Raw genomic sequence first — 225,449 nt, 5'->3', positions numbered from 1 at the left:
TCGACGGGGTGGTCTTCTCCGGCGGCGAGCCGACCCTGCAACCGGGGCTGGGCGGCGCCCTGCGCGTGGTGCGCGAGCTGGGCTTCGCCACCGCCCTGCATACCGGCGGCATGTACCCGCTGCGCCTGGCCCGGCTGCTGCCGCAACTGGACTGGGTGGGCCTGGACATCAAGGCGCCGCCTGCGCGCCATGCCGCGATCACCGGCCGCCGCCTCGGCGCCGCCGCGGTGTGGGATGCGCTGGATTGGCTGCTGGACAGCGGTGTGGACTACGAATGCCGCACCACCTGGCACCCGGACCTGTACCCGGAACCCGAGCTGCATGCGCTGGGCCGCGAACTGGCGCGCCGCGGCGTGCGCCGCTGGGTGGTGCAGGAGTGCCGCCTGGACCCGTCGCGGCATGCGCCGTGGACGCCGCCGGACGGCGCCACCCTGGGCGAGGGATTCGCCGACTTCCAGTTGCGGCGCGCGTGACGCGTCCACCTTCGCGGCCGCCTCCGTGCGGAAGCCGGCTTCGGCCGCCGACCCGGCCGCCGCGCGTACGCGCGCCGCCGCACGGTCAATCCTCGCCGGCCGACTCCCCGCCCATGGGCGCCTGCGCCGACATGCCGGCCGCGTCCCAGGATTCCTGCAGCAGCGGACAGGCCGGCAGGCAGGGGTCGGGCAGTTCCATTTCGCTCAGGTCCATGGTGCGGCGCCTCCGTCGGATGCGGCTCAGCCGGACAACAGGTAGAACGCGCCCAGCGGGTGGTGGGCGCGGGCGATGCAGTACATCTGCAGGTAGACCAGCAGGGCGGCCACGTAGAACGCCGCGCGCCGGCCGCGCCCGCGGCCGCCGCGCCGGCCCAGCGCCAGCACTCCCAGCACCACGTAGGCCACCAGCAGCACCAGCTTGACGGTCAGCCAGCCGTTGGCGAACAGCGCGCCCGGCAGGATGGTCAGCAGCATCAGCGCGGCGGTCAGCAGCACCGTGTCGATGCTGTAGCTCAGGTACCGCACCGGCGCGGCCAGCGGCCAGCGCATCCCGGCCAGCGCGCCGGCGCCGCGCAGCGCGAACAGGCTGCCGCTGGCCATGATCGCGGCCACGTGCACCCACTTGATCTGCGGATAGAACTCGATCACCGATTCACCCCGGGCGTCCATCGCGGCGCGGCGACAGGTAGATGCCGCCGATGCGCGCCACCCAGGGCGACAGCGCCACCAGCCAGCCCACCGCGGCCACCGCCTGCCACAGTCCCGGGTCGGGCAGCACGTCGGCCAGCACCCGCACCGTGGCGACCCCCTGGATCGCCACGAAGGCGAACCAGGCGATGCCGTACATCCGCAGCGGCCGGCCCGAATGGCCCTGCGTCACCCGGGTGACCATCGCCACCAGCAGGCTGCCGAAGAAACCGATGAACAGCGCATGCATCGGCGCGCGGCCGAGGATGAATTCGCCGCTGAGCAGGTAGGTGAAGCTCTGCGCCAAGTACAGGGCGAAGGTCGCCGGCAGCCAGGCCGTGCCGATGAACAGCACCGCCAGCAGCCCCGGCATCTTCGCCCGTGGCCACCAGCGCCACACCGCGTAGCCGGCCAGCGCCAGCAGCGGCAGGTCGGCCAGCCACAGCCAGGCATAGGCATGCGCGAGTTCCAGGCCCAGGTGGACCATCAGCAGCGCCCACACCGCGCCCAGCCACCACAGCGGCCGCCACGGCACATAGCCCGGCACCGAGTTGCCGGCGAAGAACGGGAACATGCGGTGGGCCACGGTGACGTACACCGGCAGCAGCAGGCCGAAGCCGCCCAGCTTGATGCTGGCGAAGGCCCAGTCCGGCGATGCGCCCAGGGCGAAGGCGATGAACATCGCCAGCCCCAGCCAGCCCAGCGCCAGCGCGGCGAAGCACGAGCGCGCATGCCAGGTGCGCCCCTTCTCGTCGGCCAGCAACCGGCCCAGGACGATCAGCGCCGTGCTCCAGCCGGCCAGCGCCATCCACAGCCCCACCATCAGTCCCGCCTCCCAGCCGGCCGCGCCCAGGAGCATGGCCAACTGGCCGCCCATCAGCCCCGCGCCCACCGGCAGGTAGTGGTGGCGCTGCAGGTCCGGCAGCCCCATCCAGCGCGGGAACACGGTCAGCAGGAAGCCGAATATGAAACTGGGCAGCACCAGGTACTGCATCAGGAACGCGTGCAGCCAGCCGGCCGGTATCGCCGGCGGCGGCAGCGTCCACGCGCCCCAGCGCACCGCCGCCAGCCACAGCGCCCACCACAGCATCGCCAGCAGCACGTTGGCCGCGCCGATGAAGAACATCAGGCGGTGCGGCGCGTGCGCCAGCCAGGCGGGCGAAGTGCGTTGGCGTGGACCGGGCAAGGGGACGTATTCGATGCGCATGGCCGCAGTCTGTCGCCGCGGCGGGAAGGGTGCCTTGACCTGGGTCAGGCCGGGCCGGATCGAGGATCGGGCACCGGCTTGATGCCGGTCAAGGCTGCATCCGGCGGCGTGACGGTACAGTCGCCGCCACCCTGGCGCGCGCCCGTGCGGCGCGCGCCGTTCCCGATCCTCCGCGAGAACGCCGATGCCCAGCGCGCCCGACCACGCCCCCTCCTCCGGACCGTCGCGACTGGCGGCCATCCACGCCGCCATGCGCCGGCTCGATCCCGGGGCCGACGTCGCCCTGGACCCGGACAACGGCCGCATGAAGGTGCTGACCGTGCTGCCGCCCGACGAGGTCATGCGCGTGCTGGTGGAGCTGGGCGAGGTGGCCGAACTGCTGGACGAGGACGCGGATACGGCCGCGCCGGGCGGCGGTGGCTGCGGTTGCGGGTGTTCGCACCGCTGACGTCGCGCGGGATCGGCCGTGCGCTCCTGCGGCCGCGATGGACAGGAGCGCCTCCCCCGCGTCTCTTGCCCGCGTTCCTTGTAGAAGCCGACTCCGGTCGGCGGCATGCCGCCGGGGCCTGGTTGGCGCCGGCGTACGGGATGGCGTTCGCCGGCTGGACCCGGCTCCTGCAGAGAGGCGGGTCGCCGCCGCCATCTTGCGGCCGCCGGCGCCCACCGGGCAGCGACCGAAAGACCGGGGCCGCATTGCGCGGCCCCGGTGTTCGCCTGCGAGGACGGCGAGCCCTCAGCGGTTCGGCGCGATCGCCGTGGCCGCGGCGGCGGCGGTCGCCGACACCGGCGTCTCGCGCTTGGGCGCCACCCACAGCCGCAGCACGAACCAGGCCAGGGCCAGCGCGCCGACGCTGAACAGCGTGTCGGCCGGCACCCGCATCCACACCAGCAGGTCCACGATCGGCTGCTGCATGAACTCGGCCGAGCGCGCATACCAGTAGCCGTGCTTGAGCGCGGCATTGAGCTGCAGGATGCCCAGCGGCAGCAGGGTGAAGGCGGCCATGCCGGCCAGGCCGATGTTCAGCGACCAGAAGCTGGTCTTCAGCAGCTTGTCGCTCCACTTCACGTCCGGCTTCAGCCCGCGCAGGCAGAACAGCATCAGGCCGATGCCGAGCATGCCGTACACGCCGAACAGCGCGGTGTGGCCGTGGGTCGGGGTCAGGTTCAGGCCCTGCATGTAGTACAGCGGCAGCGGCGGGTTGATCAGGAAGCCGAACAGGCCCGCGCCCACCAGGTTCCAGAACGCCACCGCGATGAAGAACGTGATCGGCCACTTGTACTTGGCCATCCATGGCGTGGCCTTGCCCAGCCGGTAGCTCTGGTAGGCCTCGAAGCCGACGTAGGCCAGCGGCACCACCTCCAGCGCCGAGATGCTCGCGCCCAGCGCGATCACCGCGGTGGGCGTGCCGGTGAAGTACAGGTGGTGCAGGGTGCCCAGCACGCCGCCGGCCATGAACACGATGGTGGCGAACAGCACCGCCACCGTCGCGCTGCGTACCTGCAGCAGGCCCAGGCGGGTGAACAGGAAGGCGATCACCGCCACCGCGAAGACCTCGAAGAAGCCTTCCACCCACAGGTGCACCACCCACCAGCGCCAGTACTCGACCATCGACAGGTGGGTGTGCTCGCCCCACATCAGGCCCGCGGCGTAGAACAGGCCGATGGCCACCGTCGACAGGAACAGCAGCGTGACGATGGAGCGCGACTCGCCGCCGCCGCGGATCGACGGCCACAGCGCGCGCCCGACCAGCAGCAGCCACAGGCCCAGGCCGATGAACAGGAACCACTGCCAGAAGCGGCCCATGTCCACGTATTCCCAGCCCTGGTGGCCGAACCAGAAGTTGTGCTCCAGGCCCAGCTTCTGCATCACCGCCAGCCACTGGCCGACGAACGAGCCCACCACGATCACCAGCAGGCAGGCCCACAGCACGTTCACCCCCAGGCGCTGGAACCTGGGCTCGTGCCCGGAGATGGCCGGGCCGATGTACAGGCCCATGCCCAGCCACGCGGTGGCGATCCACAGCACCGCCAACTGGGTGTGCCAGGTGCGGGTCAGCGCGTAGGGCAGCACGTCGGCCAGGGCGAAGCCGTACGCCTCCTGGCCCTCGACCTGGTAGTGCGCGGTGATCGCGCCCAGCAGGATCTGGGTCAGGAACAGCGCGATCACCACCCAGAAGTACTTGGCGGTGGCGCGCATGGACGGGGTGACCTCGATCGCCGCCAGCGGGTCGCTCTTGGGCAGCACCGGCACCATCTCGTCGCCGTGGTTGACCGCGTAGTGCCAGCCCAGCAGGGCGATGCCGGCGATCAGGAACAGCACGCTGAACACCGTCCACAGGAAGGTGCTGGGCGGGGCGGTGTTGCCGACCAGCTCGTCGTAGGGCCAGTTGGCGGTGTAGCTGATGCCCTCGTTGGGGCGCAGGGTGACCGAGGACCACGCGGCCCACCAGTAGAAGCCGGTCAACTGGCGGCGGTGCTCGGGGTCGGGCACGGTGCCCTCGCGCATCGCGTAGGCCTCGCGCAGGCCGCGCATGGCCGGGTCGCTGCCGAACAACTGCTGGTAGTGCGCGGCGACCTGGCGCATCGCCTGCGCGCGGTCGGCGTCGACCTGGATGGCGCCGGTGGCCGCGTCGTAGGTGTTGGGGCGCATCAGCGCCTGCACCCGCGTGGCGTAGGCGGCCAGGGTGGGGGCGTCCAGGTCCTTGTGGCTGGCCGCGCCGTGCTCGCGCGCGGCCCAGATGTCCAGGATCGCCTCGGCCTCGCGGTGCAGCCAGTCCGCGCCCCAGTCCGGGGCGACGTAGCCGCCATGGCCCCAGATGGAACCCAACTGCTGGCCGCCGATGGACTGCCAGACCTGGCGTCCGGTCTCGATGTCCTGGCGGGTATAGAGGATCTGCCCGTCCTGGCTGACCACCGCTTCGGGCATGGGCGGTGCCTGGCGGTGCACTTCGCTGCCGACCCACAACAGGACGGCGAACGAAGCGATGAGCAGGACGGCGAGTCCGGCCCATAGCTTGCGGGTGGAGTTCATGGCGTATCGCTCGGTGTGGAGAACGCCTGCATGTTCGGCGGGCGCCGTCCGGGCCTCCATGACCCAGGTCAAGCCGCGCCGCGACCGCCCCCCGGGGCACGGCCGTTGGCCGCCTCTACGCACGACGGAGTTGCTCCACGGAGGAGCGCCCTGGGGCGCGGGGGGGCGTTCCCGGTCCGCGGCGATGGCCACGCGGCCAAGGCCGCTCCTGCAAAGGCGCGGGTGGCTAGTGCCGCAGCACCGCCAACGCGATAGCCTCCAGGCGCGGCAGGTCCACGATCTCCACGTCGCGCTGCTTGATCTGCACCAGGCCGTCGCGCTCGAACCGGCGCAGCACCCGGCTCACCGTCTCCGGCGCCTGGCGCAGGTAGTTGGCGATGTCGGTGCGCGACATGGTCAACTGGAAGCGGCGCGGCGAGAACCCGCGCGAGGCCAGGCGCCGCGACAGGCCTATCAGGAACGCGGCCATGCGCTCGTCGGCCGAATGGTCGCCGGCGAACAGCGAGGCCACGCCGATGTCGCGGCTCATCAGCCGGAACAACTGCTGCTGCAGGTTGGGCAGGCGGGTGGCCAGCAGGGCGATGCGCGGGAACGAGAACCGGCACAGCATCACCGTGTCCAGGGCCACCGCGTTGCACGGGTAGTGCTCGCCGTGGATCGCGTTGAGGCCGATCACCTCGCCGGGCAGGTGGAAGCCCAGCACCTGCTCGCGCCCGTCGCGGTCGGTGACGTAGGTCTTGACCGTGCCGGCGCGCACCGCGGCGATCGCGTCGAAGCGGTCGCCCTCGCGGAACACGTGGTCGCCGGGCTTGAGCGGGCCGACGTGCTCGACCAGCACGTGCAGGTCCATCAGCGAGGCCTTGTCCATGCCCTCGGACAGGCACGCCTGCGAGAACGCGCAGGTGGAGCAGAAATTCAGGGCATCGCCGTCATCGGCCAGGATGCTGGCATCCGTGCGCGGGAAGACGACGCCGGAACTCATCCCGTCCGCTCCGGGCGGTTCAGACGGTACGCGAGAACTGCGTGGGCGCAGGCGCGGATCGGGGCAGGTAGCGGTCGAAGCACATGGCTATGATACGCAGCAGCAGCTTGCCCCGGGAAGTGGCGCGCAGCCCGGCCGCGCTCAGTTCCACCAGGCCGTCGTCGGCCAGCACGGCCAGCCGCTGCATGGCGTCGGCGAAGTACTCGCGGAAGTCGATGACGTGGCGCCGCCCGACCGCCTCGAAGTCCAGTTCGCCGTGGCACATCAACTGCTGGATCACGTCCGCGCGCAGCACGTCGTCCTGGCTCATGCGCATGCCGCGCCATACCGGCAGGCGGCCGTCGTCGATGGCCTGCTCCCAACTGTGCAGGTCGCGCGGGTTCTGGCTGAAGCTCTCGCCGACGTGGCTGATCGCGCTCACCCCCAGGCCGACCAGGTCGCTGTCGGCGCAGGTGGTGTAGCCCATGAAGTTGCGGTGCAGGCCGCCGCGGGCCTGGGCGATGGCCAGGTCGTCGCCGGGCAGGGCGAAGTGGTCCATGCCGATGTAGACGTAGCCGGCCTGGTCCAGGCGGTCGATCGCCCGCTGCAGCAGGGCCAGCTTGACCTCGGGGGCGGGCAGCTCCTCGTCGCGGATGCGGCGCTGCGGGCGGAACAGCGCGGGCAGGTGCGCGTAGCTGTAGATGGCGAAGCGGTCCGGGCGCGCGTCCAGGGCCGCGTCCAGGGTGCGGTCGAAGCCGGCCAGGGTCTGCCGCGGCAGGCCGTAGATCAGGTCCACGTTGACCGAGCGCATGCCGTACGCGCGGCAGGCGTGGATCACCGCCACGGTCTGCTCCACGCTCTGGATGCGGTTGACCGCCTCCTGCACCGCCGGGTCGAAGTCCTGCACGCCCAGGCTGGTGCGGTTGAAGCCGGCCTCGGCGAGCTGGCCGATCTCCCCGGGCGAGACGAAGCGCGGGTCCAGCTCGATCGAGCAGTCCAGGTGCGCGTCGCGGGCCAGGTGGAAGTGGCGGCGCATCACGTCCACGGTCTCGGCCAGTTGCGCCGGCGAGAGGAAGTTGGGCGTGCCGCCGCCGAAGTGCAACTGCACCACCTCGCGGTCGCGGTCGAACAGCGCCGACATCATCCCGATCTCGCGGTACAGGCGGGTCAGGTAGGCCTCGCCGCGCGCGGTGTCGCGGGTGATGATGCGGTTGCAGCCGCAGTAGAAGCACGGGCTGGTGCAGAACGGGATGTGCACGTACAGCGACAGCGGGCGCGGGATCGGGTCGCCGTTGGTGGCCTCGGCCATCCTGCGCAGGTCCGCCTCGCCGAAGCCGGGCGAGAACTGCGGCGCGGTCGGGTAGGAGGTGTAGCGCGGCCCCGGCACGTCGTAGCGCCGGAGCAGGTCGGGGTCGAACAGGGCGGTGGATAGGCTGGCCATGCGGACAGGCTAGGGGCCGCCTCGGACCAGCGTCATTGACGTGGGTCAATCCGCCGCGGTCGCCTCCGCCGCCTTCAGCAAGGTGAGGGGCGCGCGCGCCGCGGCAAGCCGGCGCGGATGCCGATGCCTTCGCTGCAATGCACAACGGGAGTGCGCCGGTGCACCTGCACGGTGCGGGCGGTCCCCCGCATGGCCAGCCGCCGCGGCCGCGCACCGCCGCCGCAATCTCGCGAACCCCTTGGGCGCAAAGGCTCGCGCGCCGCGCCGCCGCGCATGCGCGAAGTTGGCACGGCCGTTGCGTAGGACCTGCCGACACGACCGCACACGCAGGATGGGAACCGACCGATGGGCAAGCCGCGACTGGTGGTGGTGGGCAACGGAATGGCCGGCATCCGCACGCTCGAAGAGCTGCTGAAGCTGGTGCCGGACATGTACGAGATCACCGTTTTCGGCGCCGAGCCGCATCCCAACTACAACCGCATCCTGCTCTCGCCGGTGCTGGCCGGCGAGCAGACCTTCGACGAGATCGTGCTCAACCCGCTGTCCTGGTACGCGGACAACGGCATCGTCCTGCACCTGGGCAAGGAGGTCGTGCGGATCGACCGCGCACGGCGCAGGGTGGTCGCCGCCGACGGTACGCAGGCCGAGTACGACCGCCTGCTGCTGGCCACCGGCTCGGTGCCCTTCATCCTGCCGATTCCCGGGAACGGCCTCGAAGGGGTGATCGGCTACCGCGACATCCACGACACCCAGGCGATGATCGACGCCGCCAAGGTGAAGAAGCGCGCGGTGGTGATCGGCGGCGGCCTGCTCGGGCTGGAGGCGGCCAACGGCCTGAAGCTGCGCGGCATGGACGTGACCGTGGTCCACCTGGCTGGCTGGCTGCTGGAGCGCCAGCTCGACCCGGTGGCCGGCGCGCTGCTGGAGAAGTCGCTGGCGCAGCGCGGCCTGGACTTCCGCCTGGGCACCTCCACCACCGAGATCCTCGGCGACGAGACCGGGAGGGTCGCCGCGGTGCGCTTCTCCGACGGCGGGGAAATCCCCGCCGACCTGGTGGTGATGGCCGCCGGCATCCGCCCCAACGCCGCCCTGGCCCAGGCCGCCGGCATCCACTGCAACCGCGGCATCGTGGTCGACGACACCCTGCAGACCTACGACCCGCGCGTGTACGCGGTGGGCGAGTGCGCCAGCCACCGCGGCATCGCCTACGGCCTGGTCGCGCCGCTGTTCGAGCAGGCCAGGATCTGCGCCAACCACCTGGCCACCTACGGCATCGGCATCTACGCCGGTTCGGTGTCCTCGACCAAGCTCAAGGTCACCGGCATCGACCTGTTCTCCGCCGGCGAGTTCATGGGCGGGGAGGGCGCCGAGGAGATCGTGCTCTCCGACCCGGCCGGCGGCCTGTACAAGAAGCTGGTGATCAAGGACGACAAGCTCGTGGGCGCCTGCCTGTACGGCGACACCGGCGACGGCGCCTGGTACTTCAAGCAGATCAAGGACGGCGCCAGCATCGACGCGCGCCGCGACACCCTGGTGTTCGGCCAGACCGCGCTGGGCGACTCGGGCACCGGCGGCCAGGACCGCGCCGCGAGCATGGCCGACGGCGACGAGGTCTGCGGCTGCAACGGCGTGTGCAAGGGCACCATCGTCAAGGCGGTGCGCGAGCAGGGCCTGTTCACCGTGGACGAGGTGAAGAAGCACACCAAGGCGGCCAGTTCGTGCGGCTCGTGCACCGGCCTGGTGGAGCAGATCCTGATGAACTGCCTGGGCTCCAACTTTCAGGAGACGCCCAAGACCAAGGCGGTGTGCGGCTGCACCGACCGCACCCATGCCCAGGTGCGCCGCGCCATCGGCGAGCACCGCCTGGTCAGCCACGCCCAGGCCTACGCCTTCATGGAATGGCGCACGCCCAACGGCTGCGCCACCTGCCGCCCGGCGATCAACTACTACCTGATCTCCACCTGGCCGCGCGAGGCGGTGGACGACCCGCAGAGCCGCTTCATCAACGAGCGCGCCCACGCCAACATCCAGAAGGACGGCACGTTCTCGGTGATCCCGCAGATGAAGGGCGGGGTGACCAACCCGTCCGAGCTGCGCCGCATCGCCGACGTGGCCGACAAGTACGCCATCCCCATGGTCAAGGTCACCGGCGGCCAGCGCATCGACCTGCTGGGGGTGAAGAAGGAAGACCTGGTGGAGGTCTGGCGCGACCTGGGCATGAACTCCGGCCACGCCTACGGCAAGTCCATCCGCACGGTGAAGACCTGCGTGGGCAGCGAGTTCTGCCGCTTCGGCACCCAGGACAGCACCGGCATGGGCATCGCGCTGGAGACGATGCTGGCCAACATGTGGAGCCCGCACAAGGTCAAGCTGGCCGTGTCCGGCTGCCCGCGCAACTGCGCCGAGTCGGGCATCAAGGACGTGGGCATCATCGCGGTGGACTCGGGCTGGGAGATCCACGTCGGCGGCAACGGCGGCATCAAGACCGAGGTCGCCCGCTTCCTGGCAAAGGTGAAGACCGCCGCCGAAGTGAAGGAACACGTGGGCGCGTTCCTGCAGCTCTACCGCGAGGAGGCCTACTACCTGGACCGCACCGTGCACTACATCGAGCGCGTGGGCCTGGACCACGTCAAGCAGAAGGTGGTGGAGGACGCCGACAGCCGCCGCGCCCTGTACGAGCGGCTGCTCTACGCGCTGGAGGGCCTGCCCGACCCGTGGGCGGCGCGCATCGCCGGCACCCAGGCCCGCGAATACACCCCGCTGACGCTGGCTCCGCCCAAGGCGGACCGGCAGATCGCCTTGGCCCTGGAGGACTGACCATGACCGCAACCGAAGCCTGGGTGCGCGTGTGCGCCGTCGAGGACATCCCCCTGCTCGGGTCGCGCGTGCTCAGGCGCGCGCAGGACGCGGACATCGCCCTGTTCCGGCCCGCCGCCGCGCGCGTGTTCGCACTGGCCGACCGCTGCCCGCACAAGGGCGGGCCGCTGTCGCAAGGCATCGTCAGCGGCGACACCGTGACCTGCCCGCTGCATGGCTGGAACATCCGGCTCGATAGCGGCCTGGCCTGCGCCCCGGACGCGGGCTGCGCGCGCCGCTACCCGGTACAGGTGCGCGACGGCGAGGTGTGGCTGTCGCTGCGGCCGGCGGCGCGGGCCGACGCCGAGGCACCGGCGGAGGCCGCCTGATGGACGGCAGCGGCGGCCCCGGACCGCATCGGCAGGGCGCTGCTTCCCGCGCCGACGGCCCGGAACGTGCCGGGCTGGTGCTGTTCGCCGGCAGCGATGCCGCCTGCGCGCACCCGACGCCCTTGCGGCGGCTGCAAGCGGCCCGGGCGGGCGACGGGCAGGTGCGCTGGATCGTGGTCGACCCGCGCCGCACCGCCACCGCCGCGCGGGCCGACCTGCACCTGGCGATCCAGCCGGGCACCGACGTGGCCCTGTTCAACGGCATGCTCCACCACCTGGTCTGGGAAGGGCTGCTTGCCCAGGACTTCATCGCCGCGCGCACCACCGGCTTCGCCGCCCTCAAGCGGGTGCTGCGCGACTGCAGCCCGCGCACGGCGGCCGGGATCTGCGGCATTCCCGCCACCGACCTGATCGCCGCGGCAGAATGGTTCGGCCGCAGCCCGGCGGCGCTTTCGCTCTACGGCGGCGGCCTGGTCCGGCCGGCGCACGGCAGCGACGGCCTCCGCGCGCTGCATCACCTGCACCTGGCCACCGGCCAGCTCGGCCGGCCCGGCACCGGCCTGCATTCCTTGGCCGGCGGCTTCGACGCGTCGCGCGCACCCGGGGCCGGTGCCATGGCCGCGACGCGGGACGCGCACGCCCTGTCCGCCGATCAGGTCCACCGCTTCGATCCGGTCGGATACCGGCCGGCGGCCGAGCCGACCTCGGCGCGCTTTCCGCTGCGCCTGCTCACCGGCCGCCTGCGCGACGGCTCCCTCGGCCCGGCGCGCACCGGGCAGGCGCCGGCCACGCACTCCGTCCTGCGCATGCATCCGGACGATGCCGTCCGCCGCGGCCTGGCGGACGGCGGACTGGTGCGCATCGCCGGCAAGCGGGGCGAGTGGGTGCTGCCGCTGGAAACCTCGGGCGAAGTCGGCTCGGGCATCGTGTTCGCGGCCGTCCATGGCCCCGAGCGTGGCGACGACGACCCGGCCGGCGGCCCGCCCGAGGAGGCGTGCGCCTGCCCGCCCGGATTCGAGCACGCGGCGGTGCGGGTGGAACCGGCCGGCCTGCGCTGGCACCTGCTGGCCGCCCGCCGCGGCGACGCGCCGGCCATGCGCGCGGCGCTGCAACCGCTGCTGCGGGACTGCGGCTATGCAAACATCTCGCTGCGGCCCGCCTCTTCCGAGGGCGACGGCAGCGCCTGGCTGGTGCTGCGCGCGGCCTCGGCCGACGCGATGCCGGCCCAATGGCTGGCGGCGCTGGACCGCGCGCTGGCCCTGGCCCCGGGCGCGGATGCGCTCGAACACCGCGATGCGCGCCGGGGCCTGCTCAAGCGCGTGGCCTGGCGCGGCGATTTCATCGATGGCCTGCTCTGGGCCGATGCCCAGCCCGGCGGCGGCGAGCCGCTGCTGCGCGCCGCCCTGGCAGGCCAGGCCTGGCACGGGCCGCGGCTGGCCGCCTTCGCCGTGCCGGCCGACATCCCGCGCCGGACCCGCCCATGAATCCGACCGAGGCATCGATGGCGACCGAACCGCATGATGACGCCTGCGCCCCGCGCCGCATCCCGGCCGAGGTGGTGCTGCTGTCCGCCGGCCCCGGCGACCTGGAACTGCTCACGCTCAAGGCGGTGCGCGCGCTGGCCGCGGCCGAGGTGCTGCTGCTGGACGAACTGGTCGACCCGGACATCGCCAGCCTCGCCCCGCGCGCGCGGGTGGTGCGGGTGGGCAAGCGCGGCGGCTGCCGCTCCACCCCGCAGGCCTTCATCTGCCGGCTGATGCGCCGCTACGCGCTGCAGGGCCTGCGCGTGGTCCGGGTCAAGGGCGGCGATGCGCTGATGTTCGGCCGCGCCGGCGAGGAGATCGCGTTCCTGCGCGCGGCCGGGGTGCCGGTGCGCATCGTCAACGGCATCAGCGCCGCCTTCGCCGCCGCCGCCGCGCTGGGGGTATCGCTCACCCATCGCGCGCACTGCCACGGCATCACCTTCGTCACCGCCCACACCGCCGACCACGGCGAGCCGGACTGGGGGGCGCTGGCGCGCAGCGGCACCACCCTGGCCATCTACATGGGCATGGCCCGCATCGGTGCGATCGCCCGCGGCCTGCTGCGCCACCTGCCGGGCGACACCCCCGTGGCCCTGGTGCAGGCGGCCAGCCAGCCGGGCGAGCGCTGCATGCACACCCGCCTCGACCGGCTGGCGCAGGCCGCCGGTGCCTGCGTCGCCGGCGATCCGGGCGTGATCCTGGTCGGCGCCGCGCTGGCCGAGGCGGCGGCCGTCGCCGCGCCATCGCGGGAGATCGCCCTCACCGCCTGATCCGTTCCACCCCGCTCCCCCGCCTCCCCCCAACCGAGAAGCGACCATGTCCTACGTACTCCCCAAGGAATTCGTCACCCGGATGATCGACGCCGGCGAGTCGAAGATATTCATGTCCACGCGCGACACCCTCATCCGCGCCTACATGGCCGGCGCGATCCTGGCCCTGTCGGCCGCGTTCGCGGTCACCGTGGCGGTGCAGACCGGGGTGCCGTTGGTGGGCGCGCTGCTATTCCCGGTGGGCTTCTGCCTGCTCTACCTGCTGGGCTTCGACCTGCTGACCGGCGTGTTCACCCTGGTGCCGCTGGCGCTGATCGACCGGCGCCCGGGGGTGACCATGCAGGGCGTGCTGCGCAACTGGGGGCTGGTGTTCGCCGGCAACTTCGCCGGGGCGCTGACCGTGGCGGTGATGATGGCGATCGTCTGCACCTACGCCTTCAGCCAGGCGCCGGACGCGGTGGGCCTGAAGCTGGGGTCGATCGGGCAGTCGCGCACCGTGGGCTACGCCGAGCACGGCATGGCCGGCATGCTGACCCTGTTCGTGCGCGGCGTGCTGTGCAACTGGATGGTCTCCACCGGCGTGGTCGGCGCGATGATGTCCACCTCGGTGCCGGGCAAGGTCATCGCCATGTGGATGCCGGTCATGCTGTTCTTCGCCATGGCCTTCGAGCACTCGGTGGTCAACATGTTCCTGTTTCCCGCCGGGCTGATGCTGGGCGGCGACTTCTCCATCGCCGACTACCTGGTGTGGAACGAGATCCCCACCGTGCTGGGCAACCTGGTCGGCGGCCTGGCCTTCGTCGGCCTGGCGCTGTACTCGACCCATGCGCGCACCGCGACGGCGCGCGTGCCGCAGGCGCGCGCGGCAACGGCAACGGATACGGCCGTCCCGCGCCGCGCCTGACCGCCTCCGGCCACGGGGGATGTCCATCCGCCCGCGGCGATGGCTCACACGCTCATCGCCGCGCCCCGGCGCCGAACGGGCGCAGCAGGCGGCCCAGGAAGCCTTCGCCGCCGGGTGCGCGCGGATGGAATGCCGGGTCGCCGAACAGCGGCGGCGGCAAGGCATCCGGCGGCAGGTCGTCGACGATGCCCTGCGGGCGGGTGACCACCAGGTGCCGCGCCTCCTCCTCGCCGAGCAACCGGCGGGCGATGTCGCGGGCCTCGGCCAGCAGCGGAGGACGCCTGCGCGGATCGTGCGCGTCGGTGGCCAGGATCATGCAGTGGCCCTCGCCGAGGAAGCGCTCGCTCCAGTACTGCGCGCGCTTGCCGAAGCGCCCGGCCAGGGCGCCGGCGGTGATCTGCATCCATGCCCCGCGCCGGCTCAGGCGGACGAACACGTCGTAGTCGTGCTCCACCCAGCTCAGGCGCTCGGGATGGGTGATGACCGGCACCAGGCCCGCGGCCATGAACTCGAACACCGACTGCTCGAAGCGCGGCGGCGCCACGTGGTGCGAGGGTTCCAGCAGCAGGTAGCGCGAACCGGCCAGGGTAGGGACCGCGCCGCCGCGGATGCCGTCCAGCAGCCCCGGCACCAGGTGGACGTCGGCGCCCTCCACCAGGCGCAGTGGCACGTCCGCCTCGGCCAGCCGCCGCCGGAACGCCTCGATCGCCTCCAGGATGCCGGCACGGGTGTTCTCGTACATGCCCGGGTAGATGTGCGGCGTGCAGGCCACGGTGGCGACCCCGTCGGCCACCGACATGCGCGCCATCTCCAGCGCCATGCCCAGGTCCTTGGCGCCGTCGTCGATGCCGGGCAGCAGGTGGTAGTGGAGGTCGATCATCCTGTCAGGGCTTCTCCGGATGGCCGCCGCCGCGGCGCGGAAAGGGGAGGTGGACCACGGCGCGCACGCGCCGGAAGAACGATACCGCGCGCTCGCGCCTGCCCGAAAGCAGGTACCAGCCCACGCACATGAGTACGAACGCGCCCAGCAGCGCCGGGTGCGGCACGTCCATGCGCATGGCCTGGCCCACCGTCAGGCCGCACAGCAGGGTGAACGCGGTCAGCGCGAGCGCGGCCTGGGTCGGCCCGAAGCCCGCTTCGAGCATCAGGTGGTGCATGTGGTTGCGGTCGCCGTTGAAAGGCGATTGCCGGTTGCGCAGCCGGCGGATGATCAGCACCAGCGCATCCATCATCGGGATCGGCACGAACCACAGCGTCAGCACCGGATTCACGGGGTGGCCCGGGTTCTGGGTCAGGCGGAACGAGAACCACGCGATCACCAGCCCGAGAAACGCGCTGCCCGCATCGCCCATGAACAGCTTGGCGCGCGGCCGCCACGGGAAGCGCAGGTTGTAGGCGAGGAAGGCGGCCACCGCCCCCATCAGGATCATCATGCGCTCGGCGATGAGTTCGTTGCCCGCGTACAGCGCGGCGGCCGACAGCATCAGCAGCGCGGCCCACACCAGCATCCCGGCCAGCCCGTCTGCCCCGTCGACCATGTTGATCGCGTTGATCAGGCCCACCGTGGCGAACACGGTGAACGGCACCGACAGCGCACCCAGCGACATCTCCGACAGGCCGAACACCGGCCCGAGCTGCTGCACGCGCACGCCGCCGACGTAGATCATGATCAGCGCCGCCGTCACCTGGGCCAGGATGCGCCAGTACCAGCGGATGTCGTAGCGGTCGTCCAGCAGGCCGACCACCAGCAGCACGCAGGCGGCCAGGGCGAAGCCTGCGAACCCGTCGCCGCGGATGGGCGACAGCAGCAGCCCGACGAAGATGACCCCCACGCCCATCGCCAGCCCGCCGGTCACCGGCGTCGGCGCGGCATGGTCCCTGCGTCCGCGGGGGTAGTCGAACAGCTTCAGGCGCGTGGCCACCGGCTGCAGGATCCACTGCAGCAAAAAGGTCGCGCCGAGCGCCGCAAGCGCGGCGGTCCAGTCGAGCCCTTTCAAGATATCGAGCATGCCCGCCTCCAGAGACCCTGTACCTCAAACCATAAAGCCGGCCCCTTGGCAAGGATGGAGCGTTCCACGCCCCGCGTGACGACGCCGAAAGCGAGCGTTTCTGCGCCATTTTCAGAGGAATCTCATCCAGGCGGTCCGCCCAGGAGTTCCCGATAGACCTCGAGGGTCCGTTGGATGACGATGCGCTCGTCGAAGCGCTCCACCGCCTTGGCCCGTGCCGCCCGGCCCAGGCGCGCCAGCAGCGCCCGGTCGTCGTCCAGCCGCCCGATCGCCTCGGCCAGCGCCCTCGCGTCGCGCGGCGGGACGAGCAGCCCGTCGGCCTCGTGCCGCACCACTTCGCGGCAGCCCGGCACGTCGGTCGTCACCAATGCCAGGCCACAGGCGCCGGCCTCGATCAATCCCTTGGGCAGGCCCTCCCGGTAACTGGGCAGTACCACCACGTCGACGGACCGGAACAGGGTGGGCATGTCGTCCACGTGGCCCAGCCATTCGATCCGGCCTTCGTCCACCCAGCCGGCCACGGTCGACTCGTCCACCGCCGCGGGGTTGCCGGGGTCCGAAGTGCCCGCCAGCAGGAAGACCGTCCGCCGGCCCTCGGCGCGCAGCCGGCGCGCCGCTTCCGCGTATTCGGCCAGGCCCTTGTCCCACAACAGGCGGGCGGGAAGGAGCACGCGCAGGTGCGCCCCGCCCGTCCTGGACTCGGCGGGGGAAAAGCGCCCGCAATCCACGCCCGAACCTTCGATGAGCCGGATCTTCGCTTCCGGCACCAGGCCCGCTTCCCGGAATACGGATACGTCGTCGGGATTCTGCAGGACCAGCCTCGTTCCACGACCGGCGAAGGCCAGGCGCATCAACAGCTTCACCGGCAGGCGCAGCCGCCGCGCCCTGCGATCATGGCTGGTGAAGACATAGCCCATGCCGGCCACGGCGCCGACCCGTGCCCGTACGCCCGCCAAGCGCGCCACCAATGCCCCGTACACGGCGCACTTGATGGTGAAGCCATGCACCAGTGCCGGTCGCTCGCGCCGGAACAGCCGCCACAGCCGCCACAGCAGCACGGCCTCGCGCAGGGGGTCGAGGCTGCGGCGGTCCATGGGCAGCGGTTCCCAGCGCAAGCCCGATGCCCGGAGCCTTGGGCCGTAATCGCCCGGGGGAGACACCAGCAGGACCTCGTGTCCGGCATCACGCAGTGCGACCGCCAGCGCATGGCGGAAGTTGTACAGATACCAGTCCGTATTGGCGTAGAGGACGAGTTTCATCGCGACCGAATGGTTTCTTGCCGTGCCGCGTCGGCGTCCTGCCCGGCGCGGACGCAGGCCGGGCGGCTATCCATGGCCGGCCATGCGCACGCCCGAAGGGTCACCATGGCGGCATCATCCGGTAAGGCAGCCAATACTGCGCGTGATCGGCGAAATTGAGCCAGACGAACTCGACCGCCGCGTAGTACGCCACCACGGATAGCGTCAGGAAAGTGCGTCCGCCCGTGTCCTTGCGCATCAGCCCCGGCATGCGGGAAAACACGAACAACTGCAAGGGAATCAGATACAGCGCCACGCGGTCGACGGCGGTGGATGCGAGAGAAATCAGTGGCAAGCATGCCAATGCCAGCCAGGCGATCAGCATCCACAGCTTGCGCTGCGTGGGATCGGGCACAAGTTTCTTCCCCCACAGCAGCATCAGCACGGCGGGCACCGAATTCATCAGTACCCGGACCAGTCCGCCTTCCGAGTGGTACTGGGCTTCCACATAGTTCTCCCAGAGCGCCTCGGTCGAGTCGGCCAGGAGCAGGTAATACAGTAGCGCCGTGATGAGCGCGACAAGCAGGAACCGGAGGGCACGGTTGCGGCTGGCGGCCAACGCGGCGATCGGCAATAGCAGTACGGCGGACTTATGGAACAGCGCGCCGAGGGCTATCCACACGACGAACGCACGCGTGCGATGGTCGCCCAGCGCCACCAGGCCGATCAGCGTGAACCCCACCGCCACCGCCTGTCGGCTGTAGCCCATGCCCACCACGATCACCAGGTAGGGCACCGCGACCAGCAGCGCCAGCCAGGGCCGTGGCTGGCGGCGGCAGAATACGACCGTGCCGCACATGAAAATCGCGGCGCAGACGAGATTGACGTGGTAGATGCTTCCGCCGAGGCGATCGACCAGCCAGTTGAGCCCGTGGTAGCCCGGGTCTCCCTGCTCCAGGGCATACAGGAACCCGTATCGGGAGCTTTCCTCGAAATGGCCCAGATAGTTGTACCAGTCGCCGCCGACTTCATGGCGGAGCCCTGCCACCAGGACGAACAATAGGCCGACCATCCACCACGCCCCGGCCGCCGGCCGCGGCGGCAGCCGCCCCGGCACCAGGACGGCGCATAGCGGGATCAGGAACAGCAGCCAGTACACCAGCATCAGCCGTCCTGCCGTACGGTTGCCAGCCAGGACTGGAACATCAGGATGTCCCACAGGTGGTATTGCCAGTTGCGGCTTCCGGCCTGGTGTTCGTTCCACGCGCGGACGATGGGTGCCGGAGCGAAATAGCCCTCGCTCCTCAACCGCGACTCGTCCAGAAGATCGGCCGCCCATTCCTTGAGCGGGCCACGCAGCCAGTCGCCGATCGGTACCCCGAAGCCCATCTTGGGTCGATCGATCAGTGCGGGCGGCACATGCCGGTACAGCACCTGCTTCAGCAGGTACTTGCCCGCGCCTGCGCGCACCTTGAGGCCTGCAGGCAGGCGCCAGGCGAACTCGAAAACACGGTGGTCCAGCAGCGGCACGCGCGTCTCCAGGCTGCAGGCCATGGCCGCACGGTCCACCTTTGCCAGGATGTCGTCCGGCAGGTAGTGGCATGCGTCTTCGAGCATCATGCGATCGAAGAAGCTGAGCGGCCCTTCGCCCCTGTCGGACCCGTATGGGGGTTCCTGCACGCCTGGCATCAAGGTTTCAGGTTGCCAGTGGGTGATCAACTCGCGATAAAACGAACGGTCATCGCTCGCAGCCAGTACGCCAGCGGCTTTGTGCATCTTGTCGCCGGGCAGGCGCCACCGCCGTCCGGCGGGGATGATGGGGGAGGCCATGCCGTACAAGGCATTCCAGGTGCTGATGGAGAGTCCTGTGATCGCGGCGGAAGCCAGGCGTCGCGGCGGGGCGGGGATCGCCTGCATCCACTTCCATATCCGTGCGGCCAGGAAGTAGCGGGAATACCCGCCGAACAGTTCATCGCCGCCGTCGCCGGACAGGGCGACCGTGACATGGCGGCGAGCCAGTTGCGAGACCAGGAAGGTGGGAATCTGCGAGGAATCCGCAAACGGTTCGTCGTAGATCTTCGGCAGCCGAGGAATGACCGCCATCGCGTCTTCCGGGGTGACGTACAACTCGGTGTGGTCCGTCCCCAAGTGCCGAGCCACCGCCGCGGCATGCTGCGCTTCATTGTAGGCGACTTCGTGGAAGCCGATGGAGAACGTCCGCACGGGCCGTACGGACTGCGCCTGCATCAGCGCCACCACCAACGAAGAATCGACGCCCCCGGACAGGAAGGCCCCCAGCGGCACGTCGGCCACCATTTGCCGGCCTACGGCATCGCGCAGGAGGCGTTCCAGGGCATCGGCCGCTTCCTGCTCGCTTCCTTCGAAGGGATTGGCTTGTCCGGCCTGCGCCCGCCGGCTGGTCGTCCAGTAAGCCGTTGGCTTCGGCAACTGCGCGGTTTCGAGTTCGCGCAACCCTATCCGCAGCCAATGGCCAGGCGGCAGTTTGTGAATTCCTTCGTAGATGCTGAAGGGGGCAGGCACGGCGTTGTGGCGCAAGTAAAGAGCCAGCGCTTGGCGATCCACCGAGGCGTCGAACTCGGGGAAGGCGCGGATGGCCTTCAATTCCGAGCCGAACAGGAAAACCCCACGATTCCAGCCGTAGTACATGGGCTTCTCGCCCAGCCGGTCCCGGGCCAGCCAGAGCGCCCGCTGGCTCCTGTCCCACAAGGCGAAGGCGAACATTCCTTCGCTATGCTCCAGCGTGGCCTCCACTCCCCAGGATTCGATGGCCGCCAGCAAGGTTTCGGTATCCGAGTGTCCGTGCCATGCGGGTGCGCAGCCGGTGCGCTCCAAGATCTCCCGGATTTGGAGATGATTGTAGATCTCGCCATTGAAGACGATCACCCAGCGCCCACTGGGTGAAACCATAGGCTGATGCCCTGACGGCGACAGGTCAACGATCGACAGGCGACGGTGCCCCAGCGCGATTCCCGCCTCCGCCTCGGACCAGCGACCGTCATCGTCCGGCCCGCGATGGGCCAAGGCCTGCATCATCCGCGGCAGCGCTTGCGTGAGCGTGTCGAACCGCATGCGGCTCCAGCCTCCGGCCAACCCGCACATCAGGTTTTTCCTCCGGCCATGACATCGTTCCAGACCCGGCCGAATCCAGCCGCCATACGCGCCAGCGTGAAATGCTCCAGCACGCGGTGACGTGCGGCCGCACCCAGTTGAAGCCGCTCCGGTGGCGGCATGTTGCAAAGCTCCAGCATCGCCGCAGCCAGGGCGGCCGGGTCGGAGGGCGGTACGACTCGGCCGGTATCCCCAACGATATCCGCCGCATCCCCCACATCCGTCACCACGCAGGGCAGGCCGCAGGACATCGCCTCCGCCACCACATTGGGGAATGCTTCTCCGAGAGCCGATGACAGCGTGAAGGCATCGGCAGCTTGCCAAAGTCGCGGCAGATCATCCCGAGGCCCGAGGGCCAGCACCGCCATGCGCGCCCGGGGAGTGAAAGGTAGAGCGTCGAAGTAGGCATCGCCGCGAGCCAGTCCTTTTCCACAGATCAGCAGGCGAGTCTGTGGCCTGAGGGCGTGAACGCGGGCAAAGGCCTCGGCCAGCGTGGGGTGGTCCTTCTGAGGATCGCTTCGCCCCGCATGCGCGAGGACGAACTCCTCGGGGCCTATGCCCAACTCGCTGCGTACTGTGGCCCGCCATGACGGCTGCGGTCGCCAGGCCGTCACGTCCAGTCCGTTGTGCACGATCTCGAAAGGCACCTTGTATCCGAGTGCGCGATGGACATCGGCGGCGCGCGCGCTGCAGGACACGGCCATGGTCGGTATCCAGCGCGAAAGACGCGCGCAGGCCTTCGCCGTCAGGCGGGTCGACCATTTGTTGTGTTGTGCGGAAAGATCGCTGTGTCGGATTCCCCAACACACCGGAATGCCGGCTGCACGCGCCGCCACCCCCCCGAGCAGATCGGCGTGGTACATCCAGGTCTGCACCAGGGCCGGCCGCGCCTGACGCAGCCCCCGTACGAGCCGCAGCAATGCCAGCGGCGAAGGAATGGCGCCCCGACGCAATCCCAAGCAGTGCACCTCTACCCCGAGGGCGCGTAGACGCGGCCCGAAGATGCCTTCATCGGTAAGGCTGAACACCAGATGCTTCGAAGGGTCCGGCTGCACCGAAACCAGCCGGTATAGAGCGTTCTCCGCGCCACCCTGGGACAGGCCGGCGATGATGTGGGCGATATGGGCCGGGGCCCCGGCTTCGTCCGGGAGCGTGGTCATTCTAGGGCTCTATCCGATGGGTCGGCGCATTTGGGGCGAGGACCATGCTAGCCAAGAAGCAATCCGAGATAGCTGTCCAGAGACCGGTCGACACCGAAGTAAGACGCACGTACCCGGGGATCGTTCGGGCCCGTCTCCCCCAACCGCTCGATGATGGCTTCGGACAGCGCATCGGCATCCGCCACCGGTACCAGGGTGCCCCACTTTCCGTCCTCCAGTATCTCGCGCGGACCGCTTGGGCAATCCGTACTGATGACGGGAGTGCCGCAAGCCATGGCTTGGATCAGGACATTCGGGAGGCCTTCCCAGGCCGATGAAAGCACGAACAACGCCGCATGCCGCATCCATGCGAAAGGGTTGTCGGCGAATCCGGGCAACTGGACGCAACTGCCGAGGCCCAAGTCGCCGATCAGCATCTCGAGTGAATGGCGCAGTTCGCCCTCGCCCAGGATGACCAAGCGGCAATCGCGCTGCCTGCGTACCTTGGCGAACGCCCTGAGCAATGTTGGGTAGTCCTTGGCCGGCGTCAACCGGCCGGCGGCCAGGACAACGGGTGGCTCCCCGCCGCGCAGCCAGGGGTGATCGATGGGAGCGCTGGCAAGACCTTCCAGACCCGGCGTGACGACAGGGTTGTAGATTACGTGGATACGCTCTTTGGGGACGGATATGGCGTTCCGCAAATCGTCCGCCACCCCGTGGGACACGGCGACGATGGCATCCGCATTGCGATAGGCAAACCGCATCACCGGAAGCATCGCGCGATCTCGAAGCGACCCGGATCGATGCAAATTCTGCGAAACATGGGTGCGCTCGCTGACCACCAATCGGGTTGACCCGCGCGACAGGCCTTTTGCCACTGCGGCGATCACATTGGCGTGGCTAAGGGCCGACAGCATGGCGCGCGGCTGCTCGCGGCGCAGATAGCGAGCCAGGCCGGGCAAGCTGGTGGATACGCGGCGCGAATCCAGGTCGACCACGCGTACGGCAGGAGCGACATCGATCAGATATGGCCCTTCTGCCAAAGCGAGCACAAGATCCGTCCGTACGCCGCGTGCCGCGAAGCCGTTGGCGAGGGTGAGCATGGCCCGCTCCGTACCTCCCCCCCTCAGCGAGGGCATATAGATAGCAACATCGGTCATCGCAGCAAGCGGCTCATGAGGTTTTGCCGCATCCGCGAGACGTCCAGAAGGATCGCGGCCGCAAGAGCGGCACCGCCTCCAAGCAACAACCCGCACGCCAGTTGCAGTTCGGGGCGGACTTGCCACTGGGAGGCCAGCCGCGCCGCAAGGAACGTGGCCGATGCAACCAACAGGCCCTTCATCAGAAGAGGGAACGGGTTCGGCATAGGAAAGACCTTTTTCCCAAGAACCGCACTGGCCACGCTGGCCAAGGTGAATCCGGCCAAGCTGGCCCAGGCGGACCCCACGATACCGTAGCGGGGGATGAGCAGGAAATTGAGCGCTACACTCATTCCGGCAGCCAGGCCGCTGGTCAGCAGCAGTCGACGCGACTGACGCGAGAGATGGAAGGCAATGTCGAAATGAAATGCCTTTATGCCTACGACGGCCGCGGTTACCGCGATCCAGGGAAAGACGACTAGGGCGCCGGAGCGGAACTCGCTGCCCACGAACAATTGGATGAGCTGTGGGCCGATGGCGACCAGGCCGGCTGCGCCTGCCATCGCCAGCGCGACCATGAGTTCGCCATTGTGGTGCATCTGCCTGCTGGCGGCCTCGACTCCCTCCGTCTCCAGGTATCGAATGGCGAGGGGTGCGGCTGCCGTATTGACGATGCTGAGCAACAAGCCCAGGCTCTGCTGAGCGAGATCGTAGCCGACGGCGTAATAGCCTGCGGCCGACTCATCGATCAGGGCGGCGATGATCAGCCGATCCGAGCTGGAGGTAATCCAGAACATTCCGAAAGTGATTGCAAGGGGCAGTCCGTACGCCCTGTACTCGTGCAGCGCCTGGGGCGGAGGCCAGCGAGGGGGAGCGTTCTTCCACGTGTCGCGGGAGAACAGCCACCACCCAAGGAAAGAGCCCAGGATCAGGCCTGCGACAGGTCCGGCCGCGCCCCAGCCAAGCCATGCCAGCACTGCGCCTGTCAGTACGGACAGGATGGCCTTTGCGCCCAACTGGCGCCCGTAACGGCCGGGCTCCAGGCGTGCCGACGCCAGGACAAGATTCAACTCGTGCCATGCCTGGGCGATGGCGAGCATGGCGGCCAATGCAATCAACCAGGCGAGGCCGGGCACGGGCCAGAGAATCCCCGCAGCCAGGGCAACGGCAAGGGCCGCTGCCGAAAGCAAGAGGAACAGGGACAGGACGTGTTGCAGGGTGTTGTGGGGCTTGTCCACGGATCGGGGCACGAAGCGCGCGACAACGAGGGTCAGCCACTGAAAGAACAGAACATTCACCAGTCCGACTATCGACAGGATGAGTGCGTATCGTCCGAACTCGCCGGCGGTCAGCAGCCGCGTATAGATCGCCAGGGCCGCGAAATTGACCAGGCCTGGGATTCCGCGTGCCAGCAGGTAGTGGAAGGAATGACGGACGAGCATCCAGGCGGCTACCGCGTTCCAGTCGAACGGTTCTTGCTGCTCTTGCCGGCGCCCTGGGCGGCGGAAACGTTTGGCTGCCTCATCACTGCGCGCTCAATCAGGCGGTTGGATTGCGCGTGGCAGATGCTGGGCCAGTTCTCCTGCGGAAAACATACTCGTCGCAACCAGAGCCCAGCAGGCCCGAAAGGCGCTTGGGCACAGCGACGAATTCGCGCTCCAACTCGAATTCGCGCTGTTGGAAGAACGCGTGGCATTGCACCTTCGAGATCGACTCATATGGGTACCCGCCCATCCAGTCGTGGATGTCGTTGTAGTAGTCCATCCCCCGGCACTGTCCATAGTTGCGGATGTATTCCTGGTGACTACGGCCCCTGAGCCGGAAGGCAAGGCGGTGCAGGGCTACCCTGATCTTCCTGGCCCGCTCCTGGGATGACGGCGGCGCCGATGCGTACCAGCGCTTGATGATGCGCCACATGCCGCAGAAGGGTGTCTTCCGGTACAGGGCGACCATGAAGGTTCCCCCGGGCCGCACAAGGGAAGAGGCGACGGCCAGGGCGCGGTACATGTCACCGGTATGGTGCAAGACTCCCCAGGAGTAGACCAGGTCGAAATCCCGGTACTCCTCGGCTCGCATGTCGAAGACGCTCGCCTGGTCGAACCGGGCGTCAGCAAGCGGCGCGAACCTTGCGAGCGTTGCGCGAGATGCATCGATCGAATCCGGATCGATGTCGACCCCGGTCACGCGAACCGCCCCCATGCGCGCCGCCGCCAAGGAGTGGAGTCCTGAGCCACATCCGATGTCGAGGAAGGACATGCCATCGAATCGTTCGCGCCCGCTCAATCGCTGCAGGTCGACGATGGCTTGCGCGATCTTCTGCTCGTCGATCTTCCGCGCGTAGTCCAGCCAATTCTTGCCGAAGGCGAAATGCGACTCCACCGAGAGCAGGTGCGGGCTATTCATCGTTAGCTCCCATGTGCCTTCGTGGCGGGTCAGCCGTAGTAGTCGAGATACCACTTCACGAAACGCGCCACGCCTTCTTCCACCGAGACTCCGGGCCTGTAGCCCACGTCCCCGATCAAGTCCGCCACATCCGCCTCCGTATCCGGCACGTCGCCCGCCTGCAGCGGCAGCATCTCCATCTTTGCCTTGCGCCCCAGTTCCCGCTCCAGCACCTCGATGTAGCGCAGCAGCTCCACCGATTGCTCGTTGCCGATGTTGTAGATCCGGTACGGGGCCACGCCGCTGGTGGCCGGGTCGGGCGCGTCGCTGTTCCATCGCGGGTCCTTGCCCGGCGGCCGGTCCAGGGTGCGGATCACGCCCTCCACGATGTCGTCGATATAGGTGAAGCTGCGCTTGTGGCGGCCGTGGTTGAACACCTTGATCGGCTCGCCGGCCAGGATGGCGCGGGTGAACAGGAACAGCGCCATGTCCGGGCGGCCCCATGGGCCGTAGACGGTGAAGAAGCGCAGGCCGGTGCAGGGAATCCCGTACAGGTGCGCGTAGCCGTGCGCCATCTGCTCGTTGGCCTTCTTGGTGGCCGCGTACAGGGTCAGCGGATGCTCGGTGGGCCGGTGCTCGGAGAACGGCATCGCCGTGTTGGCGCCGTAGATGGAACTGGTGGAGGCGAACACCAGGTGCTGCACGCCATGGTGGCGGCAGCCTTCCAGGAGGTGCAGGAAGCCGGTGACGTTGCTGCTCACGTACACGTGCGGGTTCTGCGCGGCGTAGCGCACGCCGGCCTGGGCGGCCAGGTTGATCACCCGGTCGGGTCTGTGGGCGGCGAACATCGCTTCCACCGCGTCGCGGTCGGCCAGGTCGGCGTGCACGTGGGTGTAGGCGGGGTGGTCCTGGAAGCGGGCCAGGCGCGCCTTCTTCAGGGAGACGTCGTAGTAGTCGTTGAGGCTGTCGATGCCCACGACGCTGTCGCCGCGTTCCAGCAGGCGCATGGCGACGTGCGAGCCGATGAAGCCCGCCGTGCCGGTGACCAGTACCTTCATTCCTTCCTCCGGTTCAAAGCCGTCCGTCCACCGCCTCGCGCGGCAGCACGTACTTGATGTCGTAGACGATGGATTGCGGCTTGCCGTAGGCGCGGATCCCGTCGGCGCCCAGGGCACGGAACTGGTCGTGGCCCACGGCCACCACCACCGCGTCGTAGGCGCCCTGCTCGGGCTCGCCCAGGTCGATGCCGTATTCGCGCCGCGCCGCTTCGGCGTCCACCCAGGGGTCGTGCACGTGTACCTGGGCGCTGTAGTCGCGCAGCGCGCCGATGAGGTCGGCCACCCGCGTGTTGCGCAGGTCCGGGCAGTTCTCCTTGAAGGCCAGGCCCAGGACGAGGACGCGCGCGCGCACCGGGTTGATGCCCTTGCGCACCATCAGCCGCACCACCTCGCCGGCGACGTAGGCGCCCATGCCGTCGTTGGTGCGGCGGCCGGCGAGGATCACGTCGGGGTGGTGGCCCACTTCCTGCGCCTTGTGAGTGAGGTAGTAGGGGTCCACGCCGATGCAGTGCCCGCCCACCAGGCCCGGGCGGAACGGCAGGAAGTTCCACTTGGTGCCGGCTGCCTCCAGCACTTCCAGCGTATCGATGCCCAGCTTGTTGAACAGGATGGCCAGGTCGTTGACCAAGGCGATGTTGAGGTCGCGCTGGGTGTTCTCGATGACCTTGGCCGCCTCGGCCACCTTGATGCTGCTGGCCTTGTGGGTGCCGGCGTCGATGATGCGGGCGTACAGCGCGTCGACGAAGTCGGCGGCCTGCGGCGTGGAGCCGGAGGTGACCTTGAGGATGCCGGTGAGGCGATGGGCCTTGTCGCCGGGGTTGATCCGCTCCGGGCTGTAGCCGACGTGGAAGTCCGCGTTGAACGCCAGGCCCGAGGCCTGCTCCAGGATCGGCACGCACACTTCTTCGGTGCAGCCCGGGTAGACGGTGGATTCGTACACCACCACGTCGCCGCGCTTGAGCACGCCGGCCACGGTCCGGCTGGCCGCGACCAGTGGCGCCAGGTCGGGGCGCCGGGTGCTGTCGATGGGCGTGGGCACGGTGACGATGTAGACGTTGCAGGCGGCGATGTCGGCCGGTGCGCCGGTGAAGGACAGGCCGCCGGCCTGCGCCAGCAGTTCCGGCTCCACTTCGCGGGTGCTGTCGCGCCCGGCGCGCAGTTGCGCGATGCGGGCCGGGTCGATGTCGAAGCCGGCCACCTCGAAGCGCTTGCCGAACTCCACCGCCAGCGGCAGCCCCACGTAGCCCAGTCCAATCACGGCGATCCGGGCGCTATCCAGACAGAACGCTTGTGCCATCCGTGATTCCTCGCGGCCGCGGGAGACGATGGATATCGCCGTCCGTTCCAGCCCGGATTATGACCGCTCCCCCGAGTGCCTGGCCAAAGCGGCCGCCGTGGGGGCCGGATCGCCGCCGGCGTGCGCGTATTTCAATCGGACCCGGGCCATGGCGCCGGGTCGCGGCCGAGCATGGATTCCTCCGCCGGGGTACCGGATCGGCGCACCGCCGGGGAGAGGGGAGGCGCGCCGAGGCGAAGCGCCGCGGCCTGCGCCGCCACGCCGGCCAGGAAGGCGGCCACGGTCATGATCGCCGGGGTGCGCAGCGGGTAGTCCACGAAGCTGTGGGCAAGCACCACCGCCACCGCGAGCCAGCTCCCGGCGGCCAGCCCGTCCGGCTGCGCGTCGGCGCGCCATGCGCAGCGCGGCAGGCTCCAGGCCATGCCCACGGCCAGCAGCGCGATCCACGCCAGCCCGAGGATGCCGCTTTCCAGCCACCACTGCGCGTACTCGTTGTGGGCGTGGTTGACGTAGGCCCATTGCAGCGCCTCGTCCGGGGTGTGCGCGTCGAACCACTGGACGAAGCTGCCGATGCCGCTTCCCCAGGGCATGGCATCGGCGGCCAGGGCGGCGGTGGCCCGGGCCATCGCGATCCGCGTTTCAGAGGAGTAGTCGACCTTGATCCAGCCGCTGAGCGCCACCAGCACCAGCGCGCCGGCCACCAGCCCTCCCAGCAGCAGGAAGGTGCCCTGCCTGCGCCGCCCGCGTCGGCCCAGGCGCTGCCGCAGCCACCCGGTGGCGGCCGGCACCAGCAACAGGGCGCCGATGCTGATCAGGGCCATGGCCCGCGAGCCGACGAGGGGCAGGGCGACCAGCAGCAGCAAGGCCAGCCCGCCGGCCGCGATCAGCCCGGCCGTGCGCGAATGCGGCGGGGCGTCCTCCTCGTCCAGGCGGCGGCGTGGATCGAACGCCCAGGCGGCCAGCAGCACCAGGGCGATGCCGATGGCGGTGGCCTGGTGGTTCTGGTTGGCGAACACGCCGTTGAGCACCGGCGGCAGTTCGGGGAACGGGTTGAGGATGCTGTCCTGCGGTGCGCCCAGTTGCAGGTAGCCCAGGATCAGGCTGGCGGCGGCCAGCGACACGATCGTCCAGGCCAGGTGGACCTGGCGCCGCCGCGGCAGGGCCAGGGCCGACACGAAGGCGGCGAGCGCCGGCAGGATCGACCACAGCGCGCGTTCGGTGGCCCAGGGCGTGCGGGTGAGGCCGGCGGCCAGTTGCAGCGCGATGCCCGCCGGGACCAGCGTGGCCAGCAGCAGGATCCAGCGCAGCCGCGGTATCGGCTGCGCGCGCTTGGACAGGCAATGGAGCGCGAGGGGCAGCACGGCGCAGGCGAGCAGTTGGGTGGCCGCATCGCCGATGCCGCGGTCGGACGCGCCGCCACCGGTGAGGAATGCCAGCACCAGCAGCGCGGCGGCCATGTAGAACAGCCCGGCCCCCGTGCGTTCCGGAAGCCAGTGGTTCATGGATTGCCGTGCCCGCCGATGCAAGAACGGGACGGGCATGCGCCCGTCCCGTCCGATTCCGCTCCGTGCCATGCGCCGCGGGCGGGTAGGCGTGCGGGGGGCGCCGGCACCTGCGCCAGGAAGTGCATGGACTCAGCGGCTGACCGGCGGACGTTCGTCGTCTTCGTCGCCCAGGGTCTCTTCCATGGTGAGCGCGGTCAGGGCCACGCCGCCGGCGATGATGCCTACCGCTGCGCCGCCGCTGACCGTGCTGCCGCCGGTGGTGGTGCGCGCCAGCGCGGGAGTGCAGGTGGGAGTGACCGTATGCACGCCCGGCGTGGTGAGATTGACCTGGCATCCGTTGGGATAGATCACCGTGGCCGAGCCGCCGGACGGGACCAAGACACGGTTGCCCGGTGCGAGCTGCACGCCGGACTGGGCGGGGATGAACTCGCCGTCGAGCCCGCTGGCCTGCACGCTGCCGGAGGTGACTTGCAGGGTGGCGACCGGTTCCTGGGCCGCGACGCCTTCCTGTGCGGCTGCCGTCGTCAGTGCCGACAGGCCGAGCGCCAGGCCAGCCGCGAGCAGGGAAACCTTCTTCTTCATGACCGTCGTTCCTTAGTAGTACGAAGCCCCGGAGGAACTGCCCCAGAGGTACGCTAGTCGCGTTCGCCAGGGGTTGCAATACGAATGGTCGTCATTTTGCCGGCTCCAGGCTGAACCGCCGATTCGGCATGCGGGGCATGGAGCAAGAGTTGTGCGAGCTATCGCGTCGTCTCCGGCTTGGCTGAGACATCGTCGATCCAGACCTCGCCCGACACGTACTGGCCGATGCCCGAAGGCACCGGGTTGCGCAGGCGGAGCCATTGCCCCGGGCAGTTTTCGGGAACCTCGGCCGTCCAGTTCATCGTGGTCCATCCGAACGTGCCCTGGATGCGCTCGCTGGCGCCCAGCAGGCCGTGGCCGCCCTTGGCGCACAGCAACACCCATTCCAGCCCGGCGTCGCTGCGCAGGGCCTCGGCGCGCATCCGCACCTGGAAGCGGTAGCGGCCGGGCGCCAGCAGCAGCGCCTGCTGCAGGCCCGCATGCGCGGCGGGCCGATGGTTGAAGCGCACGCGCGCCGCCATCCCCTGGCGCGGATCGGCGTCGGGCCGGATGTCGACGTTGACCCCGGGTACCCGGGCGATGCGCCAGTCGAACCCGTAGCCGCCGATCGGCCGCCCGAAGTCGCCGTTGAACACCGGCGACAGGCGCGCATCGGCGGGCAGGATGGACGTCCAGTTCGCATAGGCCTCGTCCCAGTGTCGCCGGGCCATCAATGCCTCGATCCAGCCCTGGTGCTCGGCGGGGCTCAGGTCGCCGGCCCGTTGCAGTTGCCCGAGCACGCGCTCGGCCTGCGGGTGCTTGCCGCTCTGGATCTCGCGCAGCAGCGGCGCGCGCCAGCGCGGCTGTCGGGACAGCAGCGGGACCAGGGCGTCGGCGAAGGTGGGATCGGCGGCGGCCATCTGCGCCAGGATCGGCACCAGGGTGCGGCCCAGCCGCGGCGAGATGCGCAGGATGCGATCGATCTCGGCCAGCGCGTCGGTGTAGCGCTGGTGGGCGAGATGGTCGCGCAGCAGCCAGGCGCGCGCGGCGATGTCGTGCGGGCTGGACCGGATGGCCGCGATGTAATGCCGCCTGGCCTCGTCGGTATGGCCGCGCGCGGTTTCGTACTGGGCCAGGATGCGCCAGGCGCGGCCTTCCAATGGCGCCCGTGCCAGCAGGCGCCGGGCGGTGTCGGCAGCCTGGTCGACGCGGCCGTCGGCCAGTTGCCGTTCGGCCAGCGCCAGCAGGGCGTCCGGATGCCCGGGAATCCACGCCAGCGCGCCTTGCGGATCGGTCCCGGCCAGGATGTCGGCGGCGCTGTGCGCGACGATGCGCCAGGCGGCGAAGGCCAGGCCGGCGCAGAGGGCGGCGAGCAGCAGCGGGCGCTTCCATGTGCGCGATGCGTTCATGGGGCGGCGTCTTCCAGGGCCACCGAATCGATCATCCAGTCACCGTCGCGCCAGGTCAGTTCGGCGTGCAGGCGCTGGATGGACGGATCGGGCGCGGGCCATGCCACCGGGACCACGGCCCATGCGCGCCCGGGCTGGTGGGTCCAGCGTGTCTGCTCCCTCACCAGCGTGGGGAAACGGTGGGTGCCGTGCTCGACCAGCGATTGGCGGATGCGTTCGGCCGTCTCCATGGCACGCACGTTCCTCCAGATCGGCGGCGGATTCACCCGGTGCTGGGCGACGAAGACCAGCAGCGACTCCAGCCGTGCCTGGGCCAGCTCGGGATGGAGCGGTTGGTATGCGGCGGAGGGCTCGCCGGCCGTTGCATCCGCGATGGCGGCCGCGACCGGCCGGGCTGTTGCCGTGGCGGCGCGGCGTGGCCCGGCATCCGCCGGGGTGGCCGGCGGGTGTGCCTCGTCGCTGCGCGCGGGCATCCCGCTGCCTGCACCGGCGATTCCCGCTGGTGGGTGCGCAGTGCCGCTGGCCGCGGACGCAGCCGTCTCCGATGCCACGGCCTTCATGGATGTGGCGGGTGCCGGCGCGGGAAGCCGCCGTGCGGCGGCGGTGGCCGCTTCCGTGGTTGTCGCGGTGGTCGTCGGTGCGGCGGGGCCGGGATCGGGGGCGGCCCTGCGCGGTGGCGGGGGCGCGATACGCGCCGGATCGGCACCGGCGGTGCGCGATGGGACGGGTGCCGCCCGGGAGGCCGACGATTGGCCGGTCGCGGCACGGGTGCCGGCCACGGGCTCGGCGGCCGGGGGGGCGGGATGCGGCCCGGCATCGGCCGCCGCCGGCTCGGGCGCGTCCTCGGGCGATTGCAGCCGCAGCCCGTCGAACAGGAAGGCGACGGGCGATTCCTGCTTCTCCGCCGGGGGCGTCTCGGCGGGCGGCGGCGCCTGCCGGGCGATGAGCCAGAGCAGCAGCCCGCACACCAGCAGCAGCGCGATCGGCACCGCCACGTGGCTGCGGGGGCGGCGCTCCTCGTCCGGGTCGATCCGGATCCATCGCGGCGAGTACACCGCTGCCGGCTCGGGTTCGTCGCCGTCAGGCGGCGGCGCCGGGTCCCCCACCTGCGCCTCGTCGGCGGGCTGCGGGTTGCGCTGCGCCAGCCGCAACCGGTTCCAGGCCACGTTGACGCGCGCGGCGAAGGCCTGCTCGGCCTGCGAATCGGCGCGGTCGGGGTGCAGCCAGGCCTGCAGGATGCGGTGATGCGCCTTGATGCTGTCGAAGTCGGCGCCCTGGCGCAGGCCGAGCACGCGGTAGTCGTCGGCATCCGGATGCAGCAGCACCTCGCGCACGAAGAAGCGCGCGGCTTCCAGCAGCTCGGCCGCGTCCATGCCGGTGCGCGCGGCCGCCTCGTCCAGCCGCGCCGGCTGGCCGGCGGCCAGCAGCAGCAGCTCGCCGGTGCGGTCCGGCACCGGCTTGGCACGGGCGGCGTGCCGCAGCGACGGCGTGCGGAAGAGGTCGATCGCCAGCGAGAGTGCGTCTTCCCCGGGCACGTCCGCGGCTACCGCTTGGTCAGTTGCGGACGGGCGCCGTAGGCGTAGTAGCTCTCGTACTGGTAGCCATAGCCGGCGGTCCTGGCGTTGTACTTGGTCAGCAGCACGCCGATGATCCGCGCACGCACGCCCAGCAGCCGCTTGATCACCGCCTGGGCGTTGCCGATCTTGGTGCTGCCGGACTGCACGACGAACAGGGTGGCGTCGGCGACGTTGCCCAGGATCGCCGCGTCGGCCAGCCCCAGCACCGGCGGGCCGTCGATGACGATCTGGTCGTACACGTTGCCGGCGATGCTGAGCAGCGACACCAGCCGCGAGCCGGACAGCAGCTCGGCCGGGTTGGGCGGCAGCGGCCCGGCCAGGATCACGTCCAGGCGCGCCTGCCGGGTGGGCAGGACCGCGTCCTCCAGCTTGCCCGCGCCCGAGAGCAGGTTGCTCAGCCCCTTGCCGCTGCCCAGCTCCAGCAGCCGGTGCAGCGAGGGGTTGCGCATGTCGGCCTCGATCAGCAGGGTGCGCTTGCCGAGCTGGGCGAAGTTGCGCGCCAGGGTCATGGCCGAGGTGGACTTGCCCTCGCCCGGCCCGGAACTGGTGATGAGCAGCGCCTTGGGCACGCCCTGGTCGGTGGAGAACTGCAGCGCGGTGCGCACCGAGCGGTAGGACTCTGAGAACGCCGAGCGCAGGTCGGCGGCGGCGGTGGCCACCGTCTGCTTGGACAGTTGCGGGATGATGCCCAGCACCGACAGGCCGAGCCGGTGCTCCACGTCGTCCGGCGTCTTGATGGTGTCGTCGAGGAACTCCAGGGCCAGGGCCACCAGTACGCCGATCACCACGCCCAGCAGCACGCCCAGGGCCAGATTGAGCAACACGTTGGGCTTGTAGCGCCACGGCGGCGCCTGGGCGCGGTCGATGACCGAGATGTTGTTGGGGCGCACGTCGCCGGCCACGCCCACTTCCTTGTAGCGCTGCAGCAGGCCGTCGTAGAGCTGGCGCGAGGTGTCGGCCTCGCGCTTGAGGATGTTGTACTGGATGCTGCGGCTGTCGGTGTCCAGGGTCTGGTCGCGCAGTTGCGCCAACTGCGTCTGCAGCAGGGCTTCCTGGCGCACGGCGGCGTCGTACTCGGCCTTCACCGAGCGCCGCACCCCGGCGATCTCCGCGGCGATCTGGCGGTCGATCTCCTCGATCTGGCTGCGCAACTGCTGCATCTCCGGGTACTCGGGCTTGAACACGCGCCCTTTCTCCTGGTAGGTGCGCTGCACGTCGGCGCGCTGCTGGCGCAGGGCGCCGGCGATGGAGCCGCTGAGCATGTCCTGCGGCAGCGCGCCGGAGGACTGCACCTGGGTCCAGCGCGCCTGCGCGCGGATGCGCTGGGCCTGCGCCTGCGCCAGCGAGGCGTTGAGGTCGGACAGGTTCTGGCCCACCAGCGAGCGGCCGTCGGCGTCGCTGACCAGGTTCTCCTTCTGCGCGAACTCCACCAGCTTGCGCTCGGCATCCTCCAGCCGGGACTTGGACAGCAGCAGTTGCTGTTCCAGGTAGGTCTTGGCGTACGAGGAGGCGCCGAAGCGGCGCTCCAGCTCGCCGGCGATGTAGCCGTCGGCGATGGCGTTGGCCGCGCGCGCGGAGAAGTTCCGGTCGGGACTGTCGAAGTGGATGCTGACCAGGCGCGAGCGCGGTTGCGGGGCGATGGTCAGCGCCTGCTGGACCATGTCCGCGGCGGCGCGGCGTTCGGCTTCGGAGTCGCCGTCGCCCGCGGGACCGGCGCCGGCGGCCGGGTTCTCCTGCGGCCGCACCACCGCCTTCAGGCGCGCGCTCCAGGAGGGCGGGTTCAGGCGTTCCAGGCGGGCCTTGTCCAGGTCCAGGTCGTCGACGACCCGCTCGGCCAGGGTCCGGCTTTTCAGCAGGCCGATCTGGGTGGTCAGGAACTCCGGGTCCACGCCGGTGGGGATGCCCAGCTCGCCGGATTGCACCACCTGCTGGCTCTGGCGCTCGATCTGCAGCACCGCCGTGGCCCGGTAGATCGGCGTGGCCATCAAGGTCGCCACCAGGGCCACGGCGACCACGCCGCCGAGGATGCCCAGGATCAGCCAGCGGCGCTTGACGATGATGCGCCAGTACGCCAGCAGGTCGATGGTGTCGTCGTCGCGCTCCTCGCGCGCCACGTCCAGCAGCAATGCGTTGCGCTCCGGTGCCGCCAGCGCGGCGGGCACGCGCGGCGTGGGGAGCGCCGGCGCGGGCAGCCGGGATTCCCCGTCATCCATGGGGCCGGTCGGCAGGTTGTCCTTACTCATGCGTCATCCGGGTTGAGCGCGAGGATCGATGCGGTCGGCATCGGCGGCGTGCGGTCAGTAGTACGGTCTCCAGAACACGCCGATCACCGGGACGGCCTCGATGAAGCGGCGCAGCGCCGTCTTGCTGCCCGAGGTCTCCACCACGATGATGTCGTCGCCGAACAGTTGCGGGTCTTCCACCCGGCCGCTGCGCAGTTCGCGCATGTCGTAGACCGCCGCCAGCTTCTGCCCGTCGATCTGCCGGAACAGCACCACCGCGCGCAGGTCGGCCAGCGGGTCCAGGCCCTCGGCGATGGCGATGGCCTGCAGCAGCGTGACCCTGCCGGTCAGCGGGTAGATGCCCGGTTTCTTCAGCGCCCCTTCCAGGGTGATGCGCTGGCTGGAGAATTCCTTGACGAAGACGGTGACCTGCGGGTTCTGCAGGTAGCTCTCGGCGTAGCGCCGGGTCAGCTCGGTCTCCAGTTCCGGCACGGTCTTGCCGCCGGCGATGACGCCGCCCACCAGCGGCAGCGAGATCTGGCCGTTGGAATTGACCCGGGTGGTGCGGTTGAGCTCGTCCACGCCGAACACGCTGATCTCGATCAGGTCCGAGGCGCCGAGCCGGTACTCCGATGCGCCCTCGTAGGCGCCGGCGGCGTTGGTGGTGTCGGGGGGCGGCAGCGCGGTGCCGGTGCCGACCGCGCGCACGCTGTGCGATGCGCTGGAGCAGGCGCCGGCCAGCAGCAGGAACAGGCAAGCGAAGCCGGCGGAGAGCGGTCGTGAGGGATGCATTCTGGAACCCCTGTGCAACGCGGGCCACGAGTGGGGAAACAGCGCCACTTATAGCGCATTGCGAAGCCGCCGGCCCGTTCAGGTTGGTCGACGATGGATGAGGATGTTCCCGCCATCGGACAGGTCGCGGCGCCGAAGGAACGATTCCGCTTTAGGCGACATCCGCGGGCGGTGAGCCTGCGCGTGGCATGGCCGTCAGCGCCGACGGCGCCCGGAAGCCCTCTTTAGCGATCCACGAAAAAACCCCGCGCCGGCGGGGTTTCCTCGGGGACCTCCATGTGGTGGCTATGGGTGGACTCGAACCACCGACCCCAGCATTATGAGTGCTGTGCTCTAACCGGCTGAGCTACATAGCCACGCGGAGAACCGCGAATTTTTCATCTTCCCGCCGCCGCTGTCAATGCGCGGCTTGTCCGCCCGGCGGGGCCGTGGCAGAGTCCGAGGCAGTCGAATTTTCTGGAGTCCGTCGTGATCGATCCGGACGGATACAGGCCGAACGTCGGCATCGTGCTCATGCGCGAGGACGGCCAGGTGTTCTGGGCGCGCCGGGTGCGCCGTGACGGCTGGCAGTTTCCGCAAGGCGGCATGCGCAGCGACGAGACCCCGCTCGAGGCCATGTACCGCGAGCTGCACGAGGAGACCGGGCTGTTCCCGGAGCACGTGGAAGTGCTGGGCGCCACGCCCGGATGGCTGCGCTACCGCCTGCCCGGACGGGCGGTGCGGCGCGGCGACGGGCCGGTGTGCATCGGCCAAAAGCAGGTCTGGTTCCTGCTGCGCCTGCTCGGCGACGAGTCCCAGGTCCGCCTGGACCTGACCGACACGCCCGAGTTCGACCACTGGCGCTGGGTGGATTTCTGGTACCCGGTGGAGCACGTGGTCACCTTCAAGCGCGGCGTCTACGCGCGGGCCCTGCGCCACCTGGCGCCGCTGGCGGTCGGCACCGGCGCGGCGATACGGCAGATGTCCGGGCCGGCGCAGGAGGCCTGGCTGCCGGGCAACAGCGCCGGGCACGAGCGGCCGCGCAAGCGCCCGCGCGGTGCCCGCGGGCGGCGCTCGTCGGCCTGAACGGTTCGGCCGGCGGGCGGGATGCATGTCGTTCGCAATTGACATCGATTCTCATCCGTGATGGAATCGCGGCCAGTCCCCGCCGCCGTAATCCCGCCGTGTACGTCTGCATCTGCAACGGAGTCACCGACCACCAGATCCGCGAGGCCGTCGACAACGGCTGCGGCAGCGTGGCCGAGTTGACCATGCGCACCGGCTGCGGCGCGACCTGCGGTTCGTGCCTGGACATGGCCGCCTCCCTCGTCGCCGAGTACCAGGCGCGCGACCTGCCCCTGCCGATGCTGGCCGCCGCGGCCTGACCGGTCCCGGCACCGCCGGAATGAACACGATTCGCGTTCCTTCGCCGTCATGGGCGAAGCGCTAGAGTGCCTGCGTTCCCCCAGTCGAAGGAGCGCAGCCATGAAGGGCGACGCCAAGGTCATCGAATACCTCAACAAGGCTCTGTACAACGAGCTCACGGCGATCAACCAGTACTTCCTGCACGCCAAGATGCTGAAGAACTGGGGCCTGAAGGAACTGGCCGAGCACGAATACAAGGAATCCATCGACGAGATGCACCACGCCGACTGGCTGGCCGAGCGCATCCTGTTCCTGGAGGGCCTGCCGAACTTCCAGGCGCTGGGCAAGCTGCGCATCGGCGAGAACCCGCGCGAAGTGCTCGAATGCGACCTGGCGCTGGAGATGGACGGCATCTCGCTGCTGCGCGAGGCCATCGCCTACGCCGACTCGATCGGCGACTACGTCAGCCGCCAGTTGTTCGTGAAGATCCTCGACTCGGAAGAGGAGCACGTGGACTGGCTGGAAACCCAGCTCGACCTGATCGGCCGCATCGGCGAGCCCAACTACCTGTTGAGCAAGCTGGAGGACTGAGCCGGGGCGCCGTTCGCCGCCAGCCAGCCCTGCAGCGCGACGCGGGCGCGGGCGAACTCGGCGATCAGCAGGGCCACCGCCACCGCCGGCCGGTCGAGCGCATGGGCGCGCGCGCCCAGCTCGATCCGCTTGGCCGCCGCCGACAGGGCCAGGGCGCCGACGTTGGCGCTGGAGGACTTGAGCGCATGCGCGGCCTCGCGCATCGCGTCCAGGTCGGGTGCGGCCGAGGCCTGCTCCATCTGCCGCACCAGGCGCGGCGCATCCTCCAGGAACAGGAGCACGATCGAGTGCACTTCCGCGCCGGCGATCTCCTGCAGTTCCTCCAGGATCTCCGGGTCCAGCACGGCCGGCGCCGGTACGCCGGTGTCGTCGGCCGCCAGGGTTTCCTCGGGCGCCTGCATCGGGCCCGGGCCCGATGCCACGGTGCCGGCGTGCGTACCGGCGGTTGCCGGGACACCCGTGGCGGCCGGTGCATCGAGGGGCGGGCGGGTGCCGGCGTTGCGTGCGGCCCCGCGCTGCGGCACGGCGCGTAGCCAGCGGCGCAGGCACGCCTCCAACTGGTCGCGGGCCACCGGCTTGGAAAGGTAGTCGTCCATGCCCGCGTCCAGGCAGCGCTGGCGGTCGCCGGCCATGGCGTTGGCGGTGGTGGCGACGATCGGCAGGCGCCGGCCCGGCGTGTTGGCGGCCTCGTGCGCGCGCCAGCGCCGGGTGGCCGAGTAGCCGTCCAGCACCGGCATCTGGCAGTCCATCAGCACCAGGTCGTAGTCGCCGCTGGCCATGTGCCCCAGGGCGACCTCGCCGTTGGGCGCGGTGTCGCAGGCGTAGCCGAGCACGGCCAGCAGCTTCTGCGCCACCAGCATGTTCACCGGGTTGTCCTCGACCAGCAGCAGGCGCGGCGGCGGGCCGTCGCGCATGTCCCACCGCACGGGCGCGGACTCGGCGGGCATGCCGCGGGCGGGCGGCTCCGCCGGTGGGTCGTCCGCCACCGCCGCCGCCGTGGCCCGCTGCAGGCTGCCGCGCAGGTCGGCGTCGGGTGCCAGGCGCGGCAGCAGGCCGGCGCGCTCGCGCAGTTCCTCGGGCACGCTTTCCTCGCCGTACAGCCACAGCAGGCGCATGTCGGCGTAGGCGGGCGTGCGGGTGAGGGCGCGGTGCAGGGCCGGGGCGCTGCGGCGCAGGCCGTCGTGGTCGGCCACCACCACGGCGTAGCCGGCGGGGTGGCCGGGCGCGGTGTGCCCGCGCAGGCGCTCCAGGGCCTCCTGGGTGGTCTCCACGATGCTCGCGTTCATGCCCCAGTTCGGCAGCAGCAGGGCCATGCGCTGGCGCAGGCGCAGGTCCGGGGAGATCACCAGCACGCGCCGCGAAGGATCGTGCGCCTCCGGGCGCGCCTGCAGGTCGCCGATGACCTTCAGCAGCGGCGCCTCGAACCAGAAGGTGGACCCCTGCCCCGGCTCGGACTGCACGGCGATGCGCCCGCCCATCAGGTCCACGATGCGCTTGCAGATGGCCAGGCCCAGGCCGGTGCCGCCGTACAGCCGGGTGGTGGAGGCGTCGGCCTGGCTGAAGGCGCGGAACAGGCGCTGCTGCTGCTCGTGGCCGATGCCGATGCCGCTGTCGCGCACCTCGAAGCGCAACTGGTGCTGGGCCGGGGTCTGGCCCAGGCGCAGCACCGACAGTTGGATGGCGCCGCGCTCGGTGAACTTGATCGCGTTGCCGATGAGGTTGGTCAGCACCTGGCGCAGGCGCACCGGGTCGCCGCGCACGGGCAGGCGCACGTTGGGGTCGATCTTCAGTTCCAGGCGCAGGCCCTTGCCCTCGGCCGAGCGCTGCATCAGCAGCAGCACCGCCTCCAGCAGCTCGCGCAGGTTGAAGGTGGTGATCTCCAGCTCCAGCCGGTTGGCCTCCAGCTTGGAGTAGTCGAGGATGTCGTCGACGATGCGCAGCAACTGCTGCGAGGACTCGTGCGCGGTGCGCAGCATCTCGCGCTGGTCCGGGGCCAGGCTGCCGCGCGCGATCAGGTCGAGCATGGGGATGATGCCGTTGAGCGGGGTACGGATCTCGTGGCTCATCGTGGCCAGGAACTCGCCCTTGGCCAGGGCGGCGGCCTCGGCGGCCTGCTTGGCCTGCATCAGTTGCTGCTCCAACTGGTCGTGGCGATGCACGTCGCGCTGCAACTGGTTGCGCTCGTACTCGGCGGTGGCCGCGCGCGCCAGGGCCGCCTCCAATACCCGGCCCTGGGCGCGCGCGGCGGCCAGAGCCGCCAGGGCCGCCACCAGCGCCAGCCCGGCCAGGATCACGGCCAGCAGGGTCCAGGGCCCTTCGATGCCGGCCCGGGCCAGGCCCAGCGCGGCGAGGATGGCGAGCGCCGCGACCGCGGCCAGGCCGGCCCCGAGGCTGCGCTGCCCGTGCGCGGCCATGGCTACAGCACCGCGTTCTTGAAATCGAAGTCCAGGTCGCTGCCGACCGAGCTGACCAGGTTGCCCTGGACGAAGTCGATGCCGGCCACCCACATGGCCGCGGCCGCTTGCGGGTCCTCGATCTGCTGGCCGATCACCTGCAGGCCCTGGCGATGGGCCTGCTCGATCACCGTGCGCAACTGGTCGCGCAGGGCGCCGTCGTTGTGCGCGCCGGCGAAGCGCCCGGCCATGCGCACGTAGCCCAGCGGCATCTGGCCCAGCAGCGCGTCGGCCTCGTCGCCCGGCTCGAACTGGCCCAGGCAGAACTGCACGCCCGCCGGCATCAGCCGGTGGCAGAACCCGCCCAGGGTGACGCTGTGGATCAGCGCATCGGCCAGGCGGATGTCGATCACCACGCTGGTGCCGGCGATGCCGCGCTCGGCGATGGCCTGCAGCAGCCAGTCGGCGAAGGCCTCGCGGGCCAGGGTGCGCGGCGACTGCGACACGAACAGGCGCAGCGGCGTGCCTTGCGCGGCGCGCTGGGCCACCAGGTTCAGCGCGTGCTCCATGACCTGCTGGTCCAGGTCGGCGATGCGGCCGCTGGCCTCGGCGGCCGGGATCACCTGCCCGGCCGACAGCAGGGTGCCGTCGGGCTGGCGCAGGCGCATCAGCACCTGGTACTGGGCCTGGTCGTTGCCGGCCACCGAGACGATCGGCTGGTAGGCCAGTTCGATCTGGCCCTCCAGCAGGGCCAGGCGCTCCTGCGCCTCGTGGTCGCTGGGCGGGACGTAGGCGGCCACGCCGTCGCTCTCCAGGCGGGCCTGCAGGGCGCTGCGCTCGGTGGCCTCCAGCGCCGAGCCGGCGTCCTCGAAGCCCTGCGACAGCGCCGCGTAGCCGATCGCGCTGCGCAGTTGGATGCGCTCGTCGTCGCGGATGAGGAAGTTCTCCATGGCCAGCCGGGTGCGGACGCCCGCGGCGACGGCCTTCAGGCCGGCCGGGTCGGCATCGCGCGACACAATCAGGAAGCTGTTGTCGTTCAGGCGGGCCAGCGGCGCGGGGGCCGCGATCTGGGCCAGGCGGCGCCCGGCCTCGGCCATCAGCCGCTCGAACGCGGCGTAGCCGTAGTGCTCGCGCAGGCTCAGCGCGCCGGCGATCTCGATGAAGAACACGCCGCCGCGCGCGTCGGCCTGCAGCGCATCGTCGAGCTGCTGCAGCAGCCAGGCGCGGGTGGCCAGCCCGGTCTCCGGGTTGCTGCGCATGGCCGCCGGCGCCGCCGCGCTCTGGCGCAGTTGCGCGCGGCTGCGCTGGATGCGGTTGGACACCGCGGCGATCAGGTGGCGCGGCCGTACCGGCTTGGTCAGGAAGTCGTCGGCGCCGCTTTCCAGCACCTCGAACTGGCGTTCCGGGTCGGGGTCGCCGGTCAGGAACACGATCGGCAGCAACTGGAAGCCGGGCCGCTCGCGGATCAGCGTGGTCAGGCGCATGCCGTCCAGGCCGGGCATGTGCAGGTCCATCAGGATCAGGTCGGGCTGGAACTGGTCGATGGCTTCGAGCACGCCGGCCGACTCCATCTGCACCTGGGCCTGCATCCCGGCGCCGTGCAGCACGCTCTGCGCGAACAGGGCCTGGCTGCGGTCGTCCTCGACGATGAGGATGCGGTAGGGGGCCTCGGTGTCGGCGGCGGCCGGCCCGGCGCCCGCCGCGGTGTCCGCGGCTTCGGGCACGGCGGCCTCGTCCTGCTCCTCGGCATCGGGTACCCAGCGCCGCCAGTAGTGCGGCGGCGGTACTTCTGCGCGCGCGCGCTGGCGCGCGGCCGGTTCGTCCGACGTCGGCGCGGAATCTCTTGCGACCATCATTCTTTCCCCGGGCAGGGGCGCATTATGTGACCAAGTGCGTTCATGCGGACAAGTTACGCGATCAGGCGGCCGGGGGAGCGAACAGGCGGCGAACGCCACGGGCCAGGGTGCGCCAGATCCACCACACCAGCAGCGCGCCCAGCACGCTGAACCCCACCACCAGGACCAGGGCGATCCACGGATGGGCCAGGGCCAGGGCCAGGCCGCCCACCACCACGGTGTCCTCGGCCACCGAGGCGACCCAGTTGCTGGCGGGCTCGGGCGAGGTGTTGAGCAGCGCGCGCGCGCCGCTCTTGAGCGCATGGCTGGCCAGCGCCGCGCCGGCCCCGGCGGCCAGCGCGCCGGCGCCGAGGCTGCCGTCCGGCGACAGCGCGGCCGCGGCCAGGAAGGCACCGGCCGGGATCCGGGCCAGGGTCTGCAGCAGGTCCCAGACCGAGTCCACCCCCGGGATCTTGTCGGCGAAGAACTCGGCCAGTGCCAGTGCGCCGGACGTGCCCAGCACCCACCACGACTGGGTGGCCTGCAGCGCCGGCGGCAGTTCCACCCAGCCCAGCAGGCCGGCCAGGCCGACGCCGAACACGGTCAGGTAGGCGCGGATGCCGGCCATCCAGGCCAGCAGCAGGCCGATCACGAACAGGTGCGCTTCGGTCATGGCGGGATTTCCGGGGAAGCCGCGCAGGGTCTGCGGAAGGGGGGCGGCGAGGCGGTTTACACTAGCCGGCCCGGCCTGGTCCGCAGTATAGGCAGAAACGCTTCGCCGCCCCGCCGATGACCGACTCCTCCTCCCGCTTCCGCATCGTCCCGCGCCGCGCCGTTCCCGGCCGCGGCCGGTCCGTCGCCATCGCCGTGGCCTGGCTGCTGAGCCTGGCCGCGGTGTGGGGGCTGGCGACCTGGCGGGCCGCGCCGGCCCTGGGCCAGGTGCAGGCGCAGATGCGCGCGGCCGAGCGCGATGCGGCCCGGCAGCAGGCCCGGCTGGACGAGCTGAACCAGCGCCTGGTCACCCTGCAGCGCTCGGACCAGATCAGCCGCGCGGCCAATGGCGAGCTGCAGTCCTCGCTGGCCGAGCGCGACGAGGAGATCGCCGCGCTGCGCGCCGACGTGGCCTTCTACGAGCGCCTGGTCGGCGCCACCACCCAGCGCAAGGGCCTGAACGTGCACTCCATCGAGTTCGCGCCCGAGGAGGCCGGCACCTGGCGCTACCGCGCCGTGCTCACCCAGAACCTCAACCGCGGCGCGATCAGCCAGGGCCAGTTGCGCTTCTCGGTGGAGGGCGTGCGCGCCGGCAAGCTGGCCAGCATCGGCTGGAACGAGCTGCACCAGCGCCCGGAGGCGGCGGGGCAGGACTATTCCTTCCGCTATTTCCAGGAACTGGGCGGCAGCGTGATGCTGCCGCGCGACTTCACCCCGCAACATGTGCGAGTCTCCCTGCGCGGCAACGGGGGGAACGTGGAACAGACCTTCGAATGGAAACCCGCCACGGGCGGATGAGGCAGGCGAGCATGTTCAAGAGCAAGTCCACCCAGCGCGATGGGTTCGCCATCGACACCTTGATCGGCCCGGACGTGGTGGTGCGCGGCGACGTGGAGTTCAGCGGCGGCCTCTACGTGGAAGGTCGCATCCAGGGCAAGGTGCAGTCCGTCGCCGGCAAGCCGGCCACCCTGATCCTGTCGGAGAACGGCTTCATCGAGGGCGAGGTCCATGCCCCGGTGGTGGTGATCAACGGCGAACTGACCGGCGACGTGCACGCCGGCGAGCGGGTCGAGCTGGCGCCGCGGGCACGGGTGCAGGGCAACGTCCACTATGCGGTGGTGGAGATGAGCGCCGGCGCCCAGCTCACCGGCCGGCTGGTCCACGCCCAGGCGCAGACGCGCGCCCTGCCGGCCCCCGAGGACGCCGTCGCCGGCGCGGCGGCCAAGGCTTGATAGGCGCACGGCCCGCCCCCATCCCATGAGCATGATCCCGCTTCCCACCGCTCCCAGTTACCAGCAGCTCGACCGGCCGCTGCAGTTCAGCCCCGCCGCCGCGGCCAAGGTGCGCGAGCTGGTCGCCGGGGAAGGCAACGCCGACCTCAAGCTGCGCGTCTACATCCAGGGCGGCGGCTGCTCCGGCTTCCAGTACGGCTTCGAGTTCGACGAGACCCAGGCCGAGGACGACATGGCCGTGGACACCGACGGGGTGACCCTGCTGGTCGACCCGTTGAGCCTGCAGTACCTGATGGGGGCCGAGGTCGACTACAGCGAGGGCCTGAGCGGCGCGCAGTTCGTGATCCGCAACCCCAACGCCAGGACCACCTGCGGCTGCGGCAGCAGCTTCACCGTGTGACCGGCGCGGGGCGACCGGTGAGCGTTCCGGCCATCCCGTTCCCCTGCCCGCCGCTGCTGGGCGGGTTCGCCTTCCAGGACGCGCCGCTGGACCGCGCCGACCCCTTGCGCGACGACCCCGATGCCCTGCGCCGGCACTGGCCGGACGCGCGCCTGCTGGTGCTCGATGCCCAGGGCCGCCTGGCCGCCGACGCGCAGGGCGCCGCCTTGCTCCTGCGCGGGGCCGATGTCGGCGGCGGCCCGGGCACGGCCGTGTTCCTCGGCCTGGATGGCGGCGGGCAGGCCTGGTTCGCCCTGGAGGCGGGCACCCTGCCGGCCGTGGCCGCCGGGCAATGGATCGACCTGCGCCGTGCCGCCGCGCTCTGGCCGGCGGCCGAGGCCGGCGCGTTCGCCTATGCCCGCGGGATGCTGTACTGGCATGCGCGCAACCGCTACTGCGGCGTGTGCGGCGGCGGCGTCCAGTTCCGCCGGGCCGGCTTCGTCGGCCACTGCGCGCAATGCGGCAACGACCATTACCCGCGCGTGGACCCGGCGGTGATCATGGCCGTGGGCGACGGCGAGCGCCTGCTGCTGGGCCGCCAGGCGGGCTGGGCGCCGCGGCGCTGGTCGGTGCTGGCCGGGTTCATCGAGCCGGGCGAATCGCCCGAGCAGGCCGTGGTCCGCGAGGTGCACGAGGAAACCGGCGTGCGCGTGCGCGCCTGCCGCTACCTGGGCGCGCAGCCGTGGCCGTTCCCCGGCGCGCTGATGCTGGGCTACCAGGCCTTCGCCGAGGCGGACCCGCCGCGCGTGAGCGGCGAGCTGGAAGAGGCCCGCTGGTTCACCCGCGAAGAGGTCGGCCAGGCGCTGGCGCGCGACGAACGGGCCGCCGACGGCCCGCTGCTGGCGCCGTCCATTTCCATCGCCCATGCCCTGATCGCGCGCTGGCACGCGGGCGAGGACGCATCGGTCACGCCGGCTTAGCGTACCGGGCACGGAGCAGTGGCTAGAATCGGGGGTCGAGAGGGAGGGCTCCATGTTCACGACCCTGGTCGCCGTCATCGCCGCGCTGGTGCTGGGCCACATCGCCCCCGCCCCGGTCGCCGCGCTGCGGCAGTTCCGCTGGTACCGCCAGGCCTTGGGCTGGCTGGGTGCGCAGGGCGGGGAAGGCAGCTTCTGGCATGGCCGCCACGGGCTGTGGCTGGCGCTGTTGCCGCCGGTGCTGCTGGCGCTGCTGCTGCAAGTGCTGTTGGCCGCGCCGCTGCTGGGGCTGCCCGGCCTGCTGTTCGGCGTGGTGATGCTGGTCTACGCCTGGGGGCCGCGCGACCTGGACGTGGACGTGGAGGCGGTGCTCGGCGCCGACGATGCCGCCTCGCGCCGGGAACGGCTGGACCGCCTCGCCGCCGGCCCGGGGCAGCGCGTGGAAGAAGGGCCGGCGGTGGTCGGCACCGTGTTCCGCAGCGCGTTGCGGCGCTGGTTCGCCCCGCTGTTCTGGTTCCTGCTGCTCGGTCCGGCGGCCGCCCTGCTGTACCGCCTGTGCGAGCGCGCGGCGGTCGACGCGGCCGGCCCGCTCCCGGAGCGAAACGCGGCCGGCGCCCGGCGCCTGCTGCAATGGCTGGAATGGCCGGTGGCGCAGGCGATGGCTTTTTCGCTGGCGCTGGCGGGGGACTTCGACCGGGTATTCCGCGCCTGGCGCACCCAGGGCGGCGACCGCTGGCCGCCGCACGACGGTTTCCTGGAAGGCTGCGCGCGGGCGGCAGTGTCCGGCGAACTGGCCGAGGAGGCCGACGACTACCGCCGCGAAGGCTATCCGCTGGTGCCGGGCGAATTGCCCGAGCTGCGCGACGCGATGAGCCTGGTCTGGCGCATGCTGCTGCTGTGGCTGGCGCTGCTGGCGCTGCTGGTGATCGCCGGCTGGGTGGGCTGAGGCGCTCGCGCCCCGCTTCTTGCCGTGACGCTTGGCGTCCGGCACGCCGGCCGGAGGTCCCAAGCTATACCCGGCGCCTGCAAATGCGCAGGCCGGCCGTTCCCGTGGCGGATTGGCTGCCGGCGGGTTTTCGGCCCGGTGCCAGCAGCGTGAACGGTACCCGGGCAGGTGGCGGGCGATCCGCGCCGCGCAGGCCGGGAGGCGCCGCATGGCTGGCCGCGTCGCCACGCGTCATCGACCCGACCGCCCCCCGGCGCGGGCTTTGCCTCGGTTTCAACCCGGCGCCAGCAGGGTGAACGGATGCCAGGGCAGGTTGCGGGCGATCCAATACCCCGGCAGCAGCACCAGCCACAGCTTTGGCTCCATCAGCCATCGCATCAGCGGCGCCAACGCGCGCGGCTGCCAGCCGCCGGACCAGGCAACCATCAGCGGCATCAACGGCATCAGCAGCACCGCCAGCGGGTTCATCGACAGCGCGCCCGGCAGGTCGCCGTGGACCAGCGCGTGCAGCGCGCGGGTCAGCCCGCAGCCGATGCAGTAGCAGCCGGTGAACGCACGGAACATGCAGGGCGGGAAGGGATTGCCCGCCGCGTTCGGGTCGTAGGTGCGCAACAGCCACACCCCCGCGCCGGCCGCGACCGCGGCCGACGCCAGCGCCGCGATCCGCAGCGGGCGCGAGATGGGCATCCCGGCGGTTCTTACTGCTCGATCTGCTCGAGCAACTGCTGGTACTGGGCCATGCCGCCGGAGGAGAAGAAGTAGAGGGTCCACAGCACGCCGACGATGGCCAGCGCGGTGGCCACCCAGCACCAGATCTTGGCGTTGGCCGAGGCGCGGCGCGCGCCGGCGATATCGCCCTGGTTGAGCAGGGTGTTGACCTTGCTGGAGAACACGATGGCCACGATGCCGACCAGGCCCAGCGGGCAGCACAGGCAGGTCGCCAGCACGGTGGAGATGATCGCCCAGGCCAGGTGGTTGGGAACCGGCTCGTGCATCGGCGGGGCGGCGGGCGGCGGCGGGACGTAGCTCATTGCACGATCTCCTGAAGGATGGTCGGAAACGCGGTGGATGTGTCGCGGAGCGGTCGAGCGGTCAGTGGAGCGCGCTGGACAGGCCGCCCAGCAAGGCCAGGCCACCGAACAGGAAGAACCACAGGACGATCAGGAGGGGGCCGGCCAGCGCCGACCACAGCGCCCACTGGCCCGCCTTGCGCGCGGACTGGCGCGCACCGGCGATGTCGCCGGCGGCACGCTTGCCGTCCACCTGGCTGGCATGGACGATCGACACGATGCCCAGCGGCAGGCAGCAGAACAGCGTGGTCAGGATCGCCCAGACCAGGTTGTTGGGCACGTACTCGCCGTAACCGCCCGGCGGTGGAGTGTTCATGGTGTTGCTTTCCCCCTCGGGCAACTGCGGCAAAGCCTAACCGACGCGGCGGCGCCGGCAAAGAGCGTGGCGGGGCGGCGCATGGCGGCCGGATCAGGCGGCATCGCCGCGCAGTTCGCGCACCCGCGCCTCCAGCGCGGCGGCGGTGGGCGGCGGCGTGCCGGCCAGCGCCGCCGCCGCCGCGACCTCCACCCGCGCGCGGAAGCGGCGCGGCGCCCGCATGCGCCCCAGGCGTCCGCTTTGCGCGCGCTCGCCGCGCCGGCTCCACATGCTGGCCCACATCCCGCGCAGGGCCATCGGCACCACCGGCACCGGCCGGCCGGCGGCGGCCGCGCGCGCGAGGATCTTCTCCACTCCCGACTTGAACGGGGCGATCTGCCCGTCCCGGGTCAGCGCGCCCTCGGGGAAGATGCACACCAGCCCGCCCTGCTCCAGGGTCGCGTCGATCGCGTCGAAGGCGCGCTGCATCAGCGCCGGGTCCTCGCGCGCGCCGGCGATGGGGATGGCCTTGGCGGTGCGGAAGATCCAGCGCATCACCGGGATCTCGAAGATCCGGTAGTACATGACGAAGCGCACCGGCCGCGGGATGCCGGCGGCCAGGATCAGCGCGTCCATGTAGCTGACGTGGTTGCACACGATCAGCGCTGCGCCCTCGTCGGGCACGTGCGCCTCCACCCCGCGGATGCGCATGCGGTACAGCGTGCGCACCAGCAGCCAGCTCAGGAAGCGCATCAGGAACTCGGGCACCAGGGCGAAGATCCACGCGGCCACCGCCACGTTGGCCAGGGCCAGGGCCAGGAACAACTGCGGCGAGGTCCAGCCCAGGCGCTGGGCGGCCAGGGCCACCAGCGCGGCCAGGACGATGAAGCCGGAGTTCTGGATGTTGAGCGCGGCGAACACCCGCGACATCTCCGAGGACGGGCTGCGGCTCTGGATCAAGGCGAACAGCGGCACCACGAAGAAGCCGGCGAACACGCCGATCCCCAGCAGGTCGATCACGATGCGCGCGCTGCCGGGCTGGGCGAGGAAGCCGGCCACGCCCAGCCCGCCCACCGGCGCCGGGCCGGGGCGGGCGAAGTACAGGTCCAGCAGGAACGCGCTCATGCCGAACGCGCCCAGCGGCACCAGGCCGATCTCCACCGTGCGCGCCGACAGCTTCTCGCACAGCAGCGAGCCGGTGCCGGTGCCGATGGAGAACAGCGCCAGCGCGCAGATGTACAGCGTCGCCGAGCCGGCCGCCCCGCCCAGGTTCACTTCGGCGTATGCCGGCAGTTGCGAGGTCAGCACGGTGCCGAAGAACCAGAACCAGGACACGCCCAGGATCGCGTTGCGCACCGCCGGCTGGCGCCGCGCCATGCGCAGCACCGCCAGCGACTCGGGCAGCGGGTTGAAGTTGACCTTCAGCCCCGGCGCGCCGGCGTCCACCCGCGGGATGCGCCGCGCCACCCGGTTGCCGGTCACCGCCAGCAGCACGATGGCGGTGGCGGCCACCACCGGCCCGTGCGCGCCGGCGAGCTGGAAGATCAGCCCGCCGAAGATCATCCCGCCCAGGATCGAGATCGAGGTGCCCATCTCGACCAGGCCGTTGCCGCCGGTCAGTTCCTCCGGCTTGAGGATGGCCGGCAGCACCGAGTACTTCACCGGGCCGAACAGGGTGGACTGCATGCCGGTGCAGAACAGCGCCACCAGCAGCAGCGGCATGTTCTGCAGCAGGAAGCCGACCGCGGCCAGCGCCATGATCGCGATCTCCATCGTGGTGGTGATCACGATCAGCCGCTGCTTCTCCAGCTTCTCGGCCACCTGCCCGGCGATGGCCGAGAACAGGAAGTAGGGCGCGATGAAGATCGCCGGGGCCAGGATCGCGTACAGCGAGCGCTCGGCCGTGCTCACGCCCAGGAAGAACAGCAGGCCGATGATGGCCTGGCGGTAGACGTTGTCGTTGAAGGCGCCCAGCGCCTGCACGATGAAATAGGGCAGGAAGCGGCGCTGGGTCAGCAGCGCGAACTGGCTGTGGCCGGACATGCGGGTCTCCGCGGGACTGCGCGGAGCCTAGCAGACGCGGGCGCGGGCCTCCCACCTCCGCGCCCGCGTCCGGCCCGGCAGGCGCGCTCCCGGGCGCGGCAGGGGCCCGCACCCTCGGCCACGCCCGGCACGGACCGTTGCATGCCGCACACGCCCATCCCCGGGCCGCCCGTATAGGCTGGGGCGACGCACCTATTCCGCCCAGGAGCCTCCGATGGACGCCACCCCGATCATGCCCGCCGCCTTCCTCGGCCATGGCAGCCCGATGAACGCGCTCGAGCGCAACCGCTTCACCGAGGCCTGGCGCGACTTCGGCGCCTCGGTGCCACGGCCGCGGGCGATCCTGGCCGTGTCCGCGCACTGGTACGTCAACGCCACCGCGGTCACCGCGATGGCCCGGCCGCGCACCATCCACGACTTCTACGGCTTCCCGCCGGAGCTGTTCGCCGTCGACTACCCCGCGCCGGGGCTGCCGGAGCTGGTGGAGGAAGTGGCCGATGCGGTGGTGCCGGACCGGGTGGGCGCCGACGTGGACGGCTGGGGCATCGACCACGGCACCTGGTCGGTGCTGGTGCATGCCTTCCCGGACGCCGACATCCCGGTGGTGCAGTTGTCCATCGACGCCCGCCGCCCGCCGGACTGGCACCTGGCCCTGGGCGCGAAGCTGGCCGCGCTGCGCGCGCGCGGGGTGCTGGTGCTGGGCAGCGGCAACGTGGTCCACAACCTGCGCGCCATCGACTGGCAGCAGCCGGACGGCGGGTTCGACTGGGCGCGGCGCTTCGACGAGGACGCGCGGGTCCTGATGCGGGAACGCCCGCACGAGATGCCGTCGCTGCTCTCGCACCCGGACTACCGCGCCGCGGTGCCCACGCCCGACCACTTCCTGCCGGTGCTGTACATCGCCGGCCTGGCCGCGGCCTCGGGCCGGCCGGCCAGGGCGCTGGTGGAGGGCTACGCCTACGGCTCGCTGTCGATGACCGCCTACACCCTGGACGGGCATTGCCCGCCGGCGGCGGACGGGCCGGGCGCCGCGGCGCTGCGGACCACGCTGCCGCCGGAGCAGGCCAACGTCTGAGCGGCCGGCGCGGCGGCTGGGGGCGGCCCGCGGCTCAGCCGGCCCGCGGCTGCGCGGCGAACCACGGGCGCAGCCGGCGCAGCGCTTCCTCGATGTGCGCGGTGGCCGGGGCGAAGCTGAAGCGGATGAAGCGGTGGCCGTCGACCGGATCGAAGTCCACGCCCGGCGCCAGCGCCACCCCGGTCTCCTCCAGCAGGCGGGTGCAGAAGGCCAGGCTGTCGCCGGTGAGGTGGCCCACGTCGGCCCAGACGTAGAACGCGCCGTCGGGCGGGGCGATCCGCTCCAGCCCCAGCGCCGGCAGCGCATCCAGCAGCAGGTCGCGGTTGCGCGCGTATACCGCGCGGTGGCCTTCCAGCTCGTCCACGCGGTCCATCGCCACCCGCGCGGCCTGCTGGCTGGGCGAGGGCGGGGTCAGGAACAGGTTGCCGGCGTAGGCGCGCGCGGTGTCCACGTGCGCGTCCGGCACCAGCAGCCAGCCCAGCCGCCAGTCGACCATGCTGTAGTACTTGGAGAAGCTGTTGACCACCAGCGCGTCCGGCGCGAACTCCAGCACCGAATGCGCCGGCTGCGTGTAGTGCAGGCCGTGGTAGATCTCGTCGGAGACGATGGCGATGCCGCGCTCGCGGCACGCCTGCGCGATGGCGCGCAGTTCGTCGGCGGGAATGATGGTGCCGGTGGGGTTGGCCGGGCTGGCGAGGATCACCCCGGCCGGCGCGGGGTCCAGCGCCCGGATCGCGGCGGCGGTGAGCTGGTAGCGCGAGGCGGGGCCGCAGCCGATCTCCACCGGCCGCAGGTGCGCGGCCAGGGTGGTGTTGCGGTAGGCGATGTAGCCCGGCCGCGCGAACGCGATGCGGTCGCCGGCGCGGAACCAGGACAGCAGCGCCAGCAGCAGCGCGGGCGAGGCGCCGCAGGTCAGGAGGATGCGCCGCGGGTCCACGTCCACGGCGTAGCGCTCGCGGTAATGGCGCGCGATGCGCTCGCGCAGCGGCACGCTTTCCCAGTAGCCGGGCGGGTCGCGCTGCAGCGCGTCGCGCACGGCGGCCAGCGCCGCGGCGGGCGCCGGGGTCGAGGGCTGGCCGAACTCCATGTGGATCACGGAGCGGCCGGCCTCCTCCAGCGCGCGTGCGCGCTGGCTGATGACGATCGCGCGGAACGGTTCGACGCGATCGCTCACGCCGCTATCGCCCGCGCTCGCGTTCGACCGCGCGCCAGCCGATGTCGCGGCGGTGGAAGGCGTTGGCCCAGCCGATCGCGTCGACGCCGGCGTAGGCGTTGCGCTGCGCATCGGCCACGCTGCTTCCCAGCGCGGTCACGCACAGCACCCGGCCGCCGGCGCTGACCACGCGCCCGTCCGCATCCAGCGCGGTGCCGGCGTGGAACACCTTGGCCCCGCCCTTGTCGAGATCGCCCGGCACCGCCTCCAGGCCGCCGATGGCGTCGCCGGTGACCGGCGATTCCGGATACGGGCGCGCGGCCATCACCACGCCCAGCGACGGGCGTTCGTCCCATTGCGCCTCCACCTCGTGCAGGCGCCCGTCCAGGGCGGCCTCGACCAGGTCCACCAGGTCCGACCGCAGGCGCAGCAGCACCGGCTGGGTCTCCGGGTCGCCGAAGCGCACGTTGAACTCGATCACCTTGGGCGTGCCGGCCGCGTCGATCATCAGCCCGGCGTAGAGGAAGCCGGTGAACGGCACGCCGTCGGCGGCCATGCCGGCCACGGTCGGCTCCACCACCTCGCGCATGATCCGCGCGTGCACCTGCGGGGTGACCACCGGCGCGGGCGAGTAGGCGCCCATGCCGCCGGTATTGGGGCCGGTGTCGCCGTCGCCCACGCGCTTGTGGTCCTGGCTGGTGGCCATCGGCAACGCGGTGCGGCCGTCGACCAGGGAGATGAAGCTGGCTTCCTCGCCTTCCAGGCACTCCTCGATCACCACCCGCGCGCCGGCGTCGCCGAAGGCGTTGCCCGAGAGCATGTCGCGCACCGCGGCCTCGGCTTCCTCCAGCGTCATCGCCACGATCACGCCCTTGCCTGCGGCCAGGCCGTCGGCCTTGACCACGATCGGCGCGCCCCCGCTCTCGACGGATTTGGCCCGAACGTAGGCCAGCGCGGCGTCGACGTCGGCATGCACCTCGTAGAACGCGGTGGGGATGCCGTGGCGCTTGAGGAAGTCCTTGGCGAAGGCCTTGCTGCCTTCCAACTGCGCGGCCGCGGCGCTGGGGCCGAAGATGCGCAGGCCGGCCTCGCGGAAGCGGTCGACCACCCCGGCCACCAGCGGCACCTCGGGGCCGACCACGGTCAGGGCCGCGCCCTCGTCGCGGGCCAGCTTCAGCAGCCCGTCGATGTCGGTGGCCTTGACCGGCGCGTTGCGGCACTTGGCTTCGGTGGCGGTGCCGGCGTTCCCGGGCGCGACGATGACCTCGTCCACGCGCGGCGACAGGGCCAGTTTCCAGGCCAGGGCATGCTCGCGGCCGCCGCCGCCGATTACGAGAATTTTCATCTGGTGTCCTGGAAAGCAGGGTCGCCGATTGCGCAAGGGGAACGCGATTCTAGCCTGCCCGCGCGGGTCGGGCGGTCCGCACGCACCGTGGCTCAGGCCTCTCCCGGGCGTGCCTGCCAGAGCGTCGAATGCTCGCCCCGGCGTTCGGCCTCCGGGCGGCCGTTGGAGTAGTAGTACAGCGCAAGCGAGCGCCGGGTGACGCCGTCCGGGCAGGCGAGCGGATCGGGCATGCCGTGGAACGAGTCGTGCGTGGTGGAGAAGACCACGCAGCGGTTGGACAGCGGGGCGATGCGCTGCACGCAGGCCTTCATGCCCCGGTCCCAGAGCTCCAGGTCGCCGCCCCAGGCCGGGTCCCAGGCGGGGTTGAGGTACACCAGCAGGTTGAGCCGGCGGTCCAGCTCGAACCCGGGCAGCTTGTTGAAGTCGGCATGCATGCGCAGCACAGCGCCCGGCAGGTACTGGTGCAGGCCGCCGCCGGTCATGTGCGCGTCCGGCAACAGGCGCTCGATGCCGGTCAGCCGTTCCAGGTAGCGCAGGAACGGCGAGGAATGCAGTTCGTGCACCAGCGCGCGCAGCGTGGGGCCGAAGCGGAGTTCGTCGCTGTAGCCCAGCTTGAGCTTCTGGGCGACGCGGCCCTGCGCGTCCACCGCATCGGCGCGGCGCCAGTCCTCGATGGCCTGCGGCGCGGGGAATTCCCGCATCGCCTGTTCCAGCGCGGTTGGGTTCAGCAGGCCGTCGATGACGATGTGCGGGAACGGGTCGGCGCCCGCGTACGCCGCCGCGTCATCGGCCACGCGGGCTTCGAGCGCATCCAGCCGGGTCAGAAGCATGCCGGACTCCCTCAGTGCCGGAAGTGGCGGATACCGGTGAACACCATGGCGATGCCGTGTTCGTCGGCCGCGGCGATCACCTCGGCGTCGCGCATCGAGCCGCCGGGCTGGATCACCGCCTTGATGCCGGCGGCGGCCGCGGCGTCGATGCCGTCGCGGAACGGGAAGAACGCGTCGGAGGCCATCACCGAGCCTTCCACCTGCAGCCCGGCGTCGGCGGCCTTGATCCCGGCGATGCGCGCCGAGTACACCCGGCTCATCTGCCCGGCGCCCACGCCGACGGTGCGGTGGTCCCGGGCGTAGACGATGGCGTTGGACTTGACGAACTTGGCCACCTTCCACGCGAACAGCAGGTCGGCGAACTGGGCCTCGCTCGGCGCCAGCTTCGTCGCCACCTTCAGCGCGTCGCGGGCCATGCCGCGGTTGTCGGCCGACTGCAGCAGCAGGCCGGACCCGATGCGCTTGCTGTCGTAGTTGTTCATGCCGTCGCCGGCCGGGATCTCCAGCACGCGCACGTTGGCCTTCTTCGTCGCGTATTCCAGCGCACCGGCCTCGTAGCCCGGGGCGATCAGCACCTCGACGAACTGGCGGTCGAGGATGGCCTTGGCGGTGGCCGCGTCCAGCGTCCGGTTGAAGGCGATGATGCCGCCGAAGGCGCTGGTCGGGTCGGTGGCGTAGGCCCGCTCGTAGGCGTCGGCGCAGGCGGCGCCCACCGCCACGCCGCAGGGGTTGGCGTGCTTGACGATCACGCAGGCCGGGGCGTCGAACTGGCGCACGCACTCCCAGGCCGCGTCGGCGTCGGCCAGGTTGTTGTAGCTCAGCTCCTTGCCCTGCAACTGGCGGAAGGTGGCCAGGGTGCCCGGCACCGGGTACAGGTCGCGGTAGAACGCGCCGGACTGGTGCGGGTTCTCGCCGTAGCGCAGGTCCATCGCCTTGACGAAGGTGGAGTTCATCTGCGTCGGGAACTCGGCGCGCGTGGGTACCGCGGCGGCGGTGTCGGTCACCGTGGAAAGGTAGTTGCCGATCGCCGCGTCGTACTGGGCCACGCGGTTGAACGCGGCCACCGACAGGGCGAAGCGCTGCGCGGCCGAGAGCCGGCCGTCGTTGGCGTCCAGTTCGGCGAGCAGGGCGGGGTACTGCCCGGGCGAAGTGGCCACCGCCACGCGGGCGAAGTTCTTGGCCGCCGAGCGCAGCATCGCCGGGCCGCCGATGTCGATGTTCTCCACCGCCTCGGCCAGGGTGCAGTCCGCGCGCGCGGTGACCTGCTCGAACGGATACAGGTTCAGCACCAGCAGGTCGATCGGCGCGATGCCGTGCTGGGCCATCACCGCATCGTCCACGCCGGCGCGGCCGAGCAGGCCGCCGTGCACCGCCGGGTGCAGGGTCTTGACCCGCCCGTCCATCATCTCCGGGAAGCCGGTGGCCTCGGACACGTCCTTCACCGCCAGCCCGGCCTCGCGGAGCGCGCGGGCGGTGCCGCCGGTGGAGAGAAGTTCGACGCCGCGCGCGGCCAGGGCGCGGGCCAGTTCGATCAGGCCGGTCTTGTCGGAAACGGACAGCAGTGCCCGGTGGATGGGCAGGAGGTCGGCGGTCATGGAGGGGGAGCGGTGCGGGAAAGAAGCGGAATTATAGCCGCCCCGCGACATCCGGCCGGACACCGCGCGCGGCGTGCGCGCTCAGGCCAGGCCGTAGTCCTTCAGTTTCTTGCGCAACGTCGCCCGGTGGATGCCCAGCAGCGCGGCGGCGCGGCTCTGGTTGCCTTCGCAATGGTTGAGCACTTCCACGAACAGCGGGATCTCCATCTCGCGCAGCACGATCTCGTAGACGTCGTTGGCGTCCACGCCGTCGAGGTCGCGCAGGTAGCGGCGCACCGACTGTGCCACGTGCTCGCGCAGCGGCGGACGGGAGGCATTGCGCCCGGCGTCGGCGCGGATGGGGGGAGTCTGCTGCACGAAGGGTCCGGAAGCGGCGGCCGCGTCCAAGCGGGCGAACGAGTCTAGCGCGCCGCTCCGGCCGCTGTCATGGGCGCGGGCGCGTTCAACGGAACCGGAACGAAAACGCGACCGTGCCCGGCGCCGGTTCCTGCACCAGAAAGGTGACCTGCGCGCTCTGTCCCGGCGCCAGGAGAGTGTCCGGCGGTACGCCCAGGTAGTGTTCCGGGGCGTACACGCCGCTGCCGATGACGCGGCCGTCGGCGTCGGCCAGTGCCAGTTGCAGGGCGGGCCAGGCCTGCGGCCAGCGCGCATCGTTGCGGAAGGTGGCATCCACGCGCAGCGTGCCGGGCGTTTCCTGCGCCGCGCGCACCTTGCGCTCCAGCATGCTGAAGGCGGCCGGTTCGCGCCAGGACGGCAGGTCGCAGCGCAGTGCCGTGCACAGGCGCTCGACCAGCGGGCGCCAGTGGGGGTCGGCCGCCAGCCGTGCGCGGTCGGCCAGCAGGCTCTGCACGGCCAGCAGCAGCGCCAGCAGCGCGACCAGCGGCCAGTGCCCGCGCACCCTGCCGCCGGAGGCGAAGCGCGGGCCGATGGCGATGGTCGCCGGCGCGGCGGCGGGAGGCGTGGCGGTGTTCGAGACGTGCGCCGCGGCCGCGGCTTCGCCTCCGGTATCGGGGGCGATGGATGCGGGCGCGCGCGTCGACGATGCTTTGTCGCTGTCGCTGTCGCTGTCGCTGTCGCTGTCGCTGTCGCTGTCGCTGTCGCTGTCGCTGTCGCTGTCGCTGTCGCTGTCGCTGTCGCTGTCGCCCGACCGTTCGTCGTGGTTGCCGGCGTCGCCGCCGGTGGCTTTTGCGTGGCCTTCTTCGGCTGGCGCGTCGGCCAGGTCGTCGACCGGCATCGCGTCCACGCGCGGAACGGCCGACGCGGCGATGCCCGCGTCGCCGGCTTGCGCGGGCGCGTCACCCGGCGCGGCCACCGCTGCGACGGCGGTCTCCGCCCCGCCGGACGGATCGCCGGCGGTCCCGGGGTCGTGCGCGGCGTCGGGCTCCTGCAGCGGCTCGCCGCAGTTCGGGCAGGCGGCAGGCAGCGGGCGCAACTGCGGATGGTGCGCGATCAGGAACTGGCAGTGCGGGCAGGGCAGGAACATGCGCCTTATTCAAGCACGTCCCGGCGCGGTGCGGCCGGCGCTCAGCGTCGCTTGTGCCGGCTGGAGCTGTCCAGCAGGTCGAGCAGCCCCGCGCGCTGGCGCGCGCCCAGCGCATCGAAGCAGTCCAGCAGCCTGCGCTGCTGTTCCGACAACTGCCGGTAGGCCGAAGGTTCCTCGGCGACGTTGAGGATCGGTTCGCCCGCGATGCGTGCGCCGCGCCCGGTGGCCAGGTACTCGAAGGCCATGCCGCTGCGGCGCGCCAGCGCGATCAGGTTCTCCACCGCCGGCACCGTCCCGCCCGGATGCATTTCCCATTGGGCGATGGCGCTGCGCGACACGCCCAGGTCGATCGCCAGTGCTTCCTGCGACAGCCCGGTCAGTCCACGCGCCTCGCGAATCCGTTGGTGCAGCCTGCTCACACGCCAACCTCCAAAGGGGAGGCGAGGTATAGCGGCTGGGCCTCGCGGGCATGGTTCGTATCGATAACATTATGGAAATGTTGTTGATACTATCCGCTTTAGTCAGGACGACCCTGGTGTGGACGGATGGAATCGAAGGAGTCGACGAAGCGGTCCGAGGCGCCCGGCGCGGTGCCGCCACACGTGCCGAGAATCCCCCGCTATGTCGTGCTCGGCCGCTGCGGCCGCAGGGTCGCGGTCCGGGTGGATTGGTCCTGGCAGGCCTTCCTGCTGCCCTGGGCCTGGCCGCTGCTGCGGCGGCTGTGGTGGCTGGGCGGGGCGCTGACGGCGTGCCTGGCCACGGCCTATGGCCTGTACCTGATCGATGGCGGCAGCGGCGCGCTGTGCGGGCTGCTGGTCGTGGATGGCGGCGGGCGCGTGGCGGCCGGGCTGTGGACCAATGCGCTGCACCTGCGGCAGTTGCGCAGGACGGGCTGGGAGGAGGTGGCCGTGGTGCTCGCGATCAGCGTCGAGGACGCGCTGCTCACGGCAAGCATCCGGTACCCGGAACCGGGCTGACGCGCCCGGTGCGGCGCGGATCGGCGGGCGGGTCAGGGCCGCCTGAGGCCGTGGATCAGCACCCAGTCGTCCTGGGCCTGGACCTGCAGGGCGTCGAACCAGGCCGCGTAGCGCGGCAGCAGTTCCGCTTCCTGGCCGCGCAGGATGCCGGACAGGGCGATGCGCCCGCCCGGCGCCACCCGCGCGGCCAGCACCTCGGCCAGCGCGTCCAGCGCCGATGCGAGGATGTTGGCCACCACCACCGGGTAGCGCGCCGCCGGTTCGTCCTGTGGCAGGTGCACGGCCAGGCGCGCGTCCACCGCGTTGCGCCGGGCGTTGTCCAGGCTGGCCTGCACGGCCTGCGGGTCGTTGTCCACGCCCACCGCCTGCGCGGCGCCCAGTTTCAACGCGGCCAGGGCGAGGATGCCCGAGCCGCAGCCGAAGTCGAGCACGCGCGCCCGGCGCAGCGCGCCGTCGGCGCCCAGGCCGTCGAGCCAGCGCAGGCACAGCGCGGTGGTCGGGTGGGTGCCCGAGCCGAAGGCCAGGCCCGGGTCCAGCCGTACCACGGCCGCGTCCGGCACGTCGGCCTCGGCGGGCAGGGCGTGGTTCCACGGCACGATCCAGGTGCGCGCGCCGAAGCGCATCGGCTGGAACTGGTCCAGCCAGACCCGTTCCCAGTCCTGGTCCTCGACGGCGCGGAAGCGGGCGCCGCTCCAGTCCAGCGCCGGGTCGGACGCCTCCAGCGCGGCCAGCAGCGCCAGCGCATCGGTATCGGCGTCGAACAGTGCGGCCAGCACCAGCGACTTCCATACCGGCGTCTGGCCCACGCCCGGTTCGAGGATGGCGCGCTCGTTGGGCGTGTCCGCGTCGGCGTCCAGCAGGGTCACCGACAGCGCGCCGGCGGCCTCCAGCGCGCGCTCGTAGCGCGGCTGCTCGGCCTCGGTGCTGCGAAGCGAAAGCTCCAGGTAGGGCATCGGGCGCGGCTCAGCCCAGGGCGATGGACTGGTTCTTGCGCTCGGCCAGGCGCTTTTCCAGGTAGTGGATGTTCTGCCCGCCGGACTGGAAGCCCTTGTCGCGCATGATCCGCTGCTGCAGCGGGATGTTGGTCCTGATCCCGTCCACCACCATCTCGCTCAGGGCCACGCGCATGCGGCAGATCGCGGTCTCGCGGTCGGGGCCGTGCACGATGAGCTTGCCGATCATCGAGTCGTAGTTGGGCGGCACCCGGTAGCCCTCGTAGATGTGGGTGTCCACGCGCACGCCCGGGCCGCCCGGGGCGTGGAAGTGCTGGATCAGGCCGGGGCTGGGGATGAAGGTCTCCGGGTCCTCGGCGTTGATCCGGCACTCGATGGCGTGGCCTTCCAGCACCACGTCCTCCTGGCGGATGGACAGCGGGCGGCCGGCGGCGATGCGCAACTGCTCGGCCACCAGGTCGATGCCGGTGACCATCTCGGTGACCGGGTGCTCGACCTGGATGCGGGTGTTCATCTCGATGAAGTAGAAGCGCCCGTTCTCGTACAGGAACTCGAAGGTGCCCGCGCCGCGGTAGCCGATGCGGATGCACGCCTCCACGCAGACCTTGCCGATCTGCGCGCGCTGCCCGGCGTCGATGCCCGGCGCCGGCGCTTCCTCCACCACCTTCTGGTGGCGGCGCTGCATCGAGCAGTCGCGCTCGCCCAGGTGGATGGCGTGGCCCTGGCCGTCGGCCAGCACCTGGATCTCCACGTGGCGCGGGTTCTCCAGGAACTTCTCCATGTAGACCATGTCGTTGCCGAACGCGGCCTTGGCTTCCTGCTTGGTGGTGGCGATGGCGGTGACCAGCGCGGCCTCCGAATGGACCACGCGCATGCCGCGCCCGCCGCCGCCGCCGGCCGCCTTGACGATCACCGGGTAGCCGATCTCGCGGGCGATCTTGACGTTGGTGGCCGCATCGTCGCCCAGCGGGCCGCCGGAGCCGGGCACGCAGGGCACCCCGGCCTCCTTCATCGCCCGGATCGCCTCCACCTTGTCGCCCATCAGGCGGATGGTGTCGGCGCGGGGGCCGATGAAGATGAAGCCGGACTGCTCCACCCGCTCGGCGAAGTCGGCGTTCTCGGCGAGGAAGCCGTAGCCGGGGTGGATGGCCTGCGCGTCGGTGACCTCGGCCGCGGCGATGATCGAGGCCATGTTGAGGTAGCTTTCCGACGAGGGCGCCGGGCCGATGCAGACCGACTCGTCGGCCATGGCCACGTGCTTGAGGTTGCGGTCCACGGTGGAGTGCACGGCGACGGTGCGGATGCCCAGCGCGTGGCAGGCGCGCAGGATCCGCAGCGCGATCTCACCGCGGTTGGCGATGACGATTTTTTCGAGCATGGGCGCGGCCTCAGCCGATCACGAACAGCGGCTGGTCGAACTCGATCGGCTGGCCGCTCTCGCACAGGATGGCCACCACCGTGCCGGAGGCGTCGGCCTCGATCGGGTTGAACATCTTCATCGCCTCGATGATGCCCAGGGTCTCGCCGGCCTTGACCTGCTGGCCGACGGCCACGAAGGCCGGCTTGTCCGGCGCCGGGGCCGCGTAGTAGGTGCCGACCATCGGCGCGCGGACCACGTGGCCGGGGGGCAGGTCGCCGCCGGGCTTGGGCGCGCCGCCGGTGGCGGCCTCCACCGGGGAGTTCATCGGCATGGCCGGCGCGGCCGCGACGGCGGGACCGCGCACTTCCATCGCGGCGGCCGGGGCGGCCATCGCCATGCCCTGGGGAATGCGCGACAGGCGCACGCTCTCCTCGCCTTCCTTGATCTCGATTTCGGCGAGATTGGATTCGTCCAGCAGGTCGATGAGTTTCTTGATCTTGCGCAGGTCCATGGTGGCCTCTGTGAAGGGCGTCCGCCGGAGCGGGCGCGGTCTTGAGGGAAGGTCGGTCAGCCCGGCAGCCGCGACAGGGCGGCGTCCAGGGCGTAGCGGTAGCTGTCGGCGCCGAACCCGCAGACCACGCCGACCGCCTTGTCGCTGAAGTAGCTGTGCTGGCGGAAGGGCTCGCGGGCGTGCGGGTTGGACAGGTGGATCTCGATGAAGGGAATGGCCACCGCCGCCAGCGCGTCGCGCAGGGCGACCGAGGTGTGGGTGAAGGCGGCGGGATTGATCAGGATGAAGGCGGTGCCGTCGCCGCGGGCGGCTTGCACGCGTTCGACCAGGGCGTGCTCGGCATTGGACTGGAATGATTCCAGCGCGTGCCCGGCGGCGGCGGCGCGGGCGGCCAGGTCGGCGTCGATGCCGGCCAGGGTGGCGTGCCCGTACACTTCCGGCTCGCGGGTGCCGAGCAGGTTGAGGTTGGGGCCGTGCAGGACCAGCAGTCGGGCCATCGTGAAAGCGGAGCCGGAAAGGGCGGCAGTCTGCGCGATGGCGCCATTACTGTCCAGTTCGGCGAAGATGTCGGCGTTTCAAGCGGTCGATTGAACGTATCTGGCCATTCCGCCCCGTCGGGGGGGGCCTGGAACGGCGCGCTTTCCCGGCCGGGGACGGCCGTCGGGGCCGCTCCCATCGACGGGCGCCTTGTCAGGCGTGCGGCGCCGGCAGCGGACGGCCGGACGATTCAGGGCAGGCGGGCCCAGCCCTCGATCTCGCCGGGCGCGAACGGCCCCAGTTTCTGCTTCACCACGCGCCGGCGCGCATCGACCAGCACGCTGTATGGCAGCAGCCCGCGGGTGTTGCCCAGCCAGACGCTGGCATCGGCCGGGCCGGGCGTGTCGAGCAGGATCGGATAGGCCACCGGCACCCGCTGCAGGAAGCCGTGCACGCCGTCCGGCGTGTCCAGGGCCAGGCCGACCACCTGCACGCCGGCGTCGCCCTGGGCATGGGCATAGCGCTGCAGCTCGGGCATCTCCTCCACGCACGGCCCGCACCAGCTCGCCCAGACGTTGACCAGCAACGGCCTGCCCGGTGCGATGCCGGCCAGATCGACGAGGTTGCCGTCCAGGCCGGGCAGGCGGACCGTCGGCAGCGGGTCGCCGGGCCGGGCCGGCTCGACCCCGTCCGGCGGCACCGGGGCGGTCATGCCGGCCACCGCCTGCAGGGCGCGCTGGCCGGCCTGGGTACGTGGCAGCGGGCTGCCGCCGTACCAGTGGCTGGCCGCCAGCCCCAGCGCACCGGCGAGCGCCGCCACGCCCAGGAGCCGCAGGCGGCCGGCGTTCACCGTGCCGCGGCGCGCAGCAGCGCGTCCTCGACGACGGCCGCGGTGAGCACCGGCGGCAGCACGGCCGGCGGCGCACCGGGGCCGTAGACCACGTACAGCGGCACGCCGACGGCCTTGTGTTCTTCGAGGAAGGTGCCGATCTGCGGGTCGGCGTTGGTCCAGTCGCCCTTCATGTAGACCGCGTCGGTGCGGCCGAGCAGGTCCTGGAACGCCGCGCGCGCCAGCACGTTGCGCTCGTTGGCCTTGCAGGTCACGCACCAGTCGGCGGTCATGTTGACGAACACCACCCGGTCCTGCGCGCGCAGCCCGTCCAGGGCCTGGGGCGAATAGGCCACCGCGTCGCCGGACGGGGCGGCGGCGGCCGGGGCCAGCCGGGTGACGCCCCATACCGGCGCCAGCGCCACCGCGGCCAGCAGCAGCGCCACCACCGCCACCGGGCGCGAACTGCGCCAGCGACCACGCTCGAACGCCCACAGCGCCAGCGCCAGCAGCGCCGCGCCGGCCAGCACCAGCGCCGCCGCGTCCACGCCGCGCTGCTTGCCCAGCACCCACAGCAGCCAGACCGCGGTGAGGTACATGGGGAAGGCCAGCACCTGCTTGAGCGTCTCCATCCATGCCCCCGGTTGCGGCAGCCGCCGCGCCAGCGCCGGGACCAGCCCGATCAGCAGGAACGGCAGCGCCAGCCCCAGCCCCATCGTCAGGAACACCAGCATCCCCGCCGGCGGCGTCGCGGCGAAGGCATAGGCCAGTGCCGGCCCCATGAACGGCGCGATGCACGGGCTGGCGACCACGCAGGCCAGCACGCCGGTGAGGAAGTCGCCGGCCGGGCCGCTGCGCGGGGCCGCCAGGCGGCCGCCCACCCCGCCGCCCAGGGTGAACACCCCCGACAGGCTCAGGCCCACGGCGAACATCAGGTAGGCCAGCGCCGCCACGAACCACGGTTGCTGCAACTGGAAGCCCCAGCCGGCCGCCTGCCCGGCCGCACGCAGCCCCACCACCAGCGCCCCGACCGTGGCGAAGGCCACCAGCACGCCGGCGGTGTACCACAGCGCATGCGCCCGGGCCCGCTGCCGGCTCTCGCCGCTCTGCGCCAGGCCCAGCGCCTTGAGCGAGAGGACCGGCAGCACGCACGGCATCAGGTTCAGGATCAGGCCGCCAAGCAGGGCCAGCAGCAGGATGCCGGCCAGGCCGGACGCATCGGCCACCGGCGGCGCGGCGGTGCGCAGCGCGTTGCCTTGCGAGGCATCCGGCGAGACCGGTTCGGCGGTGGAGAGCGGGGCGGCACCGGCATCCTGGGTGTCGGCGGCTGTCGCGGCCGTGTCGTCCGTGCCGGGGCCGGAGGACGTCGCCGCCAGCGCCGGCGCATCCGCGCCCGCCTGGCCCGCCGGCAGGTCCACCGCGATGCGCCGGGTCAGCGGCGGATAGCACAGGCCGCCATCCTGGCAGCCCTGGAACGTCGCCACCAGGGTGGCCTGCACCGGCCGCGCGTGGCTGCGCCGTACCGGCAGTTCCACCTCGGCGGTGCGGAAGTACACCACCACCTCGCCGAAGTGCTCGTCGCGATGCAGGGTGCCGGCCGGCCAGCGCGGCGCCAGCGCCTGCACGCCCGCATCGCCTTCCAGCACGAACCGGCTGCGGTCGCGGTAGATGTAGTAGCCCGGTGCGGGCTGCAGGCGGACCTGGATGAGGTTGCCGCCGTCGGCGATGGCGTCCAGGGAAAACGCCTGGGTCTCGGGCAGGGCCGGCTGGCCCGGAAGCCCGGCCAGCGCGCCGCCGGCCGCCGCTGGCAGGCCGGCGGACGCGGTCGCCGCCCCGGGCAGCGCCACCCGCAGCTTGCGGGTCTGCGGCGGATAGCAGATGCCGATGTCGGCGCAGCCCTGGTACTTGACCTCCAGCATGGCCTCGTCGCCGCTGGCCTGGCCTTCGAGCAGGGCGACCAGTTCGCCGCGGTAGGTCTCCACCGGGCCGAAGAACTCGTCGACGTGGCGGGTGCCCGCCGGCAGGTCCAGCCTGCCGCCGGCGAAGCCGCCACTGGCGGCGACCGCGGTACGGTGCCGGTACATGTAGTAGCCGTCGGCGATCTGCCAGCGCAGCTCGATGCGGTCGCGCGTGGGCGCGCTGGCGCTCAGTACGAAGGCCTGGTCCACGGGCAGCAGGTCGCGCTCGTCCAGCGCCCGGGCGTGCGGCGCGATGGAACACGCCAGCAGCAGGCCCAGCAGGGCCTGGAGGAGGAAGCGGTAAGAGATGGACATCGGATCAGTCGCCTTCGCGGGTTTGTGCGGCCACCCAGGCCAGGTAGGCGGGCAGGCCGCCGGCCGCTTCGACCGTGAGGATTTCGGGAAGTTCATACGGGTGCAGCGCCCGCACCCGTTCCATCAGGCGCGGCACGCGGCTTGCTTCGGTCTTGATCAGGAGCAGCGCTTCTTCCGCCCGTTCGATCCGGCCTTCCCACCGGTAGACCGAACGCAGCCCCGGCAACACGCTCGCGCATGCCGCCAGCCGTTCCTGAACCAGGGTCTCGGCCAAGGTCTCGGCCGACGGGCGGTCCGGGCAACTGCAAAGAACGAGATGGACGCGCATCGGCCGGCATCATAGCGACCGCCGGGCCGTCCGTCCGGGCGCGGGCGGCCCGGCTTGTTTCGTGACGTGGTTCTGATATAGGTACTGCGCTACAATTGCCATTGAAGGTATGCGGATATCGGCATATCAAATATTGCTGCGCCGCAATACCTCAGGGTGCCTTCCGGCGGCCGATAAGGTATGTGATATCCCGGAAATCCAAAATCCGAATCCAGTTTCCACCAGGACGACAGGGGGTCCCGGAAACATGCGCAGTCCGTCGAAACCATCGGGCTTCACGTTGATCGAGCTGATGATCGTGGTCGCCGTCGTGGCGATCCTGCTGGCGATCGCGTTGCCGTCGTACCTGGACTACGTCGTGCGCAGCAAGATCCGCACCGCCCAGGCCGACCTGCAGGCGCTGGCGGCGGCGGTGGAGAACCACCGGCAGCGGACGCTGAAGTTCCCGGACACGGCCGCCGGCACCACCGATGCGGTCAAGGCCGCGTTCCCCGGCTGGTCGCCGGCATCCAAGTCGGCCGACTTCGGCTTCGCCTACAGCACCTCCAGCGGGTACACCCTGACCGCCACCGGCGTGGGCGGCAAGCTCAGCGGCTGCGCGGTGTCGATCAACGCCGACAACATCCGCGGCAACAGCGGGTGCCCGTCGGTCGGGGACATTTCATGGTGATCGGGCGTTCCGGCCCACTTGCGGCCGGTTTCACCCTGATCGAGCTGATGGTCGGCATCGCGATCATGGCCATGCTGCTGCTGGCCGCCGCGCCGTTCACCCGGGACTGGGTCGACGGCACCCGGCAGATGCGCGCGCGCAGCAACCTGCTGGAGGCCGTGGGCCAGGCGCGCTCGCGGGCGATGCGCAACCCGCTGGCGTTGACCTCGGCCCAGGCCGGGCAGGGCGCGGCGGCGGTCGTCTACGACAAGGACGGGCACGTCCTGTGCGTGATCTCGCGCACTGCCGACGGCAGCGCCTGGGAAGGATGCGCGGCGGGGAACTGGCAAGGAGCGATCGCCAACCCGGGCAGCCTGCAGTTGAAGGTCGGCCAGGAGGAGGACGCCGGGGATTTCGTCTGCGCGGCCTACGACACGCGCGGCGTGCTGGTGGCGTCCAGCTACGGCGGCGTGGATTGCGTCGCCCCCGGCGGCACGGCCGCCGACGTGTTCATCAAGGCAGGCAACCAGGAGGTCATGGATGTCGCACTTCTCTGATCCCGGGCGCCAGCGCGGCGACGTGCTGCTGGAGGCGCTGATCGGCGTGCTGATCACCGCCATCATGGCGGCGGGCATGGCCCACGTGGCCTCGCGCATCGTCAGCAGCCAGCACGATGCGGGCATCGACGCGCTGGTGGTGGGCGAGTTGCGCAACGTCATGCAGGTGGCCGGCGTGGATCTGTGCGACGACCCGGCGCCGCTGGCGGACAAGAAGGGCCTGCCCGCGCAGTTGAAGGGCGACATCTCGCTCGGCAGGCAGGCGTGCTCCGCCGCCACCGACGAGCAACTGGAAATCGGCGGGGTGACGTTCACCGCCAAGCTGCCGCCGGTCGTCGAGCTGACCGCGACGAAGGGCGACACGTTGGTGCTGGCGGTCAGCAGCGTCGTTCCCGCCGCCGCCGGGGGAGATGCGCCATGAGGCCCCTCGCCGCCCCCCGCGCCAGCCAGCGCGGCTACAGCCTGGTGAGCATGATGGTCGGGCTGGTCATCTCGCTGCTGACCATCGCCGCCATGCTGGCCGTCTACAAGATGATGGTCGAGGTGTCCGGCCGCGCCTCGGCCGATTCCCTGCGCGACGGCCAGGTGGCCTCGGGCCTGCTGGCCGCGCAGTTGGAACTGCACAGCGCCGGGTACGGCATCGCCGATCCCGAGCTGCCCGACGTGGCCGAGGGCGCCGCCGCCGACCCCGCCGCGATCAAGCGCTACGCCATCGCCGTGGACGATGCCGACAAGCGCAACGTGACCTGGCGTTCCGTCGACGGCTGCGCGCGCCTGGAGATCGCCTCGGGGGAGGACCGCAGCGTGACGATGTATTTCCGCAGGCCCGAACCCTGCGCCGATATCCCGTCGGCCGGCTGGACGCGCGAAAGGGACGTGGTGCTCGCCTACGGCGAGCCGTGGAAGGAGCGCGATGGAAGCGCGGTGGCCGATGCCGCCGGCGGCTCCTACCTGGACATGGCCGCGGCCGAGAGCGATTCCGGCTTCAGGGTCGTGAATGCCGAGGGCGAGCGCTGCACCCTGCCCTATGCGCAGCAGGCCAAGGCGGACAGCCGCACCGAGTCTCCGAGGCTGGTGCTGGAAAGCAAGGGGCGCGAATTGTTCAGTGCCTGCCTGTCCAACATCGTGGCCTCGAGAAAAGCCAGCGCATCGCCGCCCGCCAGTGGAGGAAGCCTGTGAGCACGACATCCAGACGAACCCGCCGGCGGCCGGGCATCGCCCGCCAGCGCGGTATTTCCACCCTCCTGATCCTGCTGCTGGTGGGCCTTGCGGTGACGGTCACCGCGTTGGCCGTGGCCTACGCACTGCGCGGCAACCAGCAGCGCCAGTTGGCGACCCATTCGGTGACCACCGCCCAGGCGTCGGCCTGGCGCGGGGTGGAGTTCCTGCGCGATGCATTGGCGGGGATGTCCGCTACCGACGAAGGCAAGATGATCCTGTACGGGCTTTCCTACGGCCATCCTCCAGCGGGCGGATGCATCCCGGCCGGGGGCGGGGCCGGCGGTTGCGGCAGCTTCGAGGAAGCGGCGGGCTGGAATTCGGCCAGTGCCTGGAAGCCGGGCGAGGACGCGGAATTGTCCGAACCCTTGGCGCTGCAGGTCGACGACGGTTTCGGTTTCGACGCCTACCTGCTGCGTGTCCGGAAGAGCGCCAGCTTCCAGTCCTACGAAGTGACTGCGCAGGTCATCGGCCGTGCGGCCGGTTCGGCCGCCGCGCCGTTGGCCACTTCCACCGTCGAGGTGGTCTACGAGGTCGGCGGCAGCAGCGGCTCGACCACCGGCACCTGCGCCTCGCTGCCGTCCGCGCTGATGGTCTTCAACGGCGACCTGGACATCACCGGCGGTTCGCTGGGCGTGACCGATGGCGAATCCACCGATTACGCGAACATCGCCGTGGCCGGCAGCCTGACCGTGGGCAGTTCCTCGTCGGCGCGCATTTCCGGTTGTGCCAAGGGCAACATCACCCTCAGTGGCGGCGGCATCACCAATGATGGCTACCTGCATGCCGAGGGCGACATCTCGGTGACCGGCATGACGCCGCCCAACGGCACCACGTTCTGGGGCCGTTCGATCAGCCTGGACGGTTCCTCGTCCGGGGCCAGGTACGCCGCGCTGCGCGCCGGCGCCTACACGGCATCGGTGATGGCCAACGGTACCGCGGTGGGCACCACGCGCGTGGGCGGAAAGCTGGTGGCGGCAACCGCCTCGGGCGGCATTCCCTGGACTACCGGCACGGTGGTGCCCGATGCCGACTCGGCCACCTTCGTGATCGAGTTGAGCGATGGCAGCCAGTTCGTACTCGATCCGGACGACCTGGTCATCGATGCGGCCACGGGCGCGATCAGTGGTGCCCGTGTCGCGGCCGAACGGCTGAGCGGCGAGGGCGAGTTGCCGGACAGTTTCACCCTGCAGGCCGGCTCGATCTTCGGTGGCGGCATCGGGGCAGAAGGGTTGGCCCAGACCGGGCTGGTATGGGGCCACGACGTGCGCTTGGGCCTCGGTGCCGGCGGGGGATTGACCGGGGCGGCCAACGTCGCCGTGCTGCGCGTCAACGGCGGCCTGACCATGGGCACCGGCAATATCGGTACGCTGGTCGGTGGCGGCGATCTCTGGGCCAAGGGCGCCGGACGCGGCTCGCCGACCAACCACTGGAACTTTCCGACCGTCGCCGGCTCGGGTGCCATCGCCGGGCAGATGTACTACGGCGTCTCCAAGGCACCATTGCCGGCCGGCGAGGGCATGGCGGCCGTGGGCGCGGCCGACCTGCAGGCCGGCACGACGCCCGGGCTGCCCGGCATTCCCTATTGCGATGCGCGCGTCCGGGCCGTGGATGCCGAGGCTTACAAGGCGCAGGCCAACTACGTCTTCGAGTTCGTGGATGGCTTGCCGACGTTGACCGTACGCAACGTGAAGGCCGCCAGTGGCGTCTCGATCGACGGTACCTACAACCTGCTCACCGGGGATCTGCGACGGATGCCGGCCGGCACCGGGGCGCCGTTCCTGGCCTGCAACTGGCAGGGCGCGGGCAATGCGGGCGCGCACTGCTTCAGGGACGCCACGCCGACCGGCGGTTGGAACATCACCGGCTTGGTCAGCTTTCCCAAGGGCGTGGTCTGGTTCGACGGCGACTTCACCGTCAACGGCACCGATGGCGGTCGCGACCTGGTCAACACGATCATCGGCACGAGCAAGGTCACCCTGACCCAGTCGGGCCATGGCGACCTGGTCGCGCCCAACTTCTCCACGCCCGCCACGCTGTGCGACGGCGACTTCTGGCCCACCAACCTGTGCGACAAGAGCGGCGGTACCTCGCAGTTCGCTACTTGGACGGAGCGGGTCCTTGACGAGGACGGCACGGAGAAGGAGGTCGAGCACGTCGGGTTGCCGATCGGCAACATGGCGGTCATCGTCGAAGGCGCAGGCCAGTTGTCCGGATGGAACATCTTCGGCAGCGTCATCCTGGGACGGAACCTGGGCACGGCGGCCAACGTCACCGTGGTCCAGGGTACGCTGACCGTGGGGGCCAACCAGTCCGACAGCACCACCTTGATCGACCAGGGCGGCGCCCGCATCACCGTGCCGACCGAATCCGACCAGATGCACCTGCCCGTGTGCGAAAGCATCCCGGCGATTCCGACCCCGGGCGCCCAGGTGCAATGGAGTCGTTACCTCTGATGCACGCAGCCTGGGACGCATCGCGCGGGGCCGGCTTTCGCCGGCCCCGCGCGTTTTCGCAGGCTACACCCGCACCCGCTGCATCAACGGTTCGAAGCGATACATCGCCGACCGCCGGCCGGCCGCCTCGCGCACCACCTGCAGCAGGCCTTCCTGCAGCAGCACACGGGTGAAGCGTGCGGCGGTCTGCGGCGGTATGCCGGCCGTGCGGGTGAACCGGCTGTTGCTGAAGACGGGATAGGTGAACAGGTAGTCCAGCGCCGCCACCGCATACCGGGACGACAGGAGTTCGGCGAAAACCGGCTTCATCTGCGCGTAGAAGTCGCCAATGGCCTGGGCTGCCTCCAGGTTGCCGATGGCTTGCTGCTCGACCGCCGCCAGGAAGAACCGGCACCAGCCCTCCCAGTCGTCGTCGGCGGAGACGCGGCGCAGCCGGTCCAGGTACTCGTCCTTGTTGTCCTCGAAATAGCGGCTGATGTAGAAGTGCGGCGCGGCGATGGCCTTGCCCTGCCACAGCATGAGCGTGATCAGCATGCGGCCGACGCGGCCGTTGCCATCCTCGAACGGGTGCAGCGACTCGAACTCCGCATGGGCCAGGGCGGTACGCAGCAGCACCGGCATGGACGCGTCGCCGATCAGCCGGAACAGCGATTCCATGCCGCCGGCCAGGTGCTCGGGCGCGATGGGCACGAAGTTCACCTTGCGACTGCCGCGCTCGCCGATGTAGTTCTGCTCGCGCTTGTAGGCGCCCGGCGACTTGTGGGCACCGCGCCCGAAGGAGAGCAACTGGCGGTGGACGCTGCGCAGCAGCGATTCGGTCAGGGGCTGGCCCTGTTCCATGCGCTGTTGCGCGGTATTCAGCGCGCGCCGGTACAGGGCGGTTCCGATCGCGTCGGAGCGGTATTCCAGGGAGGCCCCGGCATCGTCGTCGTCGAATTCGGCTTCCAGTTGGAGGATCTCGTCCAGGGTGCTGATCGTGCCTTCCATGCGCGAGGAGACCACCGCCTCCTGTCCGCGAAGCGGGGCCAGGAAGAGTTCGCTGTTGTGCAGGCCGCTCAGCATCTGGTCGTAGCGGGCCAGCGCGGCGGTGGCCCCCAGCAGTCCCGGCATCAGGCGGGCATAGTCCAGCCCGGCCGGGGGGAACTTATCGAGGTGGTAGTGCACGGCTTGGCTGATGTCGAGGTTCATGGACATGGACTGGCTCGCAGTCAAGACGATTCGATGTTCACCAAGTGCGAAACCTTGACGCCTGAGGTTCTTGTGAGTGGATGCGCATGGACAAGTCCTGTTGACCATCGATTTCGGTGAATTGGTAACGACAAGCCTGTTTGCTGGCGATTGTTTATGGACAAGGGCATTTGTCGTTAATTTGATGAAGAAATTAACGTTAAAGGCGGCGCCTGCCAGGGTCAAGCCGCAAGGTGCCGCCGCCAGGCAGGCCGCCGCCCTTGAAAGGCTCCCACCGCGTCCCCATGTGCCTCGTCGACCCGGTCTCCGGACCGGGCTTTTGCCGCCCGCGGCGCTGGCACCCGCACGAGGCGAGTGCTAGAATCGCCGCCCGATTTCCAACCCAATCAATCACTTAAGAGGGATTGAAATGAGCAACATCAAGCCGCTTTTCGACCGCGTCGTCATCAAGCGTACCGAGGAAGAGAAGGTCTCCGCCGGTGGCATCGTGATTCCCGATTCGGCCACCGAGAAGCCGATCAAGGGCCAGGTCGTGGCCGTGGGCGAGGGCAAGGTGCTGGAGAACGGCACCGTCCGCGCGCCGAAGGTCAAGGCCGGCGACCAGGTGCTGTTCGGCAAGTACAGCGGCACCGAGGTCAAGCTGGACGGCACCGAGTACCTGGTGGTGAAGGAAGACGACATCTTCGCGATCCTCGGCTGATCGCCGGGTCCACCCATTCCCCAACCCCCATCAACGCATTCCGGAGTTAACCAATGGCTGCCAAGGAAATCCGTTTCGGTGAAGACGCGCGCGCCCGCATGGTGCGCGGCGTGAACACCCTCGCCAATGCCGTCAAGGCCACCCTCGGCCCGAAGGGCCGCAACGTCGTGCTCGAGAAGAGCTTCGGCGCCCCGACGATCACCAAGGACGGCGTGTCCGTCGCCAAGGAGATCGAGCTGTCCGACAAGTTCGAGAACATGGGCGCGCAGATGGTCAAGGAAGTCGCTTCCAAGACCTCCGACAACGCCGGCGACGGCACCACCACCGCCACCGTGCTGGCCCAGGCCTTCATCCGCGAGGGCGCCAAGGCCGTGGCCGCGGGCATGAACCCGATGGACCTCAAGCGCGGCATCGACCAGGCGGTGAAGGCCGCCGTCGAGGAGCTGAAGAAGCTGTCCAAGCCCACCGCCGACGACAAGGCCATCGCCCAGGTCGGCACCATCTCGGCCAACTCCGACGAGTCGATCGGCACCATCATCGCCGACGCGATGAAGAAGGTCGGCAAGGAAGGCGTGATCACCGTCGAGGAAGGCTCGGGCCTTGAGAACGAGCTGGACGTGGTCGAGGGCATGCAGTTCGACCGCGGCTACCTGTCGCCGTACTTCATCAACAACCAGCAGAGCCAGTCGGCCGACCTGGACGACCCGTTCATCCTGCTGCACGACAAGAAGATCTCCAACGTGCGCGACCTGCTGCCCGTGCTGGAAGGCGTGGCCAAGGCCGGCAAGCCGCTGCTGATCGTGGCCGAGGAAGTCGAGGGCGAGGCCCTGGCGACCCTGGTGGTCAACACCATCCGCGGCATCGTCAAGGTCGTCGCGGTCAAGGCCCCGGGCTTCGGCGACCGCCGCAAGGCGATGCTGGAAGACATGGCCGTGCTGACCGGCGGCACCGTGATCTCCGAGGAAGTGGGCCTGCAGCTCGAGAAGGCCACCATCAAGGACCTGGGCCGCGCCAAGAAGGTGCAGGTCTCCAAGGAGAACACCACCCTCATCGACGGCGCCGGCGACACCGCCGCCATCGAGTCGCGCATCAAGCAGATCAAGGCGCAGATCGAGGAGACCTCCTCGGACTACGACCGCGAGAAGCTGCAGGAGCGCGTGGCCAAGCTGGCCGGCGGCGTGGCGGTGATCAAGGTCGGTGCCTCGACCGAGATCGAGATGAAGGAAAAGAAGGCGCGCGTCGAGGACGCCCTGCACGCCACGCGTGCGGCGGTGGAAGAAGGCGTGGTGCCGGGCGGCGGCGTGGCCCTGGTGCGCGCGCTGCAGGCCATCGGCAGCCTCAAGGGCGCGAACGAGGACCAGAACCACGGCATCGTGATCGCCCTGCGCGCGATGGAAGCCCCGCTGCGCGAGATCGTGACCAACTGCGGCGAAGAGCCCAGCGTGGTGCTCAACGCGGTCAAGGACGGCAAGGGCAACTACGGCTACAACGCCGCCACCGGCCAGTACGGCGACATGATCGAGTTCGGCATCCTGGACCCGACCAAGGTCACCCGCTCGGCGCTGCAGAACGCGGCCTCGATCGCCGGCCTGATGATCACCACCGAGGCGATGGTGGCCGAGCTGCCGAAGAAGGACGAGCCGGCGATGCCGGGCGGCGGCATGGGCGGCATGGGCGGCATGGATTTCTGATCCGGCCCGCGAGCCGTACCGCAACAGCAGAGAACCCCGCCTTTCGGCGGGGTTCTCGTTTGGGGCCGCCGCGCTTTCCGGCCCGTTCGCGACAGGCCCATCGCGCCAAGGACGTTCCTGCGGCCGGCCGTCAGTCCGCCGGGGCGAACTGCCAGCTCACCGCCATGCTGCCGAGGCCGTTCTCGCCCAGCGCCCCGACGACGCCATCCAGCTCGCTGGCCCAACTGGTCTTCTCGATGTCGTTGCGCTCGATCTGGCTGCGCGAGAGCAACGGCACCGACGATGAGCCGCTGATGGAGCCGGAGGACGTCACCATGCCCTCGACGTGGACCGAGTTGAACCAGCGGTAGCCGCTGTACGCTTCGGTTCCCTTGTAGTCCCACTGCTCGCCCGAGCCGAAGACCTGGCCTTGCAGGTAGAGGGAGAAGGTGCATTTCTTGGCGTTGAGGGTGAGGGTGAGCATCGAGCCGTCCTCGCTCATGTGCGGCTCCTGCCGCTGCAGCCGGCCGCTGCCGTCGAACGTGTCGGAGCTGTTCAGCCTGTCGCCGGAATAGTCGTGCCGCGAATAGGTGATCTTGGCCGATCCTTCCGGTAGCGGGCTGTAGTACTGCACGAGGTAGTCGGCCCCGCGGAACTCGCGCCGGGTGCGCTCGTCCATCCGCGCGTGCAGGCGAATGCTGTGGCTGTACACGACGTGGTAGTAGCCCCTGGGATGCCACACGTCGCGGCTCTGGCTGAAGGATACGCTGCCGGTCCAGGCCTTGTGCTTGAGCAGGTCCGCGTCGCAGGTGCCCTCTTCGGCCACCGACACCGGCGCGGTCTTGGTGTCCCTGGCGCCGCCGTGGATGAGGGTCAGCGTGGGCACGAAGCTGCCGCGGCGCTCGAAGGTGTGCTCGGTGCGCGTGACGGCGAGGCAGTCGTCGAAGCTTTCCCGCGCCGAGCCGTCGCCCGGGTCGAACTCGCAGCGCGGCGCCTTCTGGTCCGGCGGCCAGGGAATGTCCCAGTGGAACTTGGCCTCCAGCGGTGCCTGCCCGGTCTCGGGCGAGCTGCGGAACGTCCAGTCGGTGAACACTTCGGCCTTGGCCTCGATGGGGCTGCCGTCGATGCGCAGCGTGGGCAGGTAGGCTCCGCCGGTCTTCTCGTTCAGGCGCGAGGTGTAGTCGTAGGTGTGGCGGACGCGGGCGGTGTCGGTGCAGTCGGGGATGCGCCGGGCCTGCGTCCCGTCGCCGAAGTCCACCGTGCAGGGGACCGGCGCGCGGTCTTCCCGCGGCTTCAGTTCCCAGGCCAGGTCGACGTCCAGCGGCGCCTTGCCCTGCGGCGGGAGGGCCTTGAACTCGATCTCCACGGCGACCCTCTTCGAGCTTTGCGGCATCTCGGTGCCGAATGCGCCGCCGCTCCAGACGCAGCCCCAGCACAGGGTGTGGTCCTGCAGCACCTTGCTGCGCTCGCCCGGCCCGCGCGGCATCGCCCGCACGGTGGTCTGGCCCCTTTGCTCTGCGCGCCACTCCATCTCCTCCTCGCGGGTGGCGAGGATGGGTTCGTCGTAACTGAACAGGCTCACCAGGTCGGAGCTGCTGACCTTGAGCGGGCCCCACTTCTTCATCGGCAGGGTGAACAGGCCGGGGTTGACCGCATCGGAGGCGTTGGGACTGACGTGGTCGACGCCGCGCAGCACGCCCATGTAGAGGTCGATGGTGTAGTAGAACATCCGCTTGAGGGTTTCCACGACGTAGCCGTCGAACTCGATGGCCGCGCCGACGGTGGACTTGGCCACGTCGATGAGATCGTTGAGGGTGATGGACTGGGGCGTGTTCCGGGCCTCGACGACGATGCGCGCCGGGACCGTTTCCTGCAGCGCGACGAGCGGCTTGACCGACTCCAGCTCGAACCGGGTCAGGTTGGAGGGCAGCAGCGACGGTGCGATCTTCCCGATCACCAGGTTGGCCACGCTCAGCACGGCGGATATGAGGGTGCTGAGGGGGTGGGCGGACAGCGGCGCCCCCACGGTGGCAAGTGCCAGCATGACGTTGGCGTAGGTGTCGGCGGTGGGCTTGATGTATTCCCGGGCCAGGTCGTCCAGCAGCCCGTACATCTGCATCTGGCAGGCGAGTTCGAAGTCCTTGCCGTCGCCGCGGCACTTGGGCCCGCCGGCCGTCGAGAACGGCGTGGGCATGGACCCCAGCGAAAGCGCCATGGGGAAGGCGCTGCCGCCGGCCGCCAGCAGGGCGACGGAACCACTGTCGGCCGGACCGGGGCCGAGCGCCTGCGCGAAGGCGTCCAGGTTGTCCGCCACGCCGCCGGAGGCCAGGAGCGCGTCCATCAGTTCCGCGTCCGGTTCGGCGCCTTCGAGCAGCGGCGAGGTGCCGGCCAGCAAGGCCGCCAGCGAGTGGTCGCCCTCGCTCACCAGCCCGCGCAGTGCCGCCAGCAGGGCGCGGCGCTGTACGCGGTCCTGTTCGTCGCTGGCGGGCAGGGACTCGAAGATGCGCTCGTAGGCGGTGGTGGCCGCGTCCAGCGAGCGCTGCACCCGTGCCGTGGTACCCGGCGCGCGCGGAAGCTCGGTCACCCGCAGCCCGGCTTGGCTGGCCGCCAGCAGGGTGCCGTCGCGCCGCACCTCCACGGCCTGCGCCTCGGCCGGCGGCACCGGCCAGGCGCCATCGCCCAGGTAGAGCGGGACGCGAAGCTGCAGGCGGCCGTCGTCCAGCCGCTGCGCGGCGGCCGGCAGGCCGCCGACGGTGACCTCGAAGGGCTCGCCCTCGGCCAGGGCCAGGCCGTTGGCGACGATGGCGGCGCCGGGCGGCGCCCGCATCGGGGTCAGGGTCAGCACGGCGGGTTCGGCGGGCTTGGCGGGCGCCTGCGCGGTGTGCGGGGCCGGGGCGCCCGGGTCGTCCGGCACGCGCAGCAGCAGGACCGCGACCGCGATCGCGGCGGCACCCGCGGCGACGCCGACGACCCGCCGCCGGTGCGGCAGCCATCGGTACAGGCGTCCCAGCGCCGGGAAGGCCGTACTGCGCAGCCATGCCCCTATGGCCGGGATCGCCCGGAGCACGATGAACCGGCCCACCTTCACCAGCAGCGCGAACAGCCATCGGGCCACGAGCCAGAGGACCTTGCCGGTCGCTATTGCGATGCGCTTGAGGATCTGTTTCCAGTCGGTCGTCACGATGCCGTCCATCCAGTGAAAGCGGGCGCTTCGGGGCAGCACCCGTGGGCGTTGTGGGTGCAGGCGCGCCGGCCGGTACGACCGGCGCGGAAGGCATGGCGTTCCTGCGGGATTGCGGGTGCAGGCGCGCCCTTGGCCGCGATGGGCGTGCGTGGCCGGAGAGAAAAGCATCGCGGCCAGGGCCGCGCCTACAAGGAGGTGCCTGGAGGCGGGTCAGCGTCCGATCAGGCCGCGCAGCACGCTCTTGGCCGCGTCCTTGGCCGCCGGCTTGGCGGCTTCGCGTCCGGCCTCCTGCGTGGCCGCGCCCCCCAATCCGGACATCAGCATCGCGGTGGACTTGGTGCGCACGCGTACGCTCCAGCCCGGCTGGGCGATGGTGCGGTCGTTGCCGTAGGCGACCATCTGCAGCATCGGCGTGCCCTTGCCGGTGCCGGCGAACACCTCGCGCGGGATACGGCAACTGCGCGCGTCGGCACCCATCAGGGTGCGCTTGCCGGTCCACTGCGCGACCAGCGACTCGGGCAGGAAGTCGATCAGCTCCTGGCCGGCGTAGCCGTCCTCCGAGCTGCTCCACATCACGATCGTCTCGCCGTCCATCGCGGTGCCGTGGATGAAGTAGGCGCGGGCGCCGTCCACCCCGTCCCAGCGCAGGGTCATGCCCTGCCCGGCGTCGCCCTCGCTCTTGAGCTTGAGCTCGGGCATGAAGTCGTGGTCGCGGCCCAGCTCGAACTGCAGCGACGCCGGCAACTGCTCGCCGGTGACCGTGTGGGTGCCGGCCAGCGAGGCGTTGCCGGCCACCGTCTTGCGCGCGGAGGGGTTGGGCCACAGGGCGTAGCGCGGGTCCTGGCCGACGGCGTGCTGCGGCACCTGGCGCGGGGTCATGGCGCGCCCGCTCTGCACCACCTTGCCGTTGCGCACGGTGACGGTGAACTCGGCCGGCTGGCCCGCGCGCACCTGCTCGCCGCAACCCCAGTAGTAGCGGATCCGGAAGCTGCCGTCGCCGTGCTGGCCCAGGGCGTCGTTCGCGGCCGGGGTGGCGTCGTTCCCGGACTTGGAAGCGGGCGGCAGCAGGTCGATCCGCTCGCCCAGGCGCAGGCCCTTGGGCACGGCCTGGCGGGCGGGGGTGCCGGGGCGGCGCTGGTTGTGCAGGGCCACGTCCAGGTACTTGCCGGGCATGCCCGGGTGGCGGGCCATGCCGTAGCCGGGGGCGGCGCCCGCGCCCATGGCGCCGGCCATGCGGCCGAGCGCGCCCATGCCCGGCATCCCCGGCATGGTGTGGGTGGCGACGTCGATGTAGAGCTCGGCCTGGGTGGCCTGGGCGCTCGCGGTGGTGGGCAGGGCGGCGGCCAGGGCCAACGCCAGGGCCGGCGCGGGCAAGGATCGAAGAGTGTTCATGGCTGTGCAACCGGAGGGAGCGGGCCGAAACGGCGGCCCGGCCGGGCCCGGCATTCCCGGGACTCTCCATCCACGAGATTTCGCGCCCGCGACTGACAGGGGACGCATGCAATGGCGATCCGGCGGGGCGGCGGCGACGTCCTGCCGAGGATCACGAGCCCCGGCCACGGCCCGTAACCCGCGTCCCCGGCACCGCTCCGGGCCTAACGCAGGCGGCGCAGGATGCCGGTCAAGGCAGTGCGAGGCAGTCCGCTTCGGTCGGCGCGGCGAAGCAGGCCGCCAGCGGCGGCGACCGCAGGAAGCCGGAGGCTTCGGTGGCCAGCGCGGCCTGCGCCGCGGCGTCGCCGGCCTGGCGCGCGAGCAGCATCGACAGCATCCACGGCCGCATCCAGTCGCGCGCGGCCTCCGCGGGCCGGTGCCTGCCACGCAGTTCGGCCGCCAGGCACGTGGCACCCGCCGTGTCGCCTTGCGCCAGCAGCAGTTCGGCGCGGGCCTGGGCAAGCGCCAGCGGCGGGTCGGCGCCATCGGGCGGCGTGCACTGCGCCAGTTCGTGCGCCGCCGCCGCGCGGTCGCCGCCGCGGAGGTGGACCGAGGCGGCCAGGCCGCAGCCGGCCAGGGCGTCGGGATGCAGGGTGCGCCGGTGCCGGGCGAGCAGCGCGCCGGCGTGGCGGAGGTCGTCCAGCGCATCGCGGTGCTGGCCGAGCGCGGCACGCACGTAGGCGCTGCCGCGGAAGCAGCGTTCGGTGGCCAGCCCCTGGTGGCTGCCGGCCAGCAGCAGCGTGTTGCCGGCGTCGTACAGCGGCAGCGCTTCCTGCAGCCGGCCGCGCTGCTGCAGCACCAGGGCCAGGTTGCAGCGGGTCATGGCCTTGAGTTCGGCGGGGCGCTGGCGGGTGCGGTCGGCCACGGCCACCGCCTCCCGGGCCAGGGCCTCGGCGCGGTCGAACATGCCCAGGCCGGCGAAGGTGTGGGTGACGTCGGTCAGGGTGAAGGCGTAGCCGCCGCTGTCGTCGTCGTAGATCTTGCGCGCGATGCGCAGGCGTTCCTCCTGGATCGGCAGCCGGGTGCGGGCATCGTGGCCGGGCGTGGCCAGCGCGATCGAAAGGCCGTTCAGCGCATTGAGGTGGCGCAGCGAGTCTTCCAGCTCGGTGCCCTGGATCTCGGCGACGATCTCGCGGAACAGCGCCTCGGCCCGGGCCGGTTCCTCGGCCAGCAGGGTTTCGCCCAGCGAGATCCGGGCACGGATGCGCTCGTTGGCCGGCGCGTCCCACAGGGCGTTGAGCGCCACCGTGCGCTGGATGTGCTCGCGCGCGGCATCGCGGTCGCCGCGGTGGCGGGCGATGCGGCCAAGCTCCCAGTGCGCGCGCGACAGCTCGCTGGCCGCGCGCGCCTCGTGTGGGGCCAGCAGGCCGAGCGCCTGGCGCAGGTCGGCCTCGGCCTCGTCGATGGCGTCCAGGTTGGCGCGCACCGTGCCGGTGAGCAGCAGTACGTCCGCCGCGGCCAGTGGATCGGTGGCGGCCAGCGTCTCCCGCGCGCCGCGCGCGCTGGCGGCCACCACTTCCAGCATGTCCGGGACCCGGCCCTGGGCCGGGCGGGTGGAAACGAACGCATTGCCGAGGAAATCGCGCACCGCCTCGGCGCGCTGCGCGCGGTCGCGCGCATGCGCGGCCTCGCGGCGGGCCAGGTCGGCCTGCCACACGGTGGCGCCGATGCCCGCCGCCACCGTGGCGGCCAGCAGGCATGCCGTGGCCACGCCCAGCGTGTTGCGCAGCACGAACTTGCGCAGCCGGTAGCCCAGGCGCGGCTTCTGCGCCAGGATCGGGCGGCCCTCCAGCCAGCGGCGCAGGTCCGCGGCCAGGGCCTCGGCGGAGGGATAGCGCTGCCCCGGTTCCTCGGCCAGGGCCTTGAGCAGCACCCGGTCCAGGTCGTTCCTCAGCGGGACGTAGTGGCGGTGGTAGGCGTCCCCGGCGCTGCGCACCAGCAGCGAGGGGCGGGTGGTCTGCGCGCCTTCGGCCGTGCCCTGCGGGGCGCGCCCGGTCAGCAGCCGGTGCAGCAGCGCGCCCAGGCCGTAGACGTCCACCGCGGTGGTCGGCGGCGCGCCGCGCAACTGCTCGGGCGCGGCATAGCCGGGGGTCAGCGCCCGCCACAGGGTCTGGGTGCGCTCGCCGCCCGCGTCGGCGAACTGGCCGATGCCGAAGTCCAGCAGGCGCACGTGGCCGCCGGCGTCGACCAGCACGTTGGAGGGCTTGAGGTCGCGGTGGATCACCAGGTTGCGGTGGGCGTAGGCGGCCGCGTCGCAGACCTGCAGGTACAAGCGCACGATCGTGCGCGCGTCCAGCCCGCGCGCCGCGCACCAGCGGTCGATGCGCTCGCCCTCGACCAGCGGTATCGCCAGCCAGCAGGTGCCGTCCTCGGCCACGCCCGAATCGACCAGGGCGGTGACGTTGGGATGATTCAGCCGCGCCAGGATCTGCGCCTCGCGCTGGAAGCGCTCGCGCCCGGTGGCGCCCAATGCGCCCAGGGTGAGGACCTTGACCGCCGCCTGCTGGCGCGCCATGCCCTGCTCGCGCCAGGCGCGGTGGACCACGGCCATGCCGCCGCGGCCCAGTTCCTCCTCCAGGGTCCAGTCGCCGAAGCGGCGGCCGGCCAGGCCGCCGTCGCGCGCATCCAGCGCCGCGTCCGGGCGCCGGTGCGCGGCGATCATGCGCTCCAGCCGGCGCCGCACCGGCGGGTCCGGCGCCTGCGCGGCGAGCCAGGCGTCGCGGCCGGCTTCGGGCAGGTCCAGCCACTGGTCGAACAGCGCATCGGCGATGCGCCACTGGGCGAGGGCTTCAGCGTCCATCGCCGGCATCCTCCAGCAACGCCTGGAGGAAGGCGCGGGCGCGTTCCCATTCGCGGTAGACGGTGCGTTCGGAGCACGCCAGCAGCCGCGCGATCTCGGCGAATTCCATGCCGGCGAAGTAGCGCATCTCCACGATCCGGCGCCGCTGCGGGCTGATCGCCTCCAGTGCCTCCAGGCCCTGGTCCAGCAGCAGCACGTTGGTCAGGGCGGGCGGCGCGTCGGGGATGGCGTCGTCCAGGTCGAGCATCACCTGGCCGCCGCCGCGCTTGTCGGTGGCGCGCTGGCGCGCGTGCTCGACCAGGATCCAGCGCATCGCCCGCGCCGAGGCGGCGAAGAAGTGGTCGCGGTCGGTCACCGACAGCGGCGTGCCCTGGCCGATGCGCAGGAACAGCTCGTGCACCAGCACGGTCGGGGTGATCGTGGACTCGGTGCCGCGCATGCGCGAGCCGGCCAGGCGGCGCAGTTCCGGGTACAGCGCCTCGAACACGGCGCCCAGTCGCCCGGGCTGGCCGTCGCGGGCCAGTTCCAGCAACCGGGAGATGTCGTTGTCGGCCACCTGCGCTTCCCCACCCGCGTCCGGCGGCGAACGTAGCAGGCACCGGGAGGGGCGGCAATCGCGCAACCACGGCCCTTCCCTTTGGCCCGGAACCCGGCGTCCCATCGGTGAGGTTGAGCGGACGGCCCGGCGGCGCTGAAATGGCGGCCCGGATTCTTTCCCCGATTCCCCGAGGCTTCCCATGGAATACCGCTACCTTGGCCGCTCCGGCTTCCGCGTTCCCGCCCTGAGCTTCGGCACCGGCACCTTCGGCGGCAGCGGCGCGCTGTTCAGTTCCTGGGGCAGCACCGACGTGGCCCAGGCGCGGCGGCTGGTCGACATCTGCCTGGATGCCGGGCTGAACATGTTCGACAGCGCCGACGTGTACTCCCGGGGCGCGGCCGAGCAGATCCTGGGCGAGGCGATCAAGGGCCGCCCGCGCGATGCGCTCATCCTGTCCACCAAGGCCACCTTCCGCGCCGGCGAGGGCGAGAACCAGGTCGGTTCCTCGCGCCATCACCTGATCCACGCGGTGGACGCGGCGCTGCGGCGCCTGGGCACCGACTACATCGACCTGTTCCAGTTGCACGGCTTCGATGCGCAGCCGCCGGTGGAAGAGGTGCTCTCGACCCTCGACAACCTGGTGCGCGCCGGCAAGATCCGCTACCTGGGCGTGTCCAACTTCTCCGGCTGGCAGTTGATGAAATCGCTGGCCGCCGCCGACCGCCATGGCTGGACGCGCTATGTGGCCCACCAGGCCTACTACTCGCTGGTCGGCCGCGACTACGAGTGGGAACTGATGCCGCTGGCGGCCGACCAGGGCGTGGGCGCGGTGGTGTGGAGCCCGCTGGGCTGGGGCCGGCTGACCGGCAGGCTGCGCCGCGGCCAGCCGCTGCCGGAGGGCAGCCGCCTGCAGGCGCAGGCCTCGCTCGACTCCGGCCCGCAGGTGCCCGAGGAATACCTGTACCAGGTGGTCGACGCGCTGGAGGAGGTCGCCGCCGAGACCGGCAGGAGCGTGCCGCAGGTGGCGCTGAACTGGCTGCTGCAGCGGCCCACGGTGTCCAGCGTGATCGTCGGTGCGCGCGACGAGGCGCAATTGCGGCAGAACCTGGGTGCGGTCGGCTGGAGCCTCGCGGCCGACCAGGTGGCGAAGCTGGACGCGGCCTCCGAACGACCCAAGCCCTATCCGTACTGGCACCAGGCCGGGTTCAAGTACCGCAATCCGACTCCGGTATGAGGCTTGCGCGTCCGTCGCGACCCAGGGGGCTCGCCCTGGCGGGAACCGGTCCTGTGCGGCGCCGCACAGGACCCTGCCGCCGGGCTTCGCGTTCGCCGGACGCCGCCGGGCAGTGCGGGGCTTCCTTCCGCCGGGATCGTGCCGGCACCCGCCGCAGGCTACGGCGCTTCCTGGGTCCGGCCATGAGCGTCGACGATGAAGCGCGCCCGTTGCTTGCCGTAGTAGAACGTGGCCCGGTAGCTGCCGGCGTCCTCGCCGGTGCCGCGCTCGCACAGCACGGAGATCTTGCCGTCGGCCATCAACTGGCGGAATGCGGCCACCTCCAGGCCGATCGTGCGCGCCACCAGCACGCCATCGATTTCCAGCGATTGTGCCGTTGCGTTCATGTCCCAGGCTCCCGCATGGCATGCATGCTCGCCCAGCGGCGCCCCGGCCGCCTTGACCTGGGTCAGGGTTGAGGGCGGGGTCGCCCGTGGGTTGCGCGGGGTTCATGCCCGGGCGCGGCCCTCCCGCGGCGATGGCCGATAATGCGCGCCCGCTCCCAGGGCCATCCGCGTGAGTCTTCCCGACGATCCTCTCAAGGCGCTGCTGCTGCCGTTCGACGACGGCACGCTGGCGTGGCCGGCGCAAGGCCGCGTCGCATTCCTGCGCGCGCGCGATGGCTGGCCGCTGCGCCGGCATGCCACCGCGCGGCTGCGGTGCGAGCAGGGCTTCAAGCCGCTGGCCGACGGCTTGCGTCAGGCCGGGCTGGACACGCGGGTGGAACTGGGGGAGACGGCGGACGCGGCGCTGGTGCTGGTGCTGCCGCCGCGCCAGCGCGACGAGGCGCGTGCGCTGCTGGCGCATGCGGTGGCGATGGCCGCGCCGGGCGCGCGGGTGGTCGCCGCGGTGGCCAACGATGAAGGCGCCAAGTCGCGCGAGCGCGACCTGCGCGACCTGGCCGGCCTGGAAGGCATCGCCACCAAGTTTCATTGCCGCGTGTTCTGGACGCCGCCGCTGGCCGGCACCCACGACACGGCGCTGGCCGCGCGATGGCGGCAGGCCGATGCGCCACGCCCGATCCTCGGCGGCCGCTTCCACAGCCGGCCGGGAGTGTTCGCGTGGGACCGGATCGACCCGGCCTCGGCGCTGCTGGCCGCGCACCTGCCGGCCGACCTGGCCGGTCGCGGCGCCGACCTGGGCGCCGGCTGGGGCTACCTGGCCGACGAGGTGCTGGCGCGCGCACCGGGCGTGCGGGCGCTGGACCTGTACGAGGCCGAGGCGCGCGCGCTGGAACTGGCCCGCGCCAACCTGGCGCCACGGGCCGCGCAGGCGGCGCTCGGGTTCCACTGGCACGACGCGACCGCCGGGCTGCCCGAAAGCGGCTACGACTTCATCGTCAGCAACCCGCCGTTCCACGGGCACGACCGCGGCGACCGGCCCGAACTGGGCCGGCGCTTCATCGAGGTCGCCGCGCAGGCGCTGCGACCCGGCGGGCGGCTGCTGCTGGTCGCCAACCGGCACCTGCCGTACGAGGCCACGCTGGCGCGCGCGTTCGCCAGCGTGCGGGGACTGGCCGAGGGCGGCGGGTTCAAGGCAATCGAGGCGGCCACGTCCGGCGCGGCACGGGGAGGCGCACGGTGAGCAAGTCGATGAAGCTGGTCAAGCACCTGGCCAACCTGGGCTACGGCAGCCGCAAGGAGGTGGCCTGGATGTTCCGCGAGGGCCGCGTCACCGATGCCGCCGGCGAGGTGCTGTACGCCGACGACCCGCTGGACCACGGCAGCGTGCGCGTGGACGGGCAGCCGCTGGACCCGCCGCCGGGCCTGGTGCTGATGCTGCACAAGCCGGTCGGCTACACCTGCTCGATGAAGGACCCCGGCCGCATCGTCTTCGACCTGCTGCCGCCGCGCTTCCGCCTGCGCGACCCGGCGCTGTCCACCGTCGGCCGCCTGGACCGCGACACCACCGGCCTGCTGCTGCTCACCGACGACGGTGCGCTGCTGCACCGGATCGTCTCGCCGAAATCGAGGCTGGCCAAGGTCTACGAGGCCACCCTGGCCGACGCCCTGCGCGGCGACGAGGCCGGCCGGTTCGCCAGCGGCGCCCTGCTGCTCGAATCGGAAACCACGCCGCTGCTGCCGGCGCGGATGGACGCACTGGCGCCGCGCCGCGCGCGCCTGGTGCTGCACGAAGGCCGCTACCACCAGGTGCGGCGCATGTTCGCCGCCGTCGGCAACCGCGTGGCCGCGCTGCACCGCCCGCAGGTGGGCGGGCTGGCCTTGGGCGAACTGCCCGAAGGCCACTGGCGCGCGCTGGACGCCGCCGACCTGGACCGCCTGTTTTCCCCGGAGACACCGTGACCGCAAACGTTCTGGACGCTTCCCCCGCCCCGCTGGCGTTCTCTCCCGTGGCGGTGATCTTCGACATGGACGGGCTGATGCTGGACAGCGAGCGTGCCATCACCGACTGCCATGCGCGCGCGGCCGCCGACCTGGGCCATGCGTTGCCGCCGGACTACTGGCTGCAGATGGTGGGCACCGGCGACGCGGTCTGCCGGGCGAGGCTGGTCGAGCGCCTGGGCGAGGAAGCCGCCGACGCGCTGCTGGCGCGCTCGGGCCTGCTCTACGAGGCGAAGGTGGATGCGGGCATCCCGCACCGGCCCGGCATCGTGCCGCTGCTGCGGTGGCTGGCCGGGCGCGGCATCCCGCGCGCGGTGGCCACCTCGACGCGGCGGCCGCTGGCGCTGCGCAAGCTGGAGAAGGCCGGGCTGCTGGGCTGGTTCGACGCGGTCTGCACCAGTTCCGACGTGGCCCATCCCAAGCCCGCGCCGGACGTCTACCTGCTGGCCGCGCGGCGGCTGGGCGTGGACCCGGCGCACTGCCTGGTGCTGGAGGACTCGCCCACCGGGGTGCGCGCCGCGCTGGCCGCGGGCATGACCCCGGTCCAGGTGCCGGACATGCTGCAGCCCGACGCGCAGGTGCGCGCCCTGGGCCACCGCATCGTCGCCTCGCTGGATGAGGCACGGCGGCTGCTGGAGGCGCGGCTGGCCTCCGCGTAGGAGCGCCCTTGGGCACGAGGGGCGTGCCGGGGGCGTTTCCCCCCGAAACCCGTCGCGACCAAGGCCGTTCCTGCAGGAGACGGGGGTTCCGGCCCGCCGGCCCTGGAACAATCCGCCTGAGGCGGGCGTTCCTCCAGGAACCGGCCGCCGGCCTATAATCGACATGTGCTCCGTTCCCGCCATCTCCACCGATCGATGACCCGGCTGGCACTGCTGGCCGTACTGCTGCTGGCGCTGGCGCCGTCGGTCAGCCGGGCGCTGTCGGCCGGCAGTACCCAGGTGCTGGCGGGCTGGTCGGAGCTGTGCACCACCATGGGCCTGCAACTGCTGCCCAGCCCGGCCCGCTCGCTGTCGGGCGAACCGGCGCCTGCCCCCGTCAACGGCGACTACTGCGACTACTGCCCGCTGGCCGCCTCGCTGCCGCTGGTGCTGCTGGCGCTGGCACTGCTGCTGCTGGCCTGGCCGCAGGGCGGGCGCCTGTCGCTGCCGCCCGCGCCGCGCCTGCGCATGGCGGCCAACCTGCGTGGCCTGGGCAGCCGCGGCCCGCCGATCCTGCTCTGAACCACGCCGTCCTTCCGTGACCTGCACGGCCGCCGTGCCGTGCCCGCGTGCCTTGGAGCTTCCATGCCCATCCGTTCCCGTGCGGCGCCGCGCGCGCCGCGATCGTTCGTGGCGGCCGCGCCGCCCGCCTGCACCGTGTCCGACCGCAGCCGCGACCTCAGGCGCCGCGCCTGGCGCTGGCACTTCGTCGCTGCGCTGCTGGTGATCCCGTTCGTGCTGTGGCAGTCGGCCACCGGCACGCTGTATCTATGGTCCGCGCACTGGGTCGACCAGCGCCATCCGGACCTGCGCTTCGTCGAACCGGCACCGGAGATGGCGCCGCTCGACGCGCAGGTGGCGGCCGCGCGCCGGTTCCATCCGGGACGCGTGGTATCCGGCATCGTGGTGTCCGCCGATCCGGCGCGCAGCACCCAGGTCGTCCTCGGCGGCGATCATGGCCTGCCGCTGGCGGCCTTCGTCGATCCGCACCGTGGCGTACTGCTCGGCAGCCTGGAGGGCAGCGCCTGGCCGATGGGCTGGTCGCGCAGCCTGCACGGTGGCTGGCCACTGGGCGATCCTGGCAGTTGGCTGCTGGAGATCGGTGCCTGCTGGACCATCGCGATGGTGCTCACGGGCCTTTACCTGTGGTGGCCGCGCGACGGCCGCCGCTGGCGTGCGCTGCTGCCGCGACTGGACAGCGGCGGCTGGGTCTTCTGGCGCGACCTGCACGCCTGCGTGGCGGTGTGGTTTTCGCTGTTGATCGTGCTGTTCCTGTGCACCGCGCTGCCGTGGACCAGTTTCTGGGGCGGCCACGTGCTGACGTCGCTGCAACAGGCGCTGGGGCAGCAGGCGCCGCGCGCGGCGGGCTTCGCCCCGGTGTTCGCCGGCACGGGCGCAAAGGCGGACGATCCGCTGCAACGCATGCTGCGGCAGGCGCGGGCGCGGGGCATGCGCGGCGACCTGATGTTCCACATGGTCGACGGCCCGCCCGGGTCGGCGGTATCGGTACGCGACCTGAAGGCGCGCGGCGGACAACGCTTCCTGCTGCTGGACCGCGGCGACGGTCGCGTGCTGGAGGAGGCCGGGCGCGAGCAGCTTCCCGCCATCGCCCGCGCCGTGGCCCTCGGCGTGGACATCCACGAGGCCGACTACTTCGGCCCTTTCGGTCCATGGATCAACACCGGCTTCGCCCTGGCCCTGGTCTGGCTGTGCGCGACCGGGGCGATGGCCTGGTGGCGGCGCAAGCCGGCCGGCGCGCTGGGCATGCCGCCCGCGCCGCGACAGGCATGGCCCTGGGGCTTGCGCTTGGGCGCGCTGATCCTGTTCGTGACGTTGCCGTTGCTGGCCGCTTCGGCGCTGCTGCTGTGGCTGGGCGAGCGGGGGTGGCTGCACCTGGCACCGGGACGGAGGCGGGCCGCATGAATCATCCCCTTCCGGCGCACCTGGCGTCGCCTGCGCGCCTGCCCATTCCATTTCCCTCAAAGGGCTGCCCTCCCATGGAGCGCCTCTGCTTCCGTTTCCGCCCGGCCATTCCGGCCCCGCGCATGAGGTTCGCGTCGCCCGCGGCGTGCGCCTCGCGTCTGGCCTTGGCCATCGCCCTGGCGGCCATTCCCGCCGCCGCCGTGGCCGCCGACGCGACCGCCGACCCGACCACGCTCGATGCCGTCCAGGTGCGCGCGGCGGGGATCGGCTCCCTCAAGGCCGAGCGGGCGCGGACGCCGGGCCACGTCGCCGTCATCGATGCGGAGGACTTTCGCGAGCGCACCGTCACCCACATGGCCGATGCGCTGCGTTACGTGCCCGGCGTGTGGACCGAGAGCGGTACCGGCGGCGATGCCATCTTCATCTCCAGCCGCGGTTCCAACCTGGACGCCACCGGCTACGACAGCAACGGCATCAAGCTGTTCCAGGACGGCCTGCCGGTCACCACCGCCGATGGCAACAATCACAACCGCTTCCTCGACCCGGCGGCGGCCCGCTATGCGGTCGTCGCCCTCGGCGCCAATGCGCTGACCTACGGCGCCAGCACCCTCGGCGGCGCGATCGACTTCATATCGCCCACCGCGCGCAACGGCGTGCCGGACGAAATTGCCTTCACTGCCGGCAGCCATGGCCTGGTAGCCGGACGGACGGCCGTCGGCGGCGTGTCCGGCGGCATCGATGGCCGGATCACCCTGGAAGGCAAGCGCCGCGACGGCTACCGCGAGCACGGGCGCCAGGAGCGCCGCGGCGCGCATGCCAACCTCGGCTGGCAGGTATCCGAAGGCTTCGGGCTGCGCTTCTTCGCCGCCCACGTGGACAACGACGAGGAACTGGCCGGGCCGCTGACGCGCGCGCAGTTCGACGCCGACCCCTACCAGGCACAGCCGTCTGCGATCACCGGCAACTTCCAGTTGAACGTGCGCAGCAGCAGGCTGGCCGCCAAGGGCGCCTGGGACATCGACGGCCGCAGCCGCCTGGAGTTCGGCGTGTCGTGGGAGGACCAGCGCCTCTACCATCCGATCGTCGACAAGGTCATGGTCGACTTCGACGGCCCAGGGCCGCTGCAGCCGGTGGAGGTGTTCAGCCTGCTCCGGGAAGCCGACCAGCGCACCTGGGGCGGGATGGTCCGCTACAGCATCCGTCTCGGCGACCACGACGTGCTGGCCGGCGCCAACCTGGCCGACACCCGCGAGAAGGGCGGCAACTTCCGCAACGACGGCGGGCGGCGCAACGGCCGGACGGCCCTCACCGACAAGCGCTCCGACAGCGTGGAGGCGTTCGTGGTGGACCGCTGGAGGTTCGCGCCGGACTGGACCCTGGTCTATGGTGCGCAGGGCGTGCTCACCGGGCGCGACGTGCGCAGCACCGACGTGGCCAGCGGTGCCCGCGTCAACGCCAGGGCCGACTACACCTCGTTCAACCCGCGCCTGGGCGTGGTCCGCGCGCTCACGCCGTCCAGCGAGCTGTTCGCCAGCGCCAGCCGCCTGTATGAGGCGCCGACCACCTTCGAGCTGGAGGACGACGTACGCGGCAGCGGCGTCCTGGACGCCATGCATGGCACCGTGATCGAGATGGGCCTGCGTGGCGGCACGGCCGCGCAGATGGACGCGGCGCACTGGCATTGGGACGTGTCGTTGTACTACGCGCGCATCCGCGACGAGATCCTGTCCATCGACGACCCGTCCGCGCCCGGCACCAGCCTGTCGGCCAATATCGACCGCACGTTGCATGCAGGTCTCGAGGCCCTGGCCGGGGGCAGCTTCCCGTTCGGTGGCGGCGCGCACCGCATCGAGCCGCTGGTCAGCGTCGCGTACAACGCGTTCTTCTTCGACGGCGATGCCGTCTACGGCGACAACCGGTTGCCGGCGGCGCCGCGTTACGCGGTGCGTGGCGAGGCGATGTATCGCCATGCCGGTGGATTCTTCGCTGGCCCGACGCTGGACCTGGTCGGTCCGCGCTACGCGGACTTCGGCAACGGCTACCGGGTCGGATCGTACCGGCTGCTGGGGCTGCGTGCGGGCGTCGACCGCGGCCGCTGGACCGTGTTCGGCGAGGTCCGCAACCTGCTCGACGAGGACTGCGTGGGTGTGCTGACCGTGCGCGACCGGGCCGGCATCGACGATGCGCTGCTGCAGGCCGGCGAGCCGCGTTCGGCGTACGTGGGCGTGCGCGTGCGCTTCTGACGGCGCGCCCGCTACGATGCGGGCAAGCCTCCATCGCGCGGCGTCGCGGCCGCGTATCCCCCGCTTTAACAAGGAGAACACGGTAATGAAGACGATGATGTTCGCCGCGCTGCTGGCCCTGGCGTCGGCAGGCTGCGCCCGGCACGACCACCAGCGCCTGGGCGACCTGGAGGTGTCGGTGGCCTGGGCCCGGGCCACGCCGCCGGGCGCGCCGGTGGCGGGCGGCTTCCTGACGGTGCGCAACCGCGGTGCGGCCGATGAGCGGCTGGTGGCGGTGGAGAGCGAGGCAGCGCAGAGTGTGGAGATCCACGAGGTGCGCCACGAAGGCGAGGTGGCGCGCATGCGCAGGATGGAAGCTGGGTTGCCGGTGCCGGCCGGGCAGACGGTCGTGCTGGAGCCGGGCGGCTACCACCTGATGTTCATCCGGCCCGCCAAGGCCTTCGAGGCCGGCGAACGGGTCGCGGCCACCCTGGTGTTCGAGAAGGCGGGGCCCCTGCCGGTCGAGTTCGAGGTCAGGCCGCTGGGGACGACGCAGCCGGAGGCGGCTCACCACCACCACTGAGCGAGCGGCGGTCGTCCGCGCGCCACGATGTTCCTGCCGTGGGGGCGACCTTGGCCGCGGTCGCCCTGCATGAGCCGCCTGCCATCGATGCGTCAGCCATGGCGGTCGCGGCCAAGCCGCTCCTGCACGGGATCGCCGGCGTCGAACAGCCGGCGCCAGCCCTCGTGGCCGAGCCGGCGCAAGGTGGCGTAGTTGCGCTCGACGATCGCGTCCGGGTCCGGGTAGGCCTCCACCGCACGGCCGACGCTGTCCTCGCGCAGCAGGTGCAGGGTCGGGTAGGGCGCGCGGTTGCTGTAGTTCTCGATGTCGTCCGGGCCGCTGCCGGCGAAGCGGTAGTCGGGGTGGAAGCTGGCCACCTGCAGTTCGCCGTCCAGCTCCAGCGCCTCGACCAGCGCGTCGGCCTGGTCGAGGAAGTCGTTGTAGTCCAGGAAGTCCTGCAGCACGTACGGGTGCACCAGCAAGGTGGTGTCGATCCGCTCGGCCGGGGTGTCGCGCAACCGCAGCAGTTCCTCGCCCAGTTGCTCGATCAACTGCCCGGGCGTGGTCGCGTCGCTGAACGCGAAGCGCACCTGCTCCTTCACGTGCACCGCCTTGGCGAACGGGCACAGGTTCAGGCCGATCACCGCCCGCTCCAGCCAGCGGCGGGTGGCGGCGATGGCCTCCGCTTCGCCGGGGCCGGCGGGGGCGTCGCGGTCGGCGGACATCGCGTGCGCCGTCAGTCGCGGAAGTTGTCGAACTGCAGCGGGATGCCGAAGTCGGCCTTGCGCAGCAGGGCGATGGCCTCCTGCAGGTCGTCGCGCTTCTTGCCGTTCACCCGCAGCTTGTCGCCGTTGATCTGGCTGTCGACCTTGAGCTTGGCGTCCTTGAGCGCGGCGGCGATCTTCTTGGCGGTCTCGCGCTCGATGCCCTGCTTGACCGTGACCTTCTGCCGCGCGCCGGCCAGGTTGGTCTCCACCTCGCCGAACTCCAGGCAGCGCACGTCGATGCCGCGCGCGGTGAGCCGCTGGCGCAGGATGTCGGTCATCTGCTTGAGCTGGAAGTCGCTGGGCGCGGACTGGCTGACCACGCTGTCCTCCAGCGCGAACCGGGCGTCCACGCCCTTGAAGTCGAAGCGGGTGGTCAGCTCGCGGCTGGCCTGGTCGACCGCGTTGGTCAGCTCGTGGGCGTCGACCTCGGAGACGACATCGAAGGAGGGCATGGCGGGACTCCCGGGGCGATGAAACGGGCATTCTAGCGTGGCGCCTGCCGCGTGCCCGGAGAAGCGGCGGCGCCGGTTTCGGAGCCGGGCATGGCCGGCGGCGGCCATGCCGGTATTCCATGGCTCCGGGGCGTGACGCCGCCTGAAGCCGGCCCCTGCCAGGGGGCGGAGGTTGCCCGCCGGCGTCCTGCGGAGGGGGCCGGGCACGGCCGCCGCGCCGCGCGATAATGGCGCCCATGTCCTCCTTCCGGTCCCCACGGGCGGCGATCGCCTGGATGCTCGTGGCCGTCGCCGGTTTCTCGCTGATGGACGCGGGCATGAAGCTGCTGGCCGCCCACTACCCGCCGCTGCAGGTCACCCTGCTGCGCGGCGCCGCCTCGCTGCCGTTCGTGCTGGCCTGGGTGCTGGCCAGCGCCGGGCCGCGCTCGATCGTGCCGGTGCGCTGGGGCCTGCACCTGCTGCGCGGCCTATTGGGCATGGCGATGATCGGCTGCTTCGTGTTCGCCCTCAAGCGCATGCCGCTGTCCACCGCGTACTCGATCTACTTCGTCGCGCCGCTGCTGGTGGCGGCCTTGTCGGTGCCGCTGCTGGGCGAGCGGGTCGGCCCGCGCCGCTGGACCGCCATCGGCATCGGCCTGCTGGGTGTGATCGTGGTGCTGCGGCCGGGCGTGGGCGGCATCGTGTCGCTGCCCGGCCTGATGGTGCTGCTGGCGGCCACCGCCTACGCCATCGCCGCGGTCACGGTGAGCCTGCTCACCCGCACCGATACCCCGCAGTCGATGGTGGTGTGGTTCCTGGCGATCCTGGCCGTCGGCGCGGGGCTGGCGGCGATCCCCGGCTGGGTGCCGCTGCGCTGGGAGCACGCCGGGCTGATCCTGGGCATGGGCCTGGCCGGCGCCTTCGGCCAGGTGGCGCTGACCCATGCCTTCATGCGCGGCGACGCCTCGCTGATCGCGCCGCTGGAGTACACCGGCCTGGTCTGGGTGATCGGCTGGGACTGGCTGTTGTGGCGCACCCTGCCGGATGCGGCCACCTGGACCGGCGCGGCGATCATCGTCGCCAGCGGCCTGTACCTGCTGCGCCGCGAGCGCGCGGTCGGCGCGGGCCGCGCGCCGCCGCTGGATCATTCCTGATCCCGGGCGCGCCTCCGGTCGAAGCCGGTTCCTGCGACGTAGCGCGAGGCGGGCGCCGGGCGCCGGCCATCGCGCTCCCGCCCCACATGCCGGGTGCCGCCGGGCCTGGAACGATCCGGAATGAGCATGGGACGCCGCGACCGGGCCGGGGCTGGCGGCAACTGCTAGGCTGCACGCCCCGCACGCCGCACCGTCCCCCGTTGATCCGTTTCCAGCAGGTCCACAAGTCCTACGCCGTCGGCGGCCGTCAGGTCGCCGCGCTGCAGCCGCTCGACCTGGATATCCGGGCCGGGGAGGTGTTCGGCATCATCGGCCACTCCGGCGCCGGCAAGTCCACCTTGATCCGGCTGATCAACCGGCTGGAGGCGCCCAGCGGCGGACGGCTGGCGGTGGACGGCCTGGACGTCACCGCGCTGGAGGCCGAGGGCCTGCGCGCGCTGCGGCGGCGGATCGGCATGATCTTCCAGCACTTCAACCTGCTGTCCTCGCGCACGGTGGCCGGCAACGTCGCCTTCCCGCTGGAACTGGCCGGCAGGCCGCGGGCGCAGATCGACGCCCGGGTGGCCGAGCTGCTGCAGCGCGTGGGCCTGGTCGAGCATGCCGGCAAGTACCCGGCGCAGTTGTCGGGCGGGCAGAAGCAGCGCGTGGGCATCGCCCGTGCGCTGGCCACCGAGCCCAAGATCCTGCTGTGCGACGAGGCCACCAGCGCGCTGGACCCGCAGACCACCGCCTCGGTGCTGGAGCTGCTGGCGCGGATCAACCGCGAGCTGGGCCTGACCATCGTCCTGATCACCCACGAGATGGACGTGATCCGCCGGGTCTGCGACCGGGTCGCCGTGCTGGATGCCGGGCGGCTGGTGGAGAGCGGTCCGGTGACCGAGGTGTTCCTGCACCCGAAGCATCCCACCACCCGCCGCTTCGTGTCCGAGGCCGAGCACGCCGACGAGGGCGGCCCGCATGCCGATCTCGGCGCGGTGCGGGGCCGGGTGCTGCGCCTGACCTTCCTCGGCGCGGACACCTACGCGCCGCTGCTGGGCCGGATCGCGCGCCAGACCGGGGTGGACTACAACATCCTGTCCGGGCGCATCGACCGCATCCGCGACACGCCCTACGGGCAACTGGTCGTGGCCCTGGCCGGCGGCGATGCCGATGCCGCGCAGCGGGCCTTCGCCGAGGCCGGCGTCACCGTGGAGGTACTGCGTCCATGAACACGATGACGGTCCTCGCCGCCGGCGGCGGCTTCTTCCGCAACCTGGACAGCCCCGGCAAGTGGGCCGATATCGGTCAGGCCACCCTGGACACCCTGGTCATGCTGGCCGGCGCGCTGCCGCTGACCGGGCTGGTCGGCCTGCCGCTGGGCGTGCTGCTGTTCCTGTGGGGGCCGCGCCAGTTGCACGAGCGGCGCGGGCCGTACGCGGTGCTGGCGCTGGCGGTGAACGTGCTGCGCTCGGTGCCCTTCATCATCCTGATGATCGCGATGATCCCGCTGACCCTGGCGGTGATGGGCACCTCGCTGGGCGTGCGCGGCGCGATCCTGCCGCTGGTGGTCGGCGCGGCGCCGTTCTACGCGCGCCTGGTGGAGACCGCGCTGCGCGAGGTGGACCGCGGCGTGATCGAGGCCACCCTGGCGATGGGCGCGACCACCTGGCAACTGGTCTGGCGGGTGCTGTTGCCGGAGGCCCGGCCGGGCCTGGTGGCCGGGGCCACGGTCACCACCATCGCGGTGGTCGGCTTCACCGCGATGGGCGGTACGATCGGCTCCGGCGGGCTGGGCGACCTGGCCTTCCGCGACGGCTACCAGCGCTCGCAGACCGACGTGGCCCTGGTCACTGTGGTCCTGCTGCTGCTGCTGGTGCAGGCGGTGCAGATGCTGGGCGACCGCCTGGTGGCGCGCTACAGCCGGCGCTGAGCCGAACGGGCCGGCGCCTCGGCCGGCCCGCGCCGCCGCGGTTGCGGGCCATGCACGCGGCCACGGCTATCCTTTTTCCTTCCGCCCGCCTCATTTCTTCCAAGGGTAATCCGATGCGTACCACCTTCCTGCCGATCCTGTTCACCCTGGCCGCGGCGCTGGCCGGTTGCGGCGGTTCCGGCGCCGCCGCCGATGCGCGCGGCGACACCTTGAGCGTGGCCGCCACCGCGGTGCCGCACGCGGAAATCCTGGAAGTGGTCAAGCCGATCCTGGAGCAGGAGGGAGTGACGCTGCAGGTGCGCGTGTTCAACGACTACGTGCAGCCCAACGACCAGGTCGCGCAGAAGCACATCGACGTGAACTACTTCCAGACCCGGCCCTACCTGGACGCCTATAACCGCGGCCGTGGCACCGGCCTGGTCGCCGTGGCCGGGGTGCACATCGAGCCGTTCGGCGCCTACTCGCGGCGGTACGCCTCGCTGGACGCGCTGCCGGCCGGCGCCGACGTGGTCATCCCCAACGACCCCAGCAACAACTCGCGTGCGCTGATCCTGCTGCACAAGGCCGGGGTGATCGCGCTGAAGGACCCCGCCGACGCGATGGCCAGCCAGCGCGACATCATCGCCAACCCGAAGGGCCTGAAGTTCCGCGAGCTGGACTCGGCGATGCTGCCGCGCGTGCTCGGCCAGGTGGACCTGGCGCTGATCAACACCAACTACGCGCTGGATGCCGGGCTGGACCCCACCCGCGACGCGCTGACCATCGAGTCCGCCGACTCGCCCTACGTGAACTTCCTGGTCGCCAGGGCCGACAACCGGGACGACCCGCGCGTGCAGGCGCTGGCGCGCGCCCTGACCGGGCCGCAGGTCAAGGCCTTCATCCAGTCCCGGTACAAGGGCGCGGTGCTGCCGGCGTTCTGAGCCGGCGCCGCACCGGGAAGGAGGGCGACCATGCCGCTGTTGCTGGCCCTGCCGCTCGCACTGCTGCTGGCCCTGGCCATCATGCTGGCGCTGCTGCCGCTGTCGCTGTGGCAGCGCTACCGGGTGGCGCGTTCGCGCCGGCGCGCGCGCGGCTGGGCGCTGGCGCTGGCGTGGTGGTCGTCGCTGGCGTCCACGCTGGTGTTCGCGCTGTTCGTGGCGGTGGCCGGGGTGTTCTGGCCGCAGGCCTGGGCGTACGTGGCGCTGGCCTATCCGGGCGGGCTGCTGCTCGGCCTGGCCGGGCATGCGCTGACCCGCTTCCAGGCCACCCCGCAGGGCCTGTACTACCAGTCCAACCGCTCGCTGGTGCTGGGCCTGGCGGTGCTGGTGGCGGTGCGCCTGGGGGCCGGGCTGGTGCAGGGCATGCGCGTGTGGCTGCGGGGCGCGCCGTGGCCGGAGAGCGGCTGGCTCAGCCATGCCGGCCTGCTGGCGATGGCCGCGTTATTGCTGGGCTATGCCACCGCGCAGGCTTTCGGGCTGTACCGGCGGGTGCGCCGCTTCGAGCGCCATCGCAGCTACGACCGTTCGCCGCGCTAGCGGCGCGTCGCAGCCCCCGCGGCGCGCATCCGGGTTAGCCTTGCGGCGGGGATGGACGCGGAGGGGCGCGATGTCGTTGGGATTCGTGGGTCGGCGGATGGCGCGTTTCCTCGCCCAGCCGCGCGAGGACTATGGGCGCGGGCCGAGCAGCCGCCGGGAACTGCTGGTGGCGGCGCTGCGCCGCGGCGACGTATTGCTGGTGGAGGGCACCAGCCGCTTCGCCGGCGCGATCAAGTACCTCACCCAGTCCACCTGGTCGCACGCGGCGCTGTGCCTGGGCACGCCGGTGGGCGCGGGCGAGCCGCAGTTCGTGGACGTGGACATCAACGACGGCGTGCGCACCGTGCCGCTGGCCGAGTTCGACGGCCTGCACGTGCGCATCTGCCGGCCGGTGGGGCTGGGGCAGGCCGAGATCGACAGGGTGGCCGGGCACATGCTGGACCGGCTGGGCTACAGCTACGACCTGAAGAACATCGTCGACCTGGCCCGCTACCTCATCCGCCAGCCGCCGATGCCCGACCCGATGAAGCGGCGCATGCTGGCGCTGGGCAGCGGCGAACCCACCCGCGCGATCTGCTCGACCCTGCTGGCCCAGGCCTTCGAAGTGGTGCGCTATCCGATCCTCCCGGAGATCGAGTTGCTGGACGCGGACACCGCCTCGGGCCGCCGCGCGCGCGAGGAAATCCTGCACATCCGCCACTACAGCCTGTACACGCCGCGCGACTTCGACGTCTCGCCGTTCTTCCAGGTGGTCAAGCCGCGGCTGGAGGCCGGCTTCGACTATCGCCGCCTGGTGTGGGCCGACGCGTTGCCGGCGCTGCCCGGGGGCAGCGCGCCAGGCGCGCCCGACGTGGCGGCCTGACGGCCCGGGGCGACTGGCCCGATTGCATAGGGGCTTCCCCGGGGAGCGGCCGATCGCAGTCGGTCAATCGGGCACCGTGTGGATGTCGGGATGGCCGGCGTGCGGTCGCCGGCGATGCCGGCGACACCGTTTCGGTTCGGATGCCCTTCCGCGCGGGCTGCCGCCCGCGCGGAAGAGAAGACGATCCCGCTTGCTGGATCAGAAGCGCGCGCCCAGCCCCACGCCGACCGTCCACGGGTCCAGGTCCAGCTCCTGCCCGGTGCCGCTGCCGGCCACGCGCAGTTCCGGCCGCGAGTGCAGGTAGCGCACGTCGGTGCGCGCGAACCAGGTCGGGGTGATGTTGAAGTCCATGCCGACGGTGCCGATGGCGCCCTTGGCCGTTTCCAGGCCCGCGTGGCCGTCCAGGCCGGCGATGTCCTCGTGGCTGAAGTTGGACTCGTGGTAGCCCAGGCCCACGAACGGGCGGAACACGCTGTCGGCCTGGCCGAAGTGCCACTGCGCGCTCAACGCCACCGGCTGCTGCTGTACGGTGCCGATCTTGCCCAGCCCGTCGGCGCGCACGCGATGGTCGAACGTGTCGGCCGCCCCCCACAGCTCCACGGCGAAGTTGTCGGTGGCGTACCAGCTCACGCTCAGGGTCGGCGCCGGGCCGCCGTCGACCTGCAGGCCGTCGGCCGCGTCGGAGGAAGGTTCGAGGTGGGCGATGCCGCCGACCACGGCGATGCGCTTGCCGGAGGCGGAATCGCCATCGCCGCTCTGGGCGAAGGCCGGCGCGGCGAGGGCCAGCGCCGGGACCAGGGCCAGGCTCAGGATACGAATGGACTGCATGGGGGAGTCTCCTGTTCGTTGTTGTAGTGCCCTTGGAGTGGGCGTGGCAGACCCTAGGCGCGGGCCGATGAACCGGGCCCTGCCCGCGGCGCATCGCCGGCGGTGCGATTCAGGCAACCGCCCGGCAGCCCCCGGGCGGCGCGCTATCGGCTCGCGGACGGGTTCACCCAACTGACGGCGGCGTGATGGAAAACGGCGCCGGTGCCGCTGCCATCGCGCGGGCCGGGCGGTCGCCGCGGGAGCGGATCGCGGCCGGACCGCGCGCGCTCCGCAGGCCCCGGTCCGCGCCCCGCGGCAATGGTCACGCAGGAAACATGTCGTGGGACAACGGCGTCGCGCCCGCGCCCGACGCCGCAGAGGTTGGCGGGGGGGCGTGGACGGACCACAATAGGGAAATCCTTTTCCCACGCATAAACGCCGGAGCCTGGCATGGCCGAAATCAAGGAAGCGCGCGTTCCCGACATCGGGGACTACAGCGATGTCCCCGTCATCGAAATCCTCGTCGCCGTGGGCGACACCGTGAGCCAGGACCAGGGCCTGATCACGCTGGAGTCGGACAAGGCCACGTTGGAAGTGCCTTCCCCCTTCGCCGGTGTGGTCAAGGAGCTGAAGGTCAAGCTGGGCGATACCCTGTCCGAGGGCGGCGTGGTGGCGCTGATCGAGGCCGCTGCCGCCGCGCCGGCCGCCAAGGCCGAGGCGCCCAAGGCCGAAGCCGCCCCGGCGGCCCCGGTGAAGACCGCCGAGACCGGCGCCAGGGTCGAGCCGGTGGCCGTGCCGGCCCAGCCGGACAAGCTGGCCCAGCGCGAGATCGCCCAGGAGAACGCTGCGCCCGTCGCCGCGCCGCGCACCCCGCCGGTGGAATTCGGCGCCGACAGCGTGCTGCCGGACAAAGTGCCCTACGCGACCCCGGCCGTGCGCCTGTTCGCGCGCGAGCTGGGCGTGGACCTGTTCCAGGTCAAGGGCAGCGAGCGCGGCGGGCGCATCACCCGCGAAGACGTGCAGCGCTTCGTCAAGGCGGCGCTGGCCGGCGGCGTGCCGGCGGCCTCCGGCGCCCCGGCGGGCGGGGGCGGCAACGGCCTGAACCTGCTGCCGTGGCCCAAGGTGGACTTCGCCAAGTTCGGCGAGGTGCAGACCCAGCCGCTGTCGCGGATCAAGAAGATCTCCGGCGCCAACCTGGCGCGCAACTGGGCGATGATCCCGCACGTCACCCAGTTCGACCAGGCCGACATCACCGAGCTGGAAGCCTTGCGCGTGCAGCTCAACAAGGAACAGGAAAAGAGCAGGTCCGGCATCAAGCTGACCATGCTCGCCTTCCTGCTCAAGGCCAGCGCCGCGGCGCTGAAGCAGTTCCCGGACTTCAACGCCTCGCTCGACGCGACCGGCGAGAACCTCACGGTCAAGAAGTACTTCCACATCGGCTTCGCCGCCGACACGCCCAACGGCCTGGTGGTGCCGGTGATCCGCGACGTGGACAGGAAGGGCGTGCTGCAGGTCGCCCAGGAGATGGGCGAGCTGGCGAAGAAGGCGCGCGACGGCAAGCTCGGCCCGGCCGACATGTCCGGCGGCTGTTTCTCCATCAGCTCGCTGGGCGGCATCGGCGGCACCGCATTCACCCCGATCATCAACGCGCCGGAAGTGGCGATCCTGGGCGTGTCCAAGTCCTCGATGCAGCCGGTGTGGGACGGCAAGCAGTTCGTGCCGCGCCTGACCCTGCCGCTGTCGCTGAGCTACGACCATCGCGTGATCGACGGCGCCGCCGCGGCGCGCTTCACCACCTATCTGGCGCAGGTCCTGGCGGACATGCGCCGCGTGCTGCTGTAACGGGCGAGGCGCGGCGTGCTGGCGCGGCACCGCCGCGCCGCCGCGACGAGCGCCCGGCCATGGATGGCCGGGCCGGACGTTCCGGAGCCGCTGAATTTGCGCCAGGGACGGCAACTGCCAAATTGAAGCGAGGCTGTTAATGGCGAACACGATCGAAGTGAAGGTTCCGGACATCGGCGACTATTCCGACGTACCGGTGATCGAGGTGCTGGTGGCCGTCGGCGACACGGTGGCCAAGGACCAGGGCCTGGTCACCCTGGAGTCGGACAAGGCCACGCTGGAAGTGCCGTCCACGGCCGACGGCGTGGTCAAGGAGCTGAAGGTCAAGCTGGGCGACACGCTGTCCGAAGGCGCCGTGGTCCTCGTCCTGGAGACAGCGGGCGCCGCCGCGCCGGCCGCCTCCAAGCCGGCCGCTCCGGTGCCTGCCGCGCCGGCCCCCGGCGGCGGCAAGGTCGAGGTGAAGGTGCCCGACATCGGCGACTACAGCGGCGTGCCGGTGATCGAGGTGCTGGTGGCCGTGGGCGACACGGTGAAGAAGGACCAGGGCCTGGTCACCCTGGAATCGGACAAGGCGACGATGGAAGTGCCGTCCTCGGCCGACGGCGTGGTCAAGGAGCTGAAGGTCAAGCTCGGCGATTCGCTGTCGCAGGGCGACGTGGTGGCGGTGCTGGAATCTTCCGCCGGCGCCCCGGTGGCGGCCGCCCCGGCGAGCAAGCCGCCGGTGTCGCCCTCGCACCGCGCCCCGGCCGAGCCGCCGGCGCCCAAGCCCGCGCTGGGCACCGGCAAGCCGGCCGACATCGAATGCCGCATCGTGGTGCTCGGCTCCGGCCCCGGCGGCTACACCGCCGCGTTCCGCGCCGCCGACCTGGGCCTGGACACGGTGCTGGTCGAGCGCTACGCCAGCCTGGGCGGCGTCTGCCTCAACGTCGGCTGCATCCCGTCCAAGGCGCTGTTGCACTCGGCCGCGGTCATCGAGGAAGCCGCGCACGCCGGCGAGTGCGGCATCGAGTTTTCCGCGCCGAAGATCCACCTGGACAAGCTGCGCGCCTACAAGGAAAAGGTCGTCGGCCAGCTCACCAAGGGCCTGGCCGGCATGGCCAAGCAGCGCAAGGTGCGCACGGTGCAGGGCGTGGCCAGGTTCGTCTCCCCGCACGAGCTGGAGATCGCCGGCGCCGACGGCAAGACGCAGTTGCTGCGCTTCGAGCAGTGCGTCATCGCCGCCGGTTCGCAGGCGGTGAAGCTGCCGAACTTCCCGTGGGACGACACGCGCATCATGGATTCCACCGATGCGCTGGAACTGGCCGAGGTGCCCAAGAGCCTGCTGGTGGTCGGCGGCGGCATCATCGGCCTGGAGATGGCGACCGTGTTCGCCGCGCTGGGCGCGAAGGTCACCGTGGTCGAGTTCATGGACCAGTTGATGCCGGGCGCCGACAAGGACCTGGTCAAGCCGCTGGCCGACCGCCTGAAGAAGCAGGGCATCGAGGTCCACCTGAAGACCAAGGCCGCCGGCGTGAAGGCCGAGAAGAAGGGCGTGACGGTCACCTTCGAGTCGGCCGTCGATGGCCAGAAGCCGGCGCTGGAATCGGGCACCTGGGACCGCGTGCTGGTCGCCGTGGGCCGCGCCCCGAACGGCAGGAAGATCGACGCCGAGAAGGCCGGCGTGCACGTGGCCGACCGCGGCTTCATCCCGGTGGACCGGCAGATGCGCACCAACGTGCCGCACATCTTCGCCATCGGCGACATCGTCGGCAACCCGATGCTGGCCCACAAGGCCACCCACGAAGGCAAGCTGGCCGCCGAAGTGGCCGCCGGCGAGAAGAAGGAATGGGTCGCCCGGGTGATCCCGTCGGTGGCCTACACCAGCCCGGAAGTGGCCTGGGTCGGCATCACCGAGAACGAGGCCAAGGCCAAGGGCCTGAAGGTGGGCGTGGGCAAGTTCCCGTGGGCGGCCAGCGGCCGCGCCATCGGCATCGGCCGCACCGAGGGCTTCACCAAGCTGGTCTTCGACGAGGCTACCCATCGCATCGTCGGCGCGGGCATCGTCGGCGTGCATGCCGGCGACCTGATCTCCGAACTGGCGCTGGCCATCGAGATGGGCGCGGAGGCGGCCGACATCGGCCACACCATCCACCCGCACCCGACCCTGGGCGAAACCGTGGCGATGGCCGCCGAGGTGTACGAGGGCACCATCACCGACCTCTACATCCCGAAGAAGAAGTAGCCGGGACCGGATCGGTGTGAGTTCTGCGGGAACCCCGGCGCAAGCCGGGGTTCCTGTTTGTAGGGTCGGGGCCGGCACTGTTGGCCTTCGGCGTGGCCCCCGCAGGCGGGAACCAGTACCTCTGGCGTGTGATCGGGAAGGGCCGGTCCGGGAGCCCTGGTCGCGGCGTTCCGGCACGATGCCTGCCGCCGTTCATGTCCCCCGGCTCCGGCCTGTGGCCGAAGCCTCCTCCTTTACTTCTACTTCCCGTCGGCAGGCATCGCACCGGAACGCTCCGAGCCGGCGGGCCCACCCCAAAAGCACCGACTGCAGCGTGGCACCCCCGAGAGTCCCTGGAGTCGAGAACAGCCCCCTTGAGTCAAGGGGGCACGCCGGCAGGCGCGGGGATCTGGAGGTTCATGAGCTGGGGCCCGAGGTTTGCGCAGCAAACCTCGGGGTCCTGACGCGCATGCGCGTTCAGAACGCAAAGGTCACCCCGACCACCGGCCCCTTGAAGCGCTGGTCCCAGCCGACGATGCCGTCGCGCATGTCCTCGCCGGCGATCGTGCGCTTGACGTCCAGCCGGTACCACTCGTAGCCGGCGAACAGGCCGAAGTTGCGGGTGAAGCGGTATTCGGCCAGCGCGTTGGCGCGGCTGATGCTGCCGTCGTAGTCGCCGAAGTCGCCCCAGTCCGCGTCCAGGTACTGGGCCTGGAGGTTGAACAGCCAGCGCTCCCCCGGCCGCGCCGTCAGGCGCACGCCCACCACCGGCGCGACCCCGTCCTCGCCGGCGCTGTCGCTCCAGCGATCGCCGTCGGCCTGCGCTTCCAGGCTGGCGGTGGCCTTGGCCCATTCGGCGCCGATCTGCAGGCCCAGGCTGAAGCCGTCGTTCTCCACCACCGCGTAGTCGTACATCAGGCTGGCCAACTGGAAGTCCAGCTCGGCCTGCGCATGGCTGCCGGCGGGGATGGTGACCTCGTCGTAGGCGATGTCCTCGTCCAGCGTCTCGCGCCGCTTCTTGTCGTAGTTGAAGTAGTCGAACACCAGGCGGTGGCGGTCGCCGAAGCGGAACACGCCGTCCACCCGCGGCACCCACTCCTTGCCGCCGAAATCGAAGCTCTCGGAGAAGCGGTAGGGCTGGCCCTGGTGGGTGGTCGAGGCCGACAAGGTGGTGTCGGCCGCCGCGCTCATCGCGCCCAGGCGCAGGGTGAAGCGGTCGGCCTCCTGAGCGTGGGCGCCGGCGGCGATGCAGGCAAGGAGGGCGGCGGCGAGGACGGAAACGGCGTGGCGTGGTTGCATGGGGGCGTGCGGTCGGGGGAAGGGCCGCCACTATCGCGGTCGCAGGGTCCACGGCCCGTGACGCCCTGCACGGCGCGGCCCATTGGCGCGGCCGGAAGATGCCGCGATCCGGGGCCGGATGCGCACAACGACGGCGCCGGCGCCTCCCCGGGCCACGTTTGCCCCTGAAACGGTTGCGCCGGCGGGAACGGGCTGCTATCAATGGCCCCGTGAACACGCAGCGCGCCTCCTTCTACTGGTACTACTTTCCGAAGCCACAGGCGGAGGAAGGGGTACGCGCGTTCTGAAGTTCGAACACCGGAACACACCCCTGAAAGCCGCCAGAAGCACTGGCGGCTTTTTTGTCGCCAGTCTCCGGCGGTACGAACAACAAGGAGCACCCCCATGGCCCCCAATACCGACGACCTGCGCATCCGCCGCATCGACGCGCTGGCTCCGCCCGCGCAGTTGATCGCCGAACTGCCCTGCACCGAACAGGCTTCCCAGACCGTGGCCGACTCGCGCCGCGCGCTGCACCGCATCCTGCACGGGCAGGACGACCGGCTGGCCGTGGTGATCGGCCCCTGCTCGATCCACGACCCGGGCGCGGCGATGGAATACGCCCAGCGCCTGCGCCCGCTGCGCGACAGCCTGGGCGACGCGCTGGAGATCGTGATGCGGGTCTATTTCGAGAAACCGCGCACCACGGTGGGCTGGAAAGGCCTGATCAACGACCCGGACCTGGACGGCAGCTTCAACATCAACAAGGGCCTGCGCCTGGGCCGTGCCCTGCTGCGCGACATCAACCTGCTGGGGCTGCCGGCCGGCTGCGAGTTCCTGGATACGATCTCGCCGCAGTACATCGCCGACCTGGTGGCCTGGGGCGCCATCGGCGCGCGCACCACCGAGAGCCAGATCCACCGCGAGATGGCCTCGGGCCTGTCGTGCCCGGTGGGCTTCAAGAACGGCACCAGCGGCAACGTGCGCATCGCCGCCGACGCGGCGATGGCGGCCGCGCATTCGCACCATTTCCTGGCCGTCACCAAGGATGGCCACTCGGCGGTGGCGACCACCGCCGGCAACCCCGACTGCCACGTGATCCTGCGCGGTGGCAAGGCGCCCAACTACGACGCCGACAGCGTGCAGGCCGCCAGCGACGTGCTGGCCAAGGCCGGCCTGCAGGCGCGGCTGATGATCGACGCCAGCCACGCCAACAGCGGCAAGAACCCGGACAACCAGCCTGCGGTGGTCGAGGACATCGCCCGGCAGGTCGGGGGCGGGGACGGGCGCATCATCGGCGTGATGATCGAAAGCCACCTCGTCGGCGGACGCCAGGATCTCGTGGACGGCCATGCCCGCATCTACGGCCAGAGCATCACCGACGGCTGCCTGGGCTGGGAGGGTTCGGTGGCGGTGCTGGAGCGGCTGGCGCAGGCCGTGCGCCAGCGCCGCGCCCGCGGCGGGGACAGCGTGGCGGCCTGAGGGCCGGCTCTGGGGAGGGCCGGCGCGGGTATGACCGTGCCGGTGCGCCCCATTGCGCGCATCCGTCCTGGTCGGGTCGGCCAGTTTCGGTTTCGTTTTCACGGCCCACGCCGTGCATGCGCGCGTCCGTTTCGTGCCACGCCTATGTGCGCCTGATCCGCCGTGACGGCGTTGCAGGCTTCCGACAATCGGCTCCAGAGTCTCCGTCGCGTAGCGGGCGGGTGGCATGCCCAGACCTGCGCTGGCGGCGTCCTTGGCGCAATAGCAGCGCTGTTACCGGTGTCATCTTCATGTTTCGCGTATTCAGTTTCTCCCCGGGAAATCGCGAGAAATTGAACCTCCGAGTGCTGTTTTGCAGTGCAGCGTGCAAAGCCCATGAGGGCTCCTTCACGATGGACCCGCATCCCGACGTGGGGGAGGGAGCAGGCCCGCTGGCAGTTCGCTGCAAGCGGGCTTTTTTTTTTGGTTCTTCTCCGCCCGCTTCGGCGATGCCCTCCGATCCTGGCGTCCCGTAGGAGCCGAGCATCGCTGGCGAGCGCCATGCCGGCAGGGCAGCCGTTCCGGTGCCTCCGCCCATTCCTCGCGCCCGGCCGTCTTGCGCCACAATCGCGGCAATGGATACCGACCCGCATCCCGCATCCGATGCCGCCATCGAGGCGCTGCGCCTGCGCTGCGCCGAACGTGCGCTGGCCACCCTGCGCGCCGCCTCGCCGCGACATGCGGCACTGCTGGAGGACGCCGCGCTGCGCGAGCGCGTCGAGCGCGTGGCTTTGGCCAGCGACTTCGCCCTGGATACCCTGCGCCGCCAACCGGTGCTGCTGGAACACCTGGCCGCCACAGACCCGCCGCCCCTGGCCGAGCCGGTGCTGGACGCGGAGCAGCCGACCGCGTGGGCGGCGCAGTTGCGCCTCTACCGCACTGCCGAATCCACGCGCCTGGTCTGGCGCGACGTGCTCGGGCTGGACGAGGTCGATGCCACCCTGGCCGGCAGCACGCGCCTGGCGGAGAACTGCCTGCGCCTGGCGCTGGACGCGCTGGAGCGCGAGTTCGCGCAGCGCCATGGCCTGGTCCGTGCCGCCGACGGCACGCCGCAGCGGCTGGTGGTGTTTGCCCTGGGCAAGCTGGGCGGCGGCGAGCTGAACTTCTCATCCGACGTCGACCTGGTCTACGCCTACCCGCGCGACGGCGAATCCGACGGCCGCCGCGCGCTGGCCGCCGAGGACTACTTCGCCCGCCTCGGCCAGCAACTGGCGCGGCTGCTGGACGAGCCCACCGCCGACGGCTTCTGCCACCGCGTGGACCTGCGCCTGCGCCCGTTCGGCAACGCCGGGCGGGTGGCCTGGTCGTTCGCGGCGATGGACCAGTACTTCCAGCGCGAGGGCCGCGACTGGGAGCGCTACGCCTGGCTCAAGGCGCGCGCGGTGGCCGGCGACACCGCCGCGGGCGAGGACTGGCTGGAGACGCTGCGCCCGTTCGTCTATCGCCGCTATCTGGACTACACCGCGCTGGACGGCCTGCGCACGATGAAGGCGGCGATCGTGGCCGAGATGCAGCGCCGCGACATGGCCGATGACCTCAAGCGCGGCCCCGGCGGCATCCGCGAGATCGAGTTCCTGGTGCAGTCGCTGCAATTGATCCGCGGCGGCCGCGAGCCGGCCCTGCGCGGCCGCCGCCTGCTGCCGGCGCTGGACGCGCTGGTGGCCGCCGGGCAGATCGCCGCGCAGGACGGGCGGGCGCTGGCGCAGTGCTACCGGTTCCTGCGGCGGCTGGAGAACCGCGTGCAGATGCTGCGCGATGCGCAGACCCACGCACTGCCCGAAGACGGCGAGGACCGGTTGCGCCTGGCGCTGGCGCTGGGCTACGGCGGCTGGCCGGAACTGGCCCAGGCATTGGCCGCGCGCCGCGCCCAGGTCTCGGCCGAGTTCGATGCGCTGCTGGTGCCGCGCCGCGGGCAGGCCACGCCCGACGCGCTGGGCGGCTACTGGCGCGCGCTGCCCGGCGGCGGCCAGGCCCAGGCGCTGGCCGAGGCCGGTTTCGTCGATGCCGACGGCGCCGATGCGGCGCTGCGCGACTTCGCCCGCGGCAACGGGGTGCGGGCGCTGTCGGACGCCGCGCGCGCGCGCCTGGACCGGGTGGTGCCGGCGCTGCTCGCCGCCGCCGCGCGATCGGCCCAGCCGGATGCGGCGTTGCGGCGCCTGCTTGGGTTGCTGCAGGCGGTCCTGCGCCGCGCCAGCTACCTGGCGTTGCTGGACGAGCAGCCCAGCGCGCTGGCGCGGTTGGTGGACGTGCTGGCGCGCAGCGCGCTGCTGGCCGAGCGCATCGCCGCCTATCCACTGCTGCTGGACGAACTGCTCGATGCCCGGGTCGCCGGCCCGCTGCCCGATCCGGGCGCCATGCACGCGGCCTGCGCGGCGGCGGCGCAGGGGCAGGACGACGACCAGGAGGCGGCGCTGCGCGCGCTCAACGAGGTGCGCCAGGCGCTGAGCTTCCGCATCGCCCTGGCGGCGCTGGACCGGCGTCAGGATGCGGTGGCGAGCGCGCGCCAATTGGCGGCGCTGGCCGATGCGGTGGTCGGCCAGGTGCTGCGCATGGCCGGCGCGGAGGTGGTCGCCGCCCATGGCACGCTGCCGGGCGGGCGCTTTGCGGTGATCGGCTACGGCAGCCTGGGTGGCCATGAGCTGAGCTTCGGCTCGGACCTGGACCTGGTGTTCCTGTACGACGCCGATCCCGCCGTGGTGTCCGACGGCGCGCGGCCGCTGGAGCCGGCGCGCTGGTACGCACGGCTGGCGCAGAAGATCGTGGGCCTGCTCGGCGCGGTCAGCAGCGCCGGGCGCCTGTACGAGACCGACATGCGGCTGCGCCCGGACGGCGGCAAGAGCCTGCTGGTGTCCTCGCTGGCCAGCTACGAGGAATACCAGGTGCAGCGCGCCTGGACCTGGGAGCACCAGGCGCTGGTGCGCGCGCGGGCGGTGGCCGGCGACGCGTCGCTGTGCGCGGAGTTCGAACGGGTGCGCGCGCGCACGCTGGCGCTGCCGCGCGAACCGCAGGCCCTGGCCGGCGACGTGGGCAAGATGCGCCAGCGCATGCGCGCTGAACTGGACCGCGGCGATGCCGCGCGCTTCGACCTCAAGCAGGGCGCCGGCGGCCTGGTCGACCTGGAGTTCCTGATGCAGTACGGCGTCCTGGCGCGGGCGGGCGAGGCGCCGGCGCTGCTGGCGCCGCGCGACACCCCGGCGATCGCCGAGGCCCTGGCCGCCTGCGGCTGGCTGGCGCATGGCGAGGCGTCCGCCCTGCGCGATGCGCATGCGGCATTGGTGGACGCGGGGCTGGGCTGCACCCTGGACCGCCGCCCCCGGCGGGTGGCGGAGGACACGGCGGTGGCCGCGGCGCGCGCGGCCATCGGCCGTGCGGTGCAGGACCACGGGCTGGACTTCGATCCCTAGCCGCGCCGCTGCGGCACGGCGGCTTGCCGTGGAGCCGGGAATTCCACGCCGCAATCCAGGGCTCGCACGCCCGGGCCTTGGCCCGTCGACACCGCCGCCCTGCGCATGCGCCTACGGCTCGAAGCGACCATCTTCCGCGGGTTCGCCGACGAGCCACCTGCGCGGAGGGACCGCAGCGCCCAGGCCGAGCCGCCTGCGCACCTCCGCGGCCACGCGCACGGTCTCGCGCAGGGGTACCACGGGAAAAGAGGGCAGGTCGCTGCCGGCGGGGCGGACCCGGCCCATGGCCTGCAGCGCATCCAGGAAGGCGCGCATCCGCCCGTCCGCGAGCTGCGGGTCCAGGACGAACACCGGCACCGCGGTGGCGCAGGCCTCCGACAGCATGTTCACCGAATCGGGGGTGCAGACGATGTGGTCGGCGCAGGCCAGCAGGCCGGGGTAGGGATTGGGCCCTTCGCCTTCCCAGAGCAGGCCGGGCACGCCGCGCAGTTCCTCGCGCAGGGCGGCCCGGACCGCGGCGGGCGTGCGCCGCGAGACGGTGGCCAGCAGGCTCCCGCCGGCGGCCTGCACGTACCGGCGCAGGGGCGCGAGCTGTTCGCGCAGGCGCTGCGCCGTCCACGGCGCATGCCGGGTCGGGCCGCCGACCAGCAGCGCCACGCGTGGACGCAGCAGCGCCTGCAGGTGTGGGAAACCGGTGGCGGCCTCGGCCAGCCACGCCTCGTCGACCGGATGGAGGCTGCCCTGGATCGCGACCACGTTGTCGCCGCGCAACCCGTCGTGCGCCGGGGCGACGACCAGGTCCCAGTGGCGCGTGCCGATCCGCGGGTCGAGGATCTGGACCGCCGCCGCGCCGCGCTCGCGCAGCAGCCGGGTGGCCAGCGCGCCCTGGCGCCCGCAGCCGATGGCGAGCCTGGGCGCGGGGAGTCGCGCCAGTTCCCGGGCGAAGGCCGGGCCGAAGGCGTGGTCGGCGCCCGGCGGCCGGCGCGGGGCCAGCCAGCGCCAGGGCGCGGCCGGCGCGAGTGCCGGAGTGGTCGTTTCGGCCTGCAGCGCGCGCGCCAGCGCCTGGGCCTGGCGCAGGTTGCCGGCATGGCCGTCGGTGAGCAGCCAGGCATCGATTTCAGATGATTGTTGCAAAAACGTCATCAATTCGTTTCGGATGGGTTTCGCAATGGCTTGATTGCAACACTCTACACTGGCACCCACTTGCTCATGGCTGGCGCGAACCGCCGCTCCAAGCCTTCCTCGATGCTTCCGGAATCCAACATGCCCCATCGCCTGAACGACGCCGCGCTCGACCAGTTGTTCCGCACCGCACGCACCTACAACGCTTTCGGCGGCGAGGTGGACGACGACACCCTGCGCCAGCTCTACGACCTGCTCAAGTGGGGCCCCACCCAGGCCAACCTCGGCCCGGCGCGCTTGGTGTTCGTGAAGTCGGCCCAGGCCAAGGCCAGGCTCGGCCCCGCGCTGGACGCGGGCAACCATGCCAAGACCATGGCCGCGCCGGTGACGGTGATCATCGGCCGCGACGAGGATTTCCACGACAAGCTGCCCTACCTGTTCCCGCATGCCGACGCACGCGCCTGGTTCGACGGCCCCCGTACCGGACGCGAGAAGCCGTCGCTGCGCAACATGGCGTTGCAGGCCGGCTACCTCATACTGGCCGCGCGCGCCCTTGGCCTGGACGCCGGGCCGATGACCGGCTTCGACAACGCCAAGGTCGACGCGGCCTTCTTCGCCGGCACCGCGGTCAAGTCCGACATCCTGGTCAACCTGGGCCGGGGCGATCCGGCCAGCGTGTATCCGCGCTCGCCGCGGCTGTCGTTCGACGAAGCCGCCAGGATCGAATGACGGGGCCCGCGCCTCCCATCCGTACGCCCATCCCCATCCCACACACGCCGCCACCCGGCATCCCAACAAGGAGTTCCGCCATGCGCATCCGCCTGCTGTCCGCTGCCGCCCCCCTGGCCCTGCTCGCCGCCCTGGCCGCAAGCCCGGCCTTCGCCGCGCCGGTGACCTACACCCTCGACCCCACCCACACCAACGTGCTGGCCCAGTGGAGCCACTTCGGCTATTCCCACCCGTTCGCCAACTTCGGGGACGTCGACGGCACCCTGGTGTACGACGCCGACGACCTCGCCGCCTCCAGCGTCAACGTGACCCTGCCGCTGTCCGGCCTGGAGGCCTTCAGCGCCAAGTTCAACGAACACCTGCGCGCCGCCGACTTCTTCGACGCCGCCAAGTACCCGGCCGCGACCTTCAAGAGCACCCGGGTCGAGGCTGCCGGCGAGAACAAGCTCAAGGTCACCGGCGACCTGACCATCAAGGGCGTGACCAAGCCGGTGGTGCTGGACGTGACCTTGAACAAGGCCGCCGACCATCCGATGTCCAAGGCCCCGACCATCGGCTTCGACGCCACCGCCACCATCAGCCGCACCGAGTTCGGCGTCGGCGCCTACGCCCCGCACGTGGGCGATGAAGTGACCCTGCGCATCACCACCGAGGCCTCGGTGCCCAAGGCCGAGTAAGCCGGCGGGTTCTCCCTCCCCACCGCCGCGCGCCGGCCCGTGCAAACACGGGCCGGCGTTTTTTATGGGCGCTGCCGCAAGCTTCCATCCCATCTGAGATCGTGGAGTGGGTCGACGGCGATTCCATCGATCGGACCGCTCTTTGTCCGTACTGCGGCATTGACGCTGTGGTTGGATTTAATGGCTCAGTGGATTCCGTTTGGATTTCGGAGCGGTATGAAAGGCGTTTCGGCAGATGGAGTTAATGAGGGCCAACGATTCCCTGCTCGATCCGATACCGCTTCGCGGCGCGACTCGACCCAGGCGTTAGGCGCTCCTACGGGAAAGGCCGTACTCACCGAGACCGTGTCCGCTGCCCCCAGGATGCGGCGGCTCCCCTCCGCCGTCGCAAACCCCAGCGCCGTTTGACGTTCGGTGCGTCGGCAGATGCGCATGTCTGCGCGCAGGCACGTTGCTCGCACCCGAGGGCGCTCGTCCAAAGGCTGTTCGCCGCTTGCGGGACGCCGCCTTCCGGCCGCGCCGGGGGGTGCACTGCTAGAATCGTGGCTGGATTCCGCCTTCCTAGCGCCCGCCATGACCACCACCGCCACCGCGCCCGCCAACGCTCAGAAGCGCTACACCGTGCACCGCAGCGACCTGCCGCTGAGCTGCCCGACCCCGGAGATGGCGCTGTGGAACTCGCACCCGCGCGTATACCTGGCCATCCAGGACGCGCCGGACCGCCAGGCGCAGTGCCCGTATTGCAGCGCCGTCTACCAGTTGGTCGACTGATCCGCGGCCGCCGCCGCCGGCCGCCACGACAATGCGCCGCCTGACCGTGGTCCAGTTGCTGCCGGCGCTGGAGTCCGGCGGGGTCGAACGTTCCACCCTGGAAGTCGCCGCCGCGCTGGTCGCGGCCGGGCACCGCGCGATCGTCGTTTCCGCCGGCGGCCGGCTGCTGCCGGCACTGCGCGCCACCGGCGCGGAACACGTCGCCCTGGACATCGGCCGCAAGTCGCCGCTGGCGCTGCGGTGCGTGCCGCCGCTGCGCCGGCTGTTGCTGCGCGAAGGCGTGGACATCGTCCATGCGCGCTCGCGGCTGCCGGCCTGGCTGGGCCGGCTGGCGCTGGCCACGCTGCCGGCGGCGCGGCGCCCGCACTGGGCGACTACCGTGCACGGGCTCAACTCGCCCGGACGCTACAGCGCGGTCATGGCCAGCGGCGAGCGCGTGGTCTGCGTCTCGCAGACGGTGCACGACTACGTCCTGCGGCATTACCCGCGCACCGATCCGCGCCGCCTGCGGGTGATCCCGCGCGGCATCGACCCGGCGCTTTTCCCGCGCCGCCCGCTTCCCGATCCCGCCGCCTGCGCGGCGGTGGCCGCGGCGCACCCGCCACTGGCCGGCGACGGCCCGCTGCTGCTGCTGCCCGGCCGCGGCACGCGGCTGAAGGGCCATGCCGACGCCCTGCGGCTGCTGGCGGCGCTGCGCGCGGGGCCGTTCCCGCAGGCGCGGCTGTGGCTGCCCGGCGCGCGCGAGGCCGGACGCGAGGCCTACCTGCGCGAGCTGGAAGGCGAGGCTTCGGCACTGGGCGTGGCCGGGGCGGCACTGTTCACCGCGCCGACCTCGCACATCGCCCAGGCCTACGCGGCCAGCGACCTGGTGCTGCAGCTCTCGCGCAAGCCGGAGGCCTTCGGCCGCACCGTGATCGAGGCGCTGGCGGTGGGACGGCCGGTGCTGGGCTGGGCGCATGGCGGCGTGGGCGAACTGCTGGCCCGGCTGCAGCCGCAGGGCGCGGTGCCGGCGTTCGATGCCGCCGCCCTGGACGCCGCCGCCATCGCGATGCTGCGGCAGCCCCCCCCTCTGCCCGCGACGGTGCCCCATACCCTGCAGGCGATGCAGCGAGCGACGCTGGAGCTGTATGCCGAACTGGCCCACTGAGCGCGGCGCGCAGGCCAACGCCGCCTTCGCCTGGACGCCGGCCTGGGTGCTGGCCTGCGTGGCGCTGTGGCCGCTGCCGGGGCCGGCCGAGGGCGTGCTCGCGCTCGGCGCGCTGGCCGTCCTGGCGCTGCTGGCCATCGCCGTGGCGCGCGGCGGGACCCTGCCGCTGGATCGCCGCGCGGCGGCGCTGGCGACGTGCGTGTTCGCCGCCTACTGGCTGCCGGAACTGCTGTCGGCGCCGGACGCGCTCGATCGCGCCCGCGCATGGAAGGAAGTCGTGGCCGACCTGCGCTATGCGCCGTTCCTGTGGGGCGTAGCCATCGCCATGCACGATGCGCGGGGCCGGCGCCGGGTCGGCGGCGGCCTGGCGCTGATCGTGGCGGCATGGACCGCCGACGCGCTGCTGCAGGCGGCGCTGGGCGGCAGCCCACTGTTCCTGGGCCTGGACGCGCTGGATCGCATCGCCGGTGGCGAAGGCTCCTGCAGCGCCGCCGAGACGCTGGCGGCGGACCGCCTCAGCGGCGTGTTCGGTCCATGCAATCTCAAGCTGGGCCTGGTGCTGGCGAGCCTGTCGCCGTTCGTGCTGGTGGCCGCGGTGCGGCGCCTGGGCGGGGCCGGGTGGTGCGTGGCCGCGCTGGCGCTGGGCATCGCCATCGTGCTGGCCGGCGCCCGCGCGGCCTGGCTGAGCTATGCGCTGGTGCTGGCGTTTTCCGGCTGGCGCGTGCTGGGCATGCGGCGGATGCTCGGCTTCGCCGCCGCGGGCGCGATCGCGCTGGCCGGGCTGTACGCCGCATCCCCGCAACTGCAGGCGCGCGTGGCGCGCACGGCGCTGGCGCTGCAGGAGAACGGCGAGGGCATGGACGGCGCGCTGTCCGGCCGTTCCCGGATATGGCAAGGCGCCGCCTGCATGGTGCATGCGCATCCGCTCAACGGCGTCGGCGTGCGCGGTTTCCGCCGCGCCTGGCCGGCGTGCGATCCGGCGCCGGGGCAGGTGCCGGCCTGGGGCGAAGGCGAAGCCCACCACGCGCACCAGGTCGTGCTGGAACTGCTCAGCGAGACCGGCGCGCTGGGCCTGTCGCTATGGCTGGCCGGCGCCTGGGTGGCGTGGCGCGGCTGGCGCACGGCCGGTGCCGCGGCGCGCGAGCGCGCCCGCCCGGCGCTGCTGGCGCTGGCGGTCACCGTGTTCCCGCTCAACACCCACCTGGCGTTCTACTCGACCTTCTGGGGCGGGGTGCTGCTGCTGCTGGCGGGCCTGTACGCCGGTGCGCTGCACGGCCGCGCCGGCGACCGTCCGTCGTTCCCGTCTTCGTAGGAGCGGCTCCAGTCGGCGACCCGGCCGGGGAACGGGAATGGTCGTCGGCCCACCGGCATGGCGGCCGCCGGCTGAAGCCGGTTCCTACAAGGGCGCGGCCGGCTTGCGTTCGTACCAGGTGCTGCGGCCCTGCGGCTGGCGCTTGAAGCGGCGGTGGATCCACAGGTACTGGGCCGGCGCCTCGCGCACCATCGCCTCGATCTGGGCATTGACCCGGGCGGTATCCGCGGTGACGTCGTCCGAGGGAAAGTCCTGCAGCGGCGGTGCCACGCGCAGCACGTAGCGCCCGCCCTCGCGGCGGTGGAAGAACGGCACCACCGCGCAGCCGGTCAGCCGCGCCAACTGGTGGGTGGCGGTGATGGTGGAGGCGGGCATGCCGAAGAACGGCGCGAACACCGTGTCCTTGCCGCGCATGTCCTGGTCCGGCGCGTACCAGAGCATGCCGCCGCGCTTCAGGTGCCGTATCGCGCCGCGGATGTCGCTGTTGGCGAACATCGCCGTGGCGTAGCGCAGGCGCCCGCGCTTGACCGCCCACTCCAGCACCGGGTCGCGGTGGCGGCGGTACATGCCGGCCAGCGGCAGGTGCCCGCACATCAGCCGGCCGCACATCTCCAGGGTCATGAAGTGGCCGGAGACCAGCAGCGCGCCGCGGCCCTGCTCCTGCAGCGCGCGCAGGTGCTCCAGGCCCTCCACCCGCGCATGCCGGCGGATGGGCGCGATGCCGCCCCACCACGCGCGCGCGAACTCGAACATTCCGATGCCCAGCGCGTCGAAGCTCTCGCGCAGCAGCCGCTGCCGCCATTGCGGCGTGCGTTCCGGGAAGCACAGTGCGATGTTCACCTCGGCCGCGCGCCGCCGGGTGCGCGCAAGGCGCAGCGCCAGGCGGCCGATGCCCAGGCCGATGGCGCGCTGCCACAGCCACGGCAGCCGCGCGCCCAGCACCATCGCGCCCAGGCCCAGCCACATCGGCCAGTGGCGCGGGGCGAGGGACGGGCGCGGCGGCGGGGAATCGGGCGCGGTCATGGCCTGGGATTCTACGGCGGCCGGCACGGCCGCGGCACGCGGCCTCGGCTATGCTGCGCCGATGTCCGACCACGCCAAGCGCAAGGATTGGGGAGAAGCGGCGGTACGCGCGCTGTACTCGCTCGCGCTGTACCTGATTTCCCCGCTCACTCTGTACCACCTGGTCTCGCGCGGATTCCGCGTGCGCGAGTACTTCCGCCGCTGGGACGAGCGCTACGCCGCCTACGGCGCCCAGCCCGGGCGCCCGTGCCTGTGGCTGCACGCGGTGTCGGTGGGCGAGGTCAACGCCGCCGCGCCGCTGGTCGACACGCTGCTGAAGCGGCGGCCGGACATCCGCTGGGTGGTCACCACCATCACGCCGACCGGGTCGGAGCGGGTGCGCGCGCTGTGGGGCGCGCGCATCGAGCACGTCTACCTGCCCTACGACCTGCCCGGCAGCATGGACCGCTTCCTGCTGCACTTCCGGCCCAGCCTGGCGCTGATCATGGAGACCGAGCTGTGGCCGAACATGCTGTTCGGCTGCCGCGACCTGGGCGTCCCGGTCTACATCGTCAACGCGCGGCTGTCGGCGCGGTCGCTGCGCGGCTACCGGCTGTTGCGGCCGCTGATCGGGCGCGCGCTGCGCACCGTGGCCTGCGTGGCCGCGCAGTCGGAGGAGGACGCGCGCCGCTACCGGGCGCTCGGCGCGCGCGGCGAGCAGGTGCGGGTGCTGGGCAACCTGAAGTACGACGTGGCCGCGCCGGAAGGGCTGGACGCCTTCGTCGCGCAGTTCGCCGCCGCGTCGGGCGGCGGCCGGCCGGTGTGGATCGCGGCGAGCACGCACGAGGGCGAGGAGGCGGAGGTGGTCGCCCTGCACCGGCGCCTGCGCGCACGCTGGCCCGGCCTGCTGCTGCTGTGGGCGCCGCGCCATCCCGAGCGCTTCGCGCGGGTGCAGGCGCTGGCCGCCGCGGCCGGATGGCAGGTGGGCACGCGCCAGCGCGAGCGCTGGCCGCGGCCGGACGATGGCGTGTTCGTCATCGATACCCTGGGCGAGCTGATGGCGTTCTACGCCTGCGCGCAGGTGGCCTTCGTCGGCGGCAGCCTGCAGCCGGTGGGCGGGCACAACCTGCTGGAGCCGGCGGCGGTCGGCACCCCGGTGGTCACCGGGCCGCACCTGCACAATTTCGCCGAGATCTCGCGGCGCATGGAGGCCGCTGGCGCGCTGCGCATCGGCGCCGATGCGGCCGGGGTGGGCGACGCGCTGCAGGCGCTGCTCGACGACCCGGGCGCGCGCCGGCAGATGACCGAGGCCGGCGGTGCGCTGATCCACCACAACCGCGGCGCGCTGCGCAGGACGCTGGACCTGATCGCCACGGACCTGCCGGCGGCCGTGGAGATCGCGCCCGCGCCGGCCACCGCCCCCGGCGCCTGATGAAACGGCAAGGGCCGCCCGGAGGCGGCCCTGTGGCGTGTGCACGGTGCGCCGGCCTGCGGCGCCCGCGCCGCCGGCCTGGGTTCACTGCGCGGCGGGCGCCGGCGGCGAGGCAAGCTGCGCCTCGGCCTCCACGGTGAGCAGGCGGTTCACTTCGCGCAGTTGCGCCACGTCCAGCTCGCCGGTGGCCTGCGACAGCAGCAGGCGGTTGAGCAGGAAGTTGTACTTGGAGCGCGCGTACTCGACCTGGGCCACGAACAGCGTGCGCTGGTTCTGGACCACGTCCAGCACCGTGCGCGTGCCCACTTCCAGGCCGACCTGGGAGGCGTCGTAGGCGCTCTGCGCCGAGACCACCGCCAGGCGGCGCGCCTCGACCTCGCTCACGCCGGCCACCAGCGCCTGGTACAGGTTGCGGGTGTTGCGGTCCAGGGCGCGGCGCTGCTGCTCGTACTGGTCCTGGGCGATGTCGCGCTGGGCGATGGCCTGGCGCACGCGCGACTGGGTCGCGCCGCCGGAGAAGATCGGCACGCTCAGGGTCAGGCCCACCGCAGTGCCGGTGGTGTCGCCGTTGCCGACGCCGGTGCCCACGTTGTCGCCCCAGGCCGCGTCCTTGCCCCAACTGCCGCCCAGCGACAGGGTGGGGTAGTGGCCGCCGCGCGCGGTTTGCACGCTGGCCTGCGCCGCCTCGGCCTGGAGCTGGCTGGCGCGCAGGATGGGATTCTGGTCGATGGCCGCGGCCACCCAGGCGTCGGCGCCGGCGCGCAGGGCCGGCAGCTCGGGGCGGAAGTCGGCCGGCAGCGCGCGCAGGTCGCGCACCGGCTGGCCGGTCAGCTCGGCCAGGGCCTGGTAGGCGTCCTCCAGCGCGTTGCGGGCGAGGATGGTGTTGGCGCGCGCATCGTCGAACTGGGCGCGGGCCTCGTGCACGTCGGTGATCGGCGCCAGGCCCACCTCCAGGCGCTTGTCGGCGTAGTCGAACTGGCGCTTGCCGGCGGCCTCGTTGGTCTCGGCGGCGGCCAGCGACTCGATCGCCACCAGCACGTCGAAGTAGGCCGCGGCGGTGCGCACCATCAGGTCGTCGTTGGCCGCGTCCAGGGTCTTCTCGGCGGCCGCGCCGAGCGAGCGCTGCGCGCGCAGGCTGGAGAGCTGCCCCCAGTTGAACAGGGTCTGGCTGGCACTGAGGCCGTAGCTGCGGCTGGTGCTGGTGCGGCTGCCGGCGATGCCCTCGATCTCGCTGCGGCTGCGGCGCAGGGAGGCGTCGCCGGACAACTGCGGCAGCAGCGCAGCGCGTGCCTGGACCTGGCCTTCGCGGGTATACAGGCTGTTGGACTCGGCGATAGCCAGTTGCGGGTCGCCGCTGCGCGCCATCTCGTAGGTCTGCAGCAGGTCGGTGGCCTGCGCGGAGGCGGAGGCCAGGGTGGCCGCCAGGGCCAGGGCGAGGGAACGGCGGATCATCAGCGGCTTCCTTATTCTTCGGGTGAGACCCATGTCGCGTCGCGGGCCATCGTGGGGGCTTTCGGAAAGGGTTGCCGCGCCGTGCGGCGCGGCGGTCAGAACAGGAACCGCGGCGTCGGCTCGGCGCCTTGCAAGTAGTCCAGCTCGGTCTCGAACAACGATTCGGCGGGCGCGGCGTTGACTTCGCCGGCCGGGCGCAGCAGCACGGCTTCCATCACCGGTGCGCGGCCGCGGACCACGAACAGGCGCCCGCCCGGGCGCAGCCATTCCAGGAACCGGGCCGGCACCTGCGCCACCGCGGCGGTCACGCAGACCGCGTCGAACTGGCGCGAGGGCGTGTACTGCAGGGCGTCGGCCGCCTCGATGCGGATGTTGCTGCCCAGCCGGGCCGCGTCCAGGCGCGCGCGCGCGGCGGCGGCCAGTTCCGGGACGATCTCGATGCTGACCACCTCGCGCGCCAGCGCGCCCAGGCAGGCGGCGGTGTAGCCGCTGCCGGTGCCGACCTCCAGCACGCTGTCGCCCGGCTCCAGCTTCAGCGCCTGCAGCATGCGGCCCTCGACCACCGGCTTCATCATCCGGGCACCATGGCCCAGCGGCAGCTCCAGGTCGGCGTAGGCCAGCGCCCGCTGCGCCCGGGGCACGAAGGCTTCGCGTGGCAGCCGGCCGACCGTATCGAGCACGGCCATGTCCAGCACGTCCCAGGGACGCACCTGCTGTTCCACCATCAGTTCACGGGCACGGGCGTAATCGATCGTCATGGCAGCTCATTCAGCGCGGGAGGCCGGGCATTCTACTACCGGGCCGGGCAGGGCCCGCCGCGACAGGATCGCCGCCGGCCGGGCGGGGGTCGCAGTGCCGGAAGTCACCGGGACCTGCGTCGCCGCCGGCCGGGCGTGGAGGAGGTCAGGCCGCATACGCCCGCAGGAAGAACTCGACCGTGGCGTCGATGTGCCGCGCCACCTCGCCCGGGCCGTGGCCCGCGCGCAGCCCGCAGATCAGCATCGGGTGCAGTTCGCCCTTGAGCAGGCTGAAGAACTGCGAGGAGGCCAGCGGCACGTCGTCGATCCGCAACTGGCCCGCGTCCACGCACGCCTGCAGGAAGCCGCCGAACACTTCCTGGGTGCGGCGCGGGCCGGCTTCCCAGAACAGCTCGCGCAGGTCGTTCTCCGCGGTGCCGGGGGTGCTCATCATCCGGTGCATGCTGATCGCCTCCTCGCTGGTGATCAGGCGGAAGAAGGCATGGCCGATGGCGCACAACTGGTCGTGCAGGGGGCCGTCGGGCGGGCGCACGAACAGGTCGTCCGGCAGCACTTCCCGGCACTTGGCCGCGATGGCCGCGGAGAACAGCGTCTCCTTGTCGCCGAAGTGGCTGTAGACGGTCAGTTTGGACACCCCGGCGGCGGCGGCGATCTGGTCCATGCTCACACCCTGGTAACCCTGTTCGACGAACAGGCGCTTGGCCGCGTCGAGGATCGACGCGCGCTTGGCCAGGTCCTTGGGACGGCCTGGGCCGGCAGGGCGGGCTGGCGCCGGGGCGGCGCTGGCGGGCGAGGTTTTGCGGGTCATGCGGGAATACTAGACTACATGGTTTTCTATTTATACCATACCGCCCGGTTCACTATTTTCCATCCATGGCAACCGGAGCGCACGCGATGAAGCAGGGAATGGGCGGCGGCGCGGCCGCGATGACGTTGGCGATGCTGTCCACCGTGCTTGTGCTGGCCGGCTGCGGCCGCGGCCCGGCGCCGCAGGCGCAGGCGCGCCCGGCCTGGGTGGTGCAGCCGCAGGCGGCCGGCGCCGGCGCCGGGATGGCGTTTCCCGGGGAAGTGCATGCGCGCCAGGAGAGCCCGCTGGCCTTCCGGGTCGGCGGCAAGCTGGTGCGGCGGCACGTGGATGCCGGCGCGCGGGTGGCCCAGGGCCAGGTGCTGGCCGAACTGGACCCCGGCGACCAGGCCTTGCAGGCGCAGGCCGCACAGGCGCAAATGGCCGCCGCCGACGCAGAACTGGCGCGTGCCAAGGGCGACCTGGAGCGCTATCGCACGCTGGTGGACCAGCAACTGGTCAGCCGCTCCGCGTTCGACGCGCAGAAGGCCGCCTACGAGGCCGCCGCCGGCCAGGCCCGCGCCGCGCGGGCGCAGTGGGACGTGGCCCGCAACCAGGCCGGCTACACCGAGCTGCGCGCGCCGCACGCCGGCGTGATCGCCTCGCGCTCGGCCGAGGCCGGGCAGGTGGTGGCGGCCGGTCAGACGGTGTTCGTGCTGGCCGCGGACGGCGGCCGCGAGGTGGCCATCGTCCTGCCCGAGGCCGGCATCGGCACGCACAAGGTCGGCGACGCGGCCCGGATCGAACTGTGGAACGACCCCGGGCGGCAGTTGCCCGGGCGCATCCGCGAGATCGCCGCGGCGGCCGATCCGCAGACCCGCAGCTACGCGGCGCGGGTGGCGCTGGACGCGGCGGTCGCCGACCAGGCCACCCTGGGCCAGAGCGCGCGCGTCTACCTGCAGGCCGCGGCCGGTGGCCATGCCTTGCGCGTGCCGCTGTCGGCGGTGCAGCGCGGCGAGGATGGCGGTGCGGTGGTGTGGGTGGTGCGCGACGGCGTGGCGGTGCGCGTACCGGTGACGGCCGGGGACTACGGCAGCGAGTCGGTGGCGGTGAGCGGCGCGCTGCGCGCCCAGGACTGGGTGGTGGCCGCCGGCGGCCATTTGCTGCGCGAAGGCGAACCGCTGGCGCCGGTGGACCGCGACAACCGCCCCCTCGAACCGGCGTCCCCGCCGCCCGCCGGGGAGGCGCGGCCATGAATCGCCCGCAGCGTTCCGCGCCCGGCGTCGCCGGGTCCCCGTCTCCCCTCCACGGACCCTGACCCATGCGCCGCTTCAACCTCTCGGAGTGGGCGCTGAACAACCGCGGCCTGGTGCTGTACACCATGATCGCCGCGGCCTTGATCGGCACCTGGTCGTACCTTCGCCTGGGCCAGAGCGAAGACCCGCCGTTCACCTTCAAGGCGATGGTGGTGCGCACGCTGTGGCCGGGCGCCACCGCCGAGGAGGTGGCCCTGCAGGTCACCGAGCGCATCGAGAAGGCGGTGATGAACACCGGCCGCTACGAGTTCGTGCGCGCCTATTCGCGCCCGGGCGAGTCGCAGGTGATCTTCATGGCGCGCGACTCGATGAAGTCCAGGGACGTGCCGGAGCTGTGGTACCAGATCCGCAAGAAGGTCGGCGATGTCCGCGCCACCCTGCCCGAGGGCGTGGTCGGCCCGTTCTTCAACGACGAGTTCGGCGACACCTTCGGCAACATCTACGCGCTGACCGGGCCGGGCTTCGACTACGCCATCCTCAAGGACTACGCCGACCGCATCCAGTTGGAGCTGCAGCGGGTGCCGGACGTGGGCAAGGTCGAGCTGCTCGGCCTGCAGGACGAGAAGATCTGGATCGAGATCGACAACACCAAGCTGGCCACCCTGGGCATCCCATTGCAGGCGGTGCGGCAGGCGCTGGAAGGGCAGAACGCGGTGGTGCCGGCCGGCTTCTACGAGACCGGCTCCGAGCGCGTGCAACTGCGCGTGGACGGCCCGTTCCGCAGCGTGGAGGAGATCCGCGCGTTCCCGGTGAGCGCCGGCGGGCGCACCATCCGCCTGGCGGACGTGGCCCGGGTGCATCGCGGCTTCGCCGACCCGGCCGCGCCGCGGATGCGCTTCATGGGGCAGGACGCCATCGGCATAGCGGTGGCGATGAAGGACGGCGGCCACATCCTGCGCCTGGGCGAGGAGCTGGAGGCGCGGTTCGCCCGCCTGCGCGACACGCTGCCGGCGGGCATGGCGCTGGGCAAGGTCTCCGACCAGCCGCAGGCGGTGCGCGACTCGGTGGGCGAGTTCGTGCGCGTGCTGGCCGAGGCGGTGACCATCGTCCTGCTGGTCAGCTTCTTCTCGCTGGGCTTCCGCACCGGCCTGGTGGTGGCGGTGTCCATCCCGCTGGTGCTGGCGATGACCTTCGCCACGATGCACTACTTCGGCATCGGCCTGCACAAGATTTCCCTGGGCGCGCTGGTGCTGGCGCTGGGGCTGATGGTGGACGACGCGATCATCGCGGTGGAGATGATGGCCATCAAGATGGAGCAGGGCTTCGACCGCCTGCGCGCGGCCAGCTTCGCCTGGGAGTCCACCGCCTTCCCGATGCTCACCGGCACCCTGATCACCGCCGCCGGCTTCCTGCCCATCGCCACCGCCGCCTCCAGCACCGGCGAGTACACCCGCTCGCTGTTCCAGGTGGTGACCATTGCCCTGCTGGTGTCGTGGGTGGTGGCGGTGCTGTTCATCCCGTACCTGGGCGACAGGATGCTGCCGGACCTGGCCCATCCGCGGCCGCCCCGGCCCGGCAGCCTGGCCGCGCGCCGCCGCGCCTGGCGCGAGCGCCTGGCCGACCGCTGGCCGCAGTACGCCGCCGTGCTGGAGCCGGCGCCGCTGGACGGCCACCATCGCGACCCGTACCAGCGCCCGTTCTACGTGCGCTTCCGCCGCCTGCTCGATGCCTGCCTGCGCCGGCGCTGGTGGGTGATCGCGGCGACGGCGGCGCTATTCGTGCTGTCGCTGCTGATGTTCCGCTTCGTGCCGCAGCAGTTCTTCCCGGACTCGACCCGGCCCGAGCTGATGATCGACCTGGAACTGGCCGAGGGCGTGTCGCTGCGCGCCACCGAGGCCCAGGCCAGGAAGCTGGAGGCCCTGCTGCAGGGGCGCGAGGGCGTGGACAACTACGTGGCCTACGTGGGCACCGGCTCGCCGCGCTTCTATCTGCCGCTGGACCAGCAGTTGCCGGCGACCAACTTCAGCCAGTTCGTGGTGCTGGCGCACGACATCCACGCGCGCGAGGAACTGCGCGACTGGCTGCTCAGGGACGTGGTGCCGCAGTTCCCCGAGCTGCAGATGCGCGTCACCCGCCTGGAGAACGGCCCGCCGGTCGGCTACCCGGTGCAATTCCGCGTCTCCGGCGAGCACGTCGCCCAGGTGCGCGCCATCGCCCGCCAGGTCGCCGAGAAGGTGCGCGCCAACCCGCACACCGTCAACGTCAACCTGGACTGGGACGAGCCGAGCAAGGTGGTCCGCCTGGAAGTGGACCAGGACCGCGCCCGTGTGCTGGGCGTGAGCAGCGCGCAACTGGCGCAGTTCCTGTCCGCGCAGTTGTCCGGCTACGGCGCCAGCACCTACCGCGAGGGCAACGAGCTGGTCGGCATCATGCTGCGCGGCGGCGAGGGCGACCGCGCGCAACTGGAGATGCTCGGCAGCCTGGCCATCCCCACGGGCGATGGCGGCAGCGTGCCGTTGTCGCAGATGGCGCGGCTGCGGCACGTGTTCGAGGACGGCATCATCTGGCACCGCGACCGCCTGCCCACGATCACCGTGCGCGCCGACATCGGCGACGAGCTGCTGCCGGCGGCGGTGACCGCGCAGGTCGACCCCACCCTGGACGATCTGCGCGCGCAGTTGCCGCAGGGCTACCTGTTGCAGGTGGGCGGCTCGGTGGAGGACTCCGCGCGCGGCCAGGATTCGATCAAGGCCGGCATGCCGCTGTTCCTGATCGTGGTGGTCACCCTGCTGATGCTGCAGTTGCGCAGTTTCTCGCGCACGCTGATGGTGCTGGTCACCGCGCCGCTGGGGCTGATCGGCGCGACCTGGTTCCTGCTCGTCTTCCGCATGCCGTTCGGCTTCGTGGCGTTGCTGGGCACCATTGCCCTGGCCGGCATGGTGATGCGCAACTCGGTGATCCTGGTGGACCAGATCGAACAGGACATCGCCGCCGGGCACGACCGCTGGCACGCGATCGTCGATGCGACGGTGCGCCGGTTCCGGCCGATCGTACTGACCGCGCTGACCGCGGTGCTGGCGATGATCCCGCTGTCGCGCAGCGCGTTCTACGGCTCGATGGCGGTGGCGATCATGGGTGGGCTGGTGGTGGCCACCGCGCTGACCCTGCTGTTCCTGCCGGCGCTGTACGCGGCCTGGTTCCGGGTGAAGCCGGAGGAGGCGGCGGGTTGACGGAAGCCGGACGTCGAAAGCCGAAAGCCGAAAGCCGAAAGCCGAAAGCCGAAAGCCGAAAGCCGAAAGCCGAAAGCCGAAAGCCGAAAGCCGAAAGCCGAAAGCCGAAAGCCGGTGAGATGGCAGCGGCACTCCGATGCAATGCCTGCCGCCGCTCGTGCCCCCCGGCATCGGCCCGCGGCCGCTGCCTCCTCCTTTACCTCCCGTCGGCAGGCATTGCATCGGAGCGCTTCGAGAGGGCCGGCGGTTTTTTACGAGGGCGCCGGCCATGCGTGGAAGGTCCGCGGTGATCCCGCCTGACCGGAAGTAAAGGAGGAGGTGCCGGCCGTAGGCCGGTACCGGGGGACATGGAGGTCGGGCGGGATCACCGCGGACCCTCGGCAACCTTGCCGCCGCTTTTCGCGCAGATCTGCAAATCAGGACGACGAGGCCTCTTCCTCCAGCAGTCCGACGAACGCCTGCGCCGCGCGCGAGAGCGTGCGGCCGCCATGCACCACGTAGCCCAGCCGCCGCGCAAGCTGCACGCCCGGTACCGGCAGCACCTGGACCTGGGCGTCGAGCAGGGTATGCGGCAGCGCGCTCCAGGCCAGGCCGACGGAGACCATCATCTTGATCGTCTCCATGTGGTTGGTGGTCATGCGCACCTGCAGCGCCAGCCCGCGCCGGGCGAAGGTCTGCGCCACGATGCGGTGGGTGAAGGTGTTGGGGTCCGGCAGCACCGCCGGGTGGGCGGCGATGTCGGCCAGCGTTGCCTTCGGCAGCCGCGCCAGCGGGTGGTCGGGGGCGACCGCGAACTGCAGCGGGTCGTGCCAGACCAGGGCCGAGCGCAGCGGCGCCTCGGTCGGGCCGAGCGTGGTCACCGCCACCTCCACCTCGCCTTGCAGCACCTGGTTATAGGCCTGCTCCGAATCCATGAAGCGGATGTCCAGCGCCGCGCGCGGATGCTGCGCGGTGAAGCGGCGCAGCAGCGCCGGCAGCCGGTGCAGGCCGACGTGGTGGCTGGTGGCCAGGCTGAGCCGGCCGCCGATGTCCTGGTCCAGGTCCTGCAGCGCGCGCCGCGCCGCCTCGCCCTCGGCCAGTATCTGCCGGGCGCGGGGCAGCAGCAGGCGCCCGGCCTCGGTCAGCACCACCTGCCGGCCGAGGCGGTCGAACAGGCGCGCCCGCAGCGACTCCTCCAGCAGGGCGATGCGCTTGCTCACCGCCGGCTGGGTCAGGTGCAGGGATTCGGCGGCGGCCGAGAAGCCGCCCTGGTCGGCCACCGCGACGAAGGCGGTGAGGTTGGCCCAGTCCATGATAATTCCCAATAGGAATCGAATGGATAAAAAATATGCATTTGAGTTATCGATTGCAAGGCGGCAGGATGATTCCCCAGCCGGCGGGGTCCGCATTCCCGCCACCGCCAGACACGATCCGAGGCAGCGCATGGCCGGCAAGACCCTGTACGACAAGCTGTGGGAGATGCACGAGGTGACCCGTCGCGACGACGGTTCCTCGCTGATCTACATCGACCGCCACATCCTGCACGAGGTCACCTCGCCGCAGGCCTTCGAGGGCCTGCGCCTGGCCGGGCGCAAGCCGTGGCGGATCGACGCCAACATCGCCACCCCGGACCACAACGTGCCCACCACCCGCGCCGAGCGCGCCGGGGGCCTGCAGGCGATCGTCGACGAGGTCTCGCGCTTGCAGGTGCAGACCCTGGGCGAGAACTGCGACGACTTCGGCATCCTCGAGTTCAAGATGAACGACGTGCGCCAGGGCATCGTCCACGTGGTCGGCCCCGAGCAGGGCGCCACCCTGCCGGGCATGACCGTGGTCTGCGGCGATTCGCACACCTCCACGCACGGCGCGTTCGGCGCATTGGCGCACGGCATCGGCACCTCCGAGGTCGAGCACGTGCTGGCCACTCAGTGCCTGGTCGCCAAGAAGATGAAGAACATGCAGGTGCGGGTGGAGGGCACGCTGCCGTTCGGCGTGACCGCCAAGGACGTCGTGCTGGCGATCATCGGGAAGATCGGCACCGCCGGCGGCAACGGCCACGCGCTGGAGTTCGCCGGCAGCGCCATCCGCGACCTGTCGGTCGAAGGCCGCATGACCATCTGCAACATGTCCATCGAGGCCGGCGCGCGGGTGGGCATGGTGGCGGTGGACCGGAAGACCATCGACTACGTGAAGGGCCGTCCGTTCGCGCCGAAGGGCGCGGACTGGGACAAGGCGGTGGCGGTGTGGGAGACGCTGGTGTCCGACCCGGACGCGCGCTTCGACACCGTGGTCGAGCTGCGCGCGGAGGACATCAAGCCGCAGGTGAGCTGGGGCACCTCGCCGGAGATGGTGCTGGCGGTGGACCAGAACGTGCCCGATCCCGAGCGCGAGGCCGATCCGGTGAAGAAGGACTCCATCAACCGCGCGCTCAAGTACATGGGCCTGCGCGCCAACCAGCCGATCACCGACATCCGTCTGGACCGGGTGTTCATCGGCTCCTGCACCAACTCGCGGATCGAGGACCTGCGTGCGGCGGCGGAAGTGGCCAAGGGCCGCAAGGTCGCCTCCAGCGTGAAGCAGGCGCTGGTGGTGCCGGGCTCGGGCCTGGTCAAGGCCCAGGCCGAGGCCGAAGGGTTGGACAAGGTGTTCATCGAGGCCGGCTTCGAGTGGCGCGAGCCGGGCTGCTCGATGTGCCTGGCGATGAACCCCGACAAGCTGGGCGCCGGCGAGCATTGCGCCTCCACGTCCAACCGCAACTTCGAGGGCCGCCAGGGCGCCGGCGGGCGCACCCACCTGGTCAGCCCGGCGATGGCCGCCGCCGCCGCGGTGGCCGGCCACTTCGTCGACGTGCGCGACCTGGCGTTCCAGAACTGAGCGGGCCCGAGGAGAACAAGCGATGAGAGCCTTCACCACCCACACCGGCCTGGTCGCCCCGCTCGACCGCGCCAACGTCGACACCGACCAGATCATCCCCAAGCAGTTCCTGAAATCGATCAAGCGTTCGGGCTTCGGCCCGAACCTGTTCGACGAGTGGCGCTACCTGGACGTGGGCGAGCCGGGGCAGGACAGCTCCAACCGGCCGCTCAACCGGGACTTCGTGCTGAACTTCCCGCGCTACCGCGGCGCCAGCGTGCTGCTGGCGCGCGAGAACTTCGGCTGCGGTTCCTCGCGCGAGCATGCGCCGTGGGCGCTGGACGAGTATGGCTTCCGCGCGATCATCGCGCCGAGCTTCGCCGACATCTTCTTCAACAACAGCTTCAAGAACGGGCTGCTGCCGATCGTGCTGGAGGACGACGAGGTCGATGCGCTGTTCGCGCAGTGCGAGGCGACCGAGGGCTATGCGCTCACGGTGGACCTGGCCGCGCAGACGGTGACGCGCCCGGACGGGGTGCAGTACCGCTTCGAGATCGACGCCTTCCGCAAGCACTGCCTGTTCAACGGCCTGGACGATATCGGCCTGACCCTGCAGGAGCGCGACGCGATCGCCGCGTTCGAGGCGCGGCACAGGGTCGCGCAGCCCTGGCTGTTCGGCGCGGTGGGCTGACGTCGGGGGCTTGGCTTCCTGGCCTGGGTGTTGGGCGGGCGATGGGATGCGGCGTCGGGGCGCCCCGGCGCGATGCCTGCCGCCGCTCATGTCCCCCGGTTCCGGCCTGCGGCCGGAACCTCCTCCTTGACTTCCCGTCAGCAGGCATCGCACCGGGGCGCTTCACGGTGGCGAGCCGTTCCCAAGGAGACGGCGCTGTTGGCCGATAGAAGCCACGTCCCCGAAGCTCGCCGAGGACGTCGTGTCCCGGGGGTAGGGCGCAAGTGGCACAGGGATGTGCCACGACCCGAGTAAAGGCAGGAGGCCGTCCCGAGGGGGGCGCCCTACTCCCGGGACACGGCGGCCCCGTCCGAAAGCCGCGCTCTTGCTTCAAGCTTCAACCCCGATTTCCCAGGCGCGAAAACGAAGACGCCGCCAGAAGGCGGCGTCTTCGCGTGCGCGGGAGCGCGAGGGCTCAGTACACGCCCTGTGCCAGCATCGCGTCGGCCACCTTCACGAAGCCGCTGATGTTGGCGCCGTCCACGTAGTTGATGCTGCCGTCCTTGCGCTTGCCGTGGCGCACGCAGTTGCCGTGGATGTCCTTCATGATGGCGTGCAGGCGCTCGTCCACCTCGGCGTGGTGCCAGGACAGGCGCAGCGCGTTCTGGCTCATTTCCAGGCCCGAGGTGGCCACGCCGCCGGCGTTGGAGGCCTTGCCCGGCGCGTACAGCGTGCCCGATTCCAGGAACACGTCCACCGCCTCCAGGGTGGAGGGCATGTTGGCGCCCTCGGCCACGCAGACCACGCCGTTGCCGACCAGGGTGCGGGCGTCGTCCTCGTCCAGTTCGTTCTGGGTGGCGCAGGGCAGGGCGATCTGCGCGGGGATGTGCCACGGGCGCTTGCCCGGCAGGTACTCGAAGCGCGGGTCCTCGCCCAGCTCGGCCAGGCGGCCGCGGCGCAGGTTCTTCAGGTCCGACACCTGGGCGATGGCCTCGGCATCGAAGCCGTCGCGCGCGTAGAGCGTGCCGTCCGAGTCGCTGAAGGTCAGCACCTTGCCGCCCAGCTCGGTGGACTTGATCGCCGCGTACTGGGCCACGTTGCCCGAGCCGGAGATCAGCACGCTGGCGCCGTGGGTCTGCCGGCTGGCGTACTGCAGCATCTGCTCGACGAAGTACACCGTGCCGTAGCCGGTGGCCTCCGGCCGCATCAGGCTGCCGCCATAGGCGATGCCCTTGCCGGTGAACACGCAGCCGGCCTGGTTGGACAGCTTCTTCATCATGCCGGCCATGTAGCCGACCTCGCGCGCGCCCACGCCGATGTCGCCGGCCGGCACGTCGGTATCCGGGCCCAGATGGCGGTACAGCTCCAGCATCAGCGCCTGGCAGAAGCGCATCACCTCGCCGTCGCTCTTGCCCTTGGGGTCGAAGTCCGAGCCGCCCTTGCCGCCGCCCATGGGCAGCGTGGTCAGCGCGTTCTTGAAGGTCTGCTCGAAGGCCAGGAACTTCAGGATCGACAGGTTCACCGACGGGTGCAGGCGCATGCCGCCCTTGAACGGACCGATGGCGCAACTGTGCTGCACGCGCCAGCCGCGGTTGACCTGCACCTGGCCGTGGTCGTCGACCCAGGAAATCCGGAACTGGATCACCCGCTCGGGCTCGACCAGGCGCTCGATCAGGCCTTCGCGGGCGTATTCCGGGTGGCGCTCCAGGAACGGCCACAGGCTAGCGGCGACTTCGCGTACCGCCTGCAGGAATTCGGGCTGGTGCGGATCGCGGCGTTGGACCCGTTCGAGAAACTCTTCCCTGGAACCTGGCACTGGCATACCTCTTTCTCCCCTTTGCTGGATGTCGATGTGATGTCTTGGTCGCGCGCGGCCGGTCAGGCGCCGAGCCGGTCGATCACCGCCTGGGCGGCCTGGCCGGTGGACAGGGCGCGCCCGGGCGCGGCGAGGTCGGCGGTGAAGGCCTGCGCGTGCAGCGCGGCGTCCACCGCGGCCTCGATGGCGGCGGCCTCCTGCTCCAGCCCCAGCGAGTGGCGCAGCAGCAGCGCGGCGCTCAGGATGGTGGCGTACGGGTTGGCGATGCCCTTGCCGGCGATGTCCGGCGCCGAGCCGTGGATCGGCTCGTAGATCCCGGCCTTGCCGGCGCCCAGCGAGGCCGAGGGCAGCAGGCCCAGCGAGCCGGCCAGCATCGAGGCCTCGTCGGTGAGGATGTCGCCGAACATGTTCTCGGTGACGATCACGTCGTAGGCGCGCGGCTTGGACAGCAGGTGCATGGCCATCGAGTCCACCAACTGGTGCTCCACGGCCACGTCGGGGAATTCCTCGCGCATCACCCGCGCGGCGACGTCGCGCCACAGGCGCGAGGTCTCCAGCACGTTGGCCTTGTCCACCGAGGTCAGGTGGCCGCGGCGGCTGCGCGCCAGCTCGGCCGCGCGGCGCACCACGCGCTCGACCTCGGCCACGGTATAGCGGCACAGGTCGGTGGCGTCGGTGTCGCTGCGGGTCTTGTCGCCGAAGTAGATGCCGCCGGTCAGCTCGCGCACGACCATGATGTCCACGCCTTCCAGCAGCTCGGACTTGATCGGCGAGGCGCCCAGCGCCGCGGCGTGCGGGCGCACCGGGCGCAGGTTGGCGAACAGGCCCATGCCCTTGCGGATCGCCAGCAGGCCCTGCTCCGGGCGCACCTTGGCGTTGGGGTCGGACCACTTCGGCCCGCCCACCGCGCCCAGCAGCACCGCGTCGGCCTTCTGCGCCGCTTCCAGGGTGGCGGCCGGCAACGGCTGGCCGTGGCGGTCGATGGCGATGCCGCCGATGTCGTGCTCGTGGAAGGCGAAGTCGTGGCCGTGGCGGCGGGCCACCGCTTCGAGCACCGGCAGCGCGGCGGCGATGATTTCGGGACCGATGCCGTCTCCGGGCAGAACGACGATGTCAGCGTGCATGGGCGTGGATCTCGTGGAAGCGATGGAAGAGAAAGGCGGCGGCGGCCCGGGGGCACGCGCGAAGCGGGAGGCGCCGAACGCCCGCATGCCGGCCGCAAGGCGGCGTCGGAAGCGGGCCGTTGCCGGTCAGCCGGACGATTTTCGCGAACCGTGGCCGGCGGCGGCGGGGATGTCCGGCGGCCGCCGTTTGCCCGGCGCGTCCTGGGGCGCGTCGTCCGGCGCCGGGGCGCCGTTGTGCGGATGGGGGGTGTCGGACCGCCGGCGCGAGAGCGCGCGGTACACCGCCGCGTCGAAGGTCAGCGCGGCTGCCTGGGTGCTTTCGGCCGGCATCAGGTGTCGTTCCCGTGGCCGGTTCCGGCACGGCGCCGCGCGGGCGGCGGCGCGAGGAGGATGCAGGCGCCGCGGCCATGCGCACGGTCGCGCAGCGGCGGCCATGCGGATCGTCCCGCGAGCGGGGCGGTGGCGAGCGGCATGCCCATGGATCAGGCGGTGGCCAACTGTTCGCTGGCGGTGCCGCGGCGCTGGCGCAGCAGGCGGTTGGCCACGTCCAGCCAGGCCAGCGCGCTGGCCTCGATGATGTCGCGGCTGGTGCCGGTGCCTTCGTACTCGGTGTCGCCGTGGCGCACGCTCAGGCTGGCCTCGCCGCGCGCGTCGGCGCCCAGGCCGACGCTGTGCACCTGGTAGCTTTCCAGGCTCAACTGCACACCGGTGGCGGCGGCCAGCGCGGCGAACAAGGCATCGACCGGGCCATCGCCCTCGGCGGTCTCGGCCACGCGGCGGCCGTCCGGGTCGGACAGCTCGACGGTGGCGCTGGCGCGCTGGCCCAGGTCGCTCAGGGTCAGCGAGGCCAGGCGGTAGCCGTCGCCGTCGCCGTCGCCGGCGCCGTGCATCAGGGTCTGCAGGTCCGAGTCGGTGACCACGCGCTGCTGTTCGCACAGGGCCTTGAAGTCGGCGAAGACCAGTTCCAGCTCGGTCTCCTCCAGGTAGTAGCCCAGTGCGCGCAGGCGCTGCTCGACCGCGGCGCGGCCGCTGTGCCGGCCCAGCACCATCTGCGTGTCGGCCCAGCCCACGTCCTGCGGGTGCATGATCTCGTAGGTGCCGCGGTGGCGCAGCATGCCGTGCTGGTGGATGCCCGACTCATGGGCGAAGGCGTTGCTGCCCACCACCGCCTTGTTGCGCTGCACGGGCATGCCGATCAGGCGCTGCAGCAACTGCGAGGTCGGCACCAGGCGGCGGGTGTCCACGCCGGTGTCGGCCTCGAAGAACGCGCCGCGCACCTTCAGCGCCATCACGATTTCCTCCAGCGCGCAGTTGCCGGCGCGCTCGCCGATGCCGTTGATGGTGCACTCCACCTGGCGGGCGCCGCCCTCGATGGCGGCCAGGGTGTTGGCCACGGCCAGGCCCAGGTCGTTGTGGCAGTGCGCGCTGAAGACCACCTTATCCGCGCCCGGCACGCGGGCGATCAGGCCCCGGAACAGGCTGCGGATCTCCTCGGGGGTGGTGAAGCCCACGGTGTCGGGCACGTTGATGGTGGTGGCGCCGGCGGCGATCGCCGCGGCCACCACCTCGTGCAGGAAGTCCTCTTCGGTGCGGGTGCCGTCCTCGGTGGAGAACTCGATGTCCTCGATGTGGCGCTTGGCGTAGGCCACGCTCTCGGCCACCCGGTCCAGCACCTGTTGCCGGCTCATGCGCAGCTTGTGCTCGCGGTGCAGCGGGCTGGTGGACAGGAACAGGTGCAGGCGCGGCCGCGCGGCCGCCTCCAGGGCGCGCAGGGAGATGTCGATATCCGCCGGCAGGCAGCGCGAGAGCACCGCCAGCACCGGCTCGCGCAGCTCCTTGCCGATCAGGGCCATGGCGTCGCGGTCGGACTGCGAGCTGGCCGGGAAGCCGGTCTCGATGATGTCCGCGCCCAGCTCGGCCAGGGCGCGGGCCATCACCACCTTCTGCGGCGGGGTCATGCTGCAGCCCGGCGACTGCTCGCCGTCGCGCAGGGTGGTGTCGAATACCCGGATGCGGGCCGGGGAGGCCTGGGGGCTGGCTTGGGACGTGGGCGCGTTCACCAGGTGAACTCCTCTTCGCTGACGGGCTGCGGGACGGTCGGGGCCGCGGCCGCGGAAATGGTGGCGGATGGGGACAGGTTAGCGGTTGGACGGCGCTTTGCCACGGGGGACGTTTTGCGCGCTGCAGCATCGTCGCCGGCGGCGGCCGCCACCGCCTCGCCGGTGCGCCGCCGCGGCCGGCGCGGCGGCCGCGGCCGGACCTCGGACAGCAGGGTGGCCAGGGTGGCCGCGTCGATGTTGCCGCCGGAGACCACCGCGCACTTGCGCTTGCCGGCCACCCGGCGCCCGGCGGCCAGGGCCAGGGCGCCGGCGCCCTCGGCGATCAGGTTCTCCTCCAGCGCCAGCCGCACCAGGGTCTCGCGAAGCTCGGCCTCGCGCACGATGACCACGTCGTCGAGCAGGCGCGTGCACAGGCGGCGGGTGAGGAAGCCGGGCACCTTGACCCGCACGCCGTCGGCCAGGGTGCGGACCGGATCGACGAGGGTGGTGTCGCCCTTGATCGCCCGGGCCATGGCGTCCACGCCCTCGACCTGGGCGCCGACCACGCGTACGCCCTGCGACTTCAGGGCCAGGGCCACGCCGGAGGCCAGGCCGCCGCCGCCGATGGGGACTATGACCACGTCCGGCGCGTGCGGGGCGATCTCGATGCCGATGGTGCCCTGGCCGGCGATCACGTCCGGGTCGTCGAACGCGGACAGGAAGCGGTAGTCGTTCTGCTCGGCCAGTTGCAGCGCGAAGGCGTAGGCCTCGTCGTAGCTGTCGCCGTGCTGGCGCACGGTGGCGCCCCAGTGGGCCACGCCGGCGATCTTGTTCTCCGGAGCGCCGTGCGGCATCACCGTGATCGCCTGCACGCCCAGGCGGTAGGCGGCCCAGGCCACGCCCTGGGCGTGGTTGCCGGCCGAGGCGCAGATCACCGGGCGGCGGTCGCCGCGCTCCTGCGCGGCCAGCATGGCGTTGAGCGCGCCGCGCACCTTGTAGGAGCCGGTGCGCTGCAGGTTCTCCAGCTTCAGCATCACCCCGAAGCGCTCGGCCAGGTGCATCGGCGTGACCGGCAGGTAGCGGCGCAGCCGCGACTGCGCGGCCAGCACCTCGGCCACGCCGACGTCGCCGACGTCGGGCTCCCCGCCGCCGGCGCTGGCGCGGCCCGAATCAGGCATCACGGACATGGCGGGCATGGCTGCCGGCTCGCGGGCGATGGCGAAGAAGACACCTCCGCACCACTGCCTCCGCACGGGCGGCAGTGGCGGCGGGGAAGGCGGCCGGGCGGGTGTTCACGGCGCCGCCTCGGCCGTCGCCGGGACGCCTTCCACCGGCACGATCTCGACCGACTCGCAGTCGTACACCTTCTGCAACTGGCGCTTGAGCGTCTCGGCCGGGCGGCCGCCGTCGACCACCAGTTGCAGGCGCCAGCGGCCGTCGTTGGCGTCCGGGCCGCCGTTGATCGCGCGCGGGGCGAAGCCGCGGCGTTCGGTCATCCCGATCACCCGGACCAGCGCGCCCTCCACGGGCTTCAGCACCAGGTCAAGCCGGTAGAGCATGCGCGGGCTCCGTGCGTTGTTCGTTGGGGTTGGAATCCAGCATCGTGCTGTTGGCGGTGTTGGGCGGCACCAGCGGCCAGACGTTGGCGCGGGCGTCGATCACCACGTGCAGCAGGCCGGGGCCCGGCGCGGCCAGCAGTTCGGCCAGCGCGCCTTCCACGTCGGCACGCCGGTCGATGCGGGTGGCGGGGATGCCGCACACCCGCGCCAGCGCGCCGAAGTCCGGGTTGTCGGACAGGTCGATCTCGCTGTAGCGCTTGTCGAAGAACAGCTCCTGCCACTGCCGGACCATGCCCAGCGAGCTGTTGTCCAGCAGGATCATCTTCACCGGCAGCTTGCAGCGGGCCACGGTGACCAGCTCCTGCACGTTCATCATGAAGCTGCCGTCGCCGGAGACCAGCACCACCGGCCGGTCCGGGCAGGCGAACTGCGCGCCCAGCGCCGCCGGCAGGCCGAAGCCCATCGTGCCCAGCGCGCCGGAGGTCAGGTGGTTGCGCGGGTGGTTGAAGCGACAGTGCTGGGCCACCCACATCTGGTGCTGGCCCACGTCGCAGGCGATCACCGCGTCGGGCGACAGCTCGCTCAGGCGCTTGAGCAGCGCTGGGGCGTAGATGTCCTGGCCGGGGGCGTCGTAGCGCGCGGCGTGCTTCTCGCGCAGGCCGTCGCAGCGCTGGCGCCATGCCTGCTGCGCCGGGCTGGCGACGGCCGGGGCGGCGGCAGTCAGCGCATGCAGGCCGGCGGCCACGTCGCCGGGCAGGGCGACGTCGGCGGTGCGCAGCTTGGAGATCTCGTAGGCGTCCGCGTCCAGGTGGACGACGCGGGCGAACGGCGCGAACTCAGCCAGCTTGCCGGTGGCGCGGTCGTCGAAGCGGGCGCCGACCACCACCAGCAGATCCGATTCCTGCACGGCGATGTTCGCCGCGCGGGTGCCGTGCATGCCCAGCATGCCCAGGAACTGCGGGTGGTTGCCCGGCAGCGCGCCCAGGCCGCGCAGGGTCAGCACGGTCGGGATGCCGGTGGCTTCCACGAACCGGCGGAACGGCCCCACCGCATCGGCGATGCCGATGCCGCCGCCGCCGTAGATCACCGGCTTCTCGGCCGCGGCGATGGCGGCGATGGCCTGCGCCAGCGTCGCGTCGGCCGGGGCGGGCTCGCCCTCCACCGGCGCCGGCGCGTGCGCGGGCAGGTGGGCGGCGTTGCCCACCTGCACGTCCTTGGGCAGGTCGATCAGCACCGGGCCGGGACGGCCCTGGCGGGCCAGGCGGAAGGCCTCGGCCAGCACGTTGGGCAGTTCGTCCACGCTGCGCACCAGGAAGCTGTGCTTGACGATCGGCATGGTCATGCCGAACACGTCCAGTTCCTGGAACGCGTCGGTCCCCAGCAGCGAGGTGGCGACCTGGCCGGTGATGCACACCATCGGCACCGAGTCCAGCATCGCGTCGGCGATGCCGGTCACCAGGTTCGAGGCGCCCGGGCCGGAGGTGGCCACGCACACGCCGACCCTGCCGCTGGCGCGGGCGTAGCCGTTGGCGGCCAGCGCCGCGCCCTGCTCGTGGCGGACCAGGATGTGGCGCAGTCCCGAGTCCACCAGCGCATCGTAGAACGGCATGATCGCGCCGCCCGGATAGCCGAAGATGGTGTCCACTCCCTCGGCCTCCAGCGCGTGCGCGACCCAGGCCGCGCCATTGCGCAGCCCGGCCGCTTTCGCTGTCGGGGATTTGGCGTTCATGCGGCGGCGGTCTTCTGGTCGGTCGTGTCGTCGGTGTCGGGCTGCGAAGCGTTGGCCTGCAGCCACACCATCTTGGCGCGCAGCTCCTTGCCCACCTTCTCGATCGGGTGGTCCAGGTCGGCCTGCTTGAACTTGTTGTAGTTCGGCAGGCCGGCTTCGTACTCGGCCACCCAGTTCTTGGTGAAGGTGCCGTTCTGGATGTCGGTCAGCACGTCCTTCATGCGCGCCTTGACCGAGGCGTCGATCACCCGCGGGCCGCTGACGTAGTCGCCGTACTGCGCGGTCTCGGAGACGAACTCCAGCATGCGGGTGATGCCGCCTTCGTAGAACAGGTCCACGATCAGCTTCAACTCGTGCAGCACCTCGTAGTAGGCGATCTCCGGCTGGTAGCCGGCTTCCACCAGGGTCTCGAAGCCGGCCTGGACCAGCGAGGAGGCGCCGCCGCACAGCACGGCCTGCTCGCCGAACAGGTCGGTCTCGGTCTCTTCCTGGAAGGTGGTCTTGATGATGTTGGCGCGGGCGCCGCCCAGGCCGCCGGCGTAGGTCAGGGCGAACTGCTCGGCCTGGCCGCTCTTGTCCTGGTAGACGGCGTAGATGCACGGCACGCCGCGGCCGATCTCGTACTCGCGGCGCACCAGCGCGCCCGGGCCCTTGGGCGCGACCAGGACCACGTCCAGGTCCGCGCGCGGGGCGATCATGCCGAAGTGCACGTTCAGGCCATGGGCGAACAGCAGTACCGCGCCCTGCTTCATGTTGGCGGCCAGCACCTCTTCGTACAGCTTCTTCTGGACCATGTCCGGGGTCAGCACGGCGACCAGGTCGGCGTCCTTGACCGCCTCGGCCGGGGTCTTGACCGTGAAGCCGTCGGCCTGGGCCTTGGCTTCGGTCGGGCCGCCCGGGCGCAGTCCGACGGTCACGTCGAAGCCGGAGTCGCGCAGGTTCAGCGCGTGCGCGCGGCCCTGGCTGCCGTAGCCGACGATCGCGATCTTGGGCTGGAGGGAGGTGCTGCTGGTCATGGCATGGTCCTGTGCGGAGTTGAAAAGGTTAAATGTGACGTAAAAGGATTGTTTCTGCTGATATTTCCGTGGAACGCTAGACGCAAAACAAAAAACCCCGCGCCTTGCGGTGCGGGGTTTTGCGAATCCGGCTTGTTTCCTTACACGCCGCTTCGTCCCGCACCTGTTGGCGAGGTAATAAGGACGAGGACGAGCACCTGCGCGGCGTGGCGCGCGCTGTGGTCCATCGGGGGCGTGTGGCGATGCAACATACCGGCTAGGGAACCATGCGCGTTCGAGCCTTGTCAAGCACAGCCCCGGAGCGGGCCACGGTTGCACATGCAACCGTGGAAACGCAGCACAATCCATGGGCTTTCCCTACGATCGTTCCCAGGTTGCGCCCCGACCCCGCGCCAGCCCCCCAGCCAGCGGTTCCAGACCCATGCCAGATTACCGTTCCAAGACCTCCACTCATGGCCGCAACATGGCCGGCGCCCGCGCGCTGTGGCGCGCCACCGGCATGAGCGACGGCGATTTCCACAAGCCCATCGTGGCCATCGCCAACTCGTTCACCCAGTTCGTCCCCGGCCACGTCCACCTCAAGGACATGGGGCAACTGGTCGCGCGCGAGATCGAGCGGGTGGGCGGCGTGGCCAAGGAGTTCAACACCATCGCGGTGGACGACGGCATCGCCATGGGCCACGACGGCATGCTGTATTCGCTGCCCAGCCGCGAGCTGATCGCCGACGCTGTGGAGTACATGGTCAACGCGCACTGCGCCGATGCGCTGGTGTGCATCTCCAACTGCGACAAGATCACCCCCGGCATGCTGATGGCCGCGCTGCGGCTGGACGTGCCCACCGTGTTCGTCTCCGGCGGGCCGATGGAAGCGGGCAAGACCCGGCTTGCGGATGGCACCGAGGCCGGCCGCAAGCTGGACCTGATCGACGCGATGGTGATGGCCGCCGACCCGGGCGCCACCGACGAGCAGGTGGCCGCCGTGGAGCGCAGCGCCTGCCCGACCTGCGGCTCGTGCAGCGGCATGTTCACCGCCAACTCGATGAACTGCCTGACCGAGGCGCTGGGCCTGTCGCTGCCGGGCAACGGCACCCTGCTGGCCACCCATGCCGACCGCGAGGCGCTGTTCAAGCGCGCCGGCGTCACCGCGGTGGAACTGTGCCACCGCTGGTACGGCGCCGAGGACCCCGCCGCCCTGCCGCGGGGCATCGCCACCTTCGCCGCGTTCGAGAACGCGATGGCGCTGGACATCGCCATGGGCGGCTCGACCAACACCATCCTGCACCTGCTGGCCGCCGCGCAGGAGGCCGGGGTGCCGTTCACCCTGCGCGACATCGACCGCCTCTCCAAGCGCGTGCCGCAGTTGTGCAAGGTCGCGCCGAACACCGAGAAGTACCACGTCGAGGACGTGCACCGCGCCGGCGGCGTCATGGCCATCCTGGCCGAGCTCGCGCGCGCCGGCCTGCTGGATACCTCGGTGCCGACCGTGCACGCCAGGACCCTGGGCGAGGCCATCGCCAAGTGGGACGTGACCGCCACCGACGACGAGGCCGTGCACACCTTCTTCAAGGCCGGCCCGGCCGGCATCCCCACCCAGACCGCCTTCAGCCAGGCCACGCGCTGGCCCTCGCTGGACACCGACCGCGCGCAAGGCTGCATCCGCAACCTCGACCACGCCTTCTCCGAGGAGGGCGGGCTGGCGGTATTGCACGGCAACATCGCCGAGGACGGCTGCGTGGTGAAGACCGCGGGCGTGGACGAATCCATCCACGTGTTCGAGGGCAACGCCCGCGTCTACGAAAGCCAGGACGCGGCGGTGGCCGGCATCCTCGGCGACGAGGTCCAGGCGGGCGACGTGGTGGTGATCCGCTACGAAGGCCCGAAGGGCGGGCCGGGCATGCAGGAGATGCTGTACCCCACCAGCTACCTGAAATCCAAGGGCCTGGGCGCGCACTGTGCGCTGCTGACCGATGGCCGCTTCTCCGGCGGCACCTCGGGCCTGTCCATCGGCCACGCCTCGCCCGAGGCGGCGGCCGGCGGCGCCATCGGCCTGGTCCGCGACGGTGACCGCATCCGCATCGACATCCCGGCGCGCACCATCGACCTGCGGGTCTCCGGCGAGGAACTGGCCGCACGCCGCGCCAACCAGGACCAAAAGGGCTGGAAACCCGCGCAGGCGCGCCCGCGCAAGGTCAGTACCGCGCTGAAGGCCTATGCGCTGATGGCCACCAGCGCCGACAAGGGCGCCGTGCGCGACCGTACGTTGCTGGAGGGATGAGGCGGTTTGCTACCGTTGCGGCTGGCGTGAGAAAAGCATGATGGGTTTGTGCTGCAACTTCCGGTTGCTATGGTTGAGGAAGGCTTAGCGCCTTTCGCATTCAGTAACCGCAAAGGGGGAGAACCATGCGAACCAACCGCCTTATATCCTGCGGCGCGCCGGCGTCGGGGGATGCCGGTACCGCCGTGCCCGGCGCCCCGATCCGGCTGCTGGGCGAGTGCCGGATCGGCACCGGCACCTCGGAGGTGGCACTCCAATACCGCAAGGGCTGGGCCGTGCTGGCCTATTTGGCCGTGGAACGCGGCCGCCGCCATCCGCGCACGCGCCTGGCCGCGCTGCTGTGGCCGGACCTGGACGAGCGCGCCGCGCTGACCAACCTGCGCCAGGTACTGTCCAACCTCAATCGCGCGGTGGCCACGGCCGTCGGCGACGGCGTACTGCAGATCGACCGCGAGTCGGTGCGGCTGTGCCCGGTGGCGTCGGCCGGCCTGTTCGACATCGACCTGATCGATGCTGCTGGCTCGGATGGCGGCCCGGACCGCCGTGTCGCGGCCTGGCTGGCCGACGCCGGCACACTGCTGGAGGGAATCGGGTTCGAGGGTTGCGAGGAGTTCGACGAGTGGCTGGCCGAATGCCGCGCCTGGTTCGCCCAGCGCCTGTCCGCGGCCCGCGAGCGCATGCGCGATGCCGCCGCGGCCATGGGTGACTGGCGTGCCGCCGTGGCCTTGGCGCGGCAATTGGTGGCGCAGGACCCCTGGAACGAGGGCCACCAGTGCGCCCTGATGCGGATCCTGGCCGAGAAGGGGGAGCCGGACATGGCGCTGGCGTGTTACCGGAAGCTGGTGCATCGCCTGCAGGGAGACCTGGGCGAGGTGCCCTTGCGCGAGACCAGCGAACTGGCCGAGCGCATCCGTGGCGCGTGCAGGCGCAAGGCCGCGCCGCGGCTGCGGGCTGTCGGCGCCGGGCAGCTCCTCTCGCTGGGCGCGTGACACCGGGTCAAGGCGTTGCGGCGCCGAACTGGGTGGCGGCGAAACGGGCCGCGGCATCCGGGTAGATGCCCAGCATGTTGGCGCGCTGGGCCTCGGCCTCGATCGCGGCTTCCAGCACTTCGGACTGGCGTGGGAAGTCCTGGTCGGTCTTGAATTCCGTGAGCAGTTGGCGCGAGCGGTTCTCGTAGGTGGTGGCGAAGCCCTTCATGACGCCGGCGGCGATCATGCCGCCCACCGCGGTGCCGATCCCCGCGGTGGCCACCGCCACGCGCCAGTTCCAGGCGCCGTAGGTCTCGAAGGTCTCGCCGATGGTGTCGAGGACGCCGGCGGTGGCGCTGGTGATCTGGGCGGCGGCGGCGACCAGCCCGGCATCGGCGCTGTCGTTGTTGGCCCTGGCCAGGTCCAGCATGATCCCGAGTTGCTCGACATAGTTGTGCATGGCCGGCGTGGTCAGTCGCGCCGCCACGGCCACGTTGGCATGCGCGTAGATGGCCGGGCCGTAGCTTTCGCCACAGCGCAACCGGGTCCAGAGCTGGTCCAGGCCGACGGCGTGCACCTTGTCCTGGTAGTGGTCCGGGCCGCCGGCGGGACGACGCGGGGAATGGAAGGCCAGCGAGGCGCCGGTATGCAGTGGCGCCGGGTTGAGCGTGTCCGGAATGGCCAGTGCGTAGGCCACGTTGCCGGCGATCTCGCCCGACCCGTCTTCCCGCAGGGTATGCACGAAGCCCGCGCTGGTCGGCAGCAGGCTGGCGTTGCGCAGTGCTTCGCACAGGTCCAGGCCGTTGGATCGCAGTTGCGGCAGGTCGTCGCAGGTGGGCGAGCCGGCAGGCAGGTGGTCGCAGGTATTCCAGAGCCGGATCTGGTGGGCCGGTTCGATGTTCGGGGAGTTGCTGATGACCTGCAGGGTCATGGCGCGGTCGTGCAGCGCCGCGAGGTCGGCATCGGTGGACATGTCCCAGGTGGCGCCATCGAAGTCGGGAACGGTGAGCACCCCGCCCGTGCGGCGCAGCACGCTGTAGCGGATGCCCGATGCGCGCCGGTCCGGCAGGCCCAGCGTCACATAGGGAAGTGCGCCCACGGCCAGCGCGCCGGCACAGTCCTCGCGGCCATCGCCGTCGGCGTCGGGGCAGGGCAGGCGCGACTGGATGGCGGCGAACGCCAGCAGCGCATCGTCGCCACGTTGCAGCAGGTCGCGCTGGGTGGCGTGGGTGCGGTCGGCCGTTTCCATGCCGATCCAGCGCACCAGCAGGATGCCGATGATGCCCAGGATCACCAGCACCACGGTCAGTTCGATCAGCGAGAAACCCGCTTGCCGCGCAGGCGGCGCGGGGCGCTGCCGTTTCGTGCGGACGGACATGGAGGTCATGGGGTAAGCCCCGCGTTGTCGAGGGTGATGGCCTTCCGGTTGGCATTGGCGTGCAGCGCCTTGACCTTGTCCAGGTAGAGACCGACGTCGGCTTCCACCTGCTTGGCAAGCTCGACGCCTTCCTCGGCGCTCTTGAGGTCGTCGGTCGCCATCGCCACCTGGTAGGCGGCAAACCCGATGGAGGCCAGCGCCACGATGTTCTCGGCAATGCCCACGCCGATGGCGAACCCCTCCGGTGGCCAGCCGGCAGCGACCAGGGTGATGGCGATGGCTTCGTCGGCGATGGCCATCGCCAGACCCACCGCGGCAAAGGCAAGTCCGGTCTGGGCCTGGTCCAGGGTCAGTTCGGCGATCTTCACGTCGAACTGGCGGAACTTGTAATTGAACTCGGTCATGCGCACCGCGCTCCAGGACGCCAGCGCGGCCTGGGCGCTGCCCTGCGCGCGCGCGAGCAGGTCCGGGCAGGCCAGGCGCGAGGAGAACTCTCCCGGCCCGGCCGCCGACGTCAGCACCGGGCTGTTGCCATCGCCGGGCAGTGCCTGCGCGGTCGGGTCCCAGGTTTCGGCGCCACGCGCCAGGTCATGCCCGCGACCTCCCGAGTGTGCCAGGTAGAACGACACCGGCATGCCCAGTCCGGCCATCGGCACGTTGCCGCGCTGGTCCAGCAGCAGGCGCATGCACAGGTCCAGGCCGTTGGCGGAGGTGGAGAGCTGGCTGGCGAACTCAGGAGAGACCAGCGGCCGGAACAGTTCGGCCGGGGGCAGCGCCAGGTGCGGCTGTACCTGGTAGCGGATGCGCATGCGTGGCGACAGGCCCAGGTCGTGGACGGGAAGCCAGCCGGCATTGGCGCCGCCATTGGCACGGCCGTCGCCGTCGCTGTCGGCGGAGGGCATCTGCGCGTGCGCGCGGGCGTACCCGAGCAGCGCTTGTTCGGCCTGGGCCAGTTCCCGCTGCTGGCGGTCCTGGTCGAGCACCTGGTTGCCCAATGGCAGCAAGGTGATCAGCAGCACCATCAGCAGCGCGGCGATGACCAGCGCCACCGCCAGCTCGACCAGCGACCAGCCCTGCTGCAGGGGGCGCAGGCCACGCACGGTCACGGCGTCACCGCCTGTACCGGGCGGGCGCCCACCGAGCCGCGCGAGTCGGCACGCTCCAGGGCCGGCTCGGCGCCGAAGCCGATCGGGCTGGTGATGGCTCCATTCGGGCCCACCTCGCCCTGGTTGCGCAGGTCGTCGTACTCGGCCTTGAGCTTGTCGAACTGCTCGCGCAGGCCTTCGTAGGTCTTCTCGGCCTCCAAGGTGGCGTCCTTGGCCCGGTCCCAGTCTTCGTAGGCACGGTTGTACGGATAGCGTTGGCAGTAGATTCCATGGAATCGGGCGTCCCCCCAGCCGCCCCACCACCACGTGTTGTTGAAGAAATTGCAGGTGTTCTTGCCGTAGATCTCCAGGTTGCTGGTCACCAGCAGGCGCGGTGCGGGGTAGATCTGGGGCTCATTGTCGTACCCCCAGCCGTTGTAGTAGGGCTCGGGCGCGTAGTAGGGCAGCCGCCGGGTCTGGGCGCAACTGGAGGCGACTTCGTTGATCACGCAGTCCACGTAATAGGTTTCGCGGTTGCGGTCGTCGTTCCTGGAGTCCAGCCAGTCGTAGCGGATGGGATTGCCGTCCGAGTCCTTGATGACTTCGATCGCGTGGTAGAACCATCCGTCGGGATAGGCCATCCAGGGCGCTAGGGCGCTGTTGTAAGCCGTGGCGGCGGCGCTGCGGGCGTTGGCTGCGCTCTGCTTCTCCGCCCTGGTGTTGTCCAGGCGCTCCTGCATGCGCAGCCTGCAGTTGGCAAGCGGATCGGTGTCGACCTCGGTGATCCGGTTGCCATTCTGGTCGAGTTTGCCGGTGCCCTTGCGGCAGGTGTTGATGTAGGTGACCCCCTCCTTGGCGCTTTCGCACTTCTCGAAGTTGATCCTGTCGCCCTGGGGCAGGGCGCAGAACTTGTTCCTTTCCCGCACCATGCCGGCATAAATCGATTCCACCTGGGAGGTGCCGACGAACCACTGGTTCCAGTTCTTCTGCAGCTCCTCGACCTCGCGGTCGATCTCGCCGACCCGGCGGTTGTTCTCGGCCCAGCGCTCGGCCAGCTTGCGCTTGGCGATGGCATCGCGCACTGCCAGGTCCCAGTTGAAGACGGTTTCTTCTTTCCGGTCATGCGTGCCCAGCAGGGTCGTCACCGTATTCCCTTCCACGGTCTCGGTTTTCGAACCCACGTACTTGCAGTTGCTTCCGTCCGGGATGTATTCACCCTTCCCGTCCTGCCCGGGGACGCACGTGACCTTGATCGTCTGATAGCGCTTGCCGTGCAACTCCCACGACGCCCCCTCGTTGATGCGCCCGGCGATCCGGGTCGACTGCGCGGCATCGGCGTATTCGCCGCTCCAGGGCGCGATCCTGTTGACCAGCAACACGTCGGAGTGTTCCTTCAAGGCCTCCCACTGGGCCTTGGCCTGGTCGCGCTTGTCGTCCAGGCCCGGCGGGTTGTCGTCGACCACGTACACGTACTCGTACAGCGGCTTGCCATTGGTGTCGAACAACTGCCTGCCGTCCTCGTCGCGGACCGGGATGGGGAATCCCTGTGCGTCGCGCTTGAGTACCGGCTCGCCGTCCTCGCCGATCTTGACCTTGCTGTCCGGGCTGCACGGGTTGTAGCCCAGGTCCGGCGGATCGCCGCCGTACAGGGAGCAGGCCAGCTCGTCGATTGCAGACTTCAGGTCCTTGGGTTTCTTTGCGGCCGCCTTCTTGGCGCGGTCGCGTGCGTCGATGGTCTTGGCCAGCGCCATTGCGGTGGGCACCAGGGCGCCCACGTTGAGCCCCAGTGCGACCGCGTTGGTCACCACCGAGCCGATGGACAGGCCCAGCGCGGTGGCCTTGAGGGGGACTTCCCAGCAGGTGGCGCCAAGCGAGGCGATACAGGTGGCCACCGCGCGCACCAGGCTGGTGGCGGCGGTGACCATGGTGGACACACCGTCGGTGATCTGGCCGGCCGAGAGCAGCACCGAGGCGATCGCGGCGGCCTGGGCGAAGCCGGCATCCAGCACCGAAGCCTCGGTATTGCCCACGTTGTTTTCCTGCAGCTCGCCCAGGCTGTCGTGCACGGTCACGGCGGCGGCCAGGATGTCCATGGCGGCCAGCGAGACGTCGTAGGTGGAGGCGTCCACCGACGTCGCCGCCATCAGCGCGAACGGCGCGGCGGGCGCGGCCGCCGTGGCGGTCGCGGCGGTGCCGTCGCGCTGCATCCTGCACCCGAGCATCTGGCCCACGCCGTCGAAGGTGCGGATCCGCACGCGGTCGTCGTAGCCGGAATCCCACTCTCGCCACGGCGCGTCCAGGGTGATGCTGCCGGTCGCGCTGTTGCTGCCGTCCAGGCGCGCGGTATCGCCTGCGGTCGGGCCGGCCGCGGCGATGCCGTAGGCGACATTCAGCGCGGTGCCTTCCTGGGTCTGGACCCGGGCCAGCGTCGCCTGGGTTCCATCGTCGGCAAGCTGGAGCGAACGGCACAGGTCCAGGCCGTTGATCGCCACGAACGGGCGGGTGGCGGTCGGCTCGCCCTCGGCGTCGGTGGACACCACGATCTCGCGGACGTTCCCGTCCAGGCCGGGCGGCTGGTAGGCGTTCCCGGGATTGGTCAGGTCGTGGTGCGCGGCCTCGTCGCCGCGATAGACCATGTAGGCGGTCGGCCCGATCTGCGGCGCGGTCCCGGATGCGCCCAGCAGGGTGCGCAGGGGCAGCCAGCCCTTGGCGTTGCCCGGGCTGCAGTCCTCCACGCCGTGGACGGTGCGCGACGGGCAGGGCAGGCGGGCGTTGGCGGCGGCGAAGGCGGTGACCGCCTCGTCCGCCCAGCGCAGGCTCTGTTCCTGGGTGATGGCCTGCGCCGGTGCCCGCCTGGACTGCAACAGCACCGCGCCGGCGGCCAGGGTCGTGGCCACCAGCAGCAGGATCAGCATCACCTGCACCAGGCCGATGCCGGAAGGGCGGCGGGGAACGGCGCGGAAGATGGAGGCGGCAATGCGCATGGAAGGGTGCGGCATGCTCATGTCGATAGTCCTGTTCGGGCACCGGCAATGCCGGCTGGGCTCCTTACTGGTTCATCTTCAGGTAGGCGACCAGCCTGGTGGACTGGTCGTCCGGTGCGTTGGTACCGCCGCTGGCGTCCTGGATCTCGGTGCGGCTCCAGGCATAGGTCTGCGGCGGATCGCCGATGGCGGAGACGTCGCGGTACTGGAGGCTGCCCGGCGTCGCCTCGCGCATGCGCCCGAAGCGGGCGTCGATGCGGCCGTCGATGCGGGCATCGAGCTGGTTGGCCAGCTCGGGCGTGAGCCCTTCCAGGCGCATCACGTTGCGTACGCGGGGGGTGTAGGCGTTGCCGGTGGATGGTTCGGCCCAGTCGGTGACGGTCAGGAAGCACACCCTGATTTCCTGCGGGATCCCGCGGCTGTCCTGGTAGACGAAGCGCGACTCCTGGCCTTCCGCGCGACCGGCGGGCAGCGAGACGCCGCGCTCGAGCATGGCGTTGCGCAGCTCGCGCTGGGTGCTGCCCTGGTCGCACAGCGGGTCCCCGTTGCCGTTGACGCGCCCGGTCGGGTTGGCCAGGTCGTCGCCGGGCACCGTGCCGGTCTGCGCCACGTAACGGTCGTAGGCGATGATCCAGCCCTGCACGAACTCGCTGCCGATGCGTTCGGCCATCGCGCTGCGGTACACGTCGCGGCCGACGCTGACCGCGCCGATGATCAGCGCGATCACCACCAGCACCACCGACATCTCAAGGATGGTGAAGCCGCCGCAGCGGCGCCGGGTCTTGGGGGAATGCATCGTGTCGGCCTCCTTCAAAACTTGGGCCCGGTGATGGCCTGCTGCACCAGGTCGTACACCGGCAGCAGCAGGGCCACGATCAGGAACACGAACATGCCGCCAGCCAGCAACACCACCACCGGCTTGATGATTTCCGACAGGTTGGTGATCAGCCGCTGCAGGCGCAGGCTGTATTCGGCCGACAGGCGGGCGAACTGCGAGTCCAGGGTGCCGGTCTCCTCGCCCACGCCGATCATGCGCACCATCATCGACGGGAAGCCGCCGACCTGGCGCATGGCCGCCGATACCCGGTCGCCGCGCTCCATCACCTGGCGCATGGCGATGATCCGGTCGCGGTAGTACTCGTCCTGCATCGCCCGCTCCATCACCTGCAGGCTGCTGACCATGTCCACGCCGGACTTGATCAGCAGCGACATGTACTCGGTGAAGAACGCCAGGCCCGAGGAGAACATGATGGTCTTGGCGATCGGCAGCTTGTGCAGGGTGTAGTGGATGGCGCGGCGGAAGGCGCGGCTGTAGCGCCATGTCACCCATGCGACGAACGCGGCCACCACCAGGCCCATCAGGATCAGCCCGATGTGGGCGATCAGCCATTCCGAGCCGGCCATCACCGCGATGGTCAGCGGCGGCAGCTTGGCGTTCATCTGCTTGAACAGGTCGGCCAGGTTGGGGATCACGTAGTAGATCCAGAAGCCGCCGGCGGCGAAGATGGCCGAGAACACGAACGCCGGGTAGATCAGCGCCTGGCGGGTGTCGGCGGTCATCTTGGAAATGCGTTCGATGTGGTCGGCCGCCTCGCCCAGCATCTGGTCCATGGTGCCGGTTTCGTCGCCGATCATGACGAGGTTGCGCACCGTCTCCGGGAACGAGTCCGGGTAGCGCGAGAACGCGTCACTGAGCGAGGCGCCGGCGTCCAGTTCCTCCAGCAGCCGGCGCGCCAGCCGCGCGGCATTGGAGGCGCGGCCGCCACCGACCTCGTTGGCGACCGCGCGCAAGGCCTCCAGCACCGGGATGCCGGCGCTGGTCATCACCGCCAGGTCGCGCAGCATGCCGGCCAGCTCGGCCGGGCGGATGCTGGGCTTGATCAGGTGCGAGATCGAGCGCTGGGTCTCGGCCAGCCAGCCCGGCAGCCGGTACAGGTGCAGGACCACGGCGTCGAAGTTCTTCTCCAGCCACATCCGTGCCGAAGCGTCGCGCTCGACCGAGAGCTGGGCGATGCCGGCGCGCACGCGGCCGCTGGAGAGCAGCAGGCGGTAGTAGTAGACGTTCATGGCGCGGGCCCCACGCCGACCACGCGCAACACCTCTTCAGAGGTGGTCTGCCCGGAGATGACGCGGTTGCGGGCCACCTGCTCGATGCCGCGGAAGCCCGCGTTCTGGGCCAGGTTGCGCAGCGCCTCGCGGCCGACGTCGTCGGCGATGCCGTTGGCCAGGGCGTCGTCCACCATCATGATGTCGTACACCGGCAGGCGGCCGTAGTAGCCGCTGCCGCGGCAGCGCTCGCAGCCCTTGCCGCGGCGGCCGCAGGTGCCGGGAGGCAGTTCCAGCCAGTGCAGTTCCTGCTCGGTGAACGGCACCTCATCGCTGCAGAACGGGCAGTTCTGCCGCACCAGGCGCTGGTTGACCACCGCCAGCAGGTTGTCGGCGATCATCTGCGCCTCCAGCCCCAGCGGGCGCAGGCGCGGGACCACGCCGAACACGCTGGTCACGTGCAGGGTGGACAGCACCAGGTGGCCGGTGGCCGCCGATTCCAGCGCGGCCTGCGCGGTTTCGGCGTCGCGCATCTCGCCCAGCAGGATCACGTCCGGGTCGTGGCGCAGGAAGTGGCGCAGGGCCGAGCCGAACTCGTAGCCGGCGCGGCGGTTGACCTCGGTCTGGCCGGCGCCGGGCACCCGGTATTCGATTGGGTCCTCCACCGTCAGCACGTTGCGCTCGATCAGCGACTGCATGCGCAGCGCGGCGTGCAGCGAGGAGCTCTTGCCCGAGCCGGTGGGGCCGGTGATCAGGATCAGCCCGGCCGGGCGCGCGAACAGCCGCTCCAGCGCGGCCACGTCCTCGTCGAAGAAGCCCAGCTCCTTGAGCCCGTCCAGGTCGCTGTGCTCGGGCAGCAGGCGCATGACCATGCGCTCGCCGGCGTCGGTGATGATGGTGGAGATGCGCACCGTCAGCGCCGAGTCCAGCACCGTGGCGCGGAAGCTGCCGTCCTGCGGGCGGCGCTGCTCGGAGATGTCCATCTCCGCGGCCAGCTTGATGTAGCCCAGCAGGCGCGAGAGGGTGGGCGGCATGGCGAACATCGGCCGCAGCACGCCGTCCACGCGGAACAGCACGTGCAGGCTGTTGTCCGAGGGCGCGATGTGGATGTCGGTGGTGCGCTCGCGCACCGCGTAGTGCAGCAGGTAGTCGAGCAGGCGCTCGGGGCTGTAGGCGTGGTCGCTGTCCGAGGACAGGCGCTTGATCTCGCGCTCCAGCAGGCTCTCGACCGGGTTCTGGGCGAAGTAGTAGGTGTGCCGGATCAGGCGCGCGACCTTGCCGTACTCGCCCTGCACGAAACGGCAGCGCAGGCCGCAGCGCTGCAGCACCAGTTGCGCCACCGCCGGCGGGTCGGCGTCGCCCAGCAGCACCTCCAGCGCGTCCTCGGCGCGGCGCAGCGGCAGGAACTGGTGGCGCTGGCACAGTTCGCGGTTGAACAGGGCCAGCACCTGCGGCTCGGATACGTGCAGGGTGTCCACCTGCACGTACTCGATGCCTTGCAGCTCGGCCTGGGTGCGGACGATGTCCGATTCGTTGGCCAGGCCGTGCTGGATCAGCAGCCGGCCGAAGCTTTGCTGCTCGACCTGGTTCTTCTGCCGCGCATAGAGCAACTGCGCCGAGTCGAGCAGCCCGCGTTCGTGCAACAGCTCGCCCAGGCGCGACTGTTCGCGGCCGGGCGGTGCGGGGGCGGGGCGTTCGGCCCGTGGATCAACCGTGGCCATGGTGCGTGGATTCCGTGGAAGTAGGGGGCGTGTGGGGGGGCTGGAGCGATGCCGTGCCGGCCATCCGCTCATCGAGCAGGAACAGCGTGGCCGGGTCCGGGGCACCGGTGGCGGGCAGGCCGTTGCCGGCCTGGAAGCGCGCCAGCGCCTGGCGCGTGCGCGGGCCGTACAGGCCGTCCAGCGCGCCGTCGTAGAGGCCTTCGCCGCGCAGCAGCGCCTGTACCTCGCGCACGCGGTCGTTGGCGGCGGCGGACACGAAATGCTCGGCGCGCAGGGTTACCGGCCAGGCGGCGGACCAGCCGCCGGCCTCGCGCCGCAGGCACACGTCCGCGCGCCCGGCCAGGCGCTGCGCCCAGGCGTCGCTGACCGGCTGCAGGTGCGCCTGTCCGCGGGCGAAGCGCTGCAGGCAGCCCTGCCAGCCGGGGTCGAAACCGGTACCGACGGGGACGGCGTCAGCCGTGGGTGCGGTTGCGGCGGCGGTCGCGGCGTCGTCGGCGCGCGACTCGGCACCGCGCAGTCCCAGCCCGGCCAGGACCAGGCAGGCGGCCACGCCCACCGAGGCGGCGGCGGCCAGCGCCGGCGATCGCCGCCGGCGCGCGGGCAGGGCACCGGACTGGGCGGCGGCGGTGCGGACCAGGCGCGCATCGATCCGGCGCCGTCCTGGTGGTCGTGCGTACAGGCCGTACAGGCAGCGGTCCATGATCAGGTGGATCCGGCGCGGGTTGCCGCCGCTGGCGCGGTGCAGCGCGGCCGCCGCGTCCGTTTCCAGGACGATGCCGTCGCCGGCACCGGCGGCGGCCAACCGGAAATCGACGTAGCTCCCGGTCTGGTGCGGGTCCATCGGCTCCAGGCGTACGTGCTTGCAGATGCGGCTGGTCAGTTGGCGGATGCGCGGTTGGTCCAGGTTGTCGCGCAGCTCCGGCTGCCCGGCCAGGACGATCTGCAGCAGCTTCTCCTGGCCGGTCTCCAGGCCGGTCAGCAGGCGCAGCAGCTCCAGGCTCTCCAGGGTCAGGTTCTGCGCGTCGTCGATCACCAGCACGCACGAGGTCTGCTTCTGCCAGCGCTCGACCAAGAAGCGGTTGAGTCGTTCGATGTCGGCGGCGGGGTTGCCCTGCGGCTTGAGGCCGAAGTCGCGCAGCACCGCGGCCAGCAGGTCGGCGCCCTGCAGGAAGGTGTTGAACACCAGCGACACCGCCACGCCCTCGCTTTCCAGCGTGTGCAGCAGGCGGCGCAGGAAGGTGCTCTTGCCGGTGCCCACCTCGCCGGTGAGCAGGACGAAGCCGGCGCGGGTGCGCAGCGCATGGGTGGCCTCCACCAGTTCGCGCTCCAGTAGCGGCGTCTGGAAATACGCGGCCGCGTCCGGCGTGGGCGGGAACGGCGCGCGTTCCAGCCCCAGCGTTTCCAGGTGGCGGGCCAGGGCCGGGTTCATCGCTGCGTGGCCTCCAGCTCGGCCAGGGCGCGCAGCACCTGCGGCGAGCGCGCGCTGCGCGAGGCCAGGCGGTCCAGCCGCGCCCGCGCGCCGTCCACGTCGCCACGGCGGGCATCGAGCAGGGCCAGGTTGATGCCGGCGTGCTCGTCGTCGGGCACGCGGTCGAGGATGGTGCGGTACAGCCGGCCGGCTTCCGTCAGGTCGCCGCGTCCGTGCGCGGCCCAGGCCCGGGCGCGCAGCAGGGTCAGGCTCTGGGCCGGGAGCAGGGACTGCAGCCGTTCGATCGCCGCATGCACGGCCACGTCGTCGCCATCGCCCACCGCCACGTGCAGGGCCGCCATCGCCTCGCGCACCCGGGCGGCATCGGCATCGACCGCATCCACCGTTCCGCGGCGGTTGCTCGAACCGTCCGAGACCGAGACTTCGATCTTCGAGGCCACGACCTGGACGTCGCGCTCCGCAGTGGAAGGCGCCGGTGGGGCGGGCGGCGCGGCGTCGGTCGATGCGGCCACGACGGGGGTGGCCGGTGATGGCGCGGCGACGGGCGCGGCAGGGTCCGCGACCGGTGCAGGATCGGCCGTCATTGCCACCCCGGTGGCGGCCGCGACGGGCGCCTGGGATGTGTCGGTATCGGGGGGCGCGGCGGCCGGCGGCAACGGCGCGGCCGCGGGTGGCGTGGCCGTGGTTCCGGCATCGGCCACGACCGCCGCAGGTGCGGCGTCGGCCTGCGGCGCCGGCGCGGCCTGGCGGGCCAGCAGGAAGCCCAGGGGCCCGGCCACCAGCACGCCGGCGACCAGCCACGGCAACGGGCGACGCCACCACCCCGAAGGAAGATGCTGCGACGACGCGGACACGGCTGCGCCGGCACCGGGTGCCGACTGCCGCAGCGCGTCGTAGATCAGGCTCATCAGATCACCTTCACCCGCAGGACCACGACCAGCTCGCGGGTCTTGTGGGTCTTTTCACGGGCACCGAACAGACGGCCCAGGCCCGGGATGTCCGACAGGCCGGGGATGCCGCGATCGTCCATGCCGCCCTGCTGGTCGATCAGGCCGCCCAGCATCACGGTGTCGCCATCGCGCAGGTTGAGGGTGGTGGTGATGCCCTTGACGTTGATCACCGGCAGGGTCACCGCGTTGCCATTGGGGAACTCCCGCAGCGCCAGGCTGGCTGGCTCCACCTCGGTCTGCATCGGGTGCACCAGCAGCTCCACCGAGCCGTTCTCGTGGATCATCGGCGCCACGCCGATCACCACGCCGGAGAACAGCGAGTCGGTCTGGATGTCGGAGGAGGTGTTGAAGCCGCCACCGCCGCTGGAGACGTTGGTGGTGGACTTGGTGACGTAGCGGATGTTGGTGCCCACGCTCAGGTAGGCCGGGCTGCCGTTGCGCACCCGCACGCTGGGATTGGACAGCACCTTCACGTTGCCGAAGCTGCGCAGCACGTTCACTGCGGCCGAGAAGGTGTCGCTGACGTAGCTCAGGCCTGCGGCGCGGCCCACGTTCGAGCCCAGGGTCTGGTTGGGGAACACGATCTGCCGGCGCTGGGCGTCGAAGCGGCCGTAGCGCTGGTAGGGCAGCAGGTTCGGGTCTGCGGGGATGCCCAGGTCCGGGTCGCCGGGGATGGCCGGCATGGGTGTGACGATGCCCGGATCGGTGCCGTAAAGGCCGGCCACGCGGTTGCGCAGCAGATTCCAGTCCACGCCGTAGTTGGAGTTGTCACTGAGCGAGACGTCCAGAATCTGCGCCTCCACCAGCACCTGCCGGCGCAGCTTCTTCTTGCTGTGGTCGATCAGGTCCTCGACCGCGCGCATCTGCGAGGGCCGGGCGCGCACGTACAGGGTGCCGCTGCCGGGGTCCAGGTTGAACCGGGCGTTCTCCGGCGGCGGCGGAGCATCCGGACCGCGCGCAGCCGCGGCGGCGGGCTGGTCGGTGCCGAGGATGGTCTTCAGCGCGGCATCGAGCTGCTTGTACGGGTCGTTGTCCTTGCCGATCGCGCCGGTCATGGTCAGGTTGCCGCGCAGGGACTGGCCGCCGCCACCGGCGCTCTGCATGCCGGCGCCGAACACGTCGCCGCCGGTGGACAGGTCCAGCGCGATGCTCGAGTCGAGCATGTCCACGTTGAAGATGCGCTCGCTCATCTGCGAGACCATCAGGGCGCCGCCGCGCACCTCGCCATGCAGGTCGAAGGCTTCCAGGATGTGGTTGTAGACCTCGCGCGCGGTCACGTTGCGCAGGTGCAGGCTGGCGCGCTGGCGCTGTTCCAGCACCCGCGGGTCCACGATCAGGTTCATCTTCAGCTCGCCGGCCAGGGCCCACAGCAACTGGCCCACGTCGGCGTCGTACATGCTCAGGCTGACCACGCTGTTCTCCAGCGGGTCGTAGACCGGAGCCATCGGAACCGGCGGCTCCGGAGCCGGCGCCTGCCGCTCGATGTCCTCGCGCACCTTGTCGTGGCGCTCGGCCAGGCGTGCGGATTCCTCGGCCAGGGTGGCTCCGACGCGCTCGAGCGCCTTGTGCTCGGTCTTGGGCATGGACCGGACGCTGCGCGGCGTGCTGCAGGAAGCCAGCACCATCGTGGCGATCGCGATGGCAAGCAGGCGCGGCGCAGTGCGGTACCGGGGTGTGGAGGGGTTCGGGCTCATCGATTCGGACCTTCAGGAAAGGCGGAGGAATGTCATCGGGTGGCGGTGCTCAGCCAGCCGAGCAGGGTGGTGGCGCTTTCCGCCACCACCACGTCGTCGTAGATACGGGTTGCGGGGCGTGCGGGCGGGGCCACGCACGGACTGCTGGTCGCGAAACCACGGTTGGGGCCATCGAAACCGGGGTGGATGGCGCCATCGACATCGCGGTCCGTGGCCGGGGCGGCCAGGACGAACGCCGGGTTGACCGGCTCGGCGCTGGCGCAGGTATCCGAGGACAGGGCCGGGACGGCGCCTGAGTAATGGGGCTGGTCGGTGGAAGGTGCGGCCTGCGCGGCGGTTGCCAGCGCCCGGGCCAGGCCACCGGTGCCCTCCAGGTCCGGACCGTCGACCGCGCCATGCAGCGGCGCGACGAGGTCGGCGTTGGTGCCGCGATGGACGCCGTAGCGCAGGCGCTGCGAGCGCACCGGAACCTGCAGGCCCAGGCTTTCATACGGCAGCCAGCCCACCCGCAGGTCGCCGGGGCAACTGCCTGCGCCGTTGGCTTCGCGGCCGCGGTCGCCGTAGGTGCTGTTGTCCGGGCATGGCAGCCGCTTGTTGCGCAGCATGAAGGTGCGCAGTGCCTGGCGCGCGGCTTCGGCATGCGCCTGCGCGGTGTTCTGCTGGCGCGCCTGTTCCATGCCTTCGAAGGCCGAGGTCATGGTCAGTGCCAGCAGGCCGAGGATGCCCGCGACCACGGCCACTTCGACCAGGGTGAAACCGGCATGCATGGCCGGCGGACAGCGCCGGCGCACGTCATCGCCTCCCGCCCGGCTGCGCGGCGGGCACGGCAGGTGCGACGGCGGCGGGTGTACCCACGTCGTAGCGCAATTGCGACTGCAGTTGCTGCAGTTCGGCGGTGATGGCCAGGATGCGCTGCTGGCCGTCGGAGGTTTCCGGCTGCTGGGTCAGTTCGGCCAGCTCGCGCGCCAGCACCTGGGCACGCTTGGTCACCACCAGGTTGCTGCGCAGCGCATCCAGGTTGACGCCCGGCGGCGCCTGGCCGCTGGCCTTCATCGCATCGATCTGGCGCAGCAGGTCGTCGGCGGTGCGCTCGTTGCGCATGGCCTGCTCGCGCAGTTCCGCCACTTTCCGGGTCTGCTCGGCCGCCGAGGGGACATGGGGCGCAACGGCCGACAGCGCGCGCGTGACGGCCGGGGCAGCGGCTTTCTGGCCGCCGGACAGCCACGGCGGGGTCTCCGCGGGCGCGGCGGCGGCGGCGGGCGCCGGCGCCGCTGCGCTGGCGGCGGGAGGCACCGCAGGTGCATCGGCGGGCGCGGGCGCGGCTGCGCGATCGGAGCCGGCGCGCAGGGCGAACACCAGCACCAGGCCTACGACGACGAGGACGCCGGCAAGCCAGAGCAGCGGCTTGTACTGGCGTATGGTCACTGCATGCCCCCGTCGCGTTCGGGGGCCAGCACGTTGCGCACCTGGAAGGTCTGCGCGCTACCGGACGGATCGTCGATCCGCACCCAGTCCGGGCCGATGGCGCGGACCCGGGCGCCGTTGGCCAGGCGCGATCCGGCCCGCACGTACTGGCCGTTGACGATCGCGCTGCGCTGTCCGTCGGTGTCCAGGACCAGCGACACCATGGGCACCATGGGGTCGGCGACGGCTTGCCCGCCCGTCCTGCCGGCGTTGCCGTATCCACGGCTTGCGGCGGTGCCCTGACCTGCATCGGCGGGCGCGGCCGCGGGCGGCGGCGGCAGTGCCACCAGTGCACGCGTCGGGCCGGTGTACGGGGTGGCCTCGCGCAGCGAGGCGATCGACTCGGTGACCTGGTGGTTGCGGTTGATGCCGTTGCGCAGCTCGGCCATTGCCGCGGTTTCGCCCGCCTGGTTGCCCAGCCGCAGCACGGCGGGCTTGGCGATCACCATGCTGGCCAGCCAGCCGGCGACCGCCAGCCAGACCACCAGTGCCAGGGCGGCGGTGTACTTCATCTTCATGGGGTGGCTCCGCTGGCAGGACCCTGTGCCGGGGGCACGCGCTTGAGCAGATAGGAGAAGAAGCCGCCGGCGGACCGGCTGCTCCCGGTGCCGCCCTGCGGATCCAGCGGAACCGGGTCGAAGCCGGCGCGGCGCAGGCGCTCGACGAAGCCGGCGATCTGCATGCCGGGCATGCCGCGGCCGGGGTCGACCACGCCGTCCACCCGCAGGGTGGGCTCGCGGATGTCGGGCAGGTTGGCATCGGCGCGGACGGGCGTGCCGGGCGCGATGGGCTGTTCGACCCGGACGCGCAGGATCCGCACCTCGTTTGCCGCGGCCTCGCGGATCTGGGTCATCCCGGAGACCGGGTCCACGCCCTGCTGCAGGGTGCGCGCGCGCTCGACGAAGTCCAGCACGGCGGGGAAGCGGTCGGGCACGGCCTGGTCGTTGCGGAGGGCGTCGACCCGCGTTTCGATCTCGGCGATCTGGGCGTCGAGCTGTTCGGCGCGGTTGCCGGCTTCGCGTGCGCTGAGCGTCCAGCGCGCGCCCAGCGCGCCCAGGACCAGCGCGAACACCAGCGAGGCGGCGCTGGCCAGGGGCAGGGCCCACTCGGCGACGTAGGCCGCGCGGCTGGCGGTGGGATTGACCGCGATCGCCGCGCTGGCGGTGCTCTCGATCCATGCCGCACCGGTACGGTACTCGTTGCCGTTGCCGTCCAGCACGCGGCGCACCGGGACGGTCGCCACCTGCAGGCCGCTGCGGGCGGAGAAGATCTCGCGCAGGGTGTCGTCCAGCCAGGGCTGGCCTTCCTGCGGGCGGCGCACCAGGACCGGGCACCATTTCACGTCCAGCGGCTCGAGGTTGTCCTCGCCACGGGCCAGGTCGTCGGCGAACTGCTCGGCCAGGGCGCCGGCGGTCATCGCCAGGTCTTCCGGGTCGTCGCTGTAGGCCAGGGAACTGCGGTAGATCACGTCGTGCTTGAGCATGGCCAGCACGCTGAGCTGGCGCCCGGACTGCAGCACGACCGCCTGCCCCGGCTTGAGTGCGTTGAACAGCAGCGAGGTCGCGGGCACCAGCAGGCAGTGGTCCGGCTGGGCCTCGGCCCAGGCGTACGTCTGCTGCCAGGTTTCCAGCGGCACCGCGGTGAACAGCGTCTGGTAGCCGGCACCGACGGTGCGGGTCTTGTGGATCAGGATCTTGCTTTCGCCGTCGATCAGGCCGTCGGAGCGCAGCCGCTTCTCGATCAGGGCCACCGCGTGCGCCGGGCTGCCTTCCAGCGAGATCACGCTGCTGACCGCGCCTTCGAAGTCGGCCACCACCATTCCCGCGCGCTGCAGACGCGGCCGGGTGTCGCTGCGGCCGACGTTGCCGCGGTCGAATGTCAGCCAGTTGTTTTGCTGCTGGACCAGCAGGAGCAGGCTCATGGTGCTGCCTCGGGCAGGAGGGCCGCACCGCCGGTGGCGGCGGTGCGGAACAGCAGGCTGCCGCGCAGGGTCAGCGACAGCGGCGCCGGGGCCCGGTCCTCGGTGTTGGGCGTGTCGAACAGGCCCTCGTCCGGGTGGGTGACCGACAGCTCGAACGCTTCGGCGCCGAAGATCCGGTCGCTGTCACGCCCCACTGCGCCGAGCAGCGAGGCCGCATCCTCGCGGCTCATCTGGCTCTGGCGCAGGTTGATCAGGCGCTCGCCCCATGCATCCGGTTGCAGGCCATGGGCCTGCACGGCGGTCAGCAGGTGCTGCGCCGACTGCGCGTATTCCACGCGCAGCCGCGCCTCCTGCTCACGCACCTGCGCCTCGGACAGGGCCTGGTTGCGGCTGCCCAGGCGCTGGTAGGCGTCGGCCAGGGCCGAACGCGCGCCGAGGAACCACGCCGCGGCCACCACCAGGGCCCCCAGGGTGATGGCGAAGAGCGTCAGCGACGTGCGTCGTGACTGGCGCAGGCGCGAGAGCAGGGGGATTGCTTTCATGGCGGCGTTACTGGTTCATCTTCAGATGGGCCACCAGGGTCAGCACCTGCTCGATGTCGCTGTTCATGCCATCGGTGGTCGCATCGCCGGCACCGCCGCCGCTCAGGCTCTGGGTGTTGTTGCCGGCCCATTCCAGGCCCGGAGCGGTGGGGTCGGCATTGGCGCCGGAGCGGGCCACCACGCCTTCCTGGCGGAAGGCGCCGTTCTGGGCGTCCGGCTTGCCGTCGACCATCTGGTCCAGGGCGCGGGCCAGGTCGGGGGTCAGGCCGGTGATGACCATCACGTTGCCGGAGCCGGAGCCGGTGCCCGGCGGGTTCCACTGGAAGCAGATCTGGATTTCCTGCGGGTTGCCGTTGGTGTCCAGGTAGACGTAGCGGTCTTCCATGCCGTCGCCACGGCCGGGCGGCAGGGTGATGCCGGCGCGGCGCATCAGCAGGCGCAGGTCGAAATCGGCGCTGGTCTCTTGCGGGCGGACCATGTTCGGACCGGCCTGCGCGCGGCAGACCGCATTGGGCAACTGCGCATTGGTCATGTCGCCGCCCGACAGGTTGCCGCCGGTGCCCGAGAAGTTGGCGCCGTTGACCATCAGTCGCGGTGCGCTCTGGCTGTCGCCCACCGGCACGCCCAGGCGCTGCTGGTAGGTGTTGTAGGACACCACCCACTGATCGATGAACTTCTGCTTGATGCGGGTGTATTCGGCGTTGCGCTGGACGTCGCGGCCGATCATGACCGCGCCGATGATGACGCCGATGATGACCAGGACCACGGCCATCTCGACCAGCGTGAAGCCGCCCTGGCGGCGGCGATTGAGGCGTGCTTGCATGTTTGGATCCCCGATGTGTGCGGATGACGCGACGATTGCCGGGCCGACCCCCGGCACCGTGAGCAGGCGTTAGATACCGTCAGGACGTAAGAGCGCCGTAAGAGGGGTTCCATCCGCCCGCGGATGGTCGGCGGCGGCTCCCGGGACTCCCCTCGGGCCACGTTTCGAGGTAACGTTCCCCCGGGGCTGGGTGCGATCCGGTCCGGGGTGCCGCCGCTACCGCCGCTACCGCCGCACCGGGCCGGCCGACGGTCGCCCCGGGCGCGCGCCGCGCCGCGACAACCGCCATGAGGGAGACACCACGATGGAAGACCACCGCAACACCGCCGGCACGCCGGCTCGCCGCCTCGGGCCCGTGCTGGGCGGCATGCTGCTGGCGCTGGCGATGTTCTGCGCCGGCCCGGTCCTGGCCGCCGGGCAATCGGGCTTCGTCCGCGTGGAAGGCACGCAATTCGTCGTCGACGGCAAGCCCTACCGCTTCGCCGGCGCCAATTTCTGGTACGGCGCCTACCTGGGCGCGCCCGACGGCCTGGGCGACCGCGAGCGCCTGGTCGCCGAACTGGACCAGTTGAAGGACGCCGGCATCGACAACCTGCGGGTGCTGGCCATGTCCGAGGCCAGCGGCTTCCTGCGCGGGGTGAGCCCGGCGATCATGGGCAAGCCCGGCCAGTTCGACGAACGCCTGCTGCAGGGCCTGGACTTCCTGCTGGTGGAGATGGCCCGCCGCGACATGAAGGCGGTGCTGTACCTCAACAACTTCTGGCAGTGGTCCGGCGGCATGTCGCAATACGTGTCCTGGGCCACCGGCGAGCCGGTGTTCGACCCGGACGCCACCGGCGACTGGAACGGCTTCATGCAGAACTCGGCACGCTTCTACGCCATCCCCGAGGCGCAGGCGTGGTTCCGGACGGCCATCCGCACCGTCGTCGAGCGGCGCAACAGCATCAGCGGCGTGGCCTACGTGGACGATCCCACGGTGATGTCCTGGCAGTTGGCCAACGAGCCGCGGCCGGGCAGCGACCCGGACGGGCACCCCAACTTCCCCGCCTACCGCGCGTGGATCGACGAGACCTCGGCCTTCATCCGCCAACTGGCGCCGAGGCAACTGGTCAGCACGGGCAGCGAGGGCGCGATGGGCTCGCTGCGCGACGAGGACCTGTACATCATCGCCCACGCCACGCCCAACGTGGACTACCTGACCTTCCACCTGTGGCCGTCCAACTGGAGCTGGATCGACCACGAGGACCCGGCCGCGCGGCTGGAATCCGGGCTGGCGACCTCGCTGGCCTACGTCGACCGCCACATCGACATCGCCAACAAGCTGGGCATGCCGATCGTGCTGTCGGAGTTCGGCCTCAACCGCGACAAGGGCTCGTACGACCCGGCCTCGACGGTGGCCGCGCGCGACCGTTTCTACCGTGCCATCTTCGACCGCCTGCTCGAGCGCGCCAGGGCGGGCGACGCCATCGCCGGCTCCAACTTCTGGGCCTGGGGCGGACGCGGCCGGACCGGCAACGCCGACTTCATGTGGAAGGCCGGCGACCCGTTCACCGGCGACCCGCCGCAGGAGCCGCAAGGCCTGTTCTCGCTGTTCGACAGCGACGCCTCCACCCTGCGCATCGTCTCCGACCACGCCCGCGCGATGCACGCCCTCCCGTAACGTCCTTCCTCTTGCAGGAGCGGCCTTGGCCGCGATGCCGTGCGGCTTGCCGCCCAGCAGAGCCCTCGCGCCCAAGGGCGCTCCTACGTCGGGCAGCCCCCGCAGGCGCGGCCCGGGGCTTCAGAATCCGCATCCTGCGGCCGCTAGCGGTACCAGGAGCGGACGAGGAACGCCCATGTCCACCGTTGTGCAGGCGCCCCTCGCGGAGGGCGCCGCCGTCGTTGCAGGCCTGCCCGATGCGCCGGTGGCGCTGCTGCGCCTGGGCGAAGACGGGCTGCTGCAGGCGGCCAACCGCGCCGCCCTGGAGCAGTTGCGGCTGGCGCCCGATGCGCTGCCGGCACCGGCAGCGCAGCATCTGTGGGGCCTGGTGCCCGAAGCGCTGGCCGGTGAGGAAGGCGAATGGGCTTCGCCCGGCGACGACCCGGCTCGCCGGGTGCGCTACCGTCGCGACGTGCAGGGCGGCTGGTGGCTGAGCCTGCCCCATCCGGAAACCGCCGCGCTGCTGCGCGAGGCGGCGCGCCTGGCCCATGGCGACCTGGCGACCGCCGTCCACCCGCTGCTGTGGCCCCTGGTGCGGCGCCTGGCCGAAGCCGGTGCCGAGCAGGCGCTGCTGGCCCAGGCCAACGATGCCCTGGCCGCCTGTGACCTGGACTTGGACCTGGAATTGCCCGCGCATCACGCCGGTACGCCGGCCGGGCGGCGCCTGGCCTCCGGCTTCGGCAACCTGGCCGAGGCCATCCGCCAGGCCGTGACGCTGTCGATGCAGATCGCCGACGAGGTGTCCCAGGTCGTCGGCGAGAACGATGAGCTGGCCCGCCAGTCGCGCGCCCAGGCCGAGGCGCTGGAATCGGTGCTGGTGGCCAGCCGGCGCCTGCTGCAGGGCCTGGGCGAGGTCCGCGCCGAACTGGGCGAGGTGCGCCAGGCCGCCGCGCGCGCGGACGAGGACGCCCACCGCGGCGGCGAGGCCGCGCAGGCCCTGGCCACGGCCATGCGCGAGGTGGAGAGCCGCGCGGCGCGCGCCAGCGAGGTGATCGAGGTGATCGACTCGGTCGCCTTCCAGACCAACATCCTCTCGATCAACGCCGGCATCGAGGCCGCGCACGCCGGCGCGGCCGGGCGCGGCTTCGCCGTGGTCGCCGCCGAGATCCGCCGCCTGGCCGAGCGCGCCGCCAGCGCCGCGCGCGACGTGCGCGCCATCGTCGGCGGCACCATCGAGGCCCTGGGCCAGAGTGCCGCCTCGGCCAAGCAGACCGGCGAGGTGCTGGACGGCATCGGCCAGTCGCTGGGCCGCGCCGGCGCGGCGATGGAGTCGGTGGCCGGGCGCATCGCCGCCCAGGACGGGGAAGTGGCCGCCATCGACCGCGCGGTGGAGGAGGCGGTCGCCCTGGGCCGCAGCAACCTGGAGCATGCCGCCCAGGTTGCCGAGCGCAGCGAGGCGCTGGGGCAAGGCGTGACCACCCTGCACGATTGCCTGGGCCTGTTCCGGCTGCCCGCCGACCCGATGCGCGAGGCGCGTCACGCCCGGGTGCGCGCGCTGGCCGACGCGGCCGCCGCGCGCATCGGCCAGGCGCTGGCCGATGCCGTGGCCGGCGGCGCCATCGGCGCGCAGGCGCTGTTCGCGCGCGAATACCGCCCCATCGCCGGCGTGGACCCGCCCAAGTACGGCACCGCCTTCGACGCGCTGTGCGACGAACTGCTGCCGCCCCTGCAGGAACCGGTGGCCGCGGCCGAGCCGTGGATCGTGTTCGCCATCTGCGCCAATCCCGACGGCTACGTGCCCACCCACAACCGGCGCTTCAGCCAGCCGCTCACCGGCGACCGCGCCAAGGACCTGGTGGGCAACCGCACCAAGCGCATCTTCTCCGACCGCGTGGGCCGAAGCGTCGGCGCCCACACCGACCCCTACCGCCTGCAGGTCTACCGCCGCGACACCGGCCAGATCATGCTCGACCTTTCGGTCCCGGTATACGTGGATGGCCGCCACTGGGGCGGCTTCCGCATCGGCTACACGCTGGAGTGACCTCTGCCGTTCGCAGGCGCGGCCCGCCTCGCCTTTGCGGGAGCCGGGCATGGCGGGCGCCCGCCAACCGCCATGCAGGCCCGTCCGGCACCGGCATGTCCCGGCGTCCGCGCCCCGGGCGCCTCCCGATCCGGACCTGTCCGGCATTCGTGCGCCGCGGCTGGCATCCCCCCGCGTTTGCCTGTCTAATGCCCACCGAAGCGGGGGTACCGCCGGAGCCCGTCCGGGCCGGCGGTTGAGACAGTCCCTTGGAACCTGATCCGGCTGATACCGGCGTAGGGAAGCTTTCGCAGGATGGCCCAGTGCCGGCCTGTGTCCGCCCGCTCCGGGCGGTGCGCGCAACGTGCCCGCACGTGCGCCGCGACCGCCATGGACCGCACGCCCGTGCGGCCTTCCATGCATCGAGCGGAGTCGACCATGAACGCCATCCCTGCCTCGCTGATCCAGCAGACCGAGCAGCTTTCCGAATCCGTGACCCGGCCGATCCCGGGCTCGCGCAAGATCCACGTCGAGGGGTCGCGCGCGGACATCCGCGTGCCGATGCGCGAGATCGCGCTGACGAAGACGCCCACCCTCTTCGGCGGCGAGGAGAATGCGCCGCTCGCCGTGTACGACACCTCCGGCCCGTACACCGACCCGGAGGCGCGCATCGACCTGTCCGCCGGCCTGCCGGCGCTGCGCGCGCGCTGGGTCGCCGAGCGCGGCGACACCGAGCCGCTGCCCGCGCTGAGCTCGCAGTTCGGCCGCGCCCGCGAGCACGACCCGAAGCTGGCCGCGGTGCGCTTCCCCGCGCGCACCCTGCCGCGCCGGGCGAAGGCCGGCGCCAACGTCACCCAGATGCACTATGCGCGCCGCGGCATCGTCACCCCGGAGATGGAGTTCGTGGCCATCCGCGAGAACCAGCGCCTGGAGGCGGTGCGCGACGCCGGCCTGCTGGCCCAGCACCCGGGCGAATCGTTCGGGGCGAGCATCCAGAAGGCCGTCACCCCGGAGTTCGTGCGCGAGGAAATCGCCCGTGGCCGCGCGATCCTGCCCTGCAACATCAACCATCCGGAAAGCGAGCCGATGATCATCGGCCGCAACTTCCTGACCAAGATCAACGCCAACATCGGCAACTCCGCCGTGTCCTCCGGCATCGCCGAGGAGGTCGAGAAGCTGGTCTGGGCGATCCGCTGGGGCGCGGACAACGTGATGGACCTGTCCACCGGCAAGCACATCCACGAGACCCGCGAGTGGATCGTGCGCAACTCGCCGGTGCCCATCGGCACCGTGCCGATTTACCAGGCGCTGGAGAAGGTCGACGGCCGCGCCGAGGAACTGACCTGGGAGATCTTCCGCGACACGCTGATCGAGCAGGCCGAGCAGGGCGTGGACTACTTCACCATCCATGCCGGCGTGCTGCTGCGCTACGTGCCGCTGACCGCCAGGCGCGTGACCGGCATCGTCAGCCGCGGCGGCTCGATCATGGCCAAGTGGTGCCTGGCCCACCACCGCGAGAGCTTCCTCTACGAACGTTTCGAGGACATCTGCGAGATCATGAAGGCCTACGACGTGACCTTCTCGCTGGGCGACGGCCTGCGCCCGGGCTGCATTGCCGACGCCAACGACGCGGCGCAGTTCGGCGAGCTGGAGACGCTGGGCGAGCTGACCAAGATCGCCTGGAAGCACGACGTGCAGACCATGATCGAAGGCCCCGGCCACGTGCCGATGCAGTTGATCAAGGAGAACATGGACAAGCAGTTGCGCGAGTGCGGCGAGGCGCCGTTCTATACGCTCGGCCCGCTGACCACCGACATCGCGCCCGGCTACGACCACATCACCTCGGCCATAGGCGCGGCGATGATCGGCTGGTACGGCACCGCGATGCTGTGCTACGTCACGCCGAAGGAACACCTGGGCCTGCCCAACCGGCAGGACGTGCGCGACGGCATCATGGCCTACAGGATCGCCGCGCACGCGGCCGACCTGGCCAAGGGCCACCCGGGCGCGCAGGTGCGCGACAACGCGCTGAGCAAGGCACGGTTCGAGTTCCGCTGGGAGGACCAGTTCCACCTCGGCCTGGATCCGGAGAAGGCCAAGGAGTTCCATGACGAGACCCTGCCCAAGGACGCGCACAAGCTGGCCCACTTCTGCTCGATGTGCGGCCCGCACTTCTGCTCGATGAAGATCACCCAGGACGTGCGCGACTACGCCGCCGAGCACGGGGTGGACGAAGGCAGGGCGCTGGAGGCGGGCATGGCGGAGAAGTCGGCCCAGTTCCTGGCCGAAGGCGCGCAGGTGTACCGGCAGGGCTGATCGGGCCAGGGGCGCTTTCACACGGTTTCACGGGGGCGGCGCGATGATCCGGCCGTCCCCATCCCGCAGGAGAACGTCCATGGCCCCGATCGCCTTGCGTACCGGAACGCCGCGCCGGCTGGGCGCGTGGGCCGCGCTCGCGGCGGTGGCGCTGCTGCTGTCGGCCTGCGCCAGCGGGCCGAGGATCAGCAGCGAGGCCGATCCGGAGGCCGATTTCGGCGGCTACCGCAGCTTCGCCTTCCATTCGCCGTTGGCGGTGGAATCGCAGGGCTATTCCACGCCGACCAGCCGCCGCATCCGCGACGCCGCGCGTGCGCAGATGGAGGCGCGCGGCTACGTCTACGACACGGCCTCGCCCGACCTGTGGGTCAACCTCAACGCCTACCTGCAGGAGCGCACCGACGTGACGACCATGCCCGAGGTCGATTACGACTTCTACTACAGCTACCGCGCGCGCAGCTACCTGGCCGTGCCGTACTGGCGCGACCGCACCGACGTGCGCCGCTACACCGAGGGCACGCTGAATGTGGACCTGGTCGATGCCCGCCACCGGCGCCTGGTGTGGACCGGGGTGGCGGTGGGCCGGGTCGGCCGGGTCGCGCCGGAGCAGCGCGGCGCGCGGATCGACGCGGCCATGGCCGAGATATTCGCCCGCTATCCCTACCGCGCCGGCGCACGCTGAGCGGCGTGGGCGACCGGGGTGCCGGTGCGGGCGCGGCGCGTACCTGGGATGCCGGGCCCGCTCACGGGCCGATGGGGATCGCCCCGGCGGTCCCGCGGCTGATCGGGCCGGCGGCGCCGTGGCGCGGGAAAGGCCGTGCGCCGGTCAGGCGACGGCCTCGGGCGCGACGTTGATCGATTCGGCGTAATCACGCCACTCGGGCAGCCGCGACAGCACGCCGGTGCGCTCGAGGTAGGCTTCGTCCGGCGCCTCGCCGGCGGCCATGGCCATGGCCACGTGCACCGCGCCGGTGACCCAGAAGCTGCGCGTGCTGGAGCGCGCCGGGGTGCGGTGGAAGGCCACCGCCTCGATGATCGGCATCGGCAGGCCCCACAGGCCCAGCAGGTAGGCGCCGGCCTCGGCGTGGCCGGGGCGGTCGTCGCCCTCGGCCAGCGGCTGGCGCTCGTCGCGCACGCCGGGCAGCAGCATGCCGATGTCGGCCAGCAGCGCGGCGGTGGCGCCCAGTTCGGCGCTGGACTCGGGCAGCATGCGCTTGGCCAGGCGGGCGGCCAGCAGCGCGCGGTGCTGCAGGGCCAGGCGGTCCACGCCGGGAGTGGCGGGCAGCGAGAACACCTCGCTGGCCAGGACCAGGTCGCGCAGGGTGGCGATGCCCAGGCGGGTCACCGCGGCGCGCAGGTCGGTGATGGTGCGGCCGCTGGAGAAATAGGCCGAGTTGCACAACTGCAGCACCTTGGCGGCGATGGCCGGGTCGCCGGCGACCAGGCCGGCGATGTCCGAGGCGCTGGCATTGTCGTCGGCCTCCAGCGCGTTCATCAGTTGCAGGTACAACTGCGGCGGCGAGGGCAGTTGCTCGACCCGGCCGATGCGCGTGCGCAGGTCGGCGTTGTCCAGCAGCTCGCGCAGTTCCTCCAGGCTGCCGATGGCCTCCAGCAGCACTTCCGGCGCCAGCGGCGTGGGCAGGAAGCGGTGGGCCAGGCCGATGATCCGCGCCGGCGGGGCGCGGTTGCCGTCGATCACGGCGATGCGCGAGGTCTCCGGGCGCAGTGCACGGACCTGGCCGAGCAGGGTGGCCGGCGGCAGATCGCCCAGTTCGGGCGCCACCAGGATCACGTCCAGCGCGGCGGCGGCGGTACGGTTCATGGCTGCGTCGGCGTCCGCGCAGCGCTCCACTTCCCAGTCCATGCCCATCGCCGATACCAGGTCGACCAGGTCGACGGGGAAGACGGCCTCATCGCCGACGAACAGAATGCGCACGGAAAACCTCCCTGGATGGAACGTGGTACGGAGGCGCGCACCGGGCTGGCGAGGCGCCACCTGTCGGGTATCGGGCCGTTCTGCCGGAAGTTGAGCCCGTGGACGAGTATGGCCGCGCCGGGCTGGCGGAACTGTGCGGCAGTTCGCGGTTGCGTGGCGACCCAGCGCACGGAGGGCCGGCGAACCGGCCCGGGCGATGGCCGGATCGTCCGGCCACCGCCACGCCACGCGCCAGGGCGTGCTTCAGGCCTGGGCGGCGGCGCGCTGGATCGACTGGAGCAGGATCTGCTTGGCTTCCTCGGCGTTGCCCCAGCCGTCGAGCTCGACCCACTTGCCCTTCTCCAGGTCCTTGTAGTGCTCGAAGAAGTGGCCGATGCGCTCCAGCCAGTGCGGCGAGACCTGGTCGATGTCCTGCACGTGGGCGTAGCCGGAGAAGATGTCGGACACCGGCACGGCGAGGATCTTCTCGTCGCCGCCGGCCTCGTCGGTCATCTTCAGCACGCCCACGGGGCGGCAGCGCACGACCGAGCCGGGAACCAGCGGCAGCGGCAGCACCACCAGCACGTCGGCCGGGTCGCCGTCGCCGCACAGGGTATTGGGGATGTAGCCGTAGTTGCAGGGGTAGCGCATCGGGGTGGAGAGGATGCGGTCGACGAAGATCGCCCCGCTTTCCTTGTCCACCTCGTACTTCACCGGCTCGGAGTCCTTCGGGATCTCGATGATGACGTTGATTTCGTCCGGCGGGTTGCGCCCGGAATTGACCTGGTCGAGGCCCATCTGCTGCTCCGTGGAAAGCGGGGGAGGAAGGTAGGGCGGGCATTTTACGCCGATGCGTGCTGCGGCGCACAAACGTGCGGCGATCCCGCCCCGAAGCCGGGATGCCTGCCTCCCCCCGCCGCCAAAAACGAAGCCCCGGACATGCCGGGGCTTCGGGTGCTGCGGTCGTCGGCGCCGTTACAGCAGCGGAACCAGCAGCAGCGCCACGATGTTGATGATCTTGATCAGCGGGTTGATCGCCGGGCCGGCGGTGTCCTTGTACGGGTCGCCGACGGTGTCGCCGGTGACCGCGGCCTTGTGCGCCTCGCTGCCCTTGCCGCCGAAGTTGCCGTCCTCGATGTACTTCTTGGCGTTGTCCCAGGCACCGCCGCCGGTGGTCATCGAGATGGCCACGAACAGGCCGGTGACGATGGTGCCGATCAGCAGCCCACCCAGCGCCTTGGGCCCCAGCAGCAGGCCCACGACAATGGGCGCCACCACCGGCAGCAGCGACGGCACGATCATCTCCTTGATCGCCGAGCGGGTGAGCATGTCCACCGCCTTGTCGTACTGCGGCTTGCCGGTGCCTTCCATGATCCCCGGGATCTCGCGGAACTGGCGGCGCACTTCCTCCACCACCGCGCTGGCCGCGCGGCCCACCGCCTCCATGGCCATGGCGCCGAACAGGTAGGGGATCAGGCCGCCGATCAGCAGGCCGATGATCACCGTGTGGTCGGACAGGTCGAAGGTGAAGACCTCGCCCGGGTTGGCCGCCTGCAGGTTGTGGGTGTAATCGGCGAACAGCACCAGCGCCGCCAGTGCCGCCGAACCGATCGCGTAGCCCTTGGTCACCGCCTTGGTGGTGTTGCCCACCGCGTCCAGCGGGTCGGTGACATTGCGCACCTCCGGCGGCAGCTCGGCCATCTCGGCGATGCCGCCGGCGTTGTCGGTGATCGGGCCGTAGGCGTCCAGCGCCACCACCATGCCGGCCATCGACAGCATCGCGGTGGCCGCGATGGCGATGCCGTACAGGCCGCCGAGCGCGTGCGCGCCCCAGATCGCGGCGCACACCGCCAGCACCGGCCACGCGGTCGACTTCATCGACACGCCCAGGCCGGCGATGATGTTGGTGCCGTGGCCGGTGGTCGAAGCCTGGGCCACGTGCCGCACCGGCGCGTACTGGGTGCCGGTGTAGTACTCGGTGATCCACACGATCAGCCCGGTCAGGACCAGGCCGATCAGGGCGCAGCCGTACAGGTGCGCCGCGCCGTAGGGCGAATCGGCCATCAGCGCGGTGGTGATGGGCCAGAACGCGATGGCGGCCAGCACGCCGGAGACGATCACGCCCTTGTACAGCGCGCCCATGATCGAGCCGCCTTGCTTCACCTTGACGAAGAACGCGCCGATGATCGAGGCGATGATCGACACCCCGCCCAGGACCAGCGGGTACAGCACCGCGTTGCCGCCCACCTGGTCGAGCATCAGCCCGCCCAGCAGCATGGTGGCGATCACCGTGACCGCGTAGGTTTCGAACAGGTCGGCGGCCATGCCGGCGCAGTCGCCCACGTTGTCGCCCACGTTGTCGGCGATCACCGCCGGGTTGCGCGGGTCGTCCTCGGGGATGCCGGCCTCGACCTTGCCGACCAGGTCCGCGCCCACGTCCGCGCCCTTGGTGAAGATGCCGCCGCCCAGGCGGGCGAAGATCGAGATCAGCGAGGAGCCGAAGGCCAGGCCGACCAGCGCGTGCAGGTTGTCGGCCAGCGACAGCCCCAGCCGCTGCAGCAGCCAGAAGTAGCCGGCCACGCCCAGCAGGCCCAGGCCGACCACCAGCATGCCGGTGATCGCGCCGCCGCGGAAGGCCACGTCCATGGCCGGGCCCAGGCCGCGCCGCGCCGCCTCGGCGGTGCGCACGTTGGCCCGCACCGACACGTTCATGCCGATGTAGCCGGCCGCGCCGGACAGCACCGCGCCGATCGCGAAGCCGATGGCCGTGTACCAGTTCAGGAAGAACCCGACCAGCACGAACAGCACCACGCCGGCGATGCCGATGGTGAGGTATTGCCGGTTGAGGTAGGCGCGCGCGCCTTCCTGGATGGCAGCGGCGATCTGCTGCATGCGCTCGTTGCCCGCCGGCTGGGCCAGGACCCAGCGCGCGGACACGATGCCGTAGAGAATTGCGAGGACAGCGCAGAGCAGTGCCAGCGCCAAACCATAGTGTTCCAGCATGACCCCTCCCAAGGTTGATGAGTGCCACCCAGCGGACGGGCGAACAGGAGGAACCACGCCGGGCGAGCCTTGAAGCACTGGAACGGACCCGCAAGCGGTGGCGCGTTACATCGTGTTCAACATCCCTGGAGCGGGCCGAGTATGAACGCTGGACGGGCCTGAAGGCCACACGCCGTTCATCCTGCCGGTGACAGGCTGTGCCTTTACCCCCTGGATTGAATGCTCGCCGATGACCGCGAACCGCCGCCGGAATCCCGATCCGCCGCCGCGCCGCGCCCGGACCGCCGCGCCGGCCAGGCCCGGCGACGGCGGCCAGGATCGGGCCTTCCGCCAGGCCGTGCTGCTGGTGGTGCTGGCGACGATGGTGGCCATCGCCGTGCCGCTGCGCGCGCAACCCGCCCCGCCCGACCGTCCCGAGCGCGAGCGCCCGGTCGGCACGCCGCAGGCGGTGGGCGCGGTGCATACGCTGCGCCAGATTCCCGAAGCCTGCACCCGCCTGGAAGGCGAATTCACCGGCCAGGCGGCGCAGCCCTACCGCCTGCGGGCGGTACCCGCCGCGGTGTCCTGCCAGCCGCGCGCCCGCTACCTCGACGCGGCGCAGGCACGGCCCTCGGCCGCGGCCGGATGGGTCCTCAACGACGTGATCCGCGTGCCCGACGCGGCCTGCCCGTCCCGCCAAGCGGTGGTGCGGGTCTGGCGCCAGCCGGCGGCGGGCCCGGCGCCGGCGCGCGACGGCCAGGGGCAGGCGCGGATCTACCTGGAACAGGCACGGCAACAGGCGGCCGCGGGCGACATCGCGGCGTTGCCGCGGTTCAGCGCGCAACTGGCGACCGAAGGCCCGGCCTGTCCCCCGTAGGGGCCCGCCACCGCCTTGCCCTGCGCCGCCTTGTAGGAGCCGGCTCCGATCGGCGGCAGCCTCCGGAGTCGGCCATGGCCGGCCTGCCGCGCATAGGCGGCCGCCGGCTGTACCCGGCTCCTATAGGGGCAGGGGCTCAGCCCTTCCAGGCCGGCAGCTTCTTCTTCACCGCCACGTTCTTCAACGTCACGTACCTGGGCAGGCCGTCGCGGCCCCAGGGCAGCGGCGCCTCGCCGCGGATCAGCGGCTGCAGGTATTCGCGCGCCTTGGCGGTGATGCCGAAGCCGTCCTTGCGGATGAAGCCGGCCGGCATCGTCTTCTCGTGGTTGGCCACCTTGTGCAGCGGCACCGGCTCGATCTTCCAGCGATACGGCGCGGGGGAGGTGCGCACGATCGCCGGCATCACCGCGTTCATGCCCTTGAGCGCGTACTCCACCGCGGCCTTGCCCACCGCCAGCGCCTGCTCCCAGTCGGTGCGGCTGGCCAGGTGGCGGGCCGAACGCTGCAGGTAGTCGGGTACGGTCCAATGCACCTTGTAGCCCAGTTCGTCCTTGACCCTGCCGGCCAGGTGCGAGGCCACGCCGCCGAGCTGGGTATGGCCGAAGGCGTCCTTGCCGCCGCCGGCGTCGGCCACGAACCGGCCCTGCGCGTCGCGGATGCCCTCGCTGGCCACCACCACGCACCAGCCCACCTTCTCCACCACCTTCCGCACCCGGGCCAGGAACGCGGCCTCGTCGTAGGCGCGCTCGGGGAACAGGATCACCTGCGGCGCCTCCTCCGGCGTGGCGCCGGCCAGGCCGGCGGCGGCGGCCAGCCAGCCTGCATGGCGGCCCATGGCTTCGTAGACGAACACCCGGGTCGAGGTCTCGGCCATGGCGGCCACGTCCAGCGCGGCCTCGCGCACCGATACGGCGGTGTACTTGGCCGCCGAGCCGAAGCCCGGGCAGGTGTCGGTCACCGCCAGGTCGTTGTCGATGGTCTTGGGAACGCCGATGCAGGTCAGCGGGTAGTCGAATTCCGCGGCCAGTTGCGACACCTTCCACGCGGTGTCGGCCGAGTCGTTGCCGCCGTTGTAGAGGAAGTACCGCACGTCGTGGGCCTTGAACACCTCCAGCAGGCGCTCGTACTTGGCCCGGTCGGCCTCCAGCGACTTGAGCTTGTAGCGGCAGGAGCCGAACGCCCCGCCCGGCGTGTGCGCCAGCGCGGCGATGGACGCCGCCGATTCCTTCGTGGTGTCGACCAGTTCCTCGCGCAGCGCGCCCAGGATGCCGTTGCGCGCGGCCAGCACATTGACCTTGCGCGAGCGCGCATGGGCGATGACACCGCTGGCAGTGGCGTTGATGACGGCGGTGACGCCGCCGGACTGGGCATAGAGCAGGGTGCCGTTGGCCATGAGGGGCTCCTGGGGGAAGGGGAAACACTTTTGGGCGGCGTGGCCCGATGCGGTAAGCTGCGGGCCATGGTGCGGCGCAACGCGGCGCTAGGATGAGAAGTCTAGCGCCCATGCCGCCGTGGGGCATTTCTTCCAGGGAGCAATCGATGCGACTGGTACTACTGGGCCCGCCCGGCTCGGGCAAAGGGACGCAGGCCGCGCGCCTGAAGGACACGCTGGGCGTGCCGCACATTTCCACCGGCGACCTGTTGCGCGCCGAGGTGGCCGCGGGCACGCCGCTGGGTGTGCAGGCCAAGGAGGTCATGGCGCGCGGCGACCTGGTCTCCGACGACATCCTGCTGGGCATGCTGGAATCGCGCCTGGGCCGCGACGACGCGGGCAAGGGCTTCATCCTCGACGGCTACCCGCGCAACCTGGCCCAGGCCGGCGCGCTGGACGGCCTGCTGGCCAAGATCGGGCAGCCGCTGGACGGGGTGGTGCAACTGGACGTGGCCACCGACCTGCTGGTCGAGCGCATCGCCGGCCGTGCCCAGGCCGAAGGCCGCGCCGACGACAATCCCGAGGCGGTGCGCAAGCGCCTGCAGGTCTACAACGACTCCACCGCGCCGGTGATCGGCTTCTACGAGAACCGCGGCACGCTGGCCCGCATCGACGGGGTCGGCAGCATGGACGAGATCACCGCCCGCGTACTGGCGGCGCTGAAGAAGGGCTGAGGCCGCAGCCCGATCGAACCCAGGCGCGCGTCGTCCCCGGTGGCGGCGCGCGCTTTTTCTTGGGCGACGGGCAAGGCGACGGCAACGCCAGGACGGGAGCTTTGGGTTGCAGCGGCGCCGGAGGAAGCCCGCGGTTTTCGGAAGGCGATGAGAAGAGGCGTACTCGACGCCCATGGAACGACGGCTCCCTCCGAAGCCCGCGCTTCCGCTTTCCCGGCCGAACCGTGGAGTGGCGGCTCTCCGAAGCCGGCGCTTTGGCCCCCCAATCCGATCCGCTTCGGCGACAATCGTGCCCATGAGCACCATCCATATCCTCGGCATCGCCGGCACCTTCATGGGCGGCGTGGCCGCGCTGGCGCGCGAGCTGGGCTACACCGTCGAAGGCAGCGACCAGGCGGTCTACCCGCCCATGTCCACCCAACTGGAAACCCTGGGCATCGCCCTGAAGCAGGGCTACCGGCCCGAGCACATCTGCGCAGAAGCGGACGAGGTCGTGATCGGCAACGCGCTCTCGCGCGGCAACCCCGCCGTGGAGCAGGTGCTGGACGATGGCCGCCGCTACACCTCCGGGGCGCAGTGGCTGGCCGAACGCGTGCTGCCCGGGCGCACCACCCTGGCGGTGGCCGGCACCCACGGCAAGACCACCACCGCCACCCTCCTCGCCTACCTGCTGCAGGCGGCCGGGCGCGACCCGGGCTTCCTCATCGGCGGCGTGGCCGAGGATTTCGGCGTCTCGGCGCGGCGCGGCGGCGGTGCGGAATTCGTGGTCGAGGCCGACGAGTACGACACCGCCTTCTTCGACAAGCGCAGCAAGTTCGTCCACTACCGGCCGAAGGTGGCGATCCTCAACAACCTCGAGTACGACCACGCCGACATCTTCCCGGACCTGGCCGCGATCCAGCGCCAGTTCCACCACCTGGTGCGCACCGTGCCGCACGCCGGGCGGCTGCTGGTCAATGGCGAGGACGCACACCTGGCGCAGGTGCTGGCGATGGGCCGCTGGACGCCGGTGGAAACCTTCGGCATGGACGAGGGTGCGGTGGCGGTCGCGCGCGCCGATGGCGGCGCCGGCTTCGACTGGAGCGCGCGCCTGGTCGAGGCCGACGGCAGTGCCTTCGTGGTCCTGCACCGGGGCGCCGAGGTGGGCACTTTGCGCTGGCCCCTGCTCGGCCGCCACAACGTGATGAACGCGCTGGCCGCGCTGGCGGCCGCGCACGCGGTGGGCGTGCCGCCGACGCAGGTGATCGCGGCGCTGGCCAGCTTCCGCAGCGTCAAGCGCCGGCTGGAAGTGCTGGGCAGCCGCGACGGGATCACCGTGTACGACGACTTCGCCCACCACCCCACCGCCATCCGCACCACCCTGGAGGGCCTGCGTGCGAAGGTGGGCGATGCGCGGATCGTGGTGGCGATGGAGCCGCGCAGCAATTCGATGCGCCTGGGCGCGCACGCCGACGCGCTGGCGCCGTCGCTGGACCTGGCCGACGCGGTGGTGTTCCTGCATCGCCCGGAACTGGCCTGGGACGCCGGCCGCGTGGTCGCGGCGGTGCGCGGCCAGGCGACGACCGCCGCCGACACCGATGCGCTGCTGGCCGCCTTGCGCGAAACGGTGCGGCCCGGGGACCACGTGGTGTTCATGTCCAATGGCGGCTTCGACGGCGCGCCGCGGCGCTTCGTGGCGATGCTCGCGCGCTGATGCCGGCCTTCCGGGCGTGCGTTTGACGCATCCGTGCGCCGGCGGAGTTAACCTGCCGATGCCCTGTACCCACCGCATCGAACCGACAGTCCCGTTCCCGCCCGGATGCCCGTGACCGCCGCCGCCGTTCCGCTGCCCCTGTTCCCGCTGCACACGGTGTTGCTGCCCGGTGCGCCGCTGGGGCTGCGGGTGTTCGAGCCGCGCTACCTGGACCTGGTGTCCGAATGCGGCCGCGGCGGCGGCGGCTTCGGCATCTGCCTGATCCTGCAAGGCGAGGAGACCGGGGCGCCGGCCACCCCGGCGGCGTTCGGCGTGGAGGCGCTGATCGAGGATTTCGGCAGCGACCGCGGCGGGTTGCTCGCCCTGCGCGTGCGTGGCGGGCGCCGCTTCCGCGTCGCCGGCGTCCAGGTCCGCGACAACGGCCTGCTGGTGGGCAGCGTGCACTGGTGCGATGCCGCCGCCGCCCCTGCGCCGCGGCTGCGCCCGGAGCACGCGGTGATGGGCACGCTGCTGGGCGAACTGCTGGAGAAGGTGGGCGGCGAGTACGCCAGCGCCAACCTGCGCCGCCTCGAGGAGGCCGAATGGGTGGGCTGGCGCCTGGCCGAGCTGCTGCCGCTGAGCGATGCCCAGCGCCTGGCGCTGCTGCAGGAGGACGACCCGCACCGGCGCCTGGATTGCCTGCTGCGCTGGATGGACGAGTAGGCGCGCGATCTAGTCGGCTTCTACGAAGGTGCGGGGGATGGCGCGGGAAGGAGCCGCCACGCCAGGAGCGCCGCTACGGCGCGGGTGGCGGCCCGGTGCGTACCCGCAGCACCGGCAGGGTCGAGTCCGGATGCGGCGCCACCGCATGCGGCAGGTCGCGCACCGAGGCCAGCACCTGTTCCAGCGCCGGGTCCGCGCCGCGCTGCGGCCGCCAGGTCGCCACCAGGCCCAGGTGCTGGGAGAAGTGCAGGGTCTGCGCGGTGCCGATCCACAACGGCGCATCGCCCGGCTGCAGCCGCACCGGGCTGGGCCACAGCCGCAACGCATGGCGGTGGCCGGAGAGGGCGTCGTCGCGGACCATCAGCAGCGCCTCGGTGCGCGCGTCCAGCGTGGCCGGCAGCAGCGGGACCTGGCCCGGCTCGGCGTCCGTGTCGAACAGGTTCAGCGCCTGCTCCCATTTGGCCTGCGGCTGCACCTGCCAGCCGTCCGCCTCCAGGCGGGCGCGCAGCGGCGCCAGCGGCCCGGCGACCTGCACGTCCAGCGGCCAGCGCAACTGGTCGTCGAACTCGTTGCGCCGCGCCGGCAGCGCCATCCAGTCGCGTTCCCACCATGCCTGCAGGTCCAGCGCCACCGGCGCCGGCGGCGGCGGTTCGAACTTGGCCAGCTTGGCCTCCACGTTGCGCGGCGCGTACCACATCCCTGCCGCGACCAGCGCGCCGTAGAACAGCCAGGACACCGGCTTGACCCAGAACGAGCGGTTCACCCGGCGGCGATACGCGATGCCCAGCACCAGCAGCCAGACGATGCCCAGCAGCATCCCGCCGATGACGTCGCTGAGCCAGTGCGCGCCCAGGTACAGGCGGGCGAAGCCGATCACCGCCACCGCCAGCCCGGACACCATGTACGGCCATACCCGGTCCCGGCCGGGCATCTCCCGCGCGATCAGCACCGCGAAGAACCCCAGCGCGATGGTGCACATGGTCACCGCGATGGACGGGAAGCCGAAGCCGCTGCTGGCGCCGGGCGGGCGCACCACGTCCACGGTGGCGCCCAGCAGCCAGGTCAGGACCAGGCCGAAGGCCAGCGCCGCCAGCCAGTGCGCGGCGGCCATCCAGCGCTGGCGCCAGACGAAGTACACCAGCACCAGCACGCAGGCCGGCGCCAGCACCGGCCAGTCGCCCAGCGAGGCCAGTGCCGCCATGGGGTAGTCGGCCAGCGGGTTGCGCAGGGCCAGCATCAACTGGTGCACGGCCAGGTCCGCGCCCAGCGGCTCGCCATGCCCCAGCACCACCAGCAGCAGTACGAACCAGGCCCAGCCGATGCCCAGCAGCAGCACCGCCAGCAGCGCCAGCGACACCGATTCGCGGCGCCGCGGATCGAACACGGCGATCGAATGCCGGCCCAGCGCCGGGTGCCGGCGCGACCAGTCCAGCGCCCGTGCCAGCAGGGTGTCGGCATGGTTGGCGAACCAGCGGTAGGTGTAGAGCACCGCCGCCCACGCCAGCGCCAGCACCGCCAGCATCAGGCCCAGCACCGTGGCCAGGTGGCCGGCCACCGCCGCCACCGCCTCGTAGGCCTGCCCCAGGACCCAGCCCGGCAGCAGGAACAGCACGCCCCAGGACAGGCAGGCCGCGCCGCTGGCCATCGCGTAGCGGCGCAGCGGCATGCCCGCCATGCCGGCGATGGCCGGCACGAACGGGCGGATCGCGCCGACGTAGCGGGCGATGAGGATGCTCTTGAAGGCGTTGCGCCGGAACAGCAGCTCGCCGCGGTCCAGCAGTTGCGGGAAGCGGCGGAATGGCCAGACGCCGCGCAGTTGCGTGCCCCAGCGCCGGCCGACCCAGAAGCTGACCGCATCGCCGGCGAAGGCGCCCAGGGTGGCGCAGGCCACCGCGTACGGGCCGGAGATCTCGCCCAGGCCGATCAGCATGCCCACGGCGAACAGCAGCGGCAGGGCCGGCACGATCGTGCCGACGACGATCAGCGCATCGCAGAACGCGATGGCGAAGATCGCCGCGCCTGCCAGGACGGGGTTCTCCCCGATCCACGCCAGCGTGGTTTCCATCCAGGAGGAATTCATCGGCGGATTATAGAAGGCGCCACCCTGCGCCCGGCTTAAGCGCAGGCGGCCGGGACAGGACCGGTTCGGCCGGTCGCAGGCGGCGGGGGGCCGGCCGTGCGGGGGCCTCGCCCGGGTGGGGATGGCCGGCGGCCCGCGGCATCGGCCCCGGCCGGGGCGCGGCCCGCGCCGCCTTCGAACCGGCCCTCACGGGGGTACGCGGCCTCCTGGCGAGAGCCGCGCCCAGGCCAGGCCCGGCACCGGATCGCCGGCGGCCCGATGCCGCGCGGCGCCCACCGTGCCTACAGCTCGACCATCTCGAAGTCGTCCTTGGTCACGCCGCAGTCCGGGCAGGTCCAGGTGTCCGGGATGTCCTCCCAGCGCGTGCCGGGGGCGATGCCTTCCTCCGGCAGGCCGTCGGCCTCGTGGTAGATGAAGCCGCAGACCACGCACATCCAGGTGCGGTAGGTGGTGGCGTCGGGTTCGCTCATCGGATAATGCGGGCATCGGGCGGCAGCACGGGGCCGCATTGTCCCACCGCCGCCTCCGCACCGGAAATCCCCGCCATGACGCCGATCACGGAAACGCCGCTCGCGCCGCCCGGCCCGGACCGGCGAGGCGCCGCCTCGCAGGCCCCGGCTTGCGCGGAGGCGGTCGCCCGCCGCCCCGCGCCCCGCGGCCTGTACCTCATCACCCCCGACGAGGCCGATACCGCGCGCCTGCTGGCCCGGGTCGCGCCGTTGCTGGGCGAGGGCGTGGCCTGGCTGCAGTACCGCAACAAGACCGCCGCCGCCGCGCTGCGCCGCGAACAGGCCACCGCCCTGCAGGCGCTGTGTGCGCGTGCCGGCGTGCCGCTGCTGGTCAACGACGACGCGGCGCTGGCGGAAGCGGTGGGCGCCGCCGGTGCGCACCTGGGCGAGGACGACGGCGACATCGCCGCCGCGCGCGCGCGCCTGGGGCCGGGCGCGATCCTCGGCGCGTCCTGCCACGACAGCCTGGAACTGGCCCGCCGCGCGGTCGCCGCCGGCGCCGGCTACGTCGCCTTCGGTGCATTCTTCCCCACCGCCACCAAGCTCACCCCCCGCCGGGCCACGGCGTCGCTGCTGGGCGAGGCGGCGGCGCTGGGCGTGCCGCGGGTGGCCATCGGCGGCATCACCCCGGGCAACGCCGCGCCGCTGGTGGCGGCCGGCGCCGACCTCATCGCCGTGATCGGCGGCGTGTTCGACGCGCCCGATCCGGTGGCGGCGGTGCGCGCCTACAACCGCTGCTTCCCGTAGCAGCCGGCTTCGGCCGGCGACCGCATCCGCAGCAGGGAGACTCGGCTCGCCCGCATTGGCGGTCGCCGGCCGAAGCCGGCTCCTACAATGTCATCCCCCGCAGCATTGGAACGCCCTCATGAACCACGACCGCTCCCACGCCCTGTTCACCCGCGCGCAGCAGTTGCTGCCGGGCGGGGTCAATTCGCCGGTGCGCGCGTTCAAGTCGGTCGGCGGCGAGCCGTTCTTCGTCCAGCGCGCCGACGGGCCGTACCTGTACGACGTGGACGGCAACCGCTACATCGACTACGTCGGCTCCTGGGGGCCGATGATCGCCGGCCACAACCACCCGGCGGTGCGCGAGGCGGTGGCGCGCGCGATCGGCGACGGCCTGTCCTTCGGCGCGCCGTGCCCGGCCGAGGTGACCATGGCCGAGACGATCATCAAGCTGGTGCCCTCGTGCGACATGGTGCGCATGGTCAACTCCGGCACCGAGGCCACGCTGTCGGCGATCCGGCTGGCGCGCGGCGCCACCGGCCGCCAGCGCATCGTCAAGTTCGAGGGCTGCTACCACGGCCATGGCGACTCGTTCCTGGTCAAGGCCGGCAGCGGCATGCTGACCCTGGGCGTGCCGACCTCCCCGGGCGTGCCCGCGGGCCTGAGCGAGCTGACCACCACGCTGAGCTACAACGACTTCGAGGGCGCGACCGGGCTGTTCGACGAGATCGGCCACGAGATCGCCGCGGTCATCATCGAGCCGGTGGTCGGCAACGCCAACTGCATCCCGCCGCGCGAGGGCTACCTGCAGCACCTGCGCGCGCTGTGCACGAAGCATGGCGCGCTGCTGATCTTCGACGAAGTGATGACCGGCTTCCGCGTCGCGCTGGGCGGGGCGCAGGCGCACTACGGCATCGTCCCGGACCTGACCACCTTTGGCAAGATCATCGGCGGCGGCATGCCGGTGGGCGCCTATGGCGGCCGCCGCGAGCTGATGCGGCAGATCGCCCCGGCCGGGCCCATCTACCAGGCCGGCACCCTGAGCGGCAACCCGGTGGCGATGGCCGCCGGCCTGGCGATGCTGGAGCTGGTCCAGGCGCCGGGCTTCCACGCGCGCCTGGCCGCGGCCACCGCATCGCTGTGCGAAGGTCTGGAGGCGGCCGCGCGCGAAGCCGGCGTGGCGGCGACCACCAACCGCGTGGGCGCGATGTTCGGCCTGTTCTTCACCGCGCAGAAGGTGGAGACCTACGCCCAGGCCACCGCCTGCGACATCGGCGCGTTCAACCGCTTCTTCCATGCCATGCTCGAGCGCGGCGTGTTCCTGGCGCCGTCGGCGTACGAGGCCGGCTTCCTGTCCAGCGCCCACGACGATGCGGTGATCGCCGCGACCCTGGAGGCCGCCCGCGAAGCCTTCAAGGCCGCCGCCGCCGGGTGAGGCCGCGCATCGGCCAGGTGCTGTTCGATTTCGACGGCGTGCTGGCTCGCTACCGGCGCGAGCGGCGCATCGCCCACCTGGCCGCGCATGCGGGCGCCGGGTTCGCCCGCGTGCGCGAGGTGCTGTTCGAGTCGGGGCTGGAGGCGCGCTACGACGCCGGCCAGGTCGACACCGGCGACTACCTGCGCGCGCTGGGCGAGGGCATCGGCGCCCCGGTCGACGAAACCGCCTGGCTGGCCGCACGCCTTGCCGGCACCGACCCCGACCCGCGCGCGCTGGCCCGCGTCGCCGCACTGGACCCGGCGCTGGCGCTGGGCGTGCTGACCAACAACGGCGTGCTGATGGCCCGGGCGATCCCGCAGGCCGTGGGCAGCCTGTATCCGCGCCTGGAAGGGCGGGTGCTGTGCAGCGGCCGGTTGGGCCTGCGCAAGCCCGACCCGCGGGTGTTCCGCCGCGCGCTGGACCGGTTGGGCTGGGATGCGGCGAGCACGCTGTTCGTCGACGACCTGTTCGTCAACGTGCAGGGCGCGCGCAAGGCTGGCCTGCAGGCCGACAGTGTTGCCGACGCCCGTGCCCTGGGCCGCGTGCTCAAGCGCTACGGGCTGGTGCATCCACCGTAGGCCTCGGCGCCGGCATGGCCGCGCCAGGATGCGCGAACAGGCCGCCGCCGGCCGCCGCTTCAGCGGCCGAGGAAGGCGGCCGCCGCCGCGCGCAGCCGCTTCAGGCCCTCGGCCACGTCGGCGTCGGTGATGTTCAGCGCCGGCACCAGGCGCAGCACGTCCGGGCCGGCCTGCAGGGCCAGCAGGCCGTGGGCGGCGGCGTGGTCGAGGATTTCGCCGGCGCGCCCGGCGAAGGCCGGCTTGAGCACCGCGCCCAGCATCAGGCCGCGGCCGCGCACCTGCTCGAACAGGTCGAACTCCGCGCCGATCGCGGCCAGGCCGTCGCGCAATGCCTGCGACTGCCGGGTCACGTTGGCGGCGACCTGCGGCGAGGCCAGCTTGCGCAGCGCCACCCGCGCCACCGCCGCGGCCAGCGGGTTGCCGCCGAAGGTGGTGCCGTGGGCGCCGAACTGCATCGCCTCGGCCACCTTTGGCCCGGCCAGCATCGCGCCGACCGGGAAGCCGCCGCCCAGCGCCTTGGCCAGGGTGACGATGTCCGGCACCACCTCGTCCTGCCAATGCGCGAACAGGGTGCCGGTGCGGCCCATGCCGGCCTGAATCTCGTCCAGCACCAGCAGCGCGCCGTGGCGGTCGCACAACAGGCGCACCTGGCGCAGAAAGCCGGAGGCGGCCGGCATCACGCCGCCTTCGCCCTGCACCGGCTCGATCATCACCGCGGCCACGTCGCCGGCGGCCATCGCCGTCTCCAACTGGACGATGTCGTTGAAGTCCACGTAGCGGAAGCCGCCGGGCAGCGGCTCGTAGCCTTCCTGGTACTTGGGCTGGGCGGTGGCGGTGACCGCAGCCAGGGTGCGGCCGTGGAAGCTGCCGCGGAAGGTGACGATCACCCGCTGCTGCGGCGGGCGGCCCTGTGCGGCGGCCCACTTGCGCACCAGCTTGATCGCCACCTCGTTGGCCTCGGTGCCGGAGTTGCACAGGAACACGCGCCGCGCGAAGCGGCTGGCGGCCACCAGTTCCTCGGCCAGGCGCAGCGGCGGTTCGCTGTAGAAGACGTTGCTGGTGTGCCACAGCTTGCCGGCCTGCTCGACCAGTGCGGCGTGCAGGTCCGGGTCGTTGTGGCCCAGGCCGCAGACTGCGATGCCGGCGGCCAGGTCGACGTACTCGCGGCCGGCGCTGTCCCACAGGCGCGACCCCTGGCCTCGCTCCAGCACCAGTTCGCGCGGGCGGTAGACGGGCAGGTAGTAGTTGCGTCCCAGGTCCAGCAGCGCGGCGGTGTCGCCGGCGGGCAGCGTCGTGGCGTTCATGAGGAGGGCAGATGTCCGGTGATGTCGCCGGCACCTGCCGGCGCCCGCATTATCGGCCGGTATCCACGCCCCCGCCATCGTCGCCGGATTTCCCGGGGCTGGCCGCGCGGCATGGGTTCGCCGCCCGCGCCGGCCCGCGCGATCGCCGGGTGCGGCCGGGCCGTCCGCGCGGACATCGGCGCCATGCGGCGTAAGATCGGAGGCCGCCGTGCCGCGGCCGCCCGCATGCATGGCTCCCCGTCCTTCGCGCCCGTATCGCCCATGACCCGCATCGAAACCCTCGCTGCCCGCGCCGGCAGCACGCCCGACCCGTCCAGCGGCGCGCTTGCGCCGCCGCTGCAACTGGCCACCACCTTCGAGCACACGCCCGACGTGCAGTTGCCGCACGGCTTCCTGTACCAGCGCTACGACAACCCCACCCAGCGCGAGACCGAGCGGGTGCTGGCGGCGCTGGACGGCGCGGCGCGCGCGCTGCTGTTCCCCACCGGCATGGCCGCCGGGGCCACCGCGCTGCAGGCGCTGCCGGCCGGCAGCCACGTGCTGCTGTGCGACGACAGCTACTTCTCGTTCCGGGTGATCGCCCGCGACTGGTTCCCGCGCTGGGGTCTGGCCTGCACCATCGTCGACTTCACCGACCTGGACGCGGTGCGCGCCGCGCTGCGGCCCGAAACGCGCCTGCTCTGGGCCGAGACGCCGTCCAACCCGCTGCTCAAGGTCAGCGACATCGCCGCCCTGGCCGGCATCGCCCACGGCGCCGGCGCGCGCCTGCTGGTGGACGGCACCTTTGCCCCGCCGACGCTGCAGCAGCCGCTGGCGCTGGGTGCGGACGTGGTGATGCATTCGGCCACCAAGTATCTGGGCGGCCACGGCGACGTGATGGGCGGGGTGCTGTCCTTCCGCGACGACGGCGAGCATGCCGCCGCCTGCCATGGCCTGCGCCTGCTGGCCGGTGCCACCGCCTCGCCGTTCGCGGCGTGGATGATCCTGCGCGGCGTGCGCTCGCTGCCGGCGCGGATGGACTGGCACTGCCGCAACGCGCAGGCGGTGGCGGAGTTCCTCGCCGGCCATGCGCGCGTGGAGAAGGTCCACTACCCGGGCCTGCCCGGCCACCCGCAGCATGCGGTGGCGGCGCGGCAGATGCGGCAGTTCGGCGGCATGCTCTCGTTCGAGGCGGCCGGCGGGCGCGAGGCGGCGCTGGCGGTGGCCGCGCGCATGCGCCTGTTCACCAACGCCACCTCGCTGGGCTCGACCGAATCGCTGGTCGAGCACCGCGCCTCGATCGAAGGCCCGCTGTCGACCACGCCCGAGGGGTTGCTGCGCCTGTCCGTGGGCCTGGAGCATGCCGGCGACCTGGTCGCCGACCTGGCCCAGGCGCTGGAAGCGGGGTGAGTGGGCGGCCTCGTGCCGGTGCGGCGTCGGCGCGCTCGCTCGCACCAGGCGCCGGCTGCCTGTTCCCTGTAGGAACCGGCCTCCGCCGGTGTCGCCATGCCGGCACGCCGGCCGTTCCGTGGCCGCGGATGTCGTCGCCGGCCGAAGTCGGCTCCTGGCAAGGGCGGCCGTGCCAGGGCGGCGGGGAAGCCGCGGCGGGTTGCCCGGGGGCGATGCCGCGGAGGGCGCGGCCCGCGATCACCAATGGCCGGTATTGGGCATCGATGCCCACGGCTCTGCCGGTGCCAGCGCGCCGCCTTTCTGCAGCAGTTCGATCGAGATCAGGTCCGGGGTGCGGACGAAGGCCATGCGCCCGTCGCGCGGCGGGCGGTTGATGGTCACGCCCAGCGCCTGCAGGTGCGCGCAGAGGGCGTAGATGTCGTCCACCTCGAAGGCCAGATGGCCGAAGTTGCGCGCGCTGCCGTAGTCTTCCGGCGCCGAGCCGTCGGCCGGCGGCCAGTTCCAGGTGAGCTCGATCTCAGCTTCCGGGTTCTCCGGCGCGCCGAAGTAGACGAGGGTGAAGCGGCCCGCCTCGTTGTCCATGCGCCGGGTCTGCACCAGGCCCAGGCCATGGGTGAAGAAGCGGCTGGTCTTGTCCAGGTCGTGGACGCGGATCATCGCGTGCAGGTACTTCATGGTGTCGGCTCCCGGGGCGGAGGGTGCATTCTAGGCGTGCCGGCGTCGTGCGGTGCAGGCTATAGTTCGCGCCAATGCGCCGCCTGTGCGGCGCGCCACGGGGAACAGGGAAGTGAAGCGAATCGAAGACCTGGCGCGCGTGCCCCTGCGGGCCGGGCTGCTGGCGCTGGCGGCACTGGTACTGGCCGGCTGCGCCTCGTTCTATTCCGGGCACGGCACGCGTTCGGGCGTGTCCAGTAGCGTGGTGGACTACCTGTATCCACCGGGCACCGCGTTCGAGCCGGCGCAAGAAGGCACGCCGGAGGTGAAGCTGCCGGCGAGGGTGGGGCTGATGTTCGTGCCGTCCGCACGCACGCCGGCCGGCCTGACCGCCGCCGATCGGCAGGCACTGCTGGAGCAGGTGCGCGACGCCTTCAAGGCGCAGCCGTTCATCGAGCGCATTGAGATCGTGCCGGAGACCTACCTGCGCCCGCGCGGCGGATTCGAGAACCTGGAGCAGGTGGCGCGGCTGCACGGCCTGGATATCGTCGCGCTGGTGTCCTACGACCAGGTCGCCAACAGCGGCGAGACGGCGGCCTCGTTCCTCTACTGGACGATCATCGGCGCCTACACCGTCCCGGCCACGCGCAACCAGGTCAGCACCTTCGTCGAGACCACCGTGTTCGACGTGAAATCGCGCACGCTGCTGCTGCGTGCGCCCGGGCAGGACCAGCGCGACGCCGGTTCCACCGCGATCCGTGCGGGCGACGTGCGCGACCGGCTCGCGCGCGATGGTTTCCAGGCCGCGGTCGGGCAGATGGTCGGCAACCTGGACACGGCCATCGCCGACTTCGGCCGGCGCGTGCGCGAGGAAGGCCAGGTGAAGCTGGTGGACCGCCGTTCGGGCCGGAACTGGAGCGGCCGCTCGGGCGGCGGCGGGAGCGTGCAGCCATGGGAACTGGGCTTGCTGTTGGCGGCGGCCGGATTGCTCCTGCTGCGGCCGCGGGGCTGACCCTCGCCGCGGCGCTGGCCGCATGGGCCGGGCTGCGCTGGACGGTGGCGTTCGAGGCGCTGGTGCTGGACCGCGAAGCGGTCCTGTCCGGCCAGGTCTGGCGGTTGTGGAGCGGGCACCTGCTGCACCTGGATGCGCGCCACGCCCTGGTCAACCTGGGCGCGCTGGCGATCCTGCTGCCGCTGGCGGCGCGGATGCGCGCGCTCGGGCCATTGCTGTGGACCTCGCCACTGTTGATGCCGGCCATCGCCTTGGGGACGCTGGCGGCATCGCCGGGGCTGCAGTGGTATGCGGGCCTGTCCGGCCTGTTGCATGGCTGGGTGGCTTGGCTGCTGGTCCGGCGTGGCGGCGCCCTGGCGGCGGCCTGCATGACGTTGCTGGGGGTAAAACTCGCGTGGGAGGCCATGGCGCCAGGGATGGTGGCGGGCCTGCCGGTGGCGACCTCCGCCCACCAGGTGGGTGTGCTGGCCGGCGCATCGTGGGCGCTGGCCAGTCGCATGGCACGTGGCGGCACCCGTCCGGCGAACACATCTGGCGGCGACGATCGCGGCGGGTCCGCCGCGTAGCGACGGCGGCAAGCCTCATGCCCGCATGCCGATCGTGCCGCGCATCCGGGCGATGCCGCCCAGGGGCGCTGACCTCTACAGGAACAGGTCCGGCATGAGCGGCAGGGTGGGGTCCATCGCGTAGCCGGACAGGTCGGTGACGCCGGCCTGCGCCAGCACCTCTTCGTCGATCAGGAAGTTGCCGCTGAAGCCGGCGGCCGGGCGCACCAGCACCGCATGGGCGGCGTCGGCCACGATCTCCGGGCGGCGGCCGTTGGCGAGGTCCACGCCGGGAATCATGTTCAGCGCGTCGGTGGCGATGATCGTGCGCGGCCACAGCGCGTTGACCGCCACGCCCTGCGGGCCGAACTCGGCGGCCAGGCCGAGGGTGACGAAGCTCATGCCCATCTTGGCCAGGGTGTAGCCGGTGTGCGGCCCCCACCACTTCGGGTCCAGCGAGGGCGGCGGCGCCAGGGTGAGGATGTGCGGGTCGGGCGCCGCCAGCAGGTGCGGCAGGCAGGCCTGCGCGCAGAGGAAGCTGCCGCGCGCGTTGACCTGCTGCATCAGGTCGAAGCGCTTGATCGGCGTGTCCAGGGTGCCGCGCAGCCAGATCGCGCTGGCGTTGTTGACCAGGATGTCGATGCCGCCGAAGGCGTCCACCGTGGCCGCCACCGCGGCACGCACCTGGTCTTCCTCGCGGATGTCGCATTTCAGCGCCAGGCCGCGGCCGCCGGCGGCGGCCACCGCCTCGGCGGCGCTGTGGATGGTGCCCGGCAGCTTGGGGTTGGGCACCGCCGACTTGGCCGCGATGGCCACGTTGGCGCCATCGCGCGCCGCGCGCAGGGCGATGGCCAGGCCGATGCCGCGCGAGGCGCCGGTGATGAACAAGGTCTTGCCGGCCAGGGGGGTCATGTAGCGCCTCGGGGAAGCGGTCGCCGTGTCGAAGCGAGCGTGGATGGCTTCCCTATTGTCGCGCGGCCGCGTGTGCGGTGCATGTGGAGGGCGGGGATGAATGCGGCCCCGCGGTGGGCGACTCCCGCACTTGCAGGAGCCGACTTCAGCCGGCGACGGCACCCGGAGGCACGGGACGTCGAAGTCCCGATATGGGCCGGCCGCGCGCTCCCCGAGCCTCAGTGCAATACGGTACGCGTGGCGCTGGCCTCGATCAGCTTCTCGCGCACCTGCTCCGCGTCGCCGGCTTCGGGCGCCAGTTGCAGGTACTGGCCCAGGTCCTGGCGGGCGCCCGGCAGGTAGCCCAGCTCCAGGTAGGCCAGCCCGCGATCGCGCACGGCATCGGGCTGCTCCGGGGTCAGCTTCAGCACGCGGTCGATGCTGCGTGCGGCCCGGTCCCATTGCCCGGCCTCGGCGTAGAGGCCATGCAGGTTGCGCAGCACGCGCACCAGGATCGCACGGTTCGGTGCCGGGCTGAGGATCTTCAGCAGTACGTTGTCGTCCGGGATCTCGCCCAGGTGCGGTCGCGCCCGCTCGCGCAGTTCCTCCACCGCCAGCGGCCGGCCGCCGTTGAACGGGTCCATCACCAGCAGGCCGCCGTCCACCGGCAGCCGCACCAGGAAGTGGCCCGGGAAGGACACCCCGTCCAGCGGGATGCCCAGGCGCCGCGCCACCTCCATCTGCACCATCGCCAGCGAGATCGGGTTGCCCAGGCGCCGCTCCAGCACTTGGTTGAGGTAGCTGTTGCGCGGGTCGTAGTACTCGTCGTGGTTGCCGCTGTAGCCCAGTTCCACGAACAGGTGGCGGTTGATGGCGGCCATCTTCAGCGCGCAGGGCTCGATCGCGGCCACCTCCTCGCGCAGGTGGTCGGCGTGGGCCTGCACCAAGGCCTGGTAGGGCGTCGGGTCCAGGTCGGGATATTCGTCGCGCGCGATCAGCAGGGCCGCGTCCAGCAGCGGCAGCGACGCATCGTCGAGCCAGGTCAGTGCGTTCCAGTCGGTCAGGTGCATGCGTCGATCCCCCATGTCGCAACACTGGGGCCGCTCATCGCCAGGTTCAAGCCCCGCCTGATCCCTGTATCGGCCGCCGCGGCCGCGGATTGAGGGGTGGCTTCAACCACCGCCCGGGACGGTGGGGATGCCGGGACCGAAGCGCAGTGGCGCGCCTTCTTCCAACCCAAGCCTGGCCGCTTCGCCGGCGTTGAGTTCCAGCACGTAGCGGGCCGGGCGCCGGCTGGGATAGGGCGGGCAGCGGTCGCCGGCCGAGCACGGGGGCACGTCGCGCTGCTGCGCCACCAGCCGGCGCTCGTCGTCGAAGTAGAGGATATCGAGCGGGATCTTGGTGTTCTTCATCCAATACGCCTGCGGTTCCAGGCGGTCGTGGACGAAGAGCATGCCGTGCCCGGCTTCCAGCTTGTCGCGGAACATCAGCCCACGCGCGCGCTGCGCATCGTCGGCGGCGATCTCGACCTTGTAGCGTTCGCCGCCCAGTTCCACCCACGGCGTGCGCGCCGAGGCGCAGGCGCTAAGGAGCAGCAGCAGGGGCAGAGCGAGGCGAGGCAGGCGAGGCATGGCGGGGAGTAGGCGATTTGCTGGAGGCAGGTTCATACCTTCAGGCAAACGCAACGACGCGGTCAAGATGGCGGTGGTGGGCTGCCCGCATCTCTGGCTGCCTATGCGGCAGTTAACCCCTGAGGCGACGGACATCCCTGGCGATCTGCTCTCTGAGCTGCCTATGCGGTAGTGAACGCCACCCTTCTTGACCACCACGCTGCTGACATTCTCTGAGCTGCCTATGCGGCAGTGAACGAGCTTGGCGAGATGGCCTGCATTGGCTCGATTCTCTGAGCTGCCTATGCGGCAGTGAACCCGTGGCTGTAATCCACCTCGATGTTCGCGGTTCTCTGAGCTGCCTATGCGGCAGTGAACCCTGCATGTGGACAAGGGAGGCTTGTTTGACATCTCTGAGCTGCCTATGCGGCAGTGAACGAAGGAGTCAGGGGCATAGCGCACCTCGAATATCTCTGAGCTGCCTATGCGGCAGTGAACAGCGGCGGGGAGTTCGGAGACTTGACGGATCATCTCTGAGCTGCCTATGCGGCAGTGAACGACCACGGGCGCTCGCGTGCGGCGCTATGACTTCTCTGAGCTGCCTATGCGGCAGTGAACGGCAACGGAGCGGGAGCGACGGTGACGGCGGGTCTCTGAGCTGCCTATGCGGCAGTGAACCAGCCGCGCGGCGGCCTCCTGCTGCGCCTGCATCTCTGAGCTGCCTATGCGGCAGTGAACTTTCGGGTCGAGGCCTGCGATCTTCGCTAGCTTCTCTGAGCTGCCTATGCGGCAGTGAACTCGGCTCCGGCGTATCAGGGTAGGGAAGTGGTTCTCTGAGCTGCCTATGCGGCAGTGAACTACCCGCTGCCCTTCAAGCTCAACGTCGAACATCTCTGAGCTGCCTATGCGGCAGTGAACGGAGGCGCGTAAGGAAGCGATCATTACGAACTTCTCTGAGCTGCCTATGCGGCAGTGAACGTAGCCGGCATCCCGCATCTCGAACGCTGCCATCTCTGAGCTGCCTATGCGGCAGTGAACGATTTCACGGGCGACAAGTTGGGCATGCTCCATCTCTGAGCTGCCTATGCGGCAGTGAACTGAGCTTGCCTTCCTTGGCCATGGCGCGGAGTTCTCTGAGCTGCCTATGCGGCAGTGAACATCCTGTGGGCCGCTTGGATCAATCCGGATTTTCTCTGAGCTGCCTATGCGGCAGTGAACAGAGCCACCGCCGCCCAGGCCAGACTGATCGATCTCTGAGCTGCCTATGCGGCAGTGAACTCCAGACAAGGGCGCTCACTTTGTCACCTGCATCTCTGAGCTGCCTATGCGGCAGTGAACTTGAATACCAGCATGGCTTACCACTTCCCCATTCTCTGAGCTGCCTATGCGGCAGTGAACCGGGTGAGGATCGGCATTCTCCGGAGTGTGTATCTCTGAGCTGCCTATGCGGCAGTGAACGGTTTTGCCGTGGCCGGGCTGGCCGGTTACGATCTCTGAGCTGCCTATGCGGCAGTGAACGTGATCGTAGTGCGCTTCTGCGCATGGGTTCGTCTCTGAGCTGCCTATGCGGCAGTGAACTGCCAAACGGGAGGCATAACGACGAAGATCATTCTCTGAGCTGCCTATGCGGCAGTGAACGGTGAGCGCGGCCGGGATGGGCACGTATACGCTCTCTGAGCTGCCTATGCGGCAGTGAACAAGACGAAGGCATCCAGTTAAGAGGACCATCTTCTCTGAGCTGCCTATGCGGCAGTGAACGATGTTGACGCTGACCTACCGCAGCGAGGAACTCTCTGAGCTGCCTATGCGGCAGTGAACCCATCGTCGCCGCGCGTGATCTGTGCATCGTTTCTCTGAGCTGCCTATGCGGCAGTGAACCTTGATGATCTGACCAACTGGCTGCGCGAGTTTCTCTGAGCTGCCTATGCGGCAGTGAACACATCGCCGGTGCGGGCGGGAATCCCGCCGATTCTCTGAGCTGCCTATGCGGCAGTGAACTGACGCACATGGTTCCGCTGGCCAGCGGTTCCTCTCTGAGCTGCCTATGCGGCAGTGAACGGCAGCGTGATCCGCGACTGGTTCCAGGAATGTCTCTGAGCTGCCTATGCGGCAGTGAACGTCATCCAGTTCGGACCCCACGTCCGGATCAGTCTCTGAGCTGCCTATGCGGCAGTGAACGCCGACGGTGTCTGTGACGGCTTCGGCCTGCATCTCTGAGCTGCCTATGCGGCAGTGAACTTCTTGGCCCGCTCGGCGGTGTCGCGCAGCTCTCTCTGAGCTGCCTATGCGGCAGTGAACGCCGGCTCGCCGAGGCCCAGGCGATCGTCATGTCTCTGAGCTGCCTATGCGGCAGTGAACGATGGGGTCGCCGCCCCCAACGTATTCGACATTCTCTGAGCTGCCTATGCGGCAGTGAACCGAGTTCACCGTCATCTCGTTCCAGCTCGACCATCTCTGAGCTGCCTATGCGGCAGTGAACGCAGCGTTCACGTACAGGCCGGAGTTGTGGACTCTCTGAGCTGCCTATGCGGCAGTGAACAGCAGGCGTCGCCATCCCTGGCGAGGAGGGGTTCTCTGAGCTGCCTATGCGGCAGTGAACTTCATCAAGGCCAACCGGCTGAGCCCCAGCGATCTCTGAGCTGCCTATGCGGCAGTGAACGGCGAACTTCACGACGATGCCGACGGTGGTCATCTCTGAGCTGCCTATGCGGCAGTGAACCCGCCCGCGCGTGATCCGAAGCAAGTACGTGATCTCTGAGCTGCCTATGCGGCAGTGAACCCCCTCAGCGACGCGGCGAAGGCGAGCTGGCATCTCTGAGCTGCCTATGCGGCAGTGAACGGCACGCCGCCGGCGAAGTACCTGTTCCCCCATCTCTGAGCTGCCTATGCGGCAGTGAACCGTTCCGCGGACTGCTGACCGCTACCTGGAAATCTCTGAGCTGCCTATGCGGCAGTGAACCTTCCGCATGTGCAACCTGCCGCTCGATGACTTCTCTGAGCTGCCTATGCGGCAGTGAACTAGAAAAATATCCCGCAACTACCCATAAAATTCTATCGATGCTAAGAAAAAGGACGGCCGCTCCCCTTTTCCAGGGGCGGCCGATAAGTTTTTGATTTATATGAGGACGAAAGATTGAAAAAGAAAAGGGTTAGAACCAGGGAACGGTTGCCTCCCGGCTCAGGCCGTAGCTGTTGAATTTTCCTGGGATGGCCGTGGAGAGTAGCGGGCCATGTTGGATGAAAAGCGGAAATGATGGTTGTCCCGTGCTACGGCTTCCCAGCATCACAAATGGCAGTCGCAAACGCTCTATAGCTGAGTCAGGGATGAGGTCGGTTGCGGTTTTCTCGTCCAATCCATGCCGGCGCATGGCGCGACGGCGTAGACGGGCAGGATTGCTTTTGGCCTGCACGCGGCTTACATGGCGATGGCGGGTACCAGTGGGAGCTGGCTCAATCTCCGAGATCCTAAGGTAGTCAAGCATCCCGTTGAGCCAGGTCGTGGCCGTGAGCGCGCGCAGCGAAGTCTCTGGCCCGTGCAGGCGTACCTGGGTGCCTAGGGTGGCCATTCTCTCCTCGTATTTTGGGAAACTGATGCCGATGTTCTCGTTGTCCAGTAGTACCAGCGTGCGGTGGAGGCGGGCATACAGGCCGTTGAGCAGGTGCTGCGGCGTCAGCTCAGGGTCGGGACGCAATTGGATATCCAGGTAGTGTCCCATCGGTATCAGCCTGCGTCGCCGAATACGCCGCCACGGATCAGGGTGGCGATGACGAAGTGCTGTTGCTCAAGCTCCGGTACCTTGTCCTTGATGATCCAGCCATCGAGCACGTTGTAGAAGTCCAGCTTTTCCTTGGGCTGGCGGTAGGCTTTGCCCTGGGTGGTGACCGAGCCATAGGGTTCTACGGCGATGGGGCCATTTTCTTCGCTACCGGAATACCAGGTGTCGACGGTGCGCAGGGCATTGCCGATCTTCTGAGAGTGGATCGCGGCTACGGCCTTGTCGCCTTCACCCACGGCATACAGGGTCTTGCTCTTGTCGCCCCGGCCACGGTCGAGGATCAACTCCTGGGAGGGGAATACCTCCTGTCCGGCGCCGATGCGAACGAAGGCGGTCACTTGCAGCAGTACATGCGAGGTGCCTGCGAAGCCGGACCCGATCAGGGCAGCAAGGGCGGTCAGGTCGGCTTCCTCACTGGCGGGTGCGGACAGCGAGCGCAGCGAGTGATCGTGCGCCTGGAACGCCCACTGCGAGGTAGGCTTTCCATCCTGCATGTGTGCAACGTGAACTTCGACCTGCTCGGCACCGACGCGGTTGCGCCACAGGAAGCGGCCGTTGGCGAGATTGGCGGCATAGCGGCGTGAAAGTTCGCCGAAGCCATGCTGCTGTACGTAGCCACGCACAGTGGCGATGAGCTTGTTGCGGTAATCGGCATTGTTGCAGGCTGAAGGCTCGCCAGTACCCCCCAGCACACGCAGGGTGAACTGGACTTTCAATGTGTCGGCATCCAATGGCAGCGCGGCCACGTCGACGGTCTGCAGGTTGGGGTTCTCGATGGCGGCGTCGAGCTTGGCCGGGTCCTGGTCCTTGGTCTTGAGCCTGTTGGAAATCGTGCCGCGTACCGACTTTTCGCGGATCTTTACCGGAAACCAATTCCCGGATTCGCTACGCGAGGCCCAGGTGCCAGAGAAGAACAAGGCGTCGGAAGGGTCGAGCTTGCGCTCGAAGGCGAGAACGGAGGCGGTCTTGAGGTCTTTGGACATGATCGGATTCCTTGTCGTGGTGGACTGTCAGTCGAAATCGTAGAGCTGCTCGAACGCGTCGGCAGCCGGGTGGTAGTCGTTGCGGCAACGATAGAGGCCGGTGTCGGGTTGGCTGTCGGCGTACCAGAGCATCTGCTGCGGCGACTGCAGCCGATGCGGGCTGACCCATTCACCGATCGAGTAGAGGCTTTCGACGAAGCGGAACGGCGTGGTTGCGTCGCGTGCGTTGGCGACGCCGCCGGCCGGGTGAAGCTCGCCGAGCGCGCCATAGCCGACCGGAATAGGCACGATCCACCCTTGGCCCTTGCGGTCGTTGACCCATTCGCCCTTGCCATCATTTCCGGAGGGTTGATGGCGCCAGTTGATGCGGGACAGGGAAAGCCAGGTGTCGAGTCGTGTCGCGGAGGGGGTGTTCGCCTGCAGTTCGACGAGGCGCGCTTCCAGCCGATCCTCGCGCGATACCAGGGCGAAGCCCGGCAGCAGGCGCATGCGTGCCTTGCGGAACCCGGTCCGTCGGTCGTCTTCGGTGCCGGTCAGGTCGATGGTCCAGGGACGATAGCGGAGTCGTCCCGGCTGTGCCGGCGGCAGCAAGGTGCCGCCGGCGATCCGCATGCCGGCCAGCAGATCGGCTACTGCGGCGGTATCGGTCTCCCGGATCTCCGGCTCGCGATTCCACCGCTCGCTGCGGATCGCAAACACCAGGCTGAGATCCAGGTGGATACGGCCCTCTTCGACGATGGCCGCGGTGCCGCCATCCTTGCCAACCGGATTGCGGGTCAGGCGGAATGCCTTGACGAAGCCGCCTTCGGTGACCTGCTCCTGATGATCGTGGCAGACCATGCCGACGGCCTTGAATGCCAGGTCGAGGCCAAGCGCACGGGCCTTGCGCTCCAGCGCCCACATCAAGCCTTGGAAGGCGGTTACCGAGGGGAAGCCGTGGGTCAACGGGCTGGAGACGGCATTGGCGTTCTGCACGCGCAGGTGCGGCAGTACCAGCAGGTGGTCGAAACGGGGGCAGACGCTCATGGCTGTCCTCCCGCCGGAGCGCGCCGTTGCATCGGCACCGGCCAGGCCGCCTCGACGATGGCCTGCCTGGCCCAATGCGTGTACTCCGCATCGCCGACCGTGGTCAGCCCGGCCTCGCGCAGCTCCGCGTTGACCCAGTTGGCGAAGCGGCCGGCGACCTCGTCCGACCAGTTTCCCCGAGCGTACGCCGCATTGAAATCTTCGTCTTCCTGCTCGTGTCCTTCGCGCGCCGGCAGTTCGGTGCGCTCGGGATCGAGCCAGAGCTGCTCACACAATGGCAGGCGACAATCGGGGTCGCGGGTCCAGCCTGGTTCGAGGCGGGCCTGGATGCTCGCGGCGAACACTGGAAGCTGCAGGGCCAGTGCCTGCTCGATGGCTTCGCGTTTGTCGCGTGTGTCCGTGTTCCGGTCCGGATCGGACATAAGGAAGGAGGACAACGTTCGTACCAGCGGTCGAACACCTTCAAAGTAGGAGAATATTTCCAGCGCCGTTTCCAGGCGGAGCAGGCTCCGGGACGACTCGCGGGTCCATGTGGGCGGTAGCGAGGCCAACAGGTAATTGATGCCGCCACGTTCGCTGTTGAGCTGGGAAATGTTCTGTGGCTTCGTTCCCCCCAGCTTGCGCGCGACCAGTTGGCGGTAGTCGCGATAGGGGGCTTCGTGCGCCTCCTTCGCCCGGAAGGCTTGCCGCGCCAACTTGTTGGCTTCGCCGAACCGGGCGTCCTGGATATCGGCATGCACCGCATGGGCCAGGCTGCTGGAGAACAATGGCTGTAGCAGATGGTAGTCGCCATCGTTCGATGGCTGCCCGTCGACCAGCCAGTAGATCTGCTTGGCCGCTTCGTGCGAACTGGGGGCCGGGTCGCTGCGGATCAGGTTGCCGAAGGCCTCCATCCAGCCGGAGGCGGTGTCGGGATCCGGATGCAGCGCACTGCGCAGGTCGAGGTCGCCGGCCCGCATCCAGTCCAGCAGCCGGCGGCCTTCGACCTCGGTCTTGAGGAACTTGAATACATCCAGCGCCGCGGCGTTGCCGACCACGTCCTCGGCGTAGTCCTCGCCCAGCAGGTGCGTGCCGATCTCGGTGTGCTGCGGCAGCGTGCCGGGCGCGGCATGCAGGCTGCTGCCGCGGGCGTCCGGGTGGGTGGCCTTGAGCACGTGGGTGACGGCCTGGATCTGGCCGACCCGGCGCGCGGCATCGGCCAGCCACGTGCCGTAGTCGTACCTGGATGCCGTCCCGGCATCGTCTTCCTTGCCCTTCAGCTTGGCCTCGCGCCGCTCGTCGATGAAGGCAGTGATGGCTGAGCGGAAGGTTTTCCCTCTTTTGGTCAGATCGGGCATGTCATTTTCCCCTGTCGTGTTGTCCCCTTTCATTTCCACTCTTAACTCTCACCCATCTCACAGGTTGCGACCCCGGAATGGCGAGCCTGCCGACCGCAACTGGCATTGTGTCCCGTGGGTTCCTCGAATAAAATCCATAGTACTATCGCAAAGATAGCTTAGAAGATAGTTCTATCCCAAGGGGTGTACTGCCGAGTAGGCAGTTTTTCAGCATGCATTGCATACAATGCCGTCATTGCCTTCGGAGGATTTGAGTCCATGGCTACCGTGACAATCCGCAACATTGGCGATGACGTGAAGACGCGCCTGCGTATTCGGGCGGCGCAGCACGGGCGTTCGATGGAAGAGGAGGCCCGCAGCATCCTGCGGGCTGCGCTGAACACCGAGCCGGAAGCGAATACCGGCGCGGCGCTGGTCAAGGCCATCCGTGCCCGGGTGAAGCGGGTCGGCGGCATCGATCTGGAACTTCCGCCGCGCGAGCCGATGCGTGAGGCGCCGGACTTCGGCGAGAGCGGGCGCGGCGAGTGATCGTCCTTGACACCAATATCCTGTCCGAGCTGATTCGCGCGATACCGGAGCCGAGGGTGGTGGCTTGGCTGGAAGCCCAGACGATGGATGTGCTGTTCACGACGGCGGTTTCGCGGGGCGAGATGCTTTATGGCGTCTGCATCCTTCCAGCCGGTCGTCATCGCGACGCCCTGCTGCATGAAGTGGAGGCAATCTTCTCCACGGATATGGCAGGGCGCGTGCTGCCATACGATAGCGCCGCCGCCGAGGTCCATGCCACGCTCGCGGCCATGCGCCGCGCGCAGGGGCGCCCGATCAGCCAGTCGGACGCCATGATCGCCAGCATCGCTCGCTCGCGCGGAGCGATGCTGGCCACCCGCAACGTACGGGATTTCGAGGATTGTGGGGTCACGGTGATCGATCCCTGGCATGCCTGAGCCTTCCGGTCGCTCCGCGCAGCGCCGCTAAGCCTTGCCGAAGCCCAGCCACGGGTGCCAGTTCCAGCCTTGCGTGCTCTCCGGAACCTGCACGACGGCGAACTTCTTCGCGGCCGCGTCCAGCGGGATATCCAGGGCATCGGCCTGTTCGGCGAGCAGCGCCATCAGTTCAAACTTGCCCCAGGCCTTGATGCGTTCACCGACGTCCAGGCGCACGTCATGGCACTGGCTGCGGTCGATGGCGACGTGGAGACTCTGACCGCGTCGTGCCGGGTCTTGTTCGACGCGGTGCAGGACGAGGCGCTCTTCGTCGTCGTCGGGTAGGAAAACCAATGTTGTCTTGCGCATGGTGTCTTCGCGGAACGGTTGCTGTTGCGGCAGGACGCCGGTCAGCGCGGCCTGCGGGTACTGCCACGACCATGTGGCTTCGTCGCGCTCGATGGGGGCGTCATCGTCCAGCGCCCCCGAGGCCGCCATGCGCCGTCTCGGCAGCATGCCGGCGGCCATGCGTGCGTGTTCCAGGTCCACGAGCCGCTCCCGGCTGGACCATTCGGACTGCGGGCGTGGCCGGATGCGCGGGATGGCCGTGAGCGTGCGGTACTCGTCCGGCGACAGGAGCTTGTCCAGGCGGGGCGAGCGGAGCCGGAAGCGGCGGCTGTCGTCCTGGCGTTCGAAGCCGGGCCGGACGAATACCGGGCTGGGTTCGCCGCCGGGAAACGTCCTGCCTTCGGCAGCCTTCAGGTTGCGGTCGAACACTCGTATGTTGGGGCCATCGCCGCATTTGCCACGATGCCGCTGCACGCGCCCCGCGAGCTGGATCAGCGAGCGCATCGACGAGGGTTCGGCCACGGCCCAGTCGGCGTCCCAGTCGCGGCCGACTTCGCAGACGGGAGAGGCGAGGACGACGAACAGGTGGTCGTGTTCCGGGTGGGCGTCGAGCGCGGCACGGATGCTTGGCAAGTGGTAGACGGCCTGCCCGTCGCCGCGGCGGTTCAACGCGGTGTCGAGCTGATGCTCGATGGCCGAGCGTTGCAGCAAGGGGAAACGGGCGTGGTAGACGCACAGGTGGATACGGGTGCCTTCCGGTGCCCCGAGCGCGAACAGCCCGCGGGCCACGTCGAACAACGGCTCGATGTTGGCCATGCGGACCAGGCCGAAACTGACCTGCTTGCCGCTGACGGGATCGATCTCCGCGTGGTCGGCGTGCAGTTGCAGGCATGCCGTGCGCACATGTCCGGCGAACTCGGCGCGGATCTGCGCTCCCGGTACGCCCTTGGCGATCAGCAGGGGAAACAGCTCGGCCCGGCGGAATGGCCCGGCTTTTTTCAGCTTCACCACGCGCTTGTCCACAAACTGCGCATGCCGGCCGGAAAAGACCTCGGCATTGGCGCAGCTTGCCGTTTGCGCGCCGAACTCGTCGGCCCACAGGCAGGGCACCTCGATCGGCCCCGCATGGGCTCCACCATGGGCGCCGCGGTTGCGCCGGTACTGGATGCGCCCGGCGCGATAGGCCAGGAACATGCCTTCCACCAGCGCCGGCGGCAGCGTGGCCGAGGACAACACCACGCGCGTGCCGAGCATGCCGGCCCAGTGCACCAGCCGCGTCAGGGCGGGCAAGTCGTCGAGGTCGTAGTCGTCCAGTTCGTCCAGGACCAGGTCGGCGCTCATCAGCCGCAGCATGGGCGCGATCTGGCGGCCGGCACGCAGTGCCTCGGTGGCGGGCACCATGTGATCCACGGTGCAGGCCAGCATCGGTGCCGACAGCAGGCTGCGAATGTTGGGGTCGTGCAGCGCCCGCGACAGCAGCGGGTGGTCGGTGACCACGCCTTCGTAGAGGACGTGGCTGTCCTCCTCGATCAGGTCCTGGACCGAGGCGGAGCCATGGGCTTCGGCCTTCTGTTCGTAGTACTCGAACAGGGCGCGGCTGGCCGAGCCGCCTACCCGGATCGCCAGTTCGTCTTCGCCCAGGTGCAGGTCGTTGCGATAGCTGCGACCGGTCTGCAGCGTCAGCGTGCGCAGGCCCAGGGCGAAGGTGGCGCGCATGCCTCGCTGGGGATCGGCCAGCGCGTGGAGGATGCGGGCGTTGGCAAGGGTCTTGCCGCAGCCGGTGGAGGCCATGTTGACGACGAAGGCGCCATGCTCCCGCGCCGCCTCGCGCAGTGCCGTGGCGGCGTCGGCCGCCTTGTCCTGCCAGGAAAACCGGGGATCGGCGCTGCGCTTGCGCAGGCCACGGTGGTTGGCCAGGCGCGGCAGGTGCCGCTCGAAACCGGGCAGGGCATGGGCAATGAGGCCGGCATCGCGGGCCACGCCCAGCAGGTGCTCGTCCAGCGGTTGCTTGAGGCGGCCATCGCGGCCGGTATTGGCGTACAGGCGGGTGTTGCCGTCCCCCTGCACGCGCAATGGCGAACCGGGAGGAAGGCTGGAGTAGTGGTGGTCGGCCAGCATCAGGCTGAGTCGGGCCAGGTGCACGACGTAGGGGTTGCGCAGCCAGTCGTTGCCGCGACGCAGGCGCAATCCGAGCAGGCTTCGCGCGAGTCGTGCGGCCTGGGCGCGCCACTTTGGCTCGATCACCGGCAACGGACCGGCGGGTTGCCAATACGGTTCGATCCTGGATCGTTCGGCTTCCTGGCGGATCTCGTTCCAGTCGTGCGCGACCCGGGCCAGGGGGGATTCCAGCCATCCCGTCACTGAGCCTGGGTAGCGCTTGCCAAGCCAATCCTGGCTGCCATCCTCCCTGGCGACCGGTGCCAGCGGCAGACGGTGGTGCGTGAGCACGAGCCAGGCAACCGCGGCGGCCAGCGGGGGCAGATCGCGGAACGGATATCTGTCGATGGCTCCCAGTCCGTCGCGTTGGTAGCGGTCGGATGCGATCCAGGCCTGTTCGTCGAAAATCTCCGGGTCGGCCAGGCGCTGCAGCCAGCCTTCGTCGTCGTCCTGGCCGACGAAGGCCAGGAACAGGCGCAGCGAAACCCATTCGTGGCGATAGAGGTTCCGCTCCTGCAACTCGCCACGCAGGCGGGCCTGGAAGGCCAGGCTGGCCTTGCCCAGGTCGTGCAGCAGGGCCGCCAGCTGCGCCAGCAGGCGGATGTCCTCGGCGGTGTGCCAGTCGTTCTCGTCACCGGCACGCAGTACGTTGCGCACCGTGGTGTCGGTGGGAACCGCGCCCTCCGCATTGAAGCGGCGGGCGTCGCCGACGAGCCACAACAGTTCGCTGTGGTCCTGGCCGCGGATCCAGTGGCAGGCGACGGCCGTGTTCTTGCGTGCGGTCCTGCGCAGCAGCTTGCGCAGGGTGTCCAGGCCGGACTGGGTGATCGGGGTCTGCCAGGTGCGATCGCCGCGGCGCTCGGCGAACTGGTCGAGGATGCGCCGGGTTTCGGTCAGGGCACGCTTGTCGCATTGGGAAATCAGCAGGATGTTCATGCGGCCTTGCCCGCCGTCTCCAGCGCCACGGCCTTGAGCGTGTCGATCATGAAGTCCAGCGATTCGCTGCGGGTCAGCGCCTCGATGCAGCCACGGCGGAACGCCTGCTCGTCGTCGCCCCGCATCGCCGACAGGAACGCCTGCGGCAGGATGCTGGCATCCTTGACCAGGTCGGCTACGTCGAATACCAGGCCGCCGCGGCGGGTCTTGCCGTGCAGCACCGCCAGTCCATGCGGCAGGCCGAGTACCCAGGTTGCGGTGGCGCCCAGGCCATACGCCAGGTAGTTGCCGTGGTCGAGGAAGCGGTTCGCCGGATCGCTGCCGCTGCCGCGTTTGGCCCGGGTGAAGTCGCCATAGCCGACGGTGTCCACCGCCAGCTTGAACAGGGCCTTGGTCAGGCGTGCTTCCTCGGTCAGCAGGGCGGTATTGTCCTGGGCCAGTTCGATCTGGCGTGCGGTCCGCTGCAGCAGTTCGTCCAGGCGGCCAGGATCGGGGGCGAAACCGGCCTCGCGCAGGTGGCGGTGCGTCCATTGCCCGTGCAGCCGTGCCGTGCGGGCGCGCTGGAACGCCTTGGCCGCGTACAAGCGCAGGTCGTCGTCGAACCAGAACTTCACCCAGGCCTGCAGGTACTCGGTGGACCGGTACTCGCTTTGTGGCGAGAACCACGCCACTTCCACGTCCATCTCGTTGGCCGAGAACAGCGGCGTGCCGCCGCCACCGCAGAAGCCGACCAGCACGCCGGCCTTGGCCAGTTCGCGCATTGCGGCCTGGGTGATCGAAGTGCCGGTGCCGAGCAGGATCGTGGTGGTGTTGGCGATCGGGATGTTCCAGTACAAGGAACGCTTGCCTGCGTCGGTGACGTATTCGACGCGGCCGCCATTGACCAACACGCGGCAATGTTGCAGGTAATAGACGTTCGCCCGCTTCGAATGCAGGATCGTCTTCAGATCCGACGGTGACAGATCGTCCATCGCGCCCCCTTCCTGCTATTCCTTGCAGCGGGGCTTCGATACCCCCGCCCGGAGCCTATCCATATGCGGGGCGCGTCTCAAATCCTGAGGCTCGGTTCAGGGATGGCACTGGCGCTTGAGGCCAGGCGGCATGGGCGATGTGGGGCGGGCGAGAAGCCTGTCGCTGCTGGCCGGGCGGCTACAGCACCTGCGGCGGCTCCCCGCCGACGATGACGACGTCGGCCGGGCGGCGGGCGAACAGGCCGACGCTGACCACGCCGGGGATCTGGTTGAGTTCGGTCTCCATGCCCACCGGGTCGGTGATGGACAGGTTGTGCACGTCCAGGATCCAGTTGCCGTTGTCGGTGACCACGCCGTCGCGCCAGACCGGCTGGCCGCCGGTGAGGGCGAGGATGCGCCGGGCCGCCAGGCTGCGCGCCATCGGGATCACTTCCACCGGCAGCGGGAATCTGCCGAGCACCGGCACGCGCTTGGCCGGGTCGACGATGCAGACGAAGGTCCGGCTGGCCTCGGCGATGATCTTCTCGCGGGTCAGCGCGGCGCCGCCACCCTTGATCAGGCGCTTGTGCGGGTCGCACTCGTCCGCGCCGTCCACGTACAGCTCCAGCGGGCCGGCGGCGTTGGCGTCCAGCACCTCGATGCCCAGTGCCTTCAGCCGCGCGGTGCTCTGCTCGGAGCTGGATACCGCGCCGGCGATGCGCTCCTTGATCCGGCCCAGGGCCTCGATGAAGTACGCCACGGTGGAGCCGGTGCCGACGCCGACGATCATGCCGTCCTCGACGTAGTCGATGGCCTTCTCGCCGGCCTGGCGCTTCGCTTCGCTCATGGGTCGTTTCCAGTGGTGCCTTCTGTAGGGGCCGGCTTCAGCCGGCGATGCGCCGCGTCGGCGCGGGCGGCTCCCCGTTGTCCCGGCGCCCGTGTTGTGGGCCGAAGCCGGTTCCCATGGGGCGGCGCAGGCCGATCGCGTTCGATGGCGGCGGGTTCATTCCAGCGACAGCAGCAGCTTCCACTGCGCGGCGGTGACCGGGAATACCGACAGGCGGCTGCCGCGCGCGGTCAGCGGGAAGCCTTCGCCCAGTTCGTCGGTGTGTCGCTTGATTTCCTCCAGCGCGATGGTGCGCTTGAGCTTGCGCTCGAAGGCCACGTCCACCAGGAACCAGCGCGGCTGCTCGCGGGTGGCCTTGGGGTCGTGGTAGTGGGACTTGGGGTCGAACTGGGTATCGTCCGGGTAGGCGGTGCTGGCCACGCGGGCGATGCCGACGACGCCGGGCACCTTGGTATTGGAGTGGTAGAACAGCACGCCGTCGTCCACGTGCATGCCGTCGCGCATGAAATTGCGCGCCTGGTAGTTGCGCACGCCGTTCCACGGCTCAGTGCCGACCCGCTGCAGGTCGTCGATGGAGAAGGCGTCCGGTTCGGACTTCATCAGCCAGTAGCGCTTGCGGGGGGTCATGCGGGTGCGGTTCCGGGGGCGTCGTGCGCGCCGTCGTGGAGGGAAGGAAAGGTGGCGTCCTCGGTGCAGATCGCGTCGGGCGCCACGTCCCAGGCGGCGGCCTCCAGCGCTGGCACGCGCTGCGCGGCGAAGCCGGCGCCCACCAGCCAGGGCGGCGCGGCGCGGTCGCGGCGGAACGCGAAGCTGCGATCATACCAACCGCCGCCCATGCCCAGCCGCCGGCCGGCGTCGTCGAACCCCACCAGCGGCATCACCGCCAGCGCCAGGTCCTCGGCGCGCAGGCCGGAGGACGGTTCGACCGCGGGTTCGGGGATGCCGAAGCGGTTGGTGACCAGCGCATCGCCCGCGCGCCAGGGCGCGAAGCGCAGGTGGTCGCCCTCGTGCAGCAGCGGCAGGCACCACACCAGGCCCGGCGGCAGCCGCATCTGCAGCACGTGCAGGCCGATCTCGCCGTCCATCGCCCAATAGCCGGCGACGTAGCCCGACGTGGGCAGGAAGGGCAGGGCGAGGATGCGCTGCGCCAGCGCCTCGGCCGCAGCGATCCGGGTGGCGGGCGGCAGCGCGCGGCGGCGTTCGCGCAGTTCGCGGCGCAGCGTGGCGCGGTCCTGGGTCATGGCGGCCGGAAGAGGGAAGGGAACGCGCATGATCGCGGACCCGCCAGGCGGCGCCAAGCCCGTTCGGCCACGGCCGTGCCCTTGGCCCTTCATCTTTTCGTCCTTTCGCCTTGCAGGAGCCGACTTCGGCCGGCGGTCGCGTCGAAGCCACGGAATCGTCGGCACCCGGGCACGGCGGTCGCCGGCTCTCCCCGGCTTCTGCAGTCAGTGGCCTACGGGCTGGCGGCCATCTCGGCATGTCGCGCGCCGGGACCAGGAACAAAAAACGACGCCCCCATGAGGAGGCGTCGTCGGAAAGAGCATTCTCCGCCATGGCGATGCGGCGAAACGACCTTGAACCCGAGGTTCAAGTGGGAACGCTAGGATACCTTCGGGCTTCCCGCTGCGTGGCGGACATGCACCCCCGGCGTCGTCGCATCCCCGGTGTCGTTTTTAAGGGACAAGGCGAATGTTTTGCCACTGTCGCGCACGGCAGAGAACGCAAGGGGATTATAGCGCCAAGCGCGGAACTTCCCCAGTGCGCCGACGGCCGCGACCGCGGCGCGGCCATGAGGGGTTCAGTGTCGCAGGGGGACGGTGGCGGCGGTTTGCCGCATTCAGTCCTGCGCCGGGCCGAGCATGCCGTCCAGGCGCCGGTGCAGGGCGTCGAGGGTGCGCGCCAGTTCGCGTTCGCGCGCGTCGCGCTCCTCGCGCGCCTGCTGCAGCTCGTGGGCCAGGTTGAGCGCCGCCAGCACCGCGATGCGGTCCAGCGAGACCACGCGGTTGTTGCCGCGCAGCTCGCGCATGCGCGCGTCCAGCATGCGCGCGGCGGCCAGCAGGCTGTCGCGCTCGGCGGCGGTGACGCCGACGGTGTAGTCGCGGTCGAGGATGCGGACCTCGACCGGCTGGGCATCGCTCATGTGTGCTGCTCCAGCGACTTCAGCCGCGCGATCATGGCCTCCACGCGCGAGCGCGCCTGCTCGTTCTTGCTCAGCAGTTGCGCGCGCTCGCCCACCAGTTGCTCCTGCTGCTGGCGCAGGCTGCGGTTCTCGTCGGCCAGGCGCTGGCAGCGTTCGACCAGGGCCTCGACCCGCGCGGCCAGGGCGCGGAGCTGGGCGATGGCGTCGGCGGGCGGTTCCATGGCGGCCACGATAGGCAGCGCCCGGCGGCCCGGTCAAGCGGCCGGTGCCATGGCGGCCGGCGGCTTCAGTCGGGCAGCAGGGTGGGCTGGCGCAGGAACGCCAGGCAGGCGTCCTGCTCCATCGCCGCGGCGATGTAGTGGCCCTGGATCTCGTCGCAGCCGTGTTCGCGCAGGAACTGGAGCTGGGCCGCGGTCTCCACGCCCTCGGCGACCACCAGCAGCGACAGCGAATGGCCCATCGCGATCACGGTGCTGGTGATGGCCTCGTCGTCCGGGTCGCAGGCCAGGTCGCCGACGAACTCCTGGTCGATCTTCAGGGTGGTCAGCGGCAGGCGCTTGAGATAGGCCAGCGAGGAATAGCCGGTGCCGAAGTCGTCCACCGCCAGGCCCACGCCCAGGGCGCGGCAGGCGTGCAGCACGCCGGCGCTGCGCCCGACGTTGTCCATGATCGCGCTCTCGGTCAGTTCCAGTTCCAGCAGGCCGGCGGCCACGCCGGTCTCGTCCAGGATGCGCGCCAGGGTGGCGGCCAGGTCGCCGCGCAGCAACTGGATCGCAGACACGTTCACCGACATGCGCATCCCGTCCAGGCCGGCCTCGTGCCAGCCGCGCAGGACGGTGCAGGCCTCCTTGAGCACCCATTCGCCGATCTCCAGGATCAGCCCGGTGTCCTCGGCCAGCGGGATGAACTGGTCCGGCGGCACCAGTCCGAACTCCGGGTTGCGCCAGCGCAGCAGCGCCTCCACCCCGACCACCCGGCGCTCGTGCAGCGAGTAGCGCGGCTGGTAGACCAGGGCCAGTTCGCCGCGCTCCAGCACGCGCCGCAGCAGGCTGGACAGGGTGGCGCGGCGGCGCGCGGACTCGTCCATGTGCGCCGAGTACACCTGCCAGGTGCGACGGCCGGCCGACTTGGCCTGGTACATCGCGGTGTCGGCATGCTTGATCAGCTCAGTGGGCGCATTGGCGTGGCCGGGGAACAGGCTGATGCCGATCGACGGGGAGATCGTGATCTCGCCATGCTCGCCGCACACCAGCGGCTCGGCGAAGGCCTCCAGCACCCGGCGCGCGGCCTCCTCGGCTTCCTCCGGCGCGGCCAGCGCCTCCAGCACCACGGTGAACTCGTCGCCGCCCAGCCGGGCCACGGTGTGCTGGGTGCCGACCGCGCGCTGCACCCGCTCGGCCGCCGCGCGCAGCACGCGGTCGCCGACCGCGTGGCCGAGGGAGTCGTTGACATGCTTGAACCGGTCCAGGTCCAGGAACAGCACGGCCACGTGGCCGCCTTCGCGGCGTGCCCGCACGATCGCCCGGGCCAGCCGGTCCGACAGCAGCGAGCGGTTGGGCAGGCTGGTCAGGGCATCGTAGTTGGCCAGATAGCGCAGCTCCTGCTCGGCGCGCTTCTGCTCGGTGATGTCGCTGAGCACCACCACGTGGAAGTTGAACTCGCCGGCCATGTCGCCGATGCCGTTGTGGCGCACCTGGCACAGGATCTCCTCGCCGTCGCGCCGGGTCATCCACACGTTGCCCTGCCACTGCGGGCGCCGCGCCAGTTCGTCGCGCAGCGCGCCGGGGAGGCCATCGTGGCGTCCGGAGTCGAGCAGCGACAGGGGGCGCCCGAGCGCTTCCACGTCGCTGTAGCCGGTGATCAGGGTGAAGGCGGGGTTGACCGCCACGAAGTACAGGTCGTGGTCGAGCACCGCCACCGCCTCGCTCATGCTGCGCAGCACCTCGCTGGCGATGCGGCGCTCGGCGTCGGCGTGGCGGCTGGCGGTGGTGTCGCGCGCGGTGCCGGCCAGGCGGCGCGGGCGCCCGCGCGCATCGCGCTCGACGGTGCGGCCGCGCACCCGGGTCCATATCCAGTGGCCGTCGCCGTGCAGGTCCACCCGGTGCTCGGAGGTGAACAGCGGCTCGCGCCCGCGCAGGTGCGCGCGCAGGCGCCTGCGCACCTGGCGGCGGTCCTGCGGATGCACGGCCGGAAGCGGCATCTTGCGGCTGGTCACCGAAAGGCCCGTGCCGGACGGCAGTTCGCTCTCGTCGCAATCCAGCACGTGCAGGTCGCGCCGGGCCAGGTCGAAGTCCCAGAACCGCTCGCCCGAGCCCCACAGCGCCACGGTCAGGTGTTCCTCGCGGGCGCGCAGGATGGCGGCCTGGGCGGCGTGGCTGCGGCGCCAGTGCCACAGCAGCAGGAGCACGGCCAGCAGCAGGCCGGCGGCCACGGACATCAGGATCGCGGTCATGGCCTTCCACTCCGGCTTGGGAACCCGCACTGTCGGTGACGCACGGTGCAACTGGGCGGCATGGCATGACCGGCGTGACGGGACGATCGGACCCAGTGTAGGCACGCGCCGACAACGCCGACAAGCGGGATGCCGGACCCGGTTGCTACACTTCGGCGTACCTGGCGCCGGGCGATCCGTGCCGGCTCGGCCATCTTCCCGGAAAGGAGTTTGCGCGCGCATGCAGGAATTGCCCACCGCCGACGAAGTCGCCGCCGCCAGCCGCGAGCTGGGCCTGGCCGCCTCGGCCGCCGAGCTGCACGGGGCGCTGTGCGGCTGGCTGTGCGGAGATGGCGGCGACCTGGCCGATTGGCCGGCCCGGGTGCTGGCCGACCCGTCGCTTCCCGCGCCGCCGCCGGGTTCGGCGCTGGACCGGCTGCGCCAGGGCAGCGCCGCCCGCCTGGACGATGGCGAGTTCGCCTTCCAACTGGTGCTGGACGACGACGATGCGCCGTTGCACCAGCGCGCGCAGGCGCTGTTCGACTGGTGCCGCGGTTTCCTCGGCGGCTTCGGCCTGGCCGCCGGCGCCAGCCCGCCGCTGTCGGAAGAGGGCGCGGAGGCGTTGCAGGACCTGGGCAAGCTGGCGGGGGCGCGGGTGCAGGACATCGACGAGGACGAGGAGGACGAATCGGCGCTGTCGGAGCTGGAGGAGTTCGTCCGCGTCGCCACCCTGCTGCTGCATGGGGACTGCGTGCTCGGCCCGCGGCATCGCCGCCGCCTGAACTGACATGCTGCGCGCGCTCACCGGCATCTCCGGCGCCGAGTACGCGCGCCGCCGCCGCCAGCTCATGCGCCTGGCCGGCGAGGACGCCATCCTGGTGCTGCCCAGCGCGCCCTTGCGCGTGCGCAGCCACGACACCCACTACCCGTACCGGCAGGATTCCGACTTCTGGTACCTGTGCGGCTTTCCCGAGCCGGAGGCGGTGCTGGTGCTGGTGCCCGGGCGCCGGCATGGCGAGGCGCTGCTGTTCTGCCGCGAACGCGACCCGGTGCGCGAGGGCTGGGACGGCCCGCGCGCCGGCCAGGAAGGCGCGGTGGACCGCTACGGCATGGACGACGCCTACCCGATCGACGACCTGGACGACATCCTCCCCGGGCTGCTGGAAGGCCGCTCGCGCGTCTACTACCACTTCGGCCGCGATGCCGAGTTCGACCTCAAGCTGATCGGCTGGCTCAACCGGGTGCGGGCGCAGGTACGCCACGGCGCGCAGCCGCCGCACGAGTTCCTCGAACTGGGCCACCTGCTGCACGAGCAGCGCCTGTTCAAGTCCAAGGACGAGGTCCGGCTGCTGCAAAAGGCGGCCGCCATCAGCATGCGCGCGCACGAGGCGGCCATGCGCGCCGCGCGCCCGGGCGTGCACGAATACGAGCTGCAGGCCGAGATCGAGCGCGTGTTCCGCGCGTCCGATGCCTGGCCGGCCTACGCCAGCATCGTCGGCGCCGGCGCCAACGGCTGCGTGCTGCACTACGTGGCCAACGGCGCCAAGGTCCAGGACGGCGAGCTGGTGCTGGTCGATGCCGGCGCCGAGTACCGCAACTACGCCGCCGACATCACCCGTACCTTCCCCGCCAGCGGCCGCTACTCGAAGGAGCAGCGCGCGCTGCACGACCTCGTCGGCGCGGCCCAGGCCGCCGCGCTGGAGCAGGCGCGCCCGGGCGTGGCCTGGACCGCCATCCACGACGCGGCGGTGGAGGCGCTGACCGAGGGCCTGCTGCGGCTGGGCCTGCTGAAGGGGCGCCTGGAGGCGAGCATCGCCGGGAAGCACTACGAGCGCTTCTATCGGCACAAGAGCGGCCACTGGCTGGGCCTGGACGTGCACGACGTGGGCGACTACCGCATCGACGGCGAGCCGCGCCTGCTGGAGCCGGGCATGGTCCTGACCGTCGAGCCGGGGCTGTACGTGGCGGCCGACGAGGCATCGGTGCCGGCCCGGTGGCGCGGCATCGGCATCCGCACCGAGGACGACGTGCTGATCACCGCCGAAGGCCACCGGGTGCTGAGCGAAGGGCTGGCGCGCTCGGCCGACGAGATCGAAGCGTTGATGGCCGGGGGATGACGCGGGACGAAGGCTCCCGGCGCCTGGGGCCCGTCGCCGACCGAAGCTGGGTTCCTGCAGGGCGCCAGCGGCGGCGGCCCTTGAAATGCCTGCCTAGGCAGTTATATCCTGCGCACCCATGGCGCCCCGTCCCCATCCCCGCGAAAGCCTCGGCTACCTCGTCGCCGACCTCGGCCGGCTGTTCGGCCGGGTGTTCGACCGCCGCGTCGCCCACCTCGACCTGACCCGGGCGCAGTGGCGCGCGCTCAAGCGGCTGGCCTGCGCCGAGGGCGCCACCCAGGTCGAGCTGGCCGACCAGTTGGACATGGAGCCGATTGCCGTCGGCCGCGTCATCGACCGCTTGCAGAAGGCCGGCTTCGTCGAGCGCCGCGCCGACCCGGCCGACCGGCGCGTGTGGCGGCTGTACCTGCGCCCCCAGTCGGCGCAGGTGACCGACGAGGTCGAAGCGGTGGCCCGGCTGCTGCGCAAGGACGCCACCGCCGGCATCGGTTCCGCCGACCTGGCCACCACCCTCTCGGTCCTGGGCCGGGTGCGCGCGAACCTGACCCAGCTCGACCGCGAAGGCCGCGGCGAGCCCTCCCCCAAGAGCTGACCCCCATGACCGGCAAGCCCGACACTGCCGCCGCGGCCGCAGCCGCCGCCCCGTCTCCCGCCCGCAGGCGCCGCGTGCCGGTGTGGCTCTGGATCGCCGGGCCGCTGGCCGTGGCCGGTTTCTTCGGCTGGGAGTGGATGCAGGCCAGCCGCCAGGTCGGCACCGACAACGCCTACGTCAAGGCCGAGCGCATCCTCATCGCGCCGCAGGTCGGCGGCCGCGTGGTCGAGGTCGCCGTCGGCCAGAACCAGCCGGTGAAGCGGGGCGACCTGCTGTTCCGGATCGACACCCGGCCGCTGGAGATCGCCCTGGCCCAGAACGAGGCGCTGCTGGCGCACATGGCCAACAGCGCCAGCGCCAGCCGGGCCAAGGCCAGCGGCGCCGGCACCTCGATCCGGGCCGCGCGCGAGACCCTGGCCTGGGCGCAGCGCGACCTGCAGCGCATGCGGCAGTTGGCCGGGCAGCAACTGGTCTCGCGCAAGATGCTCGACGACGCCCGCCACGCCGTGGCCGAGGCGCGCACCGACCTGGCCGACGCCGTCGCCTCGGAGAACGAGGCCACCGCCAGCCTCAGCGGCGACGCCGCCACCCCGACCGAGGACCTGCCCGACTACCGCGCCGCCACGGCGATGGTGGCCAAGGCCAGGCTGGACCTGGAGCATGCCCAGGTGCGCGCGCCGGTGGACGGCATCGTCGGCACCCACGACCTGCAGGCCGGCGAGTTCCTCGCCGTCGGCCAGACCGCGATGCCGCTGGTGGCCACCGGCCGGCAGTGGATCGAGGCCAACTTCAAGGAGACCGAGCTGACGAGGATGAAGGTCGGCCAGCCGGCGACCGTGGAGATCGACAGCTATCCGGGCGTGAAGTGGCAGGCGCACGTGGCCTCGATCGCGCCGGCCTCCGGCGCCGAGTTCAGCGTGCTGCCGGCGCAGAACGCCACCGGCAACTGGATCAAGATCGTGCAGCGCATCCCGGTGCGGCTGGAGATCGACGGCACCGGCCGCGACGATGCGCCGGTGCTGCGCGCCGGCATGAGCGCGCGGGTCAGGGTCGACCTGCGCGGCGAGGCGTCGTCCACCGCGGCGGCGGCCGCCGTCTCCCATGCGCAGCCGGCCGCTGGCCAGCACTGAGCCCCACCGCCCGTCGCCCGCCGCCGCATGATCCGTGCGCGGCGGCCGGTACCCGTTTCCGCGGAACCGCTTCCGGAACCCCCCGCCATGATCCAGCGCCTCAACGCTTCCGAGGGCGGCCGCCGCGCCTTGCTGGTCGGCTCGGTGATGCTGGCCACGCTGATGCAGGCGCTGGACACCACCATCGCCAACGTCGCCCTGCCGGACATGCAGGGCGCGCTGTCGGCCACCCAGGACCAGGCCGCGTGGGTGCTGACCAGCTACATCGTGGCCGCGGCCATCCTCACTCCGGTCACCGGCTGGCTGGCCGGGCGCCTGGGCCGGCGCCGCCTGCTGATCGTCGCCGTGAGCGGCTTCACCGCCGCCTCGCTGCTGTGCGGCATCGCCACCGGCATCGGCCAGATGGTGCTGTTCCGCATTCTGCAGGGCGTGTTCGGCGCCTCGCTGGTGCCGATCTCGCAGTCGCTGCTGCTGGATGCCTTCCCGCGCGAGAAGCACGGCGCGGCGATGGCGATGTGGGGCATGGGGATCATGGTCGGCCCGATCCTCGGCCCGCCGCTGGGCGGCTATCTCACCCAGTACTACAGTTGGCACTGGGTGTTCCTGATCAACCTGCCGGTCGGCATCCTGGCGCTGGTCGGGATCGCGGCCAGCGTGAAGCCGGAAGCCCCGCACCGGCGCCCGCTCGACGGCACCGGCCTGGCCCTGCTGGCGCTGGGCATCGGCGGCCTGCAGTTGTTCCTGGACCGCGGCCAGAGCCAGGACTGGTTCGGCAGCCTGGAGATCCAGGTCGAGGCCGCGTTCGCGTTCCTGGCCCTGTACCTGTACGGGCTGTGGTGGTGGAACCGGCGCGACCGCGCGCTGCTGGACCTGGGCCTGCTGGGCAACCGCAACTTCGCGGTGGGCTGCGTGTTGATCTTCGTGGTCGGCATCGTGTTGTTCGCCACCCTGGCGCTGCTGCCGCCCTACCTGAGCGCGCTGATGCACTACCCGGTGCTGACCATCGGCCTGGTGCTGGCGCCGCGCGGGGTGGGCACGATGTTCGCGATGATGCTGGTGGGGCGCATGCTCGGCCGGGTGGACGCGCGCATCCCGATCCTGGCCGGCATGGGCCTGATCGTGTACTCGCTGTACGGCATGGCCGGGTTCGGCACCGAGGCCTCGGTGCAGGCGGTGGTGTGGCTGGGCGTGGCCCAGGGCGTGGGCCTGGGCCTGGTGTTCGTGCCGATCTCCACCGTCGCCTATTCGACCCTGCCGCCATGGCAGCGCACCGAGGCGGCCAGCATCTTCAGCCTGGTGCGCAACATCGGCTCGTCGGTGGGCATCTCGATCGTGTTCACGCTGCTGGCGCGCGCCGGCCAGGTCAACCATGCCGAGATCGGCGCGCGCATCCCGGCCTACGGAGCCGAGCAGACCCTGGTGCCGGCGCTCTGGAACCCGGCCACCGCCACCGGCGCGGCGCTGCTGGACGGCGAGCTGCTGCGCCAGTCCGCGGCGATCGGCTATGCCAACGATTTCTGGCTGATGACGGTGCTGACCCTGTGCGCCATGCCGCTGGTGCTGCTGATGCACAGCGGTCGCCATGGGCCGGCACCGGGCCCGGGCATGGCGGCCGAGGCGCATTGAGCCGCCGCCGAGGACGGCGGACCCTGCCCCCGGAACGGAAGCGGGCGGCAGTTGCCCGCCGCCCGCTTCTTTTTGTCTCGAAGCAGAAAGCCGGTGCCGGGCTCAGCCCAGCGAGGCGAGCCACTCGTCGTCGGAGCCTTCGTTCACGCCCTCGAACAGCGGGGTGGAGAAGTAGCGCTCGCCGGTGTCGGGCAGCATCGCCAGAAGCACCGAGCCCGGCTGCGCGTCGGCGGCGACCTTCAGCGCGGCGGCCACGGTGGCGCCGGCGGAGATGCCGGCGAAGATGCCTTCCTCGATGGCCAGGCGGCGGGAAGTGGCGAAGGCCTCTTCGTCGACCACGCCGACGATCTGGTGGGCGACCTCGCGGCTGAGCACGCCCGGCAGGAAGTCCGGGGTCCAGCCCTGCACCTTGTGCGGCTTCCACTCGTTGCCGCCCAGCAGCGAGGCGTTGGCCGGCTCGGCGGCGGTGATCTTCACCTCCGGGCGTGCGGTGCGCAGCACCTCGCCCACGCCGGTGAGGGTGCCGCCGGTGCCCCAGCCGCTGACGAAGTGGTCCAGGCGGCGGCCGGCGAAGTCGCGCAGGATCTCGGCGGCGGTGGTCTGCCGGTGGTAGGCCGGGTTGGCCTGGTTCTCGAACTGGCTGGCCAGGAACCAGCCGTGCTTCTTGGCCAGTTCCTCGGCCTTGCGCACCATGCCCACGCCGCGCTCGGCCGCCGCGGTCAGGATCACCTTGCCGCCGTAGGCGCGGATCAGCTTGCGGCGCTCGATCGAGAAGGTCTCGGTCATCACCGCCACGAACTTGTAGCCGCGCGCGGCGGCGACCATCGCCAGGGCCACGCCGGTGTTGCCGGAGGTGGCCTCCACGATCGTGCTGCCGGGCTTGAGCAGGCCGCGCGCCTCGGCGTCGAGGACGATGGCGATGGCCAGGCGGTCCTTGACCGAGCCGCCGGGATTGAAGGCTTCGACCTTCGCATACAGTTCCACGTGCGAGGGCGCGATGCGGTTCAGGCGGACGATCGGGGTGAAGCCGATGGTGTCGAGGATGCTGTTGTGGATGGCCATGCGGTGTTTTCCGTGGGTCGTGTGGATGTCGTGTGATGGGGTCTTCGATGCGGGGGCGGGTTCAGGCCGCCTGCGCCAGTGCCGGGGCGGGCGGCGTCAGCGGCGCGGCGCCGAACCAGTGCAGTTGCGCGGCCAGCCCGGCCACCTCGCCCAGGATCAGCAGCGCCGGCGAGGCGACCGCGTGGGCGCGCGCGGTCCGGGTCAGGTCGTCCAGGGTGCCGACGATCACGCGCTGCTCCGGGCGCGAGCCGTTCTCCACCAGCGCGAACGGCGTGGACGGCGCGCGCCCGGCGGCGAGCAGGCGCTCGCGCAGGCGTTCCAGCCCGGCCACGCCCATGTACACCGCCAGCGTCTGCCGCTCCTGCGCCAGCGCGTCCCAGTCCAGGGTGTCGACGCCATCGCGGCAGTGCGCGGTCATCAGCCGCAGCGACTGGGCGTGGTCGCGATGGGTGAGCGGGATGCCCGCGTAGGCCGCGCACGCCACCGCCGCGGTGATGCCCGGCACCACCCGGTAGGGGATGCCGTGCGCACGCAGGAATTCCAGCTCCTCGCCGCCGCGGCCGAACACGAACGGGTCGCCGCCCTTGAGCCGGACCACGCGCAGGCCGCTGCGCGCATGGCGCAGCATCAGCGCGTGGATGTCTTCCTGGGGAACGCTGTGGTGGCCGGCGGACTTGCCCACCTCCACCATCAGCGCGTCCGGATTGGCCAGGGCCAGCACCCCGGCGCCGACCAGGCGGTCGTACAGCACCACCTCGGCCGATGCCAGCGCCTGCGCGGCATGCAGAGTGAGCAGGCCCGGATCGCCCGGACCGGCGCCGACCAGGGTCACGCTGCCGGGCAGCAGAGAGGAGGGCGCGGCAGTGTTGGACGGCTGGTTCACGGACATGAAAGACGGAAACGGGAGGATGACCGTAGCGCCGGCTCATAACGAGCGGAAATAACTTGCCGCACAATGCACATGCATCCCGGTTATAAGATCGGTCGTGGAATGGGACTACAGTCAGGTCTCGCCCTCGCCGCGTATTCAGGTTATTGCCCGATGACGCTCACCCAGCTTCGCTACCTCGTGGCCATCGCCGACGCCGGGCTCAACATCACCCTGGCCGCCACCCGCGTGCACGCCACCCAGCCCGGCCTGTCCAAGCAGCTCAAGCAGTTGGAGGACGAACTGGGCTTCCTGTTGTTCGTGCGCAAGGGCCGCAGCCTGGAGGCGATCACCCCGGCCGGCGGCGAGGTGCTGGAGCGCGCCCGCGTGATCCTGGCCGAGACCGCCAACATCCGTGCCTATGCCGCCAACCAGCGCCGCGAGAGCCAGGGCCAACTGACCCTGACCACCACCCACACCCAGGCCCGCTTCGTGCTGCCGCCGGCCATCGCCCAGATCAAGCGCGCCTTCCCCCAGGTGAGCGTGCACCTGCAGCAGGCCACCGAGGGCGCCGCCCTGGACCTGCTGAGCCAGGGCGACGCCGACATGGCGGTGGTCAGCACCGCCGGCGGCGAGCCGCAGGGCGGAGTGGCGGTGCCGCTGTACCGCTGGCGCCGCCTGGCGCTGGTGCCGCGCGGGCATCCGCTGGACCGCACAGATCGCGCCCCGGACATCCAGGAGCTGTCGCAATACCCGCTGATCAGCTACGAGTCCTCGGTGCGCCCGGAGTCCTCCCTGCAGCGCGCCTTCGCCGGCGTCGGCCTGGAACCGGACCTGACCCTGACCGCGCTGGACGCGGACCTGATCAAGACCTACGTGCGCGCCGGCCTGGGCGTGGGCCTGCTGGCCGAGATGGCGGTGAGCCTGGGCGACACCGACCTGCGCGGCTGGCCGGCGCCCAAGGAGATCAGCGAGTGCATCGCCTGGGCGGTGCTGCCGCGCGAGCGCGTGCTGCGCGACTACGCCCTGGAGCTGGTCCACGTGCTGGCCCCGCAGATCGACAAGCGCGACCTGCGCCGCGTGCTGGACGGCAACCAGGAGCCGGACTGGCCCGACCCGCCGACATGGGAATCGTTGACGCAGACGATTACGAGCTGAGGACGTCTCGCTCGGCCCGCCCGCGAGAGCGCCAGGACACGATTGACCCGCATAGGCGCCAGGTGGAGCAGGGCGCCGCCGAGGATGGCCAGCGGGCCAGGGGGACTTCATGGCTCATCCAGGCGCGCCGCAGGCGCTACGGCCTGTCGCCAGCAGTCGCCGGCGACGGGCCCTTGAGTTCGATCACGTTGCCATCCGGGTCCGGGAAATACAGCGACAGCCCGTCGCCCTCCGCTCCGAAGTTCGTTTCCGCCGGGCCCAGCGGCGCCACACCGTGGCCATGCAGATGCGCGACCAGGCCGGCCGCGTCGAACGGCTCGATGCGCAGGCACAGGTGATCGACGTTGCGCGCGCCCTCCGCCGGCGCCGCGCCTCCGCGCGACCCAAGCGCGCCATCCACGCTTACCAGGTCGATCATCGAGGCGCCGGCGCGCAAGTGGACGAGCCCCAGGTGTTCGCGCCGGCGCACGACTTCGCAGCCGAGCACGCGGCCGTAGAAGTCGATGCTCCTGCCCAGGTCGCGGACCCGGAAGACGACGTGGTCGATGCGCTGGATGGAGAACGGGTGTGGCATCGTGGGTTCCATGAAGTGGCGGCGTTCCGCTGGAGCGGCGGGCGCGGCGCGGGCCTCCCCCGGATGTCAGGCCTGCCGCTGCGCCCGAGGGTACGCGACGAGCGCAGTGGCGTACCCGTGCCCGAGCTTATGCGCTTCCTCGAGGTGGGCGGCCTGTTCCATGTGCTTCCTCTCCTTCATCGCGTCGAGCCCACGGAGCCAGTGCGCCACCGGCTTGCCGTGGGCTTTTTCGATGGAAGGGACGTATGAGGCTGGCCGCATCACTGGCCACCTACCGGGCGCCATTCGATGCCCGCTCCCATGGCGCCACCGGCCCAGGATGCCGGCGAAACAGCGGATGGCACGCCGGTATGGCGATGCCGCTCCATCGGGCCAGTACGCCAGGATTGCGAGCCGACAGCTTGCCTTGTAGGTGTTTCCACTCGTACGCGAGCTGACCGGAACCGACGAAGATGGGCTGCACCGCCCGGATAGGCCCGATCTTCGAGCGGTCGAAGGCGTAGCCACGTTGTGTGGCCTCATCGCAGATTGCGGCCAGGTACGAGTTGACGGCCGAGCGGGGGTAGGCGTGCGCCCTGAACCGCTCCAGTTGCGGATGATGGGTGTAGCCGCGCGTCTTGCCGCCAAGAACGGCCTTGGCCAGCAGTGCTTCTCGCCAGAGTGCGACCAGGCCTTGTGGGTCCAGATACTTCGGATGCAATGACCAAAGTCGCATGCAGCGGTGCCTGATGCCAGGGCTAAGTCGTGCCGCGGAACGGCATCGGCTTGGGCGAAGCGCCGACTCCGCCCGCCGCATCTTGCAGCACGGCGTGCTCGGCCAGCTCCGCATCGATGAAGCCCGAAATCATCGCCCGATACACCTGCTCGGTGACGGCCGGGTTGGCGCCGAGCGCGCGTGCCAGCGCCACCGCCTTGCCGACGACTTGCTCGACCCGCTGGGGTGCGCGAACGTCGGCGGTGGAGGCCTTGAACGCGGCCGCTTGCTTGACGTAGGCGCCGCGCTCGGCCAGAAGGCCCACGATATGCTGGTCGATACGATCGATGTTCGAGCGGACCTGCTCGATGGAGCTGCAGGCCTCGATGGGGTTGGCGCTGTTGCTCATGCGTACTCCTGAAGCTGGTTGCCAGCTCACGCCCGGATTGAGCCAGTCGTGAAGCGGCCCGGATGAACCGTCATGCGGGACTGGCGGCCTTCAACCCGAAAACCATTCCGCGGGCCTGGAGAACGCCCCGCCCGGGTCGGTTTATGAAAAGCCCCGCAAAAGCGGGGTTCTTTTATCACGAACACGCAAGCGGCAGCGATCAGATCTCCTCGTGAATCCCGCACTCGCGCTTCAGGCCGAAGAAGCGGGTGTCCTCTTCCTTCATGCCCGGTTCCCACCGCGTGGTGGTGTGGAAGTCGCCGATGGAGACGTAGCCCTCGTGCCACAGCGGGTGGTAGGGCAGGTCGTGCTGCTTGAGGTACTGCCACACGTCGCGGTCGGTCCAGTCGGCGATCGGGTTGACCTTCAGGCGACGGTCGCGGCGTTGCAGGATCGGGGTGCCGGCGCGGCTGGCGGACTGGTTGCGGCGCAGGCCGGTGAACCAGGTGCCCACGGCCAGCTCGTCCAGGGCGCGGCGCATCGGCTCGACCTTGTGCAACTGGTTGTAGCTGTTGAGTCCTTCCAGTCCCTGTTCCCACAGGCGGCCGTGGCGCGCTTCGGTCCACGCGCGGCTGAACTGCGGGCGATAGACCTTGAGGTTCAGGCCCAGGCGCTGTGCGAGTTCGTCGGCGAAGCGGTAGGTCTCGGGAAAGAGGTAGCCGGTATCGACCAGGATCACCGGGATGTCGGGCCGGTGCCGGGTCACCAGGTGCAGGGTCACCGCCGATTGCGCGCCGAAGCTGGACGACAGCGCCGGGTTGCCGTGGCCGTGCGCCAGCGCCCAGGCCACGCGCGCGTCGGCGTCCATCGCTTCCAGGCGGGCGTTGAGCGTGTCCAGGTCGGGCGCGGAGACGGGCTCGGCGCCGTTGGCGGCTTCGTCGGTGGCGGTGACGGTCAGGCTCATCGGGAACTCCGGACGCGGGGGCTGAACATGGATCAGGCGCTGGCGCCGGCCATGGCTTCGGCCGGATCGACGCGGACGTGGGTGGGGTAGGCGGGCAACTCGATCAGGCCGGCGCGGTGCAGGAAGTCGCCGAAGTGTTCTTCCGGCTCGCGTTCGGCGGCGTAGCGCGCCAGCAGCGGGTCGAGCGCGGCCAGGATCTCCGGCTCGGTGACGTTCTCGCGGTACAGGGTGTTCATGCGCAGGCCGCGGTGGTCGCCGCCGAGCATCAGGTTGTAGCGGCCCACGGCCTTGCCCACCAGCGCGATCTCGGCCAGGTACGGGCGCGAGCAGCCGTTGGGACAGCCGGACACGCGCAGCAGGATCGGCTGCTCGCGCAGGCCGTGCTTGTCCAGCAGCGGCTCCAGGGCGCCCACGAAGCCGGGCAGGTAGCGCTCGGCCTCGGCCATGGCCAGGGCGCAGGTCGGCAGGGCCACGCAGGCCACGGCGCTGCGGGCCAGGGCGGTGGGCGCCTTGTTCTCCGAGTCCAGCGCGTGCTGCGCCACCAGCGCGTCGATGCGCTCGCGCTCGGCGGCCGGCACCCCGGCGATGATGAGGTTCTGGTTGCAGGTCATGCGGAAATGGCCACGATGGACGCGGGCGATCTCGCGCATGCCGGTCAGGTGCGGGCGGCCGGGGCGGTCGACGATGCGGCCGCTGGGCACGGAGAGGGTGAGGTGCCAGTGGCCGTCCTCGCCCTCGACCCAGCCGAAGCGGTCGCCGTTGTGGTCGAAGTGCCAGGGGCGGGCGGGCTGCAGCTTGAAGCCGGCGCGCTCCTCCATCATCGCCACGATCTTGTCCGAGCCGTGGTCGTCGATGGTGTACTTGAAGCGCGCGTGCTTGCGCTCGACGCGGTCGCCCAGGTCGCGCTGCACGGTCACCGCCGCCTCGGCGATGGTGAACACCTGGTCGGGGGTGACGAAGCCGATCACGTTGGCCAGGCGCGGGTAGTGGGCGGCGATGCTGTGGCTGGCGCCCATGCCGCCGCCGATGGCCACGTTGAAGCCGGCCAGCTCGCCGGCCGCGTCGACGATGGCGATCAGGCCCAGGTCGTTGGCGAACACGTCCACGTCGTTGAGCGGGGGCACCGCCACGGCGATCTTGAACTTGCGCGGCAGGTAGGCGTCGCCGTAGAGGGGCTCCTGCTCCTGGCCGCTTTCGGCCACCTTCTCCTCGTCCAGCCACACCTCGTAGTAGGCGCGGGTCTTGGGCTTGAAGTGGAGCGACAGGCGCTGCGCCCAGTCGTGCACCTGGGCATGCAGGCGCGACTGCAGCGGGTTGGTGGCGCCCAGCACGTTGCGGTTGACGTCGCCGCAGGCGGACACGGTGTCCAGCATGGCGGCGTTGATCGCCTGCATGGTCTCCTTCAGCTCGCGCTTGATCACTCCGTGGATCTGGAAGGTCTGGCGGGTGGTCACGCGCAGCGAGTGGTTGGCGTAGGCGGTGGCGATGGCGTCCAGCTTCAGCCACTGCTCGGGGGTGAACACCCCGCCCGGCGCGCGGATGCGGATCATGAACTGGTGCGCGGGCTCCAGCTTCTGCCGGCGGCGCTCGTCGCGCAGGTCGCGGTCGTCCTGCTGGTAGCTGCCGTGGAACTTGATGGTGCGCTGGTCCTCGAAGTTCAGCGAGCCGGTGACGGCATCGTCCAGCCCGGCCTCCATCGTGCCGCGCAGGCGGCGGCTGTTGATCTTGATGTCTTCGACCGAAGGGTGGCTCATGGCGTTGGCTGGGAGTCCGGTAGGGGGAGCGCGGGCGGAAGGGGCGGCGGTGTCAGTAGACGTCGCGGCCGTAGCGGCCTTCGGTCTGCAACCGGGTGAGGTATTCGGCGGCGGCCTCGGCGTCGCCGCCGTTGTTCGCGGCCACGATGTCCAGCAGCGCGGCGTGCACGTCCTTGCCCATGGCGATGGCGCCGCACACGTACAGGTGCGCGCCGTTCTGCAGCCAGTCGTAGACGTCGCGGCCGCGCTCGCGCAGGCGCTGCTGGACGTAGACGCGCTGCGCCTGGTCGCGGGAGAAGGCCAGGTCGATGCGGTGCAGCTCGCCGCGCTCCAGCGCCTCCTGCCACTCGGTCTGGTACAGGAAGCCGGTGTTGAAGTGCTGGGCGCCGAAGAACAGCCAGTTGCGGCCGCCGGCGCCGGTCTCGGCGCGTTCCTGGACGAAGGCGCGGAACGGGGCCACGCCGGTGCCGGGGCCGATCATGATGATGTCGCGCGAGGCATCGGCGGGAACGCGGAAGCGCTCGTTGGGCTCGATGTAGACCGGCACCTGCGCGCCTTCCTCCAGGGCGGCCAGGAAGCCGCTGGCGGCGCCGAGGTGGTCGTGGCCGTGGGCCTGGTAGCCCAGCACGTCCACGGTCAGGTGCACCTCCTCGCCCACGCGCTTGCGGCTGGAGGCGATGGAGTACAGGCGATGGGTCTGCGGGCGCAGCGCGGCCAGCAGCGCATCCGGTGCCCACGAGGCCGGCCAGCGGCGCAGCACGTCGACCAGTTGGTGGTCGCCCAGCAGCGCGGCCAGTCCGGCGTTGCCCGGCTCCAGCAATTGCTGCAGCTCCGCCGCGCCGGAGCGCTCGGCGTGCGCGGCCAGAAACGGGCGCGACAGGCGGGTCAGCTCGCGGCGGGCGGCCAGCGCTTCGGCCAGCGGCAGCGACTGGCCGTCCAGGGCGGCGGCGGCATCGCCGTCCAGCCCGGTAGCCTGCAGCACCGCCTCCACCAGCGCGGGCGGGTTGCGGTGATGGATGCCCAGCGCGTCGCCCGGCTCGTAGGCCAGGCCGGAGCCTTCCAGCGACAGCTCGATGTGGCGCACGTCCTTGTCGAGGGTGGCGTAGGTCTGGAAGCCGGTGCCCCGGAACTCGCGGCCGGTGATGCGCTGGCTGGCCAGCAGCTCGGCCTGGAACGGGCGCTCGTGGGTCCAGGCCGCGGCCGGGCGCAGCGGGGTGACCGTGGCCACGTGCGCGGCGGCCGGGGCGGCGGCCTTGAGCAGCTCGCCGGCCTTGGCCAGCGCGTTGTCGCGCCAGGGCGCGGCCACGGTGTCGATGTCGACGTCGGCCTGGCCCAGGTCGGCCAGGCGCTGGGCGCCCAGCTCGGCCAGGCGCGCGTCCAGCTTGCGGGCGATGCCGCAGAAGTCGACGTAGCTGGAGTCGCCCAGGCCGAGCACGGCGAACTTCAGCTCCGGCAGCTTCGGCGCGCGCCTGCCCAGCAGGAATTCGGTGAAGCCGATGGCGTCGTCCGGCGGGTCGCCCTCGCCCTGGGTGCTGATCACCACGTACAGCAGGCGCTCGCCGGCCAGCTCGCGGGTGGGGTAGGTGTCGGTGCGGGCCAGGCGCACGGCCAGGCCGGCGGCCTCGGCGGCCTGGACGATCTTCTCCGCCTCGCGGCGGGCGTTGCCGGTCTGGCTGCCGTACAGCACGGTCAGGCGCTGGCTGGCCTGCGGCGCGGCGGCGGCGGCCGGGGCGCCGCCGGGCAGCACCGCCAGGTGCGGGGCGGCATGGCCCTGGGCCAGGCCGGCGGTATAGCCGGACAGCCACCACAGCGAAGGGCCGTCCAGGCCCTCGACCAGCCGGGCCAGCAGCACCTTGCGGTCCTCGTTGAGCGGGCTGGGGGGCAGGGCGGGGGACGCAGCGGTCATTTCGGGCGGGCCTGGCACGGGGTCGGCATCGACGGGCCACCGATGTTAGGAAAGTGCGAAGCGCGGCTGAAACGGCTTGTGGTTATTCGCTTATGCTCTGTGCTTATTTCATCGGCAGGGCCGCCGCGCGAATACTCGCCGTCCCGAACGGTCCCGGTCCGGAGCGCGTCTCCGGCCCCTGGGCGCGTCCGTCGCCGGAGGCCCACGGCCCCCGCCCGCCACGATTCCTTCCCGAAAGACCCGATGAGCCTGGCCCACCGTCTGTCCCACCTCGACCGCCTGGAGGCGGAGAGCATCCACATCCTGCGCGAGGTCGCCGCCGAGTTCCGCAACCCGGTGCTGCTGTACTCGGTGGGCAAGGACAGCTCGGTGCTGCTGCACCTGCTGCTCAAGGCCTTCGCCCCGGCGCCGCCGCCGATCCCGCTGCTGCACGTGGACACGCGCTGGAAGTTCCGCGAGATGATCGCCTTCCGCGACCTCCGCGCCGCCGAGACCGGGGTGGAGCTGCGGGTGCACATCAACCCCGACGGCATCGCCCAGGACATCGGCCCGATCAGCCACGGCGCCACCGTGCACACCGACGTGATGAAGACCCAGGGCCTGAAGCAGGCGCTGGACAAGTGGCGGTTCGACGCGGCCATCGGCGGGGCGCGGCGCGACGAGGAGAAGTCGCGGGCCAAGGAGCGCGTGTTCTCGTTCCGCAACGAACACCACCGCTGGGACCCCAAGCGCCAGCGCCCGGAGCTGTGGAACCTGTACAACGCCCGCATCCGCAAGGGCGAGAGCGTGCGCGCCTTCCCGCTGTCCAACTGGACCGAGCTGGACGTGTGGCTGTACATCTACCGCGAGAAGATCCCGGTGGTGCCGCTGTACCTGGCCGCCGAGCGCCCCGTGGTCGAGCGCGACGGCGCCCTGATCCTGGTCGACGACGAGCGGCTGCCGCTCAAGCCCGGCGAGGTCCCGCAACTGCGCAAGGTGCGCTTCCGCACTCTGGGCTGCTACCCGCTGACCGGGGCGATCGAGTCGCAGGCCGACACCCTGGAGAAGATCATCGCCGAGATGCTGGTGGCCACCAGTTCCGAGCGCCAGGGCCGGGTGATCGACCACGATCCCACCGCCTCGATGGAGAAGAAGAAGCTGGAGGGCTATTTCTGATGGGCACGGAAGCGGCGGGCACCCCCGTCACCGACATCGCCGGCTACCTGCGCCAGCACGAGGACAAGCCGCTGCTGCGCTTCATCACCTGCGGCAGCGTGGACGACGGCAAGAGCACCCTGATCGGGCGCCTGCTGTACGAGAGCAAGCGCCTGTTCGACGACCAGCTCGCCGCGCTGGAGGCCGACAGCCGCCGCCACGGCACCCAGGGCGAGCGCGTCGACTACGCGCTGCTGATGGACGGCCTGGCCGCCGAGCGCGAGCAGGGCATCACCATCGACGTGGCTTACCGCTACTTCGACACCGACAAGCGCAAGTTCATCGTCGCCGACTGCCCCGGCCACGAGCAGTACACCCGCAACATGGCCACCGGCGCCTCCACCGCCGACCTGGCCGTGGTCCTGGTGGATGCGCGCAAGGGCCTGCTGCCGCAGACCCGCCGGCACAGCTACATCGTCTCCCTGCTGGGCATCCGCAACGTGGTCCTGGCGGTGAACAAGATGGACCTGGTGGGCTACGACCGGGAGACGTTCGAGGCCATCGCCGACGGCTACCGCGCGCTGGCCGCGCAGTTGGGCATCGCCAACGTGCGGATCATCCCGCTGTCGGCGCTGGAGGGCGACAACCTGCTGCAGCGCTCGGCCAACACGCCGTGGTACGACGGCCCGGCGCTGCTGGAGCACCTGGAGTCGGTGGAGGTGGACGACGGCGACGCCGCCGCCGGCCTGCGCCTGCAGGTGCAGTGGGTCAACCGGCCCAACCCGGACTTCCGCGGCTTCGCCGGCACCATCGCCTCCGGCGAGGCGCGGCCGGGCGACGAGGTCGTGGTGCTGCCCTCGGCGCGGCGCTCGACCATCGCCCAGGTGCTGGGCCCGGACGGCCCGGTCGAGCGCGCCGCCGCCGGCCAGGCGGTGACCCTCACCCTGGGCGACGAGATCGACGTCAGCCGCGGCGACGTGATCGCCGCCGCCGGCGACCCGCCGCCGGTGGCCGACCAGTTCGCCGCCCACGTGCTGTGGATGAGCGACGCGCCGCTGCTGCCGGGCCGGCCGTACTGGCTGAAGGTCGGCGCGCGCACCGTGGCCGCCAGCATCAGCGAGATCAAGTACCGGGTGGACGTGAACACCCAGGAGCACCTGGCGGCCAAGCGCCTGGAGCTCAACGAGGTGGGCTACTGCAACCTCAGCCTGGAAGAGCCCATCGCCTTCGCCCCCTACGCGGAGAACCGCGCCCTGGGCGGCTTCATCCTGATCGACCGCCAGAACAACGACACCGTTGCCGCCGGCACCCTGGACTTCGCCCTGCGCCGCGCCGACAACGTGCACTGGCAGCACATCGACGTGGACAAGGCCGCGCGCGCCCGGATCAAGGGCCAGGCGCCGAAGGTGCTGTGGTTCACCGGCCTGTCCGGCGCCGGCAAGTCGACCATCGCCAACCTCGTGGACAAGCGCCTGCACGCGCTGGGCTACCACACCTTCGTCCTGGACGGCGACAACGTCCGCCACGGCCTCAACCGCGACCTGGGCTTCACCGACGAGGACCGGGTCGAGAACATCCGCCGCGTGGCCGAGGTGGCGCGGCTGATGGCCGACGCCGGGCTGATCGTGCTGGTCAGCTTCATCTCCCCGTTCCGGGCCGAGCGGCGCATGGCGCGCGAGCTGTTTGCCGAGGGCGAGTTCGTCGAGGTGTTCGTCGACGTGCCCCTGGAAGTGGCCGAGGGGCGCGACGTCAAGGGCCTGTACCGCAAGGCCCGCGCCGGGCTGATCCCCAACTTCACCGGGATCGATTCGCCCTACGAGGCGCCGGAGCGACCGGAAGTCCACCTGGACGCGGCCGGCACCGCGTCCGAGGCGCTGGTGGCCCGGGTGCTGGAGGCGCTGGACCTGGACTGGGGCGCCGGCACCTCGTGGCTGTAGGCGCGCGTCCGCGCCGGCCTTTTCGCGCATCGGACTGAGCTGTCAACCAAAAGACATGTGCGACCGTTAACAATCGCCCGATACACTGGACGATTGGTGCATGAAGGCAGCGAGGCGGTCGATGGCGTCACGAGTCCTGGCGGGCGGTTGGATCCTGGTCGGCGTCCTGGGGATGGCGGCCTGTGGCCGGGATGCATCGCCGCCGCATGCGGCCGCGCCGATCCCGGTCACCACCGCCACGGTGCGGTCGCAAGCCTGGAGCGATACCGTGCACGCGCTGGGCACGGTGCATGCGCGCGAATCGGTGACCTTGACCGCCAAGGTCAGCGAGATCGTCGACCAGGTGCATTTCCAGAGCGGGCAGCAGGTCCAGGCCGGGCAGCCGCTGGTGACCCTGCGGGTGGCCGCGCAGCAGGCCGCGCTGGTGGAGGCCCAGGCCGCCGCCGACGAGGCCGAGCAGCAGCTCCGGCGCCTGCAGGGCCTGGCCGGGCAGCAACTGGTGTCGCGGTCCACGCTCGACGCCCAGCGCGCCACCCGCGACGCCGCCGCCGCGCGGGTGCGGCAGATGCGCTCGGACATCGCCGACCGCCACGTGCGCGCGCCGTTCGCCGGCGTGCTCGGCATCCGCCAGGTCAGCCCCGGCGCCCTGCTCACGCCCAACGCGGTGATCGCCACGCTGGACGACATCTCGCGGGTGTACGCCGATTTCCAGGTGCCGGAGGCGGCGCTGTCGGCGATCGCGCCGGGTGCCCGGGTGGCCGCCAGCGGCGCGGCCTGGCCGGGCCACGCCTTCGAGGGCGAGGTGGAGACCGTGGTGGCGCGGATCGACCCGGTCACCCGCACCGTCACCGTGCGCGCGGCCTTCGACAACCCCGAGCGGCGGCTGCGCCCGGGCATGCTGCTGCAGGTGAGCCTGTTCCGCCCACAGCGGGAGGCGCTGGTGGTGCCGGAGATCGCCGTGGTGCAGGTGGGCCGGGAGTCGTTCGTGTACCGGGTGGGCGAAGACGGCAAGGTCGAGCGCGCGGTGGTGGAGACCGGCGTGCGCCGCGACGGCCTGGCCGAGGTGGTCCGCGGGCTGCACGCAGGCGACCGGGTCGTGGTCGACGGGACCGGCAAGCTGCGCCCGGGGGTGAGCGTGACCGAGGCCGCGCCGGCGGAGGCGCCGCCGCAAAAGGACGCGGACGCCGGCGCACCGGCCCGGGACTGAGCCGATGAAGCTGTCCGACCTGTCGATCAAGCGCCCGGTGTTCGCCGCGGTGGTGAGCCTGCTGCTGGTGGTGCTGGGCGTGATGTCGTTCATGCGCCTGACCTTGCGCGAGCTGCCCAACATCGACCCGCCGATCGTCTCGGTGCAGGTCAACTACCCCGGTGCCTCGGCGGCGGTGGTGGAGACCCGCATCACCCAGATCCTGGAAGACGGACTGGCCGGCATCGAGGGCATCCGCACCATCCAGTCCTCCAGCCGCAACGGCCGCGCGGACGTGACCATCGAGTTCAACCTCACCCGCGACATCGAGGCCGCGGCCAACGACGTGCGCGACCGGGTCAGCCGGGTGATGGACCGCATGCCCGAGGAGGCCGACCCGCCGGAGATCGCCAAGGTCGAGGCCGACGCCGACGTCATCATCTGGCTCAACATGCGCTCCACCGCGATGGACACGATGGAGCTGACCGACTACGCCGACCGCTACGTGGTCGACCGCCTGTCCTCGCTGGACGGCGTGGCCCGGGTGCAGTTGGGCGGCGGCCAGCGCTACGCCATGCGCATCTGGCTGGACCGCGACGCGATGGCCGCGCGCGGGATCGCCGCCTCCGACGTGGAGCGCGCGCTGCGCGCCGAGAACGTGGAGCTGCCGGCCGGGCGCATCGAGTCGCAGGACCGCGACTTCACCCTGCGGGTGGAGCGCGGCTACCGCCAGCCGGAGCAGTTCGCGCAATTGCCGCTGGGCAAGGGCGCGGACGGCTACGTGGTGCGGCTGGGCGACGTGGCCGCCGTCGAGCTGGGCCCGGAGGAACGCCGCGCCTACCTGCGCAGCAACGGCGTGCCCAACGTGGGCCTGGGCATCGTGCGCACCTCCACCGCCAACGCGCTGGACGTGGCCCGCGCCGCGCGCGCGGAGGCGGAAGTCATCCAGAAGAGCCTGCCCGAGGGCACCGACATCTTCGTGGCCTACGACAGCACCACCTTCATCGAGGCCTCGATCGAGCGCGTGTACTGGACCCTGGCCGAGGCCATGGTCCTGGTGTTCGGGGTGATCTGGCTGTTCCTGGGCAGCCTGCGCGCCGCGCTGATCCCGGCGGTGACGGTGCCGGTGTGCCTGGTGGCTGCGTTCATCGCCCTGTACGCCTTCGGCTTCTCGATCAACCTGCTCACCCTGCTGGCGCTGGTGCTGTGCATCGGGCTGGTGGTCGACGACGCCATCGTGGTGCTGGAGAACGTGCAGCGCCGCGCCGACCTGGGCGAGCCGCCGCTGGTGGCCGCCCGCCGCGGCACCGCGCAGGTGGCCTTCGCGGTGATCGCCACCACCGCGGTGCTGGTGGCGGTGTTCCTGCCGGTGGGCTTCATGGAGGGCAACACCGGGCGGCTGTTCCGCGAGCTGTCGGTGGCGCTGGCCGCGGCGGTGGCGATCTCCGCGTTCGTGGCGTTGACCCTGACGCCGATGATGTCGTCCAAGCTGGTGCGCCCGCATGCCGCGCCGCGCGGCCTCAACGCCTGGACCCAGCGCAGCCTGGATCGCCTGGGCGCCGGCTATGGCCGCCAGGTGGAGCGCCTGGTCGGCCTGCCCGGCACGCGGATCGCGGCGCTGCTGCTGGCGGCGATGGCGCTGTGCGCGGCGCTGGTGGCGGTGCTGGGCCTGCGCGTGCCCAGCGAGCTGGCGCCGGCCGAGGACCGCGGCCGCTTCTTCGTGATGGTCGACGGCCCCGAGGGCGCGGGCTTCGACTACACGGTGGCGCAGATGCAGCAGGTCGAGCGGATCGTGCTGGACCGGGTCGGTGCGGACGGGCCGATCCAGCGTGCCAACTCGCGCGCGCCGCGCAGTTGGGGCGGCGGCGAGGAGATGCATACCGGGCAGGTGATCGTGTTCCTGCAGCCCTGGAACAAGCGCGAGGAGAGCACCGACGAGGTGGTGGCGCAGTTGCGCGCGCAGTTCGCCGCCCTGCCGGGCGTGAACGTGCGCGCCAACGTG

General features: G+C 71.1%; 194 protein-coding genes, 1 tRNA gene, 1 other RNA gene, 1 pseudogene, 1 CRISPR repeat array and 1 riboswitch (2 of these 199 running past the window's edge). Of the genes and pseudogenes, 80 read left to right on the top strand and 117 right to left on the bottom strand.

Features of this window, described 5'->3' with window-relative positions; translation table 11 throughout:
- Positions 1-473, top strand: the 3' portion of a protein-coding gene (locus tag HNR76_RS12025; protein ID WP_162310183.1) for an anaerobic ribonucleoside-triphosphate reductase activating protein. The gene continues 193 nt to the left of window position 1, outside the view; the window shows 473 of its 666 coding nt (coding positions 194-666); its start codon lies off the left edge, out of view; the stop codon is at positions 471-473.
- A gap of 85 nt (positions 474-558) precedes the next feature.
- Here HNR76_RS12025 and HNR76_RS15610 read toward each other — a convergent pair whose 3' ends face one another.
- Genes HNR76_RS15610 through HNR76_RS12015 form a run of 3 tightly spaced genes read right to left on the bottom strand, consistent with a single transcriptional unit; the run spans position 559 to position 2,367 of the window.
- Positions 559-687, bottom strand: coding sequence for a hypothetical protein (locus tag HNR76_RS15610; protein WP_281383387.1), 129 nt, complete (start codon positions 685-687; stop codon positions 559-561).
- A 26-nt stretch (positions 688-713) separates the two neighbouring features.
- Positions 714-1,121, bottom strand: coding sequence for a SirB2 family protein (locus HNR76_RS12020; RefSeq protein ID WP_162310403.1), 408 nt, complete (start codon positions 1,119-1,121; stop codon positions 714-716).
- 4 nt (positions 1,122-1,125) lie between these two features.
- Positions 1,126-2,367, bottom strand: coding sequence for an NnrS family protein (locus HNR76_RS12015; protein WP_162310184.1), 1,242 nt, complete (start codon positions 2,365-2,367; stop codon positions 1,126-1,128).
- Between the two features lie 184 nt (positions 2,368-2,551).
- Between HNR76_RS12015 and HNR76_RS12010 the strand changes: the two genes are divergently transcribed.
- A complete protein-coding gene (locus HNR76_RS12010) occupies positions 2,552-2,815 on the top strand; it encodes a hypothetical protein (protein ID WP_162310185.1) in 264 nt (87 codons plus the stop codon).
- Positions 2,816-3,100: 285 nt separating this feature from the next.
- Here the strand turns inward: HNR76_RS12010 and HNR76_RS12005 are convergent, their stop codons facing one another.
- The 3 genes from HNR76_RS12005 to hemN all read right to left on the bottom strand — a co-directional run bounded on the left by HNR76_RS12005 (position 3,101) and on the right by hemN (position 7,800).
- Positions 3,101-5,398 (bottom strand): nitric-oxide reductase large subunit, encoded by a 2,298-nt coding sequence (locus HNR76_RS12005; protein ID WP_162310186.1) that lies wholly within the window; start codon positions 5,396-5,398, stop codon positions 3,101-3,103.
- 226 nt (positions 5,399-5,624) lie between these two features.
- Positions 5,625-6,380 carry a helix-turn-helix domain-containing protein gene (locus HNR76_RS12000; RefSeq protein WP_162310187.1) on the bottom strand — a complete coding sequence of 252 codons (756 nt, stop codon included), beginning with the start codon at positions 6,378-6,380 and terminating at the stop codon, positions 5,625-5,627.
- Positions 6,381-6,399: 19 nt separating this feature from the next.
- Positions 6,400-7,800, bottom strand: coding sequence for an oxygen-independent coproporphyrinogen III oxidase (gene hemN, locus HNR76_RS11995; RefSeq protein WP_162310188.1), 1,401 nt, complete (start codon positions 7,798-7,800; stop codon positions 6,400-6,402).
- Between the two features lie 345 nt (positions 7,801-8,145).
- On the opposite strand from hemN, the gene nirB reads away from it, so the two are divergent.
- The 5 genes from nirB to HNR76_RS11970 all read left to right on the top strand — a co-directional run bounded on the left by nirB (position 8,146) and on the right by HNR76_RS11970 (position 14,182).
- On the top strand, positions 8,146-10,617 hold the full coding sequence (nirB, locus tag HNR76_RS11990) for a nitrite reductase large subunit NirB (protein ID WP_162310189.1): 2,472 nt from the start codon (positions 8,146-8,148) through the stop codon (positions 10,615-10,617).
- A gap of 2 nt (positions 10,618-10,619) precedes the next feature.
- Entirely contained in the window at positions 10,620-10,985 is a 366-nt protein-coding gene (gene nirD, locus HNR76_RS11985) for a nitrite reductase small subunit NirD (RefSeq protein WP_162310190.1), read from the top strand.
- Positions 10,985-12,469: a molybdopterin oxidoreductase family protein gene (locus tag HNR76_RS11980; protein ID WP_162310191.1), complete on the top strand. Its 1,485-nt coding sequence runs from the start codon at positions 10,985-10,987 to the stop codon at positions 12,467-12,469. The genes nirD and HNR76_RS11980 overlap by 1 nt, the downstream gene beginning before the upstream one ends.
- Positions 12,470-12,540: 71 nt before the next feature.
- Positions 12,541-13,278: a uroporphyrinogen-III C-methyltransferase gene (gene cobA / locus HNR76_RS11975; RefSeq protein ID WP_183982264.1), complete on the top strand. Its 738-nt coding sequence runs from the start codon at positions 12,541-12,543 to the stop codon at positions 13,276-13,278.
- Positions 13,279-13,324: 46 nt separating this feature from the next.
- Positions 13,325-14,182 carry a formate/nitrite transporter family protein gene (locus tag HNR76_RS11970; protein WP_162310192.1) on the top strand — a complete coding sequence of 286 codons (858 nt, stop codon included), beginning with the start codon at positions 13,325-13,327 and terminating at the stop codon, positions 14,180-14,182.
- A gap of 52 nt (positions 14,183-14,234) precedes the next feature.
- On the opposite strand, the gene HNR76_RS11965 is transcribed toward HNR76_RS11970, so the two are convergent.
- The 18 genes from HNR76_RS11965 to HNR76_RS11880 form a co-directional block, all read right to left on the bottom strand.
- Positions 14,235-15,062 (bottom strand): tyrosine-protein phosphatase, encoded by an 828-nt coding sequence (locus tag HNR76_RS11965; protein WP_162310193.1) that lies wholly within the window; start codon positions 15,060-15,062, stop codon positions 14,235-14,237.
- 4 nt (positions 15,063-15,066) lie between these two features.
- Positions 15,067-16,191: an MraY family glycosyltransferase gene (locus tag HNR76_RS11960; RefSeq protein WP_162310194.1), complete on the bottom strand. Its 1,125-nt coding sequence runs from the start codon at positions 16,189-16,191 to the stop codon at positions 15,067-15,069.
- 122 nt (positions 16,192-16,313) lie between these two features.
- Positions 16,314-17,450 (bottom strand): glycosyltransferase family 4 protein, encoded by a 1,137-nt coding sequence (locus HNR76_RS11955; protein WP_162310195.1) that lies wholly within the window; start codon positions 17,448-17,450, stop codon positions 16,314-16,316.
- A 100-nt stretch (positions 17,451-17,550) separates the two neighbouring features.
- Positions 17,551-18,594 carry an EpsG family protein gene (locus HNR76_RS11950; RefSeq protein ID WP_162310196.1) on the bottom strand — a complete coding sequence of 348 codons (1,044 nt, stop codon included), beginning with the start codon at positions 18,592-18,594 and terminating at the stop codon, positions 17,551-17,553.
- Positions 18,594-20,549 carry an asparagine synthase (glutamine-hydrolyzing) gene (gene asnB / locus HNR76_RS11945; RefSeq protein WP_162310197.1) on the bottom strand — a complete coding sequence of 652 codons (1,956 nt, stop codon included), beginning with the start codon at positions 20,547-20,549 and terminating at the stop codon, positions 18,594-18,596. The genes HNR76_RS11950 and asnB overlap by 1 nt, the downstream gene beginning before the upstream one ends.
- The gene (locus tag HNR76_RS11940) at positions 20,549-21,718 is read right to left on the bottom strand and encodes a glycosyltransferase (protein WP_162310198.1); all 1,170 of its coding nucleotides are present in this window, start codon (positions 21,716-21,718) and stop codon (positions 20,549-20,551) included. Before HNR76_RS11940 ends, asnB begins: the two co-directional genes overlap by 1 nt.
- 47 nt (positions 21,719-21,765) lie before the next feature.
- Positions 21,766-22,836 carry a glycosyltransferase gene (locus HNR76_RS11935; RefSeq protein WP_281383389.1) on the bottom strand — a complete coding sequence of 357 codons (1,071 nt, stop codon included), beginning with the start codon at positions 22,834-22,836 and terminating at the stop codon, positions 21,766-21,768.
- Positions 22,837-22,853: 17 nt separating this feature from the next.
- Complete coding sequence (locus HNR76_RS11930) at positions 22,854-24,278, bottom strand: lipopolysaccharide biosynthesis protein (RefSeq protein WP_162310200.1); 1,425 nt, start codon at positions 24,276-24,278, stop codon at positions 22,854-22,856.
- A 97-nt stretch (positions 24,279-24,375) separates the two neighbouring features.
- Positions 24,376-25,239 carry a class I SAM-dependent methyltransferase gene (locus HNR76_RS11925; RefSeq protein ID WP_162310201.1) on the bottom strand — a complete coding sequence of 288 codons (864 nt, stop codon included), beginning with the start codon at positions 25,237-25,239 and terminating at the stop codon, positions 24,376-24,378.
- A gap of 29 nt (positions 25,240-25,268) precedes the next feature.
- Positions 25,269-26,276: an NAD-dependent epimerase gene (locus tag HNR76_RS11920; RefSeq protein WP_162310202.1), complete on the bottom strand. Its 1,008-nt coding sequence runs from the start codon at positions 26,274-26,276 to the stop codon at positions 25,269-25,271.
- A gap of 13 nt (positions 26,277-26,289) precedes the next feature.
- On the bottom strand, positions 26,290-27,573 hold the full coding sequence (gene tviB, locus HNR76_RS11915; RefSeq protein WP_162310203.1) for a Vi polysaccharide biosynthesis UDP-N-acetylglucosamine C-6 dehydrogenase TviB: 1,284 nt from the start codon (positions 27,571-27,573) through the stop codon (positions 26,290-26,292).
- Between the two features lie 131 nt (positions 27,574-27,704).
- Positions 27,705-29,075, bottom strand: coding sequence for an O-antigen ligase family protein (locus HNR76_RS11910; RefSeq protein ID WP_162310204.1), 1,371 nt, complete (start codon positions 29,073-29,075; stop codon positions 27,705-27,707).
- A 132-nt stretch (positions 29,076-29,207) separates the two neighbouring features.
- Positions 29,208-29,660 carry a hypothetical protein gene (locus HNR76_RS11905; protein WP_162310205.1) on the bottom strand — a complete coding sequence of 151 codons (453 nt, stop codon included), beginning with the start codon at positions 29,658-29,660 and terminating at the stop codon, positions 29,208-29,210.
- A gap of 158 nt (positions 29,661-29,818) precedes the next feature.
- Entirely contained in the window at positions 29,819-31,048 is a 1,230-nt protein-coding gene (locus HNR76_RS11900; protein ID WP_162310206.1) for a tetratricopeptide repeat protein, read from the bottom strand.
- Complete coding sequence (locus HNR76_RS11895; protein WP_162310207.1) at positions 31,045-32,583, bottom strand: J domain-containing protein; 1,539 nt, start codon at positions 32,581-32,583, stop codon at positions 31,045-31,047. Before HNR76_RS11895 ends, HNR76_RS11900 begins: the two co-directional genes overlap by 4 nt.
- Before the next feature lie 8 nt (positions 32,584-32,591).
- Positions 32,592-34,868: a GumC family protein gene (locus HNR76_RS11890; RefSeq protein ID WP_162310208.1), complete on the bottom strand. Its 2,277-nt coding sequence runs from the start codon at positions 34,866-34,868 to the stop codon at positions 32,592-32,594.
- Between the two features lie 54 nt (positions 34,869-34,922).
- Complete coding sequence (locus HNR76_RS11885; RefSeq protein ID WP_162310209.1) at positions 34,923-35,639, bottom strand: polysaccharide biosynthesis/export family protein; 717 nt, start codon at positions 35,637-35,639, stop codon at positions 34,923-34,925.
- A gap of 279 nt (positions 35,640-35,918) precedes the next feature.
- Positions 35,919-35,995, bottom strand: a tRNA-Met gene (locus HNR76_RS11880).
- A gap of 112 nt (positions 35,996-36,107) precedes the next feature.
- Between HNR76_RS11880 and HNR76_RS11875 the strand changes: the two genes are divergently transcribed.
- From HNR76_RS11875 to bfr, 3 genes are all read left to right on the top strand, one after another.
- The gene (locus tag HNR76_RS11875; RefSeq protein ID WP_162310210.1) at positions 36,108-36,704 is read left to right on the top strand and encodes an RNA pyrophosphohydrolase; all 597 of its coding nucleotides are present in this window, start codon (positions 36,108-36,110) and stop codon (positions 36,702-36,704) included.
- Between the two features lie 98 nt (positions 36,705-36,802).
- The gene (locus HNR76_RS11870; protein WP_162310211.1) at positions 36,803-37,003 is read left to right on the top strand and encodes a (2Fe-2S)-binding protein; all 201 of its coding nucleotides are present in this window, start codon (positions 36,803-36,805) and stop codon (positions 37,001-37,003) included.
- A gap of 100 nt (positions 37,004-37,103) precedes the next feature.
- Complete coding sequence (gene bfr, locus HNR76_RS11865) at positions 37,104-37,574, top strand: bacterioferritin (protein WP_162310212.1); 471 nt, start codon at positions 37,104-37,106, stop codon at positions 37,572-37,574.
- On the opposite strand, the gene HNR76_RS11860 is transcribed toward bfr, so the two are convergent.
- The 3 genes from HNR76_RS11860 to HNR76_RS11850 all read right to left on the bottom strand — a co-directional run bounded on the left by HNR76_RS11860 (position 37,547) and on the right by HNR76_RS11850 (position 42,475).
- Positions 37,547-39,952: a hybrid sensor histidine kinase/response regulator gene (locus HNR76_RS11860; protein ID WP_162310405.1), complete on the bottom strand. Its 2,406-nt coding sequence runs from the start codon at positions 39,950-39,952 to the stop codon at positions 37,547-37,549. The genes bfr and HNR76_RS11860 overlap by 28 nt on opposite strands.
- Positions 39,953-39,990: 38 nt before the next feature.
- A complete protein-coding gene (locus HNR76_RS11855) occupies positions 39,991-41,820 on the bottom strand; it encodes an EAL domain-containing protein (protein ID WP_162310213.1) in 1,830 nt (609 codons plus the stop codon).
- A gap of 64 nt (positions 41,821-41,884) precedes the next feature.
- Positions 41,885-42,475, bottom strand: a complete 591-nt coding sequence (locus HNR76_RS11850) for a DUF4126 domain-containing protein (protein WP_162310214.1) — start codon at positions 42,473-42,475, stop codon at positions 41,885-41,887.
- A gap of 116 nt (positions 42,476-42,591) precedes the next feature.
- Between HNR76_RS11850 and HNR76_RS11845 the strand changes: the two genes are divergently transcribed.
- From HNR76_RS11845 to HNR76_RS11825, 5 genes are read left to right on the top strand one after another with little or no spacing between them, the layout of a single operon-like run.
- On the top strand, positions 42,592-43,311 hold the full coding sequence (locus tag HNR76_RS11845) for a DUF6776 family protein (RefSeq protein WP_162310215.1): 720 nt from the start codon (positions 42,592-42,594) through the stop codon (positions 43,309-43,311).
- Positions 43,312-43,322: 11 nt separating this feature from the next.
- Positions 43,323-43,745 (top strand): bactofilin family protein, encoded by a 423-nt coding sequence (locus HNR76_RS11840; RefSeq protein WP_162310216.1) that lies wholly within the window; start codon positions 43,323-43,325, stop codon positions 43,743-43,745.
- Between the two features lie 25 nt (positions 43,746-43,770).
- The gene (gene erpA, locus HNR76_RS11835) at positions 43,771-44,145 is read left to right on the top strand and encodes an iron-sulfur cluster insertion protein ErpA (RefSeq protein WP_183982252.1); all 375 of its coding nucleotides are present in this window, start codon (positions 43,771-43,773) and stop codon (positions 44,143-44,145) included.
- A gap of 17 nt (positions 44,146-44,162) precedes the next feature.
- The gene (gene nudC, locus HNR76_RS11830) at positions 44,163-45,104 is read left to right on the top strand and encodes an NAD(+) diphosphatase (protein ID WP_249065599.1); all 942 of its coding nucleotides are present in this window, start codon (positions 44,163-44,165) and stop codon (positions 45,102-45,104) included.
- A gap of 52 nt (positions 45,105-45,156) precedes the next feature.
- Entirely contained in the window at positions 45,157-46,047 is an 891-nt protein-coding gene (locus HNR76_RS11825; RefSeq protein WP_162310218.1) for a cobalamin biosynthesis protein, read from the top strand.
- Positions 46,048-46,320: 273 nt separating this feature from the next.
- Here the strand turns inward: HNR76_RS11825 and HNR76_RS11820 are convergent, their stop codons facing one another.
- The 4 genes from HNR76_RS11820 to HNR76_RS11805 all read right to left on the bottom strand — a co-directional run bounded on the left by HNR76_RS11820 (position 46,321) and on the right by HNR76_RS11805 (position 49,455).
- Entirely contained in the window at positions 46,321-46,734 is a 414-nt protein-coding gene (locus HNR76_RS11820) for a DUF2752 domain-containing protein (protein ID WP_162310219.1), read from the bottom strand.
- Between the two features lie 11 nt (positions 46,735-46,745).
- A complete protein-coding gene (locus HNR76_RS11815; protein ID WP_162310220.1) occupies positions 46,746-47,078 on the bottom strand; it encodes a CD225/dispanin family protein in 333 nt (110 codons plus the stop codon).
- A gap of 61 nt (positions 47,079-47,139) precedes the next feature.
- Complete coding sequence (locus tag HNR76_RS11810) at positions 47,140-47,433, bottom strand: CD225/dispanin family protein (RefSeq protein WP_162310221.1); 294 nt, start codon at positions 47,431-47,433, stop codon at positions 47,140-47,142.
- 93 nt (positions 47,434-47,526) lie between these two features.
- Positions 47,527-49,455: an MFS transporter gene (locus tag HNR76_RS11805; protein WP_162310222.1), complete on the bottom strand. Its 1,929-nt coding sequence runs from the start codon at positions 49,453-49,455 to the stop codon at positions 47,527-47,529.
- A gap of 214 nt (positions 49,456-49,669) precedes the next feature.
- On the opposite strand from HNR76_RS11805, the gene ygiD reads away from it, so the two are divergent.
- A complete protein-coding gene (gene ygiD, locus HNR76_RS11800; protein WP_162310223.1) occupies positions 49,670-50,530 on the top strand; it encodes a 4,5-DOPA-extradiol-dioxygenase in 861 nt (286 codons plus the stop codon).
- Positions 50,531-50,564: 34 nt separating this feature from the next.
- Here the strand turns inward: ygiD and HNR76_RS11795 are convergent, their stop codons facing one another.
- From HNR76_RS11795 to HNR76_RS11765, 7 genes are all read right to left on the bottom strand, one after another.
- Positions 50,565-51,704 carry a pyridoxal phosphate-dependent aminotransferase gene (locus HNR76_RS11795; RefSeq protein ID WP_162310224.1) on the bottom strand — a complete coding sequence of 380 codons (1,140 nt, stop codon included), beginning with the start codon at positions 51,702-51,704 and terminating at the stop codon, positions 50,565-50,567.
- 4 nt (positions 51,705-51,708) lie between these two features.
- Positions 51,709-53,028, bottom strand: a complete 1,320-nt coding sequence (purD, locus tag HNR76_RS11790; RefSeq protein ID WP_162310225.1) for a phosphoribosylamine--glycine ligase — start codon at positions 53,026-53,028, stop codon at positions 51,709-51,711.
- 92 nt (positions 53,029-53,120) lie between these two features.
- Complete coding sequence (locus HNR76_RS11785; RefSeq protein WP_162310226.1) at positions 53,121-53,858, bottom strand: 2OG-Fe(II) oxygenase; 738 nt, start codon at positions 53,856-53,858, stop codon at positions 53,121-53,123.
- Between the two features lie 11 nt (positions 53,859-53,869).
- Positions 53,870-55,453, bottom strand: a complete 1,584-nt coding sequence (gene purH / locus HNR76_RS11780; protein ID WP_162310227.1) for a bifunctional phosphoribosylaminoimidazolecarboxamide formyltransferase/IMP cyclohydrolase — start codon at positions 55,451-55,453, stop codon at positions 53,870-53,872.
- Positions 55,454-55,534: 81 nt separating this feature from the next.
- On the bottom strand, positions 55,535-55,810 hold the full coding sequence (gene fis, locus HNR76_RS11775; protein ID WP_249065601.1) for a DNA-binding transcriptional regulator Fis: 276 nt from the start codon (positions 55,808-55,810) through the stop codon (positions 55,535-55,537).
- Positions 55,811-55,895: 85 nt separating this feature from the next.
- Entirely contained in the window at positions 55,896-56,936 is a 1,041-nt protein-coding gene (locus tag HNR76_RS11770) for a DUF3426 domain-containing protein (protein WP_211373161.1), read from the bottom strand.
- A gap of 41 nt (positions 56,937-56,977) precedes the next feature.
- Positions 56,978-57,355 (bottom strand): helix-turn-helix domain-containing protein, encoded by a 378-nt coding sequence (locus HNR76_RS11765; protein WP_162310228.1) that lies wholly within the window; start codon positions 57,353-57,355, stop codon positions 56,978-56,980.
- A gap of 183 nt (positions 57,356-57,538) precedes the next feature.
- On the opposite strand from HNR76_RS11765, the gene HNR76_RS11760 reads away from it, so the two are divergent.
- On the top strand, positions 57,539-57,913 hold the full coding sequence (locus HNR76_RS11760; protein ID WP_162310229.1) for a hypothetical protein: 375 nt from the start codon (positions 57,539-57,541) through the stop codon (positions 57,911-57,913).
- Between the two features lie 32 nt (positions 57,914-57,945).
- On the opposite strand, the gene prmA is transcribed toward HNR76_RS11760, so the two are convergent.
- The 7 genes from prmA to cutA form a co-directional block, all read right to left on the bottom strand.
- The gene (gene prmA / locus HNR76_RS11755) at positions 57,946-58,866 is read right to left on the bottom strand and encodes a 50S ribosomal protein L11 methyltransferase (RefSeq protein ID WP_162310230.1); all 921 of its coding nucleotides are present in this window, start codon (positions 58,864-58,866) and stop codon (positions 57,946-57,948) included.
- Between the two features lie 10 nt (positions 58,867-58,876).
- On the bottom strand, positions 58,877-60,244 hold the full coding sequence (accC, locus tag HNR76_RS11750; protein ID WP_162310231.1) for an acetyl-CoA carboxylase biotin carboxylase subunit: 1,368 nt from the start codon (positions 60,242-60,244) through the stop codon (positions 58,877-58,879).
- Positions 60,245-60,254: 10 nt separating this feature from the next.
- A complete protein-coding gene (gene accB / locus HNR76_RS11745; protein WP_162310232.1) occupies positions 60,255-60,737 on the bottom strand; it encodes an acetyl-CoA carboxylase biotin carboxyl carrier protein in 483 nt (160 codons plus the stop codon).
- A 56-nt stretch (positions 60,738-60,793) separates the two neighbouring features.
- Positions 60,794-61,234 carry a type II 3-dehydroquinate dehydratase gene (aroQ, locus tag HNR76_RS11740; RefSeq protein WP_162310233.1) on the bottom strand — a complete coding sequence of 147 codons (441 nt, stop codon included), beginning with the start codon at positions 61,232-61,234 and terminating at the stop codon, positions 60,794-60,796.
- A 230-nt stretch (positions 61,235-61,464) separates the two neighbouring features.
- Positions 61,465-62,064, bottom strand: coding sequence for a TlpA family protein disulfide reductase (locus tag HNR76_RS11735; protein WP_162310234.1), 600 nt, complete (start codon positions 62,062-62,064; stop codon positions 61,465-61,467).
- A complete protein-coding gene (locus HNR76_RS11730) occupies positions 62,061-64,316 on the bottom strand; it encodes a protein-disulfide reductase DsbD family protein (protein WP_162310235.1) in 2,256 nt (751 codons plus the stop codon). Before HNR76_RS11730 ends, HNR76_RS11735 begins: the two co-directional genes overlap by 4 nt.
- A 4-nt stretch (positions 64,317-64,320) precedes the next feature.
- On the bottom strand, positions 64,321-64,644 hold the full coding sequence (gene cutA / locus HNR76_RS11725; protein WP_162310236.1) for a divalent-cation tolerance protein CutA: 324 nt from the start codon (positions 64,642-64,644) through the stop codon (positions 64,321-64,323).
- A gap of 247 nt (positions 64,645-64,891) precedes the next feature.
- Between cutA and HNR76_RS11720 the strand changes: the two genes are divergently transcribed.
- Genes HNR76_RS11720 through HNR76_RS11700 form a run of 5 tightly spaced genes read left to right on the top strand, consistent with a single transcriptional unit; the run spans position 64,892 to position 69,524 of the window.
- On the top strand, positions 64,892-65,314 hold the full coding sequence (locus HNR76_RS11720; protein ID WP_162310237.1) for a type IV pilin protein: 423 nt from the start codon (positions 64,892-64,894) through the stop codon (positions 65,312-65,314).
- Complete coding sequence (locus HNR76_RS11715; protein WP_183982251.1) at positions 65,308-65,850, top strand: pilus assembly FimT family protein; 543 nt, start codon at positions 65,308-65,310, stop codon at positions 65,848-65,850. Before HNR76_RS11720 ends, HNR76_RS11715 begins: the two co-directional genes overlap by 7 nt.
- Positions 65,834-66,271 (top strand): type IV pilus modification PilV family protein, encoded by a 438-nt coding sequence (locus HNR76_RS11710; RefSeq protein WP_162310238.1) that lies wholly within the window; start codon positions 65,834-65,836, stop codon positions 66,269-66,271. The genes HNR76_RS11715 and HNR76_RS11710 overlap by 17 nt, the downstream gene beginning before the upstream one ends.
- On the top strand, positions 66,268-67,029 hold the full coding sequence (locus HNR76_RS11705; RefSeq protein WP_162310239.1) for a PilW family protein: 762 nt from the start codon (positions 66,268-66,270) through the stop codon (positions 67,027-67,029). Before HNR76_RS11710 ends, HNR76_RS11705 begins: the two co-directional genes overlap by 4 nt.
- On the top strand, positions 67,026-69,524 hold the full coding sequence (locus HNR76_RS11700; protein WP_162310240.1) for a DUF342 domain-containing protein: 2,499 nt from the start codon (positions 67,026-67,028) through the stop codon (positions 69,522-69,524). The genes HNR76_RS11705 and HNR76_RS11700 overlap by 4 nt, the downstream gene beginning before the upstream one ends.
- A gap of 63 nt (positions 69,525-69,587) precedes the next feature.
- Here the strand turns inward: HNR76_RS11700 and HNR76_RS11695 are convergent, their stop codons facing one another.
- Complete coding sequence (locus HNR76_RS11695) at positions 69,588-70,718, bottom strand: Fic family protein (RefSeq protein WP_211373162.1); 1,131 nt, start codon at positions 70,716-70,718, stop codon at positions 69,588-69,590.
- 403 nt (positions 70,719-71,121) lie between these two features.
- Between HNR76_RS11695 and groES the strand changes: the two genes are divergently transcribed.
- A complete protein-coding gene (groES, locus tag HNR76_RS11690; protein WP_162310241.1) occupies positions 71,122-71,412 on the top strand; it encodes a co-chaperone GroES in 291 nt (96 codons plus the stop codon).
- Positions 71,413-71,465: 53 nt separating this feature from the next.
- The gene (gene groL, locus HNR76_RS11685; protein ID WP_162310242.1) at positions 71,466-73,103 is read left to right on the top strand and encodes a chaperonin GroEL; all 1,638 of its coding nucleotides are present in this window, start codon (positions 71,466-71,468) and stop codon (positions 73,101-73,103) included.
- A gap of 130 nt (positions 73,104-73,233) precedes the next feature.
- On the opposite strand, the gene HNR76_RS11680 is transcribed toward groL, so the two are convergent.
- From HNR76_RS11680 to HNR76_RS11665, 4 genes are all read right to left on the bottom strand, one after another.
- Positions 73,234-76,263, bottom strand: a complete 3,030-nt coding sequence (locus tag HNR76_RS11680; protein ID WP_183982249.1) for a PKD domain-containing protein — start codon at positions 76,261-76,263, stop codon at positions 73,234-73,236.
- A 213-nt stretch (positions 76,264-76,476) separates the two neighbouring features.
- Positions 76,477-77,658, bottom strand: coding sequence for a hypothetical protein (locus HNR76_RS11675; protein ID WP_162310244.1), 1,182 nt, complete (start codon positions 77,656-77,658; stop codon positions 76,477-76,479).
- Positions 77,659-77,887: 229 nt separating this feature from the next.
- Positions 77,888-80,497 carry a serine/threonine-protein kinase gene (locus HNR76_RS11670; protein WP_162310245.1) on the bottom strand — a complete coding sequence of 870 codons (2,610 nt, stop codon included), beginning with the start codon at positions 80,495-80,497 and terminating at the stop codon, positions 77,888-77,890.
- Positions 80,487-81,053 carry an ECF-type sigma factor gene (locus tag HNR76_RS11665; protein ID WP_162310246.1) on the bottom strand — a complete coding sequence of 189 codons (567 nt, stop codon included), beginning with the start codon at positions 81,051-81,053 and terminating at the stop codon, positions 80,487-80,489. The genes HNR76_RS11670 and HNR76_RS11665 overlap by 11 nt, the downstream gene beginning before the upstream one ends.
- Before the next feature lie 181 nt (positions 81,054-81,234).
- Between HNR76_RS11665 and HNR76_RS11660 the strand changes: the two genes are divergently transcribed.
- Positions 81,235-82,269, top strand: a complete 1,035-nt coding sequence (locus tag HNR76_RS11660) for an aldo/keto reductase (protein ID WP_162310247.1) — start codon at positions 81,235-81,237, stop codon at positions 82,267-82,269.
- A 158-nt stretch (positions 82,270-82,427) separates the two neighbouring features.
- Here HNR76_RS11660 and HNR76_RS11655 read toward each other — a convergent pair whose 3' ends face one another.
- Complete coding sequence (locus HNR76_RS11655; RefSeq protein ID WP_162310248.1) at positions 82,428-82,655, bottom strand: DUF6522 family protein; 228 nt, start codon at positions 82,653-82,655, stop codon at positions 82,428-82,430.
- 169 nt (positions 82,656-82,824) lie between these two features.
- On the opposite strand from HNR76_RS11655, the gene HNR76_RS11650 reads away from it, so the two are divergent.
- From HNR76_RS11650 to HNR76_RS11620, 7 genes are all read left to right on the top strand, one after another.
- A complete protein-coding gene (locus HNR76_RS11650; RefSeq protein ID WP_162310249.1) occupies positions 82,825-83,892 on the top strand; it encodes a class I SAM-dependent methyltransferase in 1,068 nt (355 codons plus the stop codon).
- A gap of 8 nt (positions 83,893-83,900) precedes the next feature.
- On the top strand, positions 83,901-84,611 hold the full coding sequence (locus HNR76_RS11645) for a pseudouridine synthase (RefSeq protein WP_162310410.1): 711 nt from the start codon (positions 83,901-83,903) through the stop codon (positions 84,609-84,611).
- Complete coding sequence (locus HNR76_RS11640) at positions 84,608-85,309, top strand: HAD family hydrolase (RefSeq protein ID WP_282959741.1); 702 nt, start codon at positions 84,608-84,610, stop codon at positions 85,307-85,309. Before HNR76_RS11645 ends, HNR76_RS11640 begins: the two co-directional genes overlap by 4 nt.
- Positions 85,310-85,504: 195 nt before the next feature.
- The gene (locus tag HNR76_RS11635; protein WP_162310250.1) at positions 85,505-85,870 is read left to right on the top strand and encodes a DUF2946 family protein; all 366 of its coding nucleotides are present in this window, start codon (positions 85,505-85,507) and stop codon (positions 85,868-85,870) included.
- A gap of 63 nt (positions 85,871-85,933) precedes the next feature.
- Positions 85,934-87,271: a PepSY-associated TM helix domain-containing protein gene (locus tag HNR76_RS11630; RefSeq protein ID WP_162310251.1), complete on the top strand. Its 1,338-nt coding sequence runs from the start codon at positions 85,934-85,936 to the stop codon at positions 87,269-87,271.
- A gap of 122 nt (positions 87,272-87,393) precedes the next feature.
- Positions 87,394-89,514 carry a TonB-dependent receptor family protein gene (locus HNR76_RS11625; RefSeq protein WP_162310252.1) on the top strand — a complete coding sequence of 707 codons (2,121 nt, stop codon included), beginning with the start codon at positions 87,394-87,396 and terminating at the stop codon, positions 89,512-89,514.
- Positions 89,515-89,599: 85 nt separating this feature from the next.
- Complete coding sequence (locus tag HNR76_RS11620; RefSeq protein WP_162310253.1) at positions 89,600-90,076, top strand: copper chaperone PCu(A)C; 477 nt, start codon at positions 89,600-89,602, stop codon at positions 90,074-90,076.
- Positions 90,077-90,168: 92 nt separating this feature from the next.
- Here HNR76_RS11620 and HNR76_RS11615 read toward each other — a convergent pair whose 3' ends face one another.
- Positions 90,169-90,780: a DUF1415 domain-containing protein gene (locus HNR76_RS11615; RefSeq protein ID WP_162310254.1), complete on the bottom strand. Its 612-nt coding sequence runs from the start codon at positions 90,778-90,780 to the stop codon at positions 90,169-90,171.
- An 11-nt stretch (positions 90,781-90,791) separates the two neighbouring features.
- Positions 90,792-91,274: a YajQ family cyclic di-GMP-binding protein gene (locus tag HNR76_RS11610; protein ID WP_162310255.1), complete on the bottom strand. Its 483-nt coding sequence runs from the start codon at positions 91,272-91,274 to the stop codon at positions 90,792-90,794.
- Between the two features lie 236 nt (positions 91,275-91,510).
- Between HNR76_RS11610 and HNR76_RS11605 the strand changes: the two genes are divergently transcribed.
- From HNR76_RS11605 to HNR76_RS11580, 6 genes are all read left to right on the top strand, one after another.
- Entirely contained in the window at positions 91,511-92,407 is an 897-nt protein-coding gene (locus HNR76_RS11605) for a DMT family transporter (protein ID WP_162310256.1), read from the top strand.
- A 200-nt stretch (positions 92,408-92,607) separates the two neighbouring features.
- A complete protein-coding gene (locus HNR76_RS11600; protein WP_162310257.1) occupies positions 92,608-93,615 on the top strand; it encodes a methionine ABC transporter ATP-binding protein in 1,008 nt (335 codons plus the stop codon).
- Between the two features lie 5 nt (positions 93,616-93,620).
- Positions 93,621-94,316, top strand: a complete 696-nt coding sequence (locus tag HNR76_RS11595; RefSeq protein WP_162310412.1) for a methionine ABC transporter permease — start codon at positions 93,621-93,623, stop codon at positions 94,314-94,316.
- A 113-nt stretch (positions 94,317-94,429) separates the two neighbouring features.
- Positions 94,430-95,236 (top strand): MetQ/NlpA family ABC transporter substrate-binding protein, encoded by an 807-nt coding sequence (locus HNR76_RS11590; protein WP_162310258.1) that lies wholly within the window; start codon positions 94,430-94,432, stop codon positions 95,234-95,236.
- Positions 95,237-95,266: 30 nt separating this feature from the next.
- The gene (locus HNR76_RS11585) at positions 95,267-95,830 is read left to right on the top strand and encodes a DUF1453 domain-containing protein (RefSeq protein ID WP_162310259.1); all 564 of its coding nucleotides are present in this window, start codon (positions 95,267-95,269) and stop codon (positions 95,828-95,830) included.
- A gap of 70 nt (positions 95,831-95,900) precedes the next feature.
- The gene (locus tag HNR76_RS11580; protein WP_162310260.1) at positions 95,901-96,692 is read left to right on the top strand and encodes a C40 family peptidase; all 792 of its coding nucleotides are present in this window, start codon (positions 95,901-95,903) and stop codon (positions 96,690-96,692) included.
- Between the two features lie 198 nt (positions 96,693-96,890).
- On the opposite strand, the gene HNR76_RS11575 is transcribed toward HNR76_RS11580, so the two are convergent.
- Positions 96,891-97,520, bottom strand: a complete 630-nt coding sequence (locus HNR76_RS11575; RefSeq protein WP_162310261.1) for an OmpW/AlkL family protein — start codon at positions 97,518-97,520, stop codon at positions 96,891-96,893.
- A gap of 429 nt (positions 97,521-97,949) precedes the next feature.
- On the opposite strand from HNR76_RS11575, the gene aceF reads away from it, so the two are divergent.
- Entirely contained in the window at positions 97,950-99,341 is a 1,392-nt protein-coding gene (gene aceF / locus HNR76_RS11570) for a dihydrolipoyllysine-residue acetyltransferase (RefSeq protein WP_162310262.1), read from the top strand.
- A gap of 139 nt (positions 99,342-99,480) precedes the next feature.
- Positions 99,481-101,562: a dihydrolipoyl dehydrogenase gene (gene lpdA / locus HNR76_RS11565; RefSeq protein WP_162310263.1), complete on the top strand. Its 2,082-nt coding sequence runs from the start codon at positions 99,481-99,483 to the stop codon at positions 101,560-101,562.
- Positions 101,563-102,018: 456 nt separating this feature from the next.
- Here lpdA and HNR76_RS11560 read toward each other — a convergent pair whose 3' ends face one another.
- Positions 102,019-102,840 (bottom strand): hypothetical protein, encoded by an 822-nt coding sequence (locus HNR76_RS11560; RefSeq protein WP_162310264.1) that lies wholly within the window; start codon positions 102,838-102,840, stop codon positions 102,019-102,021.
- 384 nt (positions 102,841-103,224) lie between these two features.
- Between HNR76_RS11560 and HNR76_RS11555 the strand changes: the two genes are divergently transcribed.
- Both HNR76_RS11555 and glnE read left to right on the top strand, forming a co-directional pair.
- Positions 103,225-104,301, top strand: a complete 1,077-nt coding sequence (locus HNR76_RS11555) for a 3-deoxy-7-phosphoheptulonate synthase (protein ID WP_162310265.1) — start codon at positions 103,225-103,227, stop codon at positions 104,299-104,301.
- Positions 104,302-104,915: 614 nt separating this feature from the next.
- Positions 104,916-107,744 carry a bifunctional [glutamate--ammonia ligase]-adenylyl-L-tyrosine phosphorylase/[glutamate--ammonia-ligase] adenylyltransferase gene (glnE, locus tag HNR76_RS11550; RefSeq protein ID WP_162310266.1) on the top strand — a complete coding sequence of 943 codons (2,829 nt, stop codon included), beginning with the start codon at positions 104,916-104,918 and terminating at the stop codon, positions 107,742-107,744.
- 111 nt (positions 107,745-107,855) lie between these two features.
- Here glnE and HNR76_RS11545 read toward each other — a convergent pair whose 3' ends face one another.
- Positions 107,856-108,887, bottom strand: coding sequence for a mitochondrial fission ELM1 family protein (locus HNR76_RS11545; RefSeq protein ID WP_162310267.1), 1,032 nt, complete (start codon positions 108,885-108,887; stop codon positions 107,856-107,858).
- A gap of 120 nt (positions 108,888-109,007) precedes the next feature.
- Here HNR76_RS11545 and HNR76_RS11540 point away from each other — a divergent pair, with 120 nt between their 5' ends.
- The 5 genes from HNR76_RS11540 to HNR76_RS11520 all read left to right on the top strand — a co-directional run bounded on the left by HNR76_RS11540 (position 109,008) and on the right by HNR76_RS11520 (position 113,502).
- Entirely contained in the window at positions 109,008-109,595 is a 588-nt protein-coding gene (locus HNR76_RS11540) for a malonic semialdehyde reductase (RefSeq protein ID WP_162310268.1), read from the top strand.
- 80 nt (positions 109,596-109,675) lie between these two features.
- Positions 109,676-110,272: a YceI family protein gene (locus HNR76_RS11535; protein WP_162310269.1), complete on the top strand. Its 597-nt coding sequence runs from the start codon at positions 109,676-109,678 to the stop codon at positions 110,270-110,272.
- 573 nt (positions 110,273-110,845) lie between these two features.
- Positions 110,846-111,043, top strand: coding sequence for a zinc-finger domain-containing protein (locus HNR76_RS11530; RefSeq protein ID WP_162310270.1), 198 nt, complete (start codon positions 110,846-110,848; stop codon positions 111,041-111,043).
- Positions 111,044-111,074: 31 nt separating this feature from the next.
- Positions 111,075-112,190, top strand: a complete 1,116-nt coding sequence (locus HNR76_RS11525) for a glycosyltransferase (RefSeq protein ID WP_162310271.1) — start codon at positions 111,075-111,077, stop codon at positions 112,188-112,190.
- Positions 112,171-113,502, top strand: coding sequence for an O-antigen ligase family protein (locus HNR76_RS11520; RefSeq protein ID WP_162310272.1), 1,332 nt, complete (start codon positions 112,171-112,173; stop codon positions 113,500-113,502). Before HNR76_RS11525 ends, HNR76_RS11520 begins: the two co-directional genes overlap by 20 nt.
- A gap of 84 nt (positions 113,503-113,586) precedes the next feature.
- Here the strand turns inward: HNR76_RS11520 and HNR76_RS11515 are convergent, their stop codons facing one another.
- Positions 113,587-114,525 (bottom strand): LpxL/LpxP family Kdo(2)-lipid IV(A) lauroyl/palmitoleoyl acyltransferase, encoded by a 939-nt coding sequence (locus tag HNR76_RS11515; protein WP_162310273.1) that lies wholly within the window; start codon positions 114,523-114,525, stop codon positions 113,587-113,589.
- 61 nt (positions 114,526-114,586) lie between these two features.
- Between HNR76_RS11515 and waaA the strand changes: the two genes are divergently transcribed.
- Positions 114,587-115,936, top strand: coding sequence for a lipid IV(A) 3-deoxy-D-manno-octulosonic acid transferase (gene waaA, locus HNR76_RS11510; protein WP_183982246.1), 1,350 nt, complete (start codon positions 114,587-114,589; stop codon positions 115,934-115,936).
- A gap of 84 nt (positions 115,937-116,020) precedes the next feature.
- Here waaA and HNR76_RS11505 read toward each other — a convergent pair whose 3' ends face one another.
- The 3 genes from HNR76_RS11505 to HNR76_RS11495 all read right to left on the bottom strand — a co-directional run bounded on the left by HNR76_RS11505 (position 116,021) and on the right by HNR76_RS11495 (position 118,954).
- Positions 116,021-117,388 (bottom strand): TolC family outer membrane protein, encoded by a 1,368-nt coding sequence (locus HNR76_RS11505; RefSeq protein ID WP_162310275.1) that lies wholly within the window; start codon positions 117,386-117,388, stop codon positions 116,021-116,023.
- 95 nt (positions 117,389-117,483) lie between these two features.
- Positions 117,484-118,146, bottom strand: coding sequence for a protein-L-isoaspartate O-methyltransferase family protein (locus tag HNR76_RS11500; protein ID WP_162310276.1), 663 nt, complete (start codon positions 118,144-118,146; stop codon positions 117,484-117,486).
- 145 nt (positions 118,147-118,291) lie between these two features.
- On the bottom strand, positions 118,292-118,954 hold the full coding sequence (locus HNR76_RS11495; protein WP_162310277.1) for a TetR/AcrR family transcriptional regulator: 663 nt from the start codon (positions 118,952-118,954) through the stop codon (positions 118,292-118,294).
- An 86-nt stretch (positions 118,955-119,040) separates the two neighbouring features.
- On the opposite strand from HNR76_RS11495, the gene HNR76_RS11490 reads away from it, so the two are divergent.
- Together HNR76_RS11490 and HNR76_RS11485 are read left to right on the top strand one after the other, a co-directional pair.
- Positions 119,041-120,186: an efflux RND transporter periplasmic adaptor subunit gene (locus tag HNR76_RS11490; RefSeq protein ID WP_425501769.1), complete on the top strand. Its 1,146-nt coding sequence runs from the start codon at positions 119,041-119,043 to the stop codon at positions 120,184-120,186.
- Positions 120,187-120,251: 65 nt separating this feature from the next.
- On the top strand, positions 120,252-123,416 hold the full coding sequence (locus HNR76_RS11485) for an efflux RND transporter permease subunit (protein WP_162310278.1): 3,165 nt from the start codon (positions 120,252-120,254) through the stop codon (positions 123,414-123,416).
- A 416-nt stretch (positions 123,417-123,832) separates the two neighbouring features.
- Here HNR76_RS11485 and HNR76_RS11480 read toward each other — a convergent pair whose 3' ends face one another.
- A complete protein-coding gene (locus tag HNR76_RS11480; protein WP_162310279.1) occupies positions 123,833-124,708 on the bottom strand; it encodes a LysR family transcriptional regulator in 876 nt (291 codons plus the stop codon).
- A gap of 130 nt (positions 124,709-124,838) precedes the next feature.
- Here HNR76_RS11480 and leuC point away from each other — a divergent pair, with 130 nt between their 5' ends.
- Together leuC and leuD are read left to right on the top strand one after the other, a co-directional pair.
- Positions 124,839-126,269, top strand: coding sequence for a 3-isopropylmalate dehydratase large subunit (gene leuC, locus HNR76_RS11475; protein WP_162310280.1), 1,431 nt, complete (start codon positions 124,839-124,841; stop codon positions 126,267-126,269).
- Positions 126,270-126,291: 22 nt separating this feature from the next.
- Positions 126,292-126,939, top strand: a complete 648-nt coding sequence (gene leuD, locus HNR76_RS11470) for a 3-isopropylmalate dehydratase small subunit (protein WP_162310281.1) — start codon at positions 126,292-126,294, stop codon at positions 126,937-126,939.
- A gap of 454 nt (positions 126,940-127,393) precedes the next feature.
- Here the strand turns inward: leuD and gdhA are convergent, their stop codons facing one another.
- The 8 genes from gdhA to ilvC all read right to left on the bottom strand — a co-directional run bounded on the left by gdhA (position 127,394) and on the right by ilvC (position 136,201).
- Positions 127,394-128,740 carry an NADP-specific glutamate dehydrogenase gene (gene gdhA / locus HNR76_RS11465; protein WP_162310282.1) on the bottom strand — a complete coding sequence of 449 codons (1,347 nt, stop codon included), beginning with the start codon at positions 128,738-128,740 and terminating at the stop codon, positions 127,394-127,396.
- A 56-nt stretch (positions 128,741-128,796) separates the two neighbouring features.
- Positions 128,797-129,858 carry a 3-isopropylmalate dehydrogenase gene (gene leuB / locus HNR76_RS11460; RefSeq protein ID WP_162310283.1) on the bottom strand — a complete coding sequence of 354 codons (1,062 nt, stop codon included), beginning with the start codon at positions 129,856-129,858 and terminating at the stop codon, positions 128,797-128,799.
- Between the two features lie 126 nt (positions 129,859-129,984).
- Entirely contained in the window at positions 129,985-130,188 is a 204-nt protein-coding gene (locus HNR76_RS11455) for a hypothetical protein (RefSeq protein WP_162310284.1), read from the bottom strand.
- Positions 130,189-130,340: 152 nt separating this feature from the next.
- Entirely contained in the window at positions 130,341-131,918 is a 1,578-nt protein-coding gene (locus HNR76_RS11450; protein WP_162310285.1) for a 2-isopropylmalate synthase, read from the bottom strand.
- Complete coding sequence (locus tag HNR76_RS11445) at positions 131,915-133,075, bottom strand: threonine dehydratase (RefSeq protein WP_162310414.1); 1,161 nt, start codon at positions 133,073-133,075, stop codon at positions 131,915-131,917. Before HNR76_RS11445 ends, HNR76_RS11450 begins: the two co-directional genes overlap by 4 nt.
- A 114-nt stretch (positions 133,076-133,189) precedes the next feature.
- Entirely contained in the window at positions 133,190-133,456 is a 267-nt protein-coding gene (locus HNR76_RS11440) for an ACT domain-containing protein (RefSeq protein WP_162310286.1), read from the bottom strand.
- The gene (gene ilvG / locus HNR76_RS11435; protein ID WP_162310287.1) at positions 133,440-135,185 is read right to left on the bottom strand and encodes an acetolactate synthase 2 catalytic subunit; all 1,746 of its coding nucleotides are present in this window, start codon (positions 135,183-135,185) and stop codon (positions 133,440-133,442) included. The genes HNR76_RS11440 and ilvG overlap by 17 nt, the downstream gene beginning before the upstream one ends.
- On the bottom strand, positions 135,182-136,201 hold the full coding sequence (ilvC, locus tag HNR76_RS11430; protein WP_162310288.1) for a ketol-acid reductoisomerase: 1,020 nt from the start codon (positions 136,199-136,201) through the stop codon (positions 135,182-135,184). Before ilvC ends, ilvG begins: the two co-directional genes overlap by 4 nt.
- Before the next feature lie 421 nt (positions 136,202-136,622).
- On the opposite strand from ilvC, the gene ilvD reads away from it, so the two are divergent.
- On the top strand, positions 136,623-138,476 hold the full coding sequence (gene ilvD, locus HNR76_RS11425) for a dihydroxy-acid dehydratase (protein WP_162310289.1): 1,854 nt from the start codon (positions 136,623-136,625) through the stop codon (positions 138,474-138,476).
- A gap of 185 nt (positions 138,477-138,661) precedes the next feature.
- Entirely contained in the window at positions 138,662-139,465 is an 804-nt protein-coding gene (locus HNR76_RS11420; protein WP_162310290.1) for an AfsR/SARP family transcriptional regulator, read from the top strand.
- A gap of 7 nt (positions 139,466-139,472) precedes the next feature.
- Here HNR76_RS11420 and HNR76_RS11415 read toward each other — a convergent pair whose 3' ends face one another.
- From HNR76_RS11415 to HNR76_RS11340, 15 genes are read right to left on the bottom strand one after another with little or no spacing between them, the layout of a single operon-like run.
- Positions 139,473-140,831, bottom strand: coding sequence for a type II secretion system protein (locus tag HNR76_RS11415; RefSeq protein WP_162310291.1), 1,359 nt, complete (start codon positions 140,829-140,831; stop codon positions 139,473-139,475).
- Positions 140,828-141,928 (bottom strand): type II secretion system protein, encoded by a 1,101-nt coding sequence (locus HNR76_RS11410; protein ID WP_162310292.1) that lies wholly within the window; start codon positions 141,926-141,928, stop codon positions 140,828-140,830. Before HNR76_RS11410 ends, HNR76_RS11415 begins: the two co-directional genes overlap by 4 nt.
- Positions 141,925-144,912: a hypothetical protein gene (locus HNR76_RS11405; RefSeq protein WP_162310293.1), complete on the bottom strand. Its 2,988-nt coding sequence runs from the start codon at positions 144,910-144,912 to the stop codon at positions 141,925-141,927. The genes HNR76_RS11410 and HNR76_RS11405 overlap by 4 nt, the downstream gene beginning before the upstream one ends.
- 43 nt (positions 144,913-144,955) lie before the next feature.
- Complete coding sequence (locus HNR76_RS11400; RefSeq protein ID WP_162310294.1) at positions 144,956-145,687, bottom strand: type II secretion system protein; 732 nt, start codon at positions 145,685-145,687, stop codon at positions 144,956-144,958.
- A 14-nt stretch (positions 145,688-145,701) separates the two neighbouring features.
- Positions 145,702-146,958: a type II secretion system F family protein gene (locus HNR76_RS11395; RefSeq protein ID WP_162310295.1), complete on the bottom strand. Its 1,257-nt coding sequence runs from the start codon at positions 146,956-146,958 to the stop codon at positions 145,702-145,704.
- Positions 146,955-148,658: a GspE/PulE family protein gene (locus tag HNR76_RS11390; RefSeq protein WP_211373164.1), complete on the bottom strand. Its 1,704-nt coding sequence runs from the start codon at positions 148,656-148,658 to the stop codon at positions 146,955-146,957. Before HNR76_RS11390 ends, HNR76_RS11395 begins: the two co-directional genes overlap by 4 nt.
- Positions 148,645-150,087: an ExeA family protein gene (locus tag HNR76_RS15305; protein ID WP_211373165.1), complete on the bottom strand. Its 1,443-nt coding sequence runs from the start codon at positions 150,085-150,087 to the stop codon at positions 148,645-148,647. The genes HNR76_RS11390 and HNR76_RS15305 overlap by 14 nt, the downstream gene beginning before the upstream one ends.
- On the bottom strand, positions 150,084-150,995 hold the full coding sequence (locus HNR76_RS11375) for a tetratricopeptide repeat protein (RefSeq protein ID WP_162310296.1): 912 nt from the start codon (positions 150,993-150,995) through the stop codon (positions 150,084-150,086). The genes HNR76_RS15305 and HNR76_RS11375 overlap by 4 nt, the downstream gene beginning before the upstream one ends.
- Complete coding sequence (gene mshL, locus HNR76_RS11370) at positions 150,995-152,731, bottom strand: pilus (MSHA type) biogenesis protein MshL (RefSeq protein ID WP_162310297.1); 1,737 nt, start codon at positions 152,729-152,731, stop codon at positions 150,995-150,997. The genes HNR76_RS11375 and mshL overlap by 1 nt, the downstream gene beginning before the upstream one ends.
- Before the next feature lie 32 nt (positions 152,732-152,763).
- The gene (locus HNR76_RS11365; RefSeq protein WP_183982244.1) at positions 152,764-153,522 is read right to left on the bottom strand and encodes a type II secretion system protein; all 759 of its coding nucleotides are present in this window, start codon (positions 153,520-153,522) and stop codon (positions 152,764-152,766) included.
- 1 nt (position 153,523) lies between these two features.
- Positions 153,524-154,156, bottom strand: a complete 633-nt coding sequence (locus HNR76_RS11360; protein ID WP_183982242.1) for a hypothetical protein — start codon at positions 154,154-154,156, stop codon at positions 153,524-153,526.
- A complete protein-coding gene (locus tag HNR76_RS11355; protein WP_162310299.1) occupies positions 154,153-154,713 on the bottom strand; it encodes a general secretion pathway protein GspB in 561 nt (186 codons plus the stop codon). The genes HNR76_RS11360 and HNR76_RS11355 overlap by 4 nt, the downstream gene beginning before the upstream one ends.
- A complete protein-coding gene (locus tag HNR76_RS11350; protein ID WP_162310300.1) occupies positions 154,710-156,116 on the bottom strand; it encodes a hypothetical protein in 1,407 nt (468 codons plus the stop codon). Before HNR76_RS11350 ends, HNR76_RS11355 begins: the two co-directional genes overlap by 4 nt.
- Positions 156,113-156,658, bottom strand: a complete 546-nt coding sequence (locus HNR76_RS11345) for a hypothetical protein (protein WP_162310301.1) — start codon at positions 156,656-156,658, stop codon at positions 156,113-156,115. Before HNR76_RS11345 ends, HNR76_RS11350 begins: the two co-directional genes overlap by 4 nt.
- A 7-nt stretch (positions 156,659-156,665) precedes the next feature.
- Positions 156,666-157,481 carry a prepilin-type N-terminal cleavage/methylation domain-containing protein gene (locus tag HNR76_RS11340; protein ID WP_162310302.1) on the bottom strand — a complete coding sequence of 272 codons (816 nt, stop codon included), beginning with the start codon at positions 157,479-157,481 and terminating at the stop codon, positions 156,666-156,668.
- Between the two features lie 304 nt (positions 157,482-157,785).
- On the opposite strand from HNR76_RS11340, the gene HNR76_RS11335 reads away from it, so the two are divergent.
- From HNR76_RS11335 to HNR76_RS11320, 4 genes are all read left to right on the top strand, one after another.
- Positions 157,786-159,141: a glycoside hydrolase 5 family protein gene (locus tag HNR76_RS11335; RefSeq protein WP_246429117.1), complete on the top strand. Its 1,356-nt coding sequence runs from the start codon at positions 157,786-157,788 to the stop codon at positions 159,139-159,141.
- 175 nt (positions 159,142-159,316) lie between these two features.
- Positions 159,317-161,161: a methyl-accepting chemotaxis protein gene (locus HNR76_RS11330; protein ID WP_162310303.1), complete on the top strand. Its 1,845-nt coding sequence runs from the start codon at positions 159,317-159,319 to the stop codon at positions 161,159-161,161.
- 192 nt (positions 161,162-161,353) lie between these two features.
- A riboswitch (TPP riboswitch) is annotated at positions 161,354-161,461 on the top strand.
- A gap of 117 nt (positions 161,462-161,578) precedes the next feature.
- Complete coding sequence (gene thiC, locus HNR76_RS11325) at positions 161,579-163,456, top strand: phosphomethylpyrimidine synthase ThiC (protein ID WP_162310304.1); 1,878 nt, start codon at positions 161,579-161,581, stop codon at positions 163,454-163,456.
- A gap of 79 nt (positions 163,457-163,535) precedes the next feature.
- Complete coding sequence (locus tag HNR76_RS11320; protein WP_162310305.1) at positions 163,536-164,138, top strand: DUF4136 domain-containing protein; 603 nt, start codon at positions 163,536-163,538, stop codon at positions 164,136-164,138.
- Between the two features lie 144 nt (positions 164,139-164,282).
- Here HNR76_RS11320 and HNR76_RS11315 read toward each other — a convergent pair whose 3' ends face one another.
- The 3 genes from HNR76_RS11315 to HNR76_RS11305 all read right to left on the bottom strand — a co-directional run bounded on the left by HNR76_RS11315 (position 164,283) and on the right by HNR76_RS11305 (position 168,374).
- Positions 164,283-165,392, bottom strand: a complete 1,110-nt coding sequence (locus tag HNR76_RS11315; RefSeq protein ID WP_162310306.1) for an HDOD domain-containing protein — start codon at positions 165,390-165,392, stop codon at positions 164,283-164,285.
- A 243-nt stretch (positions 165,393-165,635) separates the two neighbouring features.
- Positions 165,636-166,169 (bottom strand): inorganic diphosphatase, encoded by a 534-nt coding sequence (gene ppa, locus HNR76_RS11310; protein ID WP_162310307.1) that lies wholly within the window; start codon positions 166,167-166,169, stop codon positions 165,636-165,638.
- A gap of 177 nt (positions 166,170-166,346) precedes the next feature.
- Complete coding sequence (locus HNR76_RS11305; protein WP_162310308.1) at positions 166,347-168,374, bottom strand: sodium-translocating pyrophosphatase; 2,028 nt, start codon at positions 168,372-168,374, stop codon at positions 166,347-166,349.
- 361 nt (positions 168,375-168,735) lie between these two features.
- Between HNR76_RS11305 and HNR76_RS11300 the strand changes: the two genes are divergently transcribed.
- Positions 168,736-169,230, top strand: coding sequence for a hypothetical protein (locus tag HNR76_RS11300; RefSeq protein WP_162310418.1), 495 nt, complete (start codon positions 168,736-168,738; stop codon positions 169,228-169,230).
- A gap of 136 nt (positions 169,231-169,366) precedes the next feature.
- On the opposite strand, the gene HNR76_RS11295 is transcribed toward HNR76_RS11300, so the two are convergent.
- Positions 169,367-170,623: a 6-phosphofructokinase gene (locus HNR76_RS11295; protein ID WP_162310309.1), complete on the bottom strand. Its 1,257-nt coding sequence runs from the start codon at positions 170,621-170,623 to the stop codon at positions 169,367-169,369.
- Positions 170,624-170,769: 146 nt separating this feature from the next.
- Here HNR76_RS11295 and HNR76_RS11290 point away from each other — a divergent pair, with 146 nt between their 5' ends.
- The 3 genes from HNR76_RS11290 to HNR76_RS11280 all read left to right on the top strand — a co-directional run bounded on the left by HNR76_RS11290 (position 170,770) and on the right by HNR76_RS11280 (position 173,731).
- Positions 170,770-171,336 (top strand): adenylate kinase, encoded by a 567-nt coding sequence (locus HNR76_RS11290; RefSeq protein WP_162310310.1) that lies wholly within the window; start codon positions 170,770-170,772, stop codon positions 171,334-171,336.
- 295 nt (positions 171,337-171,631) lie between these two features.
- The gene (mpl, locus tag HNR76_RS11285; RefSeq protein WP_162310311.1) at positions 171,632-173,029 is read left to right on the top strand and encodes a UDP-N-acetylmuramate:L-alanyl-gamma-D-glutamyl-meso-diaminopimelate ligase; all 1,398 of its coding nucleotides are present in this window, start codon (positions 171,632-171,634) and stop codon (positions 173,027-173,029) included.
- A 105-nt stretch (positions 173,030-173,134) separates the two neighbouring features.
- Positions 173,135-173,731 carry an LON peptidase substrate-binding domain-containing protein gene (locus tag HNR76_RS11280; protein WP_162310312.1) on the top strand — a complete coding sequence of 199 codons (597 nt, stop codon included), beginning with the start codon at positions 173,135-173,137 and terminating at the stop codon, positions 173,729-173,731.
- A 73-nt stretch (positions 173,732-173,804) separates the two neighbouring features.
- Here HNR76_RS11280 and HNR76_RS11275 read toward each other — a convergent pair whose 3' ends face one another.
- Together HNR76_RS11275 and HNR76_RS11270 are read right to left on the bottom strand one after the other, a co-directional pair.
- A complete protein-coding gene (locus HNR76_RS11275; protein WP_162310313.1) occupies positions 173,805-175,811 on the bottom strand; it encodes a bifunctional DedA family/phosphatase PAP2 family protein in 2,007 nt (668 codons plus the stop codon).
- Between the two features lie 281 nt (positions 175,812-176,092).
- The gene (locus HNR76_RS11270) at positions 176,093-176,320 is read right to left on the bottom strand and encodes a rubredoxin (RefSeq protein WP_162310314.1); all 228 of its coding nucleotides are present in this window, start codon (positions 176,318-176,320) and stop codon (positions 176,093-176,095) included.
- A gap of 36 nt (positions 176,321-176,356) precedes the next feature.
- Between HNR76_RS11270 and thiE the strand changes: the two genes are divergently transcribed.
- The 3 genes from thiE to HNR76_RS11255 all read left to right on the top strand — a co-directional run bounded on the left by thiE (position 176,357) and on the right by HNR76_RS11255 (position 179,098).
- Positions 176,357-177,067, top strand: a complete 711-nt coding sequence (gene thiE, locus HNR76_RS11265; protein WP_162310315.1) for a thiamine phosphate synthase — start codon at positions 176,357-176,359, stop codon at positions 177,065-177,067.
- A 118-nt stretch (positions 177,068-177,185) separates the two neighbouring features.
- Positions 177,186-178,478 (top strand): glutamate-1-semialdehyde 2,1-aminomutase, encoded by a 1,293-nt coding sequence (gene hemL / locus HNR76_RS11260; protein ID WP_162310316.1) that lies wholly within the window; start codon positions 177,186-177,188, stop codon positions 178,476-178,478.
- On the top strand, positions 178,475-179,098 hold the full coding sequence (locus HNR76_RS11255; RefSeq protein ID WP_162310317.1) for an HAD-IA family hydrolase: 624 nt from the start codon (positions 178,475-178,477) through the stop codon (positions 179,096-179,098). Before hemL ends, HNR76_RS11255 begins: the two co-directional genes overlap by 4 nt.
- Before the next feature lie 59 nt (positions 179,099-179,157).
- On the opposite strand, the gene HNR76_RS11250 is transcribed toward HNR76_RS11255, so the two are convergent.
- Entirely contained in the window at positions 179,158-180,402 is a 1,245-nt protein-coding gene (locus tag HNR76_RS11250; RefSeq protein WP_162310318.1) for an acetylornithine transaminase, read from the bottom strand.
- Between the two features lie 261 nt (positions 180,403-180,663).
- On the opposite strand from HNR76_RS11250, the gene HNR76_RS11245 reads away from it, so the two are divergent.
- Entirely contained in the window at positions 180,664-181,791 is a 1,128-nt protein-coding gene (locus tag HNR76_RS11245) for a trans-sulfuration enzyme family protein (RefSeq protein ID WP_162310319.1), read from the top strand.
- 237 nt (positions 181,792-182,028) lie between these two features.
- Here HNR76_RS11245 and HNR76_RS11240 read toward each other — a convergent pair whose 3' ends face one another.
- Positions 182,029-182,466, bottom strand: a complete 438-nt coding sequence (locus tag HNR76_RS11240; protein ID WP_162310320.1) for a VOC family protein — start codon at positions 182,464-182,466, stop codon at positions 182,029-182,031.
- Positions 182,467-182,578: 112 nt separating this feature from the next.
- Here HNR76_RS11240 and rhlP point away from each other — a divergent pair, with 112 nt between their 5' ends.
- Positions 182,579-183,457 (top strand): rhombotarget lipoprotein, encoded by an 879-nt coding sequence (rhlP, locus tag HNR76_RS11235; RefSeq protein WP_162310321.1) that lies wholly within the window; start codon positions 182,579-182,581, stop codon positions 183,455-183,457.
- Positions 183,397-184,023, top strand: coding sequence for a rhombosortase (rrtA, locus tag HNR76_RS11230; protein ID WP_162310322.1), 627 nt, complete (start codon positions 183,397-183,399; stop codon positions 184,021-184,023). Before rhlP ends, rrtA begins: the two co-directional genes overlap by 61 nt.
- A gap of 75 nt (positions 184,024-184,098) precedes the next feature.
- On the opposite strand, the gene HNR76_RS11225 is transcribed toward rrtA, so the two are convergent.
- From HNR76_RS11225 to csy1, 7 genes are all read right to left on the bottom strand, one after another.
- Positions 184,099-184,914 carry an SDR family oxidoreductase gene (locus tag HNR76_RS11225; protein WP_162310323.1) on the bottom strand — a complete coding sequence of 272 codons (816 nt, stop codon included), beginning with the start codon at positions 184,912-184,914 and terminating at the stop codon, positions 184,099-184,101.
- Positions 184,915-185,132: 218 nt separating this feature from the next.
- A complete protein-coding gene (locus HNR76_RS11220) occupies positions 185,133-185,978 on the bottom strand; it encodes a SirB1 family protein (protein WP_162310324.1) in 846 nt (281 codons plus the stop codon).
- A gap of 87 nt (positions 185,979-186,065) precedes the next feature.
- On the bottom strand, positions 186,066-186,524 hold the full coding sequence (locus tag HNR76_RS11215; RefSeq protein ID WP_162310325.1) for a DUF192 domain-containing protein: 459 nt from the start codon (positions 186,522-186,524) through the stop codon (positions 186,066-186,068).
- Between the two features lie 149 nt (positions 186,525-186,673).
- Positions 186,674-189,522: a CRISPR direct-repeat array (repeat unit 28 nt; unit sequence TCTCTGAGCTGCCTATGCGGCAGTGAAC).
- A 130-nt stretch (positions 189,523-189,652) separates the two neighbouring features.
- Positions 189,653-190,219, bottom strand: a complete 567-nt coding sequence (gene cas6f / locus HNR76_RS11210; protein ID WP_162310326.1) for a type I-F CRISPR-associated endoribonuclease Cas6/Csy4 — start codon at positions 190,217-190,219, stop codon at positions 189,653-189,655.
- Positions 190,220-190,224: 5 nt separating this feature from the next.
- A complete protein-coding gene (csy3, locus tag HNR76_RS11205; RefSeq protein WP_162310327.1) occupies positions 190,225-191,262 on the bottom strand; it encodes a type I-F CRISPR-associated protein Csy3 in 1,038 nt (345 codons plus the stop codon).
- A gap of 27 nt (positions 191,263-191,289) precedes the next feature.
- Positions 191,290-192,288, bottom strand: coding sequence for a type I-F CRISPR-associated protein Csy2 (csy2, locus tag HNR76_RS11200; protein WP_162310328.1), 999 nt, complete (start codon positions 192,286-192,288; stop codon positions 191,290-191,292).
- The gene (gene csy1 / locus HNR76_RS11195) at positions 192,285-193,625 is read right to left on the bottom strand and encodes a type I-F CRISPR-associated protein Csy1 (RefSeq protein WP_162310329.1); all 1,341 of its coding nucleotides are present in this window, start codon (positions 193,623-193,625) and stop codon (positions 192,285-192,287) included. The genes csy2 and csy1 overlap by 4 nt, the downstream gene beginning before the upstream one ends.
- Before the next feature lie 258 nt (positions 193,626-193,883).
- Between csy1 and HNR76_RS11190 the strand changes: the two genes are divergently transcribed.
- Together HNR76_RS11190 and HNR76_RS11185 are read left to right on the top strand one after the other, a co-directional pair.
- The gene (locus HNR76_RS11190; protein WP_162310330.1) at positions 193,884-194,153 is read left to right on the top strand and encodes a FitA-like ribbon-helix-helix domain-containing protein; all 270 of its coding nucleotides are present in this window, start codon (positions 193,884-193,886) and stop codon (positions 194,151-194,153) included.
- Positions 194,150-194,569, top strand: a complete 420-nt coding sequence (locus HNR76_RS11185) for a type II toxin-antitoxin system VapC family toxin (protein WP_162310331.1) — start codon at positions 194,150-194,152, stop codon at positions 194,567-194,569. Before HNR76_RS11190 ends, HNR76_RS11185 begins: the two co-directional genes overlap by 4 nt.
- Positions 194,570-194,596: 27 nt before the next feature.
- Here HNR76_RS11185 and cas3f read toward each other — a convergent pair whose 3' ends face one another.
- The 9 genes from cas3f to HNR76_RS11140 all read right to left on the bottom strand — a co-directional run bounded on the left by cas3f (position 194,597) and on the right by HNR76_RS11140 (position 204,378).
- Positions 194,597-197,989: a type I-F CRISPR-associated helicase Cas3f gene (gene cas3f, locus HNR76_RS11180; protein WP_162310332.1), complete on the bottom strand. Its 3,393-nt coding sequence runs from the start codon at positions 197,987-197,989 to the stop codon at positions 194,597-194,599.
- Positions 197,986-198,960 (bottom strand): type I-F CRISPR-associated endonuclease Cas1f, encoded by a 975-nt coding sequence (cas1f, locus tag HNR76_RS11175; protein WP_162310333.1) that lies wholly within the window; start codon positions 198,958-198,960, stop codon positions 197,986-197,988. The genes cas3f and cas1f overlap by 4 nt, the downstream gene beginning before the upstream one ends.
- 178 nt (positions 198,961-199,138) lie before the next feature.
- Positions 199,139-199,786, bottom strand: coding sequence for a ribose-5-phosphate isomerase RpiA (gene rpiA, locus HNR76_RS11170; RefSeq protein WP_162310334.1), 648 nt, complete (start codon positions 199,784-199,786; stop codon positions 199,139-199,141).
- Between the two features lie 156 nt (positions 199,787-199,942).
- A complete protein-coding gene (locus tag HNR76_RS11165) occupies positions 199,943-200,413 on the bottom strand; it encodes an EVE domain-containing protein (RefSeq protein WP_162310335.1) in 471 nt (156 codons plus the stop codon).
- Positions 200,410-201,027 carry a 5-formyltetrahydrofolate cyclo-ligase gene (locus HNR76_RS11160; RefSeq protein WP_162310419.1) on the bottom strand — a complete coding sequence of 206 codons (618 nt, stop codon included), beginning with the start codon at positions 201,025-201,027 and terminating at the stop codon, positions 200,410-200,412. The genes HNR76_RS11165 and HNR76_RS11160 overlap by 4 nt, the downstream gene beginning before the upstream one ends.
- A gap of 299 nt (positions 201,028-201,326) precedes the next feature.
- A non-coding RNA gene (gene ssrS, locus HNR76_RS11155) (6S RNA) lies at positions 201,327-201,508 on the bottom strand.
- Positions 201,509-201,623: 115 nt separating this feature from the next.
- On the bottom strand, positions 201,624-201,926 hold the full coding sequence (locus HNR76_RS11150) for a cell division protein ZapA (RefSeq protein ID WP_162310336.1): 303 nt from the start codon (positions 201,924-201,926) through the stop codon (positions 201,624-201,626).
- Entirely contained in the window at positions 201,923-202,147 is a 225-nt protein-coding gene (locus HNR76_RS11145) for a TIGR02449 family protein (RefSeq protein ID WP_162310337.1), read from the bottom strand. Before HNR76_RS11145 ends, HNR76_RS11150 begins: the two co-directional genes overlap by 4 nt.
- 65 nt (positions 202,148-202,212) lie before the next feature.
- A complete protein-coding gene (locus HNR76_RS11140; protein ID WP_162310338.1) occupies positions 202,213-204,378 on the bottom strand; it encodes a putative bifunctional diguanylate cyclase/phosphodiesterase in 2,166 nt (721 codons plus the stop codon).
- 220 nt (positions 204,379-204,598) lie between these two features.
- Between HNR76_RS11140 and HNR76_RS11135 the strand changes: the two genes are divergently transcribed.
- The 5 genes from HNR76_RS11135 to HNR76_RS11115 all read left to right on the top strand — a co-directional run bounded on the left by HNR76_RS11135 (position 204,599) and on the right by HNR76_RS11115 (position 209,822).
- The gene (locus tag HNR76_RS11135) at positions 204,599-205,144 is read left to right on the top strand and encodes a UPF0149 family protein (protein ID WP_162310339.1); all 546 of its coding nucleotides are present in this window, start codon (positions 204,599-204,601) and stop codon (positions 205,142-205,144) included.
- A gap of 4 nt (positions 205,145-205,148) precedes the next feature.
- Positions 205,149-206,474 carry an aminopeptidase P N-terminal domain-containing protein gene (locus HNR76_RS11130; RefSeq protein ID WP_162310420.1) on the top strand — a complete coding sequence of 442 codons (1,326 nt, stop codon included), beginning with the start codon at positions 205,149-205,151 and terminating at the stop codon, positions 206,472-206,474.
- 118 nt (positions 206,475-206,592) lie between these two features.
- On the top strand, positions 206,593-207,066 hold the full coding sequence (locus tag HNR76_RS11125; RefSeq protein WP_162310340.1) for a MarR family winged helix-turn-helix transcriptional regulator: 474 nt from the start codon (positions 206,593-206,595) through the stop codon (positions 207,064-207,066).
- Positions 207,067-207,071: 5 nt separating this feature from the next.
- On the top strand, positions 207,072-208,196 hold the full coding sequence (locus HNR76_RS11120) for an HlyD family secretion protein (RefSeq protein ID WP_162310341.1): 1,125 nt from the start codon (positions 207,072-207,074) through the stop codon (positions 208,194-208,196).
- Between the two features lie 87 nt (positions 208,197-208,283).
- Positions 208,284-209,822, top strand: a complete 1,539-nt coding sequence (locus HNR76_RS11115) for an MDR family MFS transporter (RefSeq protein WP_211373167.1) — start codon at positions 208,284-208,286, stop codon at positions 209,820-209,822.
- A 102-nt stretch (positions 209,823-209,924) separates the two neighbouring features.
- Here HNR76_RS11115 and cysK read toward each other — a convergent pair whose 3' ends face one another.
- Entirely contained in the window at positions 209,925-210,884 is a 960-nt protein-coding gene (cysK, locus tag HNR76_RS11110) for a cysteine synthase A (RefSeq protein ID WP_162310342.1), read from the bottom strand.
- Positions 210,885-210,945: 61 nt separating this feature from the next.
- Positions 210,946-211,752, bottom strand: a pseudogene (cobA, locus tag HNR76_RS11105) (uroporphyrinogen-III C-methyltransferase); the annotation flags it as partial.
- A 174-nt stretch (positions 211,753-211,926) separates the two neighbouring features.
- On the opposite strand from cobA (HNR76_RS11105), the gene HNR76_RS11100 reads away from it, so the two are divergent.
- Positions 211,927-212,910: a LysR family transcriptional regulator gene (locus HNR76_RS11100; RefSeq protein WP_162310344.1), complete on the top strand. Its 984-nt coding sequence runs from the start codon at positions 211,927-211,929 to the stop codon at positions 212,908-212,910.
- 136 nt (positions 212,911-213,046) lie between these two features.
- On the opposite strand, the gene HNR76_RS11095 is transcribed toward HNR76_RS11100, so the two are convergent.
- The 7 genes from HNR76_RS11095 to HNR76_RS11065 form a co-directional block, all read right to left on the bottom strand.
- Positions 213,047-213,484, bottom strand: a complete 438-nt coding sequence (locus HNR76_RS11095) for a VOC family protein (RefSeq protein WP_170298592.1) — start codon at positions 213,482-213,484, stop codon at positions 213,047-213,049.
- A 66-nt stretch (positions 213,485-213,550) separates the two neighbouring features.
- Positions 213,551-213,745 carry a DUF4287 domain-containing protein gene (locus HNR76_RS11090; protein WP_211373168.1) on the bottom strand — a complete coding sequence of 65 codons (195 nt, stop codon included), beginning with the start codon at positions 213,743-213,745 and terminating at the stop codon, positions 213,551-213,553.
- A 10-nt stretch (positions 213,746-213,755) separates the two neighbouring features.
- On the bottom strand, positions 213,756-214,199 hold the full coding sequence (locus HNR76_RS11085) for a pyrimidine dimer DNA glycosylase/endonuclease V (RefSeq protein WP_162310347.1): 444 nt from the start codon (positions 214,197-214,199) through the stop codon (positions 213,756-213,758).
- 22 nt (positions 214,200-214,221) lie between these two features.
- Positions 214,222-214,587, bottom strand: coding sequence for a chorismate mutase (locus tag HNR76_RS11080; protein WP_162310348.1), 366 nt, complete (start codon positions 214,585-214,587; stop codon positions 214,222-214,224).
- A gap of 199 nt (positions 214,588-214,786) precedes the next feature.
- Positions 214,787-215,530: a phosphoadenylyl-sulfate reductase gene (locus tag HNR76_RS11075; protein WP_162310349.1), complete on the bottom strand. Its 744-nt coding sequence runs from the start codon at positions 215,528-215,530 to the stop codon at positions 214,787-214,789.
- A gap of 32 nt (positions 215,531-215,562) precedes the next feature.
- The gene (gene cysI, locus HNR76_RS11070) at positions 215,563-217,284 is read right to left on the bottom strand and encodes an assimilatory sulfite reductase (NADPH) hemoprotein subunit (RefSeq protein ID WP_162310350.1); all 1,722 of its coding nucleotides are present in this window, start codon (positions 217,282-217,284) and stop codon (positions 215,563-215,565) included.
- A 52-nt stretch (positions 217,285-217,336) separates the two neighbouring features.
- Positions 217,337-219,190, bottom strand: coding sequence for an assimilatory sulfite reductase (NADPH) flavoprotein subunit (locus tag HNR76_RS11065; RefSeq protein ID WP_162310351.1), 1,854 nt, complete (start codon positions 219,188-219,190; stop codon positions 217,337-217,339).
- Positions 219,191-219,433: 243 nt separating this feature from the next.
- Here HNR76_RS11065 and cysD point away from each other — a divergent pair, with 243 nt between their 5' ends.
- The 4 genes from cysD to HNR76_RS11045 form a co-directional block, all read left to right on the top strand.
- Complete coding sequence (gene cysD / locus HNR76_RS11060; protein WP_162310352.1) at positions 219,434-220,345, top strand: sulfate adenylyltransferase subunit CysD; 912 nt, start codon at positions 219,434-219,436, stop codon at positions 220,343-220,345.
- On the top strand, positions 220,345-222,261 hold the full coding sequence (gene cysN, locus HNR76_RS11055) for a sulfate adenylyltransferase subunit CysN (RefSeq protein WP_162310353.1): 1,917 nt from the start codon (positions 220,345-220,347) through the stop codon (positions 222,259-222,261). Before cysD ends, cysN begins: the two co-directional genes overlap by 1 nt.
- Positions 222,262-222,382: 121 nt before the next feature.
- The gene (locus tag HNR76_RS11050; RefSeq protein ID WP_162310354.1) at positions 222,383-223,468 is read left to right on the top strand and encodes an efflux RND transporter periplasmic adaptor subunit; all 1,086 of its coding nucleotides are present in this window, start codon (positions 222,383-222,385) and stop codon (positions 223,466-223,468) included.
- A 4-nt stretch (positions 223,469-223,472) separates the two neighbouring features.
- Positions 223,473-225,449, top strand: partial view of an efflux RND transporter permease subunit gene (locus HNR76_RS11045; protein WP_162310355.1) — the 5' portion only. 1,158 nt of this gene lie beyond the right edge of the window; 1,977 of the gene's 3,135 nt are visible here — the first part of the coding sequence; its start codon is at positions 223,473-223,475; the stop codon falls past the right edge of the window.

The organism is Pseudoxanthomonas broegbernensis, from assembly GCF_014202435.1.
Classification (GTDB): domain Bacteria; phylum Pseudomonadota; class Gammaproteobacteria; order Xanthomonadales; family Xanthomonadaceae; genus Pseudoxanthomonas; species Pseudoxanthomonas broegbernensis.
This window is presented reverse-complemented; position numbering and strand designations above follow the sequence as displayed.

Bases quoted from the DNA above. Each gene is read 5' to 3' on its own strand.
- HNR76_RS15610 (WP_281383387.1), bottom strand. From the start codon at position 687: ATGGACCTGAGCGAAATGGAACTGCCCGACCCCTGCCTGCCGGCCTGT.
- HNR76_RS12015 (WP_162310184.1), bottom strand. From the start codon at position 2,367: ATGCGCATCGAATACGTCCCCTTGCCCGGTCCACGCCAACGCACTTCG.
- HNR76_RS12010 (WP_162310185.1), top strand. From the start codon at position 2,552: ATGCCCAGCGCGCCCGACCACGCCCCCTCCTCCGGACCGTCGCGACTG.
- HNR76_RS12005 (WP_162310186.1), bottom strand. From the start codon at position 5,398: ATGAACTCCACCCGCAAGCTATGGGCCGGACTCGCCGTCCTGCTCATC.
- HNR76_RS12000 (WP_162310187.1), bottom strand. From the start codon at position 6,380: ATGAGTTCCGGCGTCGTCTTCCCGCGCACGGATGCCAGCATCCTGGCC.
- hemN (WP_162310188.1), bottom strand. From the start codon at position 7,800: ATGGCCAGCCTATCCACCGCCCTGTTCGACCCCGACCTGCTCCGGCGC.
- nirB (WP_162310189.1), top strand. From the start codon at position 8,146: ATGGGCAAGCCGCGACTGGTGGTGGTGGGCAACGGAATGGCCGGCATC.
- nirD (WP_162310190.1), top strand. From the start codon at position 10,620: ATGACCGCAACCGAAGCCTGGGTGCGCGTGTGCGCCGTCGAGGACATC.
- HNR76_RS11980 (WP_162310191.1), top strand. From the start codon at position 10,985: ATGGACGGCAGCGGCGGCCCCGGACCGCATCGGCAGGGCGCTGCTTCC.
- HNR76_RS11970 (WP_162310192.1), top strand. From the start codon at position 13,325: ATGTCCTACGTACTCCCCAAGGAATTCGTCACCCGGATGATCGACGCC.
- HNR76_RS11965 (WP_162310193.1), bottom strand. From the start codon at position 15,062: ATGATCGACCTCCACTACCACCTGCTGCCCGGCATCGACGACGGCGCC.
- HNR76_RS11960 (WP_162310194.1), bottom strand. From the start codon at position 16,191: ATGCTCGATATCTTGAAAGGGCTCGACTGGACCGCCGCGCTTGCGGCG.
- HNR76_RS11955 (WP_162310195.1), bottom strand. From the start codon at position 17,450: ATGAAACTCGTCCTCTACGCCAATACGGACTGGTATCTGTACAACTTC.
- HNR76_RS11950 (WP_162310196.1), bottom strand. From the start codon at position 18,594: ATGCTGGTGTACTGGCTGCTGTTCCTGATCCCGCTATGCGCCGTCCTG.
- asnB (WP_162310197.1), bottom strand. From the start codon at position 20,549: ATGTGCGGGTTGGCCGGAGGCTGGAGCCGCATGCGGTTCGACACGCTC.
- HNR76_RS11940 (WP_162310198.1), bottom strand. From the start codon at position 21,718: ATGACCACGCTCCCGGACGAAGCCGGGGCCCCGGCCCATATCGCCCAC.
- HNR76_RS11935 (WP_281383389.1), bottom strand. From the start codon at position 22,836: ATGCCCTCGCTGAGGGGGGGAGGTACGGAGCGGGCCATGCTCACCCTC.
- HNR76_RS11930 (WP_162310200.1), bottom strand. From the start codon at position 24,278: ATGCTCGTCCGTCATTCCTTCCACTACCTGCTGGCACGCGGAATCCCA.
- HNR76_RS11925 (WP_162310201.1), bottom strand. From the start codon at position 25,239: ATGAATAGCCCGCACCTGCTCTCGGTGGAGTCGCATTTCGCCTTCGGC.
- HNR76_RS11920 (WP_162310202.1), bottom strand. From the start codon at position 26,276: ATGAAGGTACTGGTCACCGGCACGGCGGGCTTCATCGGCTCGCACGTC.
- tviB (WP_162310203.1), bottom strand. From the start codon at position 27,573: ATGGCACAAGCGTTCTGTCTGGATAGCGCCCGGATCGCCGTGATTGGA.
- HNR76_RS11910 (WP_162310204.1), bottom strand. From the start codon at position 29,075: ATGAACCACTGGCTTCCGGAACGCACGGGGGCCGGGCTGTTCTACATG.
- HNR76_RS11905 (WP_162310205.1), bottom strand. From the start codon at position 29,660: ATGAAGAAGAAGGTTTCCCTGCTCGCGGCTGGCCTGGCGCTCGGCCTG.
- HNR76_RS11900 (WP_162310206.1), bottom strand. From the start codon at position 31,048: ATGAACGCATCGCGCACATGGAAGCGCCCGCTGCTGCTCGCCGCCCTC.
- HNR76_RS11890 (WP_162310208.1), bottom strand. From the start codon at position 34,868: ATGAGTAAGGACAACCTGCCGACCGGCCCCATGGATGACGGGGAATCC.
- HNR76_RS11885 (WP_162310209.1), bottom strand. From the start codon at position 35,639: ATGCATCCCTCACGACCGCTCTCCGCCGGCTTCGCTTGCCTGTTCCTG.
- bfr (WP_162310212.1), top strand. From the start codon at position 37,104: ATGAAGGGCGACGCCAAGGTCATCGAATACCTCAACAAGGCTCTGTAC.
- HNR76_RS11855 (WP_162310213.1), bottom strand. From the start codon at position 41,820: ATGGTCGCAAGAGATTCCGCGCCGACGTCGGACGAACCGGCCGCGCGC.
- HNR76_RS11850 (WP_162310214.1), bottom strand. From the start codon at position 42,475: ATGACCGAAGCGCACCTGTTCGTGATCGGCCTGCTGCTGGCCTGGATG.
- HNR76_RS11845 (WP_162310215.1), top strand. From the start codon at position 42,592: ATGACCGACTCCTCCTCCCGCTTCCGCATCGTCCCGCGCCGCGCCGTT.
- HNR76_RS11840 (WP_162310216.1), top strand. From the start codon at position 43,323: ATGTTCAAGAGCAAGTCCACCCAGCGCGATGGGTTCGCCATCGACACC.
- erpA (WP_183982252.1), top strand. From the start codon at position 43,771: ATGAGCATGATCCCGCTTCCCACCGCTCCCAGTTACCAGCAGCTCGAC.
- HNR76_RS11825 (WP_162310218.1), top strand. From the start codon at position 45,157: ATGTTCACGACCCTGGTCGCCGTCATCGCCGCGCTGGTGCTGGGCCAC.
- HNR76_RS11820 (WP_162310219.1), bottom strand. From the start codon at position 46,734: ATGCCCATCTCGCGCCCGCTGCGGATCGCGGCGCTGGCGTCGGCCGCG.
- HNR76_RS11815 (WP_162310220.1), bottom strand. From the start codon at position 47,078: ATGAGCTACGTCCCGCCGCCGCCCGCCGCCCCGCCGATGCACGAGCCG.
- HNR76_RS11810 (WP_162310221.1), bottom strand. From the start codon at position 47,433: ATGAACACTCCACCGCCGGGCGGTTACGGCGAGTACGTGCCCAACAAC.
- HNR76_RS11805 (WP_162310222.1), bottom strand. From the start codon at position 49,455: ATGTCCGGCCACAGCCAGTTCGCGCTGCTGACCCAGCGCCGCTTCCTG.
- ygiD (WP_162310223.1), top strand. From the start codon at position 49,670: ATGGACGCCACCCCGATCATGCCCGCCGCCTTCCTCGGCCATGGCAGC.
- purD (WP_162310225.1), bottom strand. From the start codon at position 53,028: ATGAAAATTCTCGTAATCGGCGGCGGCGGCCGCGAGCATGCCCTGGCC.
- HNR76_RS11785 (WP_162310226.1), bottom strand. From the start codon at position 53,858: ATGCTTCTGACCCGGCTGGATGCGCTCGAAGCCCGCGTGGCCGATGAC.
- purH (WP_162310227.1), bottom strand. From the start codon at position 55,453: ATGACCGCCGACCTCCTGCCCATCCACCGGGCACTGCTGTCCGTTTCC.
- HNR76_RS11770 (WP_211373161.1), bottom strand. From the start codon at position 56,936: ATGTTCCTGCCCTGCCCGCACTGCCAGTTCCTGATCGCGCACCATCCG.
- prmA (WP_162310230.1), bottom strand. From the start codon at position 58,866: ATGCCCTACCTGGAGCTTTCGCTTCGCAGCACCGAGGCCGAGCAGCCG.
- accC (WP_162310231.1), bottom strand. From the start codon at position 60,244: ATGCTCGAAAAAATCGTCATCGCCAACCGCGGTGAGATCGCGCTGCGG.
- accB (WP_162310232.1), bottom strand. From the start codon at position 60,737: ATGGACCTGCGCAAGATCAAGAAACTCATCGACCTGCTGGACGAATCC.
- aroQ (WP_162310233.1), bottom strand. From the start codon at position 61,234: ATGGCCCGACTGCTGGTCCTGCACGGCCCCAACCTCAACCTGCTCGGC.
- HNR76_RS11730 (WP_162310235.1), bottom strand. From the start codon at position 64,316: ATGTCCATCTCTTACCGCTTCCTCCTCCAGGCCCTGCTGGGCCTGCTG.
- cutA (WP_162310236.1), bottom strand. From the start codon at position 64,644: ATGCGCGTCCATCTCGTTCTTTGCAGTTGCCCGGACCGCCCGTCGGCC.
- HNR76_RS11720 (WP_162310237.1), top strand. From the start codon at position 64,892: ATGCGCAGTCCGTCGAAACCATCGGGCTTCACGTTGATCGAGCTGATG.
- HNR76_RS11715 (WP_183982251.1), top strand. From the start codon at position 65,308: ATGGTGATCGGGCGTTCCGGCCCACTTGCGGCCGGTTTCACCCTGATC.
- HNR76_RS11710 (WP_162310238.1), top strand. From the start codon at position 65,834: ATGTCGCACTTCTCTGATCCCGGGCGCCAGCGCGGCGACGTGCTGCTG.
- HNR76_RS11705 (WP_162310239.1), top strand. From the start codon at position 66,268: ATGAGGCCCCTCGCCGCCCCCCGCGCCAGCCAGCGCGGCTACAGCCTG.
- HNR76_RS11695 (WP_211373162.1), bottom strand. From the start codon at position 70,718: ATGTCCATGAACCTCGACATCAGCCAAGCCGTGCACTACCACCTCGAT.
- groES (WP_162310241.1), top strand. From the start codon at position 71,122: ATGAGCAACATCAAGCCGCTTTTCGACCGCGTCGTCATCAAGCGTACC.
- groL (WP_162310242.1), top strand. From the start codon at position 71,466: ATGGCTGCCAAGGAAATCCGTTTCGGTGAAGACGCGCGCGCCCGCATG.
- HNR76_RS11675 (WP_162310244.1), bottom strand. From the start codon at position 77,658: ATGAACACTCTTCGATCCTTGCCCGCGCCGGCCCTGGCGTTGGCCCTG.
- HNR76_RS11670 (WP_162310245.1), bottom strand. From the start codon at position 80,497: ATGGACGCTGAAGCCCTCGCCCAGTGGCGCATCGCCGATGCGCTGTTC.
- HNR76_RS11660 (WP_162310247.1), top strand. From the start codon at position 81,235: ATGGAATACCGCTACCTTGGCCGCTCCGGCTTCCGCGTTCCCGCCCTG.
- HNR76_RS11655 (WP_162310248.1), bottom strand. From the start codon at position 82,655: ATGAACGCAACGGCACAATCGCTGGAAATCGATGGCGTGCTGGTGGCG.
- HNR76_RS11645 (WP_162310410.1), top strand. From the start codon at position 83,901: ATGAAGCTGGTCAAGCACCTGGCCAACCTGGGCTACGGCAGCCGCAAG.
- HNR76_RS11635 (WP_162310250.1), top strand. From the start codon at position 85,505: ATGACCCGGCTGGCACTGCTGGCCGTACTGCTGCTGGCGCTGGCGCCG.
- HNR76_RS11630 (WP_162310251.1), top strand. From the start codon at position 85,934: ATGCCCATCCGTTCCCGTGCGGCGCCGCGCGCGCCGCGATCGTTCGTG.
- HNR76_RS11625 (WP_162310252.1), top strand. From the start codon at position 87,394: ATGAGGTTCGCGTCGCCCGCGGCGTGCGCCTCGCGTCTGGCCTTGGCC.
- HNR76_RS11620 (WP_162310253.1), top strand. From the start codon at position 89,600: ATGAAGACGATGATGTTCGCCGCGCTGCTGGCCCTGGCGTCGGCAGGC.
- HNR76_RS11615 (WP_162310254.1), bottom strand. From the start codon at position 90,780: ATGTCCGCCGACCGCGACGCCCCCGCCGGCCCCGGCGAAGCGGAGGCC.
- HNR76_RS11610 (WP_162310255.1), bottom strand. From the start codon at position 91,274: ATGCCCTCCTTCGATGTCGTCTCCGAGGTCGACGCCCACGAGCTGACC.
- HNR76_RS11605 (WP_162310256.1), top strand. From the start codon at position 91,511: ATGTCCTCCTTCCGGTCCCCACGGGCGGCGATCGCCTGGATGCTCGTG.
- HNR76_RS11595 (WP_162310412.1), top strand. From the start codon at position 93,621: ATGACGGTCCTCGCCGCCGGCGGCGGCTTCTTCCGCAACCTGGACAGC.
- HNR76_RS11590 (WP_162310258.1), top strand. From the start codon at position 94,430: ATGCGTACCACCTTCCTGCCGATCCTGTTCACCCTGGCCGCGGCGCTG.
- HNR76_RS11585 (WP_162310259.1), top strand. From the start codon at position 95,267: ATGCCGCTGTTGCTGGCCCTGCCGCTCGCACTGCTGCTGGCCCTGGCC.
- HNR76_RS11580 (WP_162310260.1), top strand. From the start codon at position 95,901: ATGTCGTTGGGATTCGTGGGTCGGCGGATGGCGCGTTTCCTCGCCCAG.
- HNR76_RS11575 (WP_162310261.1), bottom strand. From the start codon at position 97,520: ATGCAGTCCATTCGTATCCTGAGCCTGGCCCTGGTCCCGGCGCTGGCC.
- aceF (WP_162310262.1), top strand. From the start codon at position 97,950: ATGGCCGAAATCAAGGAAGCGCGCGTTCCCGACATCGGGGACTACAGC.
- lpdA (WP_162310263.1), top strand. From the start codon at position 99,481: ATGGCGAACACGATCGAAGTGAAGGTTCCGGACATCGGCGACTATTCC.
- HNR76_RS11560 (WP_162310264.1), bottom strand. From the start codon at position 102,840: ATGCAACCACGCCACGCCGTTTCCGTCCTCGCCGCCGCCCTCCTTGCC.
- HNR76_RS11555 (WP_162310265.1), top strand. From the start codon at position 103,225: ATGGCCCCCAATACCGACGACCTGCGCATCCGCCGCATCGACGCGCTG.
- glnE (WP_162310266.1), top strand. From the start codon at position 104,916: ATGGATACCGACCCGCATCCCGCATCCGATGCCGCCATCGAGGCGCTG.
- HNR76_RS11545 (WP_162310267.1), bottom strand. From the start codon at position 108,887: ATGACGTTTTTGCAACAATCATCTGAAATCGATGCCTGGCTGCTCACC.
- HNR76_RS11540 (WP_162310268.1), top strand. From the start codon at position 109,008: ATGCCCCATCGCCTGAACGACGCCGCGCTCGACCAGTTGTTCCGCACC.
- HNR76_RS11535 (WP_162310269.1), top strand. From the start codon at position 109,676: ATGCGCATCCGCCTGCTGTCCGCTGCCGCCCCCCTGGCCCTGCTCGCC.
- HNR76_RS11530 (WP_162310270.1), top strand. From the start codon at position 110,846: ATGACCACCACCGCCACCGCGCCCGCCAACGCTCAGAAGCGCTACACC.
- HNR76_RS11525 (WP_162310271.1), top strand. From the start codon at position 111,075: ATGCGCCGCCTGACCGTGGTCCAGTTGCTGCCGGCGCTGGAGTCCGGC.
- HNR76_RS11520 (WP_162310272.1), top strand. From the start codon at position 112,171: ATGCCGAACTGGCCCACTGAGCGCGGCGCGCAGGCCAACGCCGCCTTC.
- HNR76_RS11515 (WP_162310273.1), bottom strand. From the start codon at position 114,525: ATGACCGCGCCCGATTCCCCGCCGCCGCGCCCGTCCCTCGCCCCGCGC.
- waaA (WP_183982246.1), top strand. From the start codon at position 114,587: ATGTCCGACCACGCCAAGCGCAAGGATTGGGGAGAAGCGGCGGTACGC.
- HNR76_RS11505 (WP_162310275.1), bottom strand. From the start codon at position 117,388: ATGATCCGCCGTTCCCTCGCCCTGGCCCTGGCGGCCACCCTGGCCTCC.
- HNR76_RS11500 (WP_162310276.1), bottom strand. From the start codon at position 118,146: ATGACGATCGATTACGCCCGTGCCCGTGAACTGATGGTGGAACAGCAG.
- HNR76_RS11495 (WP_162310277.1), bottom strand. From the start codon at position 118,954: ATGACCCGCAAAACCTCGCCCGCCAGCGCCGCCCCGGCGCCAGCCCGC.
- HNR76_RS11490 (WP_425501769.1), top strand. From the start codon at position 119,041: ATGAAGCAGGGAATGGGCGGCGGCGCGGCCGCGATGACGTTGGCGATG.
- HNR76_RS11485 (WP_162310278.1), top strand. From the start codon at position 120,252: ATGCGCCGCTTCAACCTCTCGGAGTGGGCGCTGAACAACCGCGGCCTG.
- HNR76_RS11480 (WP_162310279.1), bottom strand. From the start codon at position 124,708: ATGGACTGGGCCAACCTCACCGCCTTCGTCGCGGTGGCCGACCAGGGC.
- leuC (WP_162310280.1), top strand. From the start codon at position 124,839: ATGGCCGGCAAGACCCTGTACGACAAGCTGTGGGAGATGCACGAGGTG.
- leuD (WP_162310281.1), top strand. From the start codon at position 126,292: ATGAGAGCCTTCACCACCCACACCGGCCTGGTCGCCCCGCTCGACCGC.
- gdhA (WP_162310282.1), bottom strand. From the start codon at position 128,740: ATGCCAGTGCCAGGTTCCAGGGAAGAGTTTCTCGAACGGGTCCAACGC.
- leuB (WP_162310283.1), bottom strand. From the start codon at position 129,858: ATGCACGCTGACATCGTCGTTCTGCCCGGAGACGGCATCGGTCCCGAA.
- HNR76_RS11455 (WP_162310284.1), bottom strand. From the start codon at position 130,188: ATGCCGGCCGAAAGCACCCAGGCAGCCGCGCTGACCTTCGACGCGGCG.
- HNR76_RS11445 (WP_162310414.1), bottom strand. From the start codon at position 133,075: ATGCCTGATTCGGGCCGCGCCAGCGCCGGCGGCGGGGAGCCCGACGTC.
- HNR76_RS11440 (WP_162310286.1), bottom strand. From the start codon at position 133,456: ATGCTCTACCGGCTTGACCTGGTGCTGAAGCCCGTGGAGGGCGCGCTG.
- ilvG (WP_162310287.1), bottom strand. From the start codon at position 135,185: ATGAACGCCAAATCCCCGACAGCGAAAGCGGCCGGGCTGCGCAATGGC.
- ilvC (WP_162310288.1), bottom strand. From the start codon at position 136,201: ATGACCAGCAGCACCTCCCTCCAGCCCAAGATCGCGATCGTCGGCTAC.
- ilvD (WP_162310289.1), top strand. From the start codon at position 136,623: ATGCCAGATTACCGTTCCAAGACCTCCACTCATGGCCGCAACATGGCC.
- HNR76_RS11415 (WP_162310291.1), bottom strand. From the start codon at position 140,831: ATGACCTCCATGTCCGTCCGCACGAAACGGCAGCGCCCCGCGCCGCCT.
- HNR76_RS11405 (WP_162310293.1), bottom strand. From the start codon at position 144,912: ATGAGCATGCCGCACCCTTCCATGCGCATTGCCGCCTCCATCTTCCGC.
- HNR76_RS11400 (WP_162310294.1), bottom strand. From the start codon at position 145,687: ATGCATTCCCCCAAGACCCGGCGCCGCTGCGGCGGCTTCACCATCCTT.
- HNR76_RS11395 (WP_162310295.1), bottom strand. From the start codon at position 146,958: ATGAACGTCTACTACTACCGCCTGCTGCTCTCCAGCGGCCGCGTGCGC.
- HNR76_RS11390 (WP_211373164.1), bottom strand. From the start codon at position 148,658: ATGGCCACGGTTGATCCACGGGCCGAACGCCCCGCCCCCGCACCGCCC.
- HNR76_RS15305 (WP_211373165.1), bottom strand. From the start codon at position 150,087: ATGAACCCGGCCCTGGCCCGCCACCTGGAAACGCTGGGGCTGGAACGC.
- HNR76_RS11375 (WP_162310296.1), bottom strand. From the start codon at position 150,995: ATGAGCCTGATCTACGACGCGCTGCGGCAGTCGGCACCCGGTGCCGGC.
- mshL (WP_162310297.1), bottom strand. From the start codon at position 152,731: ATGAGCCCGAACCCCTCCACACCCCGGTACCGCACTGCGCCGCGCCTG.
- HNR76_RS11355 (WP_162310299.1), bottom strand. From the start codon at position 154,713: ATGAAGATGAAGTACACCGCCGCCCTGGCACTGGTGGTCTGGCTGGCG.
- HNR76_RS11350 (WP_162310300.1), bottom strand. From the start codon at position 156,116: ATGAGCCTGCTCCTGCTGGTCCAGCAGCAAAACAACTGGCTGACATTC.
- HNR76_RS11345 (WP_162310301.1), bottom strand. From the start codon at position 156,658: ATGAAAGCAATCCCCCTGCTCTCGCGCCTGCGCCAGTCACGACGCACG.
- HNR76_RS11340 (WP_162310302.1), bottom strand. From the start codon at position 157,481: ATGCAAGCACGCCTCAATCGCCGCCGCCAGGGCGGCTTCACGCTGGTC.
- HNR76_RS11335 (WP_246429117.1), top strand. From the start codon at position 157,786: ATGGAAGACCACCGCAACACCGCCGGCACGCCGGCTCGCCGCCTCGGG.
- HNR76_RS11330 (WP_162310303.1), top strand. From the start codon at position 159,317: ATGTCCACCGTTGTGCAGGCGCCCCTCGCGGAGGGCGCCGCCGTCGTT.
- thiC (WP_162310304.1), top strand. From the start codon at position 161,579: ATGAACGCCATCCCTGCCTCGCTGATCCAGCAGACCGAGCAGCTTTCC.
- HNR76_RS11320 (WP_162310305.1), top strand. From the start codon at position 163,536: ATGGCCCCGATCGCCTTGCGTACCGGAACGCCGCGCCGGCTGGGCGCG.
- ppa (WP_162310307.1), bottom strand. From the start codon at position 166,169: ATGGGCCTCGACCAGGTCAATTCCGGGCGCAACCCGCCGGACGAAATC.
- HNR76_RS11305 (WP_162310308.1), bottom strand. From the start codon at position 168,374: ATGCTGGAACACTATGGTTTGGCGCTGGCACTGCTCTGCGCTGTCCTC.
- HNR76_RS11300 (WP_162310418.1), top strand. From the start codon at position 168,736: ATGGTGGCCATCGCCGTGCCGCTGCGCGCGCAACCCGCCCCGCCCGAC.
- HNR76_RS11295 (WP_162310309.1), bottom strand. From the start codon at position 170,623: ATGGCCAACGGCACCCTGCTCTATGCCCAGTCCGGCGGCGTCACCGCC.
- HNR76_RS11290 (WP_162310310.1), top strand. From the start codon at position 170,770: ATGCGACTGGTACTACTGGGCCCGCCCGGCTCGGGCAAAGGGACGCAG.
- mpl (WP_162310311.1), top strand. From the start codon at position 171,632: ATGAGCACCATCCATATCCTCGGCATCGCCGGCACCTTCATGGGCGGC.
- HNR76_RS11280 (WP_162310312.1), top strand. From the start codon at position 173,135: ATGCCCGTGACCGCCGCCGCCGTTCCGCTGCCCCTGTTCCCGCTGCAC.
- HNR76_RS11275 (WP_162310313.1), bottom strand. From the start codon at position 175,811: ATGAATTCCTCCTGGATGGAAACCACGCTGGCGTGGATCGGGGAGAAC.
- HNR76_RS11270 (WP_162310314.1), bottom strand. From the start codon at position 176,320: ATGCGGCCCCGTGCTGCCGCCCGATGCCCGCATTATCCGATGAGCGAA.
- thiE (WP_162310315.1), top strand. From the start codon at position 176,357: ATGACGCCGATCACGGAAACGCCGCTCGCGCCGCCCGGCCCGGACCGG.
- hemL (WP_162310316.1), top strand. From the start codon at position 177,186: ATGAACCACGACCGCTCCCACGCCCTGTTCACCCGCGCGCAGCAGTTG.
- HNR76_RS11250 (WP_162310318.1), bottom strand. From the start codon at position 180,402: ATGAACGCCACGACGCTGCCCGCCGGCGACACCGCCGCGCTGCTGGAC.
- HNR76_RS11245 (WP_162310319.1), top strand. From the start codon at position 180,664: ATGACCCGCATCGAAACCCTCGCTGCCCGCGCCGGCAGCACGCCCGAC.
- HNR76_RS11240 (WP_162310320.1), bottom strand. From the start codon at position 182,466: ATGAAGTACCTGCACGCGATGATCCGCGTCCACGACCTGGACAAGACC.
- rrtA (WP_162310322.1), top strand. From the start codon at position 183,397: ATGGGAACTGGGCTTGCTGTTGGCGGCGGCCGGATTGCTCCTGCTGCG.
- HNR76_RS11225 (WP_162310323.1), bottom strand. From the start codon at position 184,914: ATGACCCCCCTGGCCGGCAAGACCTTGTTCATCACCGGCGCCTCGCGC.
- HNR76_RS11220 (WP_162310324.1), bottom strand. From the start codon at position 185,978: ATGGGGGATCGACGCATGCACCTGACCGACTGGAACGCACTGACCTGG.
- HNR76_RS11215 (WP_162310325.1), bottom strand. From the start codon at position 186,524: ATGCCTCGCCTGCCTCGCCTCGCTCTGCCCCTGCTGCTGCTCCTTAGC.
- cas6f (WP_162310326.1), bottom strand. From the start codon at position 190,219: ATGGGACACTACCTGGATATCCAATTGCGTCCCGACCCTGAGCTGACG.
- csy3 (WP_162310327.1), bottom strand. From the start codon at position 191,262: ATGTCCAAAGACCTCAAGACCGCCTCCGTTCTCGCCTTCGAGCGCAAG.
- csy2 (WP_162310328.1), bottom strand. From the start codon at position 192,288: ATGAGCGTCTGCCCCCGTTTCGACCACCTGCTGGTACTGCCGCACCTG.
- csy1 (WP_162310329.1), bottom strand. From the start codon at position 193,625: ATGCCCGATCTGACCAAAAGAGGGAAAACCTTCCGCTCAGCCATCACT.
- HNR76_RS11190 (WP_162310330.1), top strand. From the start codon at position 193,884: ATGGCTACCGTGACAATCCGCAACATTGGCGATGACGTGAAGACGCGC.
- cas3f (WP_162310332.1), bottom strand. From the start codon at position 197,989: ATGAACATCCTGCTGATTTCCCAATGCGACAAGCGTGCCCTGACCGAA.
- cas1f (WP_162310333.1), bottom strand. From the start codon at position 198,960: ATGGACGATCTGTCACCGTCGGATCTGAAGACGATCCTGCATTCGAAG.
- rpiA (WP_162310334.1), bottom strand. From the start codon at position 199,786: ATGAGCGAAGCGAAGCGCCAGGCCGGCGAGAAGGCCATCGACTACGTC.
- HNR76_RS11165 (WP_162310335.1), bottom strand. From the start codon at position 200,413: ATGACCCCCCGCAAGCGCTACTGGCTGATGAAGTCCGAACCGGACGCC.
- HNR76_RS11160 (WP_162310419.1), bottom strand. From the start codon at position 201,027: ATGACCCAGGACCGCGCCACGCTGCGCCGCGAACTGCGCGAACGCCGC.
- HNR76_RS11150 (WP_162310336.1), bottom strand. From the start codon at position 201,926: ATGAGCGATGCCCAGCCGGTCGAGGTCCGCATCCTCGACCGCGACTAC.
- HNR76_RS11145 (WP_162310337.1), bottom strand. From the start codon at position 202,147: ATGGAACCGCCCGCCGACGCCATCGCCCAGCTCCGCGCCCTGGCCGCG.
- HNR76_RS11140 (WP_162310338.1), bottom strand. From the start codon at position 204,378: ATGACCGCGATCCTGATGTCCGTGGCCGCCGGCCTGCTGCTGGCCGTG.
- HNR76_RS11135 (WP_162310339.1), top strand. From the start codon at position 204,599: ATGCAGGAATTGCCCACCGCCGACGAAGTCGCCGCCGCCAGCCGCGAG.
- HNR76_RS11125 (WP_162310340.1), top strand. From the start codon at position 206,593: ATGGCGCCCCGTCCCCATCCCCGCGAAAGCCTCGGCTACCTCGTCGCC.
- HNR76_RS11120 (WP_162310341.1), top strand. From the start codon at position 207,072: ATGACCGGCAAGCCCGACACTGCCGCCGCGGCCGCAGCCGCCGCCCCG.
- HNR76_RS11115 (WP_211373167.1), top strand. From the start codon at position 208,284: ATGATCCAGCGCCTCAACGCTTCCGAGGGCGGCCGCCGCGCCTTGCTG.
- cysK (WP_162310342.1), bottom strand. From the start codon at position 210,884: ATGGCCATCCACAACAGCATCCTCGACACCATCGGCTTCACCCCGATC.
- HNR76_RS11100 (WP_162310344.1), top strand. From the start codon at position 211,927: ATGACGCTCACCCAGCTTCGCTACCTCGTGGCCATCGCCGACGCCGGG.
- HNR76_RS11095 (WP_170298592.1), bottom strand. From the start codon at position 213,484: ATGCCACACCCGTTCTCCATCCAGCGCATCGACCACGTCGTCTTCCGG.
- HNR76_RS11090 (WP_211373168.1), bottom strand. From the start codon at position 213,745: ATGCGGCCAGCCTCATACGTCCCTTCCATCGAAAAAGCCCACGGCAAG.
- HNR76_RS11085 (WP_162310347.1), bottom strand. From the start codon at position 214,199: ATGCGACTTTGGTCATTGCATCCGAAGTATCTGGACCCACAAGGCCTG.
- HNR76_RS11080 (WP_162310348.1), bottom strand. From the start codon at position 214,587: ATGAGCAACAGCGCCAACCCCATCGAGGCCTGCAGCTCCATCGAGCAG.
- HNR76_RS11075 (WP_162310349.1), bottom strand. From the start codon at position 215,530: ATGAGCCTGACCGTCACCGCCACCGACGAAGCCGCCAACGGCGCCGAG.
- cysI (WP_162310350.1), bottom strand. From the start codon at position 217,284: ATGAGCCACCCTTCGGTCGAAGACATCAAGATCAACAGCCGCCGCCTG.
- HNR76_RS11065 (WP_162310351.1), bottom strand. From the start codon at position 219,190: ATGACCGCTGCGTCCCCCGCCCTGCCCCCCAGCCCGCTCAACGAGGAC.
- cysD (WP_162310352.1), top strand. From the start codon at position 219,434: ATGAGCCTGGCCCACCGTCTGTCCCACCTCGACCGCCTGGAGGCGGAG.
- cysN (WP_162310353.1), top strand. From the start codon at position 220,345: ATGGGCACGGAAGCGGCGGGCACCCCCGTCACCGACATCGCCGGCTAC.
- HNR76_RS11050 (WP_162310354.1), top strand. From the start codon at position 222,383: ATGGCGTCACGAGTCCTGGCGGGCGGTTGGATCCTGGTCGGCGTCCTG.